Genomic DNA, 229,283 nt, shown 5'->3' with positions numbered 1-229,283 from the left:
GGTCCTCTGCCATGTCTCGCCGCCGCTCGTTCCGCGCGACACCACACCGGGCGCACTGACGGGAGCGGCGAGCGATCCGGCGAGCATGTCGATGATTTCGCCCCACGCCCGCGCATCGCCCGCCCGCGCATCCCCGACCTCCGCCGCGCGTTCGTGATCGGCCAGGAGCGCGAAAAGCATGGTGGTCAGCGCCCGCAACCGCCGCACCCGCAACCGTGGTGGCAAGGTGGTGAGCTCCCGGTCGAGGCCCTGCATGATGACGCGTACCGAAGTGCGTTCCGCGCTTTCGAGATTGGTCGCGTCGGAGACCGCCGGATGCGGGTGGATCTGCTCGAGGAATCGCGCGTAATGCCGAATCCCGTGCCGCTCGCCGAGCTCGAACATCGGCACCACAAGGGCTTCGAGCAGCCCGTGCAGCCCTGGCGGGCGACCCGACCCCGCTTGTTCGGCGAGTATTTCCAGCCGCCGCACCTCCAGGGTCGCCAGTCGGAACTCGACTACCGCTTCGATCAGTCCGTCGCGGGATCCGAAGTGATACTGGATCGCTGAATTATTCCGCTGACCTGCGGCAGCGGCGATATCGCGCAACGGAACCGACCGTCCGTGCTCCGCGATCAAACGCTCCGCCGCGACGATGATGCGTTCCCGCGCTGCTGTCCCTGCCACAGTCCGCACAATAGTCGTTCACCAGCATTGATGAGAACTGGTACTTGACAGTTAAGCGATAGTTCTTAAAACTTCCTGTGACCGCGACCACACGCGGCCATTACGGAGAGGAGCTTTTCGACATGATCCTGGATGCCTTCCGGCTCGACGGTCGCGTTGCCGTCGTCACCGGAGCGGGCCGCGGTATCGGCGCGGCCACCGCGCTCGCGCTGGCCGAAGCCGGCGCCGACGTCGCCATCGCCGCCCGCACCACCGAGCAACTCGACGAGGTCGCCGGAAAGATCCGTGCCCTGGGCCGGCGTGCCGTCACCGTGTCGGCGGACCTGTCCGACCTGGCCGCGGTGAAAGCCTTCGCCGACACCGCCGCCGCCGAACTCGGCCGCATCGACATCGTGGTCAACAATGTCGGCGGCACCATGCCCAATACCTTCATGACCACCTCCCCGGAGTTCCTGGAGGAGGCCTTCCGCTTCAATGTGTCCACCGCGCATGCCCTCACCCAGGCCGCGGTGCCGTACCTGCTGGAGTCGGACAACGCCTCGGTGGTCAGCATCTCCTCGATGATGGGCCGCAGCGCGGGCCGCGGCTTCCTCGCCTACGGCACCGCCAAAGCCGCCCTCGCGCACTGGACCCGGCTGGCCGCCACCGACCTGTCGCCGCGCATTCGCGTCAATGCCATCGCGGTCGGGTCGGTCCTCACCTCCGCGCTCGATGTCATCGCGCGGCAACCCGAGATCAAGGCCACGATGGAAGCCGCGACCCCGCTGGGTCGACTGGGTGAACCGTGGGAGATCGCGGCGGCCATCGTCTACCTCAGTTCACGCGCGGGCGGCTACGTCACCGGCAAGATTCTCGAGGTCGACGGCGGCATCGAGAGCCCCAATTTCGAACTCGGCCTGCCCGACCTGTGATCCACGCCAACACAAAGGATCTGACATGACCTACCGCGTCATCCAATGGAGCACCGGGAACGTCGGTGCGCGAGCATTGCGTTCCATCATCGCCCGGCCCGAACTGGAACTCGTCGGTGTCTGGGTGTCGAGCTCGGCCAAAGCGGGGAAGGACGCGGGCGAACTCGCTGGGCTGTCTGTCGACACCGGCATCACCGCCACCACCGATGCCGATGCCCTGCTGGCCTTGAAACCCGACTGCATCGTGCACACCGCCATGGCCGACGACCGGCTGATGGAATCGGTCGAGGACCTGAAACGGTTCCTGCGCGCCGGGATCAACGTGGTCTCCAGCAGCCCCGTCTTCCTGCAGTACCCGTACGGAACCCTTCCCGACGAGGCGATCGCCCCGATCATCGCGGCCGCCGAGGAGGGCGGGGCGTCCCTGTGGGTCAACGGCATCGATCCCGGGTGGGCCAACGACTGGCTGCCGCTGCTGCTCTCCAGCGGTTCCGAGCGGATCGACCGCATCATCTGCTCGGAGATCATGGACTACTCCACCTACGACAATCCCAAGGTCGTCTTCGACATCATGGGTTTCGGCAGCGATCTCGACGCTCTGCCCATGCTGCTGCAACCCGGCGTCCTCACCCTGGCCTGGGGCAGTGTCGTCCGACAGCTCGCCGCGGCGCTCGATATCGAACTCGACGCCGTGACGCAACATTTCGAACGACTGCCTGCCACCGAAGAACTCACCTTGGGCAACCGCACCATCGCGCAGGGCGCCGCCGCGGCGCTGCGCTTCCAGGTGCACGGCATCCGCGCCGATCGCGAGGTCCTGACTCTCGAGCACGTCACCCGCCTGCACCCCGACCTGGCTCCCGATTGGCCGCAGCCGACCGGAACGGGTTGCTACCGGGTCGAAATCCAGGGCGAACCGGACTATCAGCTGGACCTCCAGCTCTCCAGTAACGGCGACCACGCGCTCGCCGGTGTGGTCGGCACCGCCGCCCGCCTGGTCAGCGCCGTCGCCGCCGTGGTCGAAGCGCGCCCCGGCCTGCTGACCGCCACCGATCTTCCCCTCACCACCGGACGTGGACTGATGTAGCGGGTTCGGATCGGCGACTCGCCGCGCCATGATCTAGAACACGTTATAGTTCGTCTTCTGGAACACGTTATAGTCGGCGGCGATGCGGTCGGCGTCTGCTCGGAAGGTGAGACGAGTGCGGGCCTGGGACGATGCAGCCGATGTCGTGGTCGTCGGATACGGCGGTGCGGGAGTGGTCGCGGCGCTGGCCGCGCGGGAATCCGGCGCCGAGGTCCTTGCCCTCGACCGGTACCTGGGTGGCGGCGCCACGACGCTGTCGGGTGGCATCGTGTACGCGGGCGGCGGCACGTGGGTGCAGCGCGAAGCGGGCATCGACGACGACGTCGACAACATGCTCGCGTATCTGGAGGCCGAGGTCGGTGACGCGGTGAGCGCCTCGACACTGCGCCGATTCTGCGAACAGTCCGCGGCGATGATCGACTGGCTGACCGAGCACGGCGTGCCCTTCCAGGCATCGGTGTGCCCGTACAAGACGTCGTACCCCACCGATGACTACTACCTCTACTTCTCGGGCAGCGAGAACTCGGGCCGCTACCGGGATCTCGCGAAGCCGCGCCAGCGCGGTCACCGCGTCCACGGTCCCGGGGTATCGGGCAAAGCGCTGTTCGCGCCGTTGGCCGAGTCGGCGGCCGCGCACGGCGTCCGTGTCCGGACCGGCACCAGGGCGGCCCGGCTCGTCGTCGAGGAAGGTCGGGTGACCGGCGTCGAGGCGGTCACGATCGACGGTGCGCCCGCGGCGGTGCGGCGCCGATTCGCCGCGCTCGCTCGCATCTCGGCGAAACCCGGCGTGTACCACCAGGGTTTGCGCCGGGCGGTAGAAGCGCTGCTGGCCCGGATCGAGCGCAAGTATGGGCGGCCGGTCAGGATTCACGCGAGATCCGGTGTCGTGCTCACCACGGGTGGATTCATCGCCAACGGCGAGATGGTCGCTCGGCACGCGCCCGAATATCCGTGGTCGCAAGGACTGCCGCTGGGCAGCGCGGGCGACGACGGCAGCGGCATCACCATGGCGCTCGACATCGGCGCGGCGAGCGGCAAGATGGACGCGCTGTCGACGTGGCGTTTCATCGCGCCGCCCAGTGCCTTCTTCGGCGCTGTCGCGGTGAATTCCCTCGGCAGGCGCATGATCGACGAGTCCCGCTACGGCGCCGCGCTGGGCGCGGCCATCGCCGCGAGTCCCGGCCATCGCGCCTGGTTGCTCCTCGATTCCGACCTCGAGGCCGAGGCCCGCAGGCAGATCGGCACACAGTCGGTGTGGTTCCAGCGGATGCAGACCGAGCGCTTGCTCCGGATCGGGCGCGTCTCCGGCAGCACCGTGGAGGAGGTGGCCGCGCGCGCCGGGATCGACCAGTCGGCACTGCGTGAAACCGTCGACGCGCACAACCGGGCTATCGAGCACGACCAGCCCGATCCGTTGGGCAAGCCCGACGACATCCGTCGTCCGATTCGGACCGGACCGTTCACCCTGCTCGACATCTCGTTCAAGGCGCGGCTGACCTACCCCATGCCCATGCTCACCCTCGGTGGTCTGCTGGTGGACGAGGACACCGGCGCTGTGCGCCTCGAGGCCGGGGGAGTCGTTCCGGGACTGTTCGCCGCGGGGCGCGCGGCGGTCGGCATCTGCTCGAACTCCTATGTCAGCGGATTGTCGCTGTCGGACTGCGTCTTCTCGGGGCGGCGGGCGGGCATGCACAGTGCCCCAGCCACTTCCGCGCAGGTGAACACTCTCGGGTGAGGCCGGGGCCCGGCGTCGGAGTCACGCGAGCGTTCGATGCGGGGAACCGCCGGTACGATCGAGAGCGGTGACGAACGCGCTCACCTGCGCCAAGGCGGCGACAGCTTCCGGGACGGCCAGATAACCCGCCTGGAAGACGTGAACTTGGCCTGCCCAGACCTGTAGTTCGCAGTGCACGCCGACGCGGTGCGCGCTCGCCGCGACGTGTTCGGCGTCGGCCCGCAAGACCTCGAGGCCGCCGACTTGGATGAGCATCGGCGGCATTCCGGGGGCGATCCCGGCCGCGACGTCCAGGCGGGGATCGGTGACGTCGGCTCCGGCGAGGTACATGCCGATCAGCCGGTGGGCGGTGGTGGCCGAGGCATACGGGTCGCGCAGGGCCGGTTCCTTCGTAGCGGCCAGTCCCATGGTGAGGTCGGCCAACGGCGAGAACAGCACCAGCCCCGACGGTTGTGGAAGTCCGCGCCGGGCGAGTTCGCCGACGAGGGCCAGCGCCAGGTGACCGCCCGCGGAATCTCCCGCGACGACGATATCGGCGGGTCGATGTCCGCGCGCGAGCAGCCAGAGGTAGCCCCGCAGCGCGTCCTGATGCGCCGCGGGGAACGGGTGTTCGGGGGCGAGCCGGTATCGCACGGCGAACACGGGGCGTCCGCAGGCGCGCCCCACCCGCGAGATCAGACCGCGGTGGGTGCCCGGCGAACAGGAGAAATACGCACTGCCGTGCAGGTAGTAGACGATCGGCTCCCGCGGTTCGGGTAGCGCGTTCACCCACTCGCCGCGCACCACGACATCGGTGTCTGCCTGGTCGTGCACGGGAAAGCGGGCCACCGTCCACGACGGCATGACCAGGCGCAGCCCGTGCATCGCCGATCGTCCGACGCGGGTGCCTGTCCGGGTGGCGGGAAGCAACGACCCCAGTCGGCGCACTGTCAGCAGCATGACCGCGGCCACGATTCGGCTGGCGCGCGACGGCGTCGCGTCGAGATATCGATCCATGGCGTACATCATGCGCAGACAACAGGGCAACTGACAAGAAGTCATGTCAAAACGCCCCGCGATCCTGTACGTTGCTGACATGACACCATGTCAACTTGACGACGCGGAGGTATCGCTGACGTGCGACGGCCGATGACAGGGCGGGTGATCGCGGTGACCGGCGGTGCCCGCGGGATCGGAAGGGAGATCGCCGCGCAGCTCGCACTAGCGGGCGCGCGCGTCGCGATCGGCGATATCGACGGATCGGCGGCCCGCGCCACCGCCGCCGAACTGGGTGCGCAGGTGCGGGGATTCGACCTCGACGTCGCCGACCGGGCGTCGTTCGCGGCGTTTCTGGCCGCGGCCGAGCAGGAATGGGGTCCGCTCGATGTGCTCGTCAACAATGCCGGGGTCATGTGGGTCGGCCCGTTCGATCAGGAACCCGAGGCGGTGCGGCGGCGACAGTTCGACGTGAATGTGCACGGCGTCATCAACGGGCTGACCCTCGCCGCACCGGCCATGCGCGCTCGCGGCGCCGGGCACATCGTCACTGTGGCCTCGGCCGCGTCGAAACTCGCCCCGCCCGGTGAGTCTTCCTATGCCGCGACCAAGCACGCGATTCTCGGCTACCTGACCGGGGTGCGCGCCGAATTGCGCGACAGTGGCGTCGACCTCTCGGTGATCATGCCGACCGTGGTGGACACCGAATTGGCGGCGGGCACCGACAACGGCGGAGTGGCGCTGCTCCGGCCCGCCGACGTCGCTCACGCTGTCGTGCGGGCGATCGAGCGCCCCCGATTCGAGGTGACCGTCCCCGGCTACCTCGGACCGCTACTGCGCGTGGTCAACGTGCTCCCGGCCTTCGTGCGAGACCGTATTCTGCTGGCCATGGTGCCGGATCAGGTTGCTGCCGTGCGTGATTCGTCGAGTCGGTCCGATTATGAACACCGGGTCTACGACCCCACTCCCACGTCAGGAAATTCACGATGACGACAATCGATGCTCGCGGCGATATCCGGCCGATTCCGGAGTTCGCCGGTGTCCACGACGTGTGGCCGCGCGGCGACCGCCTCGAAGCCGTGCGCGAGGCCGCACGCCGCTACCGCGAGCGGTTTCTCCGGCAGGGGCAGGTGCGCGCGATCAAGAGCTTCGACATCGCCGCGGCTCCGTATCCGCAGCGGTTCGCGTTCCAGGGCTATTCGATCGGCCCCAACCCGATGATCTCGATCATCAACCGGATGTTCGTGGTCCAATTCGAGGGATTCGACGGCGCGCTGCGGACCCTGGTCTGGGAGCCCACCGTCGCGGCCGGGTCGGGCAAGGCCCCGTTCTACGCGAAGCTGCAGAAACTCTCGCGCACTCTGCGCGCGGACTCGCTGTTCGTCAAGTACTACAACGATCCCGAGGCGGTGCTGCCCCGACTCGGTTTGCGCGACGAGGATGTCGACTACGTCAGCTTCGACCATCTGCACGTGCAGGACGTCCGCATGATCATGGGCAGCGACCGGACGATCGACGGTGAGGCGGGCCCGCGGGCCTCGCTGTTTCCGAACGCGCGGATGCTCGTGCAGCGCAAGGAACTCGGCACGCTGGAATCGGTGCACCCCATGCAGTGGGCCTGGTACGTCGACGGCGGCATGGACGGCGTGCCCGCCGAGCGGCTGCAAGTCCTCGACGGTGACGTCGAATTGGGTGTCGGGGTAAGCCTGCTGTGGACGCCCGGGCACACCGACGGAAATCACTCGCTGTGTGTGAACACACCCGACGGCGTCTGGGTGTCGTCGGAGAACGGGATGGCGGCCGATAGCTGGCAGCCGGAATTGTCCAAGATCCCCGGGGTCAGGCAGCAGGCCGCGTTCTACGGCCGAGAAGTCGTGCTCAACGCCAATACCCTCGAGGACTCGCTGGATCAATACGATTCCATGGTCAAGGAGAAGACCATGGCGTCCCGGTCGCCGCGCGATTCGCGCTGGCTGCAAGTTGTTCCGTCGTCGGAATGCGCGAACTGGAAGCGTCAGTGGCCGGTCGTGCCGACCTTCACCCACGGCGGACTCGACTACGGGACGATCACGATTCCGCCGCGCGCCACCGCCTGACGCAGTGCTCGCTACCCGCCCGATTCTGATAAGGGTTCATGTCAGAATCGGGCGGCTGGATAGGATGGAGGCTCCGGAGGTCGGGGAGACGGATGCGGGAGGATTGTGACCGAGACCGAGACCGCGTCGCGCCGTTACGGCGGGCGGGACAAGGCGAGTCGAAGCGCTGAGCGTCGAGCCGCTCTCCTGGCGGCCGGCCTGGAACTGTTCGGCACCATCGGCTATCCGGCGTCCTCGGTGAAGAAGATCTGCGATCGGGCGGGTTTGACCGAACGGTACTTCTACGAGTCCTTCACCCATCGCGAGGCACTGCTGAGCGCGGTCTACGACGGTGAGATCGAACAGGTCCGCACCGCCACCCTGGCTGCGCTCGCGAGCGCCGAACCCGAGCTGGCTCCGCAGGCACACGCCAGTGTCGAGGCCTTCGTCCGGACCGTGGCCGCGGACCCTCGTCGCGCCCGCGTCATCTTCATCGAGGTCGTCGGCGTCAGCTCCGCGCTCGAGGTGCACCGCCGCGCGGTGATGCACGAATTCGCCCAGCTGATAGCCGGTTTCGCCGAAGCCTACTTCCACATTCCCGCCACCGAGCGTCTGGCGATCGCGGCGATGCTGTTCGCCGGCGGGATGACCGAGCTGATGGTGGACTGGACCCTGGCCGAGGCGCCGCTGCCGCTCGACGATCTGATCGACGTCGCCGTGAGCATCCTGATCCACGGCCTCGGAACCCTCGAACCCCTACCCGCCGAACAGCCGTAGCCGAGCCCCGCTCAGTCGTCGCGTCCGAATTCCTTGCGGTAGTGCTCGGACAGTGCGGGGTAGTAGTCCTCGAAGTTCACCGTGGCCGGGTCGCGGTCGGACTCGGCGGCCACCAGCCGGTCGAGGTAGTAGTCCCAACCCGGTCCGACGTTCTCCGCCATGCCGGGGTCGGGCACGTTCTGCGCGAACGTCAACGTGGTGATGCCGCCTTCCTCGACGAGGTCGAGGCGCAGTTGCCAGTGTTCGGGGTTCTCCCCGTCGTAAGGCATGGAGGTGGTGACCCGCAGCCGGTGCGGGGCGTCGCATTCGTCGATCCGAAATCGCTCGGCGGGCATCTCGTCCTCGAAGAGCATCTGGAACTTCACCTCGCCGGTCGTCGGGTCACCGGTCCAGGTACCGAGCCAGCGCGCGAGTCGCCGCGGCTCGGTGACGGCGGCCCAGACGTCCTCGATCGGCGCGCGGAAGGTTCGGGTCCATTCGCAGTAGGTGCCGTCGGCGAGGTCGCGGCGGTGTCCGGTCGCTGTGGGTGTGGTCATGCGGTCTGCTCCTTGTCGGTGCTGGTCGTGCCTCGGCGCTCCCGAGTGGTCCGGCGTACTTCGAGGTCGAGGCCATCGAGGGCGTGCTCCGGAATCGGCGGCCTGGTCCGCTGCAACTGCGCCAGATAGTGGTGCAACGGTGCGAGCCCCGCGGGGGCGAGGCGGTAGTGGCGTTCGCGACCGTGCTGTTCGGCGTGGACGAGGCCCGCATCGGCGAGGATTCGCAGATGCTTGCTGATCGCCGGCCTGCTGATGGGGTATTCCGAGGCGAGATCGACAACCCGGGCCGGTGCGCCCGCGAGGCGCTCGAGTAGGTCTCGGCGCACCGGGTCGGCCAAAGCCTCGAAGACGTCCACCTCTTAATTGGTAACCGATTGGTTACCAATAGTCAAGCATCGACCGCGGGCGGTGGCCGACTGACGGCACCGGGACACGGCCCGACCAGTTGGTCGAGCCGTGTCCCGGTGTGCCTGTATGTGGACTTGTCGCCTGGCGGTGTCGACCGCGAGATCGGTTGGCGCGGGCCCTATTCCGCGAGGCGGTGGGTGCCGTCGCGGACGGTGCCGACGAACTCTTCGATCAGGTCCTCCAACGCGACCACGCCGACGGTGTTGCCGCGACTGTCGACCACCCGCCCCAGATGGCTGCTGGTGCGGCGCAACCGGGCCAGTGCCTCGTACAGCGGAGTTCCGGTGCTCACGGTGGGCAGCGGGCGGATGTCGGTGCGGGGGATGACGGTGTCCGGGCCCGCATTGTCGTCGGCGACCTCGTCGAGGACGTCCTTGATGTGCAGGTAGCCCACCAGGGAGCCGTCGGAGGCCGCGACCGGATAGCGGGAGAAACCCGTTTCGGAGACCGCCGCCTCGACCTCGCCGAGGGTGGTTCCGTTGCCGATCAGGGGTACCGATCTGGCTTGGGCCAACGGGACCATCACATCGCCGACGACCTGCTCGGAGGTGCCGAGGGCCTGGGTGAGCCTGCGGTGTTCTTCCTCGTCGAGCAGTCCCTCGGAGCGGGATTCGCCGATCATCTCGGCCAGTTCCAGCGTCGAGACCGTGGCGTCGAGCTCGTCCTTGGGCTCGATCCGCAGCATCCGCAGCGTCATGTTCGCGGCGAGGTTGTACAGCGCGATCAGCGGTCGGGCGATCCGCAACCACACCAGGTGGATGGGCACCAGCAGCAGCGCCGACCGTTCCGGGCCCGCGAGGGCGATGTTCTTCGGCACCATCTCGCCGAGCAGGATGTGCAGGATCACCACGATGGTCAGCGCCAGCGTGAAGCCCACCGGATGCAGCAATTGCTCCGGCAGACCGAGCAATTCGAACGGACGCTCGATCAGGTGCGCGATCGCGGGTTCGCCCACTCGGCCGAGCAGGATCGAGCAGATGGTGATGCCGAGTTGGGCCGCGGCCAGCATGATCGACAGGTTCTCGCCCGCTTCGATCACCGTTTGGGCTTTCTTCTTCCCCTGTGCGACAAGGGCTTCGAGTCGGTCGCGGCGTGCCGAGATGAGCGCGAACTCCGCGGCGACGAAGAAGGCGTTGCTTGCCAGCAGTACGACGGTGAGCAAGATTCCGAACAGGTCACCCATGAGATTGCTCCCGTGCCGAGAGGTTGGCCGCGTCGACCGGGATCAGCCGGATGCGGTCGATGCGTCGTCCGTCCATGCGTTCCACGCGGGCGATCCAGCCGCCGCCGGAACCGCGGGATTCGGGCAACACCACTTCGTCGCCGGTCACCGGGATGCGGCCGAGCTGGGCCAGAACCAGCCCGCCGAGGGTTTCGTATTCGCCCTCGGGGGCGTCGTAGCCGGTCGCGCGCGACACTTCGTCGATGCGCAGCAGACCCGAGCAGTCCCAGCCGTCGGAGACCCGGCGCACATCGCGCTCCTCCTCGTCGTGCTCGTCGCGCACGTCGCCGAGGATCTCCTCGATCAGGTCCTCCATGGTCACCATGCCCGCGGTGCCGCCGTATTCGTCGACGACCAGCGCCACCTGCATGCCGTCGGCGCGGACCCGCTCCAGGACTTCGTCACCGTCCAAACTGGCGGGCACGATCGGCACCGCGACCGCCAGCTTGCTGAGCGGGATCTGCTTGCGCAGCTCGCCCGGATGGGTGAACGCCTGCTTGACGTGCACCACGCCGAGGGTGTTGTCGAGGTCGCCGTCGACCACCGGGAACCGGGAGTAACCGGTGCGCGCGGCGGCGGCGATGAGATCGGCGATGGTGTCGTCGCGGTCCAGCGATTCGACCTTCACCCGTGGCGTCATCAGATCCTCGGCGCTGCGCTCACCGAATTCCAGCGACCGGTCCATCACCTGCGCGGTGCGCTGATCCATCGCGCCACGCATGGCGGAGGTGCGCACCAGCGAGCCGAGCTCCTGGGGCGAGCGGGCCGAGCGCAGTTCCTCGGCGGGTTCGATGCCCAGCCTGCGAACCACCCAGTTGGCGGCGCCGTTGAGAAAGCGGATGAGCCATTTGAACAGGGCGGAGAACCCGATCATCGGACCCGACGTGAATCGGGCCACCATCATCGGCTCGGCGATCGCGATGTTCTTCGGCACCAATTCGCCGTAGATCATCGACAGCGAAGTCGCGATGATCAGGGCCAGCGCCAACGAGACACCGCGCGCAGCGCTTTCGCTCAATCCGATGCCGTCCAGCAGCGGGTCGAGCAGTCGGGCCAGTACGGGTTCGGCGATGTAGCCGGTGATCAGGGTGGTGATGGTGATGCCGAGCTGGGCGCCGGAGAGCTGGAAGGACAGGGTTTGATGAGCCTGTTTCACCAGCCGTGACTGGGTGTCACCTTCGCGGGCGGCCGCTTCGACGGTGCTGCGTTCGAGTGCGGTGAGGGAGAACTCGGCGGCGACGAACAGGGCCGTTCCGAGGGTGAGGGCGACGAAGCCGAGCAGGCTGAGCACGGTCAGAACGATGGACATCCTCAGCACCACCCGAGGGGTGCGACAGGGAAACCGGGAGATCGAACGGACGCTGCGGAAAGGAGGACGCCGGGTTTGTCACCCGGCTCCGTAGAGGAGCCCTCCTGTGTGGCGCCCTTGGACGCGGGTGACAACTGGATCCTTTCGGGGCGGGAGTAGAGCATGTGCCGTGGTCGGCTACTCCATAGTAATCGGTGCCCTCCCATGATGTGTCAGCGGCGCGGCCTCGGACACGGCGACGGCGGCCGATCGAAGGTTCGATCGGCCGCCGTGCGCGGGGTTCACCAGCCGCTGGGCAGCGGCCGACCCTCGGCGAAGCCCGCCGCGGACTGCACGCCGAGCACGGCCTTGTCGTGGAATTCCGGCAGTGAGCGAGCGCCGGCGTAGGTGCAGGAACTGCGCACACCCGAGCAGATGTGGTCGATGAGGTCCTCGACACCGGGGCGCTCGGGATCCAGGCGCATCCGCGAGCTGGAGATGCCCTCCTCGAACAGCGCCTTGCGGGCGCGGTCGAAGCTGCTGTCGGCGGCGGTACGGGCGGCGACGGCGCGCTTGGACGCCATGCCGAAGCTTTCCTTGTACTTGTTGCCGTCGCGGTCCACGCGCAGGTCGCCGGGGGACTCGTAGGTGCCGGCGAACCACGAACCGATCATCACGTTCGACGCACCCGCGGCCAGCGCCAGGGCTACGTCGCGAGGGTGCCGAACGCCACCGTCGGCCCAGACGTGTACGCCGAGTTCCTTTGCGGCGGCGGCACATTCGGCCACGGCGGAGAACTGCGGGCGACCGACGCCGGTCATCATGCGGGTGGTGCACATGGCGCCGGGGCCGACACCGACCTTGATGATGGTCGCGCCCGCCTCGGCCAGATCACGGGTGCCTTCGGCGGAGACCACGTTGCCCGCGACCAGGGGCAGCCCGAGGCCGAGATCGGCGACGGTGCGCAGCGATTCGAGCATCTTGGTCTGGTGTCCGTGCGCGGTATCGAGCACGAGCACGTCGGCGCCCGCCTCGGCCAGCGCCTTCGCCTTGGCGGCGACGTCGCCGTTGATGCCGACGGCGGCGGCGACGCGCAGCTTGCCCGCTTCGTCGACGGCCGGGGTGTAGATACCCGCGCGGACGGTGCCGGTGCGGGTCATCACGCCGGCGAGCGTGCCGTCGGGGTTGGTGAGCACGGCGAGCTGGGCGTGGGCTTCGGCGAGGCGGTCGAAGATGTCGCGCGGGGACGCCTCGACGGGGACCTGGACGAAATCGGTGAAGGCGACCTCGCGCAGGCGCGCGAACCGGTCGACATCGGCGCAGGCGGCCTCGGTGACCACGCCGACCGGCTTACCGCCCTCGACGACCACGACGGCGCCGTGGGCGCGCTTGTGCATCAGCGCCACCGCGTCGGACACCGAACGATCGGGGTCGAGGGTGACAGGGGTGTCGGCGGTGAGCGAGCGGCTCTTGACGAACGCGATGGTGTCGGCGGCCGCCGGGATCGGCAGGTCCTGGGGGAGCACCACGATGCCGCCACGGCGAGCGACGGTCTCGGCCATCCGCTTGCCCGCGACCGCGGTCATGTTCGCGACCACGAGGGGGATGGTGGTGCCGGACCCGTCGACGGTGGCCAGGTCCACATCGAACCGGGACGCGACCTCGGTCCGGTTCGGGACCAGGAACAGGTCGTCGTAGGTCAGGTCATACGGCGGCTGGGGTCCCGGAAGAAATCGCACTTGATTGATAGTAGCCCTGTGAGCACCGCGGCGGGCAAATCTCGCGATGTGTCAGCGCGCGGGCTCGGCGGCGACCGCTCTGGTCTGGCACAGGGCCACGGTCGCCGCGCACATCACGACGACGCAGATGCCGACGACGACCAGGCCGAAACCGTTGGTGCGCAGGTGTTCGTTCAGGGCGGTGAGGCCGAGGAACGCGGCGGCCAGCGGTTCGGCGATGGTCGCCGCGGGCAGTGAGGCCGCCAGCGGTCCGGCCTGGAACGCGCGCTGTTGCAGGTACACGCCGAGCAGTCCCGCGGCGACCAGCGTCCAGGTCTGCCACCCGCCGAGCACCGCGCCGATCCCGTCGCCGAACAGGGTGACCACGCGGTCGGTGAGTGCGGCGGCCACACCGAACAGGGCGCCACCGGCGAGACCGAGCGCGAGCGCCTGCCCCGATCGGCTGTTGATCATCAGCCCGGTGACGGTCGCGGCCACGACGACGCCGAGCACAATCGCCAAGGGCGCCAACCACTCTCGAAAGGGTGCGGTGTCCTCGCCCGCGGTCGGATCACCCACGATCAGGAACAGCGCGAGCGCCGCGACGAGGATCAGGGCGATGGTGGCGGCCCGCGCGGTGATCCGCTGCCCGTTCAGCCGCGCCGACAGCGGGAGCGCGAACACCAAGGCGCTCACCAGAATCGGTTGCACCACCAGCACTGCGCCGAAGGTCAGCGCGAGGACCTGCATGCTGTAACCGCCGACGTCGCCGACGATTCCGGACCACCAGCGTGGGCTGCGGAGCAGACCGCCGACGAGGGACGCGTCTTCGGGCACCGCCGAGGCCGCCCGCTGCTGCGCTACGGCGCCCACCGCGATCAACATGGCCGCGATGAGCGCGCACACGACGGTGGCGATCTCATGGTTCGTCACGGACTCAGTGTGCGGGATCCGGCCCTTCTCGGCGCTGATCCGCGACCGGAAGTCGCGGTGTTCGCCGCACCGGGAAACAGACGCGTGGCCGAACCGTAATCGGTTCGGCCACGCGATAACTCAGTTTGCCGTGCGGTTGCGGGTCACGGCAGGAGACGCCGGACGCGCGGCGCGACGACGAGAATTCGTCGGCGTGTCGCCACTGCGGGCGTGTCCACCGGCCCCCGCGGGCTTGCGGGTACGCGACTCGTGTGCCGGACGCTCGCGCCGCGGAGCGCCACCACGTCCCGCCTCGGCGGTAGGTGCGCCGCCGGTGCGCGGACGACGGGTGCGCCCGCCGCCGGTCGCCGACCGAGTCGGCTGCGCGGGTGCGACCGGGGCCGCCAGGGCGATGCCGCTGGGCTTGCGGGCGCCGGTGATCTCCACCAGGTTCCGGTCGCCGGGGCGCACGTCGACGCCGTCGGTCCGCACGCCCGCCTTGCGGGTCATCGCGGCGACGTCCTTGCGCTCCTCGTCGGTGACGAGGGTGACCACGACGCCGTCTTCACCGGCGCGCGCGGTGCGGCCCGCGCGGTGCAGGTAGGCCTTGTGCTCGGCGGGCGGGTCGAAGTGCACGACCAGCGAGACGCCGTCGATGTGGATGCCGCGCGCGGCGACATCGGTGGTGACCAGCACCGGCACCGACCCGTCGGCGAAGGCCGCCAGGGTGCGCACACGGTTGTTCTGGGCCTTGCCGCCGTGCAGCGAGCCCGCGTCGACACCGGAGCCGCGCAGCTGCTTGGCCAGGCGGTCGGCGCCGTGCTTGGTGCGCACGAACATGATGGTCAGGCCCTCACGTGCGGCGATCTCGGTGGCCACGGTGCGCTTGATGTTCTTGTCGCGCACGTAGAGCAGGTGGTGGGTCATGGTGCTGACCGACGCCTCGGCGGGCGCGGTCGAGTGGGTCACCGGGTTGTGCATGTAGCGCTTGACCAGCTTGTCCACGTCACCGTCGAGGGTGGCCGAGAACAGCAGTCGCTGACCCTGCTTGGGGGTGCGGTCGAGCAGGCGGGTGACCTGGGGCAGGAAGCCCATGTCGGCCATGTGGTCGGCCTCGTCGAGGGCGGTGATCGACACGTCCGACAGGTCGGCGTTGCGCTGCTTGATCAGGTCGTCGAGGCGGCCGGGGGTCGCGATGAGCAGGTCGACCCCGCGCGCCAGACGATCGGCCTGACGTTTGATCGGCGCGCCACCGACGACGGAGGCCACGCGCAGGCCCAGCGCGCGGGCTGCCTCTTCGAGGGCCTTCTCGATCTGGGTCGCGAGTTCGCGGGTCGGCACCAGCACGAGACCGCGCGGGCGGCCCGGCTTGGAGGGCGAACCCTGGGCCAGGCGGGTCAGCATCGGCAGGCCGAAGGCCAGGGTCTTGCCCGAGCCGGTCGGGCCGCGACCGAGCACGTCGCGCCCGGAGAGGGCGTCGCCGATCGTGGCGGCCTGGATGGGGAAGGGCTTGTCGATGCCCGCGTTGCGCAGGGTCTGCACCAGTTCGACGGGCAGGCCGAGTTCGGCGAAGGTCGGTTCGTTGGGCACGGCAGAGTTGGTCAAGGTGGCCTTTCGTTGGGCTGCGAATCGCACCGAACGATGGTCGGCGCCGATTACCCGAATACGCGCCTCGGCGTGAGCGGGGTGCGGCCCAGCAGGAAGGACCGGTCTCCCAGGATAGGCGTGTTCGGCCTCGGGTGGGTAAACAGGCTGGTCAGGTCAGCGGTTGTGGCAACGTCTGTTCCGCTGTGCGCCCCCGGCCGACAGCGTGGCCGGCGCGTCACGAACGCGGCGCGGCGGTGGCGGCGGATCGCCAGGTCAGCCGTGGAAGAGCCGGTTGAGTTCCTGCAGCCACGGCACCGCGACGGCCAGTGTCGGCACGACCAGAATCGCGGCCGAGCCGAGGTAGGCGGCGGTGGCGACTCTCACGTCTCCGGTGGTGCTCGCGAGCCGTTGGATGCGGATGAGCGTGCTCGGTCCGCCTGCCGCGAGCGCACCCTGCGGTGCGGTGGACTTGGCGCAGGCGATGAGAGCGCGGGCGAGGGGCTTGGGGCCGGTCACCTTCACGGCGGAGTCGTCGGCGAGCAGTTCGATCAGCAGTTTCACCTGGCCGAGCGCGGCCTTGCTGCGAACCACCCGCGGAAAGGCCTCGTGGACGGCGGTGAACGCCTCGAGCACCAGATCGTGGCGTGCGCGCAGATGCGAGCGTTCGTGGCTCACGATGGCGGTGACCTCGGAGTCGTCGAGGTTGGTGAGTGTGCCTTCGCTGATCACGACCCGCTGGCGTAGGCCGGGCAGGCAGTAGGCGATGGGTTCGGTGGCGGCCAGCACGCGGATATCGGCGGCGCGGCGCACCGGGCCGCCCTGATCGAGCAGGTCGACCAGCATGCGATGGCGGGAACGGCGGCGTCGGGTGTGCACACCGACTCGCACGATCGAGAACATCAGCCGGGCGCCGACCATCAAGGTCAGCGCGAAGACCAGCACATACAGCGTCCACAGGGGCAGACCGAGCGCGTCGATCTCCTGGGTGGGCGAGGTGGTCGGCCTACCGTCGGGGCCGGGGACGAGCAGCAGGCTGGCGATGGCCAGCCCGGATCCGAAGGCGCTGAGCACGGCGGCCAAGGCGATCGCCTGCCACAACACCAGTGCCGCGCGCGGGCTGCGGTGCACCCAGGTAGCGCGACTGAGCAGCGCTGGTACCGGCCCTGCGAGAAGCAAGGCGAGACCAGCAAAGACTGCCGCGGTTGCGTTCATCGACTCTGCTCACTGCGTTGTGGGGCCAGGGGCGCTCACTCCATTGTGAGAGCCGCCAGGGAGTCTAGCCGCTGTTTTCGTCGGATTCGAGCTTGGCGAGCGCCTCGCGCAGGGCATCCGCCTCGTCCTTGCCGACCTGTTCCACGAAATGCACCAGCGCCGCAGCGCGACTACCTGCGGCGTCGGCCTGTTGCAAGGCGTCGACCATCAGGCTCGCGACGAGTTCGTCGCGGGTGTGAACCGGTGCGTATCGATGGGCGCGATCGTCGCGTCGCTGCACGACCAGATCTTTCTTCGCCAGTCGTTGGAGCACCGTCATCACCGTGGTGTACGCGAGCTCGCGCCGCGCGGCCAGCGCTTCGTGTACCTGCCGCACCGTGAGTGGCTCATCGGCCGACCACAACTGGTCCATGACCGCTTTTTCGAGTTCGCCGAGACCTGCCATCCCACCGATTTTACGGGCTCAACGACAAACATGCGTACTACAGATTGTCGTAACGGGGTGTTTGCTGTGTGTCATTCGTCATAGTCGGCCGCGCCGTGCACATGTCGGGTGCCGATCGGGACGACCATCGGCCGCCCCGAGACCGGATCCGTGAGCACCGTGGCCTCGAGCCCGAACACCTCGGCCAGCAGTTCGGCAGTGACGATGTCGGCCGGTTTACCCTGCGCGACGATCTGGCCCGCGCGCATGACCACGAGCTCGTCGCTGTAGCGGATGGCGAGGTTGAGATCGTGCAGCACCATCACCACCGTGCGCCCGTACTCGGCATGCAGCCGGTCGACGAGGTCGAGGACCTCGAGCGAGTGCGCGAGATCGAGGTAGGTCGTGGGTTCGTCGAGCAGCAGGATGTCGGTGCCCTGGGCCAGCGCCATGGAGATCCAGGCGCGCTGACGTTGGCCGCCGGAGAGTTCGTCGAGGGTGCGGTCGGCCAGGTCGGCGATGCCGGTTTGGGCCAGCGCGGCGGCGACCTCGGTCTCGTCGTCGGCCGACCACTGCCGCAACCAGGACTGATGCGGATGACGTCCGCGCGCGACCAGGTCGGCGACCGTGAGCCCCTCGGGCGCGACCGGCGTCTGCGGCAGCATGCCGATCACCCTGGCCACGTCCTTGGTCTTCATCGACGAGATGGCCTTGCCGTCGAGCACCACCTGGCCCTCGCGCGGGCGCAGCAGCCTGCCCAGCGACTTCAGCAGTGTCGACTTGCCGCAGCCGTTGGGTCCGATGACGGTGGTGACCACGCCGGGCGCGATGTCGAGGCTGAGCTCGTCGACGATCACCCGCTCGCCGTAGCCGAGGGACACGGCGTCGGCGGCGAGGCGATGGACGGGGCTGGTCATGAGAGCGTGGCCTTCCGATTCATGCGAACGAGCAGGTAGAGCAGGAACGGTCCACCCAGCGCGGCTGTGACGATACCGACCGGCAGGTCGACGGGCAGGAGCGCGCGCGAGGCGACGTCGGCGCCCGCGACCAGGGCGGCGCCGGTCAGCGCCGAGGCGATCAGGGGCTCGCCCGCGGTGCGCAGCGCCATTCTCGCGATCTGCGGTGCGGCGAGGGCGACGAAGCCGACCGGCCCCACGGCGGCGGTCGCCACCGAGGCGGCCACGACCGACGCGCCGATGAGCAATGCCTGCTGCGACTGGATCCGCACACCGAGCACCCGGGTCGAGTCCTCGCCGAGGCGCAGCGCGGCCAGCGTGCGCGCCGACACCAGCGACACCACGGTCACCACCGACAGGGCGATGGCGGCGGGCACGACCCGCGACATATCGGCTCCGTTGAGCGAACCGGTGAGCCAGAGCTGGGCACGGGCGGCATCGGTCAGGCTGGCGCGGGTGAGCAGCCAGCTGATCACCGACAACAGGACCGCGTTCACGCCGATGCCGATCAGCACGAGCCGGAATCCGGTGACGCCGTGTTCGCCGCCGCCCCCGCGACCCCAGGCCAGCAGATAGATGACGACCGCGGTCAGCAGGCCGCCGGTCAGCGCGGCGATCGGGGCCCCGACGGTCGCGAGCAGTCCGGTGGTCGCACCACCGCTGCCGACCAGCACCGCGACGGCGCCGACGCTCGCGCCGGTGGTGATGCCGAGCACGTCCGGCCCGGCCAGTGGATTGTGCAGGATCGACTGCATCAGCGCGCCCGACAAGCCGAGCGCGGCCCCGACGATCACGGCTGTCAGCGCACGCGGCAATCGCGATTCGATGATGATGAAGCGCTGCGATCGGGTGCCGCCGCCGCCGAGCACATCGAGTACGCGACCCAGCGGGATGTGGGTATCGCCGACGGCGATGTCCAGGCAGAACAGTGCGAACACCGCGACTACCAGCGCCAGCACGACGCCGAACACGACCGGCCGCAGGACCAACGACACCGGCCCGACCCGCAGCGCGGGGCGCACCCTGCGCAGCTCGGTCACCGCTCGATCCGTTCGGTCGGCGGGCGCGGGTTCGGCGGCTACCCGGTCGGTGGTCTTGCCCATCTCGACCTCACTCACAGCGACACCAACTTCTTTCGACGCACCAGGGCGATGAAGAACGGCGCGCCGATCGCGGCCAACATCACCCCGACCTGGAGTTCACCTGGCCGCGCGATCACCCGGCCTGCCACGTCGGCGACGAGCAGCAGCAGCCCGCCGAGCAGTCCGGAGTAGGGGATCAGCCACTTGTTGTCCGGTCCGGTGATGGTCCGCGCCATGTGCGGAACCACCAGCCCCAGAAACGCGATCGGCCCGATCGCCGCGGTCGCCCCGCCGCTGAGCAGCACCACCGCGAACAGGCCGAAGGCCCGCGCCCGGGTGACGTCCACGCCGAGTCCGCGGGCGACATCGTCACCGAGGCTCAGCAGATTCAGGCTGGGTGCCGCGGCCACGGCCATGCCGACGCCGAGCACCAGAAAGGGCAGCACCTCCCAGAACACTTCCGCTTCGCGCCCGGCCACATTGCCGACCACCCAGAACCGATAGGTGTCGAGCGCCGCGTTGTCGAGCACGATGATCGCGTTCGTCATCGCCTGGAGGAAGGCGGTCACCGCCGCGCCGGCCAGGATCAGGCTCAGCGGACTCGCCTTACCCCCGCCGATCGAGGAGACCCCGAACACGATCACCCCCGCGATCGCCGACCCGGCGAAGGCGAACCAGATGTATTGCGCGGGTGCGGTGAACCCGAACAGGAAGATGCTCAGCGCCGCAAGAAATCCGGCGCCCGCATTCAGTCCTAGCAATCCGGCATCAGCGAGCGGATTCCGGGTATACCCCTGGATGAGCGCGCCCGCGACCCCCAACGCCACTCCGGCGAACAGGGCCAATGCGGTGCGCGGCAGACGCAGCTCACGCACGATTTCCTCGGCGGTGGAGCGGGCCGGGCAGTGGAACGGGCCGCCGACGCAGCCGAGGGCGTGCGTGACGGCGTCGAACACCGTGGTGGGTGCGAGCGAGCGGGTGCCGATGGCAATGCTCGCCACCACCGCCACGGCGAGCAAGACAACGAGCAGCAGAAGCCCGGTCAGACGACGACGTCTGACGGTGCCAGGGTGGATCACGGCGACGAACTTCTCCTGCCTCGAAACCGGACACGACTTGTGAAGTCTGGTAAGCCTAACCTATGTTCCGAGACATCATCGTCACGGGAACCAACGTTCGAGGAGGTTCGATGTCCGAGCCCGTCACCACCGCCACTTCCTGCACCACCGCCGTGTTCGACCGCGCCTGTGCCAGGTTGCAATCGCTGCAACCCGAGCATCCGCGGGTGTATGCCGTCGCGGCGATGAGCGGGCAGGGCAAACGGCGATGGTGGCATGTGCCCAACGGGCTCTCAGAGGGCCGCGTCGAACTGATGTACCGACGTCACGCCGCGGAAATGATCAACGACGAGATCGCCGCCGAAGTGGTCGCCACCGCGCTCATCCACGCCGTAGCGGGTCGGGTCACCGCCCTGTTCGTCATGGACGCGCAGGCCTGGGACCCCGGCCGCGACAACCTGTGGATCCACCACGACAACGACGGCGGCATCGACTGGGCGGGGTTGACCGACACCAGGATTCGCGTCGTCGACTGCGACCCCGAACCCGGCGCGGTCGCCTTCCCCTGCGAAGCCGCCATGGCGGTCTGGCTCGCCCACCGCTGTGCCTCCTCGCTGATCCCGTTGCAATCGGTGCTCACCCGCTGCTCCGGTCTGCCCGCTCGCCGTTTCTGGACCCTGGTCGGTGAATCCATTATCGGCGCAGCGACTTACGTCCCCGACCTGGCGCGCGCCGACGTGTCCGCGGGGGCGCGCCGCGGCCAACTCCTGCTCGGCGCGTTCGAGGAACGCGGCCTCCCTGTTCGCCGCAGCAGTTGCCTGCAGCGCTGACGAGAGTGCTACTCGGACAGGCGATCACCAGGGTTTCATGGTAGGCCGAGGGCTGTCGCCATCATCGGCCATGAGGCGTGGAGGTCGTCCTCCCAGTAGCCCCAGGAGTGGGTGCCGGTCGGGCGGATGTTGTAGGTGATGTTCGTGCGACCGAGTCCTCGCGTCCGCTGTGCCAGGTTCGCCGTGCAATAGGCCGTCGCGGCTTCGATCCCGCCGCCGACGAGCATCTGATTCGTCAGAATCGACGTCGGGTTCTTGCCGCTGATGTGCACGCGCGGATTCGACAGCGTGTCGTGTGGACCCGGCAATCCGGTGCCCGCGGAGATGTAGATCGGAATATTCGGCAACCGATGGGCTTGCACGTAGGGATCGTGCTCGCGCCATGCGGCGTCGTTGTCCGGACCCCACATGTTCTCGGTGTTCCCGCCGCCCATCCGCACCACGAGGGAGACGAAGGCGCGGCCGATCGGATCGCTGGTCATCGCGCAGCCGCTGTAGGCGGAGACGCTGCGGTACAGCTCGGGCGCCTGGATCGCGAGATCGAGGACCGAGGTTCCCGCCATCGAGATGCCGGCCAGGGAATTGTCGCCGTTCGTACCGAAGGCCGCGTCGATCACGGGCGGCAGCTCCTGGGTGAGGAACGTCGTCCACATGTTGTTGCCGTTGTTCTCGAGGTTCTTCGCCAGGCCCGCGTCCGGTCGGCGCCAGTCGGTGTAATAACTGAACGCGCCTTCCATCGGCACGACCACGTTGACATGCTTGTCGGCGAAGAACCCGCCTGCATCGGTCTGACCCGGCCAATTGGCCGAATCCTCGCCGCCGCCCGCGCCGTTGAGCAGGTACAGCGTCGGTGCGGGCGTCGAGGTGTCGCTCGGCCGCAGCACCCGCAACGCGATCGTGCGATCCATCGCGGGGGAGTAGACGCTGATGTCGGCGACCCGGTCGGTCTGCGTCCGGCTCACCAGTCGCGCGCCGGGGGCGGCCGATGCCGTGGCGTCTACCGAGACGGGCGTCGAGGCGACTGCCACGGCACAGGCGGCCGACATGATCGCGCGGAGCATTACGTTCTTCATCGTGTTGCGAGCCTGTTCGGGTGGTCATTACCGTCGGTATCGGATGTGATGCCGGTAACTTATCTCCCCCCGGGGAAGTGTGGCAAGCCGATGTTTCACTCGTCCGTTCCGCGAAGCTGTCAGTCCTCCTCGGGTCGGCCTCGCCAGATACGGGCCGGAATTCCGCTGACCAGATCCCGGCGCCGCAGCACTTGGATCCGCCACGGGTCGAGGCGAAGTACCTGGAACGCCGGGTCGTCGGGTCCCTGCCAGAACTGCGCGGGGTCGTAGCCCGCGCCGGGTGGACTGCCGTGCCGGTACAGGTCCCACACGTGTGCTCGCTCGCCGGCATCGTCGGTCCATGCGGCGACCGCGTCGATGGCGACGGTGTTCTGTGCCGGGCTCCAATAGGAGAACGTCACGTGCGGATTTCCCGCGATGTGGGCGGCCTTCACCGGGGTGCGGTAGGTCCCGAGCCAACCGACCGGGCGCTCGGCGACGGTTTCCCAGACCGGAATCAGGACGCGCGACCGTGGCCTGCCCAGATTGTCGACGGTGGTCATGGTCGCGTAGTTGACGGCGCCGACGATGGCGTCGAAATCGGGCTGGAGATCGACGAAGGCGCGAACGTGGGCGCGGGTGCGGTCGCTCACTGCTGCTCCTCGACGCGTTCGAGCACGACGACCGGAATCGGCCGCGCGGCCAGTGGGGCGTGGTGAAGGTAGACGCCGGTGCGGCGGCCGAGGGTGGTGAGGACGAGGTGGTCGGTGGTGCCGCCTTCGCGGGGGCCGTCACGCCCGTCGGTGGCGAGGTAGCGGCGGCCACGGTCGGTCACCGAGGGGTCGGGGCTGTCGGTCACGGTGTGAGTCATGGGTTCACCGTGCGCCCACGGCCTTCGGACGGACTCAGGATCGACTTCGGGCCCGCTCGGCGTGCAGCGTCTGGGGATCGGCGGTCCGGCCCGCGTCGAGTTCGGTGGCGTACCGGTCGGCGCCGATGTCGGCGACGACGCGTGCCTGGATGCGGTCGACATCTCCGCGTTCGGCCTCGGGCAGCGGAGCGCCGGTGGACCGGCGGAGTGTGTCGGCGGCTCCGAGCAGGTGGGCGGCGTGCGCGGAATACCCTGCGAGCGAACGGGCTCCGGCGAGACCCTCCAGCGCGAGCGCGTGGGCCCTGGGGTCGCCGGTGCGCAGGGCGGAGTCGAGTCCGCGCAGGTGGCGCTGTTCGGCGTCGTCGGCGTCACCGGCGAGTTCGGCGGTGAAGCCGAGTTCGGCGAGGATCAGGGCGGCGCCGAAATGCGAACCGGCCCGCAGGTGCCAGTCCAGCCAGGTGCCCAGATACTCGCGGGCCGCGGCCAGGTCGCCGCGGCGCCTGGCGACGAGGCCCAGCCCGAGTACCGCGGATTCCTCGCCGACGAGGTGTCCCTGGTCGACCGCCACCCGACGGGCCCGCTCGTGCAGCTCGGCGCTGCGGTCGAGCTCGCCGCGCAGCAATGCGATCCGGCCGAGCGAGGTGAGCCGCTCACCGACTTCGGTCCACAGGCCGAGCTCTTCGGCGGTGGCCAGCGAGCTCCGGTGATAGTCGCGGGCGGCCTCGAGGTCGCCGGTCACCTCGGCATGGCTGCCGAGCAGGAATCCCGCGATGGCCTGACCCCAGCGATCACCCACCCTCGCGAACAGATCCCGGCTCCGTTCGGCGTGCTCGCAGAGTCCAGCCAGGTCGCCGCGGGCGAACGCCTCCCTGGCCAGCGATACCGAGGCCGCCGCGACACCCCAGTCATCGGCATTGTCGGCGAAGGCATTTCGCAGGGCGGACGGGTCGTCCATGCCCTGGTGAGCGGCGAATCCGGAGTACACGTGCGCGAGATACCAGCGGGCGCGCAGTTCGGCCGGTGTCGGTCGTTCGGTCACGGTGGGCAGTGTGTCGACGGTGCGGCCGACCCCGACTTCGAGCGCGTCGCGCCACAGCAGCGCCACCCGCCGCACGGCCGGGTCGGTCTCGCCGGGCACCGCGAGGGCGGTTCCCAGCGACCGGATGCCCTCGGCGAGGCGTCCCCGCATCACCCAGTACCAGGCGAGCGCGTTGACCAGCCGTAGCGCGTCCACGGATCTGCCCGCAGTACGGGCAGTGTCGAGCGCCCGGCGCAGATCGGCGGATTCGGTGTCGAGCCGCGAGAGCCAGCGCCGCTGGTCTCCGGTGCGCAGGTGCCGGTCGGCGTGTTCGGCGAACGCGAGGTAGTAGGCGAGATGGCGCAGCCGCGTATCGGATTCCTCGCCGCTGTCGCGCAGCTGTTCGACACCGTAGGCGGCGATGGATTTCAGCAGGCGGTAGCGCGGGCGGGCATCGGCGGCGGGCGTGATGATCAGGGAACGATCGACCAAGCGGGCCAGCAACTCCGCGACCTCGGTACCGACGACTGCGCCACCCGGGCAAACCGCCTCGGCCGACTCCAACGTGGCACCGTCGGCGTAGACCGAAAGCCGCCGCAGCACAGTGCGTTCGGGCTCGTCGAGGAGTTCCCAGCTCCAATCGATCACCGCACGCAGGGTGCGCTGCCGATCCGGTGCGTCCCGATAACCGGACGACAGCAGGGTGAAGCGATCCTCGATCCGTTCGGCGAGGGTATGCACGCCGAGTGCGCGGACCCGGGTCGCCGCCAGTTCCAGTGCCAGTGGGAGGCCGTCGAGACGGGTGACGATGGTGGCGATCGCGGCGGCGTTGTCGTCGGTGACGGTGAACCCGGGTGTGCTCGCCCGAGCGCGTTCGACGAAAAGCTCAGCGGCAGCGGCTGTTTCCGCTGACGCCGGATCCCCCGGGGTGGGGACGGTCAATGGTGTCACGTGCCAGATGTATTCGCCCGCGATGTTCAGCGGCACCTGACTGGTGACCAGCACTCGGAGGTCGGGAGCGGCGGTCAGTAGCCGCGACACGACCGTGGCGGCGGCGTCGGCGACGTGCTCACCGTTGTCCAGTACGAGCAGCAGCTGCTTGCCGCGCACCGCTTCGGCGAGATGAGCGAGCTGAGTGCCGTTGTCGGGCAATGGGAACGGGCTCGAACCCGCGGAATCGTCCCGGATCTCGAAGGCGGCCGCCACGACCTCGGTGAGTGTCGTCATGGCGCTGCCCGGATCGTCCCCGAGGCACAGCCCGGCGAGCTCGACGAACAAGACGCCGTCGCGTGCGGAATGCTCGGCCGCGGTCGCCAACGCGAGACGGGTCTTGCCGACTCCGCCCGGTCCGGTGAGGGTTACCAGTCGTTCGGTCCGGATCAGCGCGTCGATCGCGGCCAGGTCGTCTTCGCGCCCGATGAGCGAGGTCGCGGGTACCGGCAGTGCGGGGCGCGGTGTCACCGGTGCTGCGGGTGCGGGCCGAACTCGCGCACCGAGCGACGGATCCTGTTCCAGCACAGCGCGATGCAGGGCGGCTAGCTCGGGGCTCGGGTCGAGCCCGAGTTCCTCGGCGAGATGTTCGCGCAGGCGCCGATAGGAATCCAGGGCTTCGCCGTGTCGCCCCGACCGGTACAGGGCCAGCATGTGCGCCGCGCGCAGCCGTTCGCGCAAAGGATGGAGGGCGGTGAGCTGACCGAGTTCGTCGGCGACCTGATCGTGCTCGCCGAGGGTGATCCGGGCCTGCGCGAGTTCCTCGACGGCCGTGAGCCGCTGTTCCTCGAGCCGCAGCATCGGTATCCGCGCGAAGTCGTGATCGGCGAGGTCGGCCAACACCTCTCCGCGCCACAAAGCGAGGGCGTCAGCGAGAAGCTCTGCCCGAGAACCGGTGTCGTCGGCGGCGCGCGCTCGGTGGAGCAACTGCTGGAACACCTGGGAGTCCACCGCGGCCTCGGCGACTTCGAGGAGATAGCCAGGGGAGCGCGAGACCAGCAACTCCCGCCCGCCCGCTTCGGCGTCGCCGAGGACACGGCGCAATTGCGAAGCCCGAGTCTGCAGCGAACCCGCCGGGTTGGCGGGCAACGCCGTACCCCACAGATCCTCGACGAGCCGATCGGCGGGCACGATCCGACCCGGTTCCACCAACAGCGCGCCGAGCAGAACCCGCACCTTGAGTTCTGGAACCCGGACGGCTTGTCCCTCGTCGGTCCAGACCGCCAACGGACCGAGCACTCCGAAACGCATGTCACCCACCCTAAACGGCCCCGGTACGGGTTCGGCGATGCGCCGCATCGGGCGACGCCGAGCCTCGCGCACGCTGCCGTGGCGACGGCCGCTCGAGGTCGTCCGGAGTCGGTCCTAAGGGTTCCCGAAGTGTGGCCCGGCACTGTCGGTCCCAGTTCGAATCGTCCTCGAAGGGAAACTCCTGATGTCCGCGTTCACCGATATCCCCGAGCGGGCAGGTACCCGCCAATGGCTGGGACTTGCGGTCCTGCTGCTCCCGACGGTGCTGCTGTTCCTCAGCATGACCGTGCTGTTCCTGGCCACCCCCTATATCGCGGCCGACCTGTCACCGAGCAGCGGCCAGCTGTTGTGGATCAACGACATCTACGGGTTCGTGATGGCAGGGTTCCTCGTCACCATGGGCACTCTCGGCGACCGGCTCGGTCGGCGCAGGCTGCTGCTCGCCGGTGCCACGCTGTTCGGCATCGCCTCGGTGCTCGCCGCGTTCGCTCCCGGCCCCGACCTGCTGATCGCGGCGCGTGCGCTGATGGGTCTCGGCGCGGCCGCCGTCATGCCCGCTACGTTGTCGCTGATCGCCACGATGTTCCGCGACGACCGGCAGCGCGCCACCGCCATCGGTCTGTGGGCGGCATCGGTGTCGGCCGGGGTGGCGCTGGGCCCACTGCTCGGCGGTCTGCTGCTCGACTCGCTGTGGTGGGGTGCGTCGATGCTCATCGGCGTGCCGGTGATGGCGCTCGTCGTGCTCGCGGTGCCGGTGCTGATTCCGGAATACCGTGCGCCGGAGGCGGGTCGGCTCGATCCGATCAGCGTCGCCTTGTCGCTCGCCGCGCTGCTGCCGTTCGTCTACGGCGTGAAGAAGCTGGCCGAGACCGGGTTCGCCGCCGAACCGGTGCTCACCGTGCTCGCCGGTGTGGTGTTCGCGGTGGTCTTCGTGCGCAGGCAGCTGCGACTGCCGGACCCGCTGCTCGATGTGCGGCTGTTCGCGAACCGGACCTTCAGCGGCTCGCTCGGCGTGTACATGCTCGCCGCCATCGCACTGGGCGGGGTGTATCTGCTGTTCACCCAGTACCTGCAGTTGGTGGCCGCGCAGTCGCCGCTGCGGGCCGGGCTGTGGATCCTGCCGGCGGCGATCGCACTGGTCATCGTCTCCACGGTGACCCCGGCCATCGCTCGTCGTGTCCGTCCCGCGTATGTCATCGCCGCGGGGCTTGCGCTGTCGACCGTCGGCTACCTGGCACTCACTCAGGTCGAGAGTGTGGCGGGATTGCCGCTGCTCATCGTCGGCTTCTACATCCTGTACCCCGGCATCGCCCCGGCCATGGCGCTGATCCCCGGGCTGGTCATCGGTGCGGCACCCGCGGAGAAGGCGGGCGCGGCGTCGGCGGTGGACAGCACCGCCAGCGATCTGGGTGTGGCGTTGGGCGTCGCCCTGCTCGGCAGTATGGGAGCGGCGGTCTACCGCGCCGGAATGTCGGGTGAGGCGGGCGCTGCCGCGGAGACCCTGCCCGGCGCGCTGAGTTCGGCCGAGTCCCTGCCCGCCGAGGTCGCCGAGTCCGTCGTGGCCGCGGGCCGGGAGGCGTTCACCCACGGCCTCAACGCCGCGGCCTGGACTGCCGCGGTGCTCTCCGCGGCGGGTGCGGTGCTGGCGGTGGCGCTGCTGCGCCGGATCCCGGCCGGTGCCACCACAGTTCCGGAAACCGAAGAGAGAGTAGATGTCTCGGTCGGCGATGGCCTCGCCGAGCGTGGCACCGTCCCCGCCTGACCTCCTGCGGAAGTCCCGGACCAGCGATCCGCAGCGCCTCTCGGTGCTGCGGATCGCTGATGTTATCGCCGAGTATGTGTGCACCGCAGTGTCTTTCGGTGGTCGCTAGCGTTCGGGAGCGATGCGGCCGGTGACGATCATGAGCAGTTCGGCCGCTGTGCCGCTGACCGTCGTTCCCGCGCCGGCCGTCCATCCGGTTTCGGTCGCGGCGAGGGCGTATCCGGTGAGTCGAGTCCGCGCGTGAAACGGTGCCCCCATCGTCCAGACCCGTTCCAGCGACAGCTGTGCCGCCGCCGTCGGCATCACCCGTGCGATGCCGAGCGGGACGGCGATGTCCTGACCGTGGACCAGCAGATCCATCAGCCGGTCGATCGGTGTGGTGCCGATCGGGATGGCTCTGGAGTCGATCGTGGCGTGCAGTTCGGCGAGCAAGTCGGCGGTCGACGTTCGATCGGCGTGCCGGACGGCGGTGTCGCGGATGAGACGGTCGGTATTGCCGCGAGCGCGGATCAGGTTCACCACCAGGGCGACGATCGTGACCCGAGTGGCCAACACGAGATGGGCCACGACGTCGCGAACACGCCACCCCGCGCACAAGGTCTCGGTGTCCCACGCCGATTCGGGCAGCTCGCGCAGCAATTCGACCAGGGTGGCGCGCTCCTCGGCCACCGCCTGCCAGATCGTGTCGTTCATCGTGTCCTGTCCGGTCATCGTCGAGTCTCCTTCGTGGGGCGTCCTCGGTACCGTAGGAGTTCCACCGAGGTGGAGGTGCCAGCGAAAGTGACTCACATCACACATCTGACGATCGGCGAGCTCGCCGCCCGCACCGGCGTCGCGGTGCGAACGGTCCGGTACTACTGCGATGCGGGCCTGTTGGATGCCGCGCGCTCGCCCACCGGGCATCGGGTGTTCGAACCCGGTGCGGTCGATCGACTCGTGCTGTTGCGCCGGCTGCGTGCCTTCGGCATCGGACTCGGGGCGATCGAAGACGTTCTGGACGGCACCCGGTCCATCGCGGAGGTGATCGCCGCCGAACGGGTCGCCGTCGACGACGAACTCGACGCACTGAACCGTCGCCGGGCGCTGCTGCGTGCTGTCGAATCGGCAGCCCCGGGCAGGCACGGGGAACACTTGAATCTGCTTGCCGCCGTGGTCGATCCGCGCGCCGCCCACGACGTGCTCGTGGCGTTCTGGCGCCGCCAGCTCGCGCCGCTACCGACCTCGGCCATCGACGGATTCCTCAGCATGAACGTCCCCGAACTGACCGCCGACGCCCACCCCGAACACCTCATCGCCTACGCGGAACTGCTTGCCGCGGTCTCGAACCCGGACATCGCCTCCGCCATGTACGACACCATCCGCCACCGCGGCACCCCCGGAATCCGCGACGAAAGTCGCCTACTGTTCGACGTAGCCGATGCCTGTGAGGCCGTGGCGCCCCTCGTCGCCGCGGGCCGCCCACCTCACCCCGGCGCGGAACTCGACCACTACGTCGGCATCCACGCCACCGCTCGCGGCCGCCGCGACACCCCGGCCTTCCGCCGCCGACTACTCACCGACACCGCGGGAGCGGACCGCCGAATCCGCCGATATTGGCATCTGACGACAACGTTTACCGGCGCCGCCGTCACCACCGGCGCCGCCCAACTCTGGCTTGTCGACGCCCTGACCACCTCGGTGACGCGACAAGGGGAGGCCGATGACCGACCTCCCCTTTCTCGAAGCAGAACTCAGGCAACAACTTCGACGATGTCGCCCGGTTCCAGCCACTCGTAGTGCGCCTTCGCGCCTTCGGGAGTCAATCGGATGCAACCGTGGGACTGCTCCTCGGTGGGTCCGATGTGGTAGGCGATGTCGCCGTTGAAGAAGACCGCGTACTCCATGGGGGCGTTGTGCAGGGTGCTCCAGTGGAACGGCTTCTTGAACGCCACCTTGAACACTCCGGGGGGCGTCTCGTAGCCGGGACGGCCGTGCGACATCGGGCTCGGCCCGAAGGTGACCTTGCCGTTGTCCATCAACCACGCGTTGTTGGTCGACAGTTGCAGGCACGCACGCGCTTTCTCGCTGCACGGTGCCACTACGGGCTCCGGCGGCGGCGCGGGAACGATGGCGGGCACGCCGGGCACATCGGGCCCGCCGGGCCACAGTGGTTCGGCCTGGACGGGTGCTGCGACCGCGGCCCCGACCACGGCCACACACATCGCCGCCTGCACGGCCCACCGGGGAATACGACTACTACTCACGAAATCTTGCCTCTCTCGCCGCGCCCACCCCTGGTCGTCGTACGCCCAGAACATGAGCTTTCACCATCGACACAAGCCTCGGAAACATAGGAGGTACAGCGATCATGGAGTATTGCGATCGTGTTGAGCAAGCCATGGGTCCGGCTACCGGCGCGTCACATGTCGAGGGTCGATGCATGTCACCGCAACGCGGTCCGACGCTTCGGTGACTGTGCGCGCCGGGCGTACTCGGTGGCGTTGTTCGCGGACGAATCGTCGGCCGCGGAACGGCAGGAACTTGACTACTTAGGTAAGCCTGACCTACTCTGAACTCGGCGTACGGATGAGTCGGTGGTCCCGAGGGCTGCGGTCGACTCCGCCATCCTGCCGCGGCGGGCTCCGTTTTAAAGCGGAGCCCGCCGCTACGTCTTACCGGGCTGTCGCGCACGTTTTCGGATGGTGTAAACCGGACCGTATGAGCGAAACGCCCCTGTCCCTGGCCGATGTCACCCCCGAATTGATGACCAAGGCCAGCGAAGGCACCTTCACCGACCTCATCGGCCTGCGCTACACCGAGGTCACCCCCGACCGGGTGCGCGGCGAATGGACAGTGCGCCCCGAGCTGCACCAGCCCGCCGGCATCCAGAACGGCGGCGTCTACTGCACCATCATCGAGACCCTCGCCAGCGTCGGCGGCGGCGTCTGGTTCGGCGAGCGCGGATCGGTCGTCGGCGTCAACAACAACACCGACTTCCTGCGCGCCGTCCGTGAGGGCGTTCTCACCGGTGAAGCCACCCCGATCCATCGCGGCCGCAGTCAGCAGCTCTGGGTCGTCGTAATCACCGATGCCGACGGTCGCACAGTCGCCCGCGGCCAGGTCCGCCTTCAGAACCTCGCCGCCTAGCGTCCTGTCGAGCAAGGGGACCCCGGCGCTCCCTGGTGAACCCGCTGGTTCAATTCAATGAACGAATATGGTGACATCGGTGCATTGCGCCGATAGGATCACCTCCCGTGAAGCACGTTGTTGTCGCGGGCGGGACCGACGGTTTGGGACGGGCGGTCGCGCTGGATCGACTGGCCAAGGGTGATGCCGTCATCGTTATCGGGCGCGATCCGGCGAAAGGCGCGGAGTTCCTGGCCGCGGCGGCGGCCGTAGGAGCGGGCCGACCCGCCCACTTCGTCCGGGCCGATCTGAGCTCGATCGCCGAGACGCGCACCGCGATCGAAGCCGTTCGGGCCTCCTTCACTCGACTCGACGCTCTGGTGCTGTGTGCGCGGCATTACCGGTCCGAACGGCTGGTCACGGCCGAAGGATTCGAATACACCTTCGCCCTGTTCTATCTGAGTCGGTTCGTGCTGAGCTACGAACTCCTCGACCTGTTCGACTCCGCTGCGGCCCCGGTCGTCTTGAACGTGGCAGGCCCCGGAAGCGGGACGAGCGAGATCCACTGGGAAGATTGGGGTTTCGAGCGTGGCTATCACGGCTTGCGCGCCCTCTCCCAGGGCGGACAGCTCAACGATCTCCTGGGTATCGAGTTCGCGCGACGAGCGCCCTCCCGCGTTCGCTATGTCCTGCTGCATCCAGGCGTGGTCGATACCGGGCTGTCGGGCGACTACGACGCCGAGATGGCAGCCAGAGTCGAGGCGATGCGCGCTACCGCGCAATCGATCGACCAGGCGATCGGTCCGATCCTGGGCGTACTGGATGAACCGCCGACGGAGGCGCTGACCGCGATCGTGCAGGGCGCACGGCTCGATGTCGACGGACCCGCCTTCGATACCGCGGCGGCCGCGAGGCTTTTCGACGAGACGTCCGGACTGCTCGCTCGGCTGTGAAGGGAGCTGCGGCGGTGGTGGAGGCCACAGTCGACGACGGGCGGAACTGCGCGTCAGTCGGCGGTGGTGACCCGCCACCCGCCACGGCCGAGGACATCCGCGACCAGCGCGCCGATATTCCACGCGTCGTCATCGCCACGGTGGTGTGTGCCCTCGAGGGGGATGTCGGCGATTCGGAGCGCGTGGTCCATGCCCGGCCGTCGACGCAGGTCGTAGGACTCGGCGAACACCTGTTTGGCGTTGGTGTGCTCGGGGCCGAAGGGATACTCGACGCCGGTCGCCGCGCACTGGGTGCGGAACTGCTTGCGGTCGTAATCGCCCCAGCTCGCCCACGGCCGCGCACCCGCCGCGAACTCGCTGCCCAGTAGACGGCACGCCTCGCCGAACTCGACACCCTGATCGACCTGCTCCTGGGTGAGAGTGGTGAGCTCGGTGCAGAAATCGCTCACCGTGGACCGGGTCGGCCGCACGATGATCCCGTGTTTGCCCACCCTGGTTCGGGTGGCGAGATCGACCACGGTGATCCCGATCTCGATGATCTCGTTGGTCTGCCCGGCCGGAGGGTCCCCTGCCCAGCAGGTGGCTTCCACATCGACCACGTTGAGCAGGCCGGCCCATTCGTTCATGGGTGCGACGGTACGGGCGCGCGATGACGCATTCCAGCAATTATTCGTGAGGGAGTGGGCCCAGGCGGAGCGGGCGCGGCTGAAGCTCGGTGGGTGACGCGGCCGCTTCCCGGCCGAGTGATGGGCCCATCGTTAACAACTCGTTAACCACCTCGGGGTCCTCCCCGGTCGCGCTCGGCGGCGGTCGCCGTGTAGACGCGGGACGTGCCAGAATGTCGCTCACCGACCACGACCCGCCGAGGAGAGAACGCATGCGCCTGTCGCCGCACGAGCAGGAACGGTTGCTGCTGAGTTATGCGGCCGAGCTGGCGCGCCGGAGGCAGGCGCGGGGGCTGAAGCTCAACCACCCCGAGTCGATCGCGTTGATCACCGATCACGTGCTCGAGGGGGCGCGGGACGGGCGGACCGTGGCGGAACTGATGTCCTCGGGGCGGTCGGTGCTCACCCGGGCGGACGTGATGGACGGGGTGCCCGAGATGATTCACGACGTGCAGGTCGAGGCGACGTTTCCCGATGGGACCAAGCTCGTCACCGTGCACCACCCGATCGGATAGGCGACGCGCATGATTCCCGGCGAATATCTCTGTGCCGAGGGCACGATCGAGCTGAACGCGGGCGCGGTGCGCGTCCAGCTCGAGGTGGTCAATACCGGTGACCGTCCCGTGCAGGTGGGCAGTCATGTGCATTTCCCCCAGGCCAACGCCGCGCTGGAGTTCGACCGCGAGGCCGCCTACGGGCACCGGCTCGATATTCCGGCCGGTACCGCAGTGCGTTTCGAACCCGGTCTGCCGCAGCGGATCTCGCTGGTTCCGCTCGGCGGAACCCGGGAGGTCCACGGCATCAGCATGAACCCGCCGGGGCAGTTGGATGCAGATACTTCACCGCGACGTCCGGAAGAGAGTCGATGACCGAACTGAGCCGCGCCCGCTATGCCGAACTGTTCGGGCCGACCACCGGCGACCGTATTCGCCTGGCCGACACCGACCTGCTCATCGAGATCACCGAAGACCGCAGTGGCGGACCGGGTCTGGCCGGTGAGGAAGCGGTGTTCGGCGGCGGCAAAGTACTGCGCGAGTCGATGGGGCAGTCGCGCGCCACTCGCGCCGACGGCGCCCCCGACACCGTCATCACCGGTGTCGTCATCATCGACCACTGGGGCATCATCAAGGCCGACGTGGGTATCCGCGACGGCCGGATCTGCGGCATCGGCAAGGCCGGTAATCCCGACACGATGTCGGGCGTGCACCGGGACCTGGTCGTCGGTCCGTCGACCGAGATCATCGCCGGTAACGGCCGCATTCTCACGGCAGGCGCCATCGACTGCCACGTCCACTTCATCTGCCCGCAGCTGATGGACGAAGCGCTCGGCGGCGGCATCACCACGCTCATCGGCGGCGGCACCGGCCCCGCCGAGGGTTCCAAGGCCACCACCGTCACGCCGGGCTCCTGGCATCTGGCGCGGATGCTGGAATCGCTGGATCACTGGCCGATGAACATCGTGCTGCTCGGCAAGGGCAACACGGTCAGCCAGGAATCGATGTGGGAGCAATTGCGTGGCGGCGCATCGGGTTTCAAGCTGCACGAGGACTGGGGTTCCACCCCCGCGGCGATCGATGCGTGCCTCACTGTCGCCGACGCGGCGGGCGTGCAGGTGGCGTTACACTCGGACACGCTGAACGAGGCCGGCTTCGTCGAGGACACCCTCGCGGCCATCGCCGGGCGCGGCATCCACGCCTACCACACGGAGGGTGCGGGCGGTGGCCACGCGCCCGACATCATCACTGTCGCATCGCATCTGAACGTGCTGCCCAGCTCCACCAACCCCACACGGCCGCACACCGTCAACACCCTCGACGAGCACCTCGACATGCTCATGGTGTGTCACCACCTGAGTCCGTCGATCCCCGAGGACCTGGCCTTCGCCGAATCACGGATCCGCCCGTCCACCATCGCCGCCGAAGACCTTCTGCACGACCTGGGCGCCATCTCCATGATCGGCTCGGACTCCCAGGCGATGGGCCGCATCGGCGAGGTGGTGATGCGCACCTGGCAGACCGCCCACGTGATGAAGCGCCGTCGCGGCGCCCTGCCCGGCGACGGTGCGGCCGACAACGCCCGCGTGCAGCGCTACATCGCCAAATACACGATCTGCCCGGCGGTTTCGCACGGTCTCGACGACGAGATCGGTTCGATCGAAGTCGGCAAACTCGCCGACCTGGTGCTGTGGGAGCCCGCGTTCTTCGGTGTCCGCCCGCACGCCGTCCTCAAGGGCGGCATGATCGCCTGGGCCGCGATGGGCGACGCCAACGCCTCGATCCCCACCCCGCAGCCGGTACTGCCGCGCCCGATGTTCGGCGCCGCGGCCCCCGCCGCCGCGGCCACCTCGCTGCACTTCGTCTCCGAACAGGCCATCGACGACGGCCTCGCGAACCGCTTGAACGTGCGCCGAAAGCTGGTGCCGGTCAAGAACGCTCGCCGCGTCACCAAGGCCGACATGCCCCACAACGACGCCATGCCCCGCATCGAAGTGGACCCCGACACCTTCACTGTCCGCATCGACGGCGAAGTCTGGGCCGAACAACCCGCCACCGAACTCCCGATGGCCCAGCGCTACTTCCTTTTCTGAACCGGCGCCGGGGTGGGCTAGGCTCGTCGCGATCCGAGCGGGGGGTGTCGGCACGCCTTCCGCCGCAGAGCGCCGGGGATCCGGCGGGAGGGGAAACACAGCATGGACGACCTGAACAACGCCGCCGCGGAGCTCTCGCGCTGGGCGGAGGATCTGGAACAGAAAGCGCAGCGTTACCAGGAGCTGCACGCCAAGATGACCTCGGTGAGCGTCACCGATACCTCGGCCGACGGCCGGATCAGCGTCACCGTGGACGCCAACGGATCGACTACCGCGATCACCCTGGCCGCCGCGGTGCGCGGCATGGATCCCACCGCCGTGGCGACCGAACTCATGGCCTGCACGCATCGCGCGCAGGCGCGCTTGCGTGACCAGGTCACCGGCTTGGTCCATGACACGGTCGGCACCGACGAGGCAGGGGAGGCCATCGTCGGCCAGTACAGCGATCGGTTCCCCGACCTCGACCCGACCTCGTCCTCGCCCGTCCCGCCGCCCCCGCCCGCCGCACCGGCCGCCCCCGCGACACCGTGGCCGTCCGAGCCCGACGCTCCCGCGACCCGTAAACCCGACCGTGACCGGGTGGTGGCGCCCGAGGAGCCGACCGACGAGGACTTGTTCTACCAGCGCAAATCCTGGTTGCAGTAGCCACCGCAACAACCCGGCACACATCCGAGGGAACCGAACGGGGTCGGGGCGCGTCCAACTAGATCGAGAGCTGCGGACTCGACCGAGTTCGCCGGAGGAGGGATTCTGCGTGACCAGTCTGGTGAATGTGAACCTGGATGCGATCAGGGCGCAAGCCTGCTCGGTGGACGGCGTGTCCGGCGGGGTCGCCGAGGCGCTCGAGGCGGCCAACTATCTGGCCCATGCCGACGACGGTTACGGCCTGCTCGTGAAGCCGTACGCGGTGAGCACCCTGAATGCGCTCCACGACGAGATCACCGAGGCGCTGGCGCAGCTCGATACCCTGACCGCGGAGATGCCCGGCAAACTACGAACCGCCGCGGACACTTTCGAAACGTGTGACGCCACCAGGGCGGGCGATCTGGCGGGCAAGACAGCCGAGATCGAAAGGAACGTCTGACCATGGCCGACGGACCCAACGCGGCGGGCACGTTCCTCAACGAGAACACGATCCTGCCGGGCACGGTGAGTACCTTCGACGACGGCGAAGCACCGAAGAACGACCTGCTCACAGAGGGCGTCGACTACAGGGACACCTACTACCAGGAAAGCAACTTCCTTTTCAATAATGTGGGCCTACCGACGGGTGGGGACGAGCCCGACGCCGGGTTCATGAAGGGCACGCTCCAGGGCGACACCTGGGAGAACGGCCTAGGGCTCTACCAGGCGATGACCGGCGACGGAGCGGTCATGGACAAGGTCGGCGCCATCTCCAAAGCGGCCGGTACCGCAGGTGATTGGGCGTCGACGGTGTCGATGTTCAGCAAGGCGATCAAGGGCACCTCGACGCTGGCGAAGTTCGATCCGTTCAACTTCATCGGCGCGCAGCTGATGAGCTGGATGCTCGAGCACGTCGAACCGGTGCGAAAATCGCTGGAATCGATCACCGGCAGCCCGGACATGGTGCAGGCGTATTCGGATTCGTGGGCCAAGATCGCCAAGCATCTGACGACGACCGCAGAGCAGTGGGCCACCGCGCTCGACAGCGGAATCGGTGCATGGGCAGGCGACACCGCCGACGCCTACCGGGCCGCCGCGACAGAACTGACGGGCAAGATCGCCGAGAAAGCCGCCGTCGCCGAGGTACTGGCGGAGTGCAACAAGGCGATGAAGGGCATCGTCGAGACGGTGAGGGAGATCGTGGTCGAGATCCTGAGCAATCTTGCCGGCATGCTCGCCGAGATGACCGCGCTGTTGATCGCTTCCGCGGGTACGGCCACTCCCGCACTGATCGCTCGGGCGCTGTTCGACATCTCGCTGGCCACGATGACGGTCTCGCAGATGCTGATGGAACTGTCTCAGGCATTGATCGACGCGAAGATGCTGGCCCAGAGCGCGGTGAAGATCATCCGGGGAGTCACCGAGGTCGAGACCGCGAAGTAGCGGCCGGGCTCGTCGCGGAAGCCGGTGCCGGGTCGCGCTCGGTGGCAGACTGCCGATATGACGACCAACGATTGGACCGATGTCGACAGCTATATCGTCACCACCCTCGTGGGTGACGAGGGCGTGCCCGCGCTCACCGCCAACGCCGACGCGGGACTGCCTGCCATCGATGTCTCCCCGCCCCAGGGCAAATTGCTGAACCTGTTGGCCCGCACCGCGAAAGCGCGCCGGGTGCTCGAGATCGGCACGCTCGGCGGGTACAGCACCGAGTGGCTGGCACGGGCGGTCGGCGAGGGCGGCCTCGTCGTCACCCTCGAATTCGAACCGCGCCACGCGAAGGTCGCGCGGGAGAACCTGGACCGTGCCGGGGTGGGCGATCGTGTCGAGATCGTGGTCGGCGCTGCCCTGGACACCCTGCCCGGCGTCGCCGAGGATCTGACCGAGCCGTTCGATCTGGTCTTCATCGACGCCGACAAGGTGAACAACTCCAATTACGTCCAGTGGGCGCTGCGCCTGACCCATCCGGGCTCGGTGATCATCGTCGACAATGTGGTGCGCGCGGGCGCTGTGGCCGACGAGCAGACCGAGGACCCGAACGCGCGGGCCAGCCGCGACCTGATCGAATTGCTCGCCGCCGAACCGAGCGTGGATGCGACTGTCATCCAGACCGTCGGTGCGAAGGGCTGGGACGGCTTCGCCTACGCAGTGGTGAACGGTCCGAATTCCTGACCTTTCATTGTGCTGGGACGGCTTCGCGTACGCAGTGGTGAGCGGTCCGAATTCCTGATCTTCACCGCCCGGCAATGCGGATGGTCATTGCCGGGCGTCGGGGATTCATGAGGGTGTTGTTCGCTGCCGCTAGCGTGGGAGTGTTCGACTTCAGGAGCCGCCGTCATGGAATTCCGTCATCTCGTCTCGTTCATCGCGCTCGCCGAGGAATTGCATTTCGGGCGCGCGGCGCAACGTCTGCATCTGACCCAGCCGAGCCTGAGCGCCCAGCTGCAGAAGCTGGAGAAATCCCTGGAGGTGCAGCTGGTCGCGCGCAATTCGCACGAGGTGCGCCTGACGCCCGCGGGCCGGGAATTCGAACTGCAGGCCCGCCAGATCGTCGCCCAGCTCGACCGGGCCGCCAAGGCGGCGAAGGCCACCGCCGCCGGGCGCGCGGGCAGCCTGAACATCGGCTACAACCTGCCCGCCAGCAAACACGTGCTGCCCGAGGCGCTGGCCCAGCTGACCGACCGCCACCCCGGCATCTCGGTGTCGCTGTGGGAGAAGCGAACCGGGCCGCAGCTGGCCGCCCTGGCCGACGGGTCCCTCGACCTGGCCATGGTCTACGGCCACCCGAGCACCGCCGATTTCCGGTACCGTCGTCTGCTGCACCGGATCCCGCTGGTGGCGGTGGTCGGCCGACAGCACCGGTGGGCCCACCGCTCGCATGTGCCGTTCGCCGAACTGCGCGATCAGGAGTGCGTGCTGTTCGCGCGGGATCAGTGCCCGGCGATGTACGACACGATCCTGCGCTCGGCCGCGCAGACTCGGATCTCGTTGAACATCACCCATATCGCCGATGATCCGGGCGCCACCGCCCACATCGTGTCGGTGCGCCCGCTGGTCGGGTTCGCCTCGCTGCCACGGGCGGTGTCGGCGGGGATGGGCACCGCGAGCACCGACGCGGTGGCACTGAAACTGGTCGATCCGGTCCCGACCCTGGATCTGCACGTGGTGTGGCGGGCCGACGAGCAGAATCCGGCGGTGGCGATGTTTCTGGATTGCCTCGCGTCCACGGCGCCTGCCCTGGACGACGACCAGGTTCTGACGGGGTGAGGTCGTCGCTCACTTCAACCCCGACCGCACGAACGCGTTGACGATGTGGCGCTGCAGCACCAGGTACAGCAGCAGCACCGGCAGGCAGGCGAGGCCGGCCAGCGCCATCATCGGCCCCCACTGATCGCCTTCGGTGCCCATGAAACTACGCAGTCCGAGCTGCAGGACGCTGTTGGACTGACGCAGGACGACCGCGGGCCAGAAGTACTCGTTCCACGCGTTGATGAACAGCAGGATGCCGAGCGCGGCGAGTGCGGGCCGCAGATTCGGCACCACCACGGTCCACAGGATCGACCACGATGAACGCCCGTCGATCTTCGCGGCCGCGATGAGGTCCTTCGGGAACGCGGACATGTGCTGGCGGAGCAGCAGTACCGCCAGCGCCGAACACAGCGTCGGCAGCACGACACCGATCAGGGTGTTGATCAGGCCCAGCTGGTTGAGCAGGATGTAGTTGGGCAGCATCGTCACCTGGAACGGCACCAGCCACACCCCGACGAACGCCAGATACAGCAGGTTCTGCAGCGGGAACGTGTAGATGGCGAACGCGTAGGAGGCCAGCAGCGCGATGAGGAGCTGGCCCGCCGCCGAGAGCACCGCGACGAAGAACGTATTGGCGATCAGACCGGCGATGTCGACCTTCTGCGCCGCGTCGAGGTAGTTGGCCGTCGACAGCGGCCACGGGATCGGGGAGAGCGAGGTGACGTCTTCTGGTCTGCGCAGCGACGTCGCGAACAGCCAGTAGATCGGGAACACGCACACCAGTGCCGTCGCGGCGAGCAGCAGATGGCTGCCCACCCCGCGCAGTCGTTCAATCGTCATGGACAGCAACCTTTTCCGAAATCCAGACCAGCAGTGCGGCCACCAGACCGAAGCCGAAGAACAGCAGCACACCGGCCGCGGCACTCAGACCGGCGTCGAAACTGTGGAAGGCGTAGTCCCAGAGCAGGTAGTAGATATTGGTGGTGGCCTGCGCCGGACCGCCCTGGGTCATCGAGTCGATGAGCGGGAAAGTCAGAGTGGGACTGAGCAGTACGGTCGTGAGGACCAGGAACAGCACGGTGGGCGAGAGCAGCGGCAGCGTGATCCAGCGCCGGATCTGCCCCGGTGAGGCGCCGTCGACCCTGGCCGCTTCGTCGTAGTCGCCGCTGATTCCGGCCAGGCCAGCCCACACCACGAGGACCGCGAAGCCGATCAGGTGCCAGGCGGTGATCGCGATGATCACGCCCTGCGCGGTCGCGGTCTCGTACACCCAGTTGCGGTCGGAACCGGTGACCTGGGCGAGAAAACCCGTCCCCGGATGCAGCAACCAGCGCCATACCGCGGCGGCCGCGACCGGCGCGACCAGGAACGGCGCGAACACCAGTGCCTGATAGATCGTGCGCGCCCGGCCGGTGACCCGCCTGCTCGCCATCGCGATGACGACCGGCAGGACCACCGTGAACGGCAGCAGACCCAGGATCAGTGTCCCGGTACGACCGAGAGCGCCCCAGAACGCCGGAAGATCCAGTAGCCGTTCGTAATTCGCGGTACCGACCGGTGTCATCGGGGCCGTCGGCAGCAGGTTCCACGAGTACGTGGACAGTTGCAGGGCCTGCGCCAGCGGTTGATAGGTCCACACGACCAGCAGGAACAGCGCCGGACTCAGATAGAGATACGGCGCGACGAACCGGGCCACCCGGCGTCGGGTGAGTGGGCGGCGCACCGGCTTCGCCGCGACCGGCGGTGTCGGCGAGGCCGGCGCATCGATGACGAACATCTACCGCACCGCCGCCCTGGCGGCGACGATCGCGGCGATCTGCTCGAGCATCTCCGATTCCGGTCGGTCGTAGACCGTGGGCGCCGGGGCGGCGTCGATCGCGGTGGCCAGCACCGTCGATTCGATGACGTCGATGCGGCTGTACCCGAATCCGACGAACCCACGGTGCCTGCCCGCCGGTGCCATCGCGTCCACCCGGTAGGCCATCGCGGGACCGATCCACACCGGGATCCCGGCCAGCGCCGACGCGCCGGTGAGGTGGTTGTGTCCGCACAGGATCATCCGGACATCGGTGCCCGCGACGACCTCGGCCAACTGTTCGGCATCTTTGAGCCGGAGGAAGTCGAGGGTGGCCAGCGGCGAGCGCAGCGGCGGATGGTGCACCACCAGCACGGTGCCGTGCGGGGCGGGGGTGCGCAGAACCCCCGCCAGCCAGGCCAGCTGCTCCGGCTCGAGCTTGCCGTCGTGCTGGAACGGCGTGGTGCTGTCCAGCACGACGATCCGCACTCCCGCGACCTCGACGCACTGGTCGTGCGGGAGATCGGGGTCCACCGTGTCGCGGTCGAGCAATTCGACGCCGAAGGCGGTGCGTTCGTCGTGATTGCCCATCGCGTAGACGATCTCGGCGCCGAGCTCGGCCGCGACGGGCTCGACGGCGGCCCGCAGCCGCCGGTAGGCCTCGGGTGATCCGTTGTCGCTGAGATCGCCGGAGAAGATCAGCACGTCGACGCGCTGCCCGAATTCGCGCAACCGGTCGAGCACCACCGTCAGGTTGGCGGCGGTGTCGACGCCGTGGAGCAGTTCGCCCTCGGGCCGCAGGTGGGTGTCGGTGATCTGGACGATCGTGAGTTCGCTCATGACTTCGGCATGAGTTCGGTGCCCGCGGTGCGGGCGGCGGTGAGGGTCGACTGCGGGTCGGCGCCCTGGAACACGACGGCTTCGACGGCGTCCATCATGCCGTCACGCATCTGCAGGTAGTTGTTGCCCGGCATGGAAACCCACGGCTCCATGGCGGCCAGCTGCGCCACGTTCGGGCGCAGCAGCGGGTTCTGATCGGCCCATTCCTTCAGACCGCCGGCCTCTTCGAGCAGCCCGGTACGCAGCGGCAGGTAGCCGATGTTCTGCGCGATCTTCTTGTAGGAATCCTCGCTGGTGAGGTGCTTGATCAGTTCCCACGCGGCCCGCTGCTTGGCCGGATCGTTGGACAGGATGTGCAGGCCCGCACCGGAATTGGTCGGAACGGCCGGCTTGGCGCCGAAGCCGGGCATCGGCGCCGAACGCAGGTCCCACTTGCCCTTGGAGCCGGTGACGAAAATGCTCTGCAGCGCGCTGGTTTCGAGCATCATGCCGATCTCGCCGCGGCCGAACGCCTCGTAGCCCTGCTTCTGGTTGAGCTTGGGCATGCTGCCGGTGTTCACGAGGTTCTGTGCCATCTTGGTGACCTCGACGGCGGGCGCGTCGGCGAAGGTGAGGGAGTTGCGGTCTTCGGAGATCACGCGACCGCCGTTCGAGCGCACCAGCGACTGGAAGCACCAGTCCTTGGCGGTCTTGGTCAGGCAGTCGATGTAGACCCCGCCCTTGCCGGTGCGGTCGGCGATCGCCTTCGCGGCGGCGGTGACCTCGTCCCAGGTGGTCGGGGGCTTGGCGGGATCGAGACCGGCTTCGGTGAACAGCGAGGCGTTCAGGTACAGCACGGGCGTGGAGAAGACGAACGGAACGCCGTAGGTGTGGCCGTCCCAGTCGTCGAGCGTGCGGGCGCGCGGCGCGTAGGCGTGGCGGGCGCCGTCGAAGTTCTGCTGCACCGCGGACGCGCCGACCAGCTGGTCGAGGGGCTTGGCCTTGAGCTGGTTGATGGTGAAGTCCAGATCGGAGAAGCCGAGCTGGGCGACATCGGGCGGGGTGCCCGCCACCATCTGGTTCTGGATGCTGGAGACGGTGTCGGTCGCCGGGTTGGGGCTGTTGCCCTGCGGCTTCTGCGCGGTGACCTTGATATTGGGGTGCTTGGCGCTGAAGTCGGCGATCAGGGCATTGAACGTGTCGGTCCAGGCGCCGGCCACGCCGTAGCTGTAGGACTCGAACACGATCGAAACCTGCTGGTCGGCAGCCAGTTCGGGGATCTGCGCGGTGGAGGTGGTATCGCTGGACTCGGTGGTGCCGAGGCCGCAGCCGGTGAGAGCGAGGGCGGTGGTGAGCGCCACGCCCAGTGCGGGCAGTGTGCGTTTCATGATGGAACTCCTCATCGGGGTGGTGCCGAGATCAGGGGACGGGAACAGCGGCCGCGTCGACGGCCGCGTCCGAACGGGTCCGGGGTGCTTGCCACGTGAGCCGCAGGCCGGTGTCGGGATCGAACAGGTGGATGTCGGCGGGGTCCACGCGGCAGGCGATGTCCTCGCCCACCCGGACACCGGCCGGACGGGCCGCGCGCACGCACAGACCGGAGTCGAGGTGCACGAGTTCCTCGCTGCCGAGGTTCTCCACCATCCGTACCCGGCCGCGGACATCGGTCGAGGTGTCGTCGATCCGCAGGCGTTCCGGACGGATTCCGGCGACGACGGCGGTGGCGCCGCCGGAATCCTCGGCGATGTCCAGCGCGGCGTCGATGCCGTCGGCCATCACCTTCATGTGGCCGTCGCTCGAAGTGACGACGGCGGGGAACAGGTTCATCGGGGGCGAACCGAGGAAACCGGCGACGAAGGTCGAACGCGGGCGGTCGTAGAGCTCCTCGGGGGTACCGCATTGTTCGATGCGGCCCTGGTTGAGCAGTGCGATGCGCGTCGCCATCGTCATCGCCTCGACCTGGTCGTGGGTGACGTAGAGGAAGGTCGCACCGAGGCGCTGGTGCAGCGCGATCAGTTCGGCGCGGGTCGCGCTGCGCAGTTTCGCGTCGAGGTTCGACAGTGGTTCGTCCATCAGGAACGCGCCGGGATCGCGAACCATGGCGCGCGCCAGCGCGACTCGCTGCCGCTGCCCACCCGACAGGGCGACCGGGCGACGCTCGAGCAGCGCCGAGATCTCCAGCGTCGTCGACACCTCGGCCACCCGCTGCGCGATCTCCGCCCGCGGCCTGCGCCGGGCCCGCAACGGAAACCCGATGTTCTTGGCCACCGAAAGATGCGGATACAGCGCGTAGCTCTGGAACACCATCGCCAGATCCCGCCGTTGCGGCGCCGCGTCCGTCACGTCGGTGCCACCCACGAGAATCCGCCCCGCGCTCGGCTCCTCCAGCCCCGCGATCATCCGCAACAGCGTGGACTTGCCGCAGCCGCTCGGGCCGAGCAACACCATGAATTCACCATCGGCGATGTCGAGACTCACCTCGCGCACCGCGTACTCGGCATCGAACTTCTTCGACACCGCTTCGATCTGCAGTCGTGCCATGCGCCCAGTGTCGAGCCCGCTACGGCGCGCGCGCCGGTGCGATAGTGAACGTCGATCGGTCCAGTCGTCTCGGCACTACCGAGACGCGAACGGGGGCGACGCCGGGCTCAGCGCAGGCGGACCGGTAGTTCGAGCAGGCCCCGGATGAGAGTGCTGGTCTGCCAGTGGAGGTCGGCGGTGGGGGACAGGGTCAGGTGGGGGAAGCGGTGGAGGAGGGCGGTGAAGGCTATTTCGGCCTCTACGCGGGCCAAGGGGGCGCCGACGCAGAAGTGGATGCCGTGGCCGAAGGCGAGGTGGCCCGCGGTGGGAGTGTCGGTGGCGAGGGTGTCGGGGGCGGGGAAGCGGGCGGGGTCGCGATTGGCCGCCGAGAGGGCGACGTAGACGATTTCGCCTTCGGGGATCTCGACCCCGCCCAGGGTGACCGGTTCCGCGGTGAAGCGGGCGGTGGACATGTCCACCGGGCCGTCGAAACGCAGGAATTCCTCGACGGCGGCGGGCACCCCGGTGTGGTCGGCGCGCAGGGCCTGCCACTGTTCGGGGTTGCGGAGCAGGGCGAGCACCCCGTTGCCGATGAGGTTCACGGTGGTCTCGTGGCCCGCGACCAGCAGCAGGAACGCCATCGACACCAGTTCATGATCGGTGAGCCGATCGCCCTCGTCATCGGCGAGCACCAGCTGCGACAGCAGATCCTCGGCGGGCTCGGACTGCTTGGTGCGCACCAGTTTCGCGAGATAGCCGACCATCGCGGCCGACGCGGCCGGACGCTCGTCCTCCTCGCCCTCACCGACCACGGTGACCAACGCCTTCGTCCAGGCCTGGAAGTCCTCGCGATCCTCGAACGGGACGCCGAGCAACTCGCAGATCACCGTCACCGGAAGGGGATTGGCGAACTCGCTCATCAGATCCACCTCGTCGCGCTCGCTCATCGCGTCGAGCAGCGACTCGGTGATCTGTTCGATGCGTGGGCGCAGCAACGCGACCTGGCGGCTGGTGAAAGCCTTGTTCACGAGCTTGCGCAGGCGGGTGTGCGCGGGTGGATCGGTGCCGAGCATATGGCTCAGCAGCGCGACGATGTTCGGGTCCGACGCCGTGGTGTCACGCTTGCTGTGCAGGATCGCGTCGATCCGGACGACATCCTTGCGGAATCGCGGGTCGGCGAGCGCGATCCTGGCTTCGGCATAGCCGACGACCACCCAGCGGACGACGTCGTCGGGGAAGCGCACCCGATGGGCGGGACCCTCGGCGCGCCACCGGCGGTATCGCGCGTGCGGATCGTCGAAGAAGTCGGCGTCGATGGACTCGACAGGGGCGGAGGCGGTGAGGTCGGCCATCGAATCGACGGTACTCGCGCCGGGCGGGATGCGCATCGACGTTGGACAACGACAGCACGGAAATCCTTGTGGCAAGCGAGAATTCGTGACGCAGTCCGCGTGTCAGGTGGTGTGCGGCTCCGTGCTCGACTCGATCGAGGCCAGAAAGCTGTGGAGCAGGTCGGTGACGGCCTGTGGTTGTTCGAGGGAACTCGAATGTCCACACGCGGGGATCGTGTGGAGCTGAGCGTGCGGGATGAGCGAGGCGATTTGGCGGGCATGCGGAACCGGGGTGGCCGCGTCGTCGGCACCGACGATGATCAGGGTGGGGACGGTGATCGCGGCGAGTTCGTCGTCGACGGCGCCGCGTTCGGTGACACCGTGGACGGCGTGGCGCAGACCGACGCGGTCGACCCCGGTCAGGCGCCGCGACCACTCGCGGACAACCTCCTTGCCGGTGTCGGAAGCGCGGAAGGCCGGGCCGAACAGGTGAGTGGCCACCCGGCCCGCGATGGGGCGGATGCCGAACCACCGCAGCGCCCATGCGAGACGGTGGTATTCGCCGATCTTGGTGGGGTCCTCGGCTCGCGCGCTGGTATCGAGCAGGGTCAGCGAGCGCAGCAGGTCGCCGTGCCTGGCGGCGAGTCGCTGACCGACGAAGCCGCCCATGGACAGTCCCACCCAGTGCACAGGTCCCACGTCGAGAGCGCGGATCACACCCGCCGCGTCGGCGGTGAGGGTGTCCATGTCGTAGCCGTCGGCGGTGGGTGGGGTTTCGCCCTGACCACGCCAGTCGAGGGTGACGCACCGATAGTCGCGTCGCAGTGCCTCGAGTTGGGCGCGAAACATCCAGCCGCCGAACAACAATCCGTGACCGAAGACCACGGTGGCGGCATCGGGTCTACCTGTGGGAGTGCCGGTGTCGGTGACGGCGATCGGAATACCGTCGACGTGGATGATCGGCATGAGATCACTCGCTCCCGGTGCTCAGGCCGCCGCGAGACGCACGTTGCGCATCGTCACCAGCGCTGTGGCACACAGGACTTCGCCGGACTCCTCCACCGAGAACACATCGGCGGCGGCGATCGTGAGCAGTGCGCCGGGCTTGATCACCCGCCCGCGAGCGACCACGGTCGGGCCTTTCGCGGGCGCGAGAATCTTCACGGTGTAGTCGATGGTCATGTTCACCCAGCCGACAGGCAACAGCGTGCCCGCGGCCGAACCGGCCGCGAAATCGGCGAGCGAGCCGAGGACACCGCCCTGGAAATAGCCGTCGTGCTGGGTCAGTTCGCGGCGGATCGGTTGCACGATCTCGACATCGCCGAGTTCGACCTTGCCGAAGTGGAAACCCAGGTGGGCGGCGGCGGGCATGGACAGCACCACGCTGGGAACCAGCTGTGCGAAGTCGGGGTTGGGCGGTGGACCGTCGCTGCTGCTCATGCGGCGAATCCTGCCCGCTGACGCCGCGCGGGAACAGCCGATCGCGGAGATTTCGCCTGCTGTTGGGGGTCTGGAAAGAGTCCGGCCGGGCGGGCGAGCGAGAGCGGCCTCGTCGCACCGCCCGGCCGAGAGATCAACGAGTTCCGGCGTGCAGGACCACTTTGCCGTTGCGACCGGGGGTTTCGGAGACCACGGCGGCCTGGGCGGCCTGATCGAGGGCGAAATCGGCCTGGACATCGAGGCGCAGCGTGCCTTCGGCGGCGAGGGTGACGAGTTCGGTGATCAATCGGGCGTAATCGGCGCGGTCGATGTCGGAGCTGCGCTGCTGGCCCCAGAACCCTTTCACCACAGCCTGTTTGAAGATGACGGCGCCGGTGTCGATGATCAGCGGCTTGCCCGACAGCGCGCCGAAGGAGATCAGCTCACCGCGCGGGGCGAGCAGTGCCATCAGATCGCCCGCGGCGGGGCCACTGACCTGGTCGACGGCGCGCACGATCGGTTCACCACCGGTGATGTCGGCGCCCGTGGCGAGCCAGCCCACCGACTCGGTATCGAGCACGGGGCCGTAGCCGAGCTGTTCGAGCGCCTGCACCGAGGACTGGCCGCGGACCAGGCTCAGCACCCGCACGCCGCGTTCCTTCGCGAACAGGTTGAGCAGTCGACCGACCGCGCCGTTGGCGGCGTTCACGACGATCCACTGACCGGGCGTCACCTGCAGGTCGTCGAGCAGCATCAGCGCGCTCAGCGGCATGGCCAGCAGTTGGCAGGCGGTCTCGTCGGACACGGAATCCGGCATCGGCACCGCCTGTGCGGCGCGGGCGACGAAGGAATCCGCCCAGGCCCCGCGCACGCCCGCGATCGCTACCCGCTGCCCGACCTGGAGGCTGTCGACACCCGGGCCGATCGCCTCGACGACACCGGCGGCCTCGGTCCCCGGGATCGCGGGCAGCGGCGGCCGATAGCCGTACACGCCGCGGATGATCGCCAGATCGTGGTTGTGGATCGGCGACAGCGACATCGCGATCCGCACCTCACCTTCCCCTGGTTCGGGGGTCGGCACCTGCTGTGCGGTGAGCACGTCCTTCGGTTCGCCGAATTCATCGATGACAACTGCCTGCATGTCCGCCTCCGTGGTGGTTGCGAGTACCTGCCGAGCGTGATCGTGCTCCATTGTGGCACCGTGGCGGTCGCGGGCTGTTCAGGCGGTCGTTCGCCGCCGGGAGTGCCCGTCGAGGGATCGCTCCATACCCGGGCCCGGGTGTCAATACCTCGCAGTGCTGATAGGGGATCGCTCCGCGACGGGGGCGAAAATAGCTCCTACGGTGGACGAATGCGACAGGTCGGCGTGCGTACGCTCGGTTCATGGCAGACGCACTCGGAATACGCTCGCCCGCAGTGCGATCCGGATCGCGTATCGCCGAGGTGGACATCCTGCGCGGGTTCGCCCTGTTCGGGATTCTGATCACCAATGTGATCGTGGCGACCTCGCTGTGGTCGGTGGTCGGCACGCGCGAGGACCCGGTGCTGCGCTTCGGGGGCACCGTCGATCTGCTGGTGCGCGCCACCGTGGACGCGCTGTTCACCGGCCGGTTCTATCTGCTGTTCGCCTTCCTGTTCGGATACTCGTTCACGTTGCAGATCGCGGCCGCCCAGCGTGCGGGGGCTTCGCCGGTAGCGCGGTTGCTCCGACGGTGCGCCGCGCTGATGGTGATCGGTCTCGTGCACGTCTACCTACTGTGGATCGGGGACATCCTCACCCTGTACGCGATCCTGTGCCTGACTCTCGTCGCGCTACGGAAATTACGACCGCGAACCGCGGTGATCGTCGGGGTGGTGCTGTACGTGACCTGGTCGGCATGGAGCTTTCTGCCGGGAGAAAACAGCCTTCTCGCGTTCGGCGAGTTCGTCGACCTGCCCGCGATCTCCGCCGACTACACCGACACCTTCGCCTCGACGTTCTCCGCGCAGACCGCCCTCGCGCCGGTCTTCCTACTGCTGATCTGGTTCATTCAGGGCGTGCCGAGCCTGGCGATGTTCCTGATCGGCATGGCGGCGGGCAAACGAAACCTGTTCGCGGACCCGGACACGCTGCGCCGCTGGTCACTTCGCGCACTCGTGATCGGCTTCGGCCTCGGAGTGCCGATCTCGGCGATGACCTTCGCCGAGACCATGACCTGGTGGAACGCCCCCGCCGTGATCCACGGCCTCCAAGTACTGGTGAACCCGGCCATGACGGTCGCCTACATCGCCGCGATCCTGCTGGCAGCACAGTCCGCCCGCCTCGGCCGCTACACCGCCCTACTCGCCCCGGCCGGGCGCATGGCCGCCACCAACTACATCGGCCAGTCGATCGTGCTGTTGCTCGTCTACACCGGCTACGGCCTCGCCCTCGCCGACGACCTCGCCCCACCGGCGGTCATCGCGATCGCTGTGCTCACCTTCGCCGCCCAGCTCTGGCTCAGCGCCCGGTGGCTGAGTCGTCATCCGTACGGGCCGGTGGAATGGGTGTTGCGGGCGGCAACGTACTGGACCGTTCCGGCCTGGCGGAAGCCGTCTGTGAGTGTCAGTCGGCGGACTGCGCAGGGCGGTGGAATTCGGCCCGCCAGCGGTTGAGACCTGATGTGTCGGCGCGGGGGATGGTCTCCACACGGACCTGGGTCAGGTCGGGGGCGGTGAACGAGTCGATGTCGGCGCGGGTGAGTGGCCAGGGTGGGCCGACGGTGGCGGGGGTCTTGCTGATGTCGGCGATGACGAGCAGGGTCGCGCCGGGGGCCAGGAGGTCCCGGATGCCGGTGATGGCGAGGGCTCGCACGTCCAGGGGCAGGGATTGGATGGTGATCGACTCGATGACCAGGTCGAAGGCGTGGCGCCAGGACGGCGGTGGGGTGAGCAGATCGGCGACCTTGTAGGTGACGGGCGAATGCGGGAAGCGGGCGCGGGCGCCGCGGATCGCGCTGGGGGAGACGTCGAACGCGGTGGTTCGGATACCTTGGGCGGCAACGAATTCCGCGTCGGTGCCGTAACCGCAGCCGATCACCAGGCCCCTCGCGCACTGGGGCAGGGAGGCACTGCGCAGCCAGTCGACCAGCAGCGGATTGGGCTCGGCACGGTCCCACGGAACGACCGAGGTCCCCGCCGCGGCCTCGGCGTAGAGCGGTTCGAACCATCCGGTCGGATCGTTCGCGGCCAGTGCCTGAGCGGCGAGGCGACGATCGGCGGACGGCTGCGCGTCGGTCATGGGTCCAGTCTTCACCACTGATGACCACCGTGTCGTCCGACATTCGCCCGACTCGCCCGGCGGCGAGCGATCTGGTCGATTGATCACCAGGCCCTGGTGGTGGAAACTCCGGCCGAGTCAGCACCACCAGGGCCTGAAGCAGTCAGGGGACCAACACGACTTTGCCTGTGGTGGCACGGGATTCGAGGGCGCGGTGGGCGGCGGCGGCCTCGGCGAGGGGGAATGCGGTCAGTGCCGGGCGGAACAGGCCGGTGCCCGCGGCGGCGAGAGCACGTTCGGAGAGGATGCGCAGGTCGCCACCTGCACGCTCGATCATCGGTGGACCGAGCACGCTCGGTGAGTTGATGCCGCGAGCGGCGGTGTCCACTCGGGTCGGGGCACCGGCGGACCAGCCGAAGACCAGGTAGGTGCCGCCGGGACCGAGCAGGTCGACAGCCGCGTCGGCGACCGGTCCGCCGACGCCGTCGAAGACGACGGTCGCGGTCCGTCCGCCCAGCTGGGCCCGCACCTTCTCCGGCCAATCCGCCAGTGTGTAGTCGACCGCGATGTCGGCGCCGTTGTCGCGCACCATCGCCACCTTGTCCGGTCCACCGGCCAGCCCGACCACCGTCGCGCCGACGGCGGTGGCGTACTGGACCAGCAGCGTGCCGATCCCCCCGGCGGCCGCGGTCACCACCGCGACGCTGTCGGCATCGAGTTCGGTGAACTGGAGGATGCCGAGCGTGGTGCGCCCGGTACCGACCATCGCGACCGCCGCGGCGAAGCTCACCCCCTCCGGAACGGCCAGCAGCCGTTCGGCTTCGGTGACGGCGAGCTCGGCGTAGCCACCCGGGGCGGCGCCCAGGTGAGCGACCACCCGCGCGCCGAGCAGACTGTCGTCGACGCCGTCGCCGACCCGGTCCACCACCCCGGCGACCTCGCGGCCGGGGACGGTGGGCAGCTCGGGTACCGGGAACGGGCCGGGCTCACCGCGGCGCAACGCGGTGTCGACCAGATGGACGCCCGCGGCGGCCACCGCGATGCGCACCTGGCCCGCGCCCGGTTCCGGATCGGGAATCGACTCGTGGCGGAGATTCTCGGCGGGACCGAATTCGTGAAGCTGGATCGCATGCATGAAATCAGTCTTCAACCTGAACGGTGCTCGAGGTCAAGGCCGATTCGGCTCGACGTGCCGCGCGTGCGGCGAAGCCGTCGCAGAGCGCTTCGAGGCCGAGAAAAAGGAGATCCTCGGAGGTGAGATCGCTCACCCCCGCGCCCTCGAGTTCGGCCAGCGCCGGCGGCACGGGGAAGGACGGTGTGCCCTCGAGAAGGTCGCGCAGTCCATTGGTGTCGTCGGTGGCGGTGCGCTTCTCGGCGAGTAGCGCGCCGCCGACCACCGGCAAGCTGGCGCCGGAGATGTAGTTCCAGACGGAGAATCCCATCGTGGTGGCCTCGCGGGCGGTCACGTCGAGTTCGCGCAGGCCCTCGACCAGCCAGGCCAGGCTCGCCAGGCCCTGCGGGCCGAAGCTGTAGCGGGGGACCGCGAAGGTGAGCAGTACCCAGGGATGCTGCTGGTAGAGCTGCCAATCGACCTCGGCGGCGATGCGTACCCGGTCGCGCCACGTCCACCCTCGACCGACCGGATCGGGGTAGGGGTGGCGGGCGGCGATCTCGTCGGTCATGGCCGCGATGAGTTCGTCCTTGTTCGCCACGTGCCGGTACAGCGACATGGTGCCCACCTCGAGGCGGTCGGCGATGCGGCGCATCGACACCGCGTCGAGTCCGTCGGCGTCGGCGAGGGTGATCGCGGCGTCGACGATCGCGGTGCGGGTGAGCTTCGCCTCGGTCATCCCATGACTCGCTTTCGTAATACAACCTTCATGCGTACACTGTACCCAGCTCACGCGTACGGCGTACGCAAACCGTGGAAGGATGTCGGAGAATGACGAAGCTGGAACCGGCGGTGCCCACCGCAGTCGCCGGTGGACGCCGCGCCTGGCTCGGATTGGGCGTGCTGCTGCTGCCGGTGCTGCTGGTGTCGATGGACATCTCGGTTCTCTTCCTCGCCATGCCGACCCTCACGGCCGACCTGGATCCCACTGCCTCACAGCAGCTCTGGATCCTCGACATCTACGGGTTCATGCTGGCGGGTCTGCTCATCACGATGGGCAACCTCGGCGACCGGATCGGCCGACGCAATATCCTGCTCGTCGGCGCCGCCATCTTCGGCCTCGCGTCGGTGCTCGCCGCGTTCGCGCCCAGCGCGCCGATCCTCATCGCGGCCCGTGTCCTGATGGGCATCGGCGGTGCGACGCTGCTGCCGTCGAGCCTGGCGCTGATCTCCACGCTGTTCCCCGACACCCGGCAACGGGGCACCGCGATCGGCATCTGGACCGCGTTCTTCGCGGGCGGTTCGGCGGTCGGGCCGATCATCGGCGGTGTCTTGCTGCACCACTTCTGGTGGGGCTCGGTGTTCCTGATCAACATTCCGGTGCTGGCGATTCTGCTGATCTTCGGGCCGATCCTGCTGCCCGAACATCGCTCCGCCGCGCTGGGGCCGATCGATCTGCCCAGCGTCGCGCTGTCCATCGGCGGCATCCTGCCGTTGATCTACGGGATCAAACACATGGCCGCCGAAGGGCTGGACGCGGTGTCGTCGGTGATCGCCGTGATCGGCGTCGGACTGCTCGTGCTGTTCGTGCGCAGGCAGCGTCATCTCGCCGAACCGCTGCTCGACCTGTCGTTGTTCACGCGGCCGCTGTTCCGGGTGGCGATCGGGGCGAGCATGGCCGGCATGATGTCGCTGGCCGCGCTGAGTTACCTGACCAGCATCTATCTGCAGTCGGTCACCGGTCGCGACCCGTTGGCCGCCGCGCTGCTCGGCATTCCGATGGCGATCGCGGTGTTCGTGTGCTCGATGAGCGGCGCGCGCCTCGGGCTGCGGCTCGGCGTGCGGGCCACCTTCACCCTCGCGCTGCTGCTGTCGGCGATCGGCAACCTGATGCTGCTCGGCGTCGGTGTCGACGGCGGACTCGGCTGGTATATCGCGGGCTCGGTGATCGCCGGTATCGGTTACGGCTTCTCGTTCACGCTGGTCTCGGATGTCGCGGTGTCGGCGGTGCCGGCCGAGCGGGCGGGTTCGGCGGTCGGCATCTCCGAAACGAGTTTCGAACTCGGCAACGCGCTCGGTCTCGCCCTGCTCGGCTCGGTGGCCGCGTTGGTGTTCCGCTCCGGCGGCGACTTCGGCGAGACCCTGGGCGACACCCTCCTGCAGTCGTCCGGTGACGACGGGCTGATCCACGCGGCTCGCGAATCCTTCGTCAGCGGAATGCACATCGCGACCACCTGCGGCGCGCTGTTGCTGATCGCGATGGCGGTGCTCGCCTGGCGCTCTGCCCGCACCGAGACGGTGACCGTCGAGGCGCACTGAATCGTCCGGCGGTCGATCGGGCGGGTCGAGCACGACCGCCGGTCGAGGTGATCACCGCCACGGTGTGGCCGTGCTGATCGGCCTCACCGGGCGGACGTCCAGGTTCTGTGCATAGGATCGTCGGATGCGAAACGAGGGTGCGGCGGGACTGGCGACATTGCTCGCCCTGGCCGATTCGCGCCTGCCCATCGGTGGGCACGTGCACTCCGGCGGCGTCGAGGAAGCTGTGTCGTCGGGGTTGCTACGCGACAAGGCGAGCGTGGAGCTGTATCTGCGGCGCCGGATCTCGACGTCGGGACTCGTCACGGCGTCGTTGGCCGCCGCGGTGTGCGGCGGATCGCTCACACCCGAACGTGCCGAGCTGGAGGCCGACGCTCGTACGCCCTCACCCGCCGCCCGCACGGCCTCGCGCGCGCAAGGCCGTGGGCTGCTCCGCCTGGCCAAACAGCTGTGGCCGCACCATGATTGGGCCGCGACAGGACCGCGCCCCCATCTGTCGACGGTGTTCGGCATGGTCGGCGCCGCGAGCGGAGCGAGCACCGACCAACTGGCCGGCGTCGTTGTCTACACGACGCTCACCGGCGCCGCCACCGCCGCCCAACGACTGCTCGCCCTCGATCCCGCCGCCATCGCCGAGAGCACCCTGCGCCTGGCGCCGCTGTGCGACCGGATCGCCGCCGAGGCCGCCGCCGGGCTCGCCGCACTGTCCGATCCACTGCAGGACGCGCTCGCCGAACGTCACCTCCACCGCGACATGCCGTTGTTCGCATCCTGACCCCGAACCCGAGAAGGAGCTCCCATGCCTCCCCATCTGATCGATGGCGAACCGCACGATCACAGCCACGACCGCCCCAAGCGCGACCGCGCCGCGGGTGAGGCGCTGCGCATCGGCATCGGCGGCCCGGTAGGTTCCGGCAAGACCGCGCTGGTCGCCGCCCTGTGCAGGCAACTGCGCGACGAACTGTCCCTCGCGGTGCTGACCAACGACATCTACACCACCGAGGACGCGGACTTCCTGCGCCGCCACGCCGTGCTGCCCGACGAGCGGATCACCGCCGTGCAGACCGGTGGTTGCCCGCACACCGCCATCCGCGACGACATCACCGCCAACCTCGACGCCATCGACGACCTCGTCGCGGCCAACCCGCCGCTGGATCTGATCCTGGTGGAGTCCGGCGGCGACAACCTCACGGCCACTTTCTCTTCCGGGCTGATCGACGTGCAGATCTTCGTCGTCGACGTGGCCGGTGGCGACAAGGTGCCGCGCAAGGGCGGCCCCGGCGTCACGTTCTCCGACCTGCTCGTGGTGAACAAGACCGACCTCGCCCCACTGGTCGGCGCCGACCTGGGCGTGATGGAGCGCGACGCCGCCAAGGTCCGCGACGGCCGCCCCACCGCGCTGGTCTCGCTGACCGACGACCCGGCCGCCACCCCGGTCCTGGCCTGGGTGCGCGAGCAACTGCGGGTCGTCGCCGATCAGGACGCGGCCGCCGGCGTTGCGCACTGAACTGAGCATTGTCGCCGCACCGGGCAGACTGCCCCGCATCGACGCGGTCGGCGGCCTGGCCGGGCGGCACACCGGCGTCGACACCGTGCACCTGATCGGTACCGCGGCCACCCCGCTCGGTGGCGACGTACTCGACATCACCATCGTCGTGCGTCCCGGTGCGCGGCTGGTGGTTCGTTCGGTGGCGGCGACGATCGCCCTGCCCGGCGCGGACACCGTGTTGTCGAACGCGCACTGGCGCTTCGAGATCGGCGAAGGCGCCGAACTCGACTTCGATCCGGAGCCGACGATCGTGGCCGGGGGCGCGCGCCATCACACGGTGACCACGGTGCAGGTGGCACCCGATGCGCGGCTGCGGCTGCGGGAGCGGGTGCAGGTGGGCCGCAGTGGCGAGGACGGCGGCGGGTGGCGCGGTGATCTGCTGGCCGACGTCGGTGCGGTGCCGTTGCTGCGGCACCGGCTCGAACTCGGCGCGGGTGCGTCGACCGACGATCGGCTCACCGCACCGCGAGCGCTCGACAGCGAGCTCGTCTATCCGGATGACCGTCCGGTCTGGTCGGGCAGTGTGGACGAGGTTCGGCTCCCGCTGGCCGCGGGTGGTTCACTCGCCACCCGGACGACCAGCCGACTGCGCGCGCTCGCGATCGCCGACGTCTAGCCGAGGAGACGGCGGTGGGAGCCGAGCCGACGGCCCGACTCCCACCGCGGGGAATTCGATCAAGCGGTGACGGGCTCGGCTTCCGTGTCGACGGCCGTGGGGGTCGCCGCACGCGGTGGTGCGAGGAAACCGCTTGCCGCGCCTACCGCCGCACCGACACCGGCGCCGACAACGGTGATGGGGATCGACACGGCCATGTACGCGGCCATGCCACCGAGGATCGGGCCCGCGACCAAGCCGACCGGAAACAGCGGGAGTCCGGCGACGAGCCCGGCCAACGCACCGCCCGTGCTGGCCATCATCGCGAACGGCATCGCCACGGTGGAACCGACCGCCGCGCCCCTGGCAGCCGAACCCAGGGTCTCGGCGGCGATCCGGTCCGAGCGGCTGCGCTCGAGGCCGACCGAGTCGAGGAACGTCGCCAGGTTGGCCTCGGTAGTGGCCGCGGCGTCGTTGATGTGGATCGAGGTGTCCACCGGCATGAAGTCCGGGACCGGAATCTGCTGGTCACCGAAGCGGAACTGGCCCGGCGGCGGCAGGATCGGCGGCACCGGCGCGACCGCGGTCGGTGCGTGCAGCGGCCCCACCGGGGACAGGTAGTCCATTTCCGGCCCCGTCCGCGACCACTGCAGCGCGCTGCGGGTGTTCGCGGGCATCGGCTGGCCCACGTAGGGGGTGGCGTTGGGCGCCACCGCGTCGAACTCCGGTCCGGCCTGATGCTCGGGCTGGGTCACCGCCGCCTGCGCGGGATCGGCATTCGCGGTGCCCGTGCCGATCAGGGCCATGACCAGGGGTACCGCTCCGGCTGCGACGACCGAACCTACCTTCTGTCGCTGCATATTCGGCGCCCTGTGTTTCCCCGTCGCCATAGATCACCTTTCATCCTGGGGATTTGGTCACACATATGACCTCCGACATTCGGACCGGTGCTCGAGTCGGATGGGTCCGAAACGTCGGCAACCCGCACTCTCGGAACGCGGAAAAGGTGATCGGCACGACGAAGGCCGGGTGGTTCGACGGAACCACCCGGCCGATGTGCGAGCTGTGTCAGCCGATCTTGCGCTGTTCGGCGGTGAGCGGTTCGGCGGTGGCGGGCGGCGCGCCTACCTCGGCCGCGAGTTCCCTGGCCTCGGCCTGATCGGCGTTGACCTCCTCGATCGCGAGCCGCGCGAAGATCCACTGTTCGGTCGCCGCCATCTGACCGCGGTTGCGGCCGAGGAACGACACGAACCAACCGATCACCGTGACGATTCGGCTGCGGTAGCCGACCAGGTAATACAGGTGCAGGGCCAGCCAGGCGAGCCAGGCCAGGAACCCGCTGAACTCGAGCTTGCCGATCTGGCAAACGGCGTCGAACCGCGAGATCGTGGCCATCGAGCCCTTGTTGAAGTACTTGAACGGCTTGCGTTCCGCCGGAGTCTGACCACCCAGCCCGGCCTTGATCGCCTTGGCCGCGTACACCGAACCCTGGATGGCGCCCTGTGCCTGCCCCGGCACGCCGGGCACCGACATCAGGTCGCCGACCACGAACACGTTCGGATGACCCTTGACGGTGAGGTCGGGCTCCACGATGACGCGCCCCGCCCGATCGACCTCGGTGCCCTCGGACCGCTCGGCGATCATCTTGCCCAGCGGACTGGCCTGCACGCCGGCCGACCACACCTTGCACACGGCCTCGATCCGGCGGGTGCTGCCGTCGGCGTCCTTGACGATCACGCCGTGCGCGTCGACATCGGTCACCATGGCGTTGAGCTGGATCTCCACGCCCATCTTCTCGAGCCGCTTGGCCGCCTTGGCGCCCAATTTCGGTCCCATCGGGCCGAGCACCGCGCCCGCGCCTTCGAGGAGGATGACGCGTGCGTCGCGGGGATCGATGGTGCGGAAGGTCCCGTCGAGGGTGCGGTCGGCGAGTTCGGCGATCTGCCCGGCCAGCTCCACGCCGGTGGGACCCGCGCCGACGACGATGAAGGTCATCAGCCGGTCGCGCTCTTCCTGGGTGGTCGCCAGCTCCGCCTGCTCGAAGGAGCCGAGGATGCGCGCGCGCAATTCGAGCGCGTCGTCGATGGTCTTCATGCCGGGCGCGTAGGTGGCGAAGTGGTCGTTGCCGAAGTACGACTGCTGGGCGCCGGTGGCGACGATCAGGCTGTCGAAGTCGGTCACGGTGTCGCGGTTGAGTAGTCGCGAGGTGACCTTCTTGTTCGCCAGATCCACGTCGATGACGTCGCCCAGCAGCACCTGCGCGTTCTTCTGCTTACGCAGCACCAGGCGCGTGGCCGGGGCGATCTCGCCGGTGGAGAGGATGCCGGTGGCCACCTGGTAGAGCAGCGGCTGGAACAGGTGGGTCGACGTCTTGGAGATGAGCGTGATGTCGACGTCGGCACGGCGCAGTTGCCGGGTACCGAACAAACCGCCGAACCCGGAACCGATCACCACAACGTGGTGCCGCTTCTCGACAGACTCAGTGCTCATCGTCGCGCTCCTCGACAGACTGGGGTGGGCCCCGCGGTGGTGGTGACAGGGTTAACCGTAGTCGGCTCCGGTTGTGACGTCGCAACAAGAACTCGATCGCGGCGTGTGACGCGGTGTCTCATCGAACGACACGATCGACAATACGCCGACGTGCCGACTCAGCGACCTGCGAGAAGGAGTTCGGCCACCCGGGTGTCGGTCTCGGCTCCGTCGGTGTAGCCGCCCGCTGCGCCGAGTGCGTTCATGATCGAGAGCGTGTACCGCTCGCCCGGCCCGGCGACGCCGACCGAGTTGACCACCCAACCATCGGCTTCGGCCGACCAGCCGTTCTTCAGGCCGGGCCGCATCGACGGACCCGCGCCCCACACGCCCCAGTGCTGATTGGAGTCGACCGAGCGCATCCGGTCGAGCAGGTAGGCGAGATCGTCGGGGTGCATGGTGTCGAGGATGGTGTTCATCAGCCGATCCAGGTCGGCGGCCGTGCACTTCTGGAACGACCAGTCCGGGAACACCGCGGTCGTGGTCGGCTGCGGGATCAGGCTGACCATGCCGTAGGCGCGGAACGCGTTGTTGTAGGCCATCCGGTCGAAGCCGATGTACTTCTGCCACAGCACATCGGTGGCGTGGTCGTTGGAGGTGGCCAGCATCGCTTCGATGTTGAAGCGGTCGTCGGGGGACAGGCCGATGGCGCCGACGCGGGCCCGGTTGAGCAGGTCGGCGGCGATGGCCAGTTTGATCGTGGAGGCGGTCCAGACCTGGTTCTCGGCGTGTTCGTTGGCGTAGATGCCGCCGGTCTTGCGGTCGCGCAGCACGTAGCCGACGGCGCCGGGGCGACCGGCTAGGTAGGCGTCGGCCCGCGCGATCCGGGAGCTCATGTCGGCGTCGAACCCGGGCACCGACACCTGGGTCAACGCGGGTGGCGCGGCATAGGCCGGAGCGACGAGTACGGGGACGCCCGGAGTGAGGACGGCGGCGGCGGCGAGCAGGCAGGCAGTTGCTGCTACTCGGGAAACGACACGAGGGGAGGGAGAACGGTCACGCACGATGGACCACACTCGCACACCGAGCGCCCGAGCGCACAACTTCACCCGAAATCCGACCCCCGGCGACAGCGTTGTTGTGGCGCACGGGAATTGCGTGTCAGTGATGCGCGGCGTGCGGTGTGGCGATGGTGCAGCCGTTGAGGCGATGGCAGTGCTCGAACGCTTCGCCGTGACGGTCCAGCGGCCACGAATGCAGTACCTGATCAGGCCCGTAGCGCCGGGAATTGACCAACTCCCAGCGCGCGCCCACTCGGCGGACGACGAAGCCGCCGCCGGGAACCAGGGGAAACACCTGCGCGATCATGAAACGAAACCAGCCTTTCGCCCGCGGCCGTACTGTCCCACCCGAACGGCAACGATCCCACGGTCGGCGTCGAGGGTGCCGCAGGCGTGGCCGGGACGTCTTGGGGTGTGGCGTATTTCACTAGCCCGGTCCAGTGGTGGTGGCGGGGTCGCGCGATTGCGGGTCGGTCGCTGGGCGTATAAACGACGGATGCCGTTGCACCTCCATCGCGCCGAACGCGCCGACGCGCTGGCCGACGGACTGGGGCGCTTGCTGGGGGCGGTGCCCGCCGATCCCTTCGTCGCGGATGTGGTCGCGGTGCCCGCGAAAGGGGTGGAGCGCTGGTTGGCGCAGCGGTTGTCGGGTGTGCTCGGTGTGGTGGACGGCGGACGTGGCCCAGTCGGTGACGGGATAGCCGCGAATATCGCCTTTCCCGCGCCTTCCGCGCTGGTGGCCGAGGTGCTGGCCGGTGCGAGCGGGATCGCGCCCGCCGACGACCCGTGGGCCGGGCAGCGACTGGTGTGGACCCTGTTGCGGGTGATCGACGAGGTCGCCGACCAGCCGTGGGCCGCGGTGCTGGCACGTCATCTCGGCCTTCCCGGAACCGATCACCGAGTCGGCAGGCGCTACGCCACCGCCGCCCACCTCGCCGCGCTGTTCGACTCCTACGCGGCCCAACGCCCGCAGGTGCTGCTCGACTGGACCGCGGGCGCGGACACCGACGGTGCGGGCGGGCCGGTGCCCGACGATCTCGCGTGGCAGCCGCACCTGTGGCGCGCCCTGCGCACGGCGGTCGATGCCCCGAGCCCCGCCGAACGACTCGCTGACGCCTGCGCCCGGCTCCGCGCCGAGCCGGACTCGATCGACCTGCCCGAGCGACTGTCCCTGTTCGGTCTGACCAGACTCCCCGCCGACCAACTGGCCGTCGTCGCCGCCCTCGCCGCCCACCGCGACGTCCACCTCTGGATGGCCCACCCGAGCCCGGCCATGTGGACCGCGCTCAGTGACGCTCGCGCGGTCGCCGGTGTCGAGGCGAGCGACGAGGGGACGGTCGGACGTGGAGTGCGTCCGCGCGCCGACGACCACACCGCCGATCTGGTCTCCCACCCCCTGCTGTCGGGACTGGCCCGCGATGTCCGCGAGTTGGAACAGCGCCTGAATCCGTTGTCGGACACCGACACTCACCTTCCCGGTGAGACAGCCGCGCACACACTGCTCGGTGCCCTCCAGGCTGCCGTGCGTGCCGACCGAGCCCCCGAACCGGGCGCGTCGCCGGACGGGAGCGTCGAGGTACACGCGTGTCACGGCCCGGCGCGGCAGGTGGAGGTGCTGCGGGATCTGCTGCTCAGGACCTTCGCGGCGGATCCGACGATCGAGCCGCGCGACGTGCTGATCATGTGCCCGGACGTGGAGGCGTTCGCGCCGCTGGTGCGGGCGGCGTTCGGGCTGCGCGGCACCGGAGTGGACCTGCCGGTCGAGGGGGAACATCCGGCGCACCAGTTGCGGGTGCGGCTCGCCGATCGCGGACGGGCGGTGACCAACCCGATGCTGGCCGTGGTGATCGAGCTACTCGACCTGGCCGACGGTCGCGTCACGGTGACGCAGGTGCTCGACCTGGCGGCGAGCGAAACCGTGCGCCGCCGTTGCGGTTTCGACGACGACGACATCGAACGGCTGCGCGAGTGGGCGGCCGAGTCGGGCGCGCGGTGGGGGATCGGGCAGCGTCAACGCGAGGCGTTCGGCCTCGCCGATTTCGCCCAGAACACCCTCAACGCCGCGGTGGACCGCATCCTGCTCGGCGTCACCGCCGACGAATCCGGCGACGACTGGCTCGATCTGGCGCTGCCGCTCGACGATGTCGATTCCAACGACGTCGACCTCGCGGGCCGGTTCGCCGAGTTCATCGACCGGCTCGCGGTCTGCCTGCGCGACCTGCGCGGGCCACGCCCGGCCGCCGAATGGACCGCCGTGCTGCTGCGCGCCGTCGAACTGCTCACCGATGTGCCCGACGCGCATTCGTGGATCCGCACCGAAGCGCGCCGCGAGATCGTCGCCGCCACCGAACACGCGGGCGACACCCCGCTGCGTCTGGCCGACGTGGCGGTCCTGTTGACCAGTCGTCTGGCAGGCGGCCCCGGCCGCGCGAACTTCCGCACCGGTGAACTCACCGTGTGCACCCTGGTGCCGATGCGGTCGGTGCCGCACCGCGTGGTGGTGCTGCTCGGCCTCGACGACGACGTCTTCCCGCGGCCCGGCAGTGTCGACGGCGACGACCTGCTGGCCCGCGACCCGCTGGTCGGCGAACGCGACGCACGCAGCGAAGACCGCCAACTGCTCCTCGACGCCGTCATGGCGGCAGGCGACACGCTGCTGGTCTTGCATACCGGCGCGGACCCGGTCACCGGCGCCGCGCGTCCGCCCGCCGTCCCGGTCGCCGAGCTCCTCGACGTGCTCGCCGCCCATGTGGGACCGGCGGCCATGGACGCCGTTCACGTCCGTCACCCGCTGCAGGCCTTCGACCGCCGCAATTTCGCCCCCGAGAACCCGCGCAGCTTCGATACCGTCGCCCTGGCCAGTGCGCGCGCCGCCGCCCGCCCGTCGCGGCCGCGGCCACCGCTGCTCACCGTGCCGTTGCCGCCCGCTCCCGCCACGGATGTCGCACTGGCGGAACTGATCTCGTTCGCCGAGCATCCGGTGCGCGCGTTCCTGTGGCAGCGGCTCGGCCTGCGGGTGCCCGAGGAATCCGAGGACATCGCCGATCAGCTCCCGATCGAACTCGACGGCCTGGCGAAGTGGGACCTCGGCGAACGCATGCTCACCGCCCGCCTCACCGGCGCCGACCCGGCGGGGCTGCGCGCCGCCGAATGGCGTCGGGGTACGTTGCCCCCCTTCGGTTTCGGGGCCAAGGTGCTCGACGAAGTCGAGGGCACGGTCGACACTCTCGTCCGCACCGCACTGCCCGACTACGAGGCGCCACCGCGCGCCGTCGACATCGCCCTCGATCTCGGCAACGGCCGCACCCTCGCGGGCACCGTGCCCGAAGTCCGTGGGGAAACCCTGGTGCGCACCACCTACTCGCGCCTGGCGCCGAAACACCGCCTCGCGTCCTGGGTTTCGCTGCTGGCCCTCGCCGCCACCGAAGACCGATCGTGGCAGGCGATCAGTACGGGACGAGGTCAATTCCGCAGCAGGCCGGTGGCCAGATCGGTGATCACCGCGCCCGAAGCGCCTGCCGCACTGGCGATCCTGCGTGACCTGGTCCGGTTGCGCGACGAAGGGCTGTGCGAACCGTTGCCCTGCGCGCCCGCCGCCACCGCCGCCTATGCCGAGCGCCGATTCCGCGGTGACAGCGTGGCCGACGCCCTGCTCGCGGCCGAGCACTCCTTCGACGGCGGCCCCAACGGGCCCGACAAGTTCGGTGACCACACCGACCGCTACCTGCGCTACGTGTGGGGCCGAGCACCCCGATTCGCCGGTCTCGCCACCGAACCCAGCCGACCGGGCGAGCCGGAGAGCACCCACTTCGGCGCCCTCGCGCGCCGCTGGTGGGCGCCGTTACTCGCCGCCGAGAGTCAGGGACAGCCGTGACGGGCACCGTATCGGCGCCGACCGCGTTCGACGCCACCGGTCCGCTGCCGCAGGGCACCACCGTGCTCGAGGCCAGCGCGGGCACCGGCAAAACGCACGCCATCGTCGGGCTCGCGGTGCGCTACGTCGCCGAGGCGGGGATCGCGATCACCGAATTGCTCCTGGTCACGTTCAGCCGGGCGGCCACCCAGGAACTGCGTGAACGGACCAGGGATCGTTTCGTCACGGTGGCGACCGCACTTGCCGAGCCCGACGCGGCATGCCACCACCAGGACGAACTCGTCCGGGCGATGGCCGATGCCGACCCCGCGACCGTGCGTCTGCGCAGGCACCGCTTGCTCACCGCCCTCGCCGACTTCGACGCGGGCACCATCGCCACCACCCACTCGTTCTGTCAGCGGATGCTCGACGAACTCGGTCTGGCCGGTGAACACGATCCGGGCGCCCGGCTGGTCGAATCGGTGGACGAACTCGTCGCCACCGTGGCCGACGACCTGTATCTGGCCCGCTACGCCCGCGACCGCGCGCCCTTCACGTTGCGCGATGCCCACACCCTGGCGCTGGCGGCGGTCCACGACCGCCACGCCGACCTCGCGCCGCGCACCGACGGTGCCGCGGGGGAGCGTGTCGCCTTCGCGAGCGCCGTGCGCACCGAAACCGAACGCCGCAAACGCCGTGCGGGACTGCGTGATTTCGACGATCTGCTCGTACTGCTGCACGATGTGCTGGCCGACCCGCAACACGGCCCACGCGCCTGCGCCAGGATCAGGCAGCGGTACCGGGTGGCGCTGGTCGACGAATTCCAGGACACCGATCCCCTGCAGTGGGACATCCTGCGCCTGGCCTTCCATGAGCACGCCACCCTCGTGCTGGTCGGCGACCCGAAGCAGGCCATCTACGCCTTCCGGGGCGCCGAGGTGCTCAGCTACCTCGACGCCGTGGCACTGGCGGACCGTCGCAGCGAGCTCACCCGCAACTGGCGCAGCGACGCCGGACTGCTGCGCGCCATCGATCACCTGTGTGGCGGTGCGGAACTGGGGCACCCCGAGATCAGCGTGTATCCGGTCACTCCGACCCGCCCGACGACGCGCCTGCACGGTGAACCCGAGACGATCAGTCCGCTGCGACTGCGGGTGCTGCCTCGAACCGGGGCCGGTCCGCGCAATCGGTCGGGGTTCCCGTCGGTGGGCAGGCAGCGCGCCAAGGTCGCCGACGACCTGGCCGCCGACATCGTCACCCTGCTCGAATCCGGCACCACCATCGACGCCAAACCCCTACGCGGCGGGGATCATTCGCTCAGCGAGGTCGGCGACGGCCGGGTGCGCAGGCCGATCGGACCCGGCGATGTCGCGGTGCTGGTGCGCACCCGATCCCAGATCGACGTGGTGCGCGCGGCATTGGACCGGGTCGGGGTCGCCTCGGTCCTCGCCGGTGGCACCAGTGTCTTCGCGACCGTCGCCGCGACCGACTGGTTGTGGGTGCTACGGGCGCTGGAACAGCCGCATCGTGGTGACCGGGTGCGCTTGGCCGCGTGCACACCGATCCTCGGCGTGACCGCGGCCGAGATCGACTCGGGCGGTGCGGATCTCGTCGGCCGGGTCTCGACTCAGTTGCGCGACGCGGCCCGATTGTTCGCGCGCGCCGGATTCGCCGCCGTGTTCGACAAGCTCGCTACCGAAACCGATCTGGCGCCGCGCCTGCTCGCGGTGGACAACGGCGAACGCGAACTCACCGATCTGCGCCATCTCGCGCAGTTGCTCGACGAGGTCGCGCTGGCCGAGGGATTCGGTCTGACCGCGCTCACCCGCTGGCTCGCCGACCGCGTGCGCGACCCGGAGGCCGGCAGTATCAGCGGCCGCAGCCGCAGGCTCGATCGCGACGCGGCGGCAGTGCAGATCGCCACCGTGCACGCCAGCAAGGGACTCGAATTCCCCATCGTCTACCTGCCTTTCACCTGGGACAGCGCCAAGAATCCCTATCCCGCGACGCTGCTGTTCCACGACGACAACGGCACCAGGGTCCTCGATATCGGCGGCAAGGAGGCCCCCGGCTACGGCGAGCGTCAATTGCGATGCGAGGCCGAGGAATCGGGGGAGGAGCTGCGGCTGTTGTACGTGGCGCTGACCCGGGCGATGTGTCAGGTCGTCGCGTGGTGGGCGCCCGCGGTGACCACCGGTGCCGCGCCGCTGCACCGAATGATGCTGGGTCGACGACCGGGTTCGGCGCAGGTACCGCGCCGGGCGGAGATACCGGCCGATACCGCTGCGGCGCAGCGGATTTCCGAGTGGGCGGCCCCGGCTACGGACGTGATATCGGTGACCGTGGTCGATCGCCCCGAGGATGTCGAGCCCCGGCGGGTGCGCACCGAGCTGCCGACCGGTGAGCTGGCGGCCGCGGGGTTCACCCGCGCGCTCGACCAGCAGTGGCGGCGCACCTCGTATTCGGCGCTCACCGCCGGCGCGCACGACGCGCCAGGGGTGAACGACGAGGAGCCCGAGGACGGCCCCGGTCCTGACGACGAGCCGACCGAGGCGCCGGTCGACGCCCTCACCGGCAGCACGGCCGCCCCGTCGTTGATGAACGACCTGCCCTATGGCGCCGAATTCGGCACCCTGGTCCACGGCGTTCTCGAAACGGTCGATACCTCGGTGCCCGATCTCGCCGCCGAGGTCCGCCGACGGTGTGTCGAGGCGGTCGAGCACACGATGGCCGAGCTCGACGTCGAGGTCCTGTCGTCAGCGTTGCTCGAAGTCCTGCGCACCCCGGCCGATTTCGGTTCCCTGGCCGCGGTCGCGACCCGGGACCGGCTCAACGAACTGGAATTCGAGCTGCCGCTCGGTGGCGGTGACGCCCCCGGTGCGCGCTCGGCGGGGATGCACGCCGTCGCCGCGCTGCTGCGGACCCACCTGCCCGCCGACGACGATCTCGCCGGGTACGCCGATCATGTTGCGGCACTGCCTGATACGGTCCTGCGCGGCTATCTCACCGGCAGTATCGACGCCGTGCTCCGGGTACCCGACGGCACGGGTGGGCTCCGCTATCTCATCGTCGACTACAAGACCAACCGGCTCGGCACGGGCGACCTCACCGTCGAGCACTACCGTCGCGACCACATGGTCACGGAGATGATCCGCTCGCACTATCCGCTGCAGGCGCTGCTGTATGCCGTCGCGCTGCACCGTTATCTGCGCTGGCGGCTGCCGGACTACGATCCCGCCCGCCATCTGGGTGGGGCCAGGTATCTGTTCGTGCGCGGCATGATCGGCACGTCGACACCGCCGGGCCACGGTGTGTTCGACTGGTACCCGTCCGCGGAACTCGTTGTCGCGCTGTCGGATCTGCTCGCGGGGCAGCGATGACCGCTATTCAGGTGGCGCAGCGGGGGACCGGGCTGCTGCGGGTGTTCAACGAAGCGGGCGTCCTGTCCGCCGCCGACGTGCACGTGGCGGTGCGGTTGGGTCGGATGGGGCGCGAGGACGACGAGGACGTGCTGTTCGTGGCGGCCCTGGCCGTGCGCGCGGTGCGCTCCGGATCGGTGTGCCTCGAGCTGGCCCGGATGCGTGAGATCGGCATCGACGCCGACGAGACGCGCGACGGCGCCACGGGAATCGACCCGGCGACCCTGCCGTGGCCGGACATCGATCGGGTGCTCACCGCCCTGCGTCGCAGTCCACTGATCCGCGGCGGACAGTCCGGTCCACTGCGCCCGTTGCGGATCGTCGAAGCCGACGCCGAGGGCGGCGCGCTGCTCTACCTCGACCGGTACTACCAGCAGGAACAGACCCTGCGACGAGTGCTCACCGAACGCAGTGCCGACCACCCCGCGATCGATACCGAACTCGTGCGCGCGCAACTGGATCGGCTCTTCGCCGACCCTCTCGGCGACGGTCCCGACCGGCAGCGCCTGGCCGCGGCCCTCGCCGCGACCCACTGGACCACCGTCGTCGCCGGTGGCCCCGGCACCGGCAAAACCCACACCATCGCGCGCATCCTGGCCCTGCTCACCGCCCACCGCGCCGCCACGCCGAAATTGCCCGCCCTGCGTATCGCCCTCGCCGCACCCACGGGCAAAGCCGCGGCCCGGTTGCAGGAGGCGGTGCGCGAACAAGCCGCCGTGCTCGGCCTGCCCGAACTCACCGCCTCGACCCTGCATCGTCTGCTGGGCTGGCAACGTGGCCGCACCACTCGATTCCGCCACCACGAACACAACCGTCTGCCCTACGACGTCGTGGTGGTCGACGAGACCTCGATGGTGTCGCTGACGATGATGAGCCACCTGTTCTCCGCCCTGCGCCCCGATACCCGCCTGGTGCTCGTCGGCGATCCCGACCAGCTCGCCTCGGTCGACGCGGGTGCGGTGCTGGCCGACCTCGTGGCCGGGCCGGTCAGCGGTGCGCCGAACGAGGCGCTGCGTGCGGTGCTGGGTGCGGTGGAGCTGCCCGAAGTGGTCGACCCGGCGGCCGTGGTGCCCGGTGCGCAGGCACCCTCGCTCACCGGCCTCGAACAGCGGCGCCTGCAAGGCGGGATCGTTCGATTGACCAGGGGCCGACGGTTCGGCGGGCGCATCGCCGACCTGGCCGTGGCCGTTCGCGCGGGCGACGCGGATACGGCGCTGGCCATTCTGCGCGCGGGCGGGGACGATGTGTCGCTGTGCGCCCCCGACGACACCCGCGCTGTCCGGGCGGATGTGACCACCGCCGCGCTCGCCGTCACGGCCGCCGCCGAGGCGGGCGACGCGAGCGGGGCGCTGACCGCGCTGGAGTCGCACCGGTTGCTCTGCGCCCATCGCCAGGGCCCCTTCGGCGTGGAACGCTGGGATCGGATGGCGGCCGAGTGGGCCGCGGCCGGTGGTGCGGGACCCGAAGGGCCGCAATCGGTCTGGTACCCCGGCCAGCCGCTGCTGGTCACCGCCAACGACCACGAGGCCCGGATCTACAACGGTGACACCGGCGTCATCATCCGCCGCCCCGACGGCTCGCTGCGCGCGGCGCTGCAACGCGGCAGCGAGCCCTATCTGGTCCACCCGACTCAATTCCCCGCCGTGGTCACAGTTTTCGCCATGACCATCCACCGCAGCCAGGGCAGCCAGTACGACACCGTCTCGGTCGTGCTCCCCGAACCCGAATCCACGCTGCTCACCAGGGAACTCCTCTACACGGCCATCACCAGGGCCCGCACCCACGTCCGCATCATCGGCACCGAGGACTCCATCCGCGCCGCGATCGGTCGCCGTGTCCTGCGCGCGAGCGGCCTGTCCAGAACTGTCGCGCCACAGGAATAGTCGCCCACCGGTGGTGGGCGACCGTTTCCTGCGCTGGTCAGCGAGCTGAGCTGCGCGACCAGTTCCAGGACCACCACTGGTCGTCGTCGAGGTCGTCGAGGACGGGGGTTTCGATCTGTGTGCGGAGGTGGTGGGGCAGCGGGTCGAGGGCGGGGAGGATGTCGGGGGAGAGGGTGCTCAGGTAGTCCGCGTCCAAGCGGCCGCTGGTCTGCCATCGGTCGATATTGCGTTCGGCGACAAGGTGTTCCGGGTTGAGTAGCGCCAACGCGACGAGGGTGCCGAGTGCGGTGCCGATCGCGGCGCGCGGCACCCAGCTCCAGCGCAGTCGCGCGATGGCGATCAGCACGAGGACGTAGACGAGGCCGACCCAGAGCTCGCACGTCGTCACCAGCAGTCGCAGCACGGTGAACCCGTAGGCCTGCTGGTAGGTCCACATCCGGCCGAGCGCGGAGCACACGATCACCAGCGCCAGCACGCTCACCGCGCTCAGGAGCACGCGCAACGACCGGCGGTCGGCGGCGGTTTCCTGCCCCGACCAGTGCAGGACGGCCAGAATCACGGCCAGCGTCAGGATGCTCACCGCCGACAACTGCCAGAACCCGCTGCGCGCGTACTCGGCGTAGGTCAGGCCCGCGGTGCGCTGCACGTAATCGTCGCCGCCGAACAGCGCGACGAACTGCGCGCCGACGAACACCGCGAACAACACGGTCAACGCCCCGACGGGCAGCATCCATTCACTGCGCGACCACAGCCGCACCGGCCGGACCGAATCCGCCGCGTGCGCAGGCGGCCCCGCGAGCAGATACAGCGCCCCCAGCACGCCCACCGTGACGACCGCGAACAGGAATATCCACTGCCACGCCGCCGGACCGTCCACGGTCGGCACGAGCCCGTTCAACAGCTTCGCGAAGGTCGCGTCCGCCCCGCCGAGCAGTGGTACGAACACCACCAGCAGCGCCGCGGTCGCGGCCACCGAGACCCCGTACCGGCGGACGCCGGCGGTCCCAGCCGAGCGCGACTCCCGCAACCCCGAGAACGCCCACGGCACAGCGCCGAACGACGCCAACGGCACCGCGAACATGTCGTGCACGATGCCGCGCACACTGCGCCGCCCCAACACCGCCAACGACCCGGCGACACATGCGGCGATGACGCACAGCACGAACAGCCATCCCGCCGCCCGGACCGTCCCCACGCCCAGCAGCACAATCGCCGCTGTCGCCCACCACGCCCGATCGCCGATCGAAACGGAGTGGGTAGCAGCCTCGTTCGACGGCGTTGCGCGGTCGGTGGCAGGTGCGGTCGCGGCGGACGGCTCCTCGCCGGCCGCAGACGAATCAGCAGTCTTCGCAGTGGTTCTCGCGGACTTCACGCCGTTGTCGGCCGCACCGACCTCAACGGTGGGTCGGTCATCGGTAGGATCGGCCGGTCGATCGACGGGCGTGCTTCCGTCGCTAGTCGCGGCCTTCGCAGGCGCGGCATCGTCGCCCGTGCCGGTATCTACGGTGCGGCCCGATTCGGTACCTTCAGCGGCTGGCGAGGCGCCCTCGGTGTTCGGCGTTGCGAGACCGTCGGATGCTGAAGGTGACAGTTGTTCAACAGGTTTCGCGCCGGGACCGTCGGCCGTGGTCGGCACCACCGCGGGCGGCGCGGTGGCAGGTAATCCTCCGGCCGTCGGCGCCGAATCCGAGGGGCTCTTCTCGGGCGTTCCGCGTGACCGGGCGCGATAGTCGACCGCGCAGAGGGCCCCGGTGATGGCGACACCCGTGATCAGCCAGCCGATGCCGGGACGGTCGAGCGGGATCACGGTGGCCCCGGCGATTCCGGCGAGAGCCGCTGCCGGGAGGACCCCGGGTGGGCGCGCTACACGCTGCCAGCGTGGGGGAACAGGCGGAAGGGGCGGTGGCATGGCGATCACCGGCGACATCGTCGACCACGCGGCGGCTCGTGCGACGTCGGGCCCCGGATGAGCAGTGGTGCGGCTCGCGGCGAGCAGGGTCGCGAACGGCACGGAGTCAGCGGGTCTCTGTGCCGCAGGCGATGCTGCGTCCGGCTCCGGCGCCGTCGTCTTGGTGAGCACAGCTGTCGACTGGGTACCGGAGCTCGTCGCACCGCCACCCACCTGCGGATCGCTCCCGGCATCGGAGGAAACACCGGAGTCGGGCACGATCGGCTTGATCGCTGGGTCGTTCGCCGACTTCCCGGATTCCGTGGTGCCGGTGCCTGTCACGGCATTACCAGCGACGGCGTCGGGGGACGGAACAGTCGCGGTCGTCTCGGTACCGTGCTGACCGGTAACGGCCGGGGTCGCGGCATTGTGGCTGTCAGCCGGGATCGGTTCCTCGGCTATCGGCTTGTCGGACATGGATTTCCCCTCCTGGAGGTGTGCGGATTCGTCCCGGCACCGAGGCGCCGGGAGGGGTGAGGTGGATGTAGAGGTCAGTCCGTGGGCAGGACGACGCGCATGCGGGAGCCGGGGTCGGCGACGGCGATGGAGCCGCCGTGCAGGTCGATCACCCAGCGGGCGATGGCGAGGCCGAGGCCGGTGCCGCCGCCGTCGGTGCGCCCGCTACGGGTGAAACGGTCGAAGACGGTGGCGCGCTCGGCTTCCGGAATGCCGGGGCCGTCGTCCTGGATCTCGAGGACGGTTCCCTCGGGCCCGGACGACGCCGAGACCCGGACCTCGCCGCCGGACGGGCCGTGCCTGGCCGCGTTGTCGAGCAGATTGAACAGCACCTGGTGCAGGCGCGCCCGGTCGGCGAACACGGTCGCGCAGTCGGGTTCGATCGAGGTGGTGAACCGGACACCGCGGCCGAGCGCGGCGGTCATCACCTCGGCCTCGGCGATCACCTCCGCCAACAGCGGTGCCAGCGGCAGGATTTCGCGATCCAGCGTGAACGCACCCGCCTCGATGCTGGACAGGTCGAGGAGTTCGGAGACGAGCAGACCGAGGCGTTCGGTCTGGGCCAGCGCGGTGCGCAGCGTCGCCGGGTCGGGTTCGCTCACGCCGTCGACCATGTTCTCCAGGACGGCGTGCAGTGCGGTCACCGGGGTGCGCAGCTCATGGGACACATTGGCGATGAGGTCGCGACGCTGCCGGTCGGCGGCGGCCAGGTCGGCGGCCATCTGGTTGAACGCTGTCGCGAGCTGACCCACTTCGTCCTGCGAGGAGGCCCGTACGCGAAAGCTGTAGTCGCCATGCGCCATTCGTCGAGCGGCCGAGGTCATCTCGCGCAGCGGACGGGTGATGCCGTGGGCGAGGAACTGTGAGGTGAGCAGCGCGATCCCGATCGCGGCCACGGTGGTGCGCGGCGGCAGCCAGCCGATCTTCAGCCGGAAGTACCCGAACGCGACACCGCCCGAACACAACATCAACACGGCCAGTTTCAGTTTGATCGACCGCAGTCGGTCCAACGGCCGCGGCAGCACCTCGGCGATCCGGTCCATCATCGCGGCGGCGCGATCCGGCGCCGTCATCGGGCGTCCAGGGCATATCCGACACCGTGCACGGTACGGATGAGATCGGCGCCGAGCTTGCGCCGCAACGCTTTCACATGCGAATCCACCGCCCGGGTGCCCGCCGCGTCGGACCAGTCCCAGATGTCCTCGAGCAGTCGTTCCCTGGCCAGTACCGCCCGCGGACGTTGCGCGAGTCGCGTCAACAGGTCGAATTCCAGTGGGGTGAGCCGTGCCTCGGCGTCGCCGCGCCACACCCGGCGTTCGGTGAGATCTATGCGCAGATCGCCGACGACGATGCTGTTGTCGCCGCGCTCGGCGGCCCGGTCCACCCGCCGCAGCAGCGCGTGCACGCGGGCGGCGAGTACCCGCATCGAGAACGGCTTGGTGAGATAGTCGTCGGCGCCGACTCCGAGCCCGACGAGCTGGTCGGTCTCGTCGGTGCGGGCGGTGAGCATGAGGACGGGCACCGGGCGTTCGGCCTGAATCCGGCGACACACCTCCAGCCCGTCGAACCCCGGCAACATCACGTCGAGGACCACCAGATCGGGTTCCCCCGCGAGGGCCGCCGCCACCGCGGCGGGCCCGTCGTGTGCCAGGTCGACGGTGAACCCTTCGGCCCGCAACCTCGCAGCCACGGACTCGGCGATCGTCACCTCGTCGTCGACCACCAGGATCCGGCGTACCGCCGGTCCTGTCCCGCCCCCACTGTTGTCCATGGTGCGACCCTAGCGAGCGGGTGTGGAGGGTTGCGTCGCCAAATGTGGAGATTGTGTGTGGAGTGCACCCGCTACCGCGGAATCCGAGGCGCTACGGGTCCGGGAAGAGGCCGGGCAGCTCCATCGCGTAGGCGAGATCGTCGCGGGTGCCGAGGGTGACCAGCAGGACGCGGATCATGGTCACCCTGGCCTCCGACGCCAGCGCCGGATCGGGATCGCTGCCCGGCTCGCTGCCCGCGGTGAGCCGGTAGACGATGTATTCGCACACGTGCAGCGCGGCGTCCAGGTCGAGCGGTGCGGGTATCGGGCGTCCGAGGTCGCCGAAGGTCTTGCGCACCAGATCGCGGATATCGTCGAGCGCGCGTTCGCGGTAGCCCGAGACGACCGAAGCGGGATCGTGCAGCTCCGCGAACAACGGGCGCAGCATCGGGCCGTGGCCACGAGCCCAGTCCACATACGCGTCGATCAGCCGGATACCCAGCTGAACCGGCTCATCGGTCCCGACGAGGGCCTCGCGGATGCCGCCGACGAGGCCGTCGTTGGACGCGTCGAGCACCGCGTGCAGCGGCTCGGACGCATTGCCGAAATAGCGGTAGAAGGTGGGTCTGGCCAGCCCGGCCTCTTCGATGATCTGGGCGACGCTCAACCCGCGCGAGCCGGTGCGCGCGAACACCGCGGCGGTCGCCTCGACGATCCGGGCACGCACTTCCTCGGCCTGCTCCTGGGTCTGCGGCGGGCGCCCGCGACGCACCGCCGTCGATTCCTCGGTCATCGCACCTCCCTCACCGCTGGTGAACACACACTGAAAGCTTGACACGAACCCTGGCGCCGGCATTAATCTAACACTAGTGTTCAGTAAATAACCTGAACGTGCGCGACCTGTTCCGCGCGATCCATCTGTTGAGGAGAAGGGCCGACAATGACGACAGCCCCAGAGCTGACCGCCGAACCCACCGCGCTGCCCGCCGCGCTGGTCAAGCCCCTGTTCGAACGCGGAGTCGCCGGTGGCGCCCCGTCGGTTCCCGTCTTCGCCCCGGCTACCGGCCACAAGATCGGCGACCTGCCGCAGTCCTCGGTCGCCGATATCGAGCGCGCCTTCGCCGTCGCCCGGCACGCACAGCGCGACTGGGCCAAGGTGGGCGTCAAGCAGCGCGCCGAGATCGTGCGCCGCTTCCACGACATCGTGCTCGCCGAGCAGGACACCATCCTCGACATCGTGCAGACCGAGACCGGCAAGTCCCGCCCGCACGCCTTCGACGAGATCGCCGACGTGGCGCTCAACGCGCGCTACTACGCCACGGTCGCCCCCAAACTGCTCGCCGAGCGCAAGCCGCGCGGCGTACTGCCGGTGCTCACCTCGGTCGAGGTGCACAACCGGCCCAAGGGCGTCGTCGCGGTCATCTCGCCGTGGAACTACCCCCTCGCGCTGGCGGCCTCCGACGCGTTGCCCGCCCTGCTCGCGGGCAACGCGGTCATCGCGCGTCCCGACAACCAGACGGCGCTCACCGCACTGTGGGCCATCGACGCCGCCGAGCGCGCCGGGCTGCCGCGCGGTCTGTGGCAGGCGGTGCTCGGACGTGGCCGCGAGATCGGCGGCGACGTGATCGCGCGCGCCGACTACGTCGACTACACCGGTTCCAGCGCGACCGGCCGGACCATCGCCCAGCAGGCCGGTGAACGCCTGATCGGCTACTCCCTCGAGCTCGGCGGCAAGAACCCGCTGCTCGTGCTGGCCGACGCCGATGTCTCCAAGGCGGCCAAACTGGCTGTGCGCGCGTGCTTCTCGTCGGCCGGTCAGCTCTGTGAGTCGATGGAACGCATCTACGTCGACGCCTCGGTCTACGACCAGTTCGTCGCGGAATTCGTCGGCAACGTCAAGAACATGTCGCTCGGCGGCGAACTCGACTACAGCCGGGACATGGGTTCGCTGACCTTCCAGCGTCAGCTCGACACCGTCAGCGCGCACGTCGACGACGCGGTCGCCAAGGGCGCCAAGGTGCTCGCCGGTGGCCGAGCCCGCCCGGATCTGGGCCCGTACTTCTACGAGCCCACCGTGCTCGCGGACGTGGCGCCCGGCATGACGGTCTTCCGCGAGGAGACCTTCGGCCCGGTCGTCTCGGTGTACAAGGTCGACTCCGACGAGGCCGCCGTCGAGGCAGCCAACGACACCGCCTACGGCCTCAACGCCAGTGTGTGGAGCCGGGACGTGAACCGTGGCAAGGAAGTCGCCGCCCGGATCAACGCCGGTTCGGTGAACGTGAACGAGGGCTTCAGCGCCGCCTGGGGCAGCGTCGACGCGCCTTCGGGTGGTCTCGGCATCTCCGGTCAGGGGCGTCGCCACGGGCCCGAAGGCCTGCTGAAGTACATCGACACCCAGACCATCGCGGTCCAGCGGTTGCTGCCGATCGCGCCGCTGCCCGGCATGTCCGAGCAGATGTGGGCCAAAACGATGACGGTGGTTTTCGGTGTCATGAAGACACTGCGCCAGAAGTAGCTGAACACGAGCAGGGGTAGGTAGCGAGATGAAGTTGGAAACGGTCGCAGGCAAGCGGGTTCTCATCACCGGCGCGGCGATGGGACTCGGGAAGTTGTTCGCCGAGAAGGCCGTTGCCGAAGGCGCCGACGCGGTGGTGTTGTGGGATATCAACGAGCTGGCGCTGCGCGAGACGGCGACCCAGCTGACCGCCGCGGGCGGCAAGGTGCACCACTATGTGGTGGATGTGTCCTCGCCGGACTCGATCCGTGAGGCGGGCGAGGCCGTGCGCAAGGAAGTCGGCGGCATCGACATCCTCGTCAACAACGCCGGCATCGTTCGCGGCAACACCTACTTCTGGGAAACCGAGAACCGCGCCGACATCGACAAGACGATGGCGATCAACTCGTTGGCCCCGATGTACGTCACCCTGGAGTTCCTGGCCGGCATGGTCGCCGGCGCGGGCCAGGCGCGCGTGCTCAATATCGCGTCGTCGGCCGGTCTGGTCGCCAACCCGCGCATGGCCGTCTACGCGGGGTCGAAGTGGGCGGCCCTCGGCTGGTCGGATTCGGTGCGCCTCGAGCTCGAGCAGGCGGGCCACGACCACGTGAAGGTCACCACGGTCTGTCCGACCTACATCAACACCGGCATGTTCGACGGTGCGAAGGGCATTCTGTTCACGCCGATGCTCGAGCAGCACGAGGTCGTCGACACCTCGTGGTCGGAGATGAAGAAGGGCGGCGCCCTGGTGGTGCTGCCGTGGACCTCGCGGATGAACCGGGCACTGACCGGTCTGCTGCCGATCAAGGTTCGCGACTTCTACCTGAACGCGGTGGGCGTGTACCACTCGATGGATCAGTTCACCGGGCGCAAGTAGGCATTCGGTGCGGGTGCCCCCGTCGACCGGTCGCGACGGCGATCGTTCGACGGGGGCATCGTCGTTCTTCGGGCGGCGGTGGCGGGGTCAGCGAGGATCTCGGATACCGACGACCACCGTGGCGTAGTACTCCTCGGACTGCGCCACGCGGGGTGCGAGACCGTGCGCGGTGAGCACCGAGCACGCGATATCAACCTGTCCCGCACCGGTTTCCACCAGCACGGCGCCGCCCGGCGCCAGCCATTCGGCCGCGTCCTCGGCGACCCGACGGAACACGTCGAGCCCGTCCACGCCACCGTCGAGCGCGGCCAGCGGCTCGTGCTCGCGGGCCTCCGGCGGCAGGTCCGCGACCCGGGCGCTGGGCACATACGGTGTGTTCGCGAGCAGGATGTCGATGCGCCCGCGCAGGTCTCCCGGCAGCGCGTCGAACAGATCGCCGCCGAACACCGGTGCGCTCATCGGCGCGAGATTCTCGCGGGCGCAGGCGACGGCGACGGGATCGATGTCAGCGGCGACGAGCTCGACGTCGCAGCCCCGCGCGGTGAGCTCGGTCGCCGCGCTCAGCCCGAGTGCCCCACAGCCACAACACAGGTCGACCACACAGGCTCGCTTCGTGCCGGGCGCGACACCGTCGACCGCCTGCTCCACCAGGAACGCGGTGCGCTGACGCGGCACGAAGACCCCCGGTCGCACGCCGACCCGCAGTCCCCGGAATTCCACCCAGCCGAGCAGATATTCGAGTGGAGTCCCCGAGACCCGTTGTCCCACCAACGTGTCCAGCCGCTGCCGATCGCCTGCCGCCGCATCGATCAACAGCGTGGCCTCGTCCTCGGCGAACACGCATCCCGCACGCCGCAACGTCACGACCACCTCGGGAAAACCGGAACCGCTCATGCGCCGATTGTTCCTGACCTGGCAAACGAATTCTCACCGCAGGCCGTGGCCGCGGCGCGACGGCTCAGCGCGAACTGTCCAGTTCGAAGGTGCGGGTCGCGTCGAGGTAGATCCCACGCTGGGCACTGCGCGCGGGCGGGGGCAACTGGGAAACCAGCTGTTCGAGCGAGGTCATCGCCCCCACCACATGCGTTCCCGCCACGATGAAGTCGGCGACCGCGCGGCGAATGTGATTCGGGGAGGTCACCACCACCGCGCTGGTCGCACCGAGATCGCGCAGCAGCCGGGTGCTGAACAGCGCGTTCTGCACCGTCGACCCGGCCCGATCCTCGACATGGATCCGATCGCCGGGCAGCCCGCGCGCGGTCAGCCAGCGCCGCATCGCCTCGGCCTCGGAGATGCCGTTCTGCGGATTGCCGCCGGTCACGATCACCGGTGAGAACGGGGCGGCGATCGCCTGCATCCACGCCGCGGTGAGCCGGTTCTCCAGCTCCGGTCGCAGCGCGCCGTCGGGCAGCAGGCCGTAGCCCAGGACCACGATGCCGGTCTGCGGACCGACCAGTGCGGGCAGCGGGTTGGGCAGGGTGGCCGCGGCCGCGGTCACCGCGTGCAGCACGTGGTTGGTGCGCGCCGCCATGCCCGCGTCGATTCCGCCGAGCCTGGTCAGTGCGTCACCGACCGCGGCCGGATCGCCCGCGTAGTGCGACCAGATCGCCTGGAGGGCGAGGGCATCGGCATCATGGGGATCGGCGGCGATGAGGGCGCGGAGGTCGGCACGTCCGGCGGCGTCGTCGCCGTCGGTGAAATGCCGTTGCGCCGAGTTGTAGAGCGCTGTCACATCGGCTTCCGCGGCGGCTGGGCCGACGGTGACGCCCGTCAATGCTGCGGTCGCCAGGACGGCGGCGGCCAGTTGTTTCCAGTTCCTCGAGATCTTCAAGTCAGTCGCAACCCTTCCCGCGAACGGTTCGGTACGTGCTGGCAGAGCAGAGCTGCCGACACCCTACGACCGTCCTCGCGGCGCCCGGCGGACCTCGACCAGCTTGCGCGCGTCGCGGCCCGGCGGCAGGCCTTCCGCCCGGCGGCGGATAAGGTGACTCACCGTGGATACCGCTTCGCTGACCGGCAAGGAACTCGCCGCCGCCATCAACGCCGACTCGAAGGAGCGCGCGGCCGCGCTCACCGCCGCGGGCACCGCGCCGACGCTGGCGCTGATCGTCGCCAACGACGACCCGGCGAGCGCCTGGTACGTGAACTCCCTGCGCAAGGCCGCCGAACGACTCGGAATCGCCTGCGAGCGTATCGATCTCGGTGCCGACGCGAGCGCCGAGACGATTCGCGCCGAACTGAGCGCGCGCAGCGCCGACCCGGCCACCGATGCGATCATGCTGCAGACCCCGCTGCCGGCCGGGGTGAACCTCGACGACGTGAGTTCGGCGATCGCCGCGACCAAGGATGTCGACGGCGTCAGCCCGCTGTCGCTCGGTCTGCTCGCCTCCGGCCTCGACGGTTTCGTCCCCGCCACCTCCGAAGCCGTCGTCGAGCTGCTGAAGCATCACGGCATCGCACTGCAGGGCCGTCTCGTCACCGTGGTCGGTCGCTCCAATATCGTCGGCAAGCCGCTGGCTCAGCTGCTGCTCGCCGAGAACGCGACCGTCACTGTCGCGCACTCACGCACCGCCGACCTGGCCGCGGTCACCACCCCCGCCGATATCGTGGTCGCCGCGGCGGGCCGGATCGGCCTGGTCACCGGCAAGCACATCGGCGAGGGCGCGGTGGTGATCGACGTGGGCACCAATGAAGCCGAAGACGGCGGCATCGTGGGCGATGTCGACGCGGCGTCGGTCATCGGCAAGGCGGCGGCGCTGAGCCCCGTTCCCGGTGGCGTCGGCCCGGTGACCACCGCGCTGCTCATGCGTCATGTGGTCGTCGCGGCCGAAAAAGCCCGCGCCTGAACGCTTTTCGCGATCGAGCTGCTGCACCGCTGAGCATGCTCGGGGCGGTCGACGTGGGCCGGTCGGCCGACCGGCCCCGACGCTGAGGGGTTCGGCTCCCGTGGTCTCGGCGCGAGAGCACGCCGAGGCCTGTCCGCGCGCGTAGACCACGGACCGCTCCGCGCGCACGGGCGAACACCTCGTCGGTGCCGAGGCCGCGCCGTGCGGCGGGCCCGCGTTCGGGTCTAGCGCGGTGCCGCTCCGAACGAGGTGATCAACGTTTTGTTGCCGACCTCGGCGGTCCCCACCAGTTGCGGTGTGTAGGTGCTCGGCGCCGAATCCGGTCGGAACGCGGTGATCTTGACGAGGTATTGATCGGCGAAGGCGCCCGGGGTGATCTCCACGCAGTGCGTGGTACCCACCGGGGTGGAGTCGATTCCGGCCTGGATGGCCGCCGCGGAGGGCGCCACGGCATCGGCGGCCACGAGGGTCCGCGCCTGATCACCGGATCGCGCCACGTAATAGGCGTATTGGAAGGCCAGGATCGCCGCGACGCCGGACTCGGTGCCGCCCGCGCCGTTGCCCCGGGACATGGCGCCGATCTGTTCGGTGGGGCACTCGGCCGTCACCGGGCTCACCGAACTCGGCGCGAGGGGAGTGCTCGCCGCCGTGGATGTCGGTGCGGGCCCGCGCAATTGGACGTAGGTGCCGCCGAGCAGGACGGCGCCCGCCACCGAGGCGACCAACGGTGCGACCCACCGGGGCACGCGCCGTCGCTTGGACCGATCGATCATCCGCGCGAAGACTGCGTCGTCACCGTTGTAGTCGGGTGCGGTACGCGAAGGCTCGTCATCGCCACCGCGGTCCTCGGCAGTGGCGTGTGCCGAAAAGGCATCCGTGTCGGGGTAATCGGGCGCGGGGCGCGGTGGGAAGGTGTCCGTACCCCGGTAATCGGGCGCCGGGCGTGGTGGGAAGGTGTCCGCACCGCGGTAATCGGAAGCAGGACGTGGTGGGAAGGTGTCCGTGCCGCGGTAATCGGGCGCGGGGCGCGGTGGGAAGGTATTCGCACCGCGGTCTTCGGGTATGGAACGCGAATGCTGAGTCACCGCGGCGCCGTAACTGGGTGTGGGATGGTCGAGGGTTGCCCACCCCGGGGTCGACGAGGTGATGATCGGCAGTTCATCGGTGTCGGGTCCGTTGTCGCCGATCGAGAACGGGGTGTCCGGGAGGCGGTGACGCGCACCGGGATCGAACTTTCCGCCGACAACGGGCAGCCGATCGGTGACGGTAGCGTCGGCCGGAACGACCCGGCCGGCCTCGGCCTCGCGAATGGCGGCCGCCGAAACGACCGGAATACCGGCCGGTGTCGTCGGTCCACCTTCGATGCGATGACGCGCACCGCTCGTCGGCTGCTCGCTCAGCCGACGAGGCCGTGCGCCGAGGTCGCGTGAGCGCCGAATCGGGGTGACAGCCGCCAGTGGAGCACCTGCCGATCCCGGGTCGTGCTGTCGAGCCCCGATCGGTCTGTGCGCATCCGGTCGATCCATCGCCCCACCTTCATCAGGCTCGTCGCCGTCAGGGTATGTCCCGCAACGATTTCGTTACGGGCACGATACTGCCCTGACGGCGCGTTCGCCGAATGCCACGAGGGAAAATGTTTACCAGTGGATATAGACCTCGTCGCCGATACCGACATTCTCGAAGTACCAGGCGGCGTCGTCGGGTGCGAGGTTGATGCAGCCGTGGCTCACGTTGGCGCTGCCCTGCGAGTCCACCGACCACGGCGCCGAGTGCACCATCACGCCACCCCAGGTGAGGCGCACGGCGTATTCACCGTCGATGATGTAGCCCTCCGGGTCGCTGAGCGGAATGCCGATCGTGCGCGAGTCGAACACCACCGACCGATCCTTCTCGAGCACGCTGAAGGTGCCGGTGGGCGTCTCGAAACCGGGCTTGCCCATCGAGGCGGGCATCACCCGCACAACCTGTCCACCCTGGCTCACGGTGAAGGTGTGCGTCGACAGATTCGCCTCCGCGTAGGTGCCACCGCCGTATTGGGTGCGCTGGCCCCCGATCAGATCCGCGGACGCGGCTCCCGACCAGGATGCGGCCAGTATTGCCGCCATGATCGCGACGAACAGGAAACGAAATGCGCTCCTCATAAACGCCACCCCTTCACTCACTCGTAGGCGGATTCCAAGTCTAGGCCGCCATGATCAACTCGACCTATCGAAGTGGTAACGGCCGTCGGGTCCGCCGGTGTGTCGTCTTGCGTTCGCGCAGGTCGGGGCCCCGATGAAAAGTTCTCACTTCGAGATCGGTGACGCCGAGCGCCCCGGTTGCGGCACCGGGGCCGGTTCGACGCCGCGCGCGGCATCGAATTCGGCCCTGGCGACGGTGATCTCTGCGTGGTGTTCGACCACCCAGGCGCCCATCGCCTGGCTGATGCGCCCCAGATCCGCCCCGAGTGCGGTGATCCCGTATTCCACTCGGGGCGGCATGGTGGGGAACACCTCGCGCCGGACCAGGCCGTCACGTTCCAGGTCGCGCAGTGTTCGGGTGAGCACCTTCTGCGTGATGCCGTCGAGGCGTCTGCGCAGTTCGTTGAAGCGCACCGGCCCGCCCGCCTCGCGCAGGCTGCCGAGCACCAGCAGGACCCATTTGTCGGCGAGGACCGACAGCAATTGCCGCGCGGGGCAGTCGCGAAGGAATGCCTCGACCGAACTCTGCTCACCTACGGTATCCATGAGGTACCACGGTATCCGAAAGGTGCCTACTACCGCTGGGACACCGATCGACGCAGACTCGACGGTATGTGGCAGATGGTGCAGAGATCATTCGGCGGACCCGACGTCTTCGAGCGGGCACAGGTGCCGCGCCCGACGCCGGGGCCGGGGGAGGTGTTGGTGCGGGTTGTGGCGACCAGCGTCAACGCCGCGGACTGGAAGGTGCGCAGCGGCCTGATCCGGAGCCTGGGTGAGCCGCCGCTCGTGCTCGGACTCGATGTGTCCGGCGTGGTCGCGGAGGTGGGCGAGGACGCGACGCTGTTCGCGCCGGGAGAAGCGGTGTACGGCATGGTGTTCGGTGGCGCCAACGCCGAATACGCGGTGGCGCGGGAGAGTCGGCTGGCGCGGGTCCCCGCCTCGATCGACCCGGTCCACGCCGCCGCGCTGCCGGTGGCCGGGGTCACCGCCTGGCAGGCGCTGGCCTCGGTGCGGTCGGGGGAGCGGGTCCTCGTGCACGCGGCCGCCGGCGGCGTCGGGCATCTGGCGGTGCAGATCGCCGCGCGGCGCGGCGCGTGGATCGCGGCCACCGCGCGCAGCGGCAATCATGCCTATCTCCGTGGACTCGGCGTCACCGAACCGATCGATTACCCGACCACCGATTTCACCACCGCGGTGCGCGAGATCGACCTGGTGCTGGATCTGATCGGCGGCGACTACACGGACCGGTCGTTGACCGTGCTGAGCGATACCGGTCGGGTCGTGGCCGCCGAAGGTCCGCCGACACATCCGGATTCGCGAGTGCACCGGCTCTATGTCGATCCGACGACCGCCGCGCTCGACGAACTCGCGGCGGCGGTCGACCGCGGCGAGCTGACCGTCGACATCGCTGAGATCCTGCCGATCACCGAACTCGCCGCCGCGCATCGGCGCAGCGAATCCGGCCGGGTCCGCGGCAAGATCGTGCTCACCGCGGACCGCTGACTCAGCCGCGTACGGCGTGCAGCACGTCGCCGTGCAGCGCGTCGGCGCGGGCCGCGATGGTCTCGACGTGCAGCAGGGCCGCGGCGAACGGGTCGCCGAGGTCGGCGGGCAGGGAACCGACGTTGATCTCGATATTGAGCTGCGAGCTCATCGCCGCGGCGCGGGCGGCGTCGGCGGCGGCACCGATGTCGGTGACCACGTTCGGATTGCCGATCGGCAGCAGTTCGGCCGCCAGGGAGAGGATTTCGTCGGCCTCGTCGACCACGGCGGCGGGAACGCGCGCGGCTTCGACGAGGGCGGCGTTGATCGCTGCGGTGCGGGCGGCGATCTCGGCGTCGGTGTCCTTGGGCAGTTTGTAGGCGGCGCCGACCGCGGTGAACGCGGCCGCGTCGGCGTCGGCGAGAGCCAGCGACCTGGCCACCGCGGCATCGGCGGCCACGATGATCTGGTCGATCACCGGCCGGTTGTCCGCGTCCTTGGCCCGAGTGGTGTAGCGCGCCACCATCGCCACCAGCGCGGCGGCCTGCGCGGCATGCAGCGCGGCGACGGCCCCGCCACCGGGGGCGGGCACCTTCGCCGCCAGCTCCGACAGATAGTGCTCCAAGGTCACCGAACCGAAGGTGGGGGCGATCTGCTGCGGCGACACGGTGGGCTGCGACACGACGGGGTGGCCTTTCGATGCGGCGAGAACTACGGGGAAATCTTGTCTCAACGCTACCGCGTGCCCGCCCACGCACCCCGCTCGACCAGCACCTGCGCCGACGGACCGACCGGTCGGGGTGCTCGGGTCGGCCGAGGCTATGTTGGGTGCATGCGGATCGGATTGAGCATCAACTACACGGACGGTTTCAAGGAGACGGCGGCCGAAGTCGCCGACCTGGAACGCGCCGGCCTCGACATCGTCTTCGTGCCGGAGGCGTACTCGTTCGACGCGGTGAGCGCGCTGGGCTTCCTGGCCGCCCGCACCGAGCGCGTGCAGCTGGCCTCGGGCATCCTGCAGCTCTACACCCGGACCCCCAGCCTCACGGCGATGACGGCGGCGGGCCTGGACTACGTCTCCGACGGCCGTTTCATCCTCGGCATCGGCGCATCCGGTCCGCAGGTCATCGAGGGCTTCCACGGCGTGCCCTACGACGCTCCGATCGGGCGCACCCGCGAACTGCTCGAGATCTGCCGCACGGTGTGGCGGCGCGAGAAGCTCAACTACCAGGGCAAGTACTACCAGATCCCGCTGCCCGCCGACCGCGGCACCGGCCTGGGCAAAGAGCTCAAGCTGATCAATCACCCGGTGCGCGCGGACATTCCGGTGCTGCTGGCCGCGCTGGGTCCGAAGAACGTGGAGCTGGCCGCCGAGGTCGCCAACGGCTGGCAGCCGATCTTCTTCCTGCCGGAGAAGGCGAACGACGTGTGGGGCGACGCGCTCGCGGTGGGCAAGGCCAAGCGTGATCCGGCGCTGGGCGAGCTCGACATCTTCGCCGGTCCCGCACTGGCGATCGGCGAGAACGTCACCCCGCTGCTCGAGTTCGTGAAGCCGCACCTGGCGCTCTACATCGGCGGCATGGGCGCCAAGGGCAAGAACTTCTATCACACCCTCGCCACCAAGTACGGCTACGGCGAAGCCGCCGACCGCATCCAGGAGCTGTACCTGGCCGGTGACAAGCAGGCCGCCACCAAGGCCGTGCCCGACGAACTGGTGCGCGACGTGTCGCTGATCGGACCGGAGAGCTTCGTGAAGGAGCGCATCGCGGCGATGGCCGAGGCGGGCGTTACCACGCTCAACGTCACGCCGATCGCCGAGAACGCGGCGGGACGGGTGAAGCTGATCGAGCAGCTGCGCTCGCTCTGCTGACACCCACCGACGATAAACGCGCCGCCGCTCGGAGAATCTCCGGACGGCGGCGCGTTGTCTTGTGTCAGGACGTGAACGACGCCAAGGCGGCATCCAGGGTGGTGTGCATGGCGAACACCTGGTCCAGGCTCGTCATCTTCAGCTGACGACTGGTGGCAGGTCCGTCCGCCACGACCGCGATCGAGGTGGTCTCGCCTGCCCGCTGATGCGCGGCGACCAGCGTCGCCATGCCTGCCGACGCCAGGAACCCGACCGCGGTCAGGTCGATCACCAGCGCCGCCGGTTTCTCGGCCAGGATGGCCTCGATGGTGGCATCGAGGGCGGGCGCGGTCGCCAGGTCGACCTCACCGGTCACCGTCAGCACGGTGACGCCGTCGTGTACCGCCGTCGTGGTGGTCATCGTGTCCGTGAGGGGATACGCGTCTCCGGAAGAGTTGGTCACTGTTCAACAACACACAACTTCGCCCGAATACGCAAGCCGCAGGGTGCTCGCCGCTGGATCGCCCTGGTCGGCGTCGGGTTCTCAGGCCTCGCCGCCGCCGAGGCCGGACAGGCGAACGTGGCGAGCTTCGGACGCGGCGTTGAGCCCGATGATCTCCACCTGCTTGCCCTTGCTCGCGTACTTGGTGGTGATGGCGTCGAGCGCGGCGACCGTCGAGGCGTCCCAGATGTGGCTCTCGGACAGGTCGATCACGATGTTCGCCGGATCGTCGACGTAGTCGAACTGGTAGACGAGATCGTTGCTGGAGGCGAAGAACAGTTCGCCGCGCACCTTGTAGACGCGGATGTCGTCGGCGGTGGGCACCGGTACGACCTCGGTGAAGTGCGCGACCCGATGCGCGAACGCCACCATCGCGACCAGCACCCCGACGATCACGCCGTAGGCCAGATTGTGGGTGACGACGGTGACGAGCACGGTCACCAGCATCACCGTGGTCTCCGCGACGGGCATGCGCCGCAACGTCTTCGGTGCGATGGAATGCCAATCGAAGGTCCCGACCGACACCATGATCATCACCGCGACCAGCACGGCCATCGGGATCTGCGCCACCAGTCCGCCGAGGCCGACGACCAACCCGAGCAGGAACACCCCGGCCAGGAACGTCGAGATCCGGGTCCGCGCTCCGGAGACCTTGACGTTGATCATGGTCTGGCCGATCATCGCGCACCCGCCCATCCCGCCGAACAACCCGGTGACGAGATTGGCCACGCCCTGGCCCCAGCCCTCGCGGGTCTTGTCCGAATGCGAATCGGTGATGTCGTCGACGAGCTTGGCCGTCATCAGCGATTCGAGCAGCCCGACCAGCGCCATCGCGAGCGCGAACGGCGCGATGATCCGCAGTGTGTCCAGATTCCACGGCACGTCCGGTATCCCCAGCGAGGGCAGACTCGTCGGCAGCGCGCCCTCGTCACCGACATTCGGTACCTCCAGCGACAACGCCATCGTCACCGCGGTGAGCGCCACGATCGCGACGAGCGGCGCGGGCACCGCGGTGGTCAGTTTCGGCAGCAACACCAGAATCGCCAGGCTCGCCGCCAGCATCGGATACACCAGCCACGGCACCCCGATCAGGTACGGGAGTTGGGTCAAGAAGACCGAGATGGCCAGCGCGTTGACGAACCCGACCATCACGCTGCGCGGGATGAAGCGCATCAACCTGGCCACCCCGACCACGCTCAGCACGATCTGGAACACCCCTGCCAGCAGTACCGTGGCGATCAGATAGTCGATCCCGTACTCGCGCACCACCGGCGCGATCACCAGCGCCACCGCGCCGGTCGCGGCCGAGATCATCGCGGGCCTGCCGCCGGTGAACGCGATCGTCACCGCCATGGTGAACGAGGCGAACAGCCCCACTCGCGGGTCCACCCCGGCGATGATCGAGAACGAGATCGCCTCCGGGATCAGGGCCAGCGCGACGATCAGTCCGCCCAGCACTTCGGTCCGTAAGCGTCTCGGGCTGCGTAGCGCCGCGAGCACCGAGATGTCGTCTCGATGTGATCGAGGTGCCGTCGCGGCCATCCCGAACTCCGTTCCCTGACAGGTGCCGGGGTGATCCGGCAATCGCTAACCTTAACTTTGCGTCAGGTCGGGGACGTGGCTGGTGTAGCCGGGTGCGCAGGGTAGGGACTGGTGTTATTCCGATGTCGTCGTACTGTGAGGGCGTGAACATCGATGTGACGCCTTTACCGGGAATCGGCGTATGCAAGGACTTTCCGCTGGCGGAGGCGCGTCGCCGGATCGGCGTGATCGAGCATCGCGACGGCTCCGTCGACCTGGTCGTCTCGCGCGCCGGTGACTACGACTCCACGACGTCGATTCCCCTGTCGGACACCGAGATCGGCGTGCTCGCCGGGTTACTCGGCGCGCCGCAGGTGGTGCAGAAGACGCGGGAGACCCACAGTGCGGGCGAGCTGTCGACCAGGCAGTTCGCGATCGACCGCGGCAGCCCCTTCGACGGTCGCCCCCTGCGTGACACCGAGATGCGCACACGCACCAAGGCCTCGGTCGTCGCGGTGGTCCGCGCGGGTGAGGTAACTCCCTCACCGGGGACCGATTTCACCTTCGTTCCCGGTGACCTGGTCGTCGTGATCGGCACCGACGAGGGCCTCGACGCCGCCGGAAGGCTGCTCGGCGCGGGCTGAGAATCCATACGGATAGTAAAGGGCAGGTAAGGTATCCCTAGCTGAGGTTAGGTGATCCCATGAATGTAGAAGTGACGTCCCTGCCGGGAATCGGTGTCCGCAAAGAGTTTTCACTGTCGAAGGTGGACCGCCGCATCGGCGTCGTCGACCACCGCGACGGTGGTACCGACCTGATCTTCACCAAGGTCGGCGACCCCGATTCGACCGTCCAGATTCCACTGTCCGCGGTCGAGGCCCGCACGCTGGCGAGCCTGCTCGGCGCACCCCAGTTGGTCGCGCAACTGCGCGAAGAACATCGCGAACTCGACGGTGTGAGCACGCGATCGATGTTGGTTCCGCCGAATTCGCCGTACGCGTCGCGGCGGTTGGGCGATACCGAGATGCGGACCAGAACGCGCGCCTCGATCGTGGCGGTCCTGCGCGCGGGACAGGTCCTGGCCTCGCCGGGACCGGAGTTCGTGTTCGCCAGTGGCGATATGGTCGTCGTGGTCGGCACGAATGCCGGGTTGGACGCCGCCGCTTCGATTCTGACCGACGGCTGAGCCGGTGGAGATCAGTGGAACCGCGCTGGCTCTGATCCAGCTGGGGGCTGTGTTCTTCGGGTTGGGGGTGCTCGGGCGAATCGCGGCGCGTATCGGCCTCTCGCCGATCCCGCTCTACCTGCTCGGGGGTTTGGTCTTCGGTACCGGCGGGCTGATCGAGCTGCACGAGGTGGAGGACTTCATCCACATCGCCAGCGAGATCGGCGTCGTGCTGCTGCTGTTGTTGCTCGGTTTGGAATACACCGCCGGTGAATTGGTCACCGGCATGCGCAAATCGTGGCCCGCGGGTCTGCTCGACCTGGTGCTCAACGCGACCCCCGGCGTGATCGTGGCGCTGATGCTCGGCCTCGGGCCCACCGGGGCGATCGCGATGGCCGGCGTCACCTACATCTCCTCGTCGGGCATCGTCGCCAAGGTGCTCAACGACCTGGGTCGACTGGGTAACCGGGAGACGCCGACCGTGCTGTCGATCCTGGTGTTCGAGGATCTGGCGATGGCGGTGTATCTGCCGGTGCTCACCGCGGTGCTGGCCGGTGTCGGGTTCGTCGCCGGGATGACCACCGTGGGAATCGCGCTGGTCGCGGTGACCGTGGTGCTCGTCGTCGCGCTGCGCTACGGCAGATATGTCTCGGCGATCGTGGCCAGTGAGGATCGGGAGATCTTCCTGCTCAAGCTGCTCGGTTCGGCGCTGCTGGTGGCGGGTATCGCCTCGGCGGTGCAGGTGTCGGCGGCGGTCGGCGCGTTCCTGCTCGGTATCGCGATCTCGGATTCGACCGCGCACGACGCCACCAAGATCCTCGAACCGCTGCGCGACCTGTTCGCGGCGATGTTCTTCGTGCTGTTCGGATTGAGCACCGATCCGGCGAGTATTCCGCCGGTGCTCGGCTGGGCGGTGCTGCTGGCGGTGGTCACGACGATCACCAAGATCGCCACCGGGTGGTGGGCGGCCAAACGCGCGGGGGCCTCGCAACTGGGCCGAGCTCGCGCCGGCACCGCATTGGTGGCGCGCGGTGAATTCTCGATCGTCATCGCGGGTCTCGCGGTCGCCGCGGGTGCGGTACCCGCCGAATTCGCCGCCCTGGCCACCACCTACGTGCTCCTGATGGCCATCATCGGCCCGATCGGTGCCCGCATCGTGGAACCGGTCATGCGCCTGGTGGTCGGGCGCAAGCAGCGTGTGCAGGTCGATCCGCTCGCGGAATGACCGACCTCGACCCCGGCCCCCGCGTGCGTTCGCGGGGGCCTTCGGCGTTCTCACGGCTCGATCAGTCCGGCGCGAATGGCGTACCTGGTCAGGTCGAGCCGGTCGCGCAGGCCCAGTTTCTGCAGGATATTGGCGCGATGCCGGTCGACGGTCTTGGCGCTGATCACCAGCTCGGCGGCGATCTCGCGCGCGGAGTAGCCCTCGGCGATCAGCTTGAGCACTTCCTCCTCGCGGGGAGTGAGAATCGTTTCCGGCAGTGCCGAGCCCTGCCGGGCGAGTTGTAGGTAGTCGCGCACGAGGGCGGTGACCGCGCCGGGGTAGAGGAACGATTCACCCCGCATCGTCGCCCGGCACGCCTCGATGAGGTCGCGATCGGCCACCGACTTCAGCACGTAGCCGGAGGCGCCTGCCTTGAGCGACTCGAAGAAGTACTGCTCGTTGTCGTACATCGACAGCATCAGGATGCGGACCGGATGGTTGTTCCTGGTGATCTCGCGGGCGGCCTGGATCCCGGTCATCCGGGGCATGGCGATGTCGAGGATCACCAGGTCGATGCTGTCGTCGGCGAGCGCGGTGACCGCGTCGAGTCCGTTGGCGGCCTCGGCGACGACGAGCAGGTCCGGCTCGTTGTCCAGGATCATCCGCAGACCACTGCGCACCAACGCGTGGTCGTCGGCCAGCAGGATCCGAGTGGGCGCGCTCATGCCGGTACCTCATCGCGGGACGGGACCGGGATGACCAGCTCGACCGCCGTGCCGCCCGACGTGGGGGAGGTGATGGTCAAGGTCGCGTCGATCAGCATGGCGCGCTCGCGCATTCCACGGATGCCCGCCCCGTCCTCGACCGCGCCGCCGCGACCGTTGTCGGTGACCGCGAGGATCACGGTGTCCTCGCGTGCCGCGATCAGCAGGGTCACCTCGTCGGCGCCCGCGTGGCGCAAGACGTTCGTCAGGCTCTCCTGCGCGACCCGGTAGCAGACGAGTTCGATGTCGGGGTCGAGGCGACTGATCGACGCGTCGACCTCTCGACGCACGGAAATGCCTGCTGTGCGGCTGAATTCGTGACACAGCGCGGTGATCGCGCTGTGCAGCCCGAGGTCTTCGAGTACGTCGGGCCGCAGCCGCGAGGCGATCCCGCGGACCTCGTCCAGACAGCCACGCACCGTTTCCTGCGCCGCCTCGACCTCCGCTCGCAGCTCGGCGGGCGCCCGGTCGACGACGCGTTTGAGACGCAACAGCGCCACGGTCAGGCTCTGGCCGATCTCGTCGTGCAGTTCGCGGGCGATGCGCCGCCGTTCACCCTCCTGCGCGGCCAGCGCGGTACCACCGGCCACCGACCGTTCGGCTTCCAAACGGTCGAGCATCGCGTTGAAGGTCTCGATCAGCTGATGGAAGTCTCCGGTCGCACCGCGCTCGAGGCGGACCGCGCGCCGCGGCGGGTCGACGCGGCGCATGGACGCGACCAGCTCGTCGAGCGGAGCCAGCGAGGTGCGCAGTGCCACGGCGTTCGCCGTGAGGATCACCGCGAGGCCGATCACCAGCACCGGCACCTCGGTCAGGCGCAGCCGGGCCGACACCGTAGCCGGGGAGAAGGCCAGGATCAGCGTGCCGAGGGTGAAGATCACGCCGTTGAGCAAGCAGATCCGCCAGAACAACGCCGTCACCGGCGTTCGGATGCGCTGCTCACGTCCTGCTCGCAGCGTTGCGAGACGGTTCATGACACCAGCATGCTGGCGCCTTCACATTCTGTCCATGGTGCCCCGCACCCATCCCGCACCCGTTTACCCCGCCGGACCGGTCCGCGAAATGGGTGTTGCGGCCGATAGTGCCCGCGACCTGCGCGAACCAGACTCGGATCAGACGCTTTCGACGAGCCGAGGAAGGACCGCCGGCCATGGATATCGACCGGACGACGATCCCGGGAGCAGGTGTGCTGCACAGCTTCCACACTTGCCACGGCGCCCGCTTCGCCCTGCTGACGCACTCGTCGGGAGCGCGACGCCTGCTCGCCTACGCCAGTGGCAGCGACGAACCAACGGTCGACATCGAACTCGAGCCCGACGAAGCCGATCAGGTCGCCGAGCTCATGCATTCGCGGCCGTTCGGCGACCGGCTCACTCGCCTCGAACAACGCCTCGACCTCCTGACCGGACGGAAGGCGCACCCGTGAGCACAGTCGAATCCCCCCGGAGCCATGCCATGCGTGCACGCGATATCGCGATGAACCTGCCGACCGTCCGTATCAACGACCCCGTCGCCCGCGCGGTCCGGCTGATGGTGGTCAACCGGTTGCCCGGTCTGATCGTCGTCGACGAGCTGGACCGGCCGGTGGCGGTCCTGCCCGGAACCCAGGTGCTGCGCCTGGCGATTCCCGCCTCCTACCACGACGACCCGACGCTGGTCCGCACGATCGACGAGGTGCACGCCGACCTGTTCTGGCAGGAACCGGGCAGCCTCACCGTCGGCGACTGTCTGCCCGACGGCGCGAGCAAACCGGTCACCGTCACCCCCGACGCGACCCTGCTGGAAATCGCGATCCTGATGGCGCGCAAGCACAGTCCGCTCATCGCCGTGGTCGACCGCTCGCGCACGTTGCGCGGAGCGATCACCCTGGAACGGTTGCTGACCAGCCTCGCTGTCGTCGGCCCCGGCGACTGAAAACGGACGCCGCGCATGGCCGCAGCGCTTGCCGTCGTCATCTTCGTGGTCGCCTTCTTCTTCATCGCCACGGAGAAAGCCGACAAGGTCAAGACCGTTCTGATCGCCGCGGGCGCGATGGCCGTGCTCGGCCTGATCCCCGGCGACGAAGTCTTCTACTCCGCCCACGAGGGCATCGACTGGAATGTCATCTTCCTGCTGCTCGGGATGATGATCATCGTCGGCGTCATCAAGCAGACCGGCCTGTTCGACTACCTGGCGATCTGGTCGGCCAAGCGCTCGCGGGGCAATCCGTATCGCCTGATGGTGATGCTGATGCTGATCACCGCGGTCGCGTCGCCGTTTCTCGACAACGTCACCATCATCATGCTGGTCGCCCCGGTGACGCTGGTGGTGTGCCGACGCCTCGGTCTCGCCGCGCAACCGTTCCTGATCGCCGAGGTGCTCGCGTCCAATATCGGCGGCGCGGCGACACTGATCGGTGACCCGCCCAACATCATCATCGCCAGCCGGGCGGGACTCACGTTCAACGACTTCCTCGTGCACATGGCGCCGATCGTGGTGATCACCTTCGTGCTGTTCGTCGCGCTGACCCGGGTGCTGTTCCGCTCGGCGCTGCGCACCGATCCCGCCTCGGTCGACACGGTGATGGCCTTGCAGGAACGACGTGCGATCCGCGATCCGAAACTGCTGGTGCGCTCGATGATCGTGCTCGCCGGTGTGGTCGTCGGTTTCTGCCTGCACAGCGTGCTGCATGTCGCACCGTCGGTGATCGCGCTGGTCGGCGCGGGCATCATGGTGCTCGTCTCCGGTCTCGACATCGGCGACATCCTGCAGGAGGTGGAGTGGCCGACGCTGGTGTTCTTCATGGGTCTGTTCGTGATGGTCGCCGGCCTGGTGCACACCGGGGTGATTGCCACGATCGGTGACGCCGCGATCGGATGGGTCGGTGACGACTACTTCCTCGCCGCGACCGCCCTGGTCTTCGGTTCGGCGATCCTGGGCGCGTTCGTCGACAACATCCCCTACACCGCGACCATGGCGCCGGTGGTCGAGGACATCGTCGCGGGGGCGCCGGATCCGGCTACCGGTCGTTCACTGTGGTGGGCCTTCGCTCTGGGCGCCGACTTCGGTGGGAACGGCACGGCGGTGGCGGCCAGCGCCAATGTGGTCGCACTCGGGATCGCCGCTCGCGCGGGGCAGCGGATCACCTTCTGGCAGTTCACGAAGTACGGCATGTTGGTCACGATGCTCAGCAGCTTCATCGCCTGGATCTACGTCTGGATCCGCTACTTCTGAGTGGTTGTCCCGCAACGGATCTCACGAGAGGCGCGCATGCGAAGCGGTTCGGCCGACGGCGTGGTCTCCCGGTGTGAGATCGCTACGCCCGCAGCTGTTCTGCCGGTTGGACCTCGGTGAGTCCACGCAGCGACTCGGGCAACGGGCTCTGGTGCAGCACGCCGAGGCGTTGGGTGGCGCGTGTGAGCGCGACGTAGAGTTCGGCGGCGCCCCGGGGTCCGTCGGCGAGGATTCGTTGCGGATCCACGACGAGCACGGCGTCGAACTCGAGGCCCTTCGTCTGCGACGCCGGCACGGTGCCGGGTACACCCGGCGGGCCGATCACGATGCTCGTCCCCTCGCGGCCCGCCTCGGTTCGCACGAATTCCTCGATCGCAGCGGGCAATTCGTCGGCGGTGAGCCGACGAGACCAGGGTTCGACGCCGCAGGACCGCACGGAATCCGGGGGTCGAACATCGGGTGCGAACTCGGCGAGCACGTCGGCGGCCACCGCCATGATCTCGGCCGGGGTGCGGTAGTTCACCGTCAGTGATCGATAGATCCACCGACCGGGGACGTAGGGCTCCATCATCGTGGCCCACGAGGTCGCCCCCGCCGCCGACCGGCGTTGCGCGAGATCGCCCACGATCGTGAACGAGCGGCTCGGGCAGCGCCGCATCAGCACCCGCCAATCCATCTCCGACAGTTCCTGGGCCTCGTCGACCACCACGTGCCCGTAGGTCCAATCACGGTCCGCCGCGGCACGATCGGCGAGTTCGCGGGTGTCTCGCTCGAGGAAGCGTTCGGCGAGGTCTTCGCCGAAGAGCATGTCCTGGGCCAGCAGATGGTCTTCGTCGTCCATCAGGTCTTCACGGCTGATGAGGGTGTCGAGCACGCCCGCCGCGTACTCGGCCTCGGCTTTGCGTTCTCGCTCGGCGGAGTCGTCGGCGGCCTTGTCGCGGCCGAGCAGGTCCACCAGCTCGTCGAGCAACGGCACGTCCGACACCGTCCACGCGCCGCCGTCGGCCCGCCACAGCACCGCGTCCGCACCCGCCGCGCGCAACCGATCGTGCGACGAATACAGCTCGGACAGCACGGTTTCCGGGCGCAGGATCGGCCAGCACCGGTCGATCGCCGCGGTGAACTCGTCGGTCTCGGCGAGCTCGCGGAGCAGATCGGACCGCAGTTGTTCCCATGCCTCGGTGTCGTCCCGAGTCAGCCACCCCTCGCCGATCCGAGCGATCGCGCGTTCGGTGAGGACGTAGGTGATGATCTCGGTGAACACCGCGCGCGCCTCGTTGTGCGGACGGCCGCTCTCGCGCGCCTCCCGCCTGGCCCACTCCGCTGTCGCGGCGTCGATCCGCACCGTCACATCGGTCAGCGCGATCGTCAGCGGCGCCTCGGGCAGGCGCTGTCGATCCGCGATCGTCGCCGCCAGGATGTCCAGGATCGGCAGCGAGCCCTTGAGGCGGGCGGCTTCGGGGAGGTCCTCCGCGCTCGCGTGCAACCCGGGCACGAGGTCGGCGGTGGTCGCGAACACGACATTCGTCTCGCCCAGCGAGGGCAGTACATGGGCGATGTGGTTCAGGAAGGCCGGGTTCGGGCCGACCACCAGCACGCCCTGGCGCTCCATTCGCCTGCGCTGGGTGTAGAGCAGGTACGCGACCCGGTGCAGGGCCACCACCGTCTTGCCGGTGCCGGGACCGCCCTCGATCACGGTCACGCCGGGATGCTCGAGGCGGATGATCTCGTCCTGTTCGGCCTGGATCGTCGCGACGATATTGCGCATCCCGTCCCCGCGGGGCGCGTCGACGGCGGCGAGCAGGGCCGCGTCCGCACCACCCTCGCTTCCGTCCGGCCTGCCGAGCACCTCGTCGGTGAAATCGACCACCTGACGGCCGCGAGTACGGAACTGGCGGCGCCTGCGCATGCCCTCCGGATTGGCCGCGGTAGCGACGTAGAACGGGCGCGCCGCGGGGGCCCGCCAGTCCAGCAGCAGTTGTTCGAGCTCGTTCGACTCGTCGAACAGCCCGATCCGGCCGATATAGGACCGCTCGCCCGACGCCGCGTCGAGCCGGCCGAAACACAGTCCGTTGTCGGCCACGTCGAGGCGCTGTACTTCTTTGCCCAGCGCCCGCACCTCGTTGTCGCGCTCCATGGGGGAGTCGCCCTCGGCGCGCAGGGCCGCGCCGTAGCGGCCCTTCACCCGTGCCCGCTCGGCATCGAGGCGCGAGTACAACCCGGCGACATAGCTCCGCTCGGCCCGGCGTTCCTCTTCGTACCCCTGCGCTGACATAGGCCCCTAACTGTACTTTTCCACTGCGACCGGATGATTGTGCAGCACCCACGGGGCCTTGCCGCAAGTCCCCATATGCGCTATATGTTGAAAGTGGAAAGGGCCCCGGCGATGCCCGGGGCTCTCGTCGTGTCCGGGCCTGTCGGCCCCGATCGCGTCATCGCACCGAGGTGGTGTTCGGGCGGTCGGCGGCGCCCGGCGATCAGGAACTCGCGAAGGCGATGGGCTGCAAAACTTTCCATTCTCTGCCTGTGCGTCCTAGTGCGCGAAATCGCTGGGAAGGCAGCTTCGGTAGCGAACCGGGGTTACCGATCGAGCGCCGGTAGCTCGCAGAAAAACGCGTACGACGCGAAATCGCCGGAGCCTCTGGGCAATTGCGCAATGACATTTTGATCAGGGAGATAGTCGAACTGTTCATCGCGAACTCGTATCACCGGCTACTTGTCGGCGGCACCGTTCTTTTCGGAAACAACGACCTTTGCCGAGTTCCTTCACGAAGGGCTTCGACCTGGCTGATGAGGCGTTGAGAGGTGCGCCATCGTTCGCCGAAATTGTTACCCGATCTGAATGAAATCTGACTGTAGCAAATCGAAAGCTATCGACAAAAGGGCGTCTGAACTGCGTCGATGTCGGGCGGTTTGGTCGGGTTCAACTTTGAGTTATCACTGTTTCATGACGAAGTGCGCGCTATGCCGGATCGGGGCTGTACGTTTGGGACTCGAGAGTTTCGCTGGGTTCCATTCAGGTAACGGAGAGGGCGGAAATGGCTACAGTCACGCAGCCGTCGGGGCCGCACACCATGATCTCCCGACGGGATTTCTCCGCAGCGAAAACAGCGATGACGCCGTCGGGTCTGGTGACTCTCGGGTTGATCTTGCTGATTCCCGTGTTCATCACGGCGGGGCCGATTCTCGCGTTGGCGTTGATCGCGCGGAACAACGGTGTCGGCTGGTCCGGCGGGGTGATCTTCGGGGCCATCGCGACCGTCGTCGTGATGTCGGCCCTGGCTTCGGTGTGGGCATTCCGCCTGGCGTGGCAGCGCGGTTCCGCCGCCGCACGGCAGCACTCGTTCGGTTCTTCTCTCGCGCGGTAGGAGTCGACACATGCAGACGCAACGACACGCGGCGGCGCCGCTCATCGAACCGCCCGCAGCCCCCGCTGCCGGCGAATGCCGCCGCCTGCGGATCGTCGCCCGGATCGAGTCGCCCGACCTGTGGGACTCGACCGCCGCCCGCCTGCTCGAGTGCGCGCGCAGGCGCTGGCAGGGTAGACCCGATATCGCCGATCACCCGGCCCTGCGCCGTTGGTCGCAGATCCAGGACTCCCAGCAGCGGCCCGAACAGCCGTGCCTGCGCACGCTGTTCGCCGCCTTCGCCTCGGGTTCGCTGGTCGGCGGTGACCCCTGTGCCGACCTCGTCGCCGCTGTCATGCTCCTGTCGAGCTGCCCCGCCGAAGCGGTTCAGCAGCCCGATCCGCTCGGTGATCAACACACGGTGCGCTTCTCGGTGTACGCCTACCGCGAAGACGATCTTCCCTTGGCCGAGGACATGATCATTACCGCCGTCAAAACCTGTGGCACCCTGCTGGCTCACCGCTGCACGATCATGCGTCCCCCGGCCCGTTCCACGGCTCCGCTCGTGGACCACCCGACTCCGGACCGACTGGTCCTCGGCAATCTCGGCAGTACCGCCGCCCGCTGACCCGTTCCTGTTGTGTGACCGCGCGACACACGGTGTCTGATCCTACGTGTGGTCGGCGGCGGACTGCTACGTTTCGCACCTTTTCACTTCGAGGCCTTGCATTGCGGTGCCTTGCTAGCGAAACTAACAGTGCTGCAGTGCATTTCAATGTGACGGCCGCCGTGACATCGGATCGTCGTGCGCGCGGCGAGTCGGATCCGCGATCGATTCTCGGCTCGCGGGAAGGCGCTGCGGATTGTATGGTTCAGGCAGAGCTGCCCCCCGTCGCCGGAGCCGTTGACGACCTGACAGTTCTTGTCACTCTGGTCTGAAATCCCTGTGTGCCAACAACATTGGTGTTGTGGCTCCGAAGCGATCGCGAGCCGGTCGACCCGTGCATCGTCGGACGATCCCGAGGTGTCTCGACTTCGGGTGCCCGGCGGGCCATGAGTTCGCGCCCGGACGCTCCGCGACGACGCGGATCCCTTTGTCGTGCAGGCGGTTACGCCGCACGGAGATGAGCGTCGGTAGTCCACAACCGCTGTATCTCCCGCTCACAAAACCTGTAAAGCATTGTGGTACAGCACAATTGTCAGCTCCAAACCTGGAACATGTTGGAATGCTTGACATCTCGAGCTTCCTCTACAAAACTACCCGTCGGTAGCCAGCGAACGGGACGCTCGACCCCGTCGGCTGCGAGAGGTGACTCCCTACGACTGCCCCGCCGGAAATATCCGTAAACCCGTGTCCGGCAGTCGCCGGTGGACCTCTCCGCATCGTGACCACACCAAAGGAGCTCAGCGCTATGGATAATCCCGCGCTACCCGCAGCACAACACTCCGGTGACCAGTACTCAGGCGACCGAGTGGTGGTCATGCCCAGGCCGGCCGGACCGGCCGAGCAACTGGCGCTCGTCACCGAACGGCTGCGGGAACTGCTCATCACCGGTGAAGACTTCGACGCGATCTACACCCACATCCTGGCGGCGCCCGGCAAACGCGTGCGAGCGCGGCTCGTCCTGGCCTGCGCCGGCCTGCTGCCCGATGCCGTCGAGGCAGCGGCCCCGCTGCGCGACGCCGTCGACCTGGCCTGCGCGATGGAGATGCTGCACGAATCCTCGCTGGTCCACGACGACATCTGCGACGGCTCGCTGCTGCGCCGCGACGCGCCGTCGGTGCCCGCCGCGTTCGGTGTCCGCACCAGTGCCCGCGCCGGGTTTCACCTGGCAGGCGCCTCGATGCAGGTCGTGGCCCGGGTGCTGACCGACAATCCCGATGTCTTCGCGCGGGTCGGTGAGGCGCCCGGCATCACCTACGCGGATCGGCTCTCCGACCTGTCCTACGGCCAGCTCATCGAGACCCTGCCGCCCTCGATCGACGAGCTCGCGCTGCGTCGCCACTACGAACTCGTGGCCGGGGCCAAGACCGGCACCCTGTTCCGGCTGTCCTGCGCCTACGGCGGCACCGCGGGCGGAGTCGATCTCGATCGGCTGCACGCCCTGATGGAGTACGCCGACCAACTCGCGCTCGCCTTCCAGATCATGGACGACGTCCGCGACATCGAGGGCGGACCGGGCCTGGGCAAGGACGCGGGCGGTGACCTCGAGCGCCGCGTGCCGACCTGGCCGGTCATCGAATGGCTCGGCACGCGACCCGGAGCCCGGGAGATGTGGCTGGACGCGGAGATTTCCAGCGCCACCCTGCAGGAAGACCTGGTCGAGAGCGGTGCGACCAAAGCCGCCCGCCTGGTCGCGATGGACGCCACCGAGAAGGCCACCCGTGCCCTCGACGTCTTCCCACCTTCCCTCGCGCGCGACGACCTGCGTGAGCTCCTCGAGCAGGTGATATCCCGATGAACACACCACGCCTTCCCCTGCTGATCCGCGGCCTGCGCAACCTGCGTCGCGCACCGGATCTGGCCGCACTGCGCGCCGCGCGGACACCGAGGGAGCTGGCCGCGCTCGCTCTGATCCCCGCGGGTCGCAACCTCGGTATCGCCGTCAACCTGCTGCCCGCCGCGCTGCGTGACGAAGCCACCGCCGCGCTGCTCGCCTGTCGCGTGCTCGACGCTTTCGAAGACCTCAGCGACCGCGCGGTAGCGAGCGCCGCCGTCTCGGCGGCGGTGGACTACCTCAACGGCACCGGCGACACCCTCCCGCCACCGCTACCCGCGCTCGAGGGCGAGATCCGCGACAGCGAAGCCGTCGACCGGGTGCTCGCCGAGCGCATCGCCGACATCAGGGCACTGCTCGCGGCCCTGTCCGAGCACGGCCGCGAGCGCGTCGGCCACGTGCTCACCGATGTCGGCCGGGTCATGGCCCGCAATATCGACGCACCGCTGACCCGCGTCGCCTACAGCGAGGGCGTGCTCGGCCGGATCACCCACTACGCGTGCGCCCTGGTCGCCGAAGATGTGCTGCCCGAAGCGGATCTGCGCGAACTCACCGGCTGTGTCGCGGTGATCGCCCAGTCGGCCAACGACCTGCGCGACAACGAACTCGCGATCTACGGCGCCGCCGACCGCGAGGAACTCACGCGGATGGTGATGCTGCGCCAGCTCACCCCCGCCCTCGGCGGCTTCGCACTACTGGCCAAGCTCGGGCCCGGCACGCCGAGCGTGGGCGCACGAGCGGCGATGGCGTACATGACTATCACGACCTCGGCATTCCTGTGCCGTGCCGTCGACGCGCCGCCCGCCTTCCGGCGCCCGGTCGCCGCGGCCACGCTGGCCGCCGCCTCACCGGCGTACTGGATGAAGATGCTCGAGCGGGTGCGCCGCAGCGGCGACGCCGCGATTCATCAGATGCTCGATGCCTCACCGGATTTCACCACCGGTTCGGCCTCGGCGTCGCAGGTGCTCGGTGCGGGCGACCTCGCCTCGACGGAAACCTCGTTGATGCCGCTGATCGTCGACACCACCTTCGCGCTGGTGCACACGCTGCCCGAAGGCCGCTTGACCGGCGAACTCTCCGATTCGGCGATCCGCACCATGATGATCGCCGATCACCTCGCCTTCGGCGCCATGGAGCGGGTACCGAACCACGAACCCGACGCGATCCGGGCGCTGGCCACACGGCTGCAGCTCGCCGCTCTCGACAACAGCAGCCACCAGTAAATCGAGGAACACCTCCTCGATGATCGTCACTACTAGCGAAGGAGCTCTCCTATGAGCACCGGAACGCCCGTCGCGCCCACAGAGAAACCGCCGTTCAGTCGGCGCGTGTTCAAACTCGAGCACGCGGCCAACGTCGGCCCGCTGCTCCACATCGCGCTGTGGATCGGCATGACTTCGGCCGCGCTGTTCGTGCCAGGCACCTCGGCCTGGTACCTCGCGGTACCACTGATCATCGTGCTCTCGCTGCTGAACCTCTCGCTGACCATCGGCGTGATGCACATGCACACCCATCGCCCGCTGTTCGTGTCCAAGTTCCCCAACCGAGTGGTCGACATCCTGTGCTGCCTGCCCGGCAACCTGACCGCGGCCGAGATGCGCGAGGTGCACGTCCTCAACCATCACCGGTTCAACGACGGCCCGGGTGACGTCACCGCGACCACCGGCCTCGACAAGGGCATCGGCGCCATCTGGTACTGGGTCCGCTACGGCATGGTCGTCAAGATCCACACGGTGCGTACGGTTTTCGCCGCCGACCCGGCGCCGCGTCGCCGGAAGACGCGCCACCAGTTCATCTTCGACCTGGCCGTGTACGCGGTCGTGATCGGTTCGGTCTGGTACGTTGCCGGCTTCGAGAAGTTCGTGCTCTTCTACTGGGTGCCGTTCCTCATCACCCAGGTCAACGCGGGCTACTTCGCCTGGCTGAGTCACGCTCCCGCGCGCGGATTCACCGATGAGCCGAGCACCTCGCTGAACAACGCGGGCAACATTCTCAACTTCCTGATCTTCAACCAGGGCTACCACAGCGTGCACCACCGCTACCCAGGCATCCACTGGAGCCAGATCCCCGACAAGCTCGACTACATGCGCGACGTGAACCCCGGCGTCATCGTGCCGTATTGGATGGTGGCGCAGTCGGGTTGGCGTCTGGTCGTGCCCGGCGGCTTCCTCAACGAGGGCTACGGCAACAAGTGGAAGGCGCGTCTGGAGACGCGTTTGGAGGCAGGCACCGTTCGTTCGCGCTTCCTGCCGTGGTTCGCATGGATCTGATGACACCGCAACAGGTTCGGGGCGTGGTGAAAACCCCCTCGCGGCTCGTCCCGTTCCTGTTCTCCTTCGCCGTCTACGGTGTCGCCGGGATCACGGTGCCGTTGATGCTGCTGTTCGCCGGCGGTTGGTGGTTGCCGAAGACGGTGGACAAGGGACCGCACCTGTCCGCGGTCCCGGCGATCGCGATCGACCTCGTGCTGCTCGCGTTGTTCGCGCTGCAGCACTCGGGAATGGCTCGGCCCTCGTTCAAGGCCTTCATCACCCGCTGGGTGCCCGAGGCACTCGAGCGGACTGTCTACATCATCGGCGTGTGCCTGGTGATGTGGGTGATCATGCTGGCGTGGCAGCCGGTGCCGCAGGTGCTGTGGTCGGCCGACGGTGCGGTCGGGGTGGCGCTCGATACCGGATTCTGGATCGGTTTCGTACTGGTCTACGCGGCTACCCTGTTGCTGAACCACTTTCACCTGCTCGGCATCAGTCAGGCCTACCGCCAGTACGTGATCCAGGTACCGGACGCGACGGTCGACCGCCTGCAGGTGAACGGCGTCTACAAACTGGTTCGTCATCCATTGATGACCGGTTTGCTGGTGTCGTTCTGGTTCGCCAGTGAGTTCACCGTCGGGCATCTGGTGTGGGCTCTCGGGCTGACCGGGTACATCCTGCTCGGAACCTACCTGGAGGAGCGCGATCTCATTGCCCGGTTCGGTGCGTCCTATCGTGCCTACGCCGCGCAGGTGCCCGCGTTCTTCCCGTCCGTGCGCGCCATTTTCGGCCGATCGTCTCGGTAACCGGCAGGCCGGGCCGAGTCCGGAGAGGAATCGTCGTGAACAGTCCCGTTCGAGAACGTGCTGAACACAGCTCCACAGTGACCGGCCCGGTCCGTGGTGTGGGCCGGGCCCACGCCAAGGCGATCCTGCTGGGCGAGCACACCGTGGTCCACGGCACGCCCGCCATCGCGTTCCCGCTGCCGACCCTGTCGGTGCGGGCCATCGCGCGACCCGGCACCCCGGGCGCGGTCATCGAGGTTCCCGAAGGACATTTCGGGTTCGTCGCGGGCAACCCGAACGCCGCGGAGAATTCGCTGTCCGGTCCGCGCGTCGCGGTCGAGGAGGCCTTGCGGCGCTGGGGCCTGACCGGGCACATCGCCCATGTGGTGATGGAGTGCGATATTCCACTGGCTCGTGGGCTCGGATCGAGTGCGGCCTGCGCGGGTGCGGCGGTGCGCGCGGTCGCCGACCTGCACGGACGGACCGTCGATCCGGTCACGCTCTACGAACTCGTGCAGTGCGGTGAACAGGTCGCGCACGGCAGGGCCAGCGGTATCGATGCGAGCGCGGTGCTGGCCGACGGCCCCATCCGATTCCACGAAGGAACCGCCACCGCACTCGACATCGGTCTCGACGCCGCCCTGGTGATCGCCGATACCGGGGTGCCCGGGTCCACGCAGCACGCGGTCGGGGGAGTACGCCGCACGCTCGAGCGCGATCCGTGCTCCGCGCGCCGACTCCTGGCCAGGGCGGACGAGGTGATCAGCGGTGCCGCGGTAGACCTCTCGGCCGGGCACGCCGACTCGCTGGGTCGAGCGATGCTCGACTTCCAGGACCTGCTCGCCGGACTCGGCGTCAGCACCCCGCATATCGACACCCTGGTCGCCGCGGCGCTCGACGCGGGCGCCTACGGCGCCAAACTCACCGGCGCCGGCCTCGGCGGCTGCGTCCTCGCGCTCACCGAGACCGGCGACGCGCGCACCGTCAGTGCCGCCTTGCGCCGTGCCGGCGCGGTACAGACCTGGACGGTCCCGACCCGCAGCCTGCGTTCCGGCGCACAGTCCCTATCCGTCTCGACATCGGAACACGGTGCCAACCCATGACTTTCACTCCCGCATCACCCGCGACCACCGAACGTGGCGCAGTGGCCGGGCCGTCCGCCGAGGCGGTCGCGTATCCGAATATCGCCCTGGTGAAGTACTGGGGTAAGCGGGACGAAGAGCTGTTCCTGCCCGTCACGGGCAGCCTGTCGATGACCCTCGACATCTTCCCGACCACCACCTCGGTGCGGCTGATCGACGGACCGGCCGATGTCGTCGAGTTCAACGGTGTCACCGCTACCGGCGCCGCACGCGCCCGCATCGAAACGTTCCTGGATCTGGTGCGCGCCAAGGCGGGTCGCGACGACCGTGCGAGGGTGGTGACCGCCAACGCCGGGCCGACCGGCGCCGGGCTGGCCTCCTCGGCGAGCGGGTTCGCGGCGCTGGCCACCGCCGCCGCGGCCGCCTACGAGCTCGACGCCGACCCGCGCGCCCTGTCGCGACTGGCCAGACGCGGCTCCGGTTCCGCCTCGCGCTCGATCTTCGGTGGATTCGTCGTCTGGCATGCCGGCGAGGGGGAAGGCGAAGCGGGGGACCTGAGTTCGTACGCGGAGCCCATCGGCGGCGACGAGCTGGACCCGGCCCTGGTGGTCGCCGTGGTGAACCAGGGCGCGAAGGCCGTCTCGAGCCGGGTCGCGATGCGGCAGACCACCGCCACGTCACCGTTCTATCGCCCGTGGGCCGAATCGTCGGTACTCGATCTGGCGGAGATGCGCAGAGCTGTCGCGCGGCAAGACCTTCCCGCCATCGGGGAGATCGCCGAGCGCAATGCCCTCGGCATGCACGCCACTATGCTCACCGCCCGCCCCGGAATCCGGTACCTGTCTCCGCATTCGATCGCCATCCTCGACGCGGTCCTCGCGCTGCGTGCCGACGGGATCATGGCGTACGCCACGATCGATGCGGGCCCGAACGTCAAAGTGCTGTGCACCCGTGCCGACGCGCCACAGGTCGACGCCGCAGTGGACGGCCTCGGCGACTTCGTCACCACCCGGACCGCGCACATCGGTCCCGGCGCGTCCCTGACGGTGCCCGCCGCGGGTGGTGATCGATGACCAGTTGTCGCGCTCCCGGCAAGCTCTTCATCGCCGGTGAATACGCCGTGGTCGAGCCGGGACACCTGGCGGTGCTCACGGCGGTCGATCGTTACGCCACCGCCACGGTGACCGGAGCGGAGTCCGATCAGGACATCACCCTGTATTCGGATCTGGACGGCGGCATCGCCTTCTCCTGTCGTCGTCACGGTGACGAATTGGTACCCACTTCCGATGCTGTTGTGCCAGCAGCGTTTTCCTACGTTTTCGCCGCAGTTTCGGTGGTGCACCGTCTACTCGTGGAGCGTGCGATCCCCGCATCGTCCTTCCATCTGGACGTCACCGCCGACCTCGGCGACACCGACGGCCGCAAGTTCGGCTTGGGATCCAGCGCGGCCGTCACGGTGGCCACGGTCGCCGCCCTCGGGCAGCACTTCGCCCTCGGCCTCGATGCGATGGATCGCTACCGGCTGGCCATGCTCGCCACCATCGCGGTCAACCCCCGCGCCTCGGGCGGCGACATCGCCGTGAGCACCTGGGGCGGCTGGCTCGCCTACCGGTCCCCGGACCGCGCGCAGGTGGCGGCATCGCTGGCCCGCGACGGCGTGGAGGCCACCCTGCGCGCACCGTGGCCAGGCCTGTCGGTTCGCCCGCTGCCCACCCCCACCGAGCTGACCCTGCAGGTCGGCTGGACCGGAAACCCGGCCTCCACGCCTGCCCTGGTCGCCGGACTCGACGGTGACCGCACCGCCTTCCGGGCGCACAGCAACGAGTGCGTCGAACGACTCGTCGTCGCCATCGAGGCCGACGACTCCCAGGCCGTGCGCCTCGAAATCGACAGCGCGCGAACACTGCTCGTCGACCTCGACGCGATGTCGGGCCTCGGCATCATGACTCCTCGGCTGCACGCGTTGTGCGACGCGGGCGCTGCGGTCGGCGCTGCCGCGAAGCCCTCGGGCGCCGGGGGTGGGGACTGCGGGATCGCGCTCATCGAGCGCACCCGTCCCGCCGCGATCGCCGAACTCACCGGCCGGTGGCTCACCGCCGGAATCCGTCCGCTGCCCCTGCGGACCCACCCAGTCGAAGGGGACCACCGATGATCGCCGATCGCAAAGACGACCACGTCCGCCACGCGGTGAACCACCAACGCCAGGCCGCCGGTAGCAGTGACTTCGACTCCGTCACTTTCGTGCACCACGCCCTCGCGGGCATCGACGCCGACGAGGTCTCCCTCGCGGTCGATGTCGCTGGAAAGCAATGGGCCACACCACTGTTCGTCAACGCGATGACCGGTGGCAGTACCAAGACCGGCGAGATCAACCGCCAGCTCGCGATCGCCGCCCGCGAGACCGGTATCCCGATCGCCTCCGGATCGATGAGCGCCTATTTCCGTGATCCGGCGGTCGCGGGCACCTATCGCGTGCTGCGGCAGGAGAATCCGCACGGATTCGTGATGGCCAATGTGAACGCGAACGCGACGGTCGATCAGGTGTGCAGCGCCGTCGACCTCCTCGAAGCCGACGCGTTGCAGATCCACCTCAACGCCGTACAGGAAGTGGTCATGCCCGAGGGCGACCGCTCGTTCGGGTCGTGGCCGCGCCAGATCGAACGCCTCGTCGCCGCTAGCGCCGTGCCGGTCTTCGTCAAGGAAGTCGGGTTCGGACTGAGCAGGCAGACCGTCACCTGGTTGCGCGACGCGGGCGTGTCCGTGGCCGACGTGGGCGGGCGCGGCGGTACCAATTTCGCCCGCATCGAGAACGATCGGCGGGTCGGCGGCGACTTCGGGTTCATCGAGAGCTGGGGTCAGTCCACCCCGAACTGCCTGCTCGACTGCGCCGACCTGCCCGGCATCGATATCGCCGCGTCCGGCGGCATCCGCTCGCCGCTGGACATCGCGCGCGCACTCGCGTTGGGCGCCAACGCGACCGGTGTCGCGGGCGCGTTCCTGGAAACCCTGGTCAGCCACGACACCGCCGCCCTGGTCGACAAGATCGGGATCTGGCTCGACCAACTGCGCACCATCCTCACCGTGCTCGGCGCCCGCACGCCGGCGGATCTGGCCGGCGCCGACCTGCTCGTCACCGGGGAGGTCGCGAGCTTCTGCCAACTTCGCGGTATCGACGCCGCGGCACTTGCCCACCGGAGCCCCTGGTGGCGTGAATCCGAACATCGAGAGGGAGTCACCCATGAATGACATGTCGTACGCGGCGGTGCCGATGCAGTGGGTGGGACCTGTACGCATTACCGGAAATGTCGTCGACGATGCCGTCGACGTTCCTCTCGCCACCTACGAGACCCCGCTGTGGCCTTCGGTCGGGCGCGGCGCGCGGATCAGCACCCTGGCGGAGAAGGGCATCGTCGCGACGCTGATCGACGAGCGGATGACGCGCTCGATCCTGTTGGAAGCCGACGACGCGTACACCGCCTACACCACGGTCCAGCAGTTGGAAGGCCGCATGGCCGAGCTCCAGGAGGTGGTCTCGGGCAGTAGTCGTTTCGCCCGGCTCATCGACCTGCACCATCAGATCACCGGCAACCTGCTGTTCCTGCGCTTCGAATTCACCACCGGTGACGCGTCGGGCCACAACATGGCGACCCTGGCCAGCGATCACCTGATGGATCACATCCTGTCGACCATGCCCGGTGTGCGCTACGGCTCGATCTCGGGCAACTACTGCACCGACAAGAAGGCCACCGCGGTCAACGGCATCCTGGGTCGCGGCAAGAACGTGATCACCGAACTGATCGTCCCGCGCGAGGTGGTCGAGCAGCGGCTGCACACCACCGCGGCACAGGTGGTGCAGCTCAATATCCGCAAGAACCTCATCGGCACCCTGCTGGCGGGCGGAATTCGTTCCGCCAACGCGCATTACGCCAACATGCTGCTCGCGTTCTATCTGGCCACCGGTCAGGACGCCGCCAATATCGTCGAAGGATCCCAGGGCATCACCCATGCCGAGGATCGCGACGGCGACCTCTACTTCTCGTGCACCCTGCCCAACCTGATCGTGGGCACGGTCGGCAACGGCAAGCACGCGAGTTTCGTCGACGAGAACCTGGAACGCCTCGGCTGCCGCGAAGACCGGCAGCCCGGCGAGAACGCCCGACGCCTCGCGGTGATCGGAGCGGCCACCGTGCTGTGCGGGGAGCTGTCGCTGATGGCGGCACAGACCAATCGCGGTGAATTGATGCGTGCCCATACCCAATTCGAGCGGTCCACCACGAGCAACGGAAGCCCACGATGACAACTACGCCGGTCGGTATCCACGACCTTTCGTTCGCCACCACCCATTACGCTCTCGATCACGCCGTCCTCGCCGAGCGACTCGGCGTGGATCGCGACAAGTTCTACCTCGGCATCGGCCAGGAGAAGATGAGCGTCGCCGCCGCCGACGAGGACATCGTCACCATCGCCGCGGCCGCCGCCGCGCCGATCCTGGAACGGCACGGCACCGACAACATCCGCACCGTGCTGCTGGCCACCGAGACCGGTGTCGACCAGTCCAAAGCCGCTGCGCTGTACCTGCATTCGCTGATCGGGCTGCCCAACGCCGCCCGGGTCGTCGAGCTCAAGCAGGCCTGCTACGGCGGCACCGCCGGGCTGCAGTTCGCGGCCGGCCTGATCGCCCGCGACCCGTCGCAGCGGGTGCTGGTGATCGCCGCCGACATCGCCAAGTACGAACTCGACACCCCGGGTGAGCCGACCCAGGGCGCCGCCGCCGTCGCGATGCTGGTCACCGCGAACCCGGCGATCCTGGCGCTGGACCCGGTCTCCGGCCTCTACAGCGCCGACATCATGGACTTCTGGCGCCCGAACTACCGCACCGAAGCCATCGTGGACGGCAAAACCTCGGTCAACGCCTACCAGAAGGCGGCACAGGAGGCGTGGACCGACTACCGGCGCCAGGGCGGTCGTGAACTCGGTGAGTTCGCCGCGTTCTGCTACCACCAGCCCTTCACCAAGATGGCCTACAAGGCACACCGCCACCTGCTCGAGAGCCAGGGCCACACCGCCGACGCCGACGCCATCGAGGCCGCCCTCGGCGCCACGACCACCTACAACCGCACGGTCGGCAACAGCTACACCGCCTCGCTCTACCTCGGCCTTGCCTCGCTGCTCGACCACGCCGACGACCTCACCGACAAGGCGCTGGCCATGATCAGCTACGGGTCGGGCAGCGTCGCCGAATTCTTCAGTGGCACCGTGCAGCCCGGCTATCGCGAGCACCTGCGGACCGAGGCGAACCTGGCGGCGATCAGCTCGCGTGAGCTGCTCGGTTACGAGCGCTACCGGGAACTGCACGAGGCCACCTCGCCCAGCGACGGCGCCTACCACGCCATGGTCGAGGAGACTCGCCGCCCGTACCGGCTGGCCGCCGTCTCCGGTCACAAACGCATCTACGAATCCCGCTGAGGTCACCGCATGAGCAGTAACAACACCCGCCACGTCCGAGTCATGATCGTGGGCAGCGGCCTGTCCGGCCTCGGTGCCGCCATCCGGCTGAGCCAGCGCGGCATGTCCGACTTCGTGGTCATCGAACGTGGCCCCGATGTCGGGGGAACCTGGCGCGACAACACCTATCCCGGTGCGGGCTGCGATGTGCCCTCGCACCTGTACTCGTATTCGTTCGCGCTCAATCCCGACTGGTCCCGCTCGTTCTCGCCGCAGCCGGAGATCGAGCAGTACCTGCGCACCGTGTCCGAACGCTACGGCGTCCGCGACAAGCACCTCTTCGACTGCGCGATGACCGCGACCCGCTGGAACGACGCCGACGGCCGGTGGGAGATCGAGACCAGCAAGGGCGCCTTCACCGCCGATTTCGTCGTCTCGGCGGCAGGCGTGCTGGCAGAGCCGAATCTTCCCGATATAAAAGGTATTTCGAGTTTCGAGGGTGAGCTCTTCCACTCCGCGCGCTGGAACCACGATGCCACGCTGACCGGCAAGAGGGTCGCCGTCGTCGGCACCGGATCCTCGGCGGTGCAGATCGTTCCGTCGATCGCGCCCGACGTGGAGCACCTCGACGTCTATCAGCGCACCGCCACCTGGGTGATGCCACAGGTGTCGCGACCCTACCTGGCGCTGGAACGTTTCGCCTTCAAGCGCATCCCCGGTCTGCAACGACTGATGCGCGCGCTGATCTACCTGCAGCGTGAGTTCTACGTGGTCACCCAGGTGAAGTACCCATGGACCGGCATCGTGCTGGAAACCGTCGGCCGGGTCAAGATGCGCTGGGAGATCCGGGATCCGGAGTTGCGGCGAAAGATGCTGCCCGAGCACCGTATCGGCTGTAAGCGCATGCTCGTGTCGAACAAGTTCTACGGTGCGCTCGATCGTGACAATGTCGATGTCGTCACCGACGGCATCGCCGAGGTGCGCCCCGGTTCGATCGTGTCCGAGGACGGCACGGAACGGGAGGTGGATGCCATCGTGCTGGCCACCGGGTTCCACGTCGCCGATTCACCGACCTTCAACCTGTACACCGGGCGCGACGGCCGGACGTTGTCCGAGGCCGCCGACGACGAGGGCTTTCAGATGTACAAGGGCACCACCGTCGCCAATTTCCCGAACATGTTCTTCATGCTCGGCGCCAATTCCGGGTTGAACTACACGTCGCTGATCTACATCATCGAATCCCAGATCAACTACCTCGTCGACGCGATCGAGACGATGAAGCAGCAGAACCTGCGCTCGTTCGAGGTGAAGGTGGATGCCCAGGTCGCCTACAACAAGCAGCTGCAGCCCAAGCTGGCCCGCGCCGTGTGGGCAGACGGCGGATGCACCAGCTGGTTCCTCGACAAGCACGGCAACAACTCGGCGCTGTGGCCGGACTTCAGCTTCAAATACCGGCGGCTGGTCCGGAAATTCGATATCGAGGCCTACGAGACCACGCCGAAGACGCCGTGACCGAGCTGCCCCACACCCGCGTCGCGATCATCGGCGCGGGTTTTGCCGGGCTGGGTGTGGCGATTCGATTGCGCCAGCAGGGTATCGACGACTTCGTCGTCTTCGAGCGCGCCGACGACCTCGGCGGTACCTGGCGGGACAACACCTATCCGGGAGCGGGCTGCGATGTGCCCTCGCAACTGTATTCGTATTCGTTCGCCCGCAATCCGCACTGGACGCATTCTTTCTCGACACAGCCACAGATTCAGCAGTATGTGCGCGATGTGGTCGACCGGCACGGCGTGCGTGAGGCGATCGTCTTCGACGGCGAGGTAACCCGCGCGTGCTGGAACGACGACATGGCGCGCTGGGAGATCCAGACCGGTCGAGGCGCCTACACCGCCGACATCCTGGTATCGGCCGGAGGTCCGCTGAGCGCGCCACGACTGCCGGACATCAAGGGCATCGACACCTTTCGTGGCCCTGTTTTCCATTCCGCCCGCTGGGATCACGAGTTCGATCGCGCGGGCAAGCGGGTCGCCGTCATCGGCACCGGCGCGTCCGCGATCCAGATCGTGCCGTCCATCGCGGGCGAGGTCGGCCGACTCGACCTGTACCAGCGCAGTGCGCCGTGGGTTCTTCCCCGAATGGGCCGCAGGTACTCCTGGCTGGAGCGCCGCTACTACCGGCATGTTCCAGGTGCGCAGTGGCTGGCCCGCGCGGGCGTGTACTGGGCCCGCGAGACCATGGTGTTGTGGCAGTCCAAATATCCGCCGCTGGCCGACTTCTTCTCGTTCGGTGCGCGCGTGAGGCTGTGGTGGGTGATCCGTGATCGTGAGCTGCGCCGCAAGGTGACGCCCGACCATCGCCTCGGGTGCAAACGCATGCTGATCTCGAACGTCTACTACCCGGCGTTGGCCCGCGACAACGTCGAGGTCGTGACCGACGGCATCGCCGAGATCCGGGAACGGTCGATCGTCACCGATGACGGCACCGAGCGCGAGGTGGACGCCATCGTGTTGGCGACGGGCTTTCGGATCGATGATTCGCCCACCTTCGATCTGATCAGCGGTCGCGACGGGCGCACGTTGGCGGAGGTGTTCGCTGCCGGGGGTCTGTGTGGATACAAGGGAACGACCGTCGCCGACTTCCCGAATCTGTTCCTGATGATCGGCCCGAACTCCGTCCTGAGCTACACCTCGGCGATCTTCACCATCGAATCCCAGATCACCTACCTCATCGAGGCGATCACCACCATGGACGCCGATGGCCTGCGCACCGTCGAGGTCCGCGAGGACGTGCAGGCCGCCTACAACCGGGACCTGCAGAAGAAGTTCGACGGCACCGTCTGGAACACGGGCGAATGCACCAGCTGGTTCGTCGACGAGAACGGCCACAACGCCACGCTGTGGCCGGATTTCAGCTTCCGGTTCCATCGGATGCTGAAGAACTTCGACGTCGAGGCCTATGAGACGACCCGGTCAGAATGAATTCTGCCGCGAGCTGACGGTCGGCGGCCGCGAGGAGGCCCGCAGCGGGTTCGCGGTGGGGAAGGTGATCGAGGGCAGGGTCACCCACATGCGCACCCGGGTGCCGGTCTCGTCGTGGTCGAAGGTGAGATCCTCGGTGAGTACCCGCATCATCTCCACGCCGCGACCGCGGTAGCCGGGGTCGGTGGGCGTGGGGATCCAGCTGCCGTGGTCGGTGATCTCGAGGACCACCCGGTCGCCGTCGCAGCGGGCCGTGAGACCGACGCGGCCCGGTTCGGTGTCGCGGTAGGCGTGTTCGACGCTGTTGCTGCAGGCCTCGTTGGCCGCGGCGACGAGGTCGGCGGCCAGGTCGTGCGGCACCGCGGCGGTGGCGAACCAGCGGTAGAGACCACGGCGCACCCCGGCCAGTTCGGTTGCGGCAGCGGGAAAGTCGAGGCTCAGCGGCTCCGGGGGCTGCCGGTAGACGACCATGGCGACGTCGTCGTCGTAGCCCGCGGGCGGGCACAGCCGCGACAGCACCGCGTCGGCGACATCGCGGGGGAGCGCGGCGCCGGTCTCGCTGAGCACGTCGGCGATCTTGACGAAGCCCTCGGCGATGTCGTACCCGCGCTGTTCGACGAGGCCGTCGGTGAACAGCACCAGGGTGGCGCCCGGTGGGAGCGCCGTGGTGGCTTCCGGCCTGCGCGGGGTGTCGAAGGTGGCCAGGGGGACCGCGCGTCCGCCTTCGAGGATGCGGCCGGGTCCGCCGGGCGGTGCGAGGACGGGCGGCATGTGGCCCGCGTTCGAGTAGCGCACCATTCCGCGCTCGGGGTCGAGCACGGCCGCGCACACCGTCGTACACATGGCGCCGGGGATCCGGGAGGCCACGGCGTCGAGTTCGGCGAGCAACTGCGCCGGTCCGGCGCCACGCAACAGCAGAGCCCTTGCCGCGGTGCGCAATTGGCCCATCACCACGGCGGCGGACAGACCACGACCGACGCAGTCGCCGACGACGACGCCGATGGTGCCGTCGCGCAACGGCACCACGTCGTACCAGTCGCCGCCGATCTCGAGCGGCGGCAAGGCGGGTTCGTAGTGCACCGAGAACCGGGGCGGCAGTTCGATCGGTCCGAGCATCGCCCGCTGCAGGGTGAGCGAGGTGGCGCGGGCCTGGTCGAAGTTGCGGGCGCGCTGGAGCGCGACGCTGAGATGACCGACGAGCAGTGAGTACAGGGCCCAGTCGGCGGCGCTGACCGCGCGGGACGCACCGAAGCGCACCCACAGCGCCGCGTCGCCGGTCTCACCGAGCGGTGCCACGACCGCGTCGACCCCGCCCTCGTCGCCGGTGATGGCCGAGAGCCCACGGGCGGACTGCCTGCGTGAGCGGTCGAGCAGGGCCTGGGTGTCATCGTCGAGCACGACGGGGCCGTCGGCGCGCGGGCCGCTCTGTCGCATCGGTGCCACGGTGAATTGTGTTGCGCTACCGATGGTTTCGGGTGCGGGCTCCGCCTTTCCACTCGACGGAGTCGCGCCGCAGGAGTAGACATCGGGGCGTCCGGTCCGGCTCGGCCAGATCGCGACCAGCGCGGTCTCGGCGCCCATGGTCCGGCGCAGTTCGTCGAGTCCGACCGCGAGGACCTCCACCATGCTCGTCGCCGCGCCGACGGCGGTGGCCAGGCGGGAGGCGGCCTGGTCGCGGGCCTGCGCGTCGTGCTCGGCGGTCACATCGCGCACGGTGCCGACGAAGATCCGTTCGTCGTTCTCCTGCTTCACCAGGGAGCTCGCGCTCACCGCCAGCCACCGTTCGCGGCCGTCGCGATGACGCACCGGCATCACGAATCGTGAAGCCTCCGTGCCGATCTGGGGGTATCCGGCGCGATCGGTCAGTGCCCACGGATGGGGCAGCCGGAACGGCACCTCGGTGGCGCCGTATCCGGTGAGCACCCCGAACGCGGAGTTCACCTCGACGATGGTGCCGTCGTCGTCGGCGACGAAGAACCCGTCCTGCAACGATTCGACCAGCGCGGTGCGAAAGGCGTCGCGGCCTTCGAGATCCTCGGCGCGGGAACGCTGTTGCTCGTAGCGGCGGGTGCCGTCGAGGTAGCCGCGGGTGGCGATGTCCAGCGCCGCCATGGTCTGCAGCAGGAATTCCAGCGCCACCTCGGCGCGGCGCGGATCGGCCTGCGTTTCGCTGTCGCGGGCGACAGCGCGGAAATGGTGCTCGGTGAGATCGAGCAGACTGATGCCTTCGACGAGGGCTCGTCTGCCGAGGTCGTATCCCTCCGAGAGGCCGGCCTGGCCCGGCGCGGCGACGTGGCGGCGCATCGCCGCCGAATAGTCGTCGAGAAATGCGACCAGGACCGCGCTCATCGGCAACCTCTCATCGGCTCGGTCCGGCGGAACAGGCCGCGGTGTCGTGGCCTCGGGAAAGAGGTCCACGGAACAGGGGCGCACGCGTTGGTGCGATGTCGGGGCCTCACGGGCACGGCCCACGGAAACGTGCCGCGAGCACCAGTGCGTCGTCGGTGTCCTTCGCATCGCGCGCGAGCAGATCGCCCGCGATGGCAGTGGCGGTTTTGGCCAGGTCCAGCGATTCGGGGCCGACCGCGACGATCCCGTCGGTCGCCATCAGCAACAGATCGCCGGGGCGGATCGGCAAGGTCTGCGGCTGCAGGTGCGAGGGCAACCGGTACCCGACGATGCCGCCGGTGAGCAGCATCGTCGCCCGCAGCTCCGGACCGGCCGGACCGAGGGTGAGCAATCGCGAATCGACGTTGCCCACGCCGAGCCATTGCAGCGTCTCGCCCGGCTCGATCAGCGCCAATGACACTGCGGCGCCCCGGGTTTCGACCATCGCGCGATGGCAGAGCACCATCAGCACGTCCAGCGGTTCGCCGCAGTTCTCGGTGAGGATGGCCATCGCGCGATCGGCGGCCTCGGCCGCGGGCGCACCGTGACCGAGCCCGTCGAGCACCGCGAACAGCACGCCGGCGCCGGTGTCGAGCACGAGCGCGCGGTCACCGGAGACGTCCTGGCCGGGCAGCGCCCGGCCGGCCGTCGACCACTCCATGCGCCCGATGATCCCGTCCTCATGCAACGTCGGGTACCCACTTCCACATTTCGATCAACGTCCCGCGGCCCGGGGCGGAATCGATGGTGAGGCGGTCCATCAGTCTGCGCGCGCCGGGCAGTCCGAGTCCGAGTCCGCGGCCGGTGGAATAGCCGTCTTCCAGCGCACGGGGAATATCGCGGATGCCGGGGCCCTGGTCCTCGGCTTGGATCACGAGCGCGCGGCGACCCTCGCGCAAGTCGATGAGCAACCTGATCTCCCCGCTGCCCGCGTAACTGGTGATGTTGCGGGCGATCTCGGAGATGGCGGTGGAGATCATCGTACGGTCGGTGAGGGTGAAACCGAGGTCACCGGCCAACTCGCTCCCGGCCTGCCGGGCGGTGACGATGTCCTCGGACACCTTGACCGCGATCGCCACCTGCTCAGCGGCCACTGTCGCGACCGTCTCGTCGCCGCGGGTGCCGATTCAGCCAGGAGAGGCCTTCCTCGAGATCCAGCGCGGTGTGCATGTCTTCGAATGTAAGGCCCAGTTGCACCATGGCGAAGGCCACCTCGGGCTGCAACCCGACGATGACGGTTTCCGCGCCGCGCAACTGGGTCATGTGCGCGATGGTGCGCAACGAGCGCGCGGCGAAGGAATCCATCACGTCGATGGCGGTGACGTCGACGATGATGCCGGTCGCGCGGTAGCGACTGACCTGCTTCATCAGGTCGTCCTGTAACCGCTCGGTGTCGGCATCGGTCAACGCCGACTGCACGGACGCGATCAGGTACGTGCCCTGCTTGAGAATAGGTACCGGCATGGTGGCTTGGTCAGCGCCCGTCCCGCTCGCTCAAGCGTTCGGTGACTCGGGAGACCTCGTACCCGAGTAGACGCTCGGCTTCTTCGATACCGCCCTGCAGGTCGCCGACGGCATTCATCTTGGACAGATCGAGACCGATGGTCACCAGGGTGAGCGCGATCTCGGAGGACAGGCCGGTGATGATCACGCTGGCGCCCATCAGGCCGGACGCGTCGACGGTCTGCACGAGGTGGTTGGCCACCACGGAGTCGATCGCGGGCACACCGGTGATGTCGATGACGACCACCTTGGCGCGATTGGCGCGGATGGCGCGCAGCAGCTGTTCGGTGAGCTGGCGGGCGCGCTGGGAGTCGAGCACACCGATGATCGGCAGGATGAGCAGCTGCTCGCGCACCTGCAGCACCGGGGTGGACAGCTCGCGGATGGCCTCTTGCTGGCGGCTGATGACGCGCTCGCGCTCCTGCACGAACGACACGGCCACGGTGTTGGCGATGCGGTTGGCGGCCGGTTCGTAGGCGTCGAGCACGCGGTTGAGCAGTTCGAAGTTGGACTGGTACTTCTCGAAGAGGCTGCGCGCCAGCACATCGCGCAGCAGCAGCACGATGCCGATGACCTCGTCGGTCTCGACGCCTCGCGGAATGATGCGCTCGGACAGGTCGCGGGCATAGGCCTGCAGTGCCTCGACGCTACCGGTGACGAGCACCTCGACGTAGTTGTCGTACATCGACGTCGCCTCGGAGAAGATCTCCTCCGGGGTCATCGCGGTCAGCAGTTCGGCCTCGGTGATCCGCCGTGCCCACTCTTCCCGCAGTCCGGTGCGGTTCTGCCGCAGATGCTCGACCAGCTGCGGGAGCAGGTTGTCGAGCGGTTGCGCCGGCAGCGAATCCGCCGAAAGACTCGTGGACACCTCGGACATGGAAACCCCTGCCCCTTTCGACGACGGACGTTTGCGGTGCGCACAGTGCGCGTTGAGCCTGAGCCTACTCATACCCCCTCGGTGGTGCTGCCCAAACGTGGCGCGCCCGGCTATTCCGGGGCGAACCCGCGTTCGAGCGCGCGCAGCGCCTGATCCAGATACACGGTGAGGTCGGTATCGCCGCGCTCGAGCCACGCGTCGAACGCGGCCCGCGCGGCGGCCAGGGTGGTGCGCCCGATGGCGAGGGGGATCAGGTCGCCCGCGCCGGCCCCGAGTCGGCTCGCGGCGAACTCGCCGACGGCGTGCTCCCACGCGTCGTAGTGTGCCCCTGCCCCCGCCGAGAGCGCGGGGACCCCGGAGACCAGCCGCATCCGGGTGCGCAATTCGGGGATGTCCTCGGCGCGATATCTGTTCGCCGTCACCACGATGCGGCGTACCGCCGCCATCATCGGCTCGTCGGCCGGGACGGCGGCGAACGCGGCGCGCAGGTCGTCGACCTCGTTGTCGAACTGGTGCCACAGCACCTCGGCCTTGGTGGGGAAGTAGCGGAAGAAGGTGCGCTCGCTCACCCCGGCCTCGGCGGCGATGCGTTCGACGGTGACGTCGTCGAACCCGTGTTCGGCGAACAGCTTCATCGCGATCACCTCGAGTTCGCGACGGGTGGTGCGCGGTGGACGCCCGCGGTGCCCCGATGGCTTCGGAATCGAGATCGGTGCGCGCGGCGGCGGGGCGGACATGGATACAGGATAGGGACTCGGCGAGCTTTCGACCTGCACGAGCTATTGATTATGTCAGTGACTGACGTTAATGTTGGCGCCATGTTCGTGGCGCACCTCACATCGCCCGAGGCAGGTGTGCGCGCTGCCGAGGGAGTGATCCTGGTCATTCCGCTCGGTGCGACCGAGCAGCACGGCCCGCATCTGCCCCTGTCGACCGACAGCGATATCGCGTCGGCGGTGTGCCGCCGGGCCGCGGCCGAGCGTGGCGACGTGCTCATCGCGCCCGCCGTGGCCTACGGGGCAAGCGGCGAGCACGCGGGGTTCGCGGGCACCCTGTCGATCGGGCAGGCGGCGCTGGAACTGCTCGTCGTCGAACTGTGTCGCTCCGCGACGGATACGTTCTCGCGAATCGTGCTGGTCAACGGACACGGCGGCAATGTGGAAACGCTGCGCCGAGCCGTCGCCCTGCTGCGGTCGGAGTCGCGCGACGTGCGGGTGTTCTCGCCCGGCTACGGCGGCGACCCGCACGCCGGGCGCACCGAAACCTCGATCCAGCTCGCGCTGAGTCCCGAGCTGGTGCGCGTCGAACTGGCCGAGCCGGGGGACTGTCGCCCGCTGGCCGAACTGCTGCCGCTGCTGCGCGCGGGCGGAGTGCGGGCAGCCAGTCCCAATGGAATCCTCGGCGACCCCACCGGATCGAGTGCCGACGAAGGCGCCGATCTGCTGCGGGTCGCCACGACCGCATTGCTGGAAGACCTGCGCCGATGGTGGCCGCAGGATCATGAGGAAGGACCCCGATGAATCCCTGGTTCGAGACCGTTGCCGAGGCGCAACGGCGCGCCCGCAAGCGTCTGCCGAAGTCGGTGTACGGCGCGCTGATCGCCGGTTCGGAACGCGGACAGACCATCGAAGACAATCAGACCGCGTTCACCGAACTCGGTTTCGCCCCGCACTGCGCGGGCCCGATCGGCGAACGTGACCAATCGACCACGGTGCTGGGCCAGCAGGTCTCCATGCCGGTGCTGATCTCGCCCACCGGCGTACAGGCGGTGCACCCCGACGGTGAGGTCGCCGTCGCGCGCGCCGCGGCGGCACGCGGAATCGCCATGGGGCTCAGCTCTTTCGCGAGCAAGCCCGTCGAAGAGGTCATCGCCGCCAACCCGTCGACCCTGTTCCAGCTCTACTGGTGTGGCAACAGGGACCAGATCCTCGAGCGGATGGCCAGGGCGAAGAAGGCGGGCGCGGTGGGCCTGATCCTTACCCTGGACTGGTCGTTCTCGCACGGCCGCGACTGGGGCAGCCCGGTGATCCCGGAATCGCTGAACCTGCGCACGATGATGAAATTCGCGCCGCAGACCCTCGCGCGCCCGCGCTGGCTCGCGACCTACCTGCGCTCGGGCAGTATCCCCGACCTCACCGCACCCAATATGGCGGTCGGCGGCGGTGCGGCGCCCGGGTTCTTCGGCGCCTACGGCGAATGGATGCAGACACCGGCGCCCGACTGGGACGATGTCGCCTGGATCTGCGCGCAATGGGACGGCCCGGTGCTGCTCAAGGGCGTGATGCGGGTGGACGACGCCTTGCGTGCCGTCGACGCCGGCGTCGCGGGCATCTCGGTGTCCAATCACGGCGGCAACAACCTCGACGGCACCCCCGCCGCCATCCGCGCGCTGCCGGTGCTCGCCGACGCGGTGGGCGATCAGATCGAGGTGCTCCTCGACGGCGGCATCCGGCGCGGCAGCGATGTCGTGAAGGCGGTGGCGCTCGGTGCGCGTGCGGTGCTGATCGGGCGCGCGTACCTCTGGGGTCTGGCGGCCAACGGTCAGGCCGGTGTCGAGAACGTTCTCGACGTCCTGCGTGGCGGCATCGATTCCGCGCTGTTGGGTCTGCGCAAGACCTCGATCACCGAGCTGACGCGCGACGACATCGTGATCCCGGCCGGTTTCGAACGCGCGTTGGGGGTGGGTTCGGGGCAAAACGATTCCGGCAACCGGGATTTCACGACCGACGTAACGGTCGTCAGCGGCGCCGCGTCTCGTTAGTATCGACGGTTGGGCATCGCCGCCGGAGGGGGAAATTCGTGAGTGTGGTTTCGGAAATCGAGGGTTCGCGTCGGCGAATCATGATGTCGCGCAGCGTGTCCTACACGCTGCCCGCCGTGGTGGCGGTGGCTCTGGTCTCGGCCGGATGTGGCACCGCCACCCCGAAACCGGCACCGCGCGCGGCGTCGGCCACGCTCACGACCACCTCGAAGCCCCCGACGGCGACATCCCGGACCACCACCACGACCGCGGCCGCTGCCAAACCGGCGTCCGTCGGTGTCTGCGTCGACACGACGACCAATGTCCGGGTCGCCGACGATCAGTGCGACACCGCGGGCACCAGGTACTCGCGGTTCTGGTACCAGCACACCGATACCTTCGTGTACCCGGCGATCGGCGTCGCGGTCGCGCTGGCGGCGGGCAGTTTCCTGCGCCCCACCACCGGCGAGGTCTTCGATCGCGGCGCACCGACCAAGGGCGGCACCGTCGCGCGCGGAGGGCTGGGCAAGGCCCGCCCCGATTCCTCCGGCGGGGGCGGCGGCAGCGCCGGGTCCTAGTCCTCGCCGGGTGCGGCGGTTTGCAGGCGACCGACCGGGTCGTCGTCCTTCGCGCCGCGGTGATGGTCGACGAGCACGTCGTAGATCTCCGCGAGGGTGGCGAGCTGGTCGCGATCCAATACGTCGATCATGTGTTTGCGCACGCTGCGCACGTGCGCGGGCGCGGCCGTGGTGAGCAGTTGTCCGCCGGTCGGGGTCAGCTTGGCGACGGTGCGGCGCTGGTCGTGCGGCATCGTCTCGCGTGAGACCAGCCCGCGCTTCTGCATGCGGGTGATCTGGTGCGAGAGCCTGCTCTGCGACCATTCGAGCGCACAAGCCAGATCGGCGAAGGTGAGTCGCTGGCCCGGTGCGTCGGCTAGGTAGACCATGACGGAATACTCGACGTAGCTCAGGTTGGCCGCCCTGCCTGCGTCACGTCCGATCGCCGCGGCGATCAGGTCGCGGGTCCGGACATAGCCCAGCCAGGCACGCATTTCGACATCATCGAGCCACTGTGGATCGGTCACGATCGAGCTCCAGATTCTGAAGGTGCAGGCTTCGGATTGAACGGTGCACTCCCGCCACCGCCCGGGAGAATGGGTAGCACCGTTTGGGTTGAACGTGCAACCTCGATCTTAGTTAGGGTCAGTTAGGAACCTCACATAGGGTTGCCTAACCGCTGTGCGGGTACGGGTGGTCGTTAGGCTGCGGATTGCTTTGTGACCAGCCCTGCCTGGTGCTCCGCAGTGTTGCGGTGCCCGCCCTGCCCGAAGGAGTGCGATCCGTGACCGCGCCGGAGTTCCGCTATTCCGATCTGCTTCCGATCGGCGCCGACGAGACGCCCTACCGCCTGCTCACCAGCGAGGGGGTCAGCACCTTCGAGCACAACGGGCGCACCTTCCTTCAGGTCGAGCCCGAGGCGTTGCGGCTGCTGACCGAGACGGCGATCCACGACATCAGCCACTACCTGCGCCCCGCGCACCTGCGCCAGCTGCGCAAGATCATCGACGACCCCGAGTCCTCGGGCAACGACCGCTTCGTCGCGCTCGACCTGCTCAAGAACCTCAACATCTCCGCAGGCGGCGTGCTGCCGATGTGTCAGGACACCGGCACCGCGATCGTGATGGGCAAGAAGAGCGAGGGCGTGCTCACCGGTGTCGACGACGCGGAATGGCTCAGCCGCGGCATCTTCGACGCCTACACCAAGCTGAACCTGCGCTACTCCCAGCTCGCCCCGATCACCATGTGGGACGAGAAGAACACCGGCACCAACCTGCCCGCCCAGATCGAGCTGTATTCGACCGAGGGCGACGCCGACAACCCGGTGTACAAGTTCCTGTTCATGGCCAAGGGCGGCGGCTCGGCCAACAAGTCGTTCCTGTACCAGGAGACCAAGGCCGTCCTGAACCCCGAGCGCATGCTCGAGTTCCTCGACGAGAAGATCCGCTCGCTGGGCACCGCGGCCTGCCCGCCGTACCACCTCGCGGTGGTCATCGGCGGAACCAGCGCCGAATTCGCCTTGAAGACAGCGAAATACGCCTCGGCGCACTACCTGGACAACCTGCCCACCGAGGGCTCGATCACCGGTCACGCCTTCCGTGACGTCGAGCTCGAAGAAGAGGTCTTCCAGCTCACCCGGGAATTCGGCATCGGCGCGCAGTTCGGCGGCAAGTACTTCTGCCACGACGTGCGCGTGGTCCGCCTGCCCCGCCACGGCGCGTCCTGCCCCGTCGCGATCGCCGTCTCCTGCTCGGCCGATCGCCAGGCACTGGCCAAGATCACCAAGGACGGCATCTTCCTCGAGCAGCTGGAAACCGAACCGGCCCAGTACCTTCCGGAACAGACCGCCGACATCCTCGGTGGCGACGTCGTGAAGATCGATCTCAATCGCCCGATGGACGAGATCCGCGCCGAATTGTCGAAATACCCGGTGAAGACCCGTCTTTCGCTGACCGGTCCCTTGGTCGTGGCCCGCGACATCGCCCACGCCAAGATCAAGGAACGCCTCGACGCGGGCGAGCCCATGCCGCAGTACCTGCGCGACATGGCCGTCTACTACGCGGGCCCCGCCAAGACCCCCGAGGGCTATGCCTCGGGCTCCTTCGGCCCCACCACCGCCGGTCGGATGGACTCCTACGTCGACCAGTTCCAGGCCGCGGGCGGCTCCATGGTGATGCTCGCCAAGGGCAACCGTTCCGCCCAGGTCACCAAGGCGTGCCACGAACACGGCGGCTTCTACCTCGGTTCCATCGGTGGCCCCGCCGCCCGCCTCGCCCTCGACTGCATCAAGAACGTCGAGGTCCTGGAATACGCCGAACTCGGCATGGAAGCCGTCTGGAAGATCGACGTCGAAGACTTCCCCGCGTTCATCGTCGTCGACGACAAGGGCAACGACTTCTTCGCCGAGACCGCCAAGCCCATCGCCCTGCGCGTGCGGACCCGTTCCAAGGAACGGGTGTAGTAATCCGGCTCCGTCACCCCGGTGTCCGCCTCGGCGGGTGCCGGGGTTTCGTCGGTTTCGGGGCCCGGCGGCGCCGGTCACCCCGGTGTAATGTGACGCCCGACATACGGCGGACAGGGCCTGACAGGGGTGCGGATTGGCGAGCGGTTCAGTGCCCGGGGGGCGGGCGGCGCGCAGCGCGAAGTTGGGGCAGTTCGCAGCCGGTCAGGCCATGCGGGAAGTCGGGCGGCGGCTGTCGATGATCGGCCGCACCGACGAGGCGCGGGAGGTGCTGGCCGAGCGGTCGGCGATGATGAAGGCGCAGCAGATCGTCGCGGTGCTGGGGAGTATGAAGGGCTCGGCGATGAAACTCGGGCAGATGGGGTCGGTGCTCGATCTCGATTTCGTGCCCGAAGCCCATCGAGAGCAGTTCCGCGCCCAGCTCGCGGCCCTGCAGGACCGGGCGCCCGCGATGCCGTTCGCGACGATGCGCCAGGTGATCGAGGACGATCTCGGTCCCTTGTCGCGGACCTTCGCCGAGTTCGGTGAGACCTCGATCGCGGCGGCGTCGATCGGCCAGGTGCACCGGGCACGACTGCACGACGGGCGCGTCGTCGCGGTCAAGGTGAAATATCCCGGGGTCGAGCGCGCCGTCCACGCCGATATCAGTAATCTCGAGTTCCTCGCCAAGATGGCGAGAACGGCGCTGCCGAGCATGGCCGATACGGGCGTGCTGGAAGAGGTCGCCAACAATCTGCGCAGCGAGCTCGATTACGAGCGCGAGGCCCGAACTCAGCATCGGGTCGCGCAGCGCTACCGTGGTCATCCCTTCATCACCGTGCCCGACAGCGTCGAGGAATTCTGTACGCACAACGTGCTGGTCACCGAATTCGTCGAGGGGCATCCGTTTTCGTATATCCAGACCCTGCCCGCCGCCGAACGTGACCGGCTCGGTGAACTGATCTATCGCTTCTATATCGCCGGCCTGTTCGCCGACAACGAGTTCTGTGGCGATCCGCATCCGGGCAATGTGCTGCTGGCCGCAGATGGCAAACTCGCCTTCGTCGACTTCGGTCTCTACAAGGAGATGGACCCCGCACACGTCGAATTCGAACGTGACGTCCTGCGGGCCGCCGCGGAAGGCCGGGGCGAGGATCTGTTCGCGGCGTGGGTGGGCCGCGGGATCATCGACCCCGATTCCGTGGTCACCGCGGAGGAGAGTCTGGCCTACGTCTGGGCCGCCACCGGCTGGCACCTGCTCGACGAGGCCGTCACGATCACCCCCGAATTGGCGACCGGCGCACTGCTGCTCGCCATCGATCCGCGCTCGTCGGACTTCCAGGGCATGCACAAACAGCTGTTGCCCCCCGAGCACGTGTTCTCCCGCCGCGCCGACCTGTTCACCTTCGCCACCCTCGGTCAGCTGCGCGCCACCGCCAACTGGCATCAGCTCGCCCGCGAATGGCTCTACGGTGAACCCCCGCAGACCGAAACCGGTCGGGTGATCGAGCAGTGGCGCCTCGGTCTCGGCGACCGGTCGGGTCGATAGAATCCGCCTATGAAAACTGTGCTCGGCCGCGCGGCCGACCGGATCCTGGTGACGATGACGGCCGCCGCCGCTGTGACCGCCGTCGGCATCGGCACCGTCGGCGCCCAGCCCGAGCCGCGCGAACAGTTCCAATCGGCAGCGGGCACCGAAGGCCTCGACCCGCCGCTCGCCGCCGCCTACACTCTCGCCGAGCGGCAGGCCCATGCCGAGGATGTGCCCCTGTCGATCACCTCCGGCCATCGCACCTACGAGCAGCAGCAATGGCTCTGGCAGGACGGCCTCGCCACCTACGGCAGCCCCGAGGAGGCGCGCCGCTGGGTGCTGCCGCCGGAGGAATCCACCCATGTCGCCGGTCGCGCCGTCGATGTCGGCCCGCAGGTGGGGGCACAGTGGCTCGAGGCCAACGGTAACCGGTGGGGGCTGTGCCGCACCTTCGACAACGAGTGGTGGCATTTCGAGTTGGTCACCGCGCCCGGCGCACCGTGTCCGCCCCGGGTGCCGGACGCGAGCCAACGCTAGAGCGAAACAGTTCAGCGCAGCGGGGCGAAGAATGTCCGGATGTCGGCGACGTGGGCGACCGGTTCCTCCATCGCGATGAAATGGTTGCCCGGATTTCCCGACGGCCAATGGGTGATCTTGTTGCCCCGGTCGGCGAGTTTGCGCATGAGCGGTGATCCGCCACCGTAGACGCCGGTCGGCACCAGGTTCTGGTCGCTGGGCCAACCGAATCCGCCACCGTCGCGCAGTCCGTCGTACATCGGCCAGGACGAGGTGCCGGTGGTCTGGGTGAACCAGTACAGGGCGATGTCGGTCAGCAGATGGTCGCGCTCGATCACGTCTTCGGCGCGGTCGGCCATGTAAGCGAACTCCTGGAACTTCTGCATCATCCACGCCAGTAGTGCGACCGGCGAATCGTTCCAGCCGAGCGCGAAGGTTTGCGGCGCCGCCCGCAGCAGGGCGTGGTGGTCGACGCCGCCGGTCATCCACCGCTGCATTTCCGCCCACTGCGCGCGATCGTCGGCCGACATCGCGGGCACGTCGGCCTCGGTCGGCATGCCGAGCCCGCCGTCGAGATGCACGCCGATCACGTGTTCCGGGGCGGCGAGCGCCACCTCCGGCGCGATGTAGGCGCCGAGGTCACCGCCCTGCGTGCCGTAGCGGTCATAGCCGAGGCGGTCCATCAGAGTGGCCCACATCGCGGCGACCCGTGCGGTGGTCATGCCGGGTTCGCGCGGCGCCGCCGAGAAGGCGAAGCCGGGGACGGACGGGATCACCACGTCGAAGGCGAGCGCGGGATCGAGGCCGTGGGCGCGTGGATCGGTGAGCGGGCCGATGGTGCGGGTGAACTCCACGAACGAATTGGGCCAGCCGTGGGTCAGCAGCAGCGGCACCGCGTCGGGCTCGGGGGAGCGAACGTGCACGAAATGGACGTCGAGGCCGTCGATCTCGGTGAGGAACTGGGGAAACGCGTTCAGCGCGGCTTCTTGTGCCCGCCAATCGAATTCGTCTGCCCAGTACCGGGCGAGCTCGCGCAGATACTCGGCGGGGATGCCGCGTTCCCAGCCCTCGCCCGGCAGTTGAGCCGCCCAGCGCGTCCTGCTCAGCCGGTCGTGCAGGTCATCGATGTCGGCCTGGGGGATGTCGATGCGGAACGGGCGAATGGTGCTCATCGGGACTCCTCGTTGTCGGTGTGATTCCGACGCTACAAATCATCTAGGACAGCTTCGGTCCTAGATATCCGGCAGAATCGAGAGCATGACCGACACTGCCGCCCGCCTGCTCCGTTTGCTCTCCCTGTTGCAGATGCCACGGGAGTGGCCCGGCAGCGAACTGGCCGATCGGCTCGGCGTCACCGACCGGACCGTGCGACGCGATGTCGACCGGCTGCGCGAGCTGGGCTACCCGGTGGTCGCGGCGATGGGTGCCGCCGGCGGGTACCGACTCACCGCGGGTTCGGCGCTGCCGCCGTTGATCCTCGACGCGGACGAGGCGGTCGCGGTGGCTGTCGGGCTGAGAGTCGCTGCGGGACAAGCGGTCGCGGGCATCGAGGACGCCTCGGTGCGGGCGTTGACCAAACTCGAGCAAGTCCTGCCGACGAAACTGCGCAGACGGGTGCGCGTGGTCGGTTCGGCGGTCGCGGTCCGCGCGGGGGAGGGCCCCACCGTCGACCCCGAGGTCCTCACCACCCTCGCCGCCGCTGTCACCAACCGAGAACGCCTGCGTTTCACCTACCGTGACGCCAGCGGCGCAGAATCCCGCCGCCACACCGAACCCGCCGGTGTCGTCGCAGCGGGCCGCCGCTGGTATCTCGTCGCCTACGACCTCGACCGCGACGCCTGGCGCAGCTACCGCGCCGACCGCATCGAAACCCCCCACCCCACCGGCGCCCGCATCACCCCCCGCGACCTCCCCGCCGCCGACCCGGCCGACTACGTAGCAGGCCGCCGAACCGACTGGGCCACACCCGAATACCACGTCGACGTCACCATCGAAGCACCACACGGCCGCATCACGGGCCGCCTCGGCGAAGAACCGAACACCCTGCACGCCACCGGCGCCGCCACGTGCCGTCTCACCGCCACCCGAGACGACGACCCGGCCTGGCTCGCCACCCAGCTGACCACCCTCGGTGTCCCCTTCCGCGTACACAATTCGCCAGAACTGGCCGAGAATCTGCGCATCCTCGTGCACCGCCTGACCGCCGCCTTGCCGACGGGGTAATCCGGCCACCATCGCGCCCTCGCCGAGCCGGTCGAGAGTAGGTTATGGCTATGGTCGAGCAACCCTCGAACCCGCACGACGCCTTCGCGCGCCACATTCTCGGCCGAACGGTCAACGCGGCCTCGGAACTACGCGCTGTCCTGCCCGAACACATTGTGCAGCGGGCGAACTGGAATACCCTTCGTTTGCTCCCGGGAAGTTACGTCTCACCGCAACTGCGGTCGCGTTACAGCGACCTGCTGTTCTCGGTCGAACTCGACGGCGACGACGCCATCATCTACGTACTGATCGAACACCAGAGCAGCAGCGACCATCTGATGTCGCTGCGACTGATGGAGTACATGGTCAACATCTGGACCCGCTATGTCGATGCATACCCCAAGACGCGAACACTGCCGATTGTCGTTCCGGTGGTGATCCATGCGAGTCCGCGCGGGCATCGATGGGCGGCACCGACGGAGCTTTCGCAGCTGTTCGCCGCCTCCGTGCCGCTGCTGGATTCGTTGGGTGATGTGGTCCCGCGAATGCGGTTCATTCTCGACGACATGGCGAGCGTCGACCTGGCCGAGCTACAGAAGCGGCCACTGACGCCCGCGGTACGGGTGATGTTGTTCCTTCAGCGCCACGCCTCCGGCAGAACAGACCTGGGGATCACGATGATGCCGTTGGTTCCTGACCTGTCAGCCATGGCGGAAAGCCCGGACGGTGACCGTGACCTGCAAGCTGTGGTGACGTACATTATGACTGTCGGCGAAACAGATCCGTCGGACTTCGACCCGCTGATCGAGCGGCTCGAACCGCGGGCGAAGGAGGTCATTGTGACTACCGGGGAGATGCTTCGCGCTGAAGGCGAAGCCAAGGGTGAAGTCAAGGGTGAAGCCAATCTTCTGATCCGACTGCTCGGGCGTAAGTTCGGTGAGCTGTCCGAATCGACCATTCTTCAGGTCAGGGCGGCGAGCCCCGGCGAACTGCATCGCTGGGCCGACCGAATTCTTACCGCGTCGACCATCGAGGACACTCTCGCCTGAGTTGTTGCGGCCTCTGCCGTACAGCGAGTTCTCGGCCCGCCGAAATGAGCACCGGTGGATCCGAGGATGCCGGATAGGGAAGTCGTCTACCGCAAACTCGGCAAGGTGATACCGGCGAACTCCTACTGGGGTCGCGTACGACGAACTGGTCGGATGGCCGAGCACCGGGCCCGCCATGGAAGCCGTGATCGCGGCATTCGACCGGACCGACGATCTCGACCTGCTCGACTTGCTCACCCAGACCCACGACGTCCTCGACCGGTCCCCCGCGCCTCGTAGGCGGTCGCGTGCCTACGAGGCGGCTCCTGACCGCAGGTGCCACGCGCTCACCGCGCCACGGCACCCACGCCGGATCAGGGGCGGGCGGCGAGGGCTTCGACCTCGAAGAGAACGTCGGGAGTGGCGAGGCTCGCGACGCCGATGAGCGTCTGGGTGGGTGGGGTCGTGCCCCAGTTCGCCTGTACGGCAGCGGCGATGGGGCCGAGTTTGGTGACGTCGTGATTCACGACATAGGTCCGGAGCTGGACGACGTGGCCGAGGTCGAGGCCGTGAGCGGCCAGGGCGGTGGCGATATTGCGGAAGGTCTGGTCGACCTGGTCGGTGAAGTCCGGGGAGACGACCGCGCCGTCGGGGCGGGAGCCGTACTGACCCGAGACGAGAACCAGCTCCGTTCCCGCGGGGACGACGGCGGTGTGGCTGTAGCCGAAGGGAATCGGATCGTGCAGGCCGTCGGGGTTGACGACGGTGTGGGTCGGGCGGGACGCGTGCTCGATGTTTGTCATGCGGATGAACCTGCCAGGAATACACGACATCCTGTGTCGTGTATTCCTGGCATAGTTTTTCCCATGCGAGCTGACCGATTGGTCTCCCTGGTGCTCCTGCTGCGTCGCCACGGTCGGCTGTCGGCCGAAACCCTCGCGCGCGAGCTGGAGGTGTCCACCCGCACCGTGCTGCGCGACATCGAGGCGCTGTCCACCGCCGGCGTGCCGGTCTACGCCGAACGCGGCAGGCACGGCGGTTTCGCGTTGTTGCCCGGGTTCCGGACCGAGCTCACCGGGCTGAATCACGACGAGGCGCTGGCACTGCTGATCGCTGGATCACGGCGTGGCGCACAGGCGTTCGGACTCGGCTCGGCGCTCGCGTCGGCCGTGCTCAAGGTGGTCGACGCGCTGCCCGAGAACTATCGGGAGATCGCGAGCGAGGCGGCCGAGCGATTGCTCATCGACCCCGAGACCGACCTCCTGTCGCGGCGGCTGGACACCGACGACCTGTCCGACACGATCGTGACCGAGGTCCGGCGCGCGGTGCTCGCCGGACACAAGCTGCGCATCGACTACGCGGCCGTCGGCCACGGCGCCGCATGGCGCACGGTCGACCCGATCGGCCTGGTCACCGTCCGAAGCCAGGGCTATTTGCTCGCGACGAGATCCGGCGCGGACCGCACCTACCGACTGTCGCGGATCGTGGCCGCCGAGGAACTCGACGAACCCGCACAACGACCGGAACGGGTCGATCTGGACCAGGCATGGCAGCAACGCAGCGCGCAGTTCCGCGCCGGCGGCGATCTTGTCACCGTGCAGGTTCGGGTGAACCCGACGCGGCGCGAGGAACTGGTCGGCACCTCGCTGGCCGTCCACAGCGAGGAAGCGGACCACGACGGCGTGCTGCGGCTGGAGGTCACCTTCCAGGATTCCAGACATGCCGAATGGGCGATGTGGCAGCTCGCCACTGACGCGGAGGTGCTGACCCCACCGTGGTTGCGCGACGCCCTGCGCAAGCGCGCCGCCGCGCTCGTCACGTGCTACGAAACGTCATCCGACAGGTGACGCGCCGCAGGGACCCGCGAGTTCAGCCCACCGATGCCGGTTCGCCGGGCATGCCCTCCAGCGTCAACCCGCCCTCGATGGTGTTGGGAACGCGACGGCGGTTGGGGGAGCCCAGCGCCGTGGTGAGATCGCCGCCATCGTGTTCGGCGAGAAGCTCACCGCTGTCCCAGACGAGAAGTGTTGCGCTGACAGTATTCTCGGCGGTGGAATGAGCCAGGTCGTAATGCGCGCAGCCGGGGACGTGGGCGTAGGTGATCCACAGGTCGTAACCGGTCATGAACAGGTCGAGGTCGAATTGCACGCTGAGGCTGAGCAATTCGCTGCGACCGTTGTCGTCGACACCGGCGAAGGCTTCGTCGAGGGCCAGCAGGCGGGGAGCCTGCGGATCGGCCGAGTCGAGCATCACGTGGGCGGCGGCGAAGAGGGGAAGGTGCAGCGAGACCGACTGTTCGCCGCCGGAGAGGGCGCTGTGGCGGGCGACGGTGAGTTTGTCCTCGGTGCCGTCGCCGGAGATGAGGGTGAACGAGAAGACTCGCCAGGTGCGGTAATCGAGGGTGGCGGCGAGGATTTCGGGGTACGAGCGTTCCGGGTGCGCGGTGCGGGCCGCGCGGATCTCGGCGGCGAAATGGGCGCGGACCGAGCCCAGGTCTTCCGAGCTGAGGGCGGTGGTGTCGCGGTCGAGGAGTTTGCACATCGAGCGCGCCGACTCCGACAGGCCGTCGGCCAGGATCCAGTGCACGCCGATGGTGTTGCCCGACGACATCCGCCGCTGCTTCATCTCCGCGCCCATACGGGAGATGAGTTCGCGAGCGTCGGTGGTGCGTTCGTGGATCTGCTGGGCCAGGCCGGTGAGCAGCGCGTCTTCGAGGATGCGGCGTTCGGCGTCGGTGAGCAGTAGTTCCTGGTCACGGCGGGCGGCGTCGATACTGGCGGCGAAGTCGGCGAGGGCGGCCTGACCGTTCTCGTCGTGGACGGCGACGACGGTGAGTCCGTCGGCGGCGTCCCAGTTCAGACGGTAATCGCGACCGGATGCGGTGAGCGCGGCGTCGAATTCCTGGAGTGCGCTGGTCACCGCGGACCGTGTGGACTTGCGGCCGGCCTCGGTGGCGCGCACCTGGCTGGTGGCGGTGTCGAGGTCGGCGAACAGGGCGGCCACCTCGTCGGGCAGCACCACCGGGTCGGCTTCCGGGCCCGCCGCGACGATGCGGTATTGCAGCTGTTCCGGGGTGGACCACGCGGCATCGCTGCTGGGCCAACGATGTTCGACCGAGGCGCCCAACAAGCTCAGCAAATCGGGTCGGGCGTAGGGCGCCAGCGAACGTACCTCGCCGAGCACCTCGGTGAGCGCGGTGGCGAGCGCTTCGTTGGCGGTGCGATAGGCGGCCTCGGCGTCGCCGACCGCCTCGATGGCGGCATTGGCGGCCTTGCGCGCGGCCCGCTGTTCGGCTTTGGCGGCCTCGATGGCGCCGCGGGCCAGCTCGAGGTCGCGGTCGATGTCGGCGGCACTGGCGCCCAAGGCCTCTCGCAGCGTTTCGAGTTTGCGTTGCTGTTCGGTATAGCCGAGCCGGGCCGCCTCGGCCTCTTCGGCGAACGCCTCGGCCAGTGCCCGCGCTTCGTCGTGCCGGTCGGCGCCCTCGCGTTCGCGTTCACGTTCCCGCTCGTGCTCGGCGCGCAGGCGGAGCAGTCCGGTGCCGGTGTTCTCGAAATGCCGGATGGCGGCGGCCAGGGCGTCGAGTTCGCGCGCCTCGCGGGGGGTTCGGTGTGCCGCGGCGGCGGCGCGAACCTTCTTGTCCAAGGCCGCGACTTCGGCCACGGCCTGGTCGAGTTCGCGCTCGGCCTGCGTCGCGGCCTCCACCCGCGAACGCATCAGACCGGCGGTCTCGGCGACGGCACGCAAGGCGGAGGTCACCGCCGACGGGCGCGGCAGAGCCTTGGCGGCTGCCGACAACGCGGCCAATTGCGCAGTGGCCGAAGCGTCTTCGGCCCGTGCGTCGTCGTGCTCGGCTGCGGCGGCCTCGATCGCCGCTTCGATCTCGGCGAGCCGGGACTCACGCCTGCGGGCTCGCGCGGTCGTCCCGATGAACTCGGCCTCGGGCTTGTGGTGGTGGCCTACGAGAACGCCCTGTCGGAAGGATCCGGCGAGGCCGACCACGACGTGCGGGGTCTCGGCAGTGGTCAGCGGGGTGAGCCTGGCTCCGGTGCACGACGCCGCGCCTGGAGCCGCCATGGGGTCCGGGCTGTGCGGCTGTGCGGCGTCGTGGACAGCGATGGAGGCCAGCACGGCGGCGACCGTCTCGGTGGGAACCGTGAGCGCGGCGGAATCCTCCTCGACGACAAGGACATCGGCGAGCGTGCGGCCGGATGGGCGCTGGTCGACCGGCAAGGGGAGCAGGAAATGGTCGGAGTCGATGGCGGCGGGCAGGGTCGGGCCGCAAATCCAGCTGTCGAGCAGGCCGCCCGACTGCAGCGCCGCTTCGATACCGGCCGCATCCTGCGCGGACACCGAGTCGGCGAACCGCACCAGCTGCCAGAGGGGAGCACCCGGAAGTCCTTCTCGGACACCGGTTCTGGCGGGATGCGGCGGGGGAGCGTCGTCGCGCTGGGCGGCGATCTGCGCGCGTTCGGCAGCCAGCGCGTCGCGGCGGGCGGCGGCAGCGCTCGCGCGGGATCGAGCCTCTTGGCGGCGGGTGCGAATCTGTTCCTGCAACGGCTCGCATCGCTCGGCCAGAACCTCGGATGCCGAGGCGATGTCGGCCACTCCCGCGCCGGCCACGGCGGTGTCGAGCGCCTCGAACAAGCCCGCGGCACGACCTCGGTCGACCGGCCCGCCGCCTTCCGCGGGCACACCGTCGAGTTCGGCGACCGGTGCGAAAACCTCGGTGTTGGTGTTCCACCAGGTGCGCAGGGCGGCCGCGGATTCGCTACGGGCCAGGGTGACCGCTGCTTCGGCGTGGGCCACTTCCGCGGCGGCGGAGTCACGCAGTTCGATCGCGCGTTCGGCCAGGCGTTCGGACCGGGTGCGGTCCGCGGCGGCGGTTTCCCACTTGCCCAGTGCCTTTCGAACGGCGCGGACGTCGGCGTCGCGCTCTTCGGCGTGGCCGCGGACCGCCGCGGTGAACTGGTCGCCGCGGCCTTCGGCGCTGGGCGGAGTCCATTCGATGCCTGCTTCTTCGGCGGCGGCGCGGACCGCGTCTTCTCCGCGGACGAGGGCGGCTGCCGCGGTGCGCACCGCTTCGGTGGCCCGGGAGGCTTCTTCGGCGCGGCGTTGCAGGGTATGCGCGGCCTCGGCGGCCTTGTCGCGGTGGGCCGCGGCGGAGGTTTCGAGGCGGCGGACGGCATCGGCCAGGTCGTCGAGTTGCTGTTTGCCCTCGTAGGCACTGGAGCGTTGGAGGTTCTCGCGGTCGGCGATGGCCTGTTCGTAGGCGTGATCGGCGTTTTCGGCCCTGGTCTCGGCTTCGGTGCGGTCGGTGTCGCGACGGGTGCGCAGGGCCGTCGCGGCGAAGAGCGCGGTGGAGGCGTTGGTCACGGCGTCGAGGCGGGTGCGCAGCTGGTCGACGTCGGTTTTCGCCTGTACCGCAAGATATTTGCGGTACACGTCGACGAAACGGCGGGTGGCGGTGTCGGCCTGGACGAGGCCGTCGAGGGTCCGGCCGACCTCTTCCATATCGCTGAACGAGCGAGCGGCGTCGAGGATCAACTGCTCGTCGAGGGGGCGAAGGCCGTCGGTGAGGGCCTGGGAGAGCCCACGCGGGTCGAGGTTCTTGGCGAGCTGGGGCCTTCGCAGGGTGAGGATCAGGTTGATCAGCTGGTCGTAGCGCTGCACGCCGAGCCCGAACATGCGCGCGTCGATCGCCGCGCGGTACTCGACGGGACGGTCGACGATGGCGTCGCTGCCGATCTGCTCGGCCAGTTGCTTACGGGTGAGCGGACGGTCGTCGGGTCCGATGAGCGAGAAGTCCACCCCGGCGCGGCCGTCGGCGACGAAGTACCAGCGGGTCACCTTGTCCGAGGAGCGGGTGGCGCGCATGCCGATGCCGACGGTGACGGTTTCGGGATCGTCCCAGCTGCCGCGCGCGAACTCCATCCACACATACGAGTAGGCCGATTCCTGCTTGCGGTACAGCAGATTCGACTTCATGGTGCGTTCTTCGCCGGCGAACGGGTTGAGCCTGCGCGGTTCGATCCGTCCGTCCAGCACGAACGGGAACAACACCTCGAGTGCCTTGGTCTTACCGGAACCGTTGGGTCCGCGCAGCACCAGACGGCCGTCGGCGAAACTGAACTCCTGATCGCGGTAGTCCCACAGATTGACGATGCCCGCCCGGGTCGGGACGAACCGCACTCCGCCGTGAATGAGTGACATGCTCAGACCCCTGCCTCTCCGGTGCTGCCGTCGGTATCGGCGGCGGTGACGAACAATTCCTCGGCCTTGCGCACTCGCACGGTGACCACCGCACCCCGATATCTGGCCAGTGCGGGCAAGACCAGCAGCCCGTCGTCGACCGGCCGGATCAGCCGCAGCTTGGCGAGCAGCGCGAGCACCTCGGTGGTGAGCCCGCCGACATCGGCCTGCCACTGCGCGGCGAAGGTCGCGCCGTAGCGGTCGGTGAGCGCGATGACCGTGGTGCGTACCCAGGCGTCGGCCAGGAACGGATAGGTGACCGGTTCGGCGGAATCAGTGGTTTCGTCGTCGAAATCTGTTGCGGCAGGAGAAATGTCGATGTCATCGGCCAGCGGGGCGAACACGCCCGCGGTGGGAATGGACGCGTCGAGTTGCTCGAGCAACGCGTCGTCGGGGGTGAGCGCGCCGGGCCGCCGGGCGACCGGGTTGTCGATATCGAGAACCGCGTCGGCGATCTCACCGATCAGCAGCAGTGCCACCTGCGCCAGGGTGCCGGTGCCGGGGAAGCGGGTATCGGACAGTCGACCCGAGGTGTCGATCAGCGCCACACCCTCGGCCCGGCGTTCGGCCCGCAGTCCGGTGCAGTACTCGACCTCGCCGACCAGCCGGTCCTGGCCCAGGAGCGCCCGCTCGGCGTCGGAGAGTTCGTCGAGATAGACGACCGGGCGCTCGACCAGTGCCCGGCGCACCCGGCGGGCCTGATCCGGCGATGCCTGATCGGCGTCGTCGGCCAGCAAACCGCGCACGCTGTGCAGGTGTTGGAGCGCTCGCGGCGGCCGGAACAGGGCGAACACCACCGGTCGGTCGATGTCGTAGAGCGCCTCGCCCGCCTCCGGGTCGGTGGCCCAGCCCCCCGCGTCGCCGTCGGCCAGCGTCAGCGCGCCGCGCGCGCCGAGCCAGCCGACAGCGTCGACGAAGGCATCGCGGTCGGCGGCCCGCTCGGTCGAGAGGTCGAGGCCCTCGATCCGGCTCGCGTAATCGGCGACGTGCTCGGCCAATTCCGACAGGGTGATCTGATCGCCCGCCCGGCCGAGGGCGGCCAGCGCCAACGACAGGTAGGCATAGCGGCGACGGTCGAAGACACGATCGTTGACGCTGCGGGCGGGCCGGGCGTCGTCGAGTCGATCGTGGACCGGGTAGAGCCGGGCCGTGGTCTCGGTGACTTCCAGCCGGTAGCCGAACAATTCGGCCAGGTCCTCGCGTAGCTCGGTCGCCCAGCGACGGATCAACGGCAACGCGATCCGATCGGGGTAGACGCGGGTGACCAGGTGATTGGCCAGCATCACCCGCGCGGCCCGCTGGTAGCTGTCCAGTGCCAGCGCGTCGATCCGTTGCCGCTTCATCGCGCAGCCCCCCGTCGCGCCGAACCGCCGCGCACCTCGAGGCGGCGATTGTTCAGATGCAGCAGCCCCACCGCGGTGCGGATCACCGTCGACCCGTCGCACGGCCGCACCGTCAACGTCACACCGTTGTCGGAACCGGTGGTGCCGTCGACATTTCCGCTCACCGGCACCCAGGCGGTGGAAGCCGCGTCGAGCAGGCGCAACAGCACCGCCGTCTCGCGCTGATCCAGGACCCGCTCGTGCACATTGCCCTTCGACAGTGAGGCGGCGGCCGCGGCCCGGTCCCGCTGCGCCGCCAGTTGTGCCTCGCGCAGCCGCCGCACACCCGCGTCGTTGCGCGCGATCCGGGCGGGGGCGCCCGCGGTGGGTGCGCGCCCGGTCTCGGCGAGGGTGCGCGAGATCTCCAACGGCGGTGCTTCCCACCAGGAACGACTGGTCGGAATCAGCTCCGCATCGGGATGTTCCAGTGACAGATGACGCGGCTTGCCTAGTCCGAACACCGCGTCGTAGAGCGCGTGCGCACCGCCCGCGGAGGGGGTGGCGACGAACCATTCGGCCAGGTGCCGCAACGCCGATTCCCGACTGATGCCGCCACGGCGGGTCTCGGTGACCCGGCGCAACAGCGACAGCACCGCCGCGATCGCGCTCATCGTCGCCTCGCGCAGTCGGTCGGCCTCACAGGTTTCCGACGACTCGGTGCCCGCGGCGACGAACCAGGTGCGCAACCCGTCCCACCGCGAACGCCAATCCGCTTCGCGCTCGGCCAGGCTCAACAACACCCGCTCGTCACACCCGGCCGCGCGACCGATCAACTGCTCGACTCCGGTCTCCTCGACCTCGCCGATCGCCGCCGCCAGCCGCGGCGCGAACCGGGCCAGATCCATGCTGAACTCCCGCATGTGCGCCAGCAACGCGTCCTTGTGCGCGAGAAAGGATTCCGGGGTGATCTCGGTCGTGCGCACCAGATCGCCCAGCGACAGGTAGAAGTGCGCGGCCCGCGCGGCCATGTCGGTGAGTGCGGCGTCGAGCCTGCGCAGGGTGGTGTAGACCCGCTCGGCATCGCCGTCGCGGTTGGCGGCGGCGAGCGTGCGCAGGTCGGCGAGCAACTCGGGGAGCACGAGCCGCGACAGCGACGCGTCCTCCATGCGGGCCGCGAGCACCCCGGCCACCGCCCGGTAGGCCTGGAAACCGGCCTGCGCGAACTGGTAGACGTAGTGCCGGTTGCGGTACTCGGCCAGCGTCGCCGCCCTGGTGCCGTCATAGCTGCGTTCGAGCACACCCCAGCGATGCAACTGCTCGAGCAGCGGACCGATCTCGACCGCGGGCAGTGGGACACCCGCGGCCGCCTCGACCCGGCCGCCCGCCTCGACCCGGGAAATCCATTCCGCGACGTCGTCGGCGTGCAACAACACCACGTAGGCGGCCCGGGCGCTGTCGAAGGCGCGCAGCACCCGCAGGTAGTCGGCGCGCTTCTCGGCGGTCGCGAACGAGAACAACCGCAGACGTTCGTCCCACAGGGCGGGTACGGCGCTGGGCAGGCCGTCGGCGGAGTCGGTCACCGTAGACAGGTTAGTGGTGGCCTTCCCGTGCCCCGCCGGACCCGTCCCCGATCGGCGTGGCATCGCCTGGCGAACTCATCCGACATTGAGCGATCGCAGCTGCTCGAGGAACGATTGGGTGCGCTGATCTCCTGGGTAGCGTTCGATGATCTCCCTGGCCGCCTCGCCCGCGATCCACGCCAGCGACGGCAGCGACTTGCGACCCGCGGAGAACGCCGCGACGCCCTCCTCGACCGCGCGCTCGAGATCGCGGTCGCGCACCGCGACGACAGCCAGCGTCAGCCGCGCCTCCGAGACCCGCATGGGATTGCGGACCGAACCGTCCGGTCGGGTCGAATCGCTGATCACCTGACGGGCGTAGCGTTCGGCCAGTCGATCCTGGCCCGCCACCCGGCAGCAGTCCATCGCGTAGAAGTCGAATTTGGTGGCGTCGACGACGAAGTGGTTGTCCAGATCGGCCGGGTGCCCCATCCGCGACAGGATCGCCTTGCCCTCGTCGAGCGCGGTCTGCATCGCGCGACGGTCACCGAGCCGAGCCCAGCCTTTGGCGCGCTGCGCGGCCAACTGCACCCCGACACTCGACGACGTGGTACCGGCCATCGCCTTCTCCGAGACATCGATCGCGCCGCGAAAGTTGCCCTGTGTCAACGCGAACCACGCCGACATCTCCGCGGCCCACCCGACGATCTCCGGATTGCCCGCTTCCCGGCCGAGGGAATCGGCGGCCCGGCGGGTGGCTTCGGCACCGCCTCTGCGGCCGAGGTCGTAGTCGACGCAACCGACCAGCAACGCCACCCAACCCGCCAGCACGAGGATCTCTCGATGCTGGCTCAGCGTCAGTCTGCCGTCGAGCAGCGAGGTGATCCGGCGCAGCCACGCGGTCCCCTCGGTGTGCAGCGCATGTGGGTCGGCATAGGCGTATTCGCAGCACAGCCGTTCGGCGGTGATCCGCACCGCGTCCAGGGTGGCGCTGTTGACGTCGGACATCCTGAGTCGTCCGATGAACTCCAAAGTGTCCATACCGGTTGCCGATAACAGCTCGTCATCGCGGTTGGGACGGGACTTCGGGAAGAACGCGGCGGGGACGGTGTCGAACGCGGCCGCGATGATCGGCGCGTAGAACTCGTCAGGTCGCGATTCCCCGGATTCCCAGCGGCGCCAGTTGCGCAGCAAGGTACTGTCCGTCGGCAGGTTGTGGGAGGACTTGGCACGCATCGCGCGAACGGCATCGCCTTGCGACCACCCCCTCGCGTCACGTTCCGAGCGCATCCGAACAGCCCATACGGGTCGATCATCAGTTGCGGTCACGGCGGTAGTATTCCACCAGTTAACGTTCGGCGTCCCGGATAGGGCATGTAGATGTCATCGGATTGACATCTGCTGCCGGGGGCCGCGATTGTTCATGATGTAAGCAGGTGCTCGGCATGACAACCGGGCTCCCGCTTTGCAGGAGAGCTTGCAGGGCAACGCAGTACCCCCGCGTGGCGCACCGCGCGACGCGGGGGGACCGGTAAACAACAGGTCCGACAACAGAACAGCGATCCCAATCCAACGGAGGTTCGGGTGGAAGCGTTGATCTATGGATACTTGCGGGACGATTTGGCCGATGGCCAGAGCGACCAATTGGAGGATGCGCTACGCAGCCTCGCGCGCACCGCGGGCATGTGTTTCGCCGCGACGTTCCACGAAGCACCCGCGGGTGACGGTGCGGCGTTCGCCGAACTCACCCAGGAGCTCAAGCGCGCCGATGCCCACCACGTGGTGGTGCCGTCACTCGATCACCTTACCGGCCAGACGATTCCGCGTGACCTGCTGATCGCGAAGCTGGCGCACGAGGCGGCCGCTCAGGTACTGACCCTGGAGCGTTAGCCATGGGATCCGACGCATGCGCCGATCCGCCATCTCGGTAGCGACCGGGCAGGCCTGCCGAGTTACCCGGCAGGCAGTCCCGACACTCGGCGATCCGCCGCGCTGCCGTCGCGACGTGCACCCGATCGATATCGCGGTCGATGTCGATCGGGGAGTGCCGCCGCACTGAGCCGGGCGCCTCGGGGCGCAGTCGTCGAGGCGGTATCCGGGTGAAATATCCACCCGGAACCGGGATTTCGATGCCGTGAGGGTCCTCGTCCGCCGATTCCGGTGGTAGGTAGGCCATTCGGGCAGGGCCCGACGAACTCCCGGTCCCGAGGACTAGAGGCCGAAGCCACCCGGACCGCGCCGACGCAGGTACTTCTCGAACTCCGCCGCGATGGCGTCGCCGTCGATCTTGGACATGGTCTCGTTGAGGTCGATCGCCGCGTCGCCGCGCTCCTCGAGCGAGCGCACGTACTCGCTGATCTCCTCGTCGCCGAGGGTCATCTCGTTGACCGCGGCCTCCCACTCCTCGGCCTGTTTCGGCAGCTCACCGAGCGGGACCTCGATATCGAGGACGTCTTCGACCCGGTGCAGCAGCGCGATGGTCGCCTTCGGGTTCGGCGGTTGCGACACGTAGTGCGGGACCGCGGCCCAGAACGACACCGCGGGCACCCCGGCCTTCACGCACTGGTCCTGCAACACCCCGGTGATCCCGGTCGGGCCCTCGTACCTGGTCTGTTCCAGACTGAACCGCTCGGCGGCCTCGGGACTGTAGGCCGAACCGGTCACCGGCACCGGCCGGGTATGCGGGGTATCGGCCAGCAGCGCGCCGAGGATGACCACGGTCTCCACACCCAGTTGCTCGATGAATTCGAGCAGGTCGTCGCAGAAACTGCGCCATTTCATATTCGGTTCGATGCCGCGCAGCAGCACCACGTCACGGTCACTGCCGGGCGGGGAACACACCGACAGCATCGTCGAGGGCCACTGGATCTCCCTGGTCACGCCGTCGACCTGGCGGACCGTCGGCCGGTTCACCTGGTAGTCGTAGTAGTCCTCGGAATCGAGCTCGGCCAGCGGCTCGGCATCCCAGATCAACTCCAGATGCTCGATGGCACCACTGGCGGCATCGCCGGCGTCGTTCCAGCCCTCGAAGGCGGCAACCATGACGGGATTGCGCAAGGTCGGCAGTTCCGTCTCGGGGGTTTCACTGGCATCCACCCGGTCAGCCTAGTGTCTCGTGCGAATTGTTTTGCGGTGACCGACGCTGTTGCGTGTTTCCGCCGCGGACAGTGGCGCAGGCCACTTGATTCACCCACAGTGGTCTTGTTCGTCGGGGGCGCCCACTAGTCTTGAATCATGTCTGCGTCCTTGCCCACCGGGTTCGATACCACGCTCCTCGACACGCTGCGGCGGCGTGTCGTCATCGGCGACGGCGCGATGGGCACCATGTTGCAGGCCGCGGACCTGTCGCTCGACGACTTCCGTGGCCTCGAGGGTTGCAACGAGATCCTCAACGACACCCGCCCGGATGTGCTCGCCGAGATCCACCGTGCCTACTTCGCCGCAGGCGCGGACGCGGTGGAGACCAACACCTTCGGCTGCAATCTGCCCAACCTCGCCGACTACGACATCCAGGACCGGATTCGTGATCTGTCCGAGCGCGGCACCCGCATCGCCCGCGATGTCGCCGACGAGATGGGCCCCTCGGCCGACGGTACTCCGCGTTATGTCCTCGGCTCGATGGGCCCGGGTACCAAGCTGCCGACCCTGGGACACGCGCCGTTCGTGTCGCTGCGTGATGCCTACACCGAGGCGGCGCTCGGCATGCTCGACGGCGGCGCCGACGCCATCCTCATCGAGACCTGCCAGGACCTGCTGCAGGTCAAGGCCGCGATCACCGGCAGCCGCCGGGCGATGATCGCCGCCGGTCGCCGGATCCCGATCATCACCCACGTCACCGTGGAGACCACCGGCACCATGCTGGTCGGCAGTGAGATCGGCGCGGCGCTGACCGCGCTGGAACCGCTCGGTATCGACATGATCGGGCTCAACTGCGCGACCGGGCCCGCGGAGATGAGCGAGCACCTGCGGCACCTGTCGCGACACGCGAACATCCCGGTGTCGGTGATGCCGAACGCGGGTCTGCCGGTGCTCGGTGCCAACGGCGCCGAGTACCCGCTCACTCCCGAAGAGCTCGCTGTCGCGCTGAGTGGGTTCGTCTCCGAGTTCGGGCTGTCGCTGGTCGGTGGTTGCTGTGGCACCACCCCCGAGCACATCCGGCAGGTCGCCGAGGCGGTGCGCGAGGTCGAGAAGACGCTGCCCCCGATCGTCGATCGCCGCCACCCCGAGCACGAGCCCGCCGTGTCGAGCATGTACACCGCCGTCCCGTTCGAGCAGGACGCCTCGATCTTGATGATCGGTGAGCGCACGAATGCCAACGGCTCCAAGGCTTTCCGTGACGCGATGCTGGCCGCCGACTGGCAGCGCTGCCTCGAGATCGCCAAGGACCAGACCCGCGACGGCGCGCACATGCTCGACCTGTGCGTCGACTACGTGGGCCGTGACGGTGCCGACGACATGAACGAGCTGGCCTCGCGGCTGGCGACCGCCTCGACGTTGCCGATCATGCTCGACTCCACCGAAGTGCCGGTGTTGCAGGCCGGTCTGCAGCATCTGGGCGGTCGGTGCGCGGTGAACTCGGTGAACTACGAGGACGGCGCCGGCCCGGATTCGCGGTTCCAGCAGATCATGCGGCTGGTCTCCGAGCACGGTGCCGCTGTCGTCGCGTTGACCATCGACGAAGAGGGTCAGGCGCGCACCGCCGATCACAAGGTCGCGATCGCCGAGCGGCTCATCGACGACATCACCGGCAACTGGGGCCTGGCCGAGTCCGACATCATCATCGACACCCTGACCTTCACCCTCGGCACCGGGCAGGAGGAGTCGCGCAAGGATGGTGAGGAGACGATCAAGGCCATCCGCGAGCTCAAGCGCCGCCGCCCGCAGGTGCAGACCACCCTGGGTCTGTCGAATATCTCCTTCGGTCTGAACCCGGCCGCCCGGCAGGTGCTGAACTCGGTGTTCATGCACGAATGTGTGCAGGCGGGTCTGGACTCGGCGATCGTGCACGCCTCGAAGATCCTGCCGATGAGCCGGATCCCCGAGGAGCACCAGCAGGTCGCCCTGGACCTGATCTATGACCGCCGCGGCGAGGACTACGACCCGCTGCAGAAGCTGATGGCGCTGTTCGAGGGTGTTTCGACGGCGTCGTCGCGGGCCTCGCGTGCGGAGGAGATGGCGCTGCTGCCGTTGTTCGAGCGTCTCGAGCGGCGCATCGTCGACGGTGAGCGCAACGGTCTCGGTGATGATCTGGACGAGGCGATGCAGACGGTGCCGCCGTTGCAGATCATCAACGAGACGCTGCTGTCGGGCATGAAGACCGTCGGTGAGCTGTTCGGTTCGGGGCAGATGCAGCTGCCGTTCGTGCTGCAGTCGGCCGAGGTGATGAAAACCGCTGTCGCGCACCTGGAACCGCACATGGAAGCCACCGACGACGCGGGCAAGGGCCGCATCGTGCTGGCCACGGTGAAGGGCGATGTCCACGACATCGGCAAGAACCTGGTCGATATCATCTTGTCCAACAACGGCTACGAGGTCGTGAACCTGGGCATCAAGCAGCCGATCGCGACCATCCTCGACGCCGCCCAGGACAAGAAGGCCGACGTGATCGGCATGTCCGGGCTGCTGGTGAAGTCGACGGTGGTGATGAAGGAGAACCTCGGCGAACTCAACACCAAGGGTGTCGCCGAGCAGTTCCCGGTGCTGCTCGGTGGTGCGGCGTTGACCCGTTCCTACGTGGAGAACGACCTGACCGAGGTCTACGAGGGCGACGTGTACTACGCCCGCGACGCGTTCGAGGGCCTGCGGTTGATGGACGAGATCATGACCGTCAAGCGCGGTGGTGGCCTCGATCCCGACAGCCCCGCGGCGATCGCGGCCAAGGAGAAGGCCGCCGAGCGCAAGGCCCGCCACGAACGGTCCAAGCGAATCGCGGCCGAGCGCAAGGCCGCCGAGGTCCCGATCGTGGTGCCCGAGCGTTCCGACGTCGCCGCCGACCTTCCGGTGCCGACGCCGCCGTTCTGGGGCACCCGGGTGATCAAGGGTCTGCCGCTGGCGGAGTATTCGGGTCTGCTCGACGAGCGGGCGCTGTTCCTGGGCCAGTGGGGTCTGCGTGGTCAGAAGGCCGGCGAAGGGCCGACCTATGAGGAACTGGTGGAGACCGAGGGTCGTCCGCGGTTGCGTGCCTGGCTCGAGCGCCTCGCCACCGAGGGAGTGCTCCAGCACGCGGCTCTGGTCTACGGGTACTTCCCCGCGGTATCGGAGGGCGATGAGGTCATCGTGTTGACCGAGCCGAATCCTGATGCGCCGGAACGGTATCGGTTCACTTTCCCGCGTCAGCAGCGCGACCGGTTCCTGTGCATCTCGGACTTCATCCGTTCGCGGGAGAAGGCCCGTGAGACCGGACAGGTCGATGTGCTGCCGTTCCAGCTGGTCACGATGGGTCAGCCGATCGCCGACTTCGCGAACGCGCTGTTCGCCGCCGACAACTACCGCGACTACCTCGAGGTGCACGGTGTCGGCGTGCAGCTCACCGAGGCGCTGGCCGAGTACTGGCATCGTCGGGTGCGCGAGGAGCTGACCGTCGACGGCAAGTCCGTGGCGGCCGAGGATCCCGCCGATGTGCAGGACTACTTCAAGCTCGGCTACCGGGGCGCGCGCTACTCCTTCGGTTACGGTGCCTGCCCTGACCTGGAAGATCGTGCCAAGCTGGTCGACCTGCTCGACGCGGGCAGGGTCGGGGTGACGCTGTCGGAAGAGCTGCAGTTGCATCCCGAGCAGTCGACGGACGCGTTCGTGCTGCTGCATCCGGAGGCGAAATACTTCAACGCCTGACACACTGCAGGCACGAGATAGAGGCGTCGGCAGATCGGATCGGTCCCGCGGGCCGATCCGTTCGTCGTTGTGGCGCTTGTGAGTATGGTCACGATGGGACGCCGGGTCCACGGGCCGAGCTGTCTCGCAACAGGATCGAAGCAGTTCAGCACGTAGGATTTTCGAAAAGTTTCATCCCGCTGTGGCGCGGAGGGCGAGACGACTCGGCGGTAAGCAGGAGGGGCACAGATATGACATCGGATCGGTTGATCGCGGGACGCTATCGACTCACCGACCCGATCGGCACGGGTGCGATGGGGGTCGTGTGGCGCGCCACCGACGTCCGGTTGCGACGCACCGTCGCGGTGAAGCAGGTTCTGCTCGCGCCCGGTCTCACCGGTACGCAAGCGCTGGAAGGCAAACTGCGCGCGATGCGAGAGGGCCGGATCGCGGCCCGCCTGCACCACCCGAACGCCATCACCGTCTTCGATGTCGCCGAAGAGGACGGCCAGCCGTGGCTGGTCATGGAGTACATGAACGCGCCGAGTCTCGCGGCGAAGCTGGCGGGCGGAGTGACGCTGCCCCCGATCGAGGTGGCGGGGATCGGCGCCCAGGCCGCCGCGGCGCTGTCGGCGGCACACGACGCCGGGATCATGCACCGCGACGTGAAACCGGCCAACCTGCTCGTCGGCGACGACGGCACGGTCAAGCTCACCGACTTCGGGATCTCGCACGCGACCGGGGACGTCACCGTCACCGCCACCGGCTTCCTCGCGGGCACCCCCGCGTACCTGGCGCCCGAGATCGCGCGCGGCGACAGCCCGAAGCCCGCCGCCGATGTGTTCGCACTCGGCTCGACGCTGTACGCGGCCTCCGAAGGCGCGCCGCCGTTCGGCGAGGGCGACAACCCGCTCGCCGTGCTGCACGCCGTCGCGCGCGGTGTGGTGCCCGAACCGAAGAACGCGGGTCCGCTCGCGCCGGTCCTGATGTGGCTGCTGACGGCATCGGCCGATGACCGGCCGACGATGGCGCAGGCGCGTGTCGCGCTGGAAGATGTCGCGGCGGGCCGTGTTCCGGCACTGCCCGCCTCGGCCACGAAGATTCTGCCGATGAGCGAGGCGGCCACCACGCAGATTCCGTCGGCCGGCGCACCCGCGAACGGGGGAGCGACGGCGAAGTCGGGCGCGGCAGCGTTGTTCGGCAGCGGCCTCGCAAAGGCCAAGGCTGCCCGCTCGGCCATCTCGGGACGGAATTCGACCGGCGCGTCCTCGGGTGCGCCGCGGGCATCGGACGTGGGCGGAACCGCGGCATCGGGCGCGGGCGCACACATGGCGGGCCGTCCGGACGAAGTAGTCGGCCGAGCGGCGGCAGGCGGGGTCGGGCAGGCAGGCGCGGTGCGGCAGGCAGCGGCAGGCGATCCCGGCCTCGTTCGGCCGCGTGACGCCGCGTTCTCGGCCGCGGACGGTGTCGAACGTGCCGGTGCCCAGGCCCAGTTGCGCGCCGCGGCGGCAGCCGGGCCGACGGACGGTTCCGGCCTGCATCCGGCGTTCCCCGTCCCGCCGTCGCGCACCGACCGCGCGAACAACAGTCGTGCGGTCCTGCTGTTGGCGGCGGCCGTCGCTGCCTTCACGGTCATGCTCGTCGTGCTGGTGGTCACCCGCGACCGGGGCGGAGAGCGCGATCAGCAGGCGCAGGTCCCGGCATCGCCGGTCACCGTCACGACGATGGTCGACGGCAAGGTGAGCACCGTCGTCATCGTGCCCGAGCAGGAAACGATCACCGTGTCGGCCCCGTCCGAGGCCGTGCCGAGCGGTGCGACGACCACCGGCGCGACTCCGACCAGCACCTCGGCCAAGCCCACCCCCACCACCCCGAAGCCGTCCAGCACGACCGTCACCACCACGCAGGCCGGTCCGCCCACCCCGGACCGGATCAACCAGTTCATCGCCGGGTACTACGGCATGCTGCCCGGCAATATCGGCGGGGCCTGGGCACAGCTCGCGCCCGGGTACCAGGCGCAGACCGGCGGGTTCGGGCAGTACTCGTCGTTCTGGTCGTCGGTGCGGTCGGTGACTGTCGGCTCGATCACCCCCAGCGGGCCCAACCGCGCGGTCGTCACCCTCACCTACCAGCTCGCCAATGGCACCGTGACCTCGGAGAACCGCTGGATCCAGGTCGCAGGCGACGCGGGCAACCTGCAGATCGCCGGATCGGGCGTCTGAGGCGAACCCGTTACGCTGAACGGGGCTCGGCGACTGCCGGTCACCGGGAGATATGAGAACGAGGCGAGTGAACAGGTGAGCGCGCGACCGGCCGCGGTGCTGTGGGACATGGACGGCACGCTGCTCGATTCGGAGAAGCTGTGGGACATCGCGGTTCGTGAACTGGCCCGCGAGCACGGCCGCGAGCTGACCGACGAGGTCCGCCACGCCCTGATCGGCGCCTCCGGCCCGAACGCGCTGCGCATGCTCTTCGACGGTATCGGTGTGGTGCCGACGCCGGAGACGATCGTCGAGGCGGGGGAGTTCCTCGAGCGCCGGGTCACCGAGTTGATGCTCGGCCCGATCCCGTGGCGTCCCGGCGCCAAGGACGCGCTGGCGATGGTGCGCGAGGCGGGTTTGCGGTGCGCGCTGGTGACCAACACCAAGCGCTCGCTCACCGAATACGGCCTCGATACCCTCGGCCGCGACTACTTCGACACCTCCGTGTGCGGCGACGAGGTGGCGCACGGCAAGCCCGATCCCGCCATCTACCGCCGCGCCGCGCAATTGCTGGGGGTCGACCCGAGTGACTGTGTCGCGATCGAGGATTCGCCGACCGGTTCGCTCGCCGCGCAGGGCGCGGGCTGTGGTCTGATCGTGATTCCGTGCGAGATCGCGGTTCCCGAGGCGCCGGGGCGGGTATTTCGGGAGTCGCTGGTTGGCCTTTCGGTAGCGGATCTGCGCGCCGCACTCGACGCCCGCGTCCGAAAATGACGAGGGCTCACCGTGATAGGGCGTAATAGCCTACCGTGATAAGACCGAAACCTGGGTAGAATCTGCGAAAACTGTTGCCGCACAGTTGAATTCGCACGATTGTGATCTTCCCGGGATATGCCCGATTTGTCGAAACCGCGAGCGCGCGCCCGAATATTCCCGCAAACTGAGTACATGACGGGCACGCGGGGGCTTGACGAAATCGTCGACATCGCACGGTATCCACTCACCGATCTCGGTGGTTCGGGCAGGCAGGCGGCCATCGAGGCGGCCCGTGCCGAGCTGGCCGAGGACGGTTGCACGGTCCTGCGTGAGTTCATCCGGCCGCAGCTGCTGGAGACGCTGCGCACCGAGGGGGAGGCGATCGCACCGCACGCCCACTACAAAGTGGAGCGGGTCAATGCCTACAACATTCCCCTCGACGCCGACCTGCCCGCCGACCATCCGGCGCGGATCGTGCTCGACCGCGGCAACGCCTTCGTGGCCCGCGACCGCATCCCCGCCGAGGCGTTGATCCAGCGGCTCTACACCGATCCGGTGTTCCAGCGGTTCGTCGCCGACTGCTTCGAACTCGACGATCTGTACGAATTCGCCGACCCGCTGGCCGGTTTGTGCCTGAACGTGGTCGAGCCGGGGATGTCGCATCCGTGGCATTTCGACACCAACGAATTCACCGTCAGCATGCTCACGCGCAAGCCCGAAGCCGGTGGCGTGTTCGAGTACTGCCCCAACATTCGCGACCCCTACGCCGAGAATCTCGACGATGTACGCGCCGTGCTCACCGGTGACGGCGCCCGGCTCATCCGGTCGCTCGAACTGCGCCCCGGCGACCTGCAGCTGTTCAAGGGCCGCTTCTCCCTGCATCGAGTTACCGAGGTAGCCGGTGCGGGACAACGACATTCGGCGATTTTCGCCTACACGGACCGACCAGGGGTGATCGGCACGGTCGAACGCACCAGACAGTTGTTCGGCCGTGTCCTGCCCGACCATGTGGCCGCCGCGGCCGACGCCGTCCGAGGTGACCGACTGCTCGACTGAGAGGAACCGCCCATGTCCGTTCCGTTGCACACCACCGGCAAAGCATCATTCGACGACATCTACGAAAGTCCAGATCCGCGAGCATATTTCGATCGGATGAACGATCTGGACTACCGGATCCCGGAACTGGCAAAGCCGCACTTCGCCGAACAGTTGCGTCAGCTGCGGGCCGCACGCCCGGACCGGATTCCGACCGTGCTCGACCTCGGGTGTTCCTACGGGGTGAACGCGGCACTGTTACGCACCGACACCACCGTCGACGAATTGGCCGGGCACTACCGCGATCACGCCGACACCGACAAGATCGGGCTGATCGCGGCGGACCGGGAGCGGTTGCGCGGCGATCTCATGCCCGACGTACGCTTCATCGGGATGGACGCCGCACGCCCGGCGCTGACCTACGCCCACGCCGCCGGACTCCTGCACGACTACGTGCACGCCGACCTCGAGGCCACCGAGCCCACCGAGGCGCAGCGGCGTGTGCTGGCCTCGGCCGATCTGGTGATCTCCACCGGATGCGTCGGCTACATCACCGAGAAAACCCTGTCCAGGGTCGCCCAGGCCGATCCGCGCAAGCGACCGTGGATGGCACATTTCGTGTTGCGGATGTTCGATTTCGGTCCCATCGCCGAGGAACTGGCCGCGCTCGGGTATCGCAGCGAGCAGCGTCCCGGTATGTTCCAGCAGCGGAGGTTCGCCTCGGCACAGGAGCGCGAACAGGTGCTGGATGCGTTGGCGGCCAAGGGAATCGACACCACCGACCACGAAGCCGAAGGCTGGCTCTACGCCAACCTGTTCCTGTCCCGCCCGCATCCCATCGAGACATGAGGACTTGGATTGAACCAACCCACGTTCGCCGCCGAAGACACGCTGCCCCGGGTGCCGCTGCCGACACTGGATGACAGTTGCGCGCGGTTCCTGCAGTGGTGTCAGCCACTGCTCGGCGCCGAGGAGTACGCCACCACCGAGGGCGCGGTAGCCGAGCTGCTGCGCCCCGGTGGGGCGGGGCGCGCCCTGCACGCCGCACTGGCCGAATACGACGCCACCCCCGGTGTCGGCAGCTGGCTCGACGAATTCTGGCCGTCACGGTATCTGGGCCGTCGGGACCGGATCGCGATCAACGCCAACTTCGTGTTCCTGTTCCGGGACGACACCCCCCTCGCGGCGTCGACCGTCGCCGGGCAGGCCGAGCGGGCAGCCGCGATCATCGGCGCGGCTGTCGATTACAAGCTGGCGCTGGACGCGGAGAAGATCCCGCCGGTGACCCAGCGCGGGCAGGCGCTGTCGATGTGGCAGAACAAGTACCTGTTCTCCGAGACCCGGATTCCGGGCGAGATCCAGGACAGCGTCCGCAAGCCCTACAGCCCCGAATGGCCGGGCCCCTCGGATGCGCGCCATATCGCGGTCTTCTACCGCGGCAACATCTTCCGGATGGACGTCATCGGACCCGACGGTGCGCCGTACGCGTTCGACGACGTGGTCGACGGACTGCGCGCGGTGATCAAGGGCGGCACGAAGCCCGCCGCGACCGACACCTCGGTCGGGCATCTCACCACGAAAGCCCGTGCGGCATGGGCGCGCAGCCGTGAAGTGCTGCGCACCGAGCCCGCCAATGTCGTGGCGTTCGACGCGGTGGAGACGGCGTTGTTCTCGGTGTGCCTGGAGGACTTCGCGCCGCGCGACGAACTGCACGCCAGCGATCAGTTGCTGCACGGCGACAGCGGTAACCGCTACTTCGACAAGTCGGTGTCGTTCATCGTCTTCGCCGACGGTCAGGCCGGCATCAACGTCGAGCACTGCGGGCTCGACGGCACCACCGTGCTGTCGTTCGTCGACGCGCTGCTCGAGCGAACCACCCAGGACCACGCGGCGACCAGCGGCGCGCAGTCGCAGGGGCTGCCCTCGGTGGAGCCGATCGAGTTCGTGCTCGATTCGGCCGCCCGCGCCGACATCGCCGCGGCGGGCGCCGACTTCGCCCGCTTCGCCGCCGACACCGCCACCTCGCTGGTGTCGTTCGACGACTTCGGCACCGGCGAGGCCAAGAAGCTGGGCATCTCACCCGATGCCTTCGCTCAGCTCAGCTACCAGCTCGCCCACCGGCGCAGCAAGGGGCTGACCGGCGCGACCTACGAATCCATCGCCACCCGGCAGTTCCGCAACGGTCGCACCGAGGCCATGCGTGTGGTGACCCCGGAGATGGTGGCGTTCGTCGACGCGATGGTGTCCGCGGAGGCCGACACCGACACCAAGCTGGCCGCGGCGCGCACCGCCGCGTCCGCCCACGTCGCGCGGGCGAAGGAATGCCAGGCCGGGCAGGCGCCCGAGCAGCACCTGTGGGAACTGGAGTGGATCCAGCGTCGTCGCGGCGAACAGCTCGGCGTCGCCGATGAGCGGATCGCGCTGTTCGACAGCCCCGGCTGGACCGTCATGCGCGACGACTACCTCTCGACCAGCTCGGCGCCGTCGAAGTACATCCGCTACTTCGGTTTCGGCTCGACCAGTCCGCGCTGCATCGGCATCGCCTACGTGCTGCTGCCGGATCGGTGGAACATCTACCTGGCCACGCCGAAGTCGGTGGCCGACCAGATGTACGCCTTCGCCGACCACCTGCGCACGGCCGTAGCCGACCTGCGCGAACTGCTGGGTTGATCGGCGCGCCTGCGCGCGCGTATCCGCGGCCATGAAGGGCCGCCGGTCAGGCACCGTTGCTTGCTCCTTCGTCGCCTACGCAACGGCGCCTGACCGGCGACCCGGCCGAGGACCGGCCACTGCGTGGCCGCCGCTCCTCGGGGTCGCGGGTGCGGGCTGGGAATGCGGTAGCGGCCGTGTGAAACAATCTTTAACCGTGAAGAACTTCGAATCCCTGTTCGCCGAGCTGACCGAGCGTGCCCAGACCCGTCCCGAGGGGTCTGGCACCGTGGCCGCGCTGGACGCAGGCGTTCATTTCCAGGGCAAGAAGGTCCTGGAGGAGGCGGGTGAGATCTGGCTGGCCGCCGAGCACGAGAGTGACGAGGCGCTCGCCGAGGAGATCTCCCAGCTGCTGTACTGGGTCCAGGTGATGATGCTGGGTCGTGGGCTGAAGCTCGAGGACGTGTACCGACATCTGTGACGGCTGATCCGTCCTGATCGACACGCCCGCCACTTCCCTCGAAAGGACCCATCCCATGTTGCGCGTCGCCGTTCCCAACAAAGGCTCGCTCTCGGAATCCGCCACCTCCATCCTGAGCGAGGCCGGATACCGCAAGCGGACCGATTCCCGTGATCTCACCGTCCTCGACCCCACGAATCAGGTCGAATTCTTCTTCCTACGGCCCAAGGACATCGCCATCTACGTCGGCTCCGGTGAGCTCGACCTCGGCATCACCGGTCGCGACCTGGCCCTGGACTCCGGCTCCCCGGTCAGCGAGCGGCTCTCGCTCGGATTCGGCCGCTCCAGCTTCCGCTACGCGGCCCCGGCCGGCGAGGACTGGAAGGTCGAGGACCTGGCGGGCAAGCGCATCGCCACCTCCTACCCGAACCTGGTGCGCGCCGACCTCGCGCGCTTCGGCATCGAGGCCGAGGTGATCCGGCTCGACGGCGCGGTCGAGATCTCGATCCAGCTCGGCGTCGCCGATGCCATCGCCGACGTGGTCGGCTCCGGCCGCACCCTGCGTCAGCACAACCTGATCGCGTTCGGCGAGTCCCTGTGCGACTCCGAGGGCGTCCTGATCGAACGCACCGGTTCCGACCGCGACGACCGCGCCCGCAATCAGCTCATCAACCGCATCCAGGGCGTCGTCTTCGCCCAGCAGTACCTGATGCTCGACTACGACTGCCCCAAGTCGCTGTTCGACCAGGCCGTCGCCATCACTCCCGGCCTCGAGTCGCCGACCGTTTCGCCCCTCACCGACCCCGACTGGGTCGCCGTGCGTGCGCTCGTTCCGCGCAAGCAGGGCAACGAACTGATGGACCAGCTGGCCGACCTCGGCGCCAAGGCCATCCTCGCCACCGACATCCGCTCCTGCCGAGCCTTCTGAGCCGTTACCGCCGAAACCCCTCACCTGTGTTCACTCCGGTGAGGGGTTTCGTGTTCGGTGCCTGAACCTACTGCGCAGAGAAACTCTCGAGCGCCTCACGCACGAAACACAACGGGCAGATCGGGTCGAACGGTGGTGTCGGTGCGCCGTTGATGATGGGCTGAGCGACGGTCGGCGCGGTGGCTGGGCTCGCGGAGGCGACAGCTGGAAGGGTTGCCATCGCCAGTGCGATTGCGGCTGCTGCGACGGCCCGGGACAGGCTGCGGTTCATCAGTTCTCCTCGCCGTGCGGGATTCGCTGTAGGCCCGCGACCTGCATATTACGGGTGGCGAGGTGCTGTCGCGAGACCCGGAATATCGGGGCAGGTGGCCGCCGTCGGTGCCGGGTCGACGCCGCGGCCGGGCACTTCGCCGCGAGTAGGCTGGACGGCAGATTTGTCCGGGCAATCCATGATCGGGGCGAACATGTCGAACAAGGACGAGCACGAGGAAAAGATCGAGAAGGAGCAGGTCGAGCGCGAAGAGGAGCGGCGCCGGCTGGAGGCCGAAGAGGAACGCCGCCTGCGGTAATCTTCGCGCGGCGCCTCCGCCGCGATCTCGACGATTGATTCAGCGCGAGTGCAATCAGTGTATTCGCGCTATCCCGTTGCTACCTTGCGTTTCTCGACAGGAACGCAAGGAGTCACCGTGTCGCAGACAGAGCCCGAGCCGCGGCCGGGCAGCGCATTCAGCTGGAACGAAGACTGGTTGGCCACCGTCGTCGGGCTCGTTCTGATCGGCCTCGTGCTGGTCGGGGCGATCCCGGATCGGCTGGTGCCGTGATGGGGGAAACGACACGGACGACGTCGGAAACCGAGGCGTTGCAGGGGAATTCGCGGCCCGCAGTCGCCGATATCGTGGCGGGGATCGCGCTCGTGCTAGTGCTGGGCGCGTTGACGCGGTTCTTCGACACCCATGTTCCGCAATGGGCGGCGGATACGCCGTTCAAACGGGTCGCGAAGACGGTCGAGTACCCGGTCTACGCGATCGTGATCGGGTTGATCGGCAATGTAGTCTTGAACAAACTGGGTCTGCGAGAACGGCTTTCGGCCGGGTTCCGTACCGAGTTCTTCATCAAGACCGGCGTGGTGCTGCTCGGTGCGTCGATCAATCTGAAGATCCTGGTGACCGCCGCCGCTCCGTCGATCGTGCAGGCGTTGGCCTTGATCACCATCGTCTTCGGGTTCACCTGGTGGTTCGGTGGGGTGCTCGGGCTCGACGACAAGCTGCGGGCGCTGCTGTCGTCGGCGGTGTCGATCTGCGGGGTGAGCGCGGCGATCGCGGCGGCGGGTGCGGTGCAGGCGCGGCGTGAGCAGATCGCCTACGCGGCGTCGCTGGTGATCATCTTCGCGCTGCCGTCGATCTTCCTGTTGCCCTGGCTCGCTGATGTTTTCGGGCTCTCCGATGCGGTAGCGGGCGCGTGGATCGGTGGCAATATCGACACCACGGCCGCGGTGGCTGCCGCGGGCGCGCTGGCGGGTGAGCAGTCGTTGCAGATCGCGACGATCGTCAAGACCACGCAGAACGCACTCATCGGTCTCGTGGCGATCGCGCTCACCGCCTGGTTCGCGTTCCGCGTGGATCGCACCGAGGGCACCGCTCGACCGAGCATCGGCGAATTCTGGGCCAGGTTCCCGAAATTCGTGCTCGGGTTTATCGCCGCCTCGATCATCGGCACGCTGTATCTGCAGTCGGTCGACAAGAAGACCGGCGCCGCGCACATCGCCATCATCAACGACCTGCGCACCTGGTTCCTGATCCTGGCCTTCGTCTCCATCGGTCTGGAGTTCTCGCTGCGTGGGCTGCGCGAAGCCGGCTGGCGGCCGATCGTGGTCTTCGGATCTGCGGCGATCGTGAATCTCGCTGTCGGCCTGGGTCTTTCGGTTCTGCTGTTCCGCGACTTCGCGGTCTAGTGTCGGCCGCGAGCAGCCTCAGGAATCAGCCCGGCTGCTCGCGGTCGCCTCGGCCTTGATCTGTTCGAACTGCGCGCCCATCCGCGCTGCCAGGGCGTTCGCGGCCGACAGCGGCCGGACCATCACCATCAATTCGTCGATCTTGCCGTCCTCGTCGAGGTGGACGAAATCGCACCCGGTGAGCTGCTTGCCGTCCACGGTCGCCTCGAACACCAGGGCGTGGTCGCGCCCCTCGCCGATCTCGCGCACATAGCGGAAATCTTCGAAGACGCGGATCACCGCGCGCAAGATGGCCGCGGTGATGGCCTTGCCGGGATAGGGCCCGAAGGCGACGGGGCTGGTGAAGACCACATTCTCGGCCAGCAGTGCCTCTATGGCCGCAACGTCTCGAGCTTCGACCGCCGCGCGGAAAGGATGCATCTGTCAGCTCACCTCATATTCAACCAGTTGCATAGGGTGTTCGCAGCTTAACCCGGACGACCCGAGCCGATGCGCGGATGTGCGCAGTTCGGTGGGTACCAGGCCGATCGCGGTCACACGTCTTCGGGGAGGCGTTCTGTCACCAGGTCGACAGGGATCGGGGTCTGGACCGGCCAACCCGGATACGGCGGCGGGGTACCGCCGTACTCGGGGCACAGGGGTTTGAAGTCGCAGAACTTGCACATCGAATTGCGCGTGGGCGGGAAGTCCCCGGTCTTGCCCGCATCGATGATGGCTTGCCAGAGCGCGGTGAGAATGCGCTGGAAGCGAACCAATTCCTCGCGCTCGGGCGTGTAGGTGAGGATGTTCTTGTCGGCCAGGTAGATCAGGCGCAGTTGGGCCGGGACGATGTCGCGGGTGCGCAGGATCATCAGCGCGTAGAACTTGAGCTGGAACAGCGCCCGCGCTTCGTGCATCGGCCCGGGCGAGCGACCGGTCTTGTAGTCGACCACCCGCAGCAGGCCGTTGGGCGCCACGTCGATCCGGTCGACGAAACCGCGCAGCGGAATATCGCCGTCGAGATCGACCTCGACCCGTTCCTCCAGCGCGTGTGGCTCGAATCGCCGCGGGTCCTCGAGCTCGTAGTAGCTCGCGACCAGCTTGCGCACCTCGTCGAACAGCGCCTGCGGCCCACCCTCGGCGACGAGCTCGTCCACCCCGTCGCGCTCCGCGCGCACCCGCTCCCACGCGTCGGGAACCAACGCCGCGGCCCGTTCCGGCTGACGCTCGGCCGCAGGCAACCCGAACAGATCCTCGAGAACCGCGTGCACCACCGTCCCGCGCACCGCCGCGCGCGACGGCGGTTCCGGCACCCGATCGATCGCCCGCAACCGGTACTTCAGCGGACACTGCTTGAAATCGCTTGCCCGCGAAGGCGACAACGCCGGACGCGACCGATGCGCCGGCGCGGCGGCGGTGTCATCGGTGAGGGGCACGGACAAGGGCGCTGACATATTTCGCAGGTTAGCGGCAGCCACTGACAGGCTTGCCCGATTCGGCTCAGGTGCGGTGGCGGACTCGGGATTCGGCGGTGGTGGGCTGGTTCTGCCAGGATCGCGGCATGCAACTGGTGTTCCGGGTGGGGGCGGTTCTGGCCGCGGTGATCATGGTGAGCGCGTGCGAGGATCCGGGGAAGGTAGTGCGGGTTCCGGTCAGCGCCACTGTGGCCGCGACGGCAACGCCGACCACGTCGACGTCCGCGCCGACCGACGAGCAGCGGCTGGCCATGGGCAAACTCGCCGAAGGCATGCGGATCGCGGAGGTGTTGGCGCTGCCCACCGATATCGACCCCGCCTACCGCCGCCACGGCAACTCGAGTGTGCTCCACTCCGCGCGATTGAAGGTCTCGGCCGGGCATCACAACGCGATCGCCGCCGTTGCCGACCGGCACGGTCTGATCACCGGGTTCGTCTCCGAGCGTTCCAACGGCGGCAGCGGGACCGCCGACACCGATTGGCTCACCCACGGTGTGATGCGGTTTCGCGATGCGGCGACCGCGACAGCGGCGGCGGCCGATTTCGCGGTCGCCGCCACCGAGGAACGCGGACTGCTGCAATCCGGAGAGTGGACTCCCGCCACACTCGAGGGCTCGCCTTCCACGCGGCTCGTCCTGCTCGAGGACCGTGGCAGGCTCACCGGTATGGGTTTCACGCCGCAGGGCGAGTTCGTCGTGTTCACCAAGGTGCGCGCGGGTGGTCGGCCCGATATCGAGCGGACGATCGTCAAGGCGCTGGAACGGCAACGGCCACTGCTGGATTCGTTCACCCCGACCCCGGAGCGCGAGCTGGTGACACTGCCCTACGACCCGGACGCGATCTTCGAGCTGTCGGTCGGTGACAACAGTTCCGGCCGGGGCGCCTATCGGCGGAACGGGGCGCTGCTGTTCGCCGAGGACCAGCAGGCGGCGGTGTCGCTGTACCGCGAGGTCGGGGTCGACGCGATGGCGAACAAGGGGACCACCGTCTACCGCACGCGGGACGGCGCCGGTGCGGCGAGGCTGGCCGCCGCTACCTCGGCCGCGATCGCCGCGGCGTGGACCAAGTCGGTGGCGCCCGCGCCCATGGACGTCCCGGGTGCCACCTGCGTGACCGACGGCAACAGCAACGCCAATGCCTGGGTCTGCGTGGTGACCGGTGGACGTTACGTCGCGGAGGTCTGGGGCAAGACCCGGGACGAGACCCACGCGGCGGCACGCGAGCAGCAGCGGGTTCTGGCTGCCGCGAAGTAGCTCGGACCCCTCACCCTGTTCGGGCCGGGGTCCTCGGACCTGGCAGGCTGGTCACTCCAACGGAGAACGGAGATACATTGACGGCCAGACGAACGGGCCCATTCGCTATCGGGGACCGCGTGCAGCTGACCGACGGCAAAGGTCGCCTCTTCACGGTGGTGCTCGAAGAGGGTAAGGAATTCCATACCCATCGCGGCGGCATCAAGCACGACGACCTCATCGGCAACGACGAGGGGACCGTCGTGAAGTCGGTCAACGGCACCCCCTATCTGGCCCTTCGCCCGCTGCTCACCGACTACGTCCTGTCGATGCCGCGCGGCGCCGCTGTCATCTATCCCAAGGACGCCGCCCAGATCGTGCACGAGGGTGATGTGTTCCCGGGTGCGCGAGTGCTGGAAGCCGGCGCCGGTTCGGGTGCGCTGACCTGCTCGCTGTTGCGCGCGGTCGGGCCCGAGGGCGAGGTGATCTCCTACGAGATCCGCGACGACCACGCCGAACACGCGGTGCGCAATGTGGAGACCTTCTTCGGTGAGCGCCCGCCGAACTGGTCGATCACCATCGCCGACGTGGCCGAGTACGAGGGCCCGCGGGTCGACCGGGTGGTGCTCGACATGCTCGCGCCGTGGGACGCGTTGCCCGCGGTGTCGAAGGCGCTGGTTCCCGGTGGCGTGCTCGTGGTCTACGTCGCCACCGTCACCCAGCTGTCCAAGGTGGTCGAGGCGCTGCGCGAGCAGGAATGCTGGACCGAACCGCGCTCGTGGGAGTCGATGGTGCGTGGCTGGCACGTCGTCGGTCTGGCCGTGCGCCCCGAGCATCGCATGCAGGGCCACACCGCGTTCCTGGTGAGCGCGCGGCGCCTGGCCGAGGGCACCGTCACGCCCAAGCCGCAGCGGCGCCCGTCCAAGGGCTGATCACGCACGGGTGAGCAGGCGCGCGGCCGACAACGCTGCCGCCGCGCCTGCGAACCAGATCCCACCGTCCACGGTGAGGCCCCATCGGGTGGCCTGCAAAAGCGCGAGCCCGGCCGCGATCACGGCGAACACGGTGGCGGCCGAGCGGACACCACGCACCGCGGCAACCGGCCCGTCCCACCAGCGCAGGGGAGTGTTCTCCAGGCCGCGCAGGGCGAGGAACAAGGCGCAGGTGAGCGCGGCGGTCGCGGTGAGTTGCACCGTCGTGAGCAACCAGAACCCAGACTCGGTCGGCGCGGTGCGGTGAACGCCCGCCAGATGGCTGAGCACCAGCACGGTGAGCAGGGCGGGCATGTGCCACAGGTAGAGCGTCATCGCCCCGGTGTTGCCGATGACCGTCGCCCACCAGACCCGCGGACGCGCGGCGAGACGGCGCAACCAGGGCGCTACCGCGACGGCGGCGCAGCACAGCACCACCGCGTGCCCGGCCAGCAGCAGTGACGGCGGCGCCAGATTCGACAGTCGCTGGCCCGGTACCGTGACCATGCTCGTCTCGTACGGGCCGAGCACCACCAGCAGTAGATCGGCTGCCAGCACCACGCAGGCCAGCACCGCCGCGGTCCGCCGGGACAGGAGATCGCGCAGATAGCCGATCCCGAGCGCCGCGGGCACCAGCCAGACGATCAGATTCAGGTAGCCGAGCTCCATCGGCCCACCGGTGAGCCGCACCGCGTCGGCGGCCGCCGTGATCACCACGATCATCGCGACCACAGCGAACATCCGGCGACCACTGGTGACCTGCGCCGCGAGCAACGGCACACACGCCAGCACCGCCAGATACATCCCGAGAAACCACAGCAGCTGCACGCTCGTCACCGCGAGCGGACGGTGCCATCCCGGCGCGAGCACCAGATCGGCCACCACCAGCAGGGCCGCCGAGGCGCCGACGAAGTAGCCGAGCGGTCGCACCAGCCGTTGGGTGCGCCGGAAAAGCCAAGCGCCCCACGATGTCCCGGGCCCGAGGCCGCGCGCACCCGCGGCGACCCCCGCGAAGAAGAACAGCGGAAGCACCTGCAGAACCCAGGTGAGCGGCTGCAGCATCGGCAGGTCGGCGAGCACATTGCCGAAATGCACCTCGGCGCCCGACACCGTCACGGTCAGCATCAGGCAATGGCCCGCGACGACCACCACCAGCGACGAAATGCGCAGCAGGTCCAGGAACCGATCACGATCGGCCGGGGTGTTCGCGACGACCACCGCGACGCTGGGGACAACACTCATGGCAAGACGATCGCAGGAAACCACCCGCGGGCACAGCGCGGAACTACCCGTTCGTCGGGTGGAACTACTCGAGCGCGCGCCCGCACGTAGTACCCGCAGGACGCTCATCGTGAGTGATCTCGGTGGCCTACGCGGCTCGCAGGGCGTCCGCGCCGTCCCGGAGGTACTTCGCCGTCATCCGGTCATGCCGATCGATCAGGCGGGCGTGCAGGGAGCCTGCGCGAAGCCGAGCAGCAAGCAGCCGCTGGCATCGGACAGCTTCCAGGTACCGCCCTCTTTCTGCCAGGTGACCGGGAACGCGGGGGCCGTGCCGTGGGGAGAGGTGATCGTCACATCGGCGGTGGCGGTGTCACCACTGGTCGCGACGTTGTCGACGGCGAAAGTCAGGGTGTAGCCGGCCAGCATGCCGTTCATCTGATCGATGTTGGACTTGTGCGAATCGCCGTTGACGATCAGTTTCGCCTTGTCGTCGGTGGACACCGCGGGATCGGCGAACTTGATCAGCGTCGCCTTCAGGGAATCGGCGGTGGGGGCTGCGGCGTTGTCACCCGAAGGTGCCGGAGTTGCCGAAACGCTGGACGGAGCGGCGGCGATACTGGTACTGCTCGTGGTGGCATTCGTCGAGGAATCGTCGGAGTCGCCGCAACCGGTCAGTCCGACGGTGACGGCGAGCGCCGCTGCGGCGGCGGCGACGGCGACACGGATCGTGCGGGGAGGAAGGAGCATGTTCAGCAACCTTTCGACTCGTTGGCGAGTGCCCCGTACGGGGTGTTAGGGGAGCCTAACAGGTGCAAAAAGTGTGGTTGATGTCGTACCGACCGTACAAGATGTGATCACGACGAAACCATGTCGGAAAGCGAGAACGGACCGCGCCCGGTAGCGTTGATAGACCGGGACTGGGAGGAGCAGCATCATGAGCCCCAACGAGAATTCGGATTCGGCGGCCTGGCGAGAGCTCGAGGCGGTTCGCGCCGAGTCGGCTGCTCTTCGCAGGCAACTCGCCGATTCGCCGGATCGCGCACGCGAATTGGAAGCCAGGATCGATTCGCTGACCATCCGCAACGGCAAGTTGATGGACACGCTCAAAGAAGCGCGCCAGCAACTGATCGCGTTGCGGGAAGAAGTCGATCGCCTCGGCCAGCCGCCGAGCGGCTACGGCATCGTCATCCACGCCTACGAGGACCAGACGGTCGACGTCTTCACCTCCGGACGCAAGATGCGGTTGACCTGCTCGCCCAATATCGACGCTGACGCACTGGAATACGGCCAGACCGTGCGCCTCAACGAGGCGCTCACCGTCGTCGAGGCCGGCAATTTCGACGCCATCGGCGAAATCGGCACGCTGCGTGAGATTCTCGACGACGGCAGGCGCGCCCTCGTGGTCGGCCACGCCGACGAAGAGCGGGTGGTGTGGCTGTCGGGTCCGCTGTCCAAGATCGCCGAATACGACGACATGGCCGACCCCGATTCGCCGATTCGCAAACTGCGCCCGGGTGATTCGCTGCTGGTCGACACCAAGGCGGGCTTCGCGTTCGAGCGGGTTCCCAAGGCCGAGGTCGAAGACCTTGTGCTGGAAGAGGTTCCCGACGTCGATTACACCGACATCGGTGGTCTCGGCCGTCAGATCGAGCAGATCCGCGACGCGGTGGAACTGCCCTTCCTGCACAAGGATCTGTTCCGCGAGTACGCGCTTCGCCCGCCCAAGGGTGTGCTGCTCTACGGTCCGCCCGGGTGCGGCAAGACGCTGATCGCCAAAGCGGTGGCCAACTCCCTCGCCAAGAAGATCGCCGAATCGCGTGGTCAGGATGCCAAGGAAGCCAAGTCGTTCTTCCTCAACATCAAGGGCCCCGAGCTACTCAACAAGTTCGTCGGTGAGACCGAGCGCCACATTCGGATCATCTTCCAGCGGGCGCGCGAGAAGGCCTCCGAGGGCACCCCGGTGATCGTGTTCTTCGACGAGATGGACTCGATCTTCCGCACCCGCGGTTCCGGTGTCTCCTCCGATGTGGAGACCACCGTTGTGCCGCAGCTGCTTTCGGAGATCGACGGCGTGGAGGGGCTCGAGAACGTCATCGTGATCGGTGCGTCCAACCGCGAGGACATGATCGACCCCGCGATCCTGCGGCCGGGCCGTCTCGATGTGAAGATCAAGATCGAGCGTCCCGACGCGGAATCGGCGCAGGACATCTTCTCGAAGTACCTCACCGAGACGCTGCCGCTGCACGAGAGCGATCTGCGCGAGTTCGACGGCGACAAGCAGGCGTGCGTCGAGGCGATGATCGAGAAGGTCGTCGAGCGGATGTACGCCGAAAGCGACGACAACCGGTTCCTTGAGGTCACCTACGCCAACGGTGACAAGGAGGTCCTGTACTTCAAGGACTTCAACTCCGGCGCGATGATCCAGAACATCGTGGACCGGGCGAAGAAGTACGCGATCAAGTCGGTGCTCGACACGGGTAACCCGGGTCTGCGGATCCAGCACCTGTTCGACTCGATCGTCGACGAGTTCGCCGAGAACGAGGACCTGCCCAATACCACCAATCCCGATGACTGGGCGCGGATCTCGGGCAAGAAGGGCGAGCGGATCGTCTACATCCGCACGCTCGTCACGGGCAAGAACGCCTCGGCCAGCCGGGCGATCGACACCGAGTCCAACACCGGTCAGTACCTGTAGTCACGAGCTGCGAAAGCCGCGTCCCGGTGGGGCGCGGCTTTCGCGTTTCTGTTCACTTTTTTCGCCGAAACGCTGCGCGACAACAAGTGAATAGGGCACGCTTCACTTGTTCGTTTCACCTGATGAGGACATACGAGGAGCGTTGACATGGCCGGTTCCGCCGCTGAATTGCTGACCGAGATCATCCTGCAGACCATTCAGAACCTGTTCAGTTCGATCAGCGCCGGCTGATCGACCAGCCCCACGACGAGGGCCGCGTCTCCCGAAACCCGGAGACGCGGCCCTCGGTCGTTTGTCAGCCCTGCGTGGTGGTCACGGCGTTGAAGACCACATCGGCTACGGGGGTGCCGTCGGCGCCGCCACCCGCGACGCCCGCGTCGGCGACGGTGGTCAGCGCGTCCAGGCCCTCGGTGATCGTGCCGAAGGGCGTGTAGTTCGGCGGCAACTGGGTGTCGCGGTAGACCAGGAAGAACTGGCTGCCGTTGGTGGCGGGGCCCGCGTTGGCCATCGCGACGGTGCCCGCCGGGTAGACCGCGCCCGCGAGGTTCTCGTCGCTGAACTTGTAGCCGGGCCCGCCCATACCGGTGGCGGTGGGGTCGCCGCACTGGAGCACGAAGATGCCCTGGGTGGTGAGCCGGTGGCAGCGGGTGTGGTCGAAGTAGCCCTCGCCGGCGAGGAAGGCGAACGAGTTCACCGTGCGCGGAGCAGCAGCGGCGGCGAGCGCGATCGTGATGGTGCCGCAGGTGGTCTCGAGGGTGGCGGTGTGGCTCGCGGCGGTGTCGATGGTGAGCGCCGGTTCGGTGGGCCACTGCTTGCCGTTGGGCTGACCCGCCGCGGCAGGTGCGCAGCCGGGGATCACGGCCTGATGATTCGGTACGGTCTGCGCGGCGGGCGCCAGGGCCACCAGAGCGGCCGCGGCGATGCCGATACCGAAGAGCGCGCGAATGAAGGGTCGGTCCTGCGAAATGCTGGTCACCTTGGCGGGATCTCCTCGAGAGCGGGTGCTACCGGACGATGTACCGCGCATCCTGCCAGCCACACCGGCCCCCGTGGGGAGAGACCACCGGATCCGACCGGCTCGTCGTGTGATCGACACAGAATTCTGTGCTAACGGGCCCGCAGTCGCCACAGCGTGGTCGTCTCGGCGGTGCGAGCTGCGGCCAGGGGATCGTCGCGATCGGTCGCGCGGGGATGACGTGGACGGGTGGTGAGCTTGCCGAGCACGTAGAGACCCGACTCGTCGAGCAGGCGCGGAATGTGGTCGGCCGGGCGCAGGCCGAGTAGTTCGGCGAGGTCGGACAGCACCAGCCAGCCCTCGCCGTGGGGGGTGAGGTGCGCGCGCAGGTCTCGGGCGAATTCGGTGAGCATCGACTGATCCTGGTCGTAGACACCACGTTCCAGGTCCGAGGTCGGCACGCCGGGCAGCCAGGGCGGATTGCACACCACGAGATCGGCGCGGCCGGGCGGGTACAGGGCGGGCCCGGTCACGGCGATCTTCCGGCCGAAGCCGAGCCGTTCGGCGTTGTCCTTGGCGCACCGCAACGCCCGCGGATTGATATCGGTGCCGACGATCTCGGGGACGCCGCGGGAGGCGAGCAGCGCGGCCAGAACGCCGGTGCCGGTGCCGAGATCGAACGCGGTGCGGATCTCGGGATCGAGTGGGGCGTCGGCGACGAGGTCGACGTATTCGCTTCGGGTGGGCGAGAATACGCCGTAGCCGGGGTACACGCGCGCACCGAGCGCCGGTACTTCCACACCCTGCTGCTGCCAGCGATACGCGCTCACCACGCCGAGCAGTTCGGTGAAGGTGACCACGCGTTCGGCGTCCGCCGGGCCGTACGCCGCCGCACACGCCGCCGCCACATCGGGAGCCCTGCGCAGGTCGAGGTCGTAGTCAGGGCCGAGGCGGATCAGGAGACTGCCGAGAATGCCCGCCCGCGACCGCCTTCTGATCCGCTCGTGCTCGTAGAGCGCGCCGAGGTCGCCGGTAGCGGGCTTCTTCGACGGCTTGCGATCGGCGCGTCGGCCCAGCGCCTGTAACAGTTGACGACCATTGTTGTAATCGCCCTGCCACAGCAGCGCCTCACCCGCCCTGATGCGGCGATACGCGTGATCGGCCGAGAGTCGGTCGTCGGCGGTGGTGACGAGGCGCGGGGCGGGCGCGCCGTTCTCCGAATGCCAGACGGCGCTGAACTGGCTGTGGTCTTCGGTCCAGGCGATGGTGGACACGGCTGCTCCCGGTGATCGACGGTACTGGTGACTCGACTGCGCCGACGTCGGACGCGACGCCGCTTCTCGGTCGGTCGCTACGGCGTCGAACTGCGCGCGACTGCGTCGCCGTGTGCCATGTCGAGCGTCACCACTGCTGCCTTTCCGGGGGAGGAGCCCCTCATTCTGCCGTATCGGCCCAGGCTGACGTCATCTAGGGCACGGTTCCAGGCCGTACGTGCTAAATTCTGACCATGCGGCCAGAAAATAAGCCGGATGGACAACAGCGTTCGTTCATCGAGGATGCGCGACGGCGGCAGATCATCGCGTCCACCGTCGAAGTGATCTCCGAGGTCGGGTACAGCAACGCGTCCTTGGCCCGGATCGCCGAGCACGCGGGGATCTCCAAGGGCGTGATCTCCTACCATTTCGACGGTAAGGACGAGCTGATGTCACAGGTCGTGACGCAGCTGTTCGTCTCCGGCGCCGAGTTCATGTCGCCGTTCGTCACCGCGGCGATCGCCGACGGCTACCGCGCCGCCCTGCACGCCTATCTGTCGTCGAATCTGCAATTCATCGACGACAACAAGAGCTACGTCGCTGCCGTCGGCGACATCGTGGTCAACCTGCGCGGCCCGGACGGTTCGCTGCGCTTCGACACCCCCGACGGTGATCGGGAGATGATCGCGCCGCTGGTCTCGGCGCTGGCCGAGGGTCAGCGCGTCGGCGAGTTCGGCGACTTCGACCCGACCGTGCTCGCGCGTCTGATCCGGGACTCGATCGACGGCATCGCGAACCGGGCGGTGCGCCAACCCGATTTCGATGTGCGCCAGTACCGCTCGCATCTCATCCGGATGTACGACGCGGTGACGAGGAAGGACGACGACCGATGACAACGACGACGGAATCGACCGAACCCGATGCGACACGGGAGGTTCCGCCGTTCGCGGTGCTCGGTGTCGGCGCGATCGCGGTGGTGGCCGCGATCGGGTTGTTCGCTGTGCTCGGGCAGTACGGCTTCTTCGGCGACGAGTTGTACTTTCTGGCGGCGGGCGGGCACCACCTGGCGGTCAGCTACGCCGACCAGGGCCCGCTGCTGCCGCTGATCGCTGCGCTGATGGATTCGATCGCACCCGGTTCGCTGGTGGCGCTGCGAGTTCCGGCCCTGCTGGTCACGGTGGCGGGCATCGTGCTCGCCGCGGCGATCGCGCGGGAATTCGGCGGCGGCCGCGGCGCGCAGCTGATCAGCGCGGCCGCCTACGCGACGTCACCGTTTCTGTTCGTGCAGGGCAGTCAGCTCTCCACCAATGCCATCGATGGGCCGCTGTGGGTGCTCATCACCTGGCTGCTCGTGCGCTGGGTCCGGACGCGCGCCGATGTGCTGCTGATCCTGGCCGGCGTCGTCACCGCGATCGACATGCAGGTCAAATGGCTCATTCCCTTCTTCTGGATCTGTGTCGGGATCAGCGTGCTGGTCTACGGACCCCGCGATCTGTTGCGCAGGCCCGCACTGTGGATCGGCGCGGCGATCACCACGGTCGCGATGGTGCCCAGCCTGCTGTGGCAGGCGGCGAACGGGTGGCCGCAGCTCGAGATGGGCGCGGTGGTGAGTGCGGAGCAGGAGGCGATCGGTGGCCGCCTGGCCTTCGTGCCTCTAGCCCTGCTCGCGGCCGGGCTGCTGGGCGCGATTCTGCTGGTCTACGGCACGGTGCGGTTGTTCCGCGCCGAATCGCTGCGGCCCTACCGGTTCTTCGGCCTGGTTGTGGTGTTGCTCGTGGTCGCGTTCGTGGCGACCGGTGGGCGCTCGTACTACGCCGTCGGCATCTATCCGGTCGCGATGGCGGCCGGGGCTGTCGGGCTGGTCGAGGCCAGGGTCGCCTGGCAGCGGATCGCCGCGGTTCCGGTGATCGGGCTGTCGGTGGTCCTCGCGGCGTTGTCGCTGCCGTGGCAGCCCGAATCCTCGATCCCGCCGAGTACCGGTGGGGTGGATCTGCTGCTGCACGGCAAGTTCGGCTGGTCCGACCTGGCCGCGTCGACCGATCTCGCCTACCGGGCGCTGCCCGAGGACGAGCGGGCCCGTGTGGTGATCGTTGCCCAATCCTATTGGCAGGCAGGGGCTCTCGACACCTATCGGCCGCAGTACGGCTGGCCGGCGGTGTACAGCCCGAATCGCGGGTACGGCTACCTGGGTACACCGCCGGACTCGGCGACGACGATCCTCTACGTCGGCGGGGAGCTCGAGGAACTGCGCGAGAGCTTCGGGTCGGTGACGCCGATCGGGCGATCCGACGCCCGCCTCGGCTACGAGGGCGCCACCCGTGACGTGACGATCTGGCGATGCGAACAACCGGTTCGACCCTGGTCGCAGCTGTGGCTCGACCTACGCACGATGTAGCCCGCGATGCCGGGTCAGGATCGGCGGATGCGCCGATAGGTCGGGGTGGCGGCGGCCGCGGCGGCGAGTTCGGCGGCCAGCCACGCGATGTCGGTGTCGCCGAGGCCGCCGCCCAGCGTCAGCCGCAGATGGTCGGTGGCGGGCCGCGCGCCCGCTTCGAACGGTCCGCCGGGCGCGGCCTTGATGCCCGCAGCGGCGAGGCTGATCATGGCGGCGTTCTCGTCGGAGACCGGCAGCCAGACATTGATGCCGTCGCCCGCAGCCACGATCACGTCGTGCCGCGCCAGCGCGCGACGCAAAACTTCAGCGCGCCTGCGATATTCGAGTCGCGCCTGCGCGACGGTGGCACGGGCATCGGGATCGTGCAGCATCGTCGACAGCACGCGCTGGAGTAGTCGGCTGGACCACCCCGGCCCGAGCATCCGGCGTTCGACCACCGGATCGAGCAGTGCCGCGGGCCCGCCTGCGACGGCCAGCCGCAGATCGGCGCCGTGGGACTTGGAGTAGGAGCGGATGTAGACACCGCGATCGGGGAAGTGCGCGGCGAGCGAACGCAGCGCGGTGGAGGCGATACCCGCCGAATGGTCGTCCTCGATGATCAGCGCGGGCTGCGGGCCGAGGAGAGCGGTGAGCTCGCGCACTCGGGCGGCGTCGAGGGAGGCGCCGGTCGGGTTGTTGGCGCGCGGCTGCAGGATCACCGCGCGCGGTGCGGGGCCGTCGAAAGCGCGAGCGAATTCCGACGGCCGGAAACCGGATTCGTCGAGAGGAACGGCCACCGGGCGCGCGCCGAGGCGGGCGAGCAGATCGAGGAACGGCGGGAAACACGGATCCTCGACGATCACCGGATCGCCGAAACGGACATGTGCGCCGAGCAGCCGGTCCACGGCATCGAGGGCGCCGTCGAGGACGGTCAGCCGTTCGCACGGCCACGGCCAGTCCGCGCGCAGCGTGTCGGCGAGAGCGGGCAGCACCGCCTCGCCGAGATAGTGGGCCGACAGATCGCCCGGCGCGGTATCGCGCGAGAGCGCGTGCAAGGCGGCGGCGAGGTCGGGCAGCAACGCCGGGTCAGGGGTGCCACGGGACAGGTCGACACGAAAGGCATTGTCGGAGGGCGAGTGCAGGCGCTGATACCGGCCGATCGGCGCCTCCCGCTTCTCCCCGACGAAGGTGCCCGCCCGACCGCGCGCGGTGATCGCGCCGGTCGCGGCCAGCGCCCGCCACGCCTGACTGACGGTGGCGGGGGAGACCCGGAGTTCGCGGGCCACCTCGCGCACAGTGGGCAGGCGGGTGCCCGGTGCGAGCGCGCCGGAGCGGATGCGGCGGCCGAGCGCGGCGGCGATACCGGCGGCGGTTCGCTCGTCGAGGTCCCCGGCGAAGTCCGCGGGCAGTGCGGTCGGCGAGGCTTCGGTCATCGACTCATTCTGCGGGTCGTGCGCGGCCGGTCCGGGGCGCACCGCCAACGTTTACGGCACCGAAACTGTTTCCGCGCACTTGTAACACAACAGAATCAGTTGAAGGTGCAGTATAACAAAGCATGGGAATCGTCAGAGCGGCGCTCGTCCAGACCAGCTGGACTGGTGACAAAGAATCGATGATCAAAGTTCACGAGGACTATGCCAGGGAGGCGGCGGCGCAGGGGGCGCAGGTGATCTGCTTCCAGGAGTTGTTCTACGGCCCGTATTTCTGCCAGCGACAGGACACCGAGTTCTACGAATACGCCGAATCGGTACCGGGCCCGACCACCGAGCGAATCGCCGCCCTGGCCGCCGAATTGAGCTTGGTGATCGTGGCGCCGGTGTACGAGCGTGAGATGGACGGGCTGCTCTACAACACGGCGGTGGTGATCGACGCCGATGGCTCCTATCTGGGCAAATACCGCAAACATCACATACCGCAGGTCACCGGCTTCTGGGAGAAGTTCTACTTCCGGCCGGGCAACCTCGGGTGGCCGGTGTTCGACACCGCGGTCGGCAAGGTCGGCGTCTATATTTGTTACGACCGCCATTTCCCGGAGGGCTGGCGGGCGCTCGGCCTCGCGGGCGCGGAAATCGTGTTCAATCCGTCGGCGACGTCGAGAGGGCTTTCGAGTTATCTGTGGAAACTCGAGCAGCCCGCCTCGGCGGTGGCCAACGAGTATTACGTCGGCGCGATCAACCGCGTCGGTATCGAGAGCGAATACGGCGACAACGACTTCTACGGGACGAGCTATTTCGTCGACCCCGAGGGGAAGTTCGTCGGCGAGGTCGCCTCCGATACTTCGCCGGAATTGGTTGTTCGTGATCTCGATATGGATCTGATCAAGGTCGTTCGCGAGAGATGGGCGTTCTATCGCGATCGTCGCCCGGATGCCTACGGACCGTTGGTGAACCCCTGATGCGCACTTTCATCCACGGCGGGACGGTGGTGAGCGCCACCGGGTCCCAGCTGCTCGATGTGCTGATCGACGACGAGACGATCGTCGCTGTCCTGCAACCGGGTTCGACCGCGTTCGGCGCCGATCCGGCCGCCGACGCCGAGACGGTGATCGACGCGACCGGCAAGTACGTGATCCCCGGCGGCGTCGACGGGCACACGCACATGCAGCTGCCGTTCGGCGGCACCGAGGCCAGCGACACCTTCGAAACCGGGACGAGGGCCGCGGCCTGGGGCGGCACCACCACGATCGTCGACTTCGCGGTGCAGAAACCGGGCCAGCGGGTGCAGGACACCCTCGCCGAATGGCACGGCAAGGCCGCCGGACAGTGCGCGATCGACTACGGGTTCCACCAGATCATCGGCGACGTCAACGACGAATCCCTCAAAGGGATGAGCGAACTCGTCGACGAAGGCGTCACCAGCTTCAAACTGTTCATGGCCTACCCTGGCGTCTTCTACTCCGACGACGGCCAGATCCTGCGCGCCATGCAGACCGCGGGTGACCTCGGTGCGCTGATGATGATGCACGCGGAGAACGGCATCGCCATCGACGTTCTCGTCGAACAGGCTCTCGCCCGCGGCAACACCTCGCCCTACTTCCACGGAACCAGCCGCCCGTGGCAGATGGAAGAGGAAGCCACCCATCGCGCGATCATGCTGGCGCAGTTGACCGGTGCCCCGCTGTATGTGGTGCACGTATCGGCCAAGCAGGCCATGGAACAGATCGCGACGGCGCGCGACAAGGGCCAGAACGTCTTCGCCGAGACCTGTCCGCAGTACCTGTATCTCTCACTCGAAGAACAGTTGGGCGCACCGGGTTTCGAGGGCGCCAAATGGGTCTGCTCCACGCCGCTGCGCTCGCGCGCCGAGGGGCATCAGGACGAGCTGTGGCGGTTCATCCGCACCGGTGACGTCACCGCGGTGAGCACCGACCACTGCCCGTTCTGCATGAAGGACCAGAAAGAGCTCGGCGTGGGCGATTTCAGCAAGATCCCGAACGGGATCGGCGGGGTCGAGCACCGGATGGATCTGCTGTTCCAGGGCGTCAAGGACGGGCGGATCTCGCTCGAACGGTGGGTGGAGGTCTGCTGCACCAACCCGGCCCGGATGTTCGGCATGTATCCGCGCAAGGGCGTGATCAGTCCGGGCGCCGACGCCGATGTGGTGATCTACGACCCGAACGGTCACACCAGCATCGGGCTCGGCAAGACCCACCACATGAACATGGATCACTCCGCGTGGGAGGGCTTCGAGATCGACGGACACGTCGACACGGTCCTGTCTCGCGGCCGGGTGATCGTCGACGGCGGTGCCTATCACGGTCGCGCCGGGCACGGCCGGTTCGTCCGTCGCGGCCTGTCGCAGAACCTTCTGTAGAAACCAACTGCCGAAACGGAGAGTGCCGATGGACATCGGAGTCGTCCTGCAGTGCACACCACCCTCGTCGCGGGTGATCGAACTGGCCAGAGTGGCCGAGACCCACGGGTTCTCGCATGTGTGGACCTTCGACTCGCACCTGCTCTGGCAGGAGCCCTACGTGATCTACAGCCAGATCCTGGCCGCCACCCGCAAGGTGATCGTCGGTCCCATGGTCACCAACCCGGCCACCCGGGACCAGACGGTGACCGCGTCCGTGTTCGCCACGCTCAACGAGATGTACGGCAACCGCACGATCTGCGGCATCGGGCGCGGCGACTCGGCGGTCCGCACGCTCGGCGACAAGCCGACGACGTTGGCCGCCCTGCGCGAATCGGTCGAGGTGATCAGGGAACTCGGCAACGGCCGCAGCGCTCGCGTCGGTGACCTCGAGGTGCGCTTCCCGTGGGCCGCCGATTCGCGGCTCGAGGTATGGGTGGCCGGATACGGACCGAAGGCCCTCGCGCTCACCGGGCAGGTCGCCGACGGATTCATCCTGCAACTCGCCGACCCCGACATCACCGCATGGACCATCGGCAAGGTGCGTGCCGCCGCGGCCGCGGCAGGCCGCGATCCCCTGTCGGTGACGATCTGTGTCGCCGCGCCCGCCTACGTCACCGACGGATCGCAGGCCGGGCTGGAACATGCCCGCGATCAGTGTCGCTGGTTCGGCGGCATGGTCGGCAACCACGTCGCCGACATCGTCGCGAAGTACGGAACGGGCGGCGATGTTCCGGCGGCGCTGACCGACTACATCGCGGGCAGGCAGGGCTACGACTACAACCAGCACGGGCGCGCGGGCAATACCCACGCCGCCTTCGTACCCGACGAGATCGTGGACCGGTTCTGCCTGATCGGGACCCCCGACGAGCAGCTCGCCCGGTTGTGGGAGCTCGAGAAGCTCGGCGTCGGCCAATTCGCGGTGTACCTGCAGCACGACGCCAAAACGTCGACGCTCGAGGCCTATGGCGAGCAGGTGCTGCCGCGGCTGAATCAGCAGGTCACCGCGATCGAAGCGGCCGGTCTGTCGTGATCGCCGATCGCGTGTCGGCGTGGGCGTCGAACACCGGCGCGCACGGTATCGCCGGACGATGGCGGGCGGGAAGGCGTCGGTGAGTACGACGACCATCGATCCGGCGACAGCTGTTGTCCCACAGAAGATTCGAGCATCCACTCCTGGTCGGACGCGGTTGCTGCGCGCGGTCTACGCGGTGAGCGCGTTCGTCCTCGTGGCGGTGATCTGGGAGCTGGTGAAGGTGCTGGTGCCCGCCGACGGCGTGAGCGTCGCGGGCACCCGCGTCCTCCCTCGCACCAGCGACGGCGCGCTCCCGCACGTCTGGGCGGTGTTCACCGTGCTCGGCGACCCGGACGGCAAGGGCACCGTCGGCGAAACACTGTTGCGCACAGCGATGTTCACTTTGAGTTTGTCGTTGCTGGCGCTGGTGCTCGGCGCTGTGGTCGGCGTGGCACTGGCGGTAGCGATGCAGCGGTTCGGCTGGCTCGAACGGGGGCTGCTGCCGTATGTGGTGCTCTCGCAGACGGTTCCGCTGATCGCGCTCGCGCCGCTGGTGGTGGCGTGGGGCGGCAAACTGTCCATCGGCGGTGCGCCGTGGCGGCCGTGGATGAGCATCGTGGTGATCGCGGCCTACCTTGCCTTCTTCCCGATCGTGATCGGGATGCTGCGCGGGCTCCAGACGCCGTCGGCGGCTTCGGTGGAATTGATGCGCAGCTGCTCGGCCGGTTGGTGGGCGACGTTGACGCGCTTGCGGTTTCCCGCCTCGGTTCCGTCGTTGATTCCGGCGCTACGGCTGGCCGCCGCGGCCGCGGTGATCGGCGCGGTCGTCGCCGAGATCTCGACCGGCACCGCGGGTGGGATCGGGCGCCAGATCATCGTGTTCTCCCAGCAGGCCACCGGCGATGCGGCCCGGCTCTATGCCGCTGTCCTGGCCGCCGCGCTGCTCGGCGTCGTCCTCACCGCCCTGGTCGGACTGGTGGAGCTGGCACTGCGCCGCTACAGCCACCCGCCCGGCACCCGCACATCGAGCGAGGACTGATGAGTGAAGCACCCATGACCACCTCGGTCACCGATCCCGGCTCTCCGGTGTCACCGGTCGCTGCCGCGGTCGAACTGAGCGATCTCGGCAAGACCTTCGCCGCGGGTGCGGTGACAGCGCTGTCCGATGTCTCGCTCACGGTCGCGGCGGGCGAATTCGTCTCGCTCATCGGTCCTTCGGGCTGCGGCAAGTCCACCCTGCTGCGGATCATCGCCGACCTCGAGACGCCGAGCAGCGGCGCTGTCACCGTGCACGGCAAGTCCGCGCGTCAGGCCAGGATCGACCAGGATTACGGCATCGCGTTCCAGCAGGCCGGCCTGCTCGAATGGCGCACTGTCGCGGCCAATGTCGAATTGCCCCTCGAACTGCACCGGGTAGCCAAAGCACAACGCAAGGCACGCAGTGCCGAACTGCTCGCTATGGCCGGACTCAGCGAATTCGCCGACCGGTACCCGGCCGAACTGTCCGGCGGCATGCAGCAGCGCGTCGCCATCGCCCGCGCGCTGGCCCGCACACCGTCGCTGCTGCTGATGGACGAACCGTTCGGCGCGCTCGACGAGATGACCAGAGAACACATGCAGGGCGAGCTGCTGCGCATCGCGGGGGAGACCGGCGCCGCCGTAGTGTTCGTCACCCACTCGATTCCGGAGGCGGTGTACCTGTCGGACCGGGTGGTTGTGTTGTCCGCACGACCCGGCCGGATCAGCGACATCGTGTCCACCGGCGAGTGGGATCGACAGGCGGGCAACGATGTTCGCGCCTCCGGCGAGTTCTTCGCCGCGGTCGCCGCCGTGCGCGCGGCACTGCGCGGCGAACACGACGAGACGACTGCCGACGGACAGGATCTGCGATGAAGACCTGGCTGCCGCCACTAGTAGTCGGCGTCGTCGTCCTGGCGCTGTGGCAGGTGCTCACCGTGGTGGCGGGCGTGCCGTCGTTCCTGTTGCCCGCGCCCAGCGCGATCGCCGCACAGTTCGCCGAGAACGCGGGCCGCATCCTGGATGCTTCCTTGGCCACCGGCACGAACGCGCTGATCGGGTTCGTCGCGGGAACAGTCCTCGGCCTGGCCGCCGCCGTCCTCGCGGTGCGCTTCCAGCTGATCGACGGGCTCCTCACGCCGTTGGCCGCGGCCGCCGCCGCGGTGCCGATCGTGGCGCTGGCACCGCTGCTGAACTCGATGTACTCCACGACCACCGAGACACCGCGACGGCTCGTCGTCACCATCGTCGTGTTCTTCCCGGTCTTCGTCAGCACCGCGCGGGGGCTGCGTCAGGTGCCGAAGGTGCAGGCCGACCTGATGAGTTCCTACGCCGCGTCGGGCTGGCAGATCACCCGCACCGTGCGGGTGCCGGCCGCGCTGCCACACCTGTTCACGGGTTTGCGGATCGCCGCGCCCGGCGCGGTCATCGCGGCCATCATCGCCGAATACTTCGGCGGCTTGCAGAACGGGCTCGGTAGCCGGATCACCTCCGCCGCCGCCAATACCGCCTATCCGCGGGCGTGGGCCTACGTCGTCGGTGCGATGTGCGTCGGCCTCGTGTTCCTGGCCGCCGTCTTGCTGCTCGAATACCTCACCCGCCGACCCCGAACCCCACTGCTGTCCACGATCCGATGAGGGAGATCCGTCCATGAGCAAGACCGCACTCCGGTTGCGTACCGCGGTGGCGCTGGCCGCCGTGGCCGCCGCCGCGCTGACCGGCTGTAGTACCACCGACAGCGGTTCCGAGACCACCGCCGACGGCCTGACCAAGGTGACCTTGCAGCTGCAATGGTTCAAGCAGGGGCAGTTCGCCGGCTACCTGGCCGCCGTCGACCAGGGGTTCTACAAGGAACAGGGCCTGTCGGTCGAGATCCTCGACGGAGGCACCGACATCGTCCCGCAGACGGTGCTCGCCCAGGGGCAGGCGGACTACGCGGTCGCGTGGGTGCCCAAGGCCCTCGCGTCGCGGGAAGCGGGCGCCGGGATCACCGAGATCGCGCAGGTCTTCCAGAAATCGGGCACCAAACAGGTCTCGTTCAAGTCCGAGAATATCGCCGGGCCCGCCGCGCTGCGCGGCAAGACCGTCGGAAACTGGGGCTACGGCAACGAATTCGAGCTCTTCGCCGGGATGACCGAAGCCGGGATCGACCCTGCCAAGGACGTGAAACTGGTCCAGCAGCAGTTCGATATGAACGCCTTCCTCGCCAAGGACATCGCCGCCGCCCAGGCCATGTCCTACAACGAGTACGCCCAGCTACTCGAAACGAAGGACCCCGCGACCGGAAAGCTCTACACCGCAGACGATTTCAACACCATCGACTGGAACGACGAGGGTGTGGCCATGCTGCAGGACGCCCTGTGGGCCAACACCGAGAAGCTGAAGGACAGCAAGTACCAGGATCAGACGGTCAAGTTCCTGGTCGCCTCGCTGAAGGGTTGGGCGTTCTGCCGGGACAACCTCGACAAGTGCCGCGACATCACCGTCGCCGCAGGCGCCACGCTCGGCGCCGGACACCAGCAGTGGCAGATCAACGAGGTGAACAAGTTGATCTGGCCGTCTCCCGCGGGCATCGGCGCCATCGACAAGACCGCATGGGATCGCACGGTCTCGATCGCGAAGAACACCAAGAACGCCGAGGGCGCAACGGTTCTCACCAAGGACCCCGACGCCGACGCCTATTCCACCGAGTACGTCACCAAGGCTCTCGACCAGTTGAAAGCCGCGGGCGTCGACGTCACGGGCGCGAGTTACCAGCCTGCTCAGGTCACCCCGACCGAAGGCGGTAAGTAGCCTCGCCGCGTGCTCACTGTGGGGTCAGCCCGATGACCACGCCACCCTGCTGCCAGGTCTGGTAGATGTCGGCCTTGGACGGTTCGCCGTCGGCGAGATAGCCGATGCCGTTGAATTTCGCGTTCTGCTTGTTGTCGCGCGCGATCACCGCGAACAGTTCGATGACGTCGCTCTCGTCGGTGTAGACGGTGGCGGTGAAGGTTTCGGGCGCGCCGCCACGCGACACACGTACCTGTGCGCCGCCCCGCAGATTCTTCACCCATGGGCGCAGCTCGGTGCCGATCAGCAAGGTGCCGTCGTGCACGGTGTAGGCGATCGGGACGTCGTAGACGGCGCCGGATCTGCGGCCGACCACGTGCAGGGTGGCCAGCCGCTTGCCGACGACACCGGACAGTACGGGCACCTTCAGCAGGCTGCGGATGAGGGTGTTCAGCCTGTTCTGGTAGGAGCGGAGAGGTTGCGGGCCGGTGGTCGTCGGTGTGCCGTAAGGGTTCTCGGGGGATGCGGTGTCGCTCATGGTTTCCAGTATCGCGACGTACGGACGCGCCTGCACGGCCCGTGACTACGCTGCCGATATGACATCTGGGCAGACCGAGATCTGGCACAACCCGCGCTGCACGAAGAGCCGCAATGCCACCGCGCACCTCGACGCGGCCGGGGTGGAGTACACCGTGCGCCGCTACCTCGACGATCCGCCGACGGTCGAGGAGTTGCGGGCGGTGCTGGCGCGCCTCGGCGCCGAGCCGTGGGACATCACCCGCACCGGCGAGCAGATCGCCAAGGATCTCGGGATGTCGCAATGGGGTCGCGCCGAGGCGGATCGGGAGCAGTGGCTGACCGCGCTGGCCCAGCATCCGAAGCTGATCCAGCGGCCGATCGTGCTCACCGCGGACGGTGGCGCGGTGGTGGCTCGCGACGAGGAATCCCTGCGCACGCTGGACTGATCTCGGCGACCGGTGGCCTGTCGTTCGGCAGGCTCGGTGGTCGTCTATCGAGTCAGTGGCGGGGTGCGGTGAGCAGGCCGTCCAGGACGACTCGCGTGTCGGGAACGAAGGGCCACGCCGGATCACGCAGGCGCGCGCGCAGTTCGGCATCGGTCCACCACCAGCCGTCCACGATCTCGGACGGCTGGTGGACGATCGGACCGTCGTAGCGGTACTCGTACGCGAACAGGTGGCAGCGCAGTGCGCGTCCCGCCCAGACGCCGTCCCAGGACGCGGTGGCGCGCAACGGAAGTACCGCGCCAGGGCCAACAACGATGCCCAGTTCCTCGCGCAGTTCGCGGATCGCGGTGTCGGACGGGTGCTCGCCCGCGTCGACCACGCCGCCCGCGAGGCAGTCGTGCAGGCCGGCGAAGACGAGTTTGGTGTCGGTGCGCCGATGGACGTAGACCCGGTCGCCGTCGACAGACCGGACCAGCACGCCCGCGCTGGCGTGCCAGAGTCCTTCGCGGTAGACGGTGCCTCGATCGGCCTCGCCGATCACCAGCCCCTCGGCGTCGTAGACGGCGAGCAGTTCGGCCTCCGGATTCGCTGACACCCGCCCGAGGGTAGCCGCCGGCAGTGTCCACCCCGTGAGTCACCGTTTCCGGCGCTGTGGCTTCACCCCCGGTCGTGGCGCGGCGGCGCGGGCCGCCCCGGTGACCAGCGCCTTCTTCGCGGATTCCTCGGCGGCGAGGGTGCGCCGGATCAGATACTGCTGACCGCAGGTCCACAGGGCGTTGGCGGCGAAATAGGTGAGCACGACGACCGGCAGGACGGCGCCGCCGATCAGCGCACCCGCCGGGAACACCCACAGCGCCACGGTGCGCATGATCGTGGCCGTGCTGTTGTCCCCGACCGCCGGGGTGAGCCGGGCCGTGAAGTGCGTGGCGAGGGCGGCGATCAGCACCAGCGGGACGGCGAGGACGGCGACCGCGACGACAACCTCGCCCGCGCCGCTGAGCGTCGCCGACAGTGGTGCGCCGAACAGCCTGGCATCGAGGAACGCGCGGACCTCGGGTGCGCCGAACAGGTAGTTCGCGGTGGCTCTGTTGACCTCCACCGGCAGCGGGCTGTCCGTCGAACTGAACGGGCCGACCGCGTAGGCGCCGGTCCGATCGAACGAGCGCAACACGTGGAACAGGCCGAGGAAGACCAGTGCCTGGGCGATCAGCGGGACGAATCCGGCGAACATGCTGACGCCGTGTTCGCGATGGAGCAGCCGGACCTGCTCGGCCTGGGCGCGTGGGTCGTCGCGATGGGTGCGGCGGATGGCCTCCATCTGCGGTTGGAGGGAACGCAGGACTTGCTGGGACCGGGCCTGCCGGAGCGCGGTGCGCACGAGCAGCGCGCGGACGGTGACGACCGACGCGACCACGGCGAGTAGCCACGCCAGAGAACTGGCCGGGCCGAGCGGAATCGCGAAGAGCTGGTGCCAGCACCACAGGAGCGCGGACACGGGAAAATAGACGACATCGAGCATGACGGGACGACCTGTCCGTGAAGCGTGCGCGAACGCACGAAAAGGGGAGTGGGATCACGAAATCCGACAGGCGGCGCCGACGGCGCGGCACCTGTCAGTGGTGATCGATCCCCGGTGCTCGTGGACGTGGACGACCGGCGGCATCCGGATTGCTCTGTCGCAGAAAGGAACCGCGCAATCGGCGCTGTGCCGACCGCGGGGGACCCGCGCACGCGACCCGAACCGGTAGCCGACTGCGGCCGGTGACCGCGACCAGCGCGCACACCATCGCGGCGGCGACAGCACCGAACGCGAGCATGCGCGTGGCCTCACCGCCGGGCGTGGAGATGAGCACGAAGGCGGGCAGCACGCACGCGAGAACCGCGTACGCCATCACCATCGCCCGTGCCTGCATGTCACCGAGCATACCGACGGAGTGTGTGCGAGCCGCTGCTACGCCTCGAGCGCGAAGGGCGGGGCGCCGATGCCGGTGACGCGGAGATTGCCCCACGGGTCGCGTTCGGTGAGGTGGGCGGCCGCGGGTTCGCGGCCGGGCAGGACGAGGAAGGCGGATGCTCGCGTCGGCTCGGGCAGGGTGGTGGTCTCGGTGGGATCGAGGCGGCCGTACCAGTGGTAGCGGCCGTCGATCGGGTCGAGGTGGCCGGTGAGGGTGGCGACGACGGAGTACTCGGCTCCGGGTAGATCGAGCAGGGCCGGTCCGGTGTAGTCGTGGTCCGGCTGCCGGTCGGCGGCGACGGTGATGTCGAAATGGTGGGGTTTCGGGCGGCCGGGGCGACGCATGCGCGACGTCGGGTCGAGTCGACGGTGGTATTCGTGCTGGGTGCTGGCCCGCACTTCGATCCGAGTGCCCGATTGCCGCTGAAGAGCGCGGACCCAGGTGGCCACGAGATCTACTCGGGCCGACTGGGCGAGCGACGGTTCCCGGACGGCGGGTTCGGTTCCGTTGACGAAGAACAGGTTCGGGAAGCCATGGGTCGCGATGCCGCGAAAGGTGACCGGAGTCGGCGACCACGCCGCGTCGAGTGTGCGGGCCTCGCGTCCCGTGACCGGCAGTCGGACCCCCTCGGTTCGGGCGCCGACGGGACGGTGTGCGGTGTCCGGTACCGAGCCGGTGCGGAGTCGCCCGGTGGTGTCGGCGGTCAGAATCACCACCCTCGCCAAGGCGGGCTCGTCTCCGGCCAGGTGGATCAGCCAGTGGTCCTCGTGCTCGTCGAAAACGAGTTCGTCGACGTCGATCAGGCGCCGGGGTACCGGCTGATTCTCGCGATACAGCCACCGGCGCCGAGGCTCCCTGCGTTGTCTGCCGATCGGGGATCGCGGCGGATGGACTGCTGAAACCGGTTCGTAGACAATCACTTCGGCGACACCGGCCGCCCGCAGCTTCCGCACGATCGCCCCGGATCCGGTGCCGATGACAGCGACGCTCACAGCAGGCCCACCGCCCGCCACCACCTGCGTCCGACCGCTCCGATCAGCCCGTGCTGACCCAGGAACGTCACCAGTTCCGCCGCCCCGGCCGCCCGGGATTCCCGCGCTCTCGGATTACCCAGTGCGGCTCTGCGTGCCTGTCGACCGTCGAGCCCGGCGCGAATGTAGAGGTGCCGGTTGGTGACCAGCGAGACGAACAGCGGCCCGGCCACCGCCACACACAAGCGGATATAGGCCCGCTCACCCGCCGACATCGCGGGCACTCGCCGAGCCAGCGCGTCCCTGGCGAAGCCGATGTGGCGGGCCTCCTCGGTGACGTGGACGCGCATGGCCCGCGCGACGATCGGCTGCAACTGCGGATCGTCGAGCATCCGCCGCTGCAGCGCGTCGAAGATCTCCTCACCGACCAGCGCCGCCACCCACACCATCGGGCCGTGCAGTACGGCGGGCAGTGCGGAGATCGCGAGCCGCGCCGCCGGACGCGGCCAGTACGGGCGGGCCTCGACGCGCTCGATGAGCTTGCCGAACATCATCATGTGCCTGCACTCGTCGGCCATCTCGGTGAGCGTGTAGTGCGAGGTCGCGGAGGTGGGGTCGCCGCGGAGCAGTTCGCGCAGCAGCAGTCGGTTGAGCAGGTTCTCGAACCAGATGCCGACCGAGAGCACATTGGCCAGTTCCTGGCGGGAGAGTTCGCGCTGCTGGTCGGGCGTCATCGCGTCCCACAGATCGGTGCCGTAGAGCGAGACGACGCGCGGGGGCAGGAACAGCTTCACCGGGTCGAGAGGTTCGGCCCAGTCGATGTCGACCACCGGGTCATAGGACTTTCGCACCGAGCCGATCAGCAGGCGCTGGGCGAAGGAATCGCGCGGGGAGGCGGTAGCGTTGGGCATCGCGGTCTCACTCTCGGCGGAACGTGCCACGCTAGGTGTTACAGCGTGTATCACCAAGGTTAGTGGAACGCTGTGTCACGGTCAATATCCGCACGGGTATCGTTGGCACTGTGACTGCACCATCCGCGCACGCCGATCAGACCGCCGCCGACGGTCGCGCCACCCGCTGGCACGGCCACAAAGAGCGCCGCCGCGCGGAGATGATCGACGCCGCCATCGAGGTGATCGAGGAACACGGTCTCGAGATCTCGGTGCAGTTGATCGCCGAACATCTGGCACTGCCTCGACCGGTGGTCTACCGCCATGTCGGCGGCCGGGCCGAACTCGACGCGCTGTCGCGGCAGCGGATCCTGGAACTGTTGCTCGCGGAGCTGCTGCCCGCCCTGCAGTCCGAGGGCTCGCTCAAAGAAGCCGTCCGCGGCGCCATCGGCACCTACCTCGGCTGGATCGAACGCCACCCGAATCTGCACCGCTTCCTCGGCGACGCGGCCCCGCAGGGCGCGCCGAGTCTGAGTGGCGCGGGCCGCGCGGTGGGCGGACAGCTCGCCGACATCTTCGCGGCCACCCTGGCTCGGTTCGGGATCGACCCGGCGCGTGGTCGGCCGATGGCATTCGGCATGGTCGGGCTCGTCGACGGTGTGGTGGCGAGTTGGCGCGCGGAATCGGAACCGGTCCTCACCACCGAGCAGGTGCAGGGCATTCTGACCGAGTCGGTGCTGTCGCTGTTCGAGGGCAACGCGCGCAGTCTCGGTGTTCCGCTGGAACGGGATTCGCTCATCGCCGACCTGCTCATTGCGCCGGACGCGGCCCCGCCGCCCGGCGAGCGACTGCGCTGACTCAACCGGCCAGCGCGCGATAGGTTCGATTCCACAGCCACTCCACGGGGCCGCGCTCGAATCGGCGCAACCACAGGTGGGCGAAGATGATGATCGCGGCGGCGACGAGTAGGTAGATCACCACGGTGAACGGCACCCTCGCCGAGTCGGACACCTGCGCCGCCAGGCCGAAACCCCAGCCGTAGCACAGCATTCCGGCGATCAGGTTCTGCAGGATGTAGCAGCTGAGGGCGGTGCGGCCGACCTCGCTCAGGCGGGTGCCCGTGAACCCGATGCGGGGCCTGTGCAGGTAGAACTCGGCGACCGCCGCCAAGATCGCGAGGGCGACGAACGGCGCCGTCCCGTAGCGCGTGAACAAGATGAAGTCGCCACCGCCCACGATGCCGACCCCCAGATCCAGCGGCGCGGCGATCGCGAACCCGATCACCATGAGGCCGCGGCGAATTCGCGCGCCCTCCGGCCGGAAGACGCCCGCGCGGAACAGCCGCGCGCCGACCAGGAACAGCGCGATCGACATCGGGAACACGAAGATCGGCTCGAGCCGGAAGATCAGGGCGTGGTCGATGCGGAACAGCACCAGATCCCAGAAGGATCCGTCGGCATAGGGATTCGGATCCAGCGGTGCGGAGTCGGCGCTCTCCTGTTGTGACGCGAAGGTCAAGGCTGCCGCGAACAACGTCAACATCGTCACGTGGACCGAGGCGGCGATGATCAGCCAACGGCGTTGTGCTCGTTCGCTTGTCGCGAGGATGTACGCGACCACCAGGCCGGTGAGCGCGTAGCCCATCAAGACGTCGAACTCCGCCACGAACAGGAAGTTCAGCAGGCCGTCGAGGAACAGCAGTCCCGCGCGGTAGGGGTATCTGCCGGGCCACGGTCGCCCTCCCCGCTGCGCCGACCCCTGCTGGATGGCGAGCCCGATCCCGAACATCACCGTGAGCAGGCCGAGGAATTTGCCCTGCGCGAGCTGCTGGAGCACCCGTTCGGACCACATCCAGGCGTTCTCGGGGGTCGCGCCGAGCTCGTCGAGGTAGCCGACCATGCCCGCCGGATCGGTGAAGATCCAGATATTGGTACCGAGAGTGCCCAGGATCGCGATGCCGCGCAGCACATCCAGCGCGATCATGCGAGCAGGCCCGGGCGCGGCGGGCGCTTCGGTGGCGGGTGCGACGGCGTCGGTCATGCACCGAGTATCGGCGCGACCACCGGCCCGGCGGATCGCTCACGAGGACGATTCCACGGTCCCCCTTGTGGGGGACGTTCCAGGCCTCCCACGGCCCCGCTGGGCGGAGATGCGGGTGCGGGTCGGGCCCGTCGCCTAGGCTCGTCTGCATGCAGCGCATCATCGGAATCGAGGTCGAATACGGCATCTCGACCCCCACGGAGCCGACGGCCAACCCGATCCTCACCTCTACGCAGGCCGTTCTCGCCTATGCCGCCGCCGCCGGATTGCCGCGGGCCAAGCGGACCCGGTGGGACTACGAGGTGGAATCCCCGCTGCGTGACGCGCGTGGATTCGATCTGAGCCGGATGAGCGGGCCCGCCCCGGTCATCGACGCCGACGAGGTCGGCGCGGCCAACATGATCCTCACCAACGGCGCCCGGCTCTACGTCGACCACGCCCACCCGGAGTACTCCGCACCCGAGGTCGTCGATCCGCTCGACGCGGTGATCTGGGACAAAGCGGGCGAGCGGGTGATGGAGGCGGCCGCCCGGCACGCCTCGAGCGTGCCGGGCGCGCCCCGCCTGCAGCTGTACAAGAACAACGTCGACGGCAAGGGCGCCTCCTACGGCACCCACGAGAACTACCTGATGAGCCGCGACACCCCGTTCAGCCACATCATCGCGGGCCTGACGCCGTTCTTCGTCTCCCGCCAGGTGATCTGTGGCGCGGGCCGGGTCGGCATCGGCCAGTCCGGCGACCACGCCGGTTTCCAGCTGTCCCAGCGCGCCGACTACATCGAGGTCGAGGTCGGCCTGGAGACCACGCTCAAGCGCGGCATCATCAACACCCGCGACGAGCCGCACGCCGACGCCGACAAGTACCGGCGGCTACACGTGATCATCGGCGACGCCAACCTCGCCGAGATGTCGACCTACCTCAAGGTCGGCACCACCGCGCTGGTGCTCGACATGATCGAGGGGGGCGAGGACCTCTCGGAGTTCCAGCTGGCCCGCCCGGTCACCGCCGTGCACCAGATCAGCCACGACCCGACGCTGCGCGCCACCGTCGCCCTCGCCGACGGTCGCGAGCTGACCGGCCTTGCGCTGCAACGGCTCTACCACGAGCGGGCCGCCAAGTTCGTCCACCGCGAAGGCAACGACGACCCGCGCGTGCTCGACATCCTCGACAACTGGGCGATGGTCCTCGACCTGCTCGAGCGCGATCCGATGGAGGCCGCGCACCTGCTCGACTGGCCGGCCAAACTACGTCTGCTCGAGGGCATGCGCACCAGGGAAGGGCTGGGCTGGGCCGCGCCCAAACTGCACCTGATGGACCTGCAGTACTCCGATGTGCGCCTGGACAAGGGGCTCTACAACCGGCTGGTCGCGCGCGGGTCGATGAAGCGGCTCGTCAGCGAGCAGCAGGTGCTCGACGCGATGACCAACGCGCCCACCGACACCCGCGCCTACTTCCGCGGTGAGTGCCTGCGCCGGTTCGGCGCCGATATCGCCGCCGCCAGTTGGGATTCGGTGATCTTCGATCTCGGCGGTGATTCGCTGGTGCGGATTCCGACGCTGGAACCCCGCCGGGGCACGAAAGCGCACGTAGGAAAGCTGCTCGACGCCTCGCGCACGGCCGCGGAACTGGTCGAACAGCTCACCCACTGACGCGGTGCGGGGCACGACCGCGCGACAATACGATCGCTATCGACCACCTTGTCGGATCGGCTCGGTAGGGTTGTGGGACACACACGATCATCGTGATGAGGAAGAGGAGGTCGGCTGCCATGGCACAAGAGCAGACCAAGCGCGCCGGGGGTGGCGACGAGGACGAGGGCCCCGAGGGCGTCGACGCGGCAGGGCAGGAACGCCGCGAGAAGCTCGCGGAGGAAACCGACGACTTGCTCGATGAAATCGATGACGTGCTCGAAGAGAACGCCGAAGACTTCGTGCGGGCATATGTGCAGAAGGGCGGCCAGTGACCCCAGGTGACCCCTTGCGCCTCCACGCGGGGCGGGCTCTCTCCTCGTTCACCGAACATCTCCGCATGCACGCTCCGGACCTGTTGCCCGCCAACAGGTTTCCGGCCTCGGATCTGACCGCGACGAAGGACCTGGCGCCGCACGGCACCACCATCGTCGCGGTCACCTACCGTGGCGGCGTGCTGATCGCGGGCGACCGCAGGGCGACCATGGGCAACCTGCTCGCCAGCCGCGACACCGAGAAGGTGTACATCACCGACACCTTCTCGGCGGCAGGCATCGCGGGCACCGCGGGCATCGCGATCGAAATGGTTCGGCTGTTCGCGGTGGAGCTGGAGTACTACGAGAAGATCGAAGGCGTACCGCTCACCTTCGACGGTAAAGCCAACAAGCTGTCGAAGATGGTTCGCGACAATCTGCCTGCCGCGATGCAGGGTTTGGCCGCGATCCCGCTGCTGGTCGGTTTCGACGACCAGATCCTCGACCCCGACCGGTCCGGTCGCATCGTGTCCTACGACGTGGTCGGCGGGCGCAGCGAGGAGCGGTTCGGCTACACCGCCGTCGGCTCGGGTTCGATGTTCGCGAAGTCGTCGCTGAAGAAGCTCTACCAGCGCGGCATCGATCAGGATCGGGCCCTGCGGATCGCGGTGGAATCGCTGTTCGACGCCGCCGACGACGACACCGCCACCGGTGGTCCCGACATGCTGCGCGGGATCTTCCCGACAGCGGTGGTGATCGATGCCGACGGTGCGGACGAGATCGGTGAGGATCGTCTCGCCGAGATCGCCCGCGGTGTGATCGCCGACCGGGAAGCCGCGGAAGAAGGGGGCGCCGTCCTATGACGCTGCCGTATTACGCCTCGGCCGAGCAGATCATGCGCGACAAGACCGAGCTCGCCCGTAAGGGCATCGGTCGCGGTCGCAGCGTGATCGTGTTGGTCTACGCCGACGGTGTGCTGTTCGTCGCCGAGAACCCCTCGGCGACGTTGCACAAGGTCAGCGAGCTCTACGACCGCGTCGGATTCTCCGCGGTCGGTAAGTACAACGAGTTCGAGGCCCTGCGCCGCGGCGGCATCCTGCAGGCCGACCTCAAGGGTTACCAGTACGACCGGCGCGATGTCACCGGGCGTGGGCTGGCCAACCTGTACGCGCAGACCCTCGGGTCGATCTTCACCGATCAGCTCAAGCCCTACGAGGTGGAGATCTGCGTCGCCGAGGTGGGTTATCCCGAACAGTCGCCGACCTCGGTGCTGTACCGGATCACCTTCGACGGGTCCATCGTCGACGAACGCGAGTACGTCGTCATGGGCGGCACCACCGAGCCGATCCTGACCCAGCTCAAAGCCACCTACAAGCCGGGTCTGTCCCTGGACGACGCGTTGAAGGTGGCGATCGGCGCACTGCTGGCCGGTCAGCCCGAAGCCGACAAGGACAAGCGTTCGCTCGGTGAGGCATCCCTCGAGGTGGCCACACTCGAGCAGCAGCGGCCGCGTCGGGCGTTCCGTAGGCTGCAGGGCCCGGCCCTGGAATCGGCGCTCGCCGCGTCCAAGTCCAAGCCCAAGCCGGTGAAAGAGGCGAAGCTGCCCGAACCCGACGACGACGCGGGGAAATAACCCACCGTCACGATCATGATCGGGCCTGCGAATCACTCCGGTTCGCAGGCCCGATCTCGTCGTGTGCGCGGCGGTCGTTCGCTGTCCGAATCGTTGTGAACACGTATGCGAATGGGATGTCAGGAGCGCCGCGCGCGCACTGGTCATGGCTGTAGTGTCGATAGTGTGCAGCGACGAATCATGGGGATCGAGACCGAGTTCGGTGTGACATGCACCTTCCACGGTCACCGTCGGCTGTCCCCCGACGAGGTAGCCCGGTACTTGTTCCGCCGGGTGGTGTCCTGGGGCCGTAGCTCCAATGTCTTCCTTCGCAACGGTGCCAGGTTGTACCTCGACGTCGGATCGCATCCCGAGTACGCCACCGCCGAATGCGACAGCCTGGTGCAGTTGGTCACCCACGACCGGGCAGGCGAGCGGGTACTGGAAGACCTGCTCATAGACGCCGAACAGCGCCTCGCCGAGGAAGGCATCGGCGGCGACATCTACCTGTTCAAGAACAACACCGACTCCGCGGGCAACTCCTACGGCTGCCACGAGAACTTCCTCGTGGTGCGCGCGGGCGAGTTCTCCCGGATCTCCGATGTGCTGCTCCCGTTCCTGGTCACCCGCCAGCTCATCTGCGGGGCGGGCAAGGTACTGCAGACGCCGAAGGCGGCCACGTTCTGCCTGTCGCAGCGTGCCGAGCACATCTGGGAGGGCGTCTCCTCGGCGACCACTCGCTCGCGCCCGATCATCAACACCCGCGACGAGCCGCATGCCGACGCCGAGAAGTACCGGCGCCTGCACGTGATCGTCGGCGACTCCAACATGGCCGAACCGACCACCATGCTCAAGGTGGGCACCGCGTCGCTGGTGCTGGAGATGATCGAGGCGGGGGTGTCGTTCCGCGATTTCGCCCTCGACAACCCGATACGGGCCATTCGCGAGGTCAGCCACGATCTCACCGGTCGTCGCCCCGTGCGCCTGGCCGGTGGACGTCAGGCCAGCGCCCTCGAGATCCAGCGCGAGTACTACGCCCGCGCGGTCGAGCACCTGCGCAACCGCGATCGCGATCCGCAGGTCGACGCGGTGGTGGATCTGTGGGGTCGCACCCTCGACGCGGTCGAGGCGCAGGACTTCGCCAAGGTCGACACCGAGATCGACTGGGTGATCAAGCGCAAGCTGTTCCAGCGCTACCAGGACCGCTACAGCATGGAGATGTCGGATCCCAAGATCGCCCAGCTGGATCTGGCCTATCACGACATCAAGCGCGGTCGTGGTGTGTTCGACCTGCTCCAGCGCAAGGGTCTGGCCAAGCGGATCACCGAGGACGACGCCGTCGACGCCGCGGTGGACACCCCGCCGCAGACCACGCGGGCCAAGCTGCGCGGTGACTTCATCACCGCCGCCCAGGAGGCGGGCCGCGATTTCACCGTCGACTGGGTGCACCTCAAGCTGAACGATCAGGCGCAGCGCACGGTGCTGTGCAAGGATCCGTTCCGATCGGTCGACGAGCGCGTCGACCGGCTGATCGCCTCGATGTAGGCGAACCCCTCAGACGGGGGGACCACGACGGAACCGGTGGCGCATGGGAGCGATCGCGTAGGCGCCACCGGTTCCCTCGTGTGTAGGGCGGCTCAGTCCGCGGTGACGACCGTCGCGTACGTGGCATTGAGCCCGGCGATGAACGCGGTGAGCGCCAATTCGAAACTGTCGTCATCGATTTCGTCGGCGATCGCGCGCAGCAGATGCGCCTGGTTCAGGTGCGGGTACCGGTCGCGGTAGACCTGCACGTCGTCGGCGAACCCGCCGGCGAACGAGCCGACCGTCGAACCCATGACCAGGTAGCGGGTGGCCGCGCCGATCATGGTGGCGTAGCGCGGCGGCCAGCCCGCACCGACCAGACCGCCGTGTACGGCGTCGGCGGCGCGGAGATTCTCGGCGCGGCGCCCCGGGCCCGTCGCCAGGTACGGCACGAAATTCGGGTGGGTGGCCAGTGCCGCGCGATAGCTGCGCGCCCAGTCCGCGAGGGCTCGGTCCCAGCTCACCGTGTCGAAGGCCGAGGTGTCGACGAGGCTCATGACCCCGGCGGCGATGTCGTCGAACAGTTCGTCCTTGTTCGGGTAGTGGCCGTAGAGCGAGGCGGCCTGCACGCCGAGTTCGGCGCCCAGCTTGCGCATGGAGACCTCGGCGAGCCCGTCGCGGTCGATCAGGACCAGCGCGGCGTCGCGAATTCGCTCGCGGCTCAACAGCGGTACGCGCGGCCTCGCCATGCGCTCCTCCATCTCTCGTCGGGGAATCGAACGGTATCACCGATGCCGAAAACGACCCTTGATTAACCGAACAGCGTTAGGATACGGTGCCCGAGTAAACCTAACGCCGTTTGGTTCAGGAGTCGTTCCGTGGATTTCCAGCTCACCCCCGCGCAGTCCGACCTGCGCGAACTCGCCCGCACGTGGGTGGACAAGGAAGTCGTGCCGTATGCCGCCCAGTGGGATCGCGACGAATCGGTGGATCCGGAGATCGTCGGCAAACTCGGTGCGCTGGGCTTCCTCGGCATCGGGATCGCCGAGGAATACGGTGGCTCCGGCGGCGACACCTTCGATTACTGCCTGCTGCTCGAGGAGCTCGGGCGCGGCGACAGCGCGGTGCGCGGCATCGTGTCGGTCTCGCTCGGCCTGGTCGGCAAGTCGATCGCCGCGTACGGCACCGAGGAGCAGAAGCAGCGGTTCCTGCCGGGAATCTGCGCGGGTGCGCAGCTCGGCTGTTTCGCGCTGACCGAACCCGGCACCGGCTCGGATGCGGCGAACCTGGACACCCGTGCGACCCGTGACGGTTCGGACTGGGTCCTGTCCGGCACCAAGATCTTCATCACCAATGGCACCTGGGCCGATCACGCGCTGGTTTTCGCGCGGACCGGCGGCCCCGGGCCCAAGGGCGTCACGGCGTTCGTGGTGCCGACGGACGCACCGGGATTCGGCCGGACCGAGATCAAGGGCAAGCTCGGCCTGCGCGGCCAGGCCACCGCCGAACTCGTCCTCGACGGGGTTCGGGTGCCCGACGCGCTGCGCCTGGGCGAGGAGGGGCAGGGCTTCCGGATCGCGATGGCCGCGCTCGACAAGGGCCGCATCGGGGTCGCGTCCGGGTGCGTCGGGCTGGCGCGTGCCTGCCTCGAAGCCGCGGTGCGTTACGCCGGTGAGCGTGAACAGTTCGGCAAGCCGATCGCCGGCTACCAGCTCGTCCAGGAACTGCTGTCCGATATCGCCGTCGACGCCGATGCCGCACGGCTCCTCGCCTGGCGCGCGGCCGATCTCGCCGACCGCGGCGAACCTTTCGGCACCGCCGCGTCGATGGCGAAGTTGTTCGCCTCCGAGGCCGCGGTCTCCGCCGCCAACAACGCGATCCAGGTGTTCGGCGGCTACGGCTACATCGATGAATACCCCGTCGCCAAGTATCTGCGCGATGCCCGCGTGTTGACCCTCTACGAGGGCACCACCCAGATCCAGAAACTGCTCATCGGGCGCGCCCTCACCGGCGTGAATGCCATTGTCTGACACAGGAGTACGACCCATGATCCACCGAACAGCCCTCGTCACCGGGGCGGCCCGCGGCATCGGCGCGGCGACCGCCGCGCGGTTGGCCGACGACGGATTCGCCGTGGCCGTCGTCGATCTCGACGCCGACGCCGCGGTACTGGCCGCCGGGCAGATCAACGCGGCGGGCGGCACCGCGATCGGCCTCGGCTGTGACGTCGCCGACGAGGCGCAGGTAGCCGCCGCCGTCGCGCGCACCGTGGCGGACTTCGGCTCGCTCGACGTGCTCGTGAACAACGCGGGAGTGCTGCGCGACAACCTGCTGTTCAAGATGTCGGTCGAGGACTGGGACACCGTCATGGCGGTGCACCTGCGCGGCGCGTTCCTGTGCTGCAAGGCCGCGCAGAAACACATGGTGGACAACGGCGGCGGCGCCATCGTCAACACCTCGAGCGTCTCGGCGCTCGGCACCCGTGGTCAGGCCAATTACGCGGCGGCCAAAGCCGGCATCCAGGGCCTGACCCGCACGCTGGCCATGGAACTCGGCCCGTTCGGGATTCGCGTCAACGCGGTGGCACCCGGCTTCATCGCCACCGAGATGACCGCGGCCACCGCGGCGCGCAGGGGGATGAGCGCCGAGGAACTGCAGGCGAAGACCGCCGAGGTCACCCCGCTGCGCCGGGTCGGCCTGCCTGCCGATATCGCCAATGTGGTCGCCTTCCTCGCCTCCGACAATGCCGGGTTCGTCACCGGACAGACCGTGTATGTCGACGGCGGACGTCGTCTCTAGATTTCGGAGAACCATCATGCAGAGAACAGTTTTCAACGACGAGCACGAGGCATTCCGCAAGACCGTGCGCGCGTTCATCGAATCGCAGGTCGCACCGGTCTACGACCAGTGGTACGACGCGGGCATCGTGCCGCGCGAGTTCTACGGCAAGCTGGCCGATCTCGGGGTGTTCGGGATCGAGGTGCCCGAGGAGTACGGCGGCGCCGGCATCGAGTCGTTCAAGTTCCAGGCGATCCTGCTGGAGGAAACCACCCGCGCCGGTGTGTCTTTCGGCGGTTCGGGCGTGCACGTGGGCCTGTGCCTGCCGTATCTGAAGAACCTGGCGACCGAGGAACAGAAGCAGCGCTGGCTGCCGGGGTTCGTCTCGGGCGAGATCATGTTCGCGATCGCGATGACCGAGCCCGGCACCGGCTCCGACCTCGCCGGAATGCGGACCACCGCACAGCTTTCCGAGGACGGCACGCACTACGTGCTCAACGGCGCCAAGACATTCATCACCGGTGGTGTGCACGCCGATCGGGTGATCGTGTGCGCGCGGACCGCCCCTGCCTCGGACGCCGATCGGCGGCACGGCATCTCGCTGCTCGTCGTCGATACGAGCTCGCCGGGCTACGCGGTGGGCCGCAAGCTGGACAAGCTGGGGCTGAAGGTGTCCGACACGGCCGAGTTGTCGTTCACCGACGTGCGGGTCCCGGTCTCGGATCTGCTGGGCGAGGCCAACGAGGGTTTCCGCTACCTGGGCCAGAATCTGCCCCAGGAACGGCTCTCGATCGCGCTCGGCGCCTACGCCCAGGCCAAGGCGGCGATCCGGTTCACCCTCGAGTACACCAGGGGCCGCAACGTTTTCGGTCAGCCGGTCGCGCAGTTCCAGAACACCAAATTCGAACTGGCCGCCTGTCAGGCCGAGGTCGACGCGGCCGAGTCGGTCGTCGACCGGGCGCTGGAGGCCCTCGACCGCGACGAGCTCACCGCCGCCGACGCGGCCTCGGCCAAACTGTTCTGCTCGGAGGTGGCCTCGCGGGTGATCGACCGCTGCCTGCAGTTGCACGGTGGCTACGGCTACATCAACGAGTACCCGGTGGCCCGCCTGTACGCCGACAACCGGGTCAACCGGATCTACGGCGGCACCAGCGAGGTGATGAAGATGATCATCGCCAAGGACATGGGCTTGTGACGGGCGCCGCGTATCTGGTCGACGGCGTGCGGACGCCGTTCGGCCGGTACGGGGGCGCGTTGGCCGACGTGCGCCCCGACGACCTTGCCGCGCACGCCATCGCGGCGCTGGTAGCGCGCCTGCCGAGCGTGGACTTCGGCGCCGTCGACGACGTGGTGTTCGGCTGCGTGAACCAGGCGGGCGAGGACAATCGCAATGTCGCGCGGATGGTGGCCCTGCTGGCCGGGTTGCCGGTGACCGTGCCCGGTATCACCGTCAATCGGCTGTGCTCGTCCGGTCTGGACGCCGTGGGCTCCGCGGCCAGGGCGATCCGGTCCGGTGACGCGGACCTGGTGATCGCCGGTGGAGTGGAATCGATGACCCGGTCGCCGTATGTGCTACCGAAAAGTGGTGCGCCATGGGATCGTTCGGCGCAACTGGCCGACACCACGATCGGCTGGCGGTTCGTGAATCCGCGGATGCACGAGGCGCACGGCACGGACACGATGCCCGAAACCGCCCAGAACATCGCCGACGAGTACGGCATCGCGCGCGCCGATCAGGACGCGTTCGCGTTGCGCTCGCAGCAGCGGGCGGCGCGGGCGATCGACCGGGGCAGGCTGGCGCGTGAGATCACCGCGGTGCCGGTGCCGCGGCGGCGCGGTGCACCGGTGCTCGTCGATCGGGACGAACATCCGCGCGAGACCAGTGCGGAGTCGCTGGCGGCGTTGCGGGCGGTGGTGCCCGGCGGATCGATCACCGCGGGCAACTCCTCGGGGATCAATGACGGCGCCGTGGCGTTGCTCCTGGCCTCCGAGGACGCGGTTCGTCGATACGGTCTCACCCCGCTGGCACGGGTCGGGGCGGTGGCCGCGGCCGGTGTCGCGCCGCGAACCATGGGTATCGGGCCGGTGCCCGCCGTCGAAAAGCTGCTCGCCCGAACAGGGTTGGGAATCGGGGAGATCGACGTCATCGAGCTCAACGAAGCCTTCGCCGCGCAGGCCCTCGCGGTGTCGCGTGGGCTCGGCCTGCCCGACGACGCCGAGCACGTCAATCCCAACGGCGGTGCGATCGCGCTCGGACATCCGCTCGGTGCCAGCGGTGCGCGGCTGGCGCTCACCGCCGCACTCGAACTCGTCGACCGCGACGCGCGCCACGCGATCGCCACCCTGTGCGTCGGGGTGGGACAAGGCCTCGCTGTCCACCTCCATCGCTTCGAACACTAGGAACACCATGAACGCCACTCTTTCCCTGGCGAGCATCCTCGCCGAACCGGCCCGTCGCCGACCGAACCACCTCGCCCTGATCGAAGGCGACACCCGCATCACCTTCGCCGATCTGTGGCGCCAGGCCCGCGAACAGGCCGGCGCTCTGATCGCGCGTGGGGTGAAACCCGGTGACCGGGTCGGGCTGCTGTGTCCGAACACGGCCGACTTCCCGCGCGCCTACTTCGCCATCCTGGCCGCGGGCGCGACGGTGGTGCCGGTGCATCTGCTGCTCACCGCACCGGAAATGGAGTACGTGCTGCGCGACAGCGGCGCCTCGTCGCTGATCTGTCATCCGATGGTCGCGGCCACGGGCGCCGAAGCCGCCCGCAACGCGGGCATCGAGGTGGTGGCGCCCGAAGAGCTTGTCGGCGAGGCGATCCCGAACTTCGTCTCCCGTGGTCCCCTCGATACCGCGGTCGTCTTCTACACCAGCGGCACCACCGGAACGCCCAAGGGCGCCGAACTCAGCCATCTCAATATGGTGATGTGCGCGACGGTGAACACCTTCGACGCCAACGAGATCCACCGCGACGACATCGCACTCGGCGCGCTGCCGCTGTTCCACGTGTTCGGGCAGACGGTGTCGATGAACTCGCACTGGCGGGTCGGCGGCACCCTGGTGCTGATGCCGAGATTCGATGCGGCCGCGGCTATCTCGCTGATGGCGGCCGAGCGGGTCAACCTGTTCCACGGTGTGCCCACCATGTATCTGTCGCTGATCGAGGCGGCGGCATCGGCACCGCGATTGCCGGAGCTGAAACTGTGTATCAGCGGTGGAGCCGCACTGCCCGTGGCCGTGCTCGAGGAATTCGAGAGCGTGTTCCACGCGCCGGTGCTCGAGGGATACGGCCTGTCGGAGACCTCACCGACCGCCGCGGTGAACCAGCCGTGCTTCGGCACCGAAGCGGGCACCGTGGGACATCCGGTGTGGGGAGTCGACGTCGAGATCGCCGATCCCGCGATCGCCGATCGCATCGAATTGCTGCCCATCGGCGCCGTGGGTGAGGTGGTGGTGCGCGGGCACAACGTGTTCAGCGGCTACACCGGCAGGCCGGAGGCGACCGCGGCGGCCGTGATCGACGGCTGGTTCAGGACCGGCGATCTCGGCACTCGCGACGAAACCGGCCGGGTGCGCATCGTCGACCGGATCAAGGAGATGATCCTGCGCGGTGGCTTCAACGTCTATCCGACCGAGGTGGAAGCGGCCCTCATGCGGCACCCGCACATCGCGCAGGTCGCGGTGATCGGCGTGCCCGACCCGCATTACGGTGAGGAGGTCGTGGCGGTCGTCGTGCCGGACGGCACGGTGACCGAGCAGGAAGTGATCGACTTCGCCAAGGCGCAGGTCGCGAAGTACAAGTACCCGCGCCGCGTCGAATTCGTCACCGAGCTGCCCCTCGGACCCACCCACAAGGTTCTCAAGCGCGAACTGCGCCAACGTTTCGGAGGAGCGGCATGACAACGGATTTCGCCGATTTCGACGCCGTGCGCGCCGCGGTCGGAACCGAACTGGGCCCCAGCGAGTGGGTCACCATCGACCAGCGCCGCATCGACCTGTTCGCCGAGGCAACCGGCGACCACCAGTGGATCCATGTCGACGCCGAACGCGCCGCCGCGGGCACCTACGGCGCCACCATCGCCCACGGGCTGCTCACCCTGTCGCTGATCGTGCCGATGACCCAACAGATCATGAGCGTCAGCGCGGCGACGGTCGGCATCAACTACGGCTTCGACCGAGTCCGTTTCCTCAGCCCTGTCCCCGTCGACAGCCGCATCCGCGCCCATCTCACCCTCACCGAGGTCACCGAGGTTCCCGGCGGCGTCCAGATCCATCGCCACGTCACCGTCGAACTCGAGAACGCGCCCCGCCCGGCGTGTGTGGCCGATTCCATCGCCCGCTTCCTCCTGTGATCAGCGGAGTTCTCCGCTGATCACCCAGAGATGGCCGAACGGGTCCTGCACCCGGCCCTGGCGCTTGCCGTAAGGACGGTTCTCGACGGGGATCACCAGCTCGGCGCCGTAGCGCACCATCCGGTGCGCTACGGCGTCCGGGTCGGCAACGGTGAGCTCGAGCAGCACGGGCGAGCCGCCCAGCGCTCGGGGATCGGACCACCCCCACTGCTCGACACTCTGCGCCAGGGCGAAGACGCCGGCGTCGAGCATGAGTTCGGCATGGTTCACCACGCCGTGGTCGTCGGCGACTCGAAGACGTACCTCGGCTCCGAGCGCCTCGGTGTAGAAGGTGATCGCTGCCCGCGCATCGGCGACCAGCAGCTTCGGGACCAGGTGGTTGTTCATCCCTCCATGCTCACCGAGCGGGGCGTTGTCGGCCTTGTAGATTTCGGCCCTCTTCGTCGAGCCACTCGGTAGGCGTGGTGTTCATGAGGTCGCGGAAGTCGTGCACGAGGTGGCTCTGGTCGTGGTAGCCCGACTCGGCTGCCACCTGGGCCCAGGTGGCAGCGCCTGTACCCGCACGGCCCACCGCGGACTCCATCCTGGCCACGCGCGAGGCGAACTTCGGGGTGATCCCCAGCGAGCGTCGCATCACGTGGCGCAATCGCCGGGGGCTCAGGTGCACCTCGTGCGCGAGATCGTCGACCGAAGCCGTCCCGCTACCGGCTCGGATCAGCTCCAGCGCTCGGTAGGCGTCGTCGGCTCCGGTGTCGGGATCTGCCCGGTACAGGTGGTCGAGAAGCCGGATTCGCAACAGCGTCTCGCGGTGACCGACCGGATGGTCGGCCAACTCCTCGCACAGCGAGTTCACCCACGGCACAACCGCATCGGCGATCACCCCGCCCGCGTCCACTTCGCTCGGCGGCATGCCGATCAGCCTGCGCAAAGCCGTGGCCGACAACTCGACATAGGCCGTCGGCTGCCGTGGCAGCAGTGTCGTGACCGGCGTCGCGATCCCGGGCCGCATCAATCCGGCCACCACCGCCTGGGCGTTGAGGGTCCGTCCGTCGTAGTCGACCACGATCGGGGCGCCGAGGCTGACGACCAACCGCGCGGACAGCGTGGGAACGGCGCGATGGGGACGAGCGCGACCGACGTGCTCGCTGAGCGCCACCACGCCGATGCCCGCGGCACGGCATGTCCGACGGAGGTCCACCGTCACATTCTCTCATCCACCGACCGGGACTATCCCTCGGCGAGAAGGCGCTCGACGGTTTCGACCTTGGTGTTCATGGCGTCGGTGACGCCGGGGCGCAGGTCGGCCTTGAGAAACAGACTGCAGCGCGGGGCGGTGGCGAGGATGGCGTCGGTGGCGGCCTTGATCACCGCCATCACCTCGTCCCATTCGCCTTCGATGGTGGTGAACATCGCGTCGGTGTGGTTCGGGAGGCCGGAATCGCGGACCACGCGAACGGCCGCGGCGACAGCCTCGCCGACCGAGCCGTCGGCGTGGGCGGAACCGCTGGGGGCGACGGAGAAGGCGACGAGCATCGTGGGTCCTTTCGGTGGGTGGCGTTGTCCATGGTCCCCGGCCGCGGCGCAACTGTGCGCCGACGCGCGGGGGAGAGGGCGCGACCATTACCCTCTATCGGGTGGCGATATCCAAGGTCGAGCGGCTGATGAATCTGGTCATCGCGCTGCTGTCGACCAGGCAGTTCCTGAGCGCGGAACGTATTCGCGCCAGTGTGGCCGGTTACGAGGACTCCGCGACCGACGAGGCGTTCAGCCGGATGTTCGAGCGCGACAAGAATGAACTGCGTGATCTGGGCATCCCCTTGGAAGTCGGTCCGGTGGGAAGGTTCTCGACGCTCGAGGGATACCGGATCAACCGGGACGCCTACGAGTTGCCCGATATCGACCTGTCCAGCGAGGAAGCCGCAGCGGTCGCCGTCGCGGTGCAGATGTGGGCCTCGCCGGAATTGGCGGGGGCGGCCGAGGGCGCGCTGTTGAAGTTGCGCGCGGCCGGAGTCACCGTCGAGACCGACAACGTGGGGGTGTCGGTTCCCGCGGTGCCCGCACGCACCCGCGGCTCGGAGCCGGTGCTGCGCGAACTGCTCGCGGCGATCGACGCGGGGCAGGCGGTGCGTTTCGGCCACCACAGCGCCGTCACCGATCCGTTCGTGACCCGCGATGTCGAACCGTGGGGCGTGGTGACTCGGCACGGGCGCTGGTACCTCGTCGGGCACGACCGCGAACGCGACGCCGTGCGTACGTTCCGGCTGTCGCGGATCGGCGGTCAGGTGCGGCCGTACGGTCCGGTCGACGCGGTGCACAAGCCCGCGCACACCGACCTGCGCGCGATCGTCGACCGGGTCACCGGCGACGCTCCCGTCACCGGGTCGGCCACCGTGTGGGTCGCCAAGGGCCGTGGGCGCGAATTGCGACGCATCGGCACCGAACTCGAGACCCGCGATCTGGGCGGTCGCCCCGGCTCGGTGCTCGAGCTGCCGGTCCGATCCAGGGACTGGGTGGCCCGGTTGATCACCGGCCTCGGCCCCGATGTCCTCGTTCTCGAACCACCGGAACTGCGCGCCGATGTGATGGACCGGCTACGGTCGGTACTCGACCACACGGAGGTCACGTCGTGAGTTCGCGCCTTTCCCTACGACTTTCGCGCCTGCTGAACATGGTGCCGTACTTACTCGCGCACCCGGGTATCAGCGCGGCCGAGGCCGCCGCGGAACTGGGAGTCACCACCAAACAGCTGATGAGCGATCTCAACCAGCTGTGGATGTGCGGTCTGCCGGGCTACGGTCCCGGCGATCTGATCGATCTGTCGTTCTCCGAGGAGAGCATCGAGGTCACCTTCTCGGCCGGGATCGAACGGCCGCTGCGGTTGACCTCCACCGAAGCCACCGCACTGCTGGTGGCCCTTCGCTCGATCGTGGAGATGCCGGGCATGGTCGACCCGACCGCCGCGCACGCCGCCATCGCCAAGATCGAATCGGCGATCGCCAGCACCGATGCGGTGGTCGCGGGCAAACCGGTCGAGGTCCCCGTCGAGAAGCCGGTGGTCGCGACCGTGCGCGCCGCGCTGGCCGACGCGCGGGCCCTGCGCCTGGTCTATTACTCCGCCAGCCGCGACGAGGTGTCCGAACGCATCGTCGACCCGATTCGGGTGGTGCTGGTCGACAACAACAGCTACCTGCAGGCCTGGTGCAGGCAGGCCGAAGGCGTTCGCCTGTTCCGGTTCGATCGGATCGAGGACGCCACCGAACTCGACGAACCGGCCCACGCGCCGAGCCACGCCGCCACCGACGCGGCCGCACTCGACCTGTTCCAGGACGACCCCGACGTGCCGCTGGCCCGGCTGCGGATCCGCGCCGACTACGCGTGGGTGCTCGACCAGTACCCCATGCACCGGATCGAATCACGCGCCGACGGCAGCATCGAGGCCGGGATGCGCTTCGCCTCGCCGGACTGGATGGCCCGGCTGCTGCTCGGCTTCGGTACCGGCGTCACCGTGCTCGGGCCACCGGAACTGGTGTCGGCCGTGCGCGGGCGCGCCGACGCCGCCCTGGCCGCCTACGCGGCTGCCGGACTCGTGGGGGAGACCGAACCCGCGTGAGTCAGCGAGTACTGGTCCTCGGTGCGGGCAGCGTCGGGGTCTTCATCGGCGGTCATCTGGCCGCGGCGGGCATGGAAGTGATCTTCGTGGGCCGCCAACGGATCCTCGACGACATCGCCGAGCACGGCCTGCACCTGACTGACCTGGACGGCGGTTCGACCGAGGTCGCCCCCGACCGGTTCGGTCTCGCGCTCGAACCGGACGAACCCGAGTTGGCCGACCTGGTCCTGGTGACCGTGAAATCGGCCGACACCGCCGCCGCGGTTCGTGCCGTCGCGGGCCGATTACGCCCAGGCACGCCGGTCGTGAGCCTGCAGAACGGCATCGGCAATGCCAGCGTGATCAGAGAGATCCTGCCGACCAGCATCGCCTTGGCCGGGATGGTGATGTTCAACGTGGTGCACAGCGGTCGCGGGTGTTTCCACCGCGCCAGCGATGGTGACGTCGCGATCCAGGACGACAAGGTCGTCGACCGCTTCGCCGACGGTTTCCGGGCGGCGGGGCTGCCGCTGCGCCGCCACCGCGACCTGCGTCCGGTGCAATGGGCCAAGCTCCTGCTCAATCTGAACAACCCGATCAACGCGCTGTCGGGCAGGCCGTTGCGCGAGGAGCTCGCCGAACGCGACTACCGCCGCTGCCTCGCCCTCGCTCAGTCCGAAGCCCTCGCCGTGATGAACACTGCGCGAATTCGACCCGCGCAGCTCACGCCCGTTCCGCCCGAGTTGATGGTGCATCTGCTGCGTGTTCCCGACTCCGTCTTCCGGCGGGTGTTCGGCCGGGTGCTCGCCATCGACCCGCTCGCGCGCTCATCGATGGCCGATGACCTCGCACTCGGCCGGCGCACCGAAATCGCGTGGCTGTGTGGGGAAATCGTGCGTCTCGGGGAGATGGTGGGACACCCCACCCCAGTCAACCGGCGGTTGACGGAACTGATCCGGATCGCCGAGGCCGGCGACACCGCGCGGTTCACCGGAAGCCGATTGCTCGCCGAGCTGACGGGGGCGGCGGCCGCTGTCTCGGGTTGAACGCATGACGAACACCGTCGCGGCTGGCCGATCATCGCGGTGCGATGACAGGTAGCATCGGTAATCACCACAGTCTTTTGGAGGTATCTGATAATGGGCACGTTCAGCTGGACGCACCTGCTGATCATCGCGTTGCTGTTCGTTCTGCTCTTCGGCGCGAAGCGGCTTCCCGACGCGGCACGCGGTCTGGGCCGCTCGCTGCGCATCTTCAAGAGCGAGGTCGGACAGATGCAGGCGGAGTCGGCGACGTCCGACGCACCGCAGACCACCACGTCCACCCCCGCGCCGCCGCAGCAGTTGTCCGCGTCGGCCCCGCAGCCGCAGACCCCGATCGTCGAACCGCAGCAGGGCCACAAAACCCTCTGATCTCGGCCATCACTCCGGGACGGTTACCACCGCCCCGGGGCGAAGTGCTGTCTGGTCAGAAGTTGCCGCCGAGCATCCGCCGAACCGAGGGTTAGAGGCCACCACCCACCATGCGCATCCCGTTCGATCCCCGGCGCACCAAGCGCAGGACGAATCCCGACGGCACCATGTCGTTGGTCGAGCACCTGCAGGAACTGCGCACCCGGCTGCTGCTCGCGCTGGCCGCGATCGCGGTGACCACCCTGATCGGCTTCTTCTGGTACGCGCACACTCTCTTCGGCATGGAGAGCCTGGGCGAAATCTTGCGTGGCCCCTACTGCGCGCTGCCCGCATCGGCGCGCGCGACCCTGACTCCCGACGGCGCCTGTCGACTGCTCGCTACCGGACCTTTCGACCAGTTCATGCTCCGGTTGAAGGTCGGGTTCACCGCCGGTGTGGTGATCGCGACGCCGTTCTGGCTGTATCAGCTGTGGGCGTTCATCACCCCGGGGCTGTATGCCAAGGAACGCAAGTACGCGGTCGGGTTCGTGGTCACGGGCTCGGTGCTGTTCGTGACGGGCGCCGTGCTGGCCTATGTGGTTGTCTCGCACGCGTTGTCGTTCCTGATGACCATCGGTGACAATGTCCAGATCACCGCACTGAGCGGTAATCAGTACTTCGGGTTCATCATCCAGTTGCTGATCATCTTCGGCGTGAGTTTCGAGACGCCGTTGATCATCATCGGGCTGAACCTGGTCGGGGTGCTGCCCTACACCAAGCTCAAGGCCTGGCGGCGCGGGATGATCTTCGGCCTGTTCGTCTTCGCCGCGATCGTCACCCCGCAGGACCCGTTCTCCATGCTCGCGCTGGCGATCGCGCTGACCGTGCTGTTCGAGTTCGCGGTGCAGTTCGCGCGGTTCAGCGATGCCCGCAAGGCGCGCAGGGAGGCGAAGGAGGGCTGGGGCCCGCTCGACGACGAACAGGCCTCGCCGCTGGAGAACCCCGAACCTGTGGCGGCCACCGATCCGGTGGGCGAGCCGGAGAAAACCACGCGCCCGGTGTCGGACTACTCCGATACGCTCTGAGGGGTGACCGACACTCCGGGGCTGCCCAGCGAACTGGCGAAATTCGCCGGTGAAATCTCGTTCGATCTGGACCCCTTCCAGAGCACCGCGTGCGCGGCGTTGGAAGACGGGCACAGCGTGCTCGTCTGCGCTCCCACCGGTGCGGGCAAGACGATCGTCGGTGAGTTCGCCGTGCACATGGCACTCGCCTCGGGCGGAAAGTGCTTCTACACCACGCCGATCAAGGCGCTGTCGAATCAGAAGTTCGCCGATCTCACCGCCCGCCACGGCCGCGACAGCGTCGGCCTGCTCACCGGTGACCAGTCGATCAACCCCGGCGCGCCGGTGGTCGTGATGACCACCGAGGTGCTGCGCAACATGCTCTACGCGTCCTCGGACTCGCTGCACGGACTGTCGTATGTGGTGATGGACGAGGTGCACTACCTGGCCGACCGATTCCGCGGCGCGGTGTGGGAGGAAGTGATCCTGCACCTGCCGCCGGATGTACGACTGGTGAGCCTGTCGGCGACGGTGTCCAATGCCGAGGAATTCGGCGCGTGGATGGAAACCGTGCGCGGCGACACCGCGGTGGTGGTCGACGAGACCAGGCCGGTGCCGCTGTGGCAGCACGTGATGGTCGGTCGGCGGATGTTCGACCTGTTCGACACCAAGTCCAGCGATCGCAAGGTCGTCGTCGACGAAGATCTCGTCCGGTTCATCCGTCAGCGGGAGAGCGCAGACCGGATGCACGGCTACGGCGGGCCACGCGGTCGCGGTGGTCGCGGTGGCAACTTCCGTCCGCTGCCCCGACCCGACGTCCTCGCTCGTCTCGACGAGGAGAACCTGCTGCCCGCGATCACGTTCATCTTCAGCCGCGCGGGCTGTGACGGCGCGCTGGCCCAGTGCCTGCGCGCCCGGCTGGATCTGAGTCGCCGCGGTGAGACCGAGCGGATCGACGAGATCATCGACAAGCACACCGGCGATCTGCCCAAGGGCGACCTGGAGGTGCTCGGCTACTGGGAGTGGCGCGAGGCGCTGCACCGCGGCCTCGCCGCCCATCACGCGGGCATGCTGCCCGCGTTCCGGCACACCGTCGAGGAACTGTTCGTGCAGGGGCTGGTGCGCGCGGTGTTCGCCACCGAGACCCTGGCGCTCGGCATCAACATGCCCGCCCGCACCGTGGTCCTCGAACGCCTGGTGAAGTTCAACGGGGAAACCCACGCCGAGCTCACCCCCGGCGAATACACCCAGCTCACCGGCCGCGCGGGCAGGCGCGGCATCGACGTCGAAGGTCACGCGGTGGTGCTGTGGCAGCCCGAGGTCGACACCAGTGCGGTCGCCGGCCTCGCCTCCACCCGCACCTATCCGCTGCGCAGCTCGTTCCGGCCCGGCTACAACATGTCGATCAACTTGATCGACCGCATGGGCGCCCAGGAGGCTCGCACCCTGCTCGAACGCTCGTTCGCCCAGTTCCAGGCCGACCGGTCGGTGGTGGGGCTCGTCCGTGGCATCGAACGCAACGAGGGCGCGCTGCGCAAGCTGGAGAGTCAGCTCGGGGGCGTCGGCGGCGATTTCATGGAGTACCTGTCGCTGCGCGACCGGATCAAGCAGCGTGAGCGCGATATCCAGCAGCAGGGCCGAGCCGATCGGCGCGGCGCCGCGGTGAAAGCGCTGATCGGCTTGCGTCGCGGTGACGTGGTGTCGATCCCGGTGGGCAAACGTTCCGGGCTCGCGGTGATCCTCGAACCCGACCAGACGCCCGGCGACCCGCGTCCACTGGTGCTGACCGAGGACCACTGGGCCGGGCGGGTGTCGGCGGCCGATTTCCCGGAGCCCGCCGAAGCGCTCGGGCGGATGGATCTGCCGCGCCGGGTCGACCACCGAACCGCCCGCATCCGTCGCGATCTGGCGTCGGCGTTGCGCGGCACCGGGATCTCGGCTCCGCGCAGGGGCAAGCGCAACGACCGTGTTCGCGGCGGCGAAGATCGTCAACTCTCGACGCTGCGACGCAGCCTGCGATCCCATCCCGCCCACGATCGTCCCGATCGCGAGCAACTGAGTCGCACCGGCGAGCGGTATTCGCGGCTCGCCCGCGAAACCGAGACGATGCGCCAGAAGGTTGCCGCCACCACGAACTCGTTGGCGCGCACCTTCGATCGGATCGTCGGGCTGCTCGAGGAACGCGGGTTCGTCGCCCACGGTGAGGTGACCGCCGACGGCAGGCGACTGGCCCGGATCTATGCCGAAAGCGATCTCGTGGTGGCCGAGGCCTTGCGGCAGGGGCTGTGGCGCGGACTCGGGCCCGCCGAGCTCGCCGCGGTGGTATCGACGCTGGTCTACGAATCGCGCCAGGAAGCCGGTCTGCTGACCCCGGCCGGGCCGACCGATCCGATCCGCCGGGCGATCGCGGCCACCATCGAAGTGTGGTCGGACCTGCGCTCCGATGAGGCGCGGCACAAGCTTCCGCCCACCCGCGAACCCGATCTGGGGTTCGTCACCGGGGTGTACAAATGGGCGCGCGGTGACGCGTTGGCCGAGGCGTTGCTGGCCAGCGGCGACCAGGGCACCACGATGTCGGCGGGCGATTTCGTGCGGTGGTGCAGGCAGGTGATCGACCTGCTCGATCAGATCCACAACACCGCCGACGACCCCGAGGTCGCGTCCACCGCGGCCAAGGCGGTGCGCGCTGTGCGGCGGGGTGTCGTCGCGGTGGACGCCGCGTAGTCGGGACGTCTGTGATTTGATTTCTTCGCGTACCGACCGTGAGGCGGATGTCGTGCGAATGCGGCAGGCCCGGCGCGGGGGGCTACCGTATGGACTAATAATGCGAGTGGAGGCGAGTGGATGAGCGGCCCTTACGGACCGAACAACCCCGGGGAGGGGAACAACGATCCCACCCAGCACTGGGGGGGTCAGCAGGGGGCCGGTGGCGCCGGTCCCACCCAGCACTGGGGTGGCGCGCAACAGCCGCCGCAACAGGGCGCCCAGCCCACCCAGCAGTGGGGCGATCCGAGCAATCAGCAGCCGCAGCAGCAGTGGGGACAACAGCCGCAGCAGCCGCAGCAGCCATGGGGTCAGCAGCCGCAGCAGGGTGGCGTGCCGCCGCAGCAACCGACCGGACCGCAGCAGCAGTGGGGTCAGACCCAGCCGCCTCCGCAGGACTGGAACAACCAGGCCGCCAACGCGCAGCAGCAGTGGGGCCAGCAGCCCCCGCCGCAGCAGCAGTGGGGCCAGCAGCCCGCACCGCAGCAGCAGTGGGGCCAGCAGCCGCAGCAGTCCTCCGGTGGCAAGAGCAAGGGTCTGATCATCGGGCTCGTCATCGCGGGCGTGCTCGTGGTCGCCGCGGTCATCGGCCTGCTCCTTGTCGTGTTGTCCTCCGACGAACTCGACAACGTGGCCGTGCAGGACGGTGTCTCGCGCGTGCTGAAGGACTCCTACGGCATCGCCGACGTCTCCGATGTCAGCTGCCCCTCCGGTCAGGCGGTGGAGGTCGATGCGACCTTCACCTGCGACCTGAAGGTCAGTGGTGAGGCGAAGAAGGTCACCGTCAAGATCACCAAGGACGACGGCACCTACGAGGTCGGCCGCCCGAACTAAGCGCTCGCACTACGTTTTCCGGGCCGTCCGCGACTACGCGGGCGGCCCGGTGTCGTCGACCGGGTAGACGGCGGCTCGCCGCGGCCCGGTCAGTCGGCGTGTGCCGCGGTCAAGGCGGTGACCAGGCGGGTGATCGGGCTCTCGGCGTTGTACGCGGCAGCCAACGCGAGCAGCCGGTCGGGGTCGACGGGGGTGGCGGGCAACACATCCGGACGCGACAGGACGACATCGGCATCGCGGACCACCCGCACCACCGGTGCCGCGACCTTCAGATAGTCCTGCGCGGCAACGAGTTTCGCGCGCACACCCTTGGCGATATCGGAACCCGGATCGGCGACGGCGTCCATGAGCGCGTCGAGCGAGCCGAACTTCGTGATCAGCTGCGCGGCGGACTTGTCGCCGATGCCCGCCACACCGGGCAGGCCGTCGGAGGCGTCGCCGCGCAGCGTCGCCATATCGGCGTAGGCCGGGCCCGCGTTCTGTTCGGGCACACCGTATTTCGCCGACAGCTCCGCGGGGCCGAACAGTTCGGCCTTGGCCAGGCCACGGCCGACGTAGAGCACCCGGACCGGTGGGGCGGGCTCGTCGCGCACCAACTGCAGCAGGTCGCGGTCGCCGCTGACCACGACAACCGGATCGGTGCGCTCCCTGCTCGCGAGGGTGCCGAGCACATCGTCGGCCTCGAGGCCGTCCGCGCCGCCGGTGGCGATGCCCGCCGCGGCCAGCACTTCGAGGATCATCTCGACCTGCGGGGTGAGGGTGTCGGGCACCTCCTCCGCGCCGGGCGCCGCGCTGGTGCTGGTGTCGAGCCGATGCGCCTTGTACGAGGGCACGAGGGCCACCCGGAACGGGGGGCGCCAATCGAGATCGAGCCCGACCACGAGCCTGCTCGGGCGATGTTTGGTGACCAGCGAGGCCACCATGTCGGTGAATCCGCGCAGCGCGTTCACCGAGCGGCCGTCCGCGCCCCTGAGCTTGTCGGGGATGGCGTAATAGGCGCGGAACCAGAGGCTGGCGCCGTCGAGGATCAACAGGGGTCCACGGGTGCTCTCGTCAGCGGTCACCCGCTGATTGTGCCCCGAACCACCGACACGGTGCCGGTGGCCGTGCCGACGGGCTTCGGTGGCTGGCGTCGGCCCGGGGCGGGTAACGTCGGATCCTATGAGCGCGCACACGGATGCCAGGTTCGCGGCGAAGGTCTACGGTCAGCGTTTGGAGCGGGCGGTCGAATTGATGCGCGCGGCGCATCTGGACGCCCTGCTGATCACTCCGGGCCCCGACCTGCGCTACCTGATCGGTTCGGCCGCGGACTCCTACGAGCGGCTCACCTGCCTGGTGATCCCGGCCGACGGCTCGACGCCGGCGGTAGTGATCCCGAAACTCGAGTTGGCCTCCCTCGGTGACTCCGCGGCGGGCGAACTCGGCCTGCGGGTGCTCGACTGGGTCGACGGCGTCGATCCGTACCAGCTGGTTCGCTCGATCCTGCATGCCGGTTCGCGTATCGCGGTGGCCGACGCCATGCCCGCCCTGCACCTGATCCCGCTCGCCGAATCGACCACCGGGTTGCCCGCCTCGGCCACACCGGTGCTGCGCGAGTCGCGAATGATCAAGGACGAGGCCGAGATCGACGCGCTGCGCCGAGCGGGCGCGGCCATCGACCGCGTACACGCGCGGATGGGCGAATTCCTGCGGGCGGGCCGCACCGAGGCCGAGGTGAGTGCCGACATCACCGCCGCGATCGTCGAGGAAGGCCATACCGAGGCGGCGTTCGTCATCGTGGGCAGTGGCCCGCACGGCGCCGACCCGCACCACGAGGTCTCCGATCGCGTCATCGAACAGGGCGACGTGGTCGTCATCGATATCGGCGGCCCGGTCGAGCCCGGCTACTACTCCGACTCGACCCGCACCTATGTGCTCGGGACCCCGAGCCCGGAGATCGTCGAACAGGTCGCGGTCCTCGAGGCCGCCCAGGCCGCCGCGGTGGCGGCGGTGCGGCCAGGGGTGAGCGCGGAGTCCATCGACGCCGCCGCCCGCGCCGTGCTCACCGACGCGGGCCTCGGCGAGGCCTTCATCCACCGCACCGGGCACGGCATCGGCCTGTCGGTGCACGAGGAGCCCTACATCGTGGCGGGCAACGACCTGGTGCTCGAGCCGGGCATGGCGTTCAGCATCGAACCCGGCATCTATTTCCGCGGCGCATGGGGCGCGCGGATCGAGGACATCGTGGTCGTCACCGACAACGGTGTGGAGTCGATGAACAACCGGCCACACGGTCTGACGGTGTTGTAAGCGGCACAGCCTATTTCAGCGTGCTCGACGACAGCACTCGGCGCACCTGGATCGCCACGACGACCCGCGTCGGATTCTCGCGCGGCACCCGGTAGCGCTCGGTGTAGCGGCGGACGGCCTCGGCGACGTCGGCGCTGTCGTCGAGCACCGTGGCCGGTCCTTCCAGGGTGAGCCAGCGTGGCCCCTCGACCTGGCTCACCGCCGCGTAGCCGCCGCGTGCGGTATTGCGTGCCTTCACCGACGCGCCGTCGGTGATCACGCGGGCGATCCCGCTCTCGGGATCCCAGGTGAATCCCACCGCGACCACGTGCGGGGTGCCGTTGGCGCGCAGTGTGGTGAGCGTGGCCAGGTGCCGCTCGGTGACGAATTCGAGGGCGGCGGGGGACAGCTGTGCGGTGGTGGTCGGCATACCGGAAACGGTAGCCGGGCCGACCGGCGCCCACCCCCTCGGGTTTCGGCCGTCGAGCATCTGCGCGCCATCGGGGCGGGCCGAAACCGGCCACCACGGCCGGATGACAGACTGGCGCCATGGGAATGCAGCGAAACGATGGGCCGGTGCTGGTCCTGGGCGGGCGCAGTGAGATCGGCCTCGAGGTGGCGACCCGGCTGGCACCCGGACGGGTGGTGATCCTGGCGGCCCGTCGCGCCGACGCGTTGGGCGCCGAGGCCGAGCAGGTGCGCGCGGCGGGCGCGACCGCCGTCCACACCGTGGAATTCGACGCCGACGAGACGGCCACCCACGCGCCGCTGCTGGACAAGCTCGCGGCCGAGCACGGCGGCATCGCGACCGCGGTGCTCGCGTTCGGAGTTCTCGGCGATCAGGAGCGTGCCGAACACGACCCGGCGCACGCGGTGGCCGTCGTGCACACCGACTACGTCGCTCAGGTCAGCGTCCTGACCACCCTCGCCGACCTGATGCGCGCGCAGGGACATGGCCAGCTCGTCGTCTTCGGCTCCATCGCGGGTGTGCGCGTGCGCCGGGCCAATTATGTCTACGGTTCGGCCAAAGCGGGCCTGCACGGCTTCGCCAGCGGCCTCGGCGACGCACTGCACGGCACCGGCGTGCAGCTGCTGCTGGTGCGCTCGGGCTTCGTGATCGGCCGAATGACCACCGGCATGGATCCGGCCCCCATGTCCAGTACCCCCGGCCAGGTCGCCGACGCCGTCGTCCGCGGCCTCGGCAAGGGCGCGACCCGCGTGGTGGTGCCCGGTCGGCTGGCGCTGGCATTCTTCGTGATGGGCCTGATCCCGCAATCCGTCTGGCGCCGGATGCCACGGTGACCGCGACGGAACCCACCGGCTGGACCGGCGAGCCGATCATCGTGGCCGGCATCGGCGCCGACGGCTGGTCCGGGCTGGGGCAGACGGCCCGACAGGCGGTCAGTGACTGCGACGTGGTGTTCGGATCCTCCCGTCAACTGGCGCTGCTCCCGACGAGCGACAGCGAACGCGTGCCGTGGCCGACGCCCCTGCTGCCCGCGCTACCGGAGTTGTTCGCGCGCAACGCCGATCGTCGCATCGGCGTCCTGGCCAGCGGCGATCCCATGTTCTACGGCATCGGCGTCACCCTGGCCCGCCGGTTCGGCCCGGCGGCGCTGCGCGTGTTCCCCCAGCCTTCCTCGGCGTCGCTGGCGTGCGCCCGGCTCGGGTGGCCACTGGCCGAGACCCCGGTGGTGAGCGTGGTTGCCCGGCCATTGCCCACCGTGCTGCCCGAATTGTCCGAAGGCCGGAGGATTCTCGTTCTCAGCGAGGACGAGACCACACCGGGCGCAATCGCGGAATTACTGCGCGACAACGGGTTCGGCGCCTCGACCGTGACCGTGCTCGAACAACTCGGCGGCCCCGCCGAACACCTGCGCGCCGGTCCCGCGGCCGCATGGTCGCACCCCGGTGGCGACCCACTCAACATCGTCGCCATCGACTGCCGTGCCGATCCCGACACACGCCGCGACACGCGCCTGCCCGGCTTGGCCGACACCGCCTTCGCCGGCGACGGCCAGCTCACCAAAAGCGAGGTCCGCGCGCTCACCGTCACCGCTCTCGCCCCCGCACCGGGGGAAATGCTGTGGGATATCGGCGGCGGCTCGGGCAGCATCGCCATCGAATGGTGTCGCACCCATCCACTGTGCCGCGCGGTCACGTTCGAACGACTGCCCGCCCGCCGCGAACAAATCGCGACCAATATCGACGCGCTCGGGGTGCCGGGAATAACGATCCGCGGCGAAGTGCGCTCGGAGTTAGCCGAAGAAACGATCACGGCGCCCGACGCCATATTTCTCGGTGGCGGCCTCACCCAGGACGGCATGTTCGAGCGGTGCTGGCAACGCCTGCGCCCCGGCGGCCGCCTCGTCGCCAACGCGGTCACCGCGGAATCGGAAGCGCTGCTGCTCGACTGGTCTGCCGAGTTCGGCGGAACCCTGCGCAAATTCCAGATCTATCGAGGCGAACCGCTCGGCGGGTTCACGGCCTGGCGACCGCACCTGCCGGTCGCCCAGTGGATTGTCCGAAAACCCGCTGGTCGCCGAAGTGTGGAGTTGTAGCCCCGATCACGATCAGATCACGCGCAGATCACGATGAATCCGTTGTCACAGGGTTCGCGGGCCGTAAAAGTTTCGGACCGAAGGTGTAGAACCGGGGGCTCGGGGGTAGGGTCGTTGCCGTTCCGGGTAATCCCCCCGGTTCGTTTTTCCACGATGGAGAGTTACATGGAGTACTCGAAGTTCGATGGCGATGCCGGTTTCGGTGATTTCGGAGGGTTGTCCTGAGAGTTCTGATCCTCGGCGGCACCGGTGAAGCCAGGGAGTTGGCGCGTAGAGCGTCCGGCGAGCGTGGACTCGACATAGTGTCCTCTCTCGCGGGTCGGGTCGCCAACCCGCGGCTGCCGGTCGGAGCGGTCCGCGTGGGTGGGTTCGGTGGTGTCGAGGGCCTCCGAACGTGGCTACGTGAGAACGCGATCGACGCTGTCGTGGACGCCACCCACCCCTTCGCCGCGAAGGTGAGCGCGCACGCGGCCGCGGCCGCGGCCGACCTGGACATCCCGGCGCTGCATCTGCGCCGCCCGGAGTGGGTGCAGCGGCGCGGCGACCTGTGGACCAGGGTGCCCGATCTCGCGTCGGCGGCGGCGGCTCTGACTCCCCGCGACGAACAGGTGCTGCTGACCATCGGCCGTCAGGGGGTCGGCGCGTTCGTGGGGTGCACGGGGCACGGCTTCGTCATCCGCTCCATCGACGCTCCCGAAGTCCCGCTGCCGCCGCGCTCCAAGCTGCTGTTGGCGCGTGGGCCGTTCACCTTCGACGAGGAACTCGTGCTGATGTCGCGTCATCGCATCGATGTGCTGGTCACCAAGAACAGCGGCGGTGAACAGACCGAGGCGAAGATCTTCGCCGCCCGCACCGCGGGTCTCCCGGTGATCATGGTCGACCGCCCGCCGCTGCCCTCGGGCGCGGTCACCGTGGCCGAGGTCGGAGACGCCGTCGAGTGGTTGCGCGAGTCCACCTCGCACCGGGTGCGCTGAACCCGGTCAGTGCGGCGGTGGCGGTGTGAAGATCGTCGGCAACTGGTCGAACCAGTGCAGCACCGCACGCTCGTAGGCGATGCCGAACTCGAGGGTCGCTCGCTGGTGCGGCGCCAGGGCGGTTTCGTCCTCGTCGAGGTAGCGGTCGAGGCGATCCTGATGAATGTTCTTGTTGGCGGCGATGATTCGATCGCGATGAGCCGGATCCAGGTGCTCGCCGAAGGACAGTGTGAGCAGCAGCGGCACCCGAATGGTCTCGGCGCCCGGATCGCGCCCGATCCACTCGGCGAACGCGTCGCGGCCGATATCGGTGATCCGGTAGGGCGTGCGCTCCCTGGCGCCGCGTTCGCCCTTGGTCACCAAGCCCGCGGCGTCCATCGTGGACAGTTCGCGATAGACCTGGCTCTGGGTGATGGTCCAGAAGTCGCCGATGCGTTGCTGAGCCTGTGTGGCGAGATCCCAGCCCGACTTCGGGCCCTCGTGCAGGAACCCGAGTAGCGAGGCCGCGGTGGAGTTCAGCGGGCGGCGTCGTGTCGCGATGTCGGTCAACGGTCAACTCCCTTCGAACTACATTCCTAAGTGGAATGTTACGCCTGAGTGGGCGGTGCACCAATAGTGCCGGTGTTGCGGTGTGTTCGCCGGACCGGGGGTGCGGCGGTGGTGCTCGCGCGCTGAGCACCACCGCCGCGGTGATCGACCCGTCAGGCTCAGGCCAAAGCGAGGTTCACGACGTCACCGTCGGCCAGTTCGTAGGACGCCAGGGTATTGGAGTCCTCGAGCTTGACCTCGCTCTCGGTGACGAGCTGCTGCTCGGCCGCCGCGACGCCGGTCTGTTCCTGGATGAGGGCCTTCAGGTCCTTGACGGTCGCCGTGGTGGCGACCTCGACCGCGATGGGCTCGCCGTCCAGGCCGTTGACCGTCAACGTGATGCTGGTCGCGTTCTCGGCGAGGGGAAGCCCCGGCAGACCTGGCAGGCCGGGCAATCCGGGCGCCGCGGGTGCGACGGGTGCCGCGGGTGCGGCCGGCGCTTCGGGTGCGGCGGGCGCTTCGGGAGCGGCGGGTGCCGCGGGCGGGGCGGGTGGGGCCGGCTGTGCCGACGCGATCCCGGCGACGGGAACCGCCAGGGCGGCGGCTATCAGGCCGACCGTCACGCCGCGCCGTAATCGGGTACCGAGGGCGTTCTGTGCGTGGTGCTGAACTCTCATCGTGGTGAATCCTTTCATCGTCCACGGGGGACGCGTTGGGGAATCGAACCAGGAAACGAGCTGTCACACTGTTGTGCTCGCGGGCGAGCCCGCGGAACAAGTGTGCCATCGCACGCGCGTCTCGTCCGGCCGCGCAGACCGCGCGAGGTTGCCGAGAATCGCGGTGGTTGCGGTCGGCCCCGGGGTCGCCGGAGCGGCCGCTGTGTGGATTCGACGGCCGCTCGGGGCAGGTACCGACCGTGCGGTTTGCTGATTGTCCGAGGCGGACTACCGGCTCTCCGCCGACCCGTATCTGCGTGAGGTGAAAACGCGGGTGCCCTCCGGCGTGTCGAAGGTGGTGGTGGTCGACGATCCGATGATCAGCAAGGTGCGCATGTCCACCTCGTCCGGCTCGAGCTCGCCCAGGGTGGTCACCCGGACCGATTCGGTCGGCCCGCCGACATCGCGGCCGAGCACCACCGGCGTCTGTGGTGGGCGATGTTCGAGCAGCACCTCGCGCATGGCGCCGACCTGCCAGCGTCGTTGCGAGGAGGCCGGGTTGTAGATCGCGATGGCCATGTCGGCCGCGGCCACCGCCGAAAGGCGTTGTGCGACAACATCCCACGGCTTGAGCCGGTCCGACAGCGAGATCATCGCGTAGTCGTGTCCGAGCGGCGCGCCGACACGGCTCGCCACCGCGTTGGCGGCGGTCAGTCCCGGCAGCACCCGCACGGGGACGTCCTTGAACTGCGGTTCGGCCGACACCTCGAGCACGGCCGCCGCCATGGCGAAGACACCGGGGTCGCCGGAGGAGACGACCGCGACGCGAGCGCCGCGCTTGGCGAGGTCGAGTGCCATCGCGGCCCGCTCGGATTCGACCTTGTTGTCGCTGGCGTGCCTGCGCTGACCGGCCCGCTCGGGCACCCGATCGATGTAGGTGGTGTATCCGACGAGATCCGACGCCGCGGCCAACGCGGCGCTGACCTGCGGCGTCGTCCAGTCCGCAGCACCCGGACCGAGACCGACCACCACCACTTCGCCGGGTTCGACATCGGGGGTGGTGGTCACGTCATCGGAGGCCACCGTCGCGTCGACGGTCGCGGGCGGCTCGCGGAAAGTCGCGCCGCGAGCGGGAATCGGGGTGGTGGGCGTCGGGCCGGGGACGAGGGTGATCGAGAAGTACGGCACGTCGGCCTCGTCGACGTCGGCCGCGGCGAGTACCCGCTGACGGGTGCTGCTCGCGCGTTCGACGTAATACGCGTCCTTCAGGCGACCGGAGTCCGACAGTGCCTGGCGCACACCGGGAAACGTGCGACCCAGCTTCATGATCGCGGCGGCGTCGGTCTCGCGCAGACGCTCGGTCAGCTCGTCGACGGGCATGGTGCCGGGCAGCACCGTGAGTACCTGCTCGCCCTCCACCAGGGGAGTGCCCAGCGCCGCCGACGCCGCGCTGACCGAGGTGATGCCGGGAACGATCTCGGCGTCGAACCGGTCGGCCAGCCGCCGGTGCATGTGCATATAGGAGGAGTAGAACAGCGGATCACCGGCGGCGAGCAACGCGACGGTGCGTCCCGCGTCCAGGTGGGCGGCCAGCCGCGCGGCCGCCTGCTCGTAGAACTCGTCGATCGCGCCCTGATACCCGCCGGGATGATCGGTGGTCTCCACCGTCACCGGGTAGACGAGGTGCTCTTCGATCTGTCCCGCGCGCAGGTAGGGCGCCGCGATGGCGCGGGAGATGCTGCGCCCGTGCTTGGCGCTGTGGAACGCGACCACATCGGCTTCGGCGATGAGCCGGGCGGCCTTCACCGTCACCAGTTCCGGGTCGCCGGGGCCGAGGCCGATACCCCACAATTTGCCGGTGCTGATCTCACTCACTCCTGTTCGCTCGCAATCGCATTCAGTGCCGATGCGGTAATCGCGCTGCCGCCGCGCCGACCGCGCACGGTCAGATACTCGATGTCGCCGAAGTCGATCAGCGCCTGCTTGGATTCGGCGGCCCCGATGAATCCCACCGGAATGCCGATGATCGCGGCGGGTCGCGGCGCACCGGCGTCGAGCATGTCGAGCAGGTGGAACAGCGCGGTCGGTGCGTTGCCGATGGCCACCACCGCACCGTCGAGCTGATCGCGCAGCAGTTCCAGGGCTGCCACCGAACGGGTGTTGTCCAGTCGCGCGGCGAGGGCGGGCACCCGAGGATCGGTGAGGTTGCACAGCACCGCGTTGTCGGCGGGCAGGCGCTTGCGGGTCACCCCCGAGGCCACCATATTGGCATCGCAGATGATCGGCTTGCCCGCGTGCAGCGCGGCACGGGCGGCGGCGACCACGCCGGGGGAGTAGGCGATATCGGGGGCCAGGTCGACCTGCCCGCAGCCGTGGATCATCCGTACCGCCACCCGCTCGACATCGGCGGGGAAACCGGCGAGATCGGCCTCGGCGCGGATCGTCGCGAACGAGCGCCGATAGATCTCGGCCCCGTCGGTGAGGTAGCTGGCACGCACATCGGACATGCCGGTAACCCTAGAACCTGGGTCTGACGTGGTGTCCGGCGGCTCAGGTGCGGGGGCGTTCGAGAATGCGTGACATCACCAGCGAGCTGCGGGTGCGCCCGACGCGCGCGTTCTCCCTGATCCGTTCGACCGTCACCTCGATCTCGGCCATATCGGTGGCCATCACGTGCACGAGCGCGTCGGCCTCGCCCGCGATCGTCCACACTCCGACGACCTGCGGAATCGGTTCCAGGGTGCGGCGCAGCTCGGCGGGGGAGATGTTGTCGCGGTAGTAGACCTCGACATATGCCTCGGTCTTCCAGCCGAGCGCGGCCGGGTTGACCTGGGCGGTGAACCCGGTGATCTGCCCGCTCGCGACCATCTTGTCCACCCGTCGTTTCACCGCGGGCGCCGACAGGCCGACCACCGAACCGATCTCCTGGAACGAGGCGCGGGCGCGCACGAGCAGCTCCGCGAGAATGCGCCGATCGATATCGTCCACGTCGCTCCTTCGCTTTCTTCACGCAACGATTCCCCATTCTTGCACTGAAATGCACAACAAAACGGTGTTCCCCGCGCAATGCAACGGCGATTACGGTCGGAGAAACCATCCGCGCAGCCACCAGGAGTCCTGATGACCGCCGCTAGCCCCCTTCGTGTATCAGCACCGGCGCGGACCGCCTCGCCGCGCCGCTACGTGCTGTGCCGCCCCGACCATTTCGAGGTCACGTACGCGATCAACCCGTGGATGGACCCGGCCGCCCCGGTCGACCGGGCCCGCGCGCTCGCCCAGTGGGAGATCCTGCGCGCGAAGCTGGAAGCGCACGGGCACACGGTGGAAACCGTGCCCGGCGAACCCGGCTTGCCGGATATGGTCTTCGCCGCCAACAGCGGCATCGTGATCGGCGGACACGCGCTCTCGGCGCGATTCGCCCACCCCGAACGCGCCGCCGAGGGCCCGGCCTTCCATCAGTGGTTCGCCGCCCGCGAACTGCGCGCACTGGCCGCCGCGGCCGAGACCAATGAGGGAGAGGGCGACTTCGCGTTCGCCGGGCAGCGGATTCTGGCCGGCGTCGGGTTCCGCTGTTCGTTGTCCGCGCACGCGGAGGTGGAGCGGTATTTCGAGGTGCCGGTGGTGTCGCTCGAACTGGTCGACCCGCGCTTCTATCACCTCGATACCGCGCTGATGGTGCTCGACGACACCACCATCGCCTACTACCCGGCCGCGTTCAGTCCCGCCGCTCGCGACGTGCTGACCACGCTCTACCCGGCCGCGATCCTCGCCGACGAGAACGACGCGCTGTGCTTCGGTTTGAACGGGCTCAGCGACGGTGAACACGTCTTCCTCGACCCCGGCGCCACCGGGCTCATCGCGCAGCTGCGCGCGCGTGGGTTCGTTCCGGTCCCGGTCGACATGTCCGAACTGCGCAAGGGCGGCGGCGGCGTGAAGTGCTGCGTGCTCGAGCTGCACACCCGCCGCGACACGACCGTCGGTTAGCCGAGCGGGCGCCGCCACCGCCCACATACTGGGCCGATGGCACCTCCCGAACCCGGCACCGAGGAGCGGCGCGCGAGCTGGACCGAGCTGTTCTTCGACCTCGTCGCCGTGGCGGGCATCGGTCAGCTCACCCACCTGCTGCACCGCGGACCGTCACTGGGTGAATTCGGTCTGTATGTGGTGCTGTACCTGGCCTTCTGGGTGGTGTGGGCCTGTGTCACCGTGTACAGCAATGTGGCGGGCGAGCAGGCGCGCACCACCATGGTGTTCGGGTGCATGTTCGGGCTGTGCGTGATGATGGCCGCCGTCGGCGGTGCGCCCGACGAGCACATGAATGTCTTCGCCGCGCTCTATGTGCTGGTGCGGGTGGCGTCGTCGACGGCGTGGCGGCGTGGCCAGATCGTGGTGGACTGGCCGATCGCGCAGATCGGTGCGGGGCTCCTGCCGTGGCTGGTGTCGCTGTGGGTGCCCGCGCCGTGGAAGTTCGTCCTGTGGGCGGCGGGGCTGGCGATCGATCTGTGGATCATGTTCGCCATCGACTCGGAACGGTTGATGGTCGACGCCGAGCGGCGGGTGCGTGCCCGGTTGCGCAGCGGCCGTGGTAGGCCACCGCGCGGCGGGCCGGGTCGACGGTCCCACGAGGCGACGCCGCCGAAACTCCAAGCGCTGCATGCCGATGCGCCGCATCTGGGCGAACGGCTCGGCCAGTACCTGATCATCGTGCTCGGCGAGGGCGTGATCTCGGTGATCGCGGCGGTGTCGGTGGAGGAGTGGACCCTCGCGGTGTGCGTCATCGGGGCAGCGGCATTCCTGTGCCTGATCGCGATGTGGGCGTTGACCCTGCGCTACGGGTTCGTGCCGCGCCTGATGGGGGAGCTACCAGGTGCGGTCGGTCTGCCCTATCAACGGGTGATGGCCGTCCACTGTGCGATCAGCGGGGCGATCGCGACCGTCGCGGCGGGGTTGGGTCTGGTCGCGGCCCACCCGTCAGGGCATCTGTCCGCCGGCCTCGGCTGGGTGCTCGGCGGCGGCACCGCCGCGTTCTTCCTGGTGTGCGGACTCGGTGGATGGCCCAGCGCCGGGGCTCGGTGGTTGTGGCGATGGCCGGTGCCGTGTCTGGTGGTCGCGCTCGCGCTGGGCTGGTCGGCGCCGCACATCGGCGGCGTGTGGCTGGTGCTCGGGGTGCTGTGCACCCTCGTGGCGGCGGTGGTGTCCGAGACCCTGCGCTCACCGCGCGCTACAGAGGACCGCTGAATGCCGCGCTACGCGTGCACTTTCCACAGAATCGGTGGCGAATTCGATCGTGGGAGGTGAATACGCACGCGTAGCGCGGTGGGCTCACTCGTACTCGGTGCCGCCGTCGCGCAGCAGGTACGCGGCGGAGACGATCTTGCCGATCGCCCGGCCACCGAGAATCGACGACTGCCGTTCGACGGTGGGCCGCACCACCAGACCCTCGCGGATATTGGCGCCGGCCCCGCTGACGGTTTCGGCGCCCTCGGCCGATTCCAGCAGCAACTCGGCGTCGTAGGCGCCCTCGTAGAGGACCGGCACCCGTGGGACGGTCAGGCCGAGGTCGTCGAGCAGGGCGCCGATCTCGTGATGGTCGAGCCAGCGAACCGGCGCCGCGCCTGTGTCCACCGCGATATCGAACAGCCCGTAGCCGAGCGACTCGTCGTGCGCGGCGGACGCGCCGTAGTGCAGGTCCTGCACACCCGCGCCGTACACCTCGCCGAACAGACCGATCCGGTCGGCGTCGAGCGCGGCGGCGAGCTTGCGAGCGGCCTCGTCGAGCTTGTGCGCGCGGACCGCGCGCCAGTACAGGTTGCCGTCGGCCTCGGTCAGCGACAGCGACCGACCGCCGACACCCTTGGACGACACCAGGATTCGGTCACCGTCGCGGACGTGGGTGAGCAGGCAGGCGGTGCCGTGGATCTTCTCCGTCGCCACCACCGGCTCCCCGGCGGTGAAGATGTCGGGGAAGCGTTTGATGTTCTCGACATCGACCCACCGCAGCAGATCCGGCGCCGACTCGACCTGGCCCGACATCGAGACCGGTACCGGTGGAACCCATTTCACGATGCCGAGCGACTCGGCGAAGTCGGTCCGCTCGCGCGCGGCCGTCGCGAGATCCACCCCGCCCAGCGCGGTCGGCGTGCACACGATGCCCTGCGATACCTCGCCACGCAACCGCACCGCCTTCACTCGATTGCGCAGCGAGCCCGCGAGTTTCCCGGTCAAGCCGAGCTCGGCGATCAGCTCCTCGGGCAGCACCGACTGTTCCGGAATGTAGACCGCGTGATCCCCGGTCGAGAACTGACCCTTGGCGACCACGGCCCGGTACAACCCGACCTGGGCCAGCTCGAGCCGATCAGCGTTCGGATGTGCGACGACGACGAGCCGCTCGGCCGTCACTTGCAGTGTGGACATGGGAACCCCCTCTTACTGAGAAGGCAAGGGTACGAGAAGGTTTCGGGATCGTCGATCGAGTTTCGTGCGGCCGCGGCGACGACTCAGGGAGCGGTCGCCGCGTCGTCGACCTCGATGCGATAGCCGTGGTCGGTGGCCACGACATCGGTCACGGGTCCGCGCGGGCGACCGCAGCAGCGGTCGCATCCGGACCAGTGCTGGCGACCCGCCACGGTGACGGCCTCGGCCGCGACGAGTTCGTTCCGCACGAGCGGCCGAGGCTCGGAAGCCTCGGCGGCGGGCAGGACGCGATCGGATTCGATGGCGGCGGCCAGGTCGGCGCGGACGTCGGTGCGTGATTTCGCGCAGCCGGGGCGTCCGGCGCAGGCGCTGACCCGCAGCCACGGGGAATTCGCGTCGAAGATCAGCCCCATCGGCGCGAGCACCCGCACCACGGTTTCGGCAGGTCCCTCGTCGAGATCGGTGATCACCAGGCTGCGCCACGGGGTGACGAAGACGGGCCGTTCGACGGCGGCCAGGAATTCGGTGGTCCTGGCCGACAAGGTGCCGAGCGGTATCCCGGCGCCGAGCGTGACGAGGCCGTTCTCCTGGTCGAGCCAGCCGATCGGAATATCGTGTGTCGCACCGAGTTCGAGAGGTTCGCCGACGGGGGAGCGGTTCAGCGTCTCGACCACCGATTCGACCCCGCCGGGAATCTCGTGCAGTCGCCACTGTCCCGCATCGGTGGTTCCCCGCAGATCGAGGAAGCCGCGCGCCGCGTCGAGCATCACCTCGACCGCCTCGCCCGCGGTGATCCGAAGTCCGGTGTCGGCGCCCGCCAGCAGCAGGGCGAACTCGTTTTCACCCACCGCGTGGATGCCGATGTCGCCGTGCAGCGTGCTCACATCGCCGCGTCCGTCGTCGAGGGTGAACAGCACTCGCCCCGGCAGCTCCGCCAGCAGTGGGTCGCCACGCAATCCCGTGTCGAGGTCGACCGCGAGCCCGTGGACGTCGGCGAATCCGCCGACCCGTCCGGACAGCGGCGAGGCCACGATATTGCGCACCCGTTCATGGGTCTCGCTGGGCAGCAGTCCCGCCGCACCCAAGCGCAGCGCGAGTTCGGAGGCGTCACGGACCTGGCGCAGCTGAACATTTCCCCGCGAGGTCAGCTCCAGGTTCCCGTTGCCGAGATCGCGTGCCGCATCGGCGAGCGCCTGCAACTGCGCCGATTCCAACCGTCCGCCCGGCACGCGAATTCGCGCCAGTGGCCCGTCGGCGGCCTGATGCAACCGCAGAACCCCTGGACAAGAATCGGGCGCACTCCTGGTCATGATGTTCCAGCCTACGACGCGCCGACTGCGCCCCGAACCTCAACCGTGGTCGAACCCCGTTCCCGCCGCCGAGCGTCGCTGTCGACCGGCCGTGGCCGGGCGCGGTCGATGTGACGAGGCCGACTCGCGTGACGGGGCGGTTCGGGGGTATTCGCCTAGGGTGAGTGGCGGATCCTTCGCCAGCCGAGCACTGACAGGAGAGCCGCCACATGCTGCGTGAATTCGTGGACAAGCGAGTCGTTCCCGCACTCGACCGAGCCGCGCAGGCACAGGCGCCCGTAGTCCATCGGTATGTCGGATGGTTGGGCAGCCGCCACCCGGAGGAAGCGCCGGTGGAGATCGTGCAGCGGCTGTCGCGTCAGTACCTGTTGGTCGTCACGGCAAGCGGCGTCGCCGTGGGGCTCACCGCCGCGGTGCCCGGCGTCGGCACCGTGCTAGGTCTGGCGGCGACCGGGGTGGACACCGCCGTGTTCCTCGAGGCGTCGTCGGTGTTGTCGGTTGGCGCCGCCGCGGCGTACGGCCTCGATCCCGACGACTCGCGGCAGAAGTACCTGGTGTCGAAGGTCGTGCTCGGCGAGGCGGGCACGAAGGTGCTCGACGAGACCGCGGGCCACAAGAAGGGTCAGTGGCTCTCGGTGGTCACCGACCACATTCCCGTGCTGGCGAGCATGCCCGATTCCCCGGCCAAACGCTTCATCGTCAACTACCTGGTCAAACGCACCTTGCTGCTGTTCGGCACCCTCATCCCCGCGGGTATCGGTGCGGTGATCGGTGGCGCCGGCAACAACGCACTCGGTCAACTGGTGATCGCGAACGTGTACCGCCATCTCGGCACCGGCTCCCCGGAAATGGTCGCCGCGGGCACCGACTGATCGACGACTTGACCTTCGACTCACTCGAACCCCGATCATGAATCGGTGCCCGACACCGACCTGATCACCATCGGAGCCTTCGCCCGCGCCTGCGGCCTGAGCACCAGCGCCCTGCGCTTCTACGCCGACGCGGGCGTTCTCGCCCCCGTCGTCGTCGACGAGGTCACCGGCTACCGCTACTACGCCCCCGAGCAGTCCGCTCCCGCCCGCCTGCTGCGTCACCTGCGCGCTATCGACATGCCGCTGCCCGCCGTGACCGCCCTGCTCGCCGAACCCGACCCCGCCCGCGCGCTCGTCCTCCTCGACGAGCACCTCGCCGACCTGGACCGCCACCAGAGCGAGGTCCGCACCGCCGCCGCGGCGGCCCTCGGCGCCCTCCTGGCCATCCATGGATCAGCGTCCGGAGGCGGGGGCGGGCATCGCGACCAGGTCTCGGTGCCGACCGATGATCGAGGCGGTGCTCGATCGCCGCTCGGCACCGCGCAAGGTCCCGAGAAAGGTTCGACCTGGACGCGCGACGACGTGTGGGTGAGCGGACCGGTGCTGGCCGCGGCGATCGATCAGGTAGCGACAGCTACGGTCGCGGATCCGGATCTGGCGGTCCTCGACACGATTCTGTTCGAGACCGACGGCCAGCAGTTGATCCTCACCGCGACGGACCGCTACCGCCTGGCCACCCGCACCGTCCGCCCCACCCGGTTCGGTCCGGCGGTCTGGGACGCGACGGTACATGCCGACGACCTCCGTGCGGCCGCGTCCTGGTTGCGTCGCCGCCACGCCGTCGCAATCCGCCCCCATCGCGACCATGTCGAATTCCGCATGGCCACCGCGGATTCCGTCGACCGAGACCGCACCGAAGGAGCCGGCGAGCTGATGACACACCACGCCGCCCAGTCGGACGACACCCGGCGCTGCTGCCGCCGATCGACCCACGACTTCCCCGACTACCGAGCGATGCTGGCCGCGCTAGCCCCGGTGCGAACCCGCGTCGTGCTCACTCGCGCGGCGCTGCTCGACGCCATGGAACACCTCGACTCTCCCGCCGTGGTCCTGCACACGACCTCCACGGGCGCCGTCTCCGTGACGACCGCGAACTCGTGGACGGAGCCTGCCGCACCGACAGACACGGCCACGACGGGCGACTTTGTCGCCCACACGAGTTCGGGCTCTGCCGCGGCAACGGAACGGGTGTGGCACATCCCGCACGCGAGAGCCACCGGCCCCGCCATGACGATCCATTTCGCCGTCACCACCCTCTACCCGGCCGTCGCCACCGCCGTCGGACCCGACGTGATGCTCGACCTCATCGCCCCCGACCAGCCGGTTCTCATTCGCTCCGCCGACGACGGAGACCTGTCGACATTGGCCATGCCGCGCAAACCCGAACCCACCGAGGAGATCTCCCGATGACCACCACCGACCCGATCATGACCCGAATCAGCCAGGGCGTCAGTGACTTCCGCACCGGCGACCCCGATCGTGCCCGCGCCACCCTGCTCGCGGTCTGGGCCGACATCGGCCCCGCCGGTGACCCGCTGCACCGCTGCACCCTCGCCCACTACCTGGCCGACGCCTACGACGACCCGGCCGAAGCCCTCGTCTGGGACGTCCGCGCTCTCGACGCCGCCGACGCCCTCACCGACACCCGCCTCAACGACCACCACGCGGGCCTCCAGGTCGCCGGCTTCTACCCCTCCCTGCACCTGAACCTCGCCGACAACTTCCGCCGCCTCGGCGCGTTCCCCGCCGCCGCCCGCCACCTCGAAGCAGCCCGCGAACGCCTCGACGTGCTCCCGGACGACGACTACGGCGCCCTGATCCGCAGCGCCTGCACGGGGGTAGCGGAGGCGATCGCCGCCGAGGACACCACCCGCCGACCCACGCACTGACACCGGCCTCCGCGACGTCGCTGGGCGTGACCGCCGAACACGTCGGCAACGCTCTCGGACGGTGCTCGCGCCACCGCCTGCTGATCAACCGTCCAGCGTCAGGGGGCGGCCTGGAAAGTTGTGGGTGGGGCGGGCCCAGTAGCATCGTCTTGCTCGGCGGGCGTCGAGGAAACCGGTGGAAATCCGGTGCGGTCGCGCCACTGTGAACAGCCAGACCCTCTCCGGCGAGCACCGCAACCCCGATGGGCGCGTAACCCGAGGAAGGTCTCACCCTGTGATCCTGCTGCTGTCCACCTCCGACACCGACCTGCTGAGTGCCCGCGCGAGCGGCGCCGAGTACCGCTGGGGCAATCCCGCCCGGCTGCTGGTCGAGGATCTGCCGGAACTGCTCGACGGCGCGGACCTGGTGATCGTGCGAATCCTCGGCGGCAAGCGCGCCTGGGAAGAGGGCCTCGAGGCGATTCGGGCGAGCGGGGTGCCGATGGTGGCGCTGGGCGGGGAGATCGCGCCCGACGCCGAGCTGATGGAATGCTCGACGGTGCCGGTCGGCGTCGCGGCCGACGCGCACAACTACCTCGCCGCGGGCGGGGCCGAGAACCTGCTCCAGCTGCACAACTTCCTGTCCGACACGGTGTTGCTGACCGGCCACGGCTTCGAACCTCCCGCACAACTGCCCACCTGGGGCGAACTCGACCGGTCCCCGCGGATCCTCGAACCGCACGCCCCGACCGTGGCCGTCGTCTACTACCGCGCCCAGCACCTCGCGGGCAACACCGCCTACATCGAGGCGCTGTGCAAGGCGATCGAGTCCAAAGGCGCCCGTCCGCTGCCGGTGTACGCGGCCTCGCTGCGCACCGCCGAACCCGAACTGCTCACCCTGCTCGGCCGTGCCGACGCCCTGGTGGTGACCGTTCTCGCGGCGGGCGGCAGCAAGCCCGCGACCGCCTCGGCCGGCGGTGACGACGAAGCCTGGGACGTGGCCGCGCTCGCCGCCCTCGACGTGCCGATCCTGCAGGGCCTGTGCCTGACCAGCGGCCGCGCGCAATGGGAGGCCAACGACGACGGCCTGTCGCCGCTCGATGTGGCCACGCAGGTCGCGGTGCCCGAATTCGACGGGCGCATCATCACCGTGCCGTTCTCCTTCAAGGAATTCGACGCCGACGGACTGTCTGCCTATGTCCCCGATCCCGAACGCTGCGCGCGCGTGGCGGGGATCGCCGTGCGCCACGCCCGTCTGCGCCACATCCCCGCCGCCGACAAGCGGATCGTGATCATGCTCTCGGCCTATCCCACCAAGCATGCCCGCATCGGCAACGCCGTCGGCCTCGACACCCCCGCGAGCGCGATCCGCCTGCTCACCGAATTGCGCGCCGCCGGTTACGATCTCGGCGATATCGACGAGATCCCCGGCCTGGTGCAACGCGACGGCGACGCGCTGATCCACGCGCTCATCGCCGCGGGCGGCCAGGATCCGGAGTGGCTGAGCGCGGAACAGCTGGAAGGCAATCCGATTCGCATCGGCGCCGCCACCTACACCCGCTGGTTCGAGTCCCTGCCCGAGGACCTGCGCGAGGCCGTGGTCGAGGCGTGGGGGCCGCCGCCGGGCGAACTCTACGTCGACCGGTCGGCCGACCCCAAGGGTGAGATCGTCATCGCCGCACTGCGTTTCGGCAATGTGGTGTTGATGGTGCAGCCGCCTCGCGGGTTCGGTGAGAACCCCGTGGCCATCTACCACGACCCCGACCTGCCGCCCAGCCACCACTATCTCGCCGCCTACCGCTGGTTGTCCGCGCCCGACGGTTTCGGCGCCGACGCGATGGTGCACCTGGGCAAGCACGGCAACCTGGAGTGGCTGCCCGGCAAGACCCTCGGCATGTCCGCCTCCTGTGGCACCGACGCGGCGCTGGGCGATCTGCCGCTGATCTACCCCTTCCTGGTCAACGACCCCGGCGAGGGCACCCAGGCCAAGCGCCGCGCCCACGCCACCCTTGTCGATCACCTGATCCCGCCGATGGCGCGCGCCGAGACCTACGGCGACATCTCCCGGCTGGAACAGCTGCTCGACGAGCACGCCAACATCTCCGCCCTCGACCCGGCCAAACTGCCCGCCATCCGCCAGCAGATCTGGACCCTGATGCGCGCGGCCAAGATGGACCACGACCTCGGCCTCGCCGAACGTCCCGAGGAAGACGTCTTCGACGACATGCTCCTGCACGTCGACGGCTGGCTGTGCGAGATCAAGGACGTCCAGATCCGCGACGGTCTGCACATCCTCGGCCAGGCCCCCGAGGGCGACATGGAACTCGACCTGGTGCTGGCCATGCTGCGTGCGCGCCAGCTGTGGGGCGGGGAACAGAACGTGCCCGGCCTGCGCGAAGCCTTGGGCCTGAGCGAAGCCGGGGACGAATCCCGTGAACGCGTCGACGTGGTGGAAGCCCGCGCCCGCGACCTCCTCGGCGCGCTGCAGGCGACGGACTGGTCGGCCGACGCGGTCGAGACCCTGGTGCAGGACTTCGCCACCGCGATTCTCGCCGGGGGTGCCGACGACGCCGCCCGCCTCGACGCGGTGACGACCGTCCTGCGGTTCGCGGCCACCGAAGTCGTGCCGCGCCTGCGCGAAACCCGCATCGAGATCGCGCGCGTCCTGCACGCCCTCAACGGCGGTTTCATCCCCGCGGGCCCCAGTGGGTCGCCGTTGCGCGGTCTGATCAATGTGCTGCCCACCGGCCGCAACTTCTACTCCGTGGACCCCAAGGCCGTGCCCTCGCGGCTGGCCTGGGAGACCGGTCAGGCGATGGCCGAATCGCTGCTCGCCCGGTATCTGGCCGACCACGGCGAGTACCCCAAGTCGGTCGGTCTGTCGGTGTGGGGCACCTCGGCGATGCGCACCTCCGGCGACGACATCGCCGAGGTCTTCGCCCTGCTCGGTGTTCGGCCGGTGTGGGACGAGGCGAGCCGCCGGGTCACGTCCCTCGAGGTGATCTCGCTCGACGAACTCGCCCGCCCGCGCATCGACGTCACCGTCCGCATCTCCGGCTTCTTCCGCGACGCGTTCCCGCACGTGCTGGCCCTGCTCGACGACGCGGTCCGCCTCGTCGCCGATCTCGACGAGCCGGCCGAGTCGAATTATGTTCGCGCACACGCCCAGTCGGATCTGGCCGAACACGGCGACACCCGTCGCGCCACCACCCGCATCTTCGGGTCCAAGCCCGGCACCTACGGCGCGGGCCTGCTGCAGCTCATCGATTCCAAGAGCTGGCGCACCGACGACGACCTCGCGCAGGTCTACACCACCTGGGGTGGCTACGCCTACGGCCGCGACCTCGACGGCGCCCCCGCCGCCGACGACATGCGCACCGCCTACAAGCGCATCGCGGTCGCCGCCAAGAACACCGACACCCGCGAACACGACATCGCCGACTCCGACGACTACTTCCAGTACCACGGCGGCATGGTCGCCACCGTCCGCGCGCTGACCGGCAAGAACCCCGAGGCCTACATCGGCGACTCCACCCGCCCCGACGCCGTGCGCACCCGCACCCTCTCGGAGGAGACCGCCCGCGTCTTCCGCGCCCGCGTGGTGAACCCGCGCTGGCTCGAGGCGATGCGCCGCCACGGCTACAAGGGCGCCTTCGAGATGGCCGCCACCGTCGACTACCTGTTCGGCTACGACGCCACCACCAATGTGGTCGCCGACTGGATGTACGAAAAGCTTTCCGAGAGTTACGTATTCGACGATGTGAACCGCAAGTTCATGGAGCAGTCCAACCCGTGGGCCCTGCACGGCATCGCCGAACGGCTCCTGGAAGCGGCCGAGCGCAAGCTGTGGGAGCACCCCGAACAGGAAACGCTGGACAAGCTGCGCCAGGTCTACCTGGAAACCGAGGGTGAGCTGGAGTGACCCGACTTGCCGCAAAACTGCAACACGTTCTAGTCTGAGGCATGGTGCGCCGCCGCGATCCCGCCCGGCGCCCGCGGAGGAAAGGGGCACCATGAGTACCTCCCCTGGCTATTTCACGCACGCGGACGGCGTCTACACGCCGATGCGGTACTCGCTGAGCCTGTGGTCGCCCAGCACGCTGTCCGGGCCCCCGGTGTGCGGGTTGATGGCGCGCGAAGTGGAGGCGCGCTACTGCTCCGACGGGTTCTCCCCGGCGCGACTGACCATCGATCTGCACCGTGCGGTGCCCGCCGTGCCGTTGACGGTCGCCAGCGAACTGGTGCGCGACGGGAACCGGGTCCGTTCGGCGACGATCGTCGCGCGCGCCGACGGCGAGATCGTCGCCCGCGGCAGTGCGCTGCTGCTGAAGCGTTCGACCCAGCCGCCGGGCGAGGTCTGGCGCCACGACCGCGATCGCCCGGTGCCGCCGCCGAACGTGCTCGCCACCATCGACGAGGTGATGCACCTGTTCGGCAGTGACGGGCAGGGCTGGTCGGCGAATATGACCGAACATCAGAACGACACCCGCAAGCGCAAGTGGGTGCGCAATATTCCCGTGGTAGCGGGCGAGCAGTCGTCGCCGTTCTGCTATGCCGCGATGACCGGCGAGCAGACCAGCCTGGTCACCAACTGGGGCACCGAGGGAATCGGTTTCATCAACACCGATGTGTCGATCACGTTCTCGCGCATGCCTGTCGGCGGCGAGATGGGGATCGAGGCGGAGAGCCACCTCAGCGACGACGGGATCGCGGCGGGTGCCGCGGTGCTCTACGACGAGCAGGGCGCGTTCGGCATCTGCACGACCACCGCGCTCGCCAACGAGCGCAGGCAGATCCGCGGCGACGTCATCGACGAGCTGTCGGAGTCGTTCGCGGCGGCGGCGGTCAGGCAGCCACAAGTCCGGTGAACGCCGTCGCGCCGGTCGGCGCGGCCGGGAGCCGGCGACAGCGCCGGCGGGCGGCTCACGCGGAGATCAGGGTCACGATGAGTTCGTCGGCGATCGATTCGGCCTTCACCATGCCCGTGCCCAGGTACAGGGTCGCCGCGCGGGGGCGGCCGTCGGCCAGTGGCACCACCGACACCGCGTCGACGCGACGGCCGGCGAGCTCGTGGTAGGGCGCCTCGTCGGTGACGTCGAAGGCGGTGTACTTGCCGGAGTTGGCGACGTATTCGATATTGACCGGGTCGACCAGCGGCTCGAACGGGTCCCGCCAGGGTGCTCCACCGATGCGTAGTTCCGCACCGTCGGTACCGGCGTCGAAGAGCAGAGTCGAACCGTTGTGGAAGGTGAATTCGATCGGACCCTCGGTGCGGTCGACCTCGTCACCCAGGACATAGAACATCCGGCGGACGGTGACGATGGTCCCGTCGACCGCGGCATTGAGCGCGGTGCGGTCGTACTCATCGGTGTCGGACATAGGTTTTCCTCTGCAGCGGTCGATGCCGGGCGGAGGAACAATCATGTCGCCGCGCGCCCACCGCACGCAACTCGGCCCGGCGTGTTCGTCCCCCGCGCGAGACGGTGCCGCCCCGCTCGTAGAGTGGATCCCATGGTGGACCACGACACCACCGACGCGGTGGAACGCGCGGCCGAGCTGCTGAGCGGGCGCCGCATCGTGGTGATCTCCGGCGCGGGCCTGAGCACCGACAGCGGTATCCCCGACTACCGCGGCCCCGACTCGCCGCCGCGCACGCCGATGACCTATCAGCAGTTCGTCGGTGACCCGGCCTTCCGGCAACGGTATTGGGCACGCAACCACATCGGCTGGCGGCGGATGGACGCCGCTCGGCCCAACCCCGGTCATCGCGCCCTCGCGCGGCTGGAGCGGGCGGGTGCGGTGTCGGGGGTGATCACCCAGAACGTGGACCTGCTCCACACGAAGGCGGGGGCGCGGCGGGTGATCGATCTGCACGGAACCTACGCGCGCGTGCGGTGCCTGAATTGTGCGAATCTGATCTCGCGAATGACGCTCGCACAACAGCTCGAAGCCGCCAATCCCGGTTTCGCGGAGAATGTTTCGGCGGGGCCGACCGGAATCGAAGTGGCGCCCGACGCCGATGCCGTGGTGACCGATACCGACCGATTCCGGATGGTCGACTGCGCGGTGTGCGGCGGAATGCTGAAACCCGACATCGTGTATTTCGGCGAGAACGTTCCGCCCGATCGGGTGGAAGCCGCTTTCGCCATGGTCGAACAGGCGCGGGCGATACTGGTGGCCGGTTCCTCGCTGACCGTGATGTCGGGCCTGCGCTTCGTGCGCAGAGCCGCGAAAAACGGTGTGCCAGTAGTGATCGTGAATCGCGGGCGCACCCGCGGCGACGAACTGGCCACCCTTCGCATCGACGCGGGGTGCTCGGAGACCCTGTGCGCTTTGGCCGAACTCGCCCAGCTGAATTCGCGGCCGCCGAACTGACGGTTCCCGCGCCGCGGGCTCTCATTTCTCGGTGAAATGATCGATAACTTGATCCCTCGGTGACGGCGGGAAATCAGACGTGGGTAAGCTCGGCGCACCAGTGCATGAAGAGTTCCACCCGCGGCGCAATGTTTTCCTCGCAGCGGGGTTGTCGGCCCTCGTGTGGGCCGAATGATCGACCCCCACTTGCCAGCCGATCAGAACCAGGGCTTCTTCCATGACCGATACCGTCGTTGCCGAATCACGCCTCACGCACCGCCAGACACTCACCATTCTGTCGGGCCTGCTATTGGGGGTGTTCCTCGCCGCGCTCGATCAGAACATCGTCAGCGTCGCGATCGTCCGCATCGCGAACAGTCTCGACGGGTTCGATGAACAGGCATGGGCGACAACGGCGTACCTGATCACCGCCACCGTCACCACGCCGCTCTACGGCAAACTCGCCGATATCTACGGGCGCAAACCGTTCTATCTGCTGGCGATAGCCCTGTTCGTGATCGGCTCGGCGGCCTGCTGCTTCGCGACCACCATGTACCAGCTGGCCGGGTGCCGCGCCTTCCAGGGTTTGGGCGCGGGCGGGTTGATGTCGCTGGCGTTCACCATCGTCGGTGACATCGTGCCCCCGCGCGAACGGGTCCGCTACCAGGGGTATTTCCTCATGGTGTTCGGCATCGCCACGGTGCTGGGCCCGGTGGTCGGCGGATTCCTCTCCGACTACGAGAGCCTCGGCGGCATCGAGGGCTGGCGCTGGGTGTTCCTGGTGAACGTGCCGGTCGGGGTGCTGGCGTTCCTCGTGGTCGCGAAGGTGCTCAACGTGGGGCACACGCGCCAACAGAGCCGGATCGACTGGTTCGGCGCGATCACGCTCATCGTGGGTGTGGTGCCGCTGCTGATCGTGGCCGAGCAGGGTCGGGTGTGGGGCTGGACCGCGCCGAAATCGCTACTCTGCTACGGCATCTGCGCGGCCGGTCTGCTGCTGTTCGTCCTGGTCGAATTCCTGATGAAGGACTCGGCGCTGATCCCGCTGCGGCTGTTCCGCAGTTCCACGTTCAGCATCGCGATTCTCGGTGGGTTCCTCGTCGGTGTCGCGATGTTCGGCGCGATCACGATGGTGCCGCAGTATCTCCAGGTCGTGCGTGGTTTCTCGCCGACAGAGGCGGGTCTGCTGATGTTGCCGCTGGTGCTCGGAATCATGGTGGGCGCGCAGATATCCGGGCTGATCACCAAAGCCACCGGGCGCTACAAAGTGCTGCCGGTGCTCGGCGCGCTGATCCTGGCGATCGGGTGCGCGCTGTTCGCGCGGGTCACCTACAACGGTCCGCTGTGGCAGCCGCTCGCCTTCAGCGCGATCATGGGTTTCGGGCTCGGCTGCTGCATGCAGACGCTGATCATCGCCGCGCAGAACGCGGTCGGGCGCTCCGCGATGGGCGTGTCTACCGCGGCGGCCACGTTCTTCCGTCAGCTCGGCGGGACGCTCGGCGTCGCGGTGTTCCTGACGGTGCTGTTCGACCGGCTGCCCGGTTCGATCCTGGAAGCCTTCGGTGGCAGCCTGCCCGCCGGTTTCGACGGGGCGCAGCTCGAGGGGTTGCTGAGCGATACCAGCGGCATCGCCACACTGCCCGACGAGGTGCGGATCCCGATCCTCGAGGGATTCACCGACTCGATGCACAGTGTGTTCCTGCTCGCCGCCGACCTCGCGGTGGTGGCCTGCCTGGTGCTGGTGTTCATGAAAGAGATTCCGCTGCAAGAGGATCCGGTGCCGGAAGAACACGACGATGCCACCCTGCTGCGTGATGTGAGCCTGCACGACGCGCACGAGATGGCCGGGAAACTGCACCCCGTCTCGAGCGGTCGGGTGATCGCGGGACTGTTGCGCCGCGACGACGCGCGTCCGGTGCCCGCCGCCACCCTCACCCTGATCGACCAGCACGGGCGCCAGGTGGCCCGTGGCAACGGCGACGTCGACGGCGCGTACGTGATCGAGGCGCCGCGACCGGGCAACTATGTGCTCATCGCCGCCGCGGCCGGTCATCAGCCCGAGGCGGTGAGCGTGTCGATCGGCGAGCGCGCCCAGCACGTCGACCTGATGCTGACCGGCGCGGGTGAACTCACCGGGATCGTGCGGTCGGCGCGGCGCGGCGAACCGCTCTGGGGCGCCACGGTCACGCTCACCGACCCCGAGGGCGAAGTGGTGGGCGCGGCGATCACCGGCGAAGACGGTACCTACGTGTGCCGCGACGTCGTGAGCGGCACCTACACGCTGGTCGCGGTGGCCGACCACATGCGTCCCTCGGCGGTCGCGCTGACCGTGCCGGAGACGGGTTCGCTGCAGCGCGATATCGACCTCGAACCGATGGCGATTCTGCTCGGCTCGGCCTGGGTGGACGGCGAGCGCCCCGTCCCCGACATTCAGATCACCGTGCTGGACTCGGGCGGCGATCCGGCGGCGACGGCACGCACCGACGAGAAGGGCCGGTATCTGGTCCCCGACCTGCCCGAAGGGCAGTACACCGTGGTCGCGCGCGGATACCCACCCGTCGCGAGCCAGGTCTCGGTGACGCGCGGCGAGATCACCCACGATGTGATGCTGGGATACGACAACGAGGAGTCGATGAACCGCCGGTAGACGGTCAGGCGGACTCGGCGACCTGCTCGTCGCGGT

214 protein-coding genes and 1 pseudogene (3 of these 215 only partly in view) are annotated in these 229,283 nt (G+C 68.5%); 118 read left to right on the top strand and 97 right to left on the bottom strand.

Features of this window, described 5'->3' with window-relative positions; genetic code table 11:
- Positions 1-13, bottom strand: the 5' end (the start) of a protein-coding gene (gene arfB, locus QX204_RS19475) for an alternative ribosome rescue aminoacyl-tRNA hydrolase ArfB (protein ID WP_301901256.1). Its footprint begins 416 nt before the window's first position; 13 of the gene's 429 nt are visible here — the first part of the coding sequence; its start codon is at positions 11-13; its stop codon lies beyond the left edge, outside the window.
- Positions 1-666 carry the 5' portion of a TetR/AcrR family transcriptional regulator gene (locus QX204_RS19470; protein ID WP_301901254.1) on the bottom strand. It extends 3 nt beyond the left edge of the window, so the window shows 666 of its 669 coding nt (coding positions 1-666); its start codon is at positions 664-666; its stop codon lies off the left edge, out of view. The genes arfB and QX204_RS19470 overlap by 16 nt, the downstream gene beginning before the upstream one ends.
- Before the next feature lie 122 nt (positions 667-788).
- Between QX204_RS19470 and QX204_RS19465 the strand changes: the two genes are divergently transcribed.
- The 3 genes from QX204_RS19465 (at position 789) to QX204_RS19455 (ending at position 4,399) form a co-directional block, all read left to right on the top strand.
- Positions 789-1,577 (top strand): SDR family oxidoreductase, encoded by a 789-nt coding sequence (locus QX204_RS19465; protein WP_301901252.1) that lies wholly within the window; start codon positions 789-791, stop codon positions 1,575-1,577.
- Between the two features lie 25 nt (positions 1,578-1,602).
- Positions 1,603-2,664: an NAD(P)H-dependent amine dehydrogenase family protein gene (locus tag QX204_RS19460; RefSeq protein WP_301901251.1), complete on the top strand. Its 1,062-nt coding sequence runs from the start codon at positions 1,603-1,605 to the stop codon at positions 2,662-2,664.
- 115 nt (positions 2,665-2,779) lie between these two features.
- The gene (locus tag QX204_RS19455) at positions 2,780-4,399 is read left to right on the top strand and encodes an FAD-binding protein (protein WP_301901249.1); all 1,620 of its coding nucleotides are present in this window, start codon (positions 2,780-2,782) and stop codon (positions 4,397-4,399) included.
- A gap of 21 nt (positions 4,400-4,420) precedes the next feature.
- Here QX204_RS19455 and QX204_RS19450 read toward each other — a convergent pair whose 3' ends face one another.
- Positions 4,421-5,395: an alpha/beta hydrolase gene (locus tag QX204_RS19450; RefSeq protein ID WP_301901248.1), complete on the bottom strand. Its 975-nt coding sequence runs from the start codon at positions 5,393-5,395 to the stop codon at positions 4,421-4,423.
- A 132-nt stretch (positions 5,396-5,527) separates the two neighbouring features.
- Here QX204_RS19450 and QX204_RS19445 point away from each other — a divergent pair, with 132 nt between their 5' ends.
- From QX204_RS19445 to QX204_RS19435, 3 genes are all read left to right on the top strand, one after another.
- Positions 5,528-6,364, top strand: a complete 837-nt coding sequence (locus QX204_RS19445) for an SDR family oxidoreductase (RefSeq protein ID WP_301901247.1) — start codon at positions 5,528-5,530, stop codon at positions 6,362-6,364.
- Positions 6,361-7,470 carry an MBL fold metallo-hydrolase gene (locus QX204_RS19440; protein ID WP_301901245.1) on the top strand — a complete coding sequence of 370 codons (1,110 nt, stop codon included), beginning with the start codon at positions 6,361-6,363 and terminating at the stop codon, positions 7,468-7,470. The genes QX204_RS19445 and QX204_RS19440 overlap by 4 nt, the downstream gene beginning before the upstream one ends.
- 105 nt (positions 7,471-7,575) lie before the next feature.
- The gene (locus tag QX204_RS19435; protein ID WP_301901243.1) at positions 7,576-8,226 is read left to right on the top strand and encodes a TetR/AcrR family transcriptional regulator; all 651 of its coding nucleotides are present in this window, start codon (positions 7,576-7,578) and stop codon (positions 8,224-8,226) included.
- An 11-nt stretch (positions 8,227-8,237) separates the two neighbouring features.
- Here QX204_RS19435 and QX204_RS19430 read toward each other — a convergent pair whose 3' ends face one another.
- The 12 genes from QX204_RS19430 to QX204_RS19375 form a co-directional block, all read right to left on the bottom strand.
- On the bottom strand, positions 8,238-8,762 hold the full coding sequence (locus tag QX204_RS19430; RefSeq protein WP_301901242.1) for an SRPBCC family protein: 525 nt from the start codon (positions 8,760-8,762) through the stop codon (positions 8,238-8,240).
- The gene (locus QX204_RS19425) at positions 8,759-9,118 is read right to left on the bottom strand and encodes an ArsR/SmtB family transcription factor (protein WP_301901241.1); all 360 of its coding nucleotides are present in this window, start codon (positions 9,116-9,118) and stop codon (positions 8,759-8,761) included. The genes QX204_RS19430 and QX204_RS19425 overlap by 4 nt, the downstream gene beginning before the upstream one ends.
- Before the next feature lie 170 nt (positions 9,119-9,288).
- A complete protein-coding gene (locus tag QX204_RS19420; RefSeq protein ID WP_301901239.1) occupies positions 9,289-10,353 on the bottom strand; it encodes a hemolysin family protein in 1,065 nt (354 codons plus the stop codon).
- Positions 10,346-11,701, bottom strand: coding sequence for a hemolysin family protein (locus tag QX204_RS19415; protein ID WP_301901237.1), 1,356 nt, complete (start codon positions 11,699-11,701; stop codon positions 10,346-10,348). Before QX204_RS19415 ends, QX204_RS19420 begins: the two co-directional genes overlap by 8 nt.
- Before the next feature lie 281 nt (positions 11,702-11,982).
- Positions 11,983-13,419: a GuaB1 family IMP dehydrogenase-related protein gene (locus QX204_RS19410; RefSeq protein WP_301901236.1), complete on the bottom strand. Its 1,437-nt coding sequence runs from the start codon at positions 13,417-13,419 to the stop codon at positions 11,983-11,985.
- Positions 13,420-13,470: 51 nt separating this feature from the next.
- Positions 13,471-14,331, bottom strand: coding sequence for a DMT family transporter (locus QX204_RS19405; protein WP_301901234.1), 861 nt, complete (start codon positions 14,329-14,331; stop codon positions 13,471-13,473).
- A gap of 120 nt (positions 14,332-14,451) precedes the next feature.
- On the bottom strand, positions 14,452-15,852 hold the full coding sequence (locus QX204_RS19400) for a DEAD/DEAH box helicase (RefSeq protein WP_301908041.1): 1,401 nt from the start codon (positions 15,850-15,852) through the stop codon (positions 14,452-14,454).
- 318 nt (positions 15,853-16,170) lie between these two features.
- The gene (locus QX204_RS19395) at positions 16,171-17,109 is read right to left on the bottom strand and encodes a M56 family metallopeptidase (protein ID WP_301901232.1); all 939 of its coding nucleotides are present in this window, start codon (positions 17,107-17,109) and stop codon (positions 16,171-16,173) included.
- Between the two features lie 64 nt (positions 17,110-17,173).
- On the bottom strand, positions 17,174-17,563 hold the full coding sequence (locus QX204_RS19390) for a BlaI/MecI/CopY family transcriptional regulator (RefSeq protein ID WP_281220972.1): 390 nt from the start codon (positions 17,561-17,563) through the stop codon (positions 17,174-17,176).
- 62 nt (positions 17,564-17,625) lie between these two features.
- On the bottom strand, positions 17,626-18,450 hold the full coding sequence (locus QX204_RS19385) for an ABC transporter ATP-binding protein (RefSeq protein WP_301901231.1): 825 nt from the start codon (positions 18,448-18,450) through the stop codon (positions 17,626-17,628).
- Positions 18,447-19,607 (bottom strand): FecCD family ABC transporter permease, encoded by a 1,161-nt coding sequence (locus QX204_RS19380; RefSeq protein WP_301901230.1) that lies wholly within the window; start codon positions 19,605-19,607, stop codon positions 18,447-18,449. Before QX204_RS19380 ends, QX204_RS19385 begins: the two co-directional genes overlap by 4 nt.
- Positions 19,604-20,650: a FecCD family ABC transporter permease gene (locus tag QX204_RS19375; protein WP_301901229.1), complete on the bottom strand. Its 1,047-nt coding sequence runs from the start codon at positions 20,648-20,650 to the stop codon at positions 19,604-19,606. Before QX204_RS19375 ends, QX204_RS19380 begins: the two co-directional genes overlap by 4 nt.
- Before the next feature lie 110 nt (positions 20,651-20,760).
- Here QX204_RS19375 and QX204_RS19370 point away from each other — a divergent pair, with 110 nt between their 5' ends.
- Positions 20,761-21,459: a hypothetical protein gene (locus QX204_RS19370; protein ID WP_301901227.1), complete on the top strand. Its 699-nt coding sequence runs from the start codon at positions 20,761-20,763 to the stop codon at positions 21,457-21,459.
- A gap of 35 nt (positions 21,460-21,494) precedes the next feature.
- Here QX204_RS19370 and QX204_RS19365 read toward each other — a convergent pair whose 3' ends face one another.
- From QX204_RS19365 to QX204_RS19350, 4 genes are all read right to left on the bottom strand, one after another.
- The gene (locus QX204_RS19365; RefSeq protein ID WP_301901225.1) at positions 21,495-22,532 is read right to left on the bottom strand and encodes an alpha/beta hydrolase; all 1,038 of its coding nucleotides are present in this window, start codon (positions 22,530-22,532) and stop codon (positions 21,495-21,497) included.
- A 119-nt stretch (positions 22,533-22,651) separates the two neighbouring features.
- The gene (locus QX204_RS19360; protein WP_301901224.1) at positions 22,652-23,164 is read right to left on the bottom strand and encodes a pyridoxamine 5'-phosphate oxidase family protein; all 513 of its coding nucleotides are present in this window, start codon (positions 23,162-23,164) and stop codon (positions 22,652-22,654) included.
- Positions 23,161-23,382 carry a hypothetical protein gene (locus QX204_RS19355; protein ID WP_301901223.1) on the bottom strand — a complete coding sequence of 74 codons (222 nt, stop codon included), beginning with the start codon at positions 23,380-23,382 and terminating at the stop codon, positions 23,161-23,163. The genes QX204_RS19360 and QX204_RS19355 overlap by 4 nt, the downstream gene beginning before the upstream one ends.
- 34 nt (positions 23,383-23,416) lie before the next feature.
- The gene (locus QX204_RS19350) at positions 23,417-26,641 is read right to left on the bottom strand and encodes an AfsR/SARP family transcriptional regulator (RefSeq protein WP_301901221.1); all 3,225 of its coding nucleotides are present in this window, start codon (positions 26,639-26,641) and stop codon (positions 23,417-23,419) included.
- A gap of 184 nt (positions 26,642-26,825) precedes the next feature.
- Here QX204_RS19350 and QX204_RS19345 point away from each other — a divergent pair, with 184 nt between their 5' ends.
- Positions 26,826-28,403 carry an MFS transporter gene (locus QX204_RS19345; protein WP_301901219.1) on the top strand — a complete coding sequence of 526 codons (1,578 nt, stop codon included), beginning with the start codon at positions 26,826-26,828 and terminating at the stop codon, positions 28,401-28,403.
- Positions 28,404-28,508: 105 nt separating this feature from the next.
- On the opposite strand, the gene QX204_RS19340 is transcribed toward QX204_RS19345, so the two are convergent.
- A complete protein-coding gene (locus QX204_RS19340) occupies positions 28,509-29,114 on the bottom strand; it encodes a maleylpyruvate isomerase family mycothiol-dependent enzyme (protein ID WP_301901217.1) in 606 nt (201 codons plus the stop codon).
- A gap of 69 nt (positions 29,115-29,183) precedes the next feature.
- Here QX204_RS19340 and QX204_RS19335 point away from each other — a divergent pair, with 69 nt between their 5' ends.
- Complete coding sequence (locus QX204_RS19335; RefSeq protein WP_301901215.1) at positions 29,184-30,179, top strand: MerR family transcriptional regulator; 996 nt, start codon at positions 29,184-29,186, stop codon at positions 30,177-30,179.
- Here QX204_RS19335 and QX204_RS19330 read toward each other — a convergent pair.
- Complete coding sequence (locus QX204_RS19330) at positions 30,134-30,646, bottom strand: L,D-transpeptidase (RefSeq protein ID WP_301901214.1); 513 nt, start codon at positions 30,644-30,646, stop codon at positions 30,134-30,136. The genes QX204_RS19335 and QX204_RS19330 overlap by 46 nt on opposite strands.
- Before the next feature lie 499 nt (positions 30,647-31,145).
- Between QX204_RS19330 and QX204_RS19325 the strand changes: the two genes are divergently transcribed.
- Positions 31,146-31,529, top strand: a complete 384-nt coding sequence (locus QX204_RS19325; protein WP_056815339.1) for a PaaI family thioesterase — start codon at positions 31,146-31,148, stop codon at positions 31,527-31,529.
- Positions 31,530-31,636: 107 nt separating this feature from the next.
- Complete coding sequence (locus QX204_RS19320; RefSeq protein WP_301901213.1) at positions 31,637-32,461, top strand: SDR family NAD(P)-dependent oxidoreductase; 825 nt, start codon at positions 31,637-31,639, stop codon at positions 32,459-32,461.
- Positions 32,462-32,514: 53 nt separating this feature from the next.
- Here QX204_RS19320 and QX204_RS19315 read toward each other — a convergent pair whose 3' ends face one another.
- The gene (locus tag QX204_RS19315; RefSeq protein WP_301901212.1) at positions 32,515-33,087 is read right to left on the bottom strand and encodes a 3'-5' exonuclease; all 573 of its coding nucleotides are present in this window, start codon (positions 33,085-33,087) and stop codon (positions 32,515-32,517) included.
- A 251-nt stretch (positions 33,088-33,338) separates the two neighbouring features.
- Here QX204_RS19315 and QX204_RS19310 point away from each other — a divergent pair, with 251 nt between their 5' ends.
- The 8 genes from QX204_RS19310 (at position 33,339) to QX204_RS19275 (ending at position 39,604) form a co-directional block, all read left to right on the top strand.
- Positions 33,339-33,641 (top strand): urease subunit gamma, encoded by a 303-nt coding sequence (locus QX204_RS19310; protein ID WP_056810177.1) that lies wholly within the window; start codon positions 33,339-33,341, stop codon positions 33,639-33,641.
- 9 nt (positions 33,642-33,650) lie between these two features.
- Positions 33,651-33,995 (top strand): urease subunit beta, encoded by a 345-nt coding sequence (locus tag QX204_RS19305; RefSeq protein WP_301901210.1) that lies wholly within the window; start codon positions 33,651-33,653, stop codon positions 33,993-33,995.
- Positions 33,992-35,713, top strand: a complete 1,722-nt coding sequence (locus QX204_RS19300; protein WP_301901208.1) for an urease subunit alpha — start codon at positions 33,992-33,994, stop codon at positions 35,711-35,713. Before QX204_RS19305 ends, QX204_RS19300 begins: the two co-directional genes overlap by 4 nt.
- Before the next feature lie 102 nt (positions 35,714-35,815).
- Positions 35,816-36,358, top strand: a complete 543-nt coding sequence (locus tag QX204_RS19295) for a YbaB/EbfC family nucleoid-associated protein (protein WP_301901206.1) — start codon at positions 35,816-35,818, stop codon at positions 36,356-36,358.
- Between the two features lie 109 nt (positions 36,359-36,467).
- Positions 36,468-36,797 carry a type VII secretion target gene (locus QX204_RS19290; protein ID WP_301901204.1) on the top strand — a complete coding sequence of 110 codons (330 nt, stop codon included), beginning with the start codon at positions 36,468-36,470 and terminating at the stop codon, positions 36,795-36,797.
- 2 nt (positions 36,798-36,799) lie between these two features.
- Positions 36,800-37,780, top strand: a complete 981-nt coding sequence (locus QX204_RS19285; protein WP_301901202.1) for a WXG100 family type VII secretion target — start codon at positions 36,800-36,802, stop codon at positions 37,778-37,780.
- Positions 37,781-37,837: 57 nt separating this feature from the next.
- The gene (locus QX204_RS19280; protein ID WP_301901200.1) at positions 37,838-38,509 is read left to right on the top strand and encodes an O-methyltransferase; all 672 of its coding nucleotides are present in this window, start codon (positions 37,838-37,840) and stop codon (positions 38,507-38,509) included.
- Positions 38,510-38,674: 165 nt separating this feature from the next.
- Positions 38,675-39,604: a LysR family transcriptional regulator gene (locus tag QX204_RS19275; RefSeq protein ID WP_301901198.1), complete on the top strand. Its 930-nt coding sequence runs from the start codon at positions 38,675-38,677 to the stop codon at positions 39,602-39,604.
- Positions 39,605-39,613: 9 nt separating this feature from the next.
- Here QX204_RS19275 and QX204_RS19270 read toward each other — a convergent pair whose 3' ends face one another.
- From QX204_RS19270 to QX204_RS19230, 9 genes are all read right to left on the bottom strand, one after another.
- Complete coding sequence (locus QX204_RS19270; protein ID WP_301901197.1) at positions 39,614-40,426, bottom strand: carbohydrate ABC transporter permease; 813 nt, start codon at positions 40,424-40,426, stop codon at positions 39,614-39,616.
- Entirely contained in the window at positions 40,416-41,363 is a 948-nt protein-coding gene (locus QX204_RS19265; RefSeq protein ID WP_301901196.1) for a carbohydrate ABC transporter permease, read from the bottom strand. The genes QX204_RS19270 and QX204_RS19265 overlap by 11 nt, the downstream gene beginning before the upstream one ends.
- Positions 41,364-42,221 carry a metallophosphoesterase gene (locus QX204_RS19260; protein ID WP_301901195.1) on the bottom strand — a complete coding sequence of 286 codons (858 nt, stop codon included), beginning with the start codon at positions 42,219-42,221 and terminating at the stop codon, positions 41,364-41,366. It abuts the gene before it with no gap.
- Positions 42,218-43,588, bottom strand: a complete 1,371-nt coding sequence (locus tag QX204_RS19255) for an ABC transporter substrate-binding protein (RefSeq protein WP_301901194.1) — start codon at positions 43,586-43,588, stop codon at positions 42,218-42,220. The genes QX204_RS19260 and QX204_RS19255 overlap by 4 nt, the downstream gene beginning before the upstream one ends.
- 31 nt (positions 43,589-43,619) lie before the next feature.
- Positions 43,620-44,741: an ABC transporter ATP-binding protein gene (locus QX204_RS19250; protein WP_301901192.1), complete on the bottom strand. Its 1,122-nt coding sequence runs from the start codon at positions 44,739-44,741 to the stop codon at positions 43,620-43,622.
- Positions 44,742-44,848: 107 nt separating this feature from the next.
- Positions 44,849-46,072, bottom strand: a complete 1,224-nt coding sequence (locus QX204_RS19245) for a cytochrome P450 family protein (protein WP_301901190.1) — start codon at positions 46,070-46,072, stop codon at positions 44,849-44,851.
- A 102-nt stretch (positions 46,073-46,174) separates the two neighbouring features.
- Positions 46,175-47,017, bottom strand: a complete 843-nt coding sequence (locus QX204_RS19240) for an alpha/beta fold hydrolase (RefSeq protein ID WP_301901189.1) — start codon at positions 47,015-47,017, stop codon at positions 46,175-46,177.
- A gap of 21 nt (positions 47,018-47,038) precedes the next feature.
- Positions 47,039-47,491: a PaaI family thioesterase gene (locus QX204_RS19235; RefSeq protein WP_301901188.1), complete on the bottom strand. Its 453-nt coding sequence runs from the start codon at positions 47,489-47,491 to the stop codon at positions 47,039-47,041.
- 133 nt (positions 47,492-47,624) lie between these two features.
- Positions 47,625-48,611, bottom strand: a complete 987-nt coding sequence (locus QX204_RS19230; protein WP_301901186.1) for a zinc-binding dehydrogenase — start codon at positions 48,609-48,611, stop codon at positions 47,625-47,627.
- Between the two features lie 242 nt (positions 48,612-48,853).
- Here QX204_RS19230 and QX204_RS19225 point away from each other — a divergent pair, with 242 nt between their 5' ends.
- Entirely contained in the window at positions 48,854-50,104 is a 1,251-nt protein-coding gene (locus QX204_RS19225; protein ID WP_301901185.1) for a DUF418 domain-containing protein, read from the top strand.
- Here QX204_RS19225 and QX204_RS19220 read toward each other — a convergent pair.
- From QX204_RS19220 to QX204_RS19210, 3 genes are all read right to left on the bottom strand, one after another.
- Positions 50,055-50,729: a class I SAM-dependent methyltransferase gene (locus QX204_RS19220; protein WP_301901183.1), complete on the bottom strand. Its 675-nt coding sequence runs from the start codon at positions 50,727-50,729 to the stop codon at positions 50,055-50,057. The two genes, QX204_RS19225 and QX204_RS19220, sit on opposite strands and share 50 nt — an antisense overlap.
- A gap of 142 nt (positions 50,730-50,871) precedes the next feature.
- Complete coding sequence (locus tag QX204_RS19215) at positions 50,872-51,843, bottom strand: zinc-binding dehydrogenase (protein ID WP_301901182.1); 972 nt, start codon at positions 51,841-51,843, stop codon at positions 50,872-50,874.
- Positions 51,844-51,847: 4 nt separating this feature from the next.
- Positions 51,848-52,558 carry a TetR/AcrR family transcriptional regulator gene (locus tag QX204_RS19210; protein WP_301901180.1) on the bottom strand — a complete coding sequence of 237 codons (711 nt, stop codon included), beginning with the start codon at positions 52,556-52,558 and terminating at the stop codon, positions 51,848-51,850.
- 92 nt (positions 52,559-52,650) lie between these two features.
- Here QX204_RS19210 and QX204_RS19205 point away from each other — a divergent pair, with 92 nt between their 5' ends.
- From QX204_RS19205 to QX204_RS19190, 4 genes are all read left to right on the top strand, one after another.
- Positions 52,651-54,138 (top strand): MFS transporter, encoded by a 1,488-nt coding sequence (locus QX204_RS19205; protein ID WP_301901178.1) that lies wholly within the window; start codon positions 52,651-52,653, stop codon positions 54,136-54,138.
- Positions 54,139-54,262: 124 nt separating this feature from the next.
- On the top strand, positions 54,263-54,913 hold the full coding sequence (locus QX204_RS19200; protein WP_301901176.1) for an urease accessory protein UreF: 651 nt from the start codon (positions 54,263-54,265) through the stop codon (positions 54,911-54,913).
- Between the two features lie 24 nt (positions 54,914-54,937).
- Entirely contained in the window at positions 54,938-55,645 is a 708-nt protein-coding gene (gene ureG / locus QX204_RS19195; protein WP_301901173.1) for an urease accessory protein UreG, read from the top strand.
- Positions 55,635-56,303 carry an urease accessory protein UreD gene (locus QX204_RS19190; protein ID WP_301901171.1) on the top strand — a complete coding sequence of 223 codons (669 nt, stop codon included), beginning with the start codon at positions 55,635-55,637 and terminating at the stop codon, positions 56,301-56,303. The genes ureG and QX204_RS19190 overlap by 11 nt, the downstream gene beginning before the upstream one ends.
- A gap of 59 nt (positions 56,304-56,362) precedes the next feature.
- Here the strand turns inward: QX204_RS19190 and QX204_RS19185 are convergent, their stop codons facing one another.
- The 4 genes from QX204_RS19185 to QX204_RS19170 all read right to left on the bottom strand — a co-directional run bounded on the left by QX204_RS19185 (position 56,363) and on the right by QX204_RS19170 (position 60,119).
- Complete coding sequence (locus QX204_RS19185; RefSeq protein WP_301901169.1) at positions 56,363-57,142, bottom strand: hypothetical protein; 780 nt, start codon at positions 57,140-57,142, stop codon at positions 56,363-56,365.
- Between the two features lie 208 nt (positions 57,143-57,350).
- Positions 57,351-58,772 carry an NAD(P)/FAD-dependent oxidoreductase gene (locus QX204_RS19180; RefSeq protein ID WP_301901168.1) on the bottom strand — a complete coding sequence of 474 codons (1,422 nt, stop codon included), beginning with the start codon at positions 58,770-58,772 and terminating at the stop codon, positions 57,351-57,353.
- A gap of 158 nt (positions 58,773-58,930) precedes the next feature.
- Complete coding sequence (locus QX204_RS19175; protein ID WP_301901166.1) at positions 58,931-59,815, bottom strand: serine hydrolase; 885 nt, start codon at positions 59,813-59,815, stop codon at positions 58,931-58,933.
- Positions 59,816-59,912: 97 nt separating this feature from the next.
- Positions 59,913-60,119 carry a hypothetical protein gene (locus QX204_RS19170; protein ID WP_056810106.1) on the bottom strand — a complete coding sequence of 69 codons (207 nt, stop codon included), beginning with the start codon at positions 60,117-60,119 and terminating at the stop codon, positions 59,913-59,915.
- A 189-nt stretch (positions 60,120-60,308) separates the two neighbouring features.
- Between QX204_RS19170 and recC the strand changes: the two genes are divergently transcribed.
- Genes recC through recD form a run of 3 tightly spaced genes read left to right on the top strand, consistent with a single transcriptional unit; the run spans position 60,309 to position 68,967 of the window.
- The gene (gene recC / locus QX204_RS19165; RefSeq protein WP_301901165.1) at positions 60,309-63,686 is read left to right on the top strand and encodes an exodeoxyribonuclease V subunit gamma; all 3,378 of its coding nucleotides are present in this window, start codon (positions 60,309-60,311) and stop codon (positions 63,684-63,686) included.
- Positions 63,683-67,045, top strand: a complete 3,363-nt coding sequence (locus QX204_RS19160; protein WP_301901164.1) for a UvrD-helicase domain-containing protein — start codon at positions 63,683-63,685, stop codon at positions 67,043-67,045. Before recC ends, QX204_RS19160 begins: the two co-directional genes overlap by 4 nt.
- A complete protein-coding gene (gene recD / locus QX204_RS19155; RefSeq protein WP_301901163.1) occupies positions 67,042-68,967 on the top strand; it encodes an exodeoxyribonuclease V subunit alpha in 1,926 nt (641 codons plus the stop codon). The genes QX204_RS19160 and recD overlap by 4 nt, the downstream gene beginning before the upstream one ends.
- A gap of 37 nt (positions 68,968-69,004) precedes the next feature.
- Here the strand turns inward: recD and QX204_RS19150 are convergent, their stop codons facing one another.
- From QX204_RS19150 to QX204_RS19135, 4 genes are all read right to left on the bottom strand, one after another.
- Entirely contained in the window at positions 69,005-71,332 is a 2,328-nt protein-coding gene (locus QX204_RS19150; protein WP_301901162.1) for a DUF4153 domain-containing protein, read from the bottom strand.
- Between the two features lie 74 nt (positions 71,333-71,406).
- Positions 71,407-72,414 (bottom strand): HAMP domain-containing sensor histidine kinase, encoded by a 1,008-nt coding sequence (locus QX204_RS19145; protein ID WP_301908040.1) that lies wholly within the window; start codon positions 72,412-72,414, stop codon positions 71,407-71,409.
- A 26-nt stretch (positions 72,415-72,440) separates the two neighbouring features.
- Positions 72,441-73,142, bottom strand: coding sequence for a response regulator (locus QX204_RS19140; protein WP_301901161.1), 702 nt, complete (start codon positions 73,140-73,142; stop codon positions 72,441-72,443).
- Between the two features lie 91 nt (positions 73,143-73,233).
- The gene (locus tag QX204_RS19135) at positions 73,234-73,914 is read right to left on the bottom strand and encodes a TetR/AcrR family transcriptional regulator (protein WP_301901160.1); all 681 of its coding nucleotides are present in this window, start codon (positions 73,912-73,914) and stop codon (positions 73,234-73,236) included.
- A gap of 147 nt (positions 73,915-74,061) precedes the next feature.
- Here QX204_RS19135 and QX204_RS19130 point away from each other — a divergent pair, with 147 nt between their 5' ends.
- Together QX204_RS19130 and QX204_RS19125 are read left to right on the top strand one after the other, a co-directional pair.
- Positions 74,062-75,636, top strand: a complete 1,575-nt coding sequence (locus QX204_RS19130) for a succinic semialdehyde dehydrogenase (protein ID WP_301901158.1) — start codon at positions 74,062-74,064, stop codon at positions 75,634-75,636.
- 28 nt (positions 75,637-75,664) lie between these two features.
- Positions 75,665-76,492, top strand: a complete 828-nt coding sequence (locus QX204_RS19125; RefSeq protein WP_301901157.1) for an SDR family NAD(P)-dependent oxidoreductase — start codon at positions 75,665-75,667, stop codon at positions 76,490-76,492.
- A gap of 87 nt (positions 76,493-76,579) precedes the next feature.
- Here QX204_RS19125 and QX204_RS19120 read toward each other — a convergent pair whose 3' ends face one another.
- Positions 76,580-77,386 carry a putative protein N(5)-glutamine methyltransferase gene (locus QX204_RS19120; RefSeq protein ID WP_301901156.1) on the bottom strand — a complete coding sequence of 269 codons (807 nt, stop codon included), beginning with the start codon at positions 77,384-77,386 and terminating at the stop codon, positions 76,580-76,582.
- A gap of 64 nt (positions 77,387-77,450) precedes the next feature.
- Positions 77,451-78,323, bottom strand: coding sequence for a YdcF family protein (locus QX204_RS19115; RefSeq protein WP_301901154.1), 873 nt, complete (start codon positions 78,321-78,323; stop codon positions 77,451-77,453).
- Between the two features lie 163 nt (positions 78,324-78,486).
- Here QX204_RS19115 and QX204_RS19110 point away from each other — a divergent pair, with 163 nt between their 5' ends.
- Positions 78,487-79,338 (top strand): bifunctional 5,10-methylenetetrahydrofolate dehydrogenase/5,10-methenyltetrahydrofolate cyclohydrolase, encoded by an 852-nt coding sequence (locus tag QX204_RS19110; protein ID WP_301901153.1) that lies wholly within the window; start codon positions 78,487-78,489, stop codon positions 79,336-79,338.
- A gap of 224 nt (positions 79,339-79,562) precedes the next feature.
- Here QX204_RS19110 and QX204_RS19105 read toward each other — a convergent pair whose 3' ends face one another.
- From QX204_RS19105 to QX204_RS19095, 3 genes and pseudogenes are all read right to left on the bottom strand, one after another.
- Positions 79,563-80,864 (bottom strand): DUF8176 domain-containing protein, encoded by a 1,302-nt coding sequence (locus QX204_RS19105; protein ID WP_301901151.1) that lies wholly within the window; start codon positions 80,862-80,864, stop codon positions 79,563-79,565.
- A gap of 111 nt (positions 80,865-80,975) precedes the next feature.
- Positions 80,976-81,353 (bottom strand): annotated as a pseudogene (locus QX204_RS19100) (L,D-transpeptidase); the annotation flags it as partial.
- Positions 81,354-81,623: 270 nt separating this feature from the next.
- Positions 81,624-82,064 carry a winged helix-turn-helix transcriptional regulator gene (locus QX204_RS19095; protein WP_301901149.1) on the bottom strand — a complete coding sequence of 147 codons (441 nt, stop codon included), beginning with the start codon at positions 82,062-82,064 and terminating at the stop codon, positions 81,624-81,626.
- A 75-nt stretch (positions 82,065-82,139) separates the two neighbouring features.
- On the opposite strand from QX204_RS19095, the gene QX204_RS19090 reads away from it, so the two are divergent.
- A complete protein-coding gene (locus tag QX204_RS19090) occupies positions 82,140-83,024 on the top strand; it encodes an NADP-dependent oxidoreductase (protein ID WP_367620137.1) in 885 nt (294 codons plus the stop codon).
- A gap of 1 nt (position 83,025) precedes the next feature.
- Here the strand turns inward: QX204_RS19090 and QX204_RS19085 are convergent, their stop codons facing one another.
- A complete protein-coding gene (locus tag QX204_RS19085; RefSeq protein WP_301901146.1) occupies positions 83,026-83,685 on the bottom strand; it encodes a cyclodeaminase/cyclohydrolase family protein in 660 nt (219 codons plus the stop codon).
- Between the two features lie 150 nt (positions 83,686-83,835).
- On the opposite strand from QX204_RS19085, the gene QX204_RS19080 reads away from it, so the two are divergent.
- Positions 83,836-84,873, top strand: a complete 1,038-nt coding sequence (locus tag QX204_RS19080; RefSeq protein WP_301901144.1) for an LLM class F420-dependent oxidoreductase — start codon at positions 83,836-83,838, stop codon at positions 84,871-84,873.
- A 64-nt stretch (positions 84,874-84,937) separates the two neighbouring features.
- Here the strand turns inward: QX204_RS19080 and QX204_RS19075 are convergent, their stop codons facing one another.
- On the bottom strand, positions 84,938-85,273 hold the full coding sequence (locus QX204_RS19075) for an STAS domain-containing protein (protein ID WP_101468711.1): 336 nt from the start codon (positions 85,271-85,273) through the stop codon (positions 84,938-84,940).
- A 123-nt stretch (positions 85,274-85,396) separates the two neighbouring features.
- Complete coding sequence (locus QX204_RS19070) at positions 85,397-86,896, bottom strand: SulP family inorganic anion transporter (protein WP_301901142.1); 1,500 nt, start codon at positions 86,894-86,896, stop codon at positions 85,397-85,399.
- A 143-nt stretch (positions 86,897-87,039) separates the two neighbouring features.
- Between QX204_RS19070 and QX204_RS19065 the strand changes: the two genes are divergently transcribed.
- From QX204_RS19065 to QX204_RS19055, 3 genes are read left to right on the top strand one after another with little or no spacing between them, the layout of a single operon-like run.
- Positions 87,040-87,519, top strand: a complete 480-nt coding sequence (locus QX204_RS19065; protein WP_301901140.1) for a cation:proton antiporter regulatory subunit — start codon at positions 87,040-87,042, stop codon at positions 87,517-87,519.
- 59 nt (positions 87,520-87,578) lie between these two features.
- Positions 87,579-88,061 carry a cation:proton antiporter regulatory subunit gene (locus QX204_RS19060; protein ID WP_301901139.1) on the top strand — a complete coding sequence of 161 codons (483 nt, stop codon included), beginning with the start codon at positions 87,579-87,581 and terminating at the stop codon, positions 88,059-88,061.
- A 10-nt stretch (positions 88,062-88,071) separates the two neighbouring features.
- Entirely contained in the window at positions 88,072-89,265 is a 1,194-nt protein-coding gene (locus QX204_RS19055) for a cation:proton antiporter (RefSeq protein WP_157125150.1), read from the top strand.
- 50 nt (positions 89,266-89,315) lie between these two features.
- Here the strand turns inward: QX204_RS19055 and QX204_RS19050 are convergent, their stop codons facing one another.
- The gene (locus QX204_RS19050; RefSeq protein WP_301901138.1) at positions 89,316-89,969 is read right to left on the bottom strand and encodes a response regulator; all 654 of its coding nucleotides are present in this window, start codon (positions 89,967-89,969) and stop codon (positions 89,316-89,318) included.
- Positions 89,966-90,982, bottom strand: coding sequence for a sensor histidine kinase (locus QX204_RS19045; RefSeq protein WP_301901137.1), 1,017 nt, complete (start codon positions 90,980-90,982; stop codon positions 89,966-89,968). The genes QX204_RS19050 and QX204_RS19045 overlap by 4 nt, the downstream gene beginning before the upstream one ends.
- A gap of 176 nt (positions 90,983-91,158) precedes the next feature.
- On the opposite strand from QX204_RS19045, the gene QX204_RS19040 reads away from it, so the two are divergent.
- Genes QX204_RS19040 through QX204_RS19030 form a run of 3 tightly spaced genes read left to right on the top strand, consistent with a single transcriptional unit; the run spans position 91,159 to position 93,221 of the window.
- Entirely contained in the window at positions 91,159-91,434 is a 276-nt protein-coding gene (locus QX204_RS19040; protein WP_301901136.1) for a cation:proton antiporter regulatory subunit, read from the top strand.
- A gap of 29 nt (positions 91,435-91,463) precedes the next feature.
- The gene (locus QX204_RS19035; protein WP_301901135.1) at positions 91,464-91,922 is read left to right on the top strand and encodes a CBS domain-containing protein; all 459 of its coding nucleotides are present in this window, start codon (positions 91,464-91,466) and stop codon (positions 91,920-91,922) included.
- Positions 91,923-91,937: 15 nt separating this feature from the next.
- Positions 91,938-93,221 (top strand): ArsB/NhaD family transporter, encoded by a 1,284-nt coding sequence (locus QX204_RS19030; RefSeq protein WP_301901134.1) that lies wholly within the window; start codon positions 91,938-91,940, stop codon positions 93,219-93,221.
- Positions 93,222-93,303: 82 nt separating this feature from the next.
- Here QX204_RS19030 and helR read toward each other — a convergent pair whose 3' ends face one another.
- Positions 93,304-95,496 carry an RNA polymerase recycling motor ATPase HelR gene (gene helR / locus QX204_RS19025; RefSeq protein ID WP_301901133.1) on the bottom strand — a complete coding sequence of 731 codons (2,193 nt, stop codon included), beginning with the start codon at positions 95,494-95,496 and terminating at the stop codon, positions 93,304-93,306.
- Between the two features lie 763 nt (positions 95,497-96,259).
- Between helR and QX204_RS19020 the strand changes: the two genes are divergently transcribed.
- The 14 genes from QX204_RS19020 (at position 96,260) to QX204_RS18955 (ending at position 111,611) form a co-directional block, all read left to right on the top strand.
- Positions 96,260-96,589 carry a hypothetical protein gene (locus QX204_RS19020; protein ID WP_301901131.1) on the top strand — a complete coding sequence of 110 codons (330 nt, stop codon included), beginning with the start codon at positions 96,260-96,262 and terminating at the stop codon, positions 96,587-96,589.
- Between the two features lie 10 nt (positions 96,590-96,599).
- A complete protein-coding gene (locus QX204_RS19015; RefSeq protein WP_301901130.1) occupies positions 96,600-97,196 on the top strand; it encodes a hypothetical protein in 597 nt (198 codons plus the stop codon).
- Between the two features lie 784 nt (positions 97,197-97,980).
- Entirely contained in the window at positions 97,981-99,030 is a 1,050-nt protein-coding gene (locus QX204_RS19010) for a polyprenyl synthetase family protein (RefSeq protein ID WP_301901128.1), read from the top strand.
- Positions 99,027-100,289 (top strand): hypothetical protein, encoded by a 1,263-nt coding sequence (locus tag QX204_RS19005; RefSeq protein ID WP_301901127.1) that lies wholly within the window; start codon positions 99,027-99,029, stop codon positions 100,287-100,289. The genes QX204_RS19010 and QX204_RS19005 overlap by 4 nt, the downstream gene beginning before the upstream one ends.
- 51 nt (positions 100,290-100,340) lie before the next feature.
- Positions 100,341-101,336 (top strand): fatty acid desaturase, encoded by a 996-nt coding sequence (locus tag QX204_RS19000; RefSeq protein ID WP_301901125.1) that lies wholly within the window; start codon positions 100,341-100,343, stop codon positions 101,334-101,336.
- Positions 101,327-102,124 carry a methyltransferase family protein gene (locus QX204_RS18995; protein ID WP_301901124.1) on the top strand — a complete coding sequence of 266 codons (798 nt, stop codon included), beginning with the start codon at positions 101,327-101,329 and terminating at the stop codon, positions 102,122-102,124. Before QX204_RS19000 ends, QX204_RS18995 begins: the two co-directional genes overlap by 10 nt.
- A gap of 35 nt (positions 102,125-102,159) precedes the next feature.
- Positions 102,160-103,206, top strand: a complete 1,047-nt coding sequence (gene mvk, locus QX204_RS18990) for a mevalonate kinase (RefSeq protein WP_301901122.1) — start codon at positions 102,160-102,162, stop codon at positions 103,204-103,206.
- A 41-nt stretch (positions 103,207-103,247) separates the two neighbouring features.
- Positions 103,248-104,258 carry a diphosphomevalonate decarboxylase gene (mvaD, locus tag QX204_RS18985; RefSeq protein ID WP_301908039.1) on the top strand — a complete coding sequence of 337 codons (1,011 nt, stop codon included), beginning with the start codon at positions 103,248-103,250 and terminating at the stop codon, positions 104,256-104,258.
- On the top strand, positions 104,255-105,337 hold the full coding sequence (locus QX204_RS18980; protein WP_301901121.1) for a phosphomevalonate kinase: 1,083 nt from the start codon (positions 104,255-104,257) through the stop codon (positions 105,335-105,337). Before mvaD ends, QX204_RS18980 begins: the two co-directional genes overlap by 4 nt.
- Entirely contained in the window at positions 105,334-106,431 is a 1,098-nt protein-coding gene (gene fni / locus QX204_RS18975; protein ID WP_301901120.1) for a type 2 isopentenyl-diphosphate Delta-isomerase, read from the top strand. Before QX204_RS18980 ends, fni begins: the two co-directional genes overlap by 4 nt.
- Entirely contained in the window at positions 106,424-107,482 is a 1,059-nt protein-coding gene (locus tag QX204_RS18970) for a hydroxymethylglutaryl-coenzyme A reductase family protein (protein ID WP_301901119.1), read from the top strand. Before fni ends, QX204_RS18970 begins: the two co-directional genes overlap by 8 nt.
- Positions 107,479-108,651: a hydroxymethylglutaryl-CoA synthase gene (locus tag QX204_RS18965; protein WP_301901117.1), complete on the top strand. Its 1,173-nt coding sequence runs from the start codon at positions 107,479-107,481 to the stop codon at positions 108,649-108,651. The genes QX204_RS18970 and QX204_RS18965 overlap by 4 nt, the downstream gene beginning before the upstream one ends.
- A 9-nt stretch (positions 108,652-108,660) precedes the next feature.
- Positions 108,661-110,142 (top strand): flavin-containing monooxygenase, encoded by a 1,482-nt coding sequence (locus QX204_RS18960; RefSeq protein ID WP_301901115.1) that lies wholly within the window; start codon positions 108,661-108,663, stop codon positions 110,140-110,142.
- On the top strand, positions 110,139-111,611 hold the full coding sequence (locus QX204_RS18955) for a flavin-containing monooxygenase (protein WP_301901113.1): 1,473 nt from the start codon (positions 110,139-110,141) through the stop codon (positions 111,609-111,611). Before QX204_RS18960 ends, QX204_RS18955 begins: the two co-directional genes overlap by 4 nt.
- On the opposite strand, the gene QX204_RS18950 is transcribed toward QX204_RS18955, so the two are convergent.
- The 6 genes from QX204_RS18950 to mftR form a co-directional block, all read right to left on the bottom strand.
- Positions 111,603-113,960, bottom strand: coding sequence for a SpoIIE family protein phosphatase (locus QX204_RS18950; RefSeq protein WP_301901112.1), 2,358 nt, complete (start codon positions 113,958-113,960; stop codon positions 111,603-111,605). The two genes, QX204_RS18955 and QX204_RS18950, sit on opposite strands and share 9 nt — an antisense overlap.
- 106 nt (positions 113,961-114,066) lie before the next feature.
- On the bottom strand, positions 114,067-114,660 hold the full coding sequence (locus QX204_RS18945; RefSeq protein ID WP_165610319.1) for a SpoIIE family protein phosphatase: 594 nt from the start codon (positions 114,658-114,660) through the stop codon (positions 114,067-114,069).
- 19 nt (positions 114,661-114,679) lie between these two features.
- Positions 114,680-115,093 carry an ATP-binding protein gene (locus QX204_RS18940; RefSeq protein ID WP_056809992.1) on the bottom strand — a complete coding sequence of 138 codons (414 nt, stop codon included), beginning with the start codon at positions 115,091-115,093 and terminating at the stop codon, positions 114,680-114,682.
- Entirely contained in the window at positions 115,083-115,463 is a 381-nt protein-coding gene (locus tag QX204_RS18935; RefSeq protein WP_056809990.1) for an STAS domain-containing protein, read from the bottom strand. The genes QX204_RS18940 and QX204_RS18935 overlap by 11 nt, the downstream gene beginning before the upstream one ends.
- Before the next feature lie 10 nt (positions 115,464-115,473).
- Positions 115,474-116,379, bottom strand: coding sequence for an STAS domain-containing protein (locus tag QX204_RS18930; protein WP_056809988.1), 906 nt, complete (start codon positions 116,377-116,379; stop codon positions 115,474-115,476).
- Positions 116,380-116,489: 110 nt separating this feature from the next.
- Entirely contained in the window at positions 116,490-117,116 is a 627-nt protein-coding gene (gene mftR, locus QX204_RS18925) for a mycofactocin system transcriptional regulator MftR (RefSeq protein WP_301901108.1), read from the bottom strand.
- An 81-nt stretch (positions 117,117-117,197) separates the two neighbouring features.
- Between mftR and mftE the strand changes: the two genes are divergently transcribed.
- The 3 genes from mftE to QX204_RS18910 are packed head-to-tail and all read left to right on the top strand — an operon-like array spanning position 117,198 to position 119,697.
- Positions 117,198-117,899: a mycofactocin biosynthesis peptidyl-dipeptidase MftE gene (mftE, locus tag QX204_RS18920; RefSeq protein WP_301901106.1), complete on the top strand. Its 702-nt coding sequence runs from the start codon at positions 117,198-117,200 to the stop codon at positions 117,897-117,899.
- Entirely contained in the window at positions 117,896-119,140 is a 1,245-nt protein-coding gene (gene mftD, locus QX204_RS18915; protein ID WP_301901104.1) for a pre-mycofactocin synthase MftD, read from the top strand. Before mftE ends, mftD begins: the two co-directional genes overlap by 4 nt.
- A gap of 38 nt (positions 119,141-119,178) precedes the next feature.
- On the top strand, positions 119,179-119,697 hold the full coding sequence (locus QX204_RS18910; RefSeq protein ID WP_301901103.1) for a hypothetical protein: 519 nt from the start codon (positions 119,179-119,181) through the stop codon (positions 119,695-119,697).
- On the opposite strand, the gene QX204_RS18905 is transcribed toward QX204_RS18910, so the two are convergent.
- The gene (locus tag QX204_RS18905; RefSeq protein ID WP_301901102.1) at positions 119,694-120,203 is read right to left on the bottom strand and encodes a MarR family winged helix-turn-helix transcriptional regulator; all 510 of its coding nucleotides are present in this window, start codon (positions 120,201-120,203) and stop codon (positions 119,694-119,696) included. The two genes, QX204_RS18910 and QX204_RS18905, sit on opposite strands and share 4 nt — an antisense overlap.
- 257 nt (positions 120,204-120,460) lie before the next feature.
- Between QX204_RS18905 and QX204_RS18900 the strand changes: the two genes are divergently transcribed.
- From QX204_RS18900 to QX204_RS18890, 3 genes are all read left to right on the top strand, one after another.
- Positions 120,461-122,137, top strand: coding sequence for a fumarate hydratase (locus QX204_RS18900; protein ID WP_301901101.1), 1,677 nt, complete (start codon positions 120,461-120,463; stop codon positions 122,135-122,137).
- 211 nt (positions 122,138-122,348) lie between these two features.
- Complete coding sequence (locus tag QX204_RS18895) at positions 122,349-123,665, top strand: ABC1 kinase family protein (RefSeq protein WP_301901100.1); 1,317 nt, start codon at positions 122,349-122,351, stop codon at positions 123,663-123,665.
- 9 nt (positions 123,666-123,674) lie between these two features.
- Positions 123,675-124,184: a M15 family metallopeptidase gene (locus QX204_RS18890; RefSeq protein ID WP_301901098.1), complete on the top strand. Its 510-nt coding sequence runs from the start codon at positions 123,675-123,677 to the stop codon at positions 124,182-124,184.
- A gap of 11 nt (positions 124,185-124,195) precedes the next feature.
- Here the strand turns inward: QX204_RS18890 and QX204_RS18885 are convergent, their stop codons facing one another.
- Positions 124,196-125,335, bottom strand: coding sequence for an epoxide hydrolase family protein (locus tag QX204_RS18885; protein ID WP_301901096.1), 1,140 nt, complete (start codon positions 125,333-125,335; stop codon positions 124,196-124,198).
- Positions 125,336-125,420: 85 nt separating this feature from the next.
- Here QX204_RS18885 and QX204_RS18880 point away from each other — a divergent pair, with 85 nt between their 5' ends.
- Both QX204_RS18880 and QX204_RS18875 read left to right on the top strand, forming a co-directional pair.
- Positions 125,421-126,386: a helix-turn-helix transcriptional regulator gene (locus QX204_RS18880; protein ID WP_301901095.1), complete on the top strand. Its 966-nt coding sequence runs from the start codon at positions 125,421-125,423 to the stop codon at positions 126,384-126,386.
- A gap of 44 nt (positions 126,387-126,430) precedes the next feature.
- Positions 126,431-127,414: an Rpn family recombination-promoting nuclease/putative transposase gene (locus QX204_RS18875; RefSeq protein ID WP_367620136.1), complete on the top strand. Its 984-nt coding sequence runs from the start codon at positions 126,431-126,433 to the stop codon at positions 127,412-127,414.
- A 353-nt stretch (positions 127,415-127,767) separates the two neighbouring features.
- Here the strand turns inward: QX204_RS18875 and QX204_RS18870 are convergent, their stop codons facing one another.
- Positions 127,768-128,196, bottom strand: a complete 429-nt coding sequence (locus tag QX204_RS18870; RefSeq protein ID WP_301901092.1) for a RidA family protein — start codon at positions 128,194-128,196, stop codon at positions 127,768-127,770.
- Positions 128,197-128,259: 63 nt separating this feature from the next.
- On the opposite strand from QX204_RS18870, the gene QX204_RS18865 reads away from it, so the two are divergent.
- On the top strand, positions 128,260-129,240 hold the full coding sequence (locus QX204_RS18865) for a helix-turn-helix transcriptional regulator (RefSeq protein WP_301901090.1): 981 nt from the start codon (positions 128,260-128,262) through the stop codon (positions 129,238-129,240).
- Positions 129,241-129,262: 22 nt separating this feature from the next.
- On the opposite strand, the gene QX204_RS18860 is transcribed toward QX204_RS18865, so the two are convergent.
- The 4 genes from QX204_RS18860 to QX204_RS18845 all read right to left on the bottom strand — a co-directional run bounded on the left by QX204_RS18860 (position 129,263) and on the right by QX204_RS18845 (position 137,759).
- Positions 129,263-133,603, bottom strand: a complete 4,341-nt coding sequence (locus QX204_RS18860) for an SbcC/MukB-like Walker B domain-containing protein (protein WP_301901088.1) — start codon at positions 133,601-133,603, stop codon at positions 129,263-129,265.
- A gap of 2 nt (positions 133,604-133,605) precedes the next feature.
- Positions 133,606-134,985 carry a TIGR02678 family protein gene (locus QX204_RS18855; RefSeq protein ID WP_301901086.1) on the bottom strand — a complete coding sequence of 460 codons (1,380 nt, stop codon included), beginning with the start codon at positions 134,983-134,985 and terminating at the stop codon, positions 133,606-133,608.
- On the bottom strand, positions 134,982-136,487 hold the full coding sequence (locus tag QX204_RS18850; protein WP_357370698.1) for a TIGR02677 family protein: 1,506 nt from the start codon (positions 136,485-136,487) through the stop codon (positions 134,982-134,984). The genes QX204_RS18855 and QX204_RS18850 overlap by 4 nt, the downstream gene beginning before the upstream one ends.
- A gap of 132 nt (positions 136,488-136,619) precedes the next feature.
- Positions 136,620-137,759, bottom strand: coding sequence for an NsdA family TPR-like regulatory protein (locus QX204_RS18845; RefSeq protein ID WP_062983552.1), 1,140 nt, complete (start codon positions 137,757-137,759; stop codon positions 136,620-136,622).
- A gap of 348 nt (positions 137,760-138,107) precedes the next feature.
- Here QX204_RS18845 and QX204_RS18840 point away from each other — a divergent pair, with 348 nt between their 5' ends.
- The gene (locus QX204_RS18840) at positions 138,108-138,413 is read left to right on the top strand and encodes a hypothetical protein (protein WP_301901081.1); all 306 of its coding nucleotides are present in this window, start codon (positions 138,108-138,110) and stop codon (positions 138,411-138,413) included.
- A gap of 321 nt (positions 138,414-138,734) precedes the next feature.
- Here QX204_RS18840 and QX204_RS18835 read toward each other — a convergent pair whose 3' ends face one another.
- Complete coding sequence (locus QX204_RS18835) at positions 138,735-139,565, bottom strand: PAC2 family protein (RefSeq protein WP_245915185.1); 831 nt, start codon at positions 139,563-139,565, stop codon at positions 138,735-138,737.
- Between the two features lie 192 nt (positions 139,566-139,757).
- On the opposite strand from QX204_RS18835, the gene metH reads away from it, so the two are divergent.
- The 8 genes from metH (at position 139,758) to hisG (ending at position 151,362) form a co-directional block, all read left to right on the top strand.
- Complete coding sequence (gene metH, locus QX204_RS18830) at positions 139,758-143,354, top strand: methionine synthase (protein WP_301901079.1); 3,597 nt, start codon at positions 139,758-139,760, stop codon at positions 143,352-143,354.
- Positions 143,355-143,584: 230 nt separating this feature from the next.
- Positions 143,585-145,555 carry a serine/threonine-protein kinase gene (locus tag QX204_RS18825; protein WP_301901077.1) on the top strand — a complete coding sequence of 657 codons (1,971 nt, stop codon included), beginning with the start codon at positions 143,585-143,587 and terminating at the stop codon, positions 145,553-145,555.
- A gap of 108 nt (positions 145,556-145,663) precedes the next feature.
- Positions 145,664-146,308 carry an HAD family hydrolase gene (locus QX204_RS18820; RefSeq protein WP_301908038.1) on the top strand — a complete coding sequence of 215 codons (645 nt, stop codon included), beginning with the start codon at positions 145,664-145,666 and terminating at the stop codon, positions 146,306-146,308.
- 174 nt (positions 146,309-146,482) lie between these two features.
- Positions 146,483-147,346 carry a HalD/BesD family halogenase gene (locus tag QX204_RS18815; protein WP_301901075.1) on the top strand — a complete coding sequence of 288 codons (864 nt, stop codon included), beginning with the start codon at positions 146,483-146,485 and terminating at the stop codon, positions 147,344-147,346.
- A 12-nt stretch (positions 147,347-147,358) separates the two neighbouring features.
- Positions 147,359-148,174 (top strand): class I SAM-dependent methyltransferase, encoded by an 816-nt coding sequence (locus tag QX204_RS18810; protein WP_301901073.1) that lies wholly within the window; start codon positions 147,359-147,361, stop codon positions 148,172-148,174.
- Positions 148,175-148,183: 9 nt separating this feature from the next.
- Positions 148,184-149,995, top strand: a complete 1,812-nt coding sequence (locus QX204_RS18805) for a choline/carnitine O-acyltransferase (RefSeq protein WP_301901071.1) — start codon at positions 148,184-148,186, stop codon at positions 149,993-149,995.
- A 196-nt stretch (positions 149,996-150,191) separates the two neighbouring features.
- A complete protein-coding gene (locus QX204_RS18800; RefSeq protein WP_056809947.1) occupies positions 150,192-150,455 on the top strand; it encodes a phosphoribosyl-ATP diphosphatase in 264 nt (87 codons plus the stop codon).
- A 55-nt stretch (positions 150,456-150,510) separates the two neighbouring features.
- On the top strand, positions 150,511-151,362 hold the full coding sequence (gene hisG, locus QX204_RS18795) for an ATP phosphoribosyltransferase (protein WP_301901069.1): 852 nt from the start codon (positions 150,511-150,513) through the stop codon (positions 151,360-151,362).
- A gap of 67 nt (positions 151,363-151,429) precedes the next feature.
- On the opposite strand, the gene QX204_RS18790 is transcribed toward hisG, so the two are convergent.
- The gene (locus QX204_RS18790) at positions 151,430-151,633 is read right to left on the bottom strand and encodes a hypothetical protein (RefSeq protein WP_301901068.1); all 204 of its coding nucleotides are present in this window, start codon (positions 151,631-151,633) and stop codon (positions 151,430-151,432) included.
- 94 nt (positions 151,634-151,727) lie between these two features.
- Here QX204_RS18790 and QX204_RS18785 point away from each other — a divergent pair, with 94 nt between their 5' ends.
- The 3 genes from QX204_RS18785 to QX204_RS18775 all read left to right on the top strand — a co-directional run bounded on the left by QX204_RS18785 (position 151,728) and on the right by QX204_RS18775 (position 153,313).
- Positions 151,728-151,931: a hypothetical protein gene (locus QX204_RS18785; RefSeq protein WP_301901066.1), complete on the top strand. Its 204-nt coding sequence runs from the start codon at positions 151,728-151,730 to the stop codon at positions 151,929-151,931.
- Between the two features lie 117 nt (positions 151,932-152,048).
- On the top strand, positions 152,049-152,183 hold the full coding sequence (locus QX204_RS18780; protein ID WP_255284474.1) for a hypothetical protein: 135 nt from the start codon (positions 152,049-152,051) through the stop codon (positions 152,181-152,183).
- Positions 152,183-153,313 (top strand): YeiH family protein, encoded by a 1,131-nt coding sequence (locus tag QX204_RS18775; RefSeq protein ID WP_301901064.1) that lies wholly within the window; start codon positions 152,183-152,185, stop codon positions 153,311-153,313. The genes QX204_RS18780 and QX204_RS18775 overlap by 1 nt, the downstream gene beginning before the upstream one ends.
- Positions 153,314-153,331: 18 nt before the next feature.
- On the opposite strand, the gene QX204_RS18770 is transcribed toward QX204_RS18775, so the two are convergent.
- The gene (locus QX204_RS18770; RefSeq protein WP_301901062.1) at positions 153,332-153,733 is read right to left on the bottom strand and encodes a nuclear transport factor 2 family protein; all 402 of its coding nucleotides are present in this window, start codon (positions 153,731-153,733) and stop codon (positions 153,332-153,334) included.
- A 113-nt stretch (positions 153,734-153,846) separates the two neighbouring features.
- Positions 153,847-154,746 carry a RecB family exonuclease gene (locus QX204_RS18765; protein WP_301901060.1) on the bottom strand — a complete coding sequence of 300 codons (900 nt, stop codon included), beginning with the start codon at positions 154,744-154,746 and terminating at the stop codon, positions 153,847-153,849.
- Between the two features lie 107 nt (positions 154,747-154,853).
- Here QX204_RS18765 and QX204_RS18760 point away from each other — a divergent pair, with 107 nt between their 5' ends.
- Both QX204_RS18760 and QX204_RS18755 read left to right on the top strand, forming a co-directional pair.
- Positions 154,854-156,020, top strand: a complete 1,167-nt coding sequence (locus QX204_RS18760) for a DUF7373 family lipoprotein (RefSeq protein ID WP_301901058.1) — start codon at positions 154,854-154,856, stop codon at positions 156,018-156,020.
- Positions 156,021-156,097: 77 nt separating this feature from the next.
- Positions 156,098-156,931, top strand: coding sequence for a tRNA (adenine-N1)-methyltransferase (locus tag QX204_RS18755; protein ID WP_301901056.1), 834 nt, complete (start codon positions 156,098-156,100; stop codon positions 156,929-156,931).
- Here QX204_RS18755 and QX204_RS18750 read toward each other — a convergent pair whose 3' ends face one another.
- Positions 156,932-158,212, bottom strand: coding sequence for an acyltransferase family protein (locus tag QX204_RS18750; RefSeq protein ID WP_301901054.1), 1,281 nt, complete (start codon positions 158,210-158,212; stop codon positions 156,932-156,934). It abuts the gene before it with no gap.
- Between the two features lie 195 nt (positions 158,213-158,407).
- Positions 158,408-158,938 (bottom strand): WKL family lipoprotein, encoded by a 531-nt coding sequence (locus QX204_RS18745; RefSeq protein ID WP_301901052.1) that lies wholly within the window; start codon positions 158,936-158,938, stop codon positions 158,408-158,410.
- Between the two features lie 187 nt (positions 158,939-159,125).
- On the opposite strand from QX204_RS18745, the gene arc reads away from it, so the two are divergent.
- On the top strand, positions 159,126-160,886 hold the full coding sequence (gene arc, locus QX204_RS18740; RefSeq protein ID WP_056809924.1) for a proteasome ATPase: 1,761 nt from the start codon (positions 159,126-159,128) through the stop codon (positions 160,884-160,886).
- A gap of 295 nt (positions 160,887-161,181) precedes the next feature.
- Here the strand turns inward: arc and QX204_RS18735 are convergent, their stop codons facing one another.
- Together QX204_RS18735 and QX204_RS18730 are read right to left on the bottom strand one after the other, a co-directional pair.
- The gene (locus QX204_RS18735) at positions 161,182-161,862 is read right to left on the bottom strand and encodes a peptidylprolyl isomerase (protein WP_301901050.1); all 681 of its coding nucleotides are present in this window, start codon (positions 161,860-161,862) and stop codon (positions 161,182-161,184) included.
- A 131-nt stretch (positions 161,863-161,993) separates the two neighbouring features.
- Positions 161,994-163,115, bottom strand: a complete 1,122-nt coding sequence (locus QX204_RS18730; protein ID WP_301901049.1) for a methyltransferase — start codon at positions 163,113-163,115, stop codon at positions 161,994-161,996.
- Between the two features lie 233 nt (positions 163,116-163,348).
- On the opposite strand from QX204_RS18730, the gene QX204_RS18725 reads away from it, so the two are divergent.
- Together QX204_RS18725 and QX204_RS18720 are read left to right on the top strand one after the other, a co-directional pair.
- Positions 163,349-163,987: a TetR/AcrR family transcriptional regulator gene (locus QX204_RS18725; RefSeq protein WP_301901047.1), complete on the top strand. Its 639-nt coding sequence runs from the start codon at positions 163,349-163,351 to the stop codon at positions 163,985-163,987.
- A complete protein-coding gene (locus tag QX204_RS18720; protein ID WP_301901045.1) occupies positions 163,984-165,489 on the top strand; it encodes an ArnT family glycosyltransferase in 1,506 nt (501 codons plus the stop codon). Before QX204_RS18725 ends, QX204_RS18720 begins: the two co-directional genes overlap by 4 nt.
- A 14-nt stretch (positions 165,490-165,503) precedes the next feature.
- Here the strand turns inward: QX204_RS18720 and QX204_RS18715 are convergent, their stop codons facing one another.
- Complete coding sequence (locus QX204_RS18715; RefSeq protein WP_301901043.1) at positions 165,504-166,901, bottom strand: aminotransferase-like domain-containing protein; 1,398 nt, start codon at positions 166,899-166,901, stop codon at positions 165,504-165,506.
- 122 nt (positions 166,902-167,023) lie between these two features.
- Between QX204_RS18715 and QX204_RS18710 the strand changes: the two genes are divergently transcribed.
- The 7 genes from QX204_RS18710 to QX204_RS18680 all read left to right on the top strand — a co-directional run bounded on the left by QX204_RS18710 (position 167,024) and on the right by QX204_RS18680 (position 174,145).
- Entirely contained in the window at positions 167,024-167,863 is an 840-nt protein-coding gene (locus QX204_RS18710) for a nitrilase-related carbon-nitrogen hydrolase (protein WP_301901041.1), read from the top strand.
- A complete protein-coding gene (gene hydA / locus QX204_RS18705; protein ID WP_301908037.1) occupies positions 167,860-169,281 on the top strand; it encodes a dihydropyrimidinase in 1,422 nt (473 codons plus the stop codon). Before QX204_RS18710 ends, hydA begins: the two co-directional genes overlap by 4 nt.
- A 28-nt stretch (positions 169,282-169,309) precedes the next feature.
- On the top strand, positions 169,310-170,353 hold the full coding sequence (locus QX204_RS18700) for a TIGR03842 family LLM class F420-dependent oxidoreductase (RefSeq protein WP_301901039.1): 1,044 nt from the start codon (positions 169,310-169,312) through the stop codon (positions 170,351-170,353).
- A 79-nt stretch (positions 170,354-170,432) separates the two neighbouring features.
- Positions 170,433-171,374, top strand: a complete 942-nt coding sequence (locus QX204_RS18695) for an ABC transporter permease (RefSeq protein ID WP_301901037.1) — start codon at positions 170,433-170,435, stop codon at positions 171,372-171,374.
- On the top strand, positions 171,374-172,228 hold the full coding sequence (locus QX204_RS18690) for an ABC transporter ATP-binding protein (protein WP_301901036.1): 855 nt from the start codon (positions 171,374-171,376) through the stop codon (positions 172,226-172,228). The genes QX204_RS18695 and QX204_RS18690 overlap by 1 nt, the downstream gene beginning before the upstream one ends.
- On the top strand, positions 172,225-172,989 hold the full coding sequence (locus QX204_RS18685) for an ABC transporter permease (RefSeq protein WP_301901034.1): 765 nt from the start codon (positions 172,225-172,227) through the stop codon (positions 172,987-172,989). The genes QX204_RS18690 and QX204_RS18685 overlap by 4 nt, the downstream gene beginning before the upstream one ends.
- A gap of 13 nt (positions 172,990-173,002) precedes the next feature.
- Entirely contained in the window at positions 173,003-174,145 is a 1,143-nt protein-coding gene (locus QX204_RS18680; RefSeq protein ID WP_301901033.1) for an ABC transporter substrate-binding protein, read from the top strand.
- Positions 174,146-174,158: 13 nt separating this feature from the next.
- Here QX204_RS18680 and QX204_RS18675 read toward each other — a convergent pair whose 3' ends face one another.
- Positions 174,159-174,662, bottom strand: coding sequence for a nitroreductase/quinone reductase family protein (locus tag QX204_RS18675; RefSeq protein ID WP_301901032.1), 504 nt, complete (start codon positions 174,660-174,662; stop codon positions 174,159-174,161).
- A 58-nt stretch (positions 174,663-174,720) separates the two neighbouring features.
- Between QX204_RS18675 and QX204_RS18670 the strand changes: the two genes are divergently transcribed.
- Positions 174,721-175,089 carry an arsenate reductase family protein gene (locus QX204_RS18670; RefSeq protein ID WP_301901030.1) on the top strand — a complete coding sequence of 123 codons (369 nt, stop codon included), beginning with the start codon at positions 174,721-174,723 and terminating at the stop codon, positions 175,087-175,089.
- 52 nt (positions 175,090-175,141) lie between these two features.
- Here QX204_RS18670 and QX204_RS18665 read toward each other — a convergent pair whose 3' ends face one another.
- The 5 genes from QX204_RS18665 to QX204_RS18645 all read right to left on the bottom strand — a co-directional run bounded on the left by QX204_RS18665 (position 175,142) and on the right by QX204_RS18645 (position 178,926).
- The gene (locus tag QX204_RS18665; RefSeq protein WP_301901028.1) at positions 175,142-175,684 is read right to left on the bottom strand and encodes an NUDIX hydrolase; all 543 of its coding nucleotides are present in this window, start codon (positions 175,682-175,684) and stop codon (positions 175,142-175,144) included.
- A 39-nt stretch (positions 175,685-175,723) separates the two neighbouring features.
- The gene (yidC, locus tag QX204_RS18660) at positions 175,724-176,608 is read right to left on the bottom strand and encodes a membrane protein insertase YidC (protein WP_301901026.1); all 885 of its coding nucleotides are present in this window, start codon (positions 176,606-176,608) and stop codon (positions 175,724-175,726) included.
- 94 nt (positions 176,609-176,702) lie between these two features.
- Positions 176,703-177,002, bottom strand: a complete 300-nt coding sequence (locus QX204_RS18655) for a DUF6412 domain-containing protein (RefSeq protein ID WP_301901024.1) — start codon at positions 177,000-177,002, stop codon at positions 176,703-176,705.
- A 38-nt stretch (positions 177,003-177,040) separates the two neighbouring features.
- The gene (locus QX204_RS18650) at positions 177,041-178,036 is read right to left on the bottom strand and encodes a DUF4873 domain-containing protein (RefSeq protein ID WP_301901023.1); all 996 of its coding nucleotides are present in this window, start codon (positions 178,034-178,036) and stop codon (positions 177,041-177,043) included.
- Entirely contained in the window at positions 178,033-178,926 is an 894-nt protein-coding gene (locus QX204_RS18645) for an AurF N-oxygenase family protein (RefSeq protein WP_301901022.1), read from the bottom strand. The genes QX204_RS18650 and QX204_RS18645 overlap by 4 nt, the downstream gene beginning before the upstream one ends.
- Positions 178,927-179,036: 110 nt before the next feature.
- On the opposite strand from QX204_RS18645, the gene QX204_RS18640 reads away from it, so the two are divergent.
- Positions 179,037-179,762, top strand: a complete 726-nt coding sequence (locus QX204_RS18640; RefSeq protein ID WP_301901021.1) for a TetR/AcrR family transcriptional regulator — start codon at positions 179,037-179,039, stop codon at positions 179,760-179,762.
- 1 nt (position 179,763) lies between these two features.
- Here the strand turns inward: QX204_RS18640 and QX204_RS18635 are convergent, their stop codons facing one another.
- Positions 179,764-180,945: a DUF418 domain-containing protein gene (locus tag QX204_RS18635; RefSeq protein ID WP_301901020.1), complete on the bottom strand. Its 1,182-nt coding sequence runs from the start codon at positions 180,943-180,945 to the stop codon at positions 179,764-179,766.
- Positions 180,946-181,094: 149 nt separating this feature from the next.
- On the opposite strand from QX204_RS18635, the gene dop reads away from it, so the two are divergent.
- From dop to pafA, 5 genes are all read left to right on the top strand, one after another.
- Complete coding sequence (gene dop / locus QX204_RS18630) at positions 181,095-182,594, top strand: depupylase/deamidase Dop (RefSeq protein ID WP_301901019.1); 1,500 nt, start codon at positions 181,095-181,097, stop codon at positions 182,592-182,594.
- 119 nt (positions 182,595-182,713) lie between these two features.
- Entirely contained in the window at positions 182,714-182,908 is a 195-nt protein-coding gene (locus QX204_RS18625; RefSeq protein WP_019047503.1) for a ubiquitin-like protein Pup, read from the top strand.
- Positions 182,909-182,973: 65 nt separating this feature from the next.
- A complete protein-coding gene (gene prcB / locus QX204_RS18620; protein ID WP_301901015.1) occupies positions 182,974-183,750 on the top strand; it encodes a proteasome subunit beta in 777 nt (258 codons plus the stop codon).
- Positions 183,747-184,520, top strand: coding sequence for a proteasome subunit alpha (gene prcA / locus QX204_RS18615; protein WP_301901013.1), 774 nt, complete (start codon positions 183,747-183,749; stop codon positions 184,518-184,520). Before prcB ends, prcA begins: the two co-directional genes overlap by 4 nt.
- A 165-nt stretch (positions 184,521-184,685) precedes the next feature.
- Complete coding sequence (pafA, locus tag QX204_RS18610) at positions 184,686-186,044, top strand: Pup--protein ligase (RefSeq protein WP_194824832.1); 1,359 nt, start codon at positions 184,686-184,688, stop codon at positions 186,042-186,044.
- 92 nt (positions 186,045-186,136) lie between these two features.
- Here pafA and QX204_RS18605 read toward each other — a convergent pair whose 3' ends face one another.
- Complete coding sequence (locus QX204_RS18605; RefSeq protein WP_301901010.1) at positions 186,137-186,772, bottom strand: TetR/AcrR family transcriptional regulator; 636 nt, start codon at positions 186,770-186,772, stop codon at positions 186,137-186,139.
- Positions 186,773-186,901: 129 nt separating this feature from the next.
- Here QX204_RS18605 and QX204_RS18600 point away from each other — a divergent pair, with 129 nt between their 5' ends.
- Genes QX204_RS18600 through QX204_RS18575 form a run of 6 tightly spaced genes read left to right on the top strand, consistent with a single transcriptional unit; the run spans position 186,902 to position 193,154 of the window.
- Complete coding sequence (locus tag QX204_RS18600) at positions 186,902-188,053, top strand: acyl-CoA dehydrogenase family protein (RefSeq protein ID WP_301901008.1); 1,152 nt, start codon at positions 186,902-186,904, stop codon at positions 188,051-188,053.
- A 16-nt stretch (positions 188,054-188,069) separates the two neighbouring features.
- Complete coding sequence (gene fabG, locus QX204_RS18595) at positions 188,070-188,822, top strand: 3-oxoacyl-ACP reductase FabG (protein WP_301901006.1); 753 nt, start codon at positions 188,070-188,072, stop codon at positions 188,820-188,822.
- A 16-nt stretch (positions 188,823-188,838) separates the two neighbouring features.
- Positions 188,839-189,996, top strand: coding sequence for an acyl-CoA dehydrogenase family protein (locus QX204_RS18590; protein ID WP_301901005.1), 1,158 nt, complete (start codon positions 188,839-188,841; stop codon positions 189,994-189,996).
- Positions 189,993-191,201 carry a 3-oxoadipyl-CoA thiolase gene (gene pcaF / locus QX204_RS18585; protein WP_301901004.1) on the top strand — a complete coding sequence of 403 codons (1,209 nt, stop codon included), beginning with the start codon at positions 189,993-189,995 and terminating at the stop codon, positions 191,199-191,201. Before QX204_RS18590 ends, pcaF begins: the two co-directional genes overlap by 4 nt.
- 7 nt (positions 191,202-191,208) lie before the next feature.
- A complete protein-coding gene (locus QX204_RS18580; RefSeq protein WP_301901003.1) occupies positions 191,209-192,702 on the top strand; it encodes a long-chain-fatty-acid--CoA ligase in 1,494 nt (497 codons plus the stop codon).
- Complete coding sequence (locus tag QX204_RS18575; protein WP_301901002.1) at positions 192,699-193,154, top strand: MaoC family dehydratase; 456 nt, start codon at positions 192,699-192,701, stop codon at positions 193,152-193,154. The genes QX204_RS18580 and QX204_RS18575 overlap by 4 nt, the downstream gene beginning before the upstream one ends.
- Here the strand turns inward: QX204_RS18575 and QX204_RS18570 are convergent, their stop codons facing one another.
- From QX204_RS18570 to QX204_RS18560, 3 genes are read right to left on the bottom strand one after another with little or no spacing between them, the layout of a single operon-like run.
- The gene (locus tag QX204_RS18570) at positions 193,155-193,541 is read right to left on the bottom strand and encodes a VOC family protein (RefSeq protein WP_301901001.1); all 387 of its coding nucleotides are present in this window, start codon (positions 193,539-193,541) and stop codon (positions 193,155-193,157) included.
- A gap of 10 nt (positions 193,542-193,551) precedes the next feature.
- Positions 193,552-194,358, bottom strand: coding sequence for a helix-turn-helix domain-containing protein (locus QX204_RS18565; RefSeq protein WP_301901000.1), 807 nt, complete (start codon positions 194,356-194,358; stop codon positions 193,552-193,554).
- Between the two features lie 23 nt (positions 194,359-194,381).
- Entirely contained in the window at positions 194,382-194,687 is a 306-nt protein-coding gene (locus QX204_RS18560) for a thiamine-binding protein (RefSeq protein ID WP_301900998.1), read from the bottom strand.
- Positions 194,688-194,788: 101 nt separating this feature from the next.
- Between QX204_RS18560 and QX204_RS18555 the strand changes: the two genes are divergently transcribed.
- From QX204_RS18555 to QX204_RS18525, 7 genes are all read left to right on the top strand, one after another.
- Complete coding sequence (locus QX204_RS18555) at positions 194,789-195,784, top strand: helix-turn-helix transcriptional regulator (RefSeq protein ID WP_301900996.1); 996 nt, start codon at positions 194,789-194,791, stop codon at positions 195,782-195,784.
- Complete coding sequence (locus QX204_RS18550) at positions 195,781-196,764, top strand: helix-turn-helix transcriptional regulator (protein ID WP_301900994.1); 984 nt, start codon at positions 195,781-195,783, stop codon at positions 196,762-196,764. The genes QX204_RS18555 and QX204_RS18550 overlap by 4 nt, the downstream gene beginning before the upstream one ends.
- Positions 196,761-197,789, top strand: coding sequence for a 2-dehydropantoate 2-reductase (locus QX204_RS18545; protein WP_301900992.1), 1,029 nt, complete (start codon positions 196,761-196,763; stop codon positions 197,787-197,789). The genes QX204_RS18550 and QX204_RS18545 overlap by 4 nt, the downstream gene beginning before the upstream one ends.
- Positions 197,790-197,882: 93 nt before the next feature.
- Entirely contained in the window at positions 197,883-198,155 is a 273-nt protein-coding gene (gene tatA, locus QX204_RS18540; RefSeq protein ID WP_301900990.1) for a Sec-independent protein translocase subunit TatA, read from the top strand.
- A 110-nt stretch (positions 198,156-198,265) separates the two neighbouring features.
- Complete coding sequence (tatC, locus tag QX204_RS18535) at positions 198,266-199,219, top strand: twin-arginine translocase subunit TatC (RefSeq protein ID WP_301900988.1); 954 nt, start codon at positions 198,266-198,268, stop codon at positions 199,217-199,219.
- A 3-nt stretch (positions 199,220-199,222) separates the two neighbouring features.
- Positions 199,223-201,922 carry a DEAD/DEAH box helicase gene (locus QX204_RS18530; RefSeq protein ID WP_301900986.1) on the top strand — a complete coding sequence of 900 codons (2,700 nt, stop codon included), beginning with the start codon at positions 199,223-199,225 and terminating at the stop codon, positions 201,920-201,922.
- Positions 201,923-202,042: 120 nt separating this feature from the next.
- The gene (locus tag QX204_RS18525; protein WP_301900984.1) at positions 202,043-202,795 is read left to right on the top strand and encodes a DUF4333 domain-containing protein; all 753 of its coding nucleotides are present in this window, start codon (positions 202,043-202,045) and stop codon (positions 202,793-202,795) included.
- 89 nt (positions 202,796-202,884) lie between these two features.
- Here QX204_RS18525 and QX204_RS18520 read toward each other — a convergent pair whose 3' ends face one another.
- A complete protein-coding gene (locus tag QX204_RS18520; protein ID WP_301900982.1) occupies positions 202,885-203,859 on the bottom strand; it encodes a 5'-3' exonuclease in 975 nt (324 codons plus the stop codon).
- 97 nt (positions 203,860-203,956) lie between these two features.
- Between QX204_RS18520 and QX204_RS18515 the strand changes: the two genes are divergently transcribed.
- A complete protein-coding gene (locus tag QX204_RS18515) occupies positions 203,957-205,084 on the top strand; it encodes a M24 family metallopeptidase (RefSeq protein WP_301900980.1) in 1,128 nt (375 codons plus the stop codon).
- Between the two features lie 10 nt (positions 205,085-205,094).
- Here QX204_RS18515 and QX204_RS18510 read toward each other — a convergent pair whose 3' ends face one another.
- Positions 205,095-205,493: a TIGR03618 family F420-dependent PPOX class oxidoreductase gene (locus tag QX204_RS18510; RefSeq protein WP_301900979.1), complete on the bottom strand. Its 399-nt coding sequence runs from the start codon at positions 205,491-205,493 to the stop codon at positions 205,095-205,097.
- A 119-nt stretch (positions 205,494-205,612) separates the two neighbouring features.
- Here QX204_RS18510 and QX204_RS18505 point away from each other — a divergent pair, with 119 nt between their 5' ends.
- From QX204_RS18505 to QX204_RS18495, 3 genes are all read left to right on the top strand, one after another.
- Positions 205,613-206,365, top strand: a complete 753-nt coding sequence (locus tag QX204_RS18505) for a decaprenylphospho-beta-D-erythro-pentofuranosid-2-ulose 2-reductase (RefSeq protein ID WP_301900978.1) — start codon at positions 205,613-205,615, stop codon at positions 206,363-206,365.
- Positions 206,362-207,624: a precorrin-6y C5,15-methyltransferase (decarboxylating) subunit CbiE gene (gene cbiE, locus QX204_RS18500; protein ID WP_301900977.1), complete on the top strand. Its 1,263-nt coding sequence runs from the start codon at positions 206,362-206,364 to the stop codon at positions 207,622-207,624. The genes QX204_RS18505 and cbiE overlap by 4 nt, the downstream gene beginning before the upstream one ends.
- 221 nt (positions 207,625-207,845) lie before the next feature.
- Positions 207,846-208,598 carry a cobalt-precorrin-6A reductase gene (locus QX204_RS18495; RefSeq protein ID WP_301908036.1) on the top strand — a complete coding sequence of 251 codons (753 nt, stop codon included), beginning with the start codon at positions 207,846-207,848 and terminating at the stop codon, positions 208,596-208,598.
- Positions 208,599-208,604: 6 nt separating this feature from the next.
- Here QX204_RS18495 and QX204_RS18490 read toward each other — a convergent pair whose 3' ends face one another.
- The 5 genes from QX204_RS18490 to QX204_RS18470 all read right to left on the bottom strand — a co-directional run bounded on the left by QX204_RS18490 (position 208,605) and on the right by QX204_RS18470 (position 212,770).
- The gene (locus tag QX204_RS18490) at positions 208,605-209,147 is read right to left on the bottom strand and encodes a PadR family transcriptional regulator (protein WP_301900976.1); all 543 of its coding nucleotides are present in this window, start codon (positions 209,145-209,147) and stop codon (positions 208,605-208,607) included.
- Positions 209,148-209,305: 158 nt separating this feature from the next.
- Positions 209,306-209,803: a ubiquitin-like domain-containing protein gene (locus tag QX204_RS18485; protein WP_301900975.1), complete on the bottom strand. Its 498-nt coding sequence runs from the start codon at positions 209,801-209,803 to the stop codon at positions 209,306-209,308.
- A 267-nt stretch (positions 209,804-210,070) separates the two neighbouring features.
- Positions 210,071-211,648: a precorrin-3B C(17)-methyltransferase gene (gene cobJ / locus QX204_RS18480; protein ID WP_301908035.1), complete on the bottom strand. Its 1,578-nt coding sequence runs from the start codon at positions 211,646-211,648 to the stop codon at positions 210,071-210,073.
- A gap of 5 nt (positions 211,649-211,653) precedes the next feature.
- Entirely contained in the window at positions 211,654-212,289 is a 636-nt protein-coding gene (locus tag QX204_RS18475; RefSeq protein WP_301900974.1) for a precorrin-8X methylmutase, read from the bottom strand.
- A gap of 43 nt (positions 212,290-212,332) precedes the next feature.
- On the bottom strand, positions 212,333-212,770 hold the full coding sequence (locus QX204_RS18470; protein ID WP_301900973.1) for an Lrp/AsnC family transcriptional regulator: 438 nt from the start codon (positions 212,768-212,770) through the stop codon (positions 212,333-212,335).
- Between the two features lie 132 nt (positions 212,771-212,902).
- Between QX204_RS18470 and ddaH the strand changes: the two genes are divergently transcribed.
- Both ddaH and QX204_RS18460 read left to right on the top strand, forming a co-directional pair.
- Positions 212,903-213,766: a dimethylargininase gene (gene ddaH, locus QX204_RS18465; protein ID WP_301900972.1), complete on the top strand. Its 864-nt coding sequence runs from the start codon at positions 212,903-212,905 to the stop codon at positions 213,764-213,766.
- Between the two features lie 36 nt (positions 213,767-213,802).
- Complete coding sequence (locus QX204_RS18460) at positions 213,803-215,020, top strand: low temperature requirement protein A (protein WP_301900971.1); 1,218 nt, start codon at positions 213,803-213,805, stop codon at positions 215,018-215,020.
- A gap of 84 nt (positions 215,021-215,104) precedes the next feature.
- Here QX204_RS18460 and QX204_RS18455 read toward each other — a convergent pair whose 3' ends face one another.
- Both QX204_RS18455 and cobG read right to left on the bottom strand, forming a co-directional pair.
- Positions 215,105-216,196, bottom strand: coding sequence for an RNA ligase (ATP) (locus QX204_RS18455; protein ID WP_301900970.1), 1,092 nt, complete (start codon positions 216,194-216,196; stop codon positions 215,105-215,107).
- A gap of 83 nt (positions 216,197-216,279) precedes the next feature.
- Complete coding sequence (cobG, locus tag QX204_RS18450) at positions 216,280-217,506, bottom strand: precorrin-3B synthase (protein ID WP_301900969.1); 1,227 nt, start codon at positions 217,504-217,506, stop codon at positions 216,280-216,282.
- Between the two features lie 209 nt (positions 217,507-217,715).
- On the opposite strand from cobG, the gene QX204_RS18445 reads away from it, so the two are divergent.
- From QX204_RS18445 to QX204_RS18425, 5 genes are all read left to right on the top strand, one after another.
- Complete coding sequence (locus tag QX204_RS18445) at positions 217,716-218,378, top strand: hypothetical protein (protein ID WP_301900968.1); 663 nt, start codon at positions 217,716-217,718, stop codon at positions 218,376-218,378.
- Between the two features lie 45 nt (positions 218,379-218,423).
- Complete coding sequence (locus QX204_RS18440; protein ID WP_301900967.1) at positions 218,424-219,788, top strand: DNA polymerase III subunit beta family protein; 1,365 nt, start codon at positions 218,424-218,426, stop codon at positions 219,786-219,788.
- Positions 219,785-220,267, top strand: coding sequence for a hypothetical protein (locus QX204_RS18435; RefSeq protein ID WP_301900966.1), 483 nt, complete (start codon positions 219,785-219,787; stop codon positions 220,265-220,267). The genes QX204_RS18440 and QX204_RS18435 overlap by 4 nt, the downstream gene beginning before the upstream one ends.
- Positions 220,268-220,541: 274 nt before the next feature.
- A complete protein-coding gene (gene cobN / locus QX204_RS18430; protein ID WP_301900965.1) occupies positions 220,542-224,168 on the top strand; it encodes a cobaltochelatase subunit CobN in 3,627 nt (1,208 codons plus the stop codon).
- A gap of 91 nt (positions 224,169-224,259) precedes the next feature.
- A complete protein-coding gene (locus QX204_RS18425) occupies positions 224,260-225,114 on the top strand; it encodes an acyl-CoA thioesterase domain-containing protein (RefSeq protein WP_301900964.1) in 855 nt (284 codons plus the stop codon).
- Positions 225,115-225,169: 55 nt separating this feature from the next.
- On the opposite strand, the gene QX204_RS18420 is transcribed toward QX204_RS18425, so the two are convergent.
- Positions 225,170-225,625 (bottom strand): hypothetical protein, encoded by a 456-nt coding sequence (locus QX204_RS18420; RefSeq protein WP_301900963.1) that lies wholly within the window; start codon positions 225,623-225,625, stop codon positions 225,170-225,172.
- 132 nt (positions 225,626-225,757) lie between these two features.
- Here QX204_RS18420 and QX204_RS18415 point away from each other — a divergent pair, with 132 nt between their 5' ends.
- Positions 225,758-226,621 (top strand): NAD-dependent protein deacetylase, encoded by an 864-nt coding sequence (locus QX204_RS18415; protein WP_301900962.1) that lies wholly within the window; start codon positions 225,758-225,760, stop codon positions 226,619-226,621.
- 217 nt (positions 226,622-226,838) lie between these two features.
- Positions 226,839-229,247, top strand: coding sequence for an MFS transporter (locus QX204_RS18410; RefSeq protein WP_301900961.1), 2,409 nt, complete (start codon positions 226,839-226,841; stop codon positions 229,245-229,247).
- A 4-nt stretch (positions 229,248-229,251) separates the two neighbouring features.
- On the opposite strand, the gene QX204_RS18405 is transcribed toward QX204_RS18410, so the two are convergent.
- Positions 229,252-229,283: the 3' end of a helix-turn-helix domain-containing protein gene (locus tag QX204_RS18405; protein ID WP_301900960.1), read on the bottom strand. It continues 232 nt past the right edge of the window; only the last 32 of its 264 coding nucleotides appear in the window; its start codon lies beyond the right edge, outside the window; its stop codon occupies positions 229,252-229,254.

The organism is Nocardia sp. PE-7 (assembly GCF_030486425.1).
Lineage (GTDB): Bacteria > Actinomycetota > Actinomycetes > Mycobacteriales > Mycobacteriaceae > Nocardia > Nocardia salmonicida_A.
This window is presented reverse-complemented; position numbering and strand designations above follow the sequence as displayed.

Excerpts from the sequence above, each read along its gene's own strand:
- QX204_RS19465 (WP_301901252.1), top strand. The coding sequence starts at position 789 with ATGATCCTGGATGCCTTCCGGCTCGACGGTCGCGTTGCCGTCGTCACC.
- QX204_RS19460 (WP_301901251.1), top strand. The coding sequence starts at position 1,603 with ATGACCTACCGCGTCATCCAATGGAGCACCGGGAACGTCGGTGCGCGA.
- QX204_RS19450 (WP_301901248.1), bottom strand. The coding sequence starts at position 5,395 with ATGGATCGATATCTCGACGCGACGCCGTCGCGCGCCAGCCGAATCGTG.
- QX204_RS19445 (WP_301901247.1), top strand. The coding sequence starts at position 5,528 with ATGACAGGGCGGGTGATCGCGGTGACCGGCGGTGCCCGCGGGATCGGA.
- QX204_RS19440 (WP_301901245.1), top strand. The coding sequence starts at position 6,361 with ATGACGACAATCGATGCTCGCGGCGATATCCGGCCGATTCCGGAGTTC.
- QX204_RS19430 (WP_301901242.1), bottom strand. The coding sequence starts at position 8,762 with ATGACCACACCCACAGCGACCGGACACCGCCGCGACCTCGCCGACGGC.
- QX204_RS19420 (WP_301901239.1), bottom strand. The coding sequence starts at position 10,353 with ATGGGTGACCTGTTCGGAATCTTGCTCACCGTCGTACTGCTGGCAAGC.
- QX204_RS19415 (WP_301901237.1), bottom strand. The coding sequence starts at position 11,701 with ATGTCCATCGTTCTGACCGTGCTCAGCCTGCTCGGCTTCGTCGCCCTC.
- QX204_RS19395 (WP_301901232.1), bottom strand. The coding sequence starts at position 17,109 with ATGAACGCAACCGCGGCAGTCTTTGCTGGTCTCGCCTTGCTTCTCGCA.
- QX204_RS19385 (WP_301901231.1), bottom strand. The coding sequence starts at position 18,450 with ATGACCAGCCCCGTCCATCGCCTCGCCGCCGACGCCGTGTCCCTCGGC.
- QX204_RS19370 (WP_301901227.1), top strand. The coding sequence starts at position 20,761 with ATGTCCGAGCCCGTCACCACCGCCACTTCCTGCACCACCGCCGTGTTC.
- QX204_RS19365 (WP_301901225.1), bottom strand. The coding sequence starts at position 22,532 with ATGAAGAACGTAATGCTCCGCGCGATCATGTCGGCCGCCTGTGCCGTG.
- QX204_RS19355 (WP_301901223.1), bottom strand. The coding sequence starts at position 23,382 with ATGACTCACACCGTGACCGACAGCCCCGACCCCTCGGTGACCGACCGT.
- QX204_RS19350 (WP_301901221.1), bottom strand. The coding sequence starts at position 26,641 with ATGCGTTTCGGAGTGCTCGGTCCGTTGGCGGTCTGGACCGACGAGGGA.
- QX204_RS19345 (WP_301901219.1), top strand. The coding sequence starts at position 26,826 with ATGTCCGCGTTCACCGATATCCCCGAGCGGGCAGGTACCCGCCAATGG.
- QX204_RS19340 (WP_301901217.1), bottom strand. The coding sequence starts at position 29,114 with ATGACCGGACAGGACACGATGAACGACACGATCTGGCAGGCGGTGGCC.
- QX204_RS19325 (WP_056815339.1), top strand. The coding sequence starts at position 31,146 with ATGACCAAGGCCAGCGAAGGCACCTTCACCGACCTCATCGGCCTGCGC.
- QX204_RS19315 (WP_301901212.1), bottom strand. The coding sequence starts at position 33,087 with ATGAACGAATGGGCCGGCCTGCTCAACGTGGTCGATGTGGAAGCCACC.
- QX204_RS19310 (WP_056810177.1), top strand. The coding sequence starts at position 33,339 with ATGCGCCTGTCGCCGCACGAGCAGGAACGGTTGCTGCTGAGTTATGCG.
- QX204_RS19305 (WP_301901210.1), top strand. The coding sequence starts at position 33,651 with ATGATTCCCGGCGAATATCTCTGTGCCGAGGGCACGATCGAGCTGAAC.
- QX204_RS19300 (WP_301901208.1), top strand. The coding sequence starts at position 33,992 with ATGACCGAACTGAGCCGCGCCCGCTATGCCGAACTGTTCGGGCCGACC.
- QX204_RS19295 (WP_301901206.1), top strand. The coding sequence starts at position 35,816 with ATGGACGACCTGAACAACGCCGCCGCGGAGCTCTCGCGCTGGGCGGAG.
- QX204_RS19285 (WP_301901202.1), top strand. The coding sequence starts at position 36,800 with ATGGCCGACGGACCCAACGCGGCGGGCACGTTCCTCAACGAGAACACG.
- QX204_RS19280 (WP_301901200.1), top strand. The coding sequence starts at position 37,838 with ATGACGACCAACGATTGGACCGATGTCGACAGCTATATCGTCACCACC.
- QX204_RS19275 (WP_301901198.1), top strand. The coding sequence starts at position 38,675 with ATGGAATTCCGTCATCTCGTCTCGTTCATCGCGCTCGCCGAGGAATTG.
- QX204_RS19270 (WP_301901197.1), bottom strand. The coding sequence starts at position 40,426 with ATGACGATTGAACGACTGCGCGGGGTGGGCAGCCATCTGCTGCTCGCC.
- QX204_RS19265 (WP_301901196.1), bottom strand. The coding sequence starts at position 41,363 with ATGTTCGTCATCGATGCGCCGGCCTCGCCGACACCGCCGGTCGCGGCG.
- QX204_RS19260 (WP_301901195.1), bottom strand. The coding sequence starts at position 42,221 with ATGAGCGAACTCACGATCGTCCAGATCACCGACACCCACCTGCGGCCC.
- QX204_RS19255 (WP_301901194.1), bottom strand. The coding sequence starts at position 43,588 with ATGAAACGCACACTGCCCGCACTGGGCGTGGCGCTCACCACCGCCCTC.
- QX204_RS19250 (WP_301901192.1), bottom strand. The coding sequence starts at position 44,741 with ATGGCACGACTGCAGATCGAAGCGGTGTCGAAGAAGTTCGATGCCGAG.
- QX204_RS19245 (WP_301901190.1), bottom strand. The coding sequence starts at position 46,072 with ATGGCCGACCTCACCGCCTCCGCCCCTGTCGAGTCCATCGACGCCGAC.
- QX204_RS19240 (WP_301901189.1), bottom strand. The coding sequence starts at position 47,017 with ATGCCGATCATCCACGTCGACGGTATTCCGATCGCCGTCACCGACACC.
- QX204_RS19235 (WP_301901188.1), bottom strand. The coding sequence starts at position 47,491 with ATGAGCAGCAGCGACGGTCCACCGCCCAACCCCGACTTCGCACAGCTG.
- QX204_RS19230 (WP_301901186.1), bottom strand. The coding sequence starts at position 48,611 with ATGCAGGCAGTTGTCATCGATGAATTCGGCGAACCGAAGGACGTGCTC.
- QX204_RS19225 (WP_301901185.1), top strand. The coding sequence starts at position 48,854 with ATGGCAGACGCACTCGGAATACGCTCGCCCGCAGTGCGATCCGGATCG.
- QX204_RS19220 (WP_301901183.1), bottom strand. The coding sequence starts at position 50,729 with ATGACCGACGCGCAGCCGTCCGCCGATCGTCGCCTCGCCGCTCAGGCA.
- QX204_RS19215 (WP_301901182.1), bottom strand. The coding sequence starts at position 51,843 with ATGCATGCGATCCAGCTTCACGAATTCGGTCCCGCCGAGAATCTCCGC.
- QX204_RS19210 (WP_301901180.1), bottom strand. The coding sequence starts at position 52,558 with ATGACCGAGGCGAAGCTCACCCGCACCGCGATCGTCGACGCCGCGATC.
- QX204_RS19205 (WP_301901178.1), top strand. The coding sequence starts at position 52,651 with ATGACGAAGCTGGAACCGGCGGTGCCCACCGCAGTCGCCGGTGGACGC.
- QX204_RS19200 (WP_301901176.1), top strand. The coding sequence starts at position 54,263 with ATGCGAAACGAGGGTGCGGCGGGACTGGCGACATTGCTCGCCCTGGCC.
- ureG (WP_301901173.1), top strand. The coding sequence starts at position 54,938 with ATGCCTCCCCATCTGATCGATGGCGAACCGCACGATCACAGCCACGAC.
- QX204_RS19185 (WP_301901169.1), bottom strand. The coding sequence starts at position 57,142 with ATGCAGCGACAGAAGGTAGGTTCGGTCGTCGCAGCCGGAGCGGTACCC.
- QX204_RS19180 (WP_301901168.1), bottom strand. The coding sequence starts at position 58,772 with ATGAGCACTGAGTCTGTCGAGAAGCGGCACCACGTTGTGGTGATCGGT.
- QX204_RS19170 (WP_056810106.1), bottom strand. The coding sequence starts at position 60,119 with ATGATCGCGCAGGTGTTTCCCCTGGTTCCCGGCGGCGGCTTCGTCGTC.
- recC (WP_301901165.1), top strand. The coding sequence starts at position 60,309 with ATGCCGTTGCACCTCCATCGCGCCGAACGCGCCGACGCGCTGGCCGAC.
- recD (WP_301901163.1), top strand. The coding sequence starts at position 67,042 with ATGACCGCTATTCAGGTGGCGCAGCGGGGGACCGGGCTGCTGCGGGTG.
- QX204_RS19150 (WP_301901162.1), bottom strand. The coding sequence starts at position 71,332 with ATGTCCGACAAGCCGATAGCCGAGGAACCGATCCCGGCTGACAGCCAC.
- QX204_RS19145 (WP_301908040.1), bottom strand. The coding sequence starts at position 72,414 with ATGGACCGGATCGCCGAGGTGCTGCCGCGGCCGTTGGACCGACTGCGG.
- QX204_RS19140 (WP_301901161.1), bottom strand. The coding sequence starts at position 73,142 with ATGGACAACAGTGGGGGCGGGACAGGACCGGCGGTACGCCGGATCCTG.
- QX204_RS19135 (WP_301901160.1), bottom strand. The coding sequence starts at position 73,914 with ATGACCGAGGAATCGACGGCGGTGCGTCGCGGGCGCCCGCCGCAGACC.
- QX204_RS19130 (WP_301901158.1), top strand. The coding sequence starts at position 74,062 with ATGACGACAGCCCCAGAGCTGACCGCCGAACCCACCGCGCTGCCCGCC.
- QX204_RS19125 (WP_301901157.1), top strand. The coding sequence starts at position 75,665 with ATGAAGTTGGAAACGGTCGCAGGCAAGCGGGTTCTCATCACCGGCGCG.
- QX204_RS19120 (WP_301901156.1), bottom strand. The coding sequence starts at position 77,386 with ATGAGCGGTTCCGGTTTTCCCGAGGTGGTCGTGACGTTGCGGCGTGCG.
- QX204_RS19105 (WP_301901151.1), bottom strand. The coding sequence starts at position 80,864 with ATGGATCGACCGGATGCGCACAGACCGATCGGGGCTCGACAGCACGAC.
- QX204_RS19095 (WP_301901149.1), bottom strand. The coding sequence starts at position 82,064 with ATGGATACCGTAGGTGAGCAGAGTTCGGTCGAGGCATTCCTTCGCGAC.
- QX204_RS19090 (WP_367620137.1), top strand. The coding sequence starts at position 82,140 with ATGGTGCAGAGATCATTCGGCGGACCCGACGTCTTCGAGCGGGCACAG.
- QX204_RS19080 (WP_301901144.1), top strand. The coding sequence starts at position 83,836 with ATGCGGATCGGATTGAGCATCAACTACACGGACGGTTTCAAGGAGACG.
- QX204_RS19075 (WP_101468711.1), bottom strand. The coding sequence starts at position 85,273 with ATGACCACCACGACGGCGGTACACGACGGCGTCACCGTGCTGACGGTG.
- QX204_RS19070 (WP_301901142.1), bottom strand. The coding sequence starts at position 86,896 with ATGGCCGCGACGGCACCTCGATCACATCGAGACGACATCTCGGTGCTC.
- QX204_RS19060 (WP_301901139.1), top strand. The coding sequence starts at position 87,579 with ATGAATGTAGAAGTGACGTCCCTGCCGGGAATCGGTGTCCGCAAAGAG.
- QX204_RS19050 (WP_301901138.1), bottom strand. The coding sequence starts at position 89,969 with ATGAGCGCGCCCACTCGGATCCTGCTGGCCGACGACCACGCGTTGGTG.
- QX204_RS19045 (WP_301901137.1), bottom strand. The coding sequence starts at position 90,982 with ATGAACCGTCTCGCAACGCTGCGAGCAGGACGTGAGCAGCGCATCCGA.
- QX204_RS19040 (WP_301901136.1), top strand. The coding sequence starts at position 91,159 with ATGGATATCGACCGGACGACGATCCCGGGAGCAGGTGTGCTGCACAGC.
- QX204_RS19035 (WP_301901135.1), top strand. The coding sequence starts at position 91,464 with ATGCGTGCACGCGATATCGCGATGAACCTGCCGACCGTCCGTATCAAC.
- QX204_RS19030 (WP_301901134.1), top strand. The coding sequence starts at position 91,938 with ATGGCCGCAGCGCTTGCCGTCGTCATCTTCGTGGTCGCCTTCTTCTTC.
- helR (WP_301901133.1), bottom strand. The coding sequence starts at position 95,496 with ATGTCAGCGCAGGGGTACGAAGAGGAACGCCGGGCCGAGCGGAGCTAT.
- QX204_RS19020 (WP_301901131.1), top strand. The coding sequence starts at position 96,260 with ATGGCTACAGTCACGCAGCCGTCGGGGCCGCACACCATGATCTCCCGA.
- QX204_RS19015 (WP_301901130.1), top strand. The coding sequence starts at position 96,600 with ATGCAGACGCAACGACACGCGGCGGCGCCGCTCATCGAACCGCCCGCA.
- QX204_RS19010 (WP_301901128.1), top strand. The coding sequence starts at position 97,981 with ATGGATAATCCCGCGCTACCCGCAGCACAACACTCCGGTGACCAGTAC.
- QX204_RS19005 (WP_301901127.1), top strand. The coding sequence starts at position 99,027 with ATGAACACACCACGCCTTCCCCTGCTGATCCGCGGCCTGCGCAACCTG.
- QX204_RS19000 (WP_301901125.1), top strand. The coding sequence starts at position 100,341 with ATGAGCACCGGAACGCCCGTCGCGCCCACAGAGAAACCGCCGTTCAGT.
- QX204_RS18995 (WP_301901124.1), top strand. The coding sequence starts at position 101,327 with ATGGATCTGATGACACCGCAACAGGTTCGGGGCGTGGTGAAAACCCCC.
- QX204_RS18980 (WP_301901121.1), top strand. The coding sequence starts at position 104,255 with ATGACCAGTTGTCGCGCTCCCGGCAAGCTCTTCATCGCCGGTGAATAC.
- fni (WP_301901120.1), top strand. The coding sequence starts at position 105,334 with ATGATCGCCGATCGCAAAGACGACCACGTCCGCCACGCGGTGAACCAC.
- QX204_RS18970 (WP_301901119.1), top strand. The coding sequence starts at position 106,424 with ATGAATGACATGTCGTACGCGGCGGTGCCGATGCAGTGGGTGGGACCT.
- QX204_RS18965 (WP_301901117.1), top strand. The coding sequence starts at position 107,479 with ATGACAACTACGCCGGTCGGTATCCACGACCTTTCGTTCGCCACCACC.
- QX204_RS18960 (WP_301901115.1), top strand. The coding sequence starts at position 108,661 with ATGAGCAGTAACAACACCCGCCACGTCCGAGTCATGATCGTGGGCAGC.
- QX204_RS18950 (WP_301901112.1), bottom strand. The coding sequence starts at position 113,960 with ATGAGCGCGGTCCTGGTCGCATTTCTCGACGACTATTCGGCGGCGATG.
- QX204_RS18945 (WP_165610319.1), bottom strand. The coding sequence starts at position 114,660 with ATGGAGTGGTCGACGGCCGGCCGGGCGCTGCCCGGCCAGGACGTCTCC.
- QX204_RS18935 (WP_056809990.1), bottom strand. The coding sequence starts at position 115,463 with ATGCCGGTACCTATTCTCAAGCAGGGCACGTACCTGATCGCGTCCGTG.
- QX204_RS18930 (WP_056809988.1), bottom strand. The coding sequence starts at position 116,379 with ATGTCCGAGGTGTCCACGAGTCTTTCGGCGGATTCGCTGCCGGCGCAA.
- mftR (WP_301901108.1), bottom strand. The coding sequence starts at position 117,116 with ATGTCCGCCCCGCCGCCGCGCGCACCGATCTCGATTCCGAAGCCATCG.
- mftE (WP_301901106.1), top strand. The coding sequence starts at position 117,198 with ATGTTCGTGGCGCACCTCACATCGCCCGAGGCAGGTGTGCGCGCTGCC.
- mftD (WP_301901104.1), top strand. The coding sequence starts at position 117,896 with ATGAATCCCTGGTTCGAGACCGTTGCCGAGGCGCAACGGCGCGCCCGC.
- QX204_RS18895 (WP_301901100.1), top strand. The coding sequence starts at position 122,349 with ATGCGGGAAGTCGGGCGGCGGCTGTCGATGATCGGCCGCACCGACGAG.
- QX204_RS18890 (WP_301901098.1), top strand. The coding sequence starts at position 123,675 with ATGAAAACTGTGCTCGGCCGCGCGGCCGACCGGATCCTGGTGACGATG.
- QX204_RS18885 (WP_301901096.1), bottom strand. The coding sequence starts at position 125,335 with ATGAGCACCATTCGCCCGTTCCGCATCGACATCCCCCAGGCCGACATC.
- QX204_RS18880 (WP_301901095.1), top strand. The coding sequence starts at position 125,421 with ATGACCGACACTGCCGCCCGCCTGCTCCGTTTGCTCTCCCTGTTGCAG.
- QX204_RS18875 (WP_367620136.1), top strand. The coding sequence starts at position 126,431 with ATGGCTATGGTCGAGCAACCCTCGAACCCGCACGACGCCTTCGCGCGC.
- QX204_RS18870 (WP_301901092.1), bottom strand. The coding sequence starts at position 128,196 with ATGACAAACATCGAGCACGCGTCCCGCCCGACCCACACCGTCGTCAAC.
- QX204_RS18865 (WP_301901090.1), top strand. The coding sequence starts at position 128,260 with ATGCGAGCTGACCGATTGGTCTCCCTGGTGCTCCTGCTGCGTCGCCAC.
- QX204_RS18860 (WP_301901088.1), bottom strand. The coding sequence starts at position 133,603 with ATGTCACTCATTCACGGCGGAGTGCGGTTCGTCCCGACCCGGGCGGGC.
- QX204_RS18855 (WP_301901086.1), bottom strand. The coding sequence starts at position 134,985 with ATGAAGCGGCAACGGATCGACGCGCTGGCACTGGACAGCTACCAGCGG.
- QX204_RS18845 (WP_062983552.1), bottom strand. The coding sequence starts at position 137,759 with ATGCGTGCCAAGTCCTCCCACAACCTGCCGACGGACAGTACCTTGCTG.
- QX204_RS18835 (WP_245915185.1), bottom strand. The coding sequence starts at position 139,565 with ATGGTTGCCGCCTTCGAGGGCTGGAACGACGCCGGCGATGCCGCCAGT.
- metH (WP_301901079.1), top strand. The coding sequence starts at position 139,758 with ATGTCTGCGTCCTTGCCCACCGGGTTCGATACCACGCTCCTCGACACG.
- QX204_RS18825 (WP_301901077.1), top strand. The coding sequence starts at position 143,585 with ATGACATCGGATCGGTTGATCGCGGGACGCTATCGACTCACCGACCCG.
- QX204_RS18820 (WP_301908038.1), top strand. The coding sequence starts at position 145,664 with ATGGACGGCACGCTGCTCGATTCGGAGAAGCTGTGGGACATCGCGGTT.
- QX204_RS18815 (WP_301901075.1), top strand. The coding sequence starts at position 146,483 with ATGACGGGCACGCGGGGGCTTGACGAAATCGTCGACATCGCACGGTAT.
- QX204_RS18810 (WP_301901073.1), top strand. The coding sequence starts at position 147,359 with ATGTCCGTTCCGTTGCACACCACCGGCAAAGCATCATTCGACGACATC.
- hisG (WP_301901069.1), top strand. The coding sequence starts at position 150,511 with ATGTTGCGCGTCGCCGTTCCCAACAAAGGCTCGCTCTCGGAATCCGCC.
- QX204_RS18790 (WP_301901068.1), bottom strand. The coding sequence starts at position 151,633 with ATGAACCGCAGCCTGTCCCGGGCCGTCGCAGCAGCCGCAATCGCACTG.
- QX204_RS18775 (WP_301901064.1), top strand. The coding sequence starts at position 152,183 with ATGGGGGAAACGACACGGACGACGTCGGAAACCGAGGCGTTGCAGGGG.
- QX204_RS18770 (WP_301901062.1), bottom strand. The coding sequence starts at position 153,733 with ATGCATCCTTTCCGCGCGGCGGTCGAAGCTCGAGACGTTGCGGCCATA.
- QX204_RS18765 (WP_301901060.1), bottom strand. The coding sequence starts at position 154,746 with ATGTCAGCGCCCTTGTCCGTGCCCCTCACCGATGACACCGCCGCCGCG.
- QX204_RS18760 (WP_301901058.1), top strand. The coding sequence starts at position 154,854 with ATGCAACTGGTGTTCCGGGTGGGGGCGGTTCTGGCCGCGGTGATCATG.
- QX204_RS18750 (WP_301901054.1), bottom strand. The coding sequence starts at position 158,212 with ATGAGTGTTGTCCCCAGCGTCGCGGTGGTCGTCGCGAACACCCCGGCC.
- QX204_RS18745 (WP_301901052.1), bottom strand. The coding sequence starts at position 158,938 with ATGCTCCTTCCTCCCCGCACGATCCGTGTCGCCGTCGCCGCCGCCGCA.
- arc (WP_056809924.1), top strand. The coding sequence starts at position 159,126 with ATGAGCCCCAACGAGAATTCGGATTCGGCGGCCTGGCGAGAGCTCGAG.
- QX204_RS18725 (WP_301901047.1), top strand. The coding sequence starts at position 163,349 with ATGCGGCCAGAAAATAAGCCGGATGGACAACAGCGTTCGTTCATCGAG.
- QX204_RS18720 (WP_301901045.1), top strand. The coding sequence starts at position 163,984 with ATGACAACGACGACGGAATCGACCGAACCCGATGCGACACGGGAGGTT.
- QX204_RS18715 (WP_301901043.1), bottom strand. The coding sequence starts at position 166,901 with ATGACCGAAGCCTCGCCGACCGCACTGCCCGCGGACTTCGCCGGGGAC.
- QX204_RS18710 (WP_301901041.1), top strand. The coding sequence starts at position 167,024 with ATGGGAATCGTCAGAGCGGCGCTCGTCCAGACCAGCTGGACTGGTGAC.
- QX204_RS18700 (WP_301901039.1), top strand. The coding sequence starts at position 169,310 with ATGGACATCGGAGTCGTCCTGCAGTGCACACCACCCTCGTCGCGGGTG.
- QX204_RS18690 (WP_301901036.1), top strand. The coding sequence starts at position 171,374 with ATGAGTGAAGCACCCATGACCACCTCGGTCACCGATCCCGGCTCTCCG.
- QX204_RS18685 (WP_301901034.1), top strand. The coding sequence starts at position 172,225 with ATGAAGACCTGGCTGCCGCCACTAGTAGTCGGCGTCGTCGTCCTGGCG.
- QX204_RS18680 (WP_301901033.1), top strand. The coding sequence starts at position 173,003 with ATGAGCAAGACCGCACTCCGGTTGCGTACCGCGGTGGCGCTGGCCGCC.
- QX204_RS18675 (WP_301901032.1), bottom strand. The coding sequence starts at position 174,662 with ATGAGCGACACCGCATCCCCCGAGAACCCTTACGGCACACCGACGACC.
- QX204_RS18670 (WP_301901030.1), top strand. The coding sequence starts at position 174,721 with ATGACATCTGGGCAGACCGAGATCTGGCACAACCCGCGCTGCACGAAG.
- yidC (WP_301901026.1), bottom strand. The coding sequence starts at position 176,608 with ATGCTCGATGTCGTCTATTTTCCCGTGTCCGCGCTCCTGTGGTGCTGG.
- QX204_RS18655 (WP_301901024.1), bottom strand. The coding sequence starts at position 177,002 with ATGCAGGCACGGGCGATGGTGATGGCGTACGCGGTTCTCGCGTGCGTG.
- QX204_RS18645 (WP_301901022.1), bottom strand. The coding sequence starts at position 178,926 with ATGCCCAACGCTACCGCCTCCCCGCGCGATTCCTTCGCCCAGCGCCTG.
- QX204_RS18635 (WP_301901020.1), bottom strand. The coding sequence starts at position 180,945 with ATGACCGACGCCGTCGCACCCGCCACCGAAGCGCCCGCCGCGCCCGGG.
- dop (WP_301901019.1), top strand. The coding sequence starts at position 181,095 with ATGCAGCGCATCATCGGAATCGAGGTCGAATACGGCATCTCGACCCCC.
- QX204_RS18625 (WP_019047503.1), top strand. The coding sequence starts at position 182,714 with ATGGCACAAGAGCAGACCAAGCGCGCCGGGGGTGGCGACGAGGACGAG.
- prcB (WP_301901015.1), top strand. The coding sequence starts at position 182,974 with ATGCACGCTCCGGACCTGTTGCCCGCCAACAGGTTTCCGGCCTCGGAT.
- prcA (WP_301901013.1), top strand. The coding sequence starts at position 183,747 with ATGACGCTGCCGTATTACGCCTCGGCCGAGCAGATCATGCGCGACAAG.
- QX204_RS18605 (WP_301901010.1), bottom strand. The coding sequence starts at position 186,772 with ATGGCGAGGCCGCGCGTACCGCTGTTGAGCCGCGAGCGAATTCGCGAC.
- fabG (WP_301901006.1), top strand. The coding sequence starts at position 188,070 with ATGATCCACCGAACAGCCCTCGTCACCGGGGCGGCCCGCGGCATCGGC.
- QX204_RS18590 (WP_301901005.1), top strand. The coding sequence starts at position 188,839 with ATGCAGAGAACAGTTTTCAACGACGAGCACGAGGCATTCCGCAAGACC.
- QX204_RS18580 (WP_301901003.1), top strand. The coding sequence starts at position 191,209 with ATGAACGCCACTCTTTCCCTGGCGAGCATCCTCGCCGAACCGGCCCGT.
- QX204_RS18575 (WP_301901002.1), top strand. The coding sequence starts at position 192,699 with ATGACAACGGATTTCGCCGATTTCGACGCCGTGCGCGCCGCGGTCGGA.
- QX204_RS18570 (WP_301901001.1), bottom strand. The coding sequence starts at position 193,541 with ATGAACAACCACCTGGTCCCGAAGCTGCTGGTCGCCGATGCGCGGGCA.
- QX204_RS18560 (WP_301900998.1), bottom strand. The coding sequence starts at position 194,687 with ATGCTCGTCGCCTTCTCCGTCGCCCCCAGCGGTTCCGCCCACGCCGAC.
- tatA (WP_301900990.1), top strand. The coding sequence starts at position 197,883 with ATGGGCACGTTCAGCTGGACGCACCTGCTGATCATCGCGTTGCTGTTC.
- tatC (WP_301900988.1), top strand. The coding sequence starts at position 198,266 with ATGCGCATCCCGTTCGATCCCCGGCGCACCAAGCGCAGGACGAATCCC.
- QX204_RS18525 (WP_301900984.1), top strand. The coding sequence starts at position 202,043 with ATGAGCGGCCCTTACGGACCGAACAACCCCGGGGAGGGGAACAACGAT.
- QX204_RS18515 (WP_301900980.1), top strand. The coding sequence starts at position 203,957 with ATGAGCGCGCACACGGATGCCAGGTTCGCGGCGAAGGTCTACGGTCAG.
- QX204_RS18510 (WP_301900979.1), bottom strand. The coding sequence starts at position 205,493 with ATGCCGACCACCACCGCACAGCTGTCCCCCGCCGCCCTCGAATTCGTC.
- QX204_RS18505 (WP_301900978.1), top strand. The coding sequence starts at position 205,613 with ATGGGAATGCAGCGAAACGATGGGCCGGTGCTGGTCCTGGGCGGGCGC.
- QX204_RS18485 (WP_301900975.1), bottom strand. The coding sequence starts at position 209,803 with ATGAGAGTTCAGCACCACGCACAGAACGCCCTCGGTACCCGATTACGG.
- QX204_RS18475 (WP_301900974.1), bottom strand. The coding sequence starts at position 212,289 with ATGTCCGATGTGCGTGCCAGCTACCTCACCGACGGGGCCGAGATCTAT.
- ddaH (WP_301900972.1), top strand. The coding sequence starts at position 212,903 with ATGACCGCCGCTAGCCCCCTTCGTGTATCAGCACCGGCGCGGACCGCC.
- QX204_RS18460 (WP_301900971.1), top strand. The coding sequence starts at position 213,803 with ATGGCACCTCCCGAACCCGGCACCGAGGAGCGGCGCGCGAGCTGGACC.
- QX204_RS18455 (WP_301900970.1), bottom strand. The coding sequence starts at position 216,196 with ATGTCCACACTGCAAGTGACGGCCGAGCGGCTCGTCGTCGTCGCACAT.
- cobG (WP_301900969.1), bottom strand. The coding sequence starts at position 217,506 with ATGACCAGGAGTGCGCCCGATTCTTGTCCAGGGGTTCTGCGGTTGCAT.
- QX204_RS18445 (WP_301900968.1), top strand. The coding sequence starts at position 217,716 with ATGCTGCGTGAATTCGTGGACAAGCGAGTCGTTCCCGCACTCGACCGA.
- QX204_RS18435 (WP_301900966.1), top strand. The coding sequence starts at position 219,785 with ATGACCACCACCGACCCGATCATGACCCGAATCAGCCAGGGCGTCAGT.
- QX204_RS18425 (WP_301900964.1), top strand. The coding sequence starts at position 224,260 with ATGAGTACCTCCCCTGGCTATTTCACGCACGCGGACGGCGTCTACACG.
- QX204_RS18420 (WP_301900963.1), bottom strand. The coding sequence starts at position 225,625 with ATGTCCGACACCGATGAGTACGACCGCACCGCGCTCAATGCCGCGGTC.
- QX204_RS18415 (WP_301900962.1), top strand. The coding sequence starts at position 225,758 with ATGGTGGACCACGACACCACCGACGCGGTGGAACGCGCGGCCGAGCTG.
- QX204_RS18410 (WP_301900961.1), top strand. The coding sequence starts at position 226,839 with ATGACCGATACCGTCGTTGCCGAATCACGCCTCACGCACCGCCAGACA.